Origin of the sequence: Nannocystis exedens, assembly GCF_002343915.1 — a bacterium.
Classification (GTDB): domain Bacteria; phylum Myxococcota_A; class Polyangia; order Nannocystales; family Nannocystaceae; genus Nannocystis; species Nannocystis exedens.
This window is the reverse complement of sequence record NZ_NETK01000001.1, coordinates 6,020,652-6,251,337: the sequence shown is the minus strand read 5'-3', so window position 1 is coordinate 6,251,337 and position 230,686 is coordinate 6,020,652. Positions and strand designations below refer to the sequence as shown.

Genomic DNA, 230,686 nt, shown 5'->3' with positions numbered 1-230,686 from the left:
CCGGCCCTGACACCTCGCTCGCGTCGATGAGCGGCCCCCAGGGCGTGCTACACAACACGGCGAAGATCCTGCTCCACCAGGCGTCGGGTCTGGAGGCGGAGACGACGACATGAGCGAACAGGGGCCATTGGTACTCATCGTCGAGGACGAAGCGCCGTTGCGGCGGTTCCTGCGGGCGGCGCTGGTCGCCCAGAACTACCGCCTGGTCGAGGCCGAGACGGCGGCCGAGGGGCTGCAGCGGGCGACCGAGCACAACCCCGACATCGTCCTCCTCGACCTCGGCTTGCCGGACGGCGACGGGCTCGACGTCACCTCGCGGCTGCGCGAGTGGACGCGGGTGCCGATCATCGTGCTGTCGGCGCGCGGGCAGGAGCGCGACAAGGTGCAGGCGCTCGACGCCGGCGCCGACGACTACCTCACCAAGCCGTTCGGCACCAGCGAGCTGCTGGCGCGGATCCGGGTGGCGCTGCGGCGGGTCGCCGAGCGCACGCCGACGGAGGAGCCGATCGTGTCGCTCGGCGAGGTCACGGTCGACCTGGCGCGCCGCCTCGTCACCCGCGCGGGCAAGCCGGTCCACCTGACGCCGCACGAGTACAAGCTGCTGACCACCCTGCTCAAGTACGCCGGCAAGGTCGTGACCCACAAGCAGCTGCTCAAGGAAGTCTGGGGCCCGCAGGCGGTCAGCCAGACGCACTACCTCCGCGTCTACATGGCCCAGCTGCGGCAGAAGCTCGAGGGCGACCCGGCCCGCCCGCGCTACCTGACCACCGAGCCGGGCGTGGGCTATCGCCTGCGCTCCGAGGACGACATCGCCGGAGGCGCCTCATGACCGACCGCCGGGCCGGGCGCGACCTGCACGCCTCGCTGTTCGACACGACGCAGGCGCTGCCCGCCGTGGCCGACGAGCTGCCGGTGCCCCGCCTGCGGCGATTGATGCTCAAGGCGCTGGGTCTGCCGATCGCGGTGATGCTGCTGCTGTGCGGCCTGCTCGCCTTCAGGGCCGTCGCCGCCGCCGAGGACGGGGCCGAGGCCGCCCGCGCCCGCACCGTCATCGCCGAGGCCAACCGCGTCCAGCGGCTCGTGATCGACCAGGAGGCCGCGCTGCGCGGCTACGTGATCGACCATGAGGACATGTTCCTTCCGCCCTTGCACTTGGGACAGGTCATGGTCCCGCCGGCGTTGCGCCGGCTGGCCGAGCTGACCGCCGACGACCCCGAGCAGTCGGGCCGCGCCGCCGCGCTGGCGGCCGCCTACGGGCGCTGGGCCGGGGCCACCGGGCTGGCGCCGACCGCCACGCGGTCGGGCGCGCCGCTGGTGCGGCCCGGCGAGGCGTCGCGGCTGCAGCTGGCCGCGCGCGAGGCCCAGCTCGACGCGGTCCGCCAGCTGGTGCGCCAGCTCGTCGACGCCGAGGACCAGCGGCTGCGCGACGGCGAGGCCGCCGGCGGCTGGTCGCTCGGCGCCACGGTCGTCGGGGTGGCCATCGCGCTGGCGCTGATCGGCCTCACCGCGTCGGTGCTGCGGCGATCGATCCGCCGCATGGAGGGCATCTACGCCAAGGCGCTGGCGCTGCGCCGCCACAGCGAGGCCAACGAGCGCGCGGCCCGGCAGTCGGCCGAAGCCCTGGCCGCCGAGGTCACGGCCCAGAGCCGCGAGCTGCAGGCCCGCTTCCGGGCGATGCGCGACGAGCTCGAGCTGGCGCGGGCGCACCTGCGGGCCGGGTGACCTGCGGGCGGGTCGGCTGTCCTTCGGGGCAGGTGAGCGCGAGAGCCGGCGAGGCCGGCCGGGCGGTGCGCGAGGCGCTCGAGCCGGCGCAGGCGCACCTGCGGGCAGCATGACTCTTCGGTCATGTTGGATGGCCTTCGGGGCAGGTGAGCGCAGAGACGTCAGGGCTCCAGCCGGCCGGGCCCGCAGCGGGACCACGCGCCGGGTCCGAGAGCCGCGGGCTGCGGGTCCGCGGTCAGGCGCTGCGACGAACTCGCGCCGGCGCGCGCCCGCCTCGGATCACCTGGCGCTTCGGACATATCCCATGTCGCCCGGGGCGTGCTGTCTGTCGGGACAGATCATCGCATGGACGACGAGGCCGCGCCGACGAACGGGCTCACGCCCCCGCGCCGGCGGTCGAGCGCCAGGCGTCCGACGAGGGGGCTCGACCGCAGCTACGCGCGGGCGGACGGGCGCCGGCGGGTCGTTCCGGTCTTCTTCGCGGCGGTCTTGCGCGTGCGTCGCTCGCGGCTCTCGGTCTGCACCGACTCCGGAGCGGGCGCAGGCACCCGCGGGGCCGAGGTAATTTCCTGCTCCTGCGACTTGCCGCGGGCCCGGGCGACCTTCTTGACCGGCTTGGCCTTGGCGGTCGCGGCCTTCTTCGCGGCGGCCCGCAGCGAGGCGCGCTTGGCCGGCGGAGGCTGCTCGGCGGCCTTTCGCGCGCGGACCTTCGGACTCGCGGCCTTCTGCGCGGCGACCGTCTTCTTGGCGCTCTTCTTGCCGGGACCCCCGGTACCCGCCTGCTTGCCCTTGGTCTTCTTGCTGGCCGCCTTGTTGGCCGCTTGCTTGCGCTTGCCCGGTCCGACCGCGGTCTTCTCGTCGGCCCGCTTCTCCATCGTCGCCTCGTCCGATCGCCTGTCCCTTCTTGTCGCGCGCGTTGGCATGGCTCTCTCCTGAGAGTGCTGTACATGGAAGCGAGCGCGAGGCTACACGCGCCGCGACAGGGGGACGGCGGGTTCCCGAAAATCGGACGGGTCGACCGGGTCAGCCTGGCCGCGGTAGCGGTCGTGCGCAGAAGCCGCGGCATCGCGCTGGCGGTACGACTCCACGGAGCGGACGCCCCGAAGGCCCGATGTCGCGACGGATATCGCGGCAGGCCCATGTACAGGATCGGGGAGACGCGGCTGTCGGCGCCGCTGGACGCGTCGGCACTCCGGCTGCTCCCCCCCCCACGCCCCGGCCGGGCGCGATCAGTCGTCGGCGACCCCGGCGAAGGCGCGCTTGTACAGCCAAGTTTTGACGTCCTCCCGGCTCATGCACCACAGCAGATAGGCGCCGAACACCAGCGGCACGGCGAGCTGCAGCTGCAACGTCAGCGGCAGGTAGGTGATGAGCGCGCCGACCTGGAAGACGGCCAGGATCCCGACGAGGACGTTGAGCACGCCGACCACCAGCGCCAGCGTCCGCGCGCTCTCGCTGCCGCGCAAGAGGCCGACCACGAGGAACAGCTTGAGCGCGAGGTTGACGTAGCCGGGGATCGTGCCGTTGCCATCGGCGATGTGCATGACCTGCATGGCGGTGGCGAGGGCGAGGAGGGCGAGCGCGACGATCAGCTTGACGGGCATGGGGGCCTTTTGGACGAGACTGCATGCGCACCGCCGGGTCAAGCGGATTCTCGGGCGCGGCGCTCGGGGCCGGAGCACCCCGCGGATTCGCCTCGGTCGCTGTTTTGCACCGCGTCGCATTCCGACAGCGATCGGACCCAGAGCGACATCGCCCACCCTCCGAGGATTCGCGGTGATACGCTTCGAGGCTCGAATCGTCTGCTCCTCCACGCTTGCCGCCGTGTCTCGCGGCAATACGCATACCATGCTCCATACCCGACTTTCGTCCGCGCTGACCGTCGCCCTCGCCCTACCAATTGCTGCTTGCGGCGACGACTCCGGTGATTCCACCGACTCCGCCGGTTCCACCGGCTCCACGAGCGGCACCGGCGGCACCACGGACGACCCGCCCGCGCCCACCGGCAGCACGAGCCCCGACGAGTCTGCCAGCGGCACCTCGAGCGAGTCCGGGACGACCGACGGCGCCATGCCGCCGACCAGCACCAGCGAACCGCCCCCGCTCACCACCGGCGATACGACCACCGCCGGCGATACGACCACCACCGGCGATACGACCACCGGTGATACGACCACCACCACCGGCCCCGATACCACGACGACCACCACCGGTGATTCCACCACCACCGGCGATGTCGGCACGACCACGACCACCACCGATTCCACCACCACCGAGAGCACCACCGGCGTGGAGCTCGACTGTTCGGACGGGGTCGCGTGGACGCGCAACATCCTCACCAACGCCGGCTCGACGATGTTCGACGACCTCCTCGCCGACCCGGACGGCAACCTGCTCGTCGTCGGACGGTTGTGGGACGTGGCCGACTTCGGCGGCGGCCCCGTGCCGGCCAGCGGGGGCGAGGACGCGTTTATCGCCAAGTACGGGCCCGCGGGCGAGCTGCTGTGGGTCCGCACCTACGGCGACGAATTCGAGCAACGCGCCCGCGGCATCGCCCTCGCGCCGGACGGCGACATCCTGGTGACCGGCAGCTTCCGCGGGCAGATCGATCTCGGCGGCGGCCCCCTCGCCAGCGCCGGCTACGACGACGTCTTCGTGGCCAGGCTGACCCCCGCCGGCGATCACGTGTGGAGCCAGGCGTTCGGCGGCCCAGGTATCGACTACGGCGTGCGCGTGGCCAGCGACAGCGCCGGCGAGGTGATCCTGGCGGCCCAGGCCGACGGCGGCGTCGACTTCGGCGACGGCGTCCCAGGTCCGGCGGGATCGGTGCATCTGGTGAAGATCGGCTCGACCGGCGATCTCCTGTGGCACCGCACGTACACCGCCTCGGGTCTGCTGGCGCGCAGCGTGGCCGTCGGCCCCGCCGACGAGGTCGTGTTCGTCGGCGAGTTCAACGACCCCGTCGACTTCGGCGACGGCTTCGAGGCCGCGCTCAACGATCACAACGTCTTCGTCCTCAAGCTCGACGCCGACGGGCAGTTCACGTGGCTGCGCCAGAACGACGGGGTCCCGGACGGCGGCAAGCCGTTCGTCACCGGCGTCGACCTCGACGCGGCCGGCGGCATCCACCTCGCCGGCTGGTACTTCGGCAGCATCGGCTTCGGCGGCCCGCTGTTCGTCAGCCAGGGCGAATACGACGGGTGGATCGCCACGCTCTCGCCCGAGGGCGAGCACCTCACGAGCAGCGCCCACGGCAGCGGGCCGACGAGCTGGCAGTTCGCCAGCGACGTCGCCGCCAACAGCGCCGGCGCGACCGCGGCGGCCGGCAACTTCGTCGGCCCGATGAGCTTCGACGGCGATCTGCTCGCCACGATCGACAACGCCGCCTACGACGCCTGGGTCACCCGCCAGGCGCCCGACGGCTCGTTCGAGCTGGTGCGCGGCTTCGGCGGCCTCGGCTCCCACTACGGGGACGTGGTCGAGATCGGCGAGGACGGCGCCGTCTGGCTCGGCGGGGTCTACAATCAGACCTTCTCGGCCGGCGACGACGTCCTGACGCCCGCGGAGGGCTGGAGCGCCTACCTGCTGCGCCTGTGCCCGTGAGCGGCGATCGCGGCGATGACTCTCAGGATATGTCGATTCGGTCATGTCCTGGAGGACATCGGACGCCTCGCGAGGCTCGAAGCCCTCCCCTTGGTGCGCATCATCCTGCGAGTCCTCGGCCCGGTACTCGGGGTGGGCGATGCGGGTCCGCAGGTGGTCGCGGGAGCCGGCACCGGCCCCACGCGCGCGAGAGGTCGAGCCCGCCGAGGCGCGCGGCGGCGGGCAAGGCGAGCGGCGTGCGCCGCCCAGCGCTCGCCAGGGCCAGGGGCACGGTGCCGGCACGGCTGCGCCGTGCCGCTCGTGGGCCCCGCAGACGGCCCCACGGGGCGGCAAAGGCCCCGCCGGCCCGTTGATCGCCGGCCGCAGTTCTGATATTGATAGTCAAAATCACCCGTGACCCCGTCCGTCTCCCGCTGGTTCCGCTTCAACCTCCGGCTCCACCGCTGGACCAGCCTCCTCGCCACCTTGCCGCTGCTGGTGCTGTGCTTGACGGGCACGGCTTTGATCTTCCGCGAGGAGATCGACGCCGCGCTGGGGGTCGTGCCGGTCGGCACCGCCGAGGGCGCGGCGCGGGTCGCCGACTGTCTGGCGACGCTCGAGCGCGCCTTTCCGGACGACCGGGTGCTCGGCGTCGGGCTCGACCCGCTGAACCACCCGGGCGTGATGCTCGGGGTGGTCGCCGCGCCGGACGAGACCAGCTTCGACCGCGCGCGGCTGACCTACTTCGACCTCGCCAGCGGGCGGATGATCGGCGACGACGACGATCCGTCGGCCAGCTTCACCGGCGTGCTGTTCGAGCTGCACGCCGAGTGGTTCCTCGGGCCGGTCGGGCGGCTCGTGGGCGCGCTGATCGGGCTCCTGGTGGTCCTCTCGCTGCTGTCGGGGCTCGTGATCTACGCGCCCTACGTGCGGCGGATCGCCTACGGCGTCATCCGCCGCGGCCGCGGCGCCCGGCTGGCGCAGCTCGACCTGCACAACTTCGTCGGCGCGGTCGTGCTCGGCTGGGCCGTCGTCGTCAGCCTGTCGGGCTTCCTGCTCGGGTTCAGCGCCGTCGCGCTCGGCGTGTGGCAGATGACCGACCTCGCCGCCATCCGCGAGGAGTACCAGGGCGCCGCGCCGGTCGACGTCCGCCGCCCGCCCGTGACGGTCCCGCAGGTCATCGAGGTCGCCCGGGCGCACGCGCGGCCGGGCTGGGGCGTCCGCACGATCCTCTACCCCGGCATGGACCTGACGACGCCGCGCCACTACGCGGTGCTGCTCGGCGGCTCGGAGGGGCTCGAGGCGCGCACGATCGACGCGGTGATGATCGACGCCCAGACCGGCGAGCTCGCCCGCGACGTCGAGCTGCCGGGCTACCTGCACGCGATGTTCCTGGCCGAGCCGCTGCACTTCGGCGACTACGGCGGCCTGCCGCTCAAGCTGCTGTGGAGCGCCTGCAACCTGCTGACCCTGTTCATCACCGCCAACGGCGCGTGGCTGTTCTTCGACCGCCGCCGGGCCCAGCGCCTGCGACCCGGCCGGGCCGCGGAGGAGGTCGGCGATGAAGAGCCGTGAGCCGTGGCTGGGGCTGCTCACCGTCGCCGGCCTGGTGGCGATGCTGCTCGGCGAGGGTCTCGTCGACGTCGCCGGCCTCGCCGTCGCCGTGGTGCCGCTCGCGTACGGCGGGTGGGCGTGGCGTCGGGCGCGACGCCAGCGGCCCTGAGGCGCGAGCTCCTCGGAGCATGTCCATCAAAACATGCTCTCACGAACATGGTCCCAGGAGCATGCCCTGGCGGGCATGCCCTCTCGGACATCCGGGCCCCGCCTCAGAACTGCGAGGCGCGCGGCCAGGCCGGCTGGGCCAGCGACTCGCTGAGCGCGACCAGCGACTGCAGCGGGACCCACGCGAAGTCGGGGCGGTAGTCGAGCTCGTAGGCCAGCTCGTGGAAGCTGCGCTCGATCACGCAGGCGCGCAGCAGCGGCGACGCCTGGGCCGACGGCAGCGGCGAGCCGGGCGCCGCGGCGGCGTCGTAGCCGGCCAGGAACGCGGCCGACGTCGCCTCTTCCCAGGCCCGGCCGCCCTTGCCGACCAGGCCGGCGTAGGCGAACGAGCGCAGCATGCCGGCGACGTCGCGCTGCGGCAGCTGGCGCAGGCTGCGTTCGGCCAGCGGCCGGGTCGGCTCGCCCTCGAAGTCGAGGATCGACCACTTCCCCGCGGCCGGGTCGTAGAGGCACTGGCCGAGGTGGTAGTCGCCGTGGATCCGGATCTGCACGCCCGCGGCGGTCCGCAGCCGCTCCTCGGCCTCGGCCAGCAGGGCCTCGCTGCGCGACGCGGCGACCTCGGCCAGCGCGCGGACCTCGGGCGGCAGCGCGCGGTAGCGGTTCGCCAGGCGCCCGAGCGCCGAGGCGGCGGTCTGGCGCAGGCCGACGACCCAGCGGGCCCGGTCGGCGGCCACCACCGCGCGGGTCGCCATGCCGCTCGCCTCGTCGTCGGTGGTCAGCACCTCGTGCAGCGCCCGCGTCGCGACCCCGAGCGCGTGGGCCGGCCCGGTCATGTCGGCCTGGCCCAGCGCGTAGGTCCAGCCGTCGACGCGCCCGGGCAGGAACGCGTGCAGCACCCCGGCCGCGGCCGGGCCCTCGCCGGTGTCGACCGTCAGCTCGGCCAGCAGCGGCGGCGCGTACGGGAAGTTGCGGGCGGTGAGGAAGCGGCCGATCTCGATCTCCGGGTGGCGGCCGGCCTCGATGCGGCGGAACAGCTTGAACACCCCGGCCTCGCCGAGCACCGCCGCCGTGTTGCTCTGCTCGCCGCCGATCAGGCGCACGCCGGTCGGCGCGCCCGCCTCGAACAGGCCCGCCGAGGCGCGCACGGTCCAGCAAGCGCCCTGGCCGGGGAAGCCGGCGCCGGCGCGCAGGGCCGCCGCCAGGGCGACGAGCACCTCGGGCGCGTCGCTGGCCTCGACGAGGGCGATCGGGGCGCCCTGCACTTCGATCCTGCGCTCCGGGGCATGTCCTTGCGGACCTGTACCATCAAGCAGCTGTGTGCGCAGCAGCACCTGGGTGGTCCACGGCCGCTCGGCCTCGGCGGCGAGCAGGCACAGGGCCGCGTCGTCGCCGACCTTGGCCGCGCCGACCAGCTTGACGGCGCGGGCGCCGGCGGGGAACCACCGGCGCCCGGCGAGGAAGGCCAGCCATGTCTCGGAGGACAGGTCGGCGAGGACCGCGAGGTCGAGCGCGGGGCCGGCGGTCACGGGGCCTCCGGGCGCCGGTCGGGCGCTTGCAGCGAGAACCAGTAGAACGCGTGCGGCGACATCGTCAGCAGGTAGGGCAGCTGGCCGATGCGGGGGAACGGCTTGTCGCTCCAAAGCTCGACCGGGATCCAGCCGTCGAGCGCGCTGAGGTCGAGCTCGGCGAACTGGGCGAAGCGCGACAGGTTGTGGACGCACAGCAGGAGCTCGTCGCCGTGGCGGCGGAAGAACGCCAGGACCGCGCGGTTCTCCGGGTGGAGCGGCTCGAACGCGCCGCCGCCGAACGCCTGGAAGCGCCGGCGCACGCGGACCAGCCGGCGCATCCAGCGGAGCAGCGAGGTGCCGGTGCGCTCCTGGGCGTCGACGTTGATGTCGGAGAAGCTGTAGGGCGGGTCGACCAGCACCGGCGCGAACAGGGCGGCGCTGTCGGCCCGCGAGAACCCGGCGTTGCGGTCGGCGCTCCACTGCATCGGCGTGCGCACCCCGTTGCGGTCGCCGAGGTAGATGTTGTCGCCCATGCCGAGCTCGTCGCCGTAGTAGATGATCGGCGTGCCCGGCATCGCCATCAGCAGCGCGCACATCAGCTCGATCTGCCGCCGGCCGTTGTCCATCAGCGGCGCCAGCCGCCGGCGGATGCCGATGTTGATGCGCATCCGCGGGTCCTTGGCGTACTCGCGGTACATGTAGTCGCGCTCCTCGTCGGTCACCATCTCGAGCGTGAGCTCGTCGTGGTTGCGGAGGAACATGGCCCACTGGCAGGCGTCGGGGATCGCCGGCGTGCGCGCGAGGATCTCGATGATCGGGGTGCGGTCCTCGCGGCGCAGCGCCATGTACATGCGCGGCATCAGCGGGAAGTGGAACGCCATGTGGCACTCCGGCTCGGTGTCGGTGCCGAAGTACGGCAGCACGTCCTCGGGCCACTGGTTGGCCTCGGCGAGGAACAGCCGCCCGGGGAACTCGGCGTCGAGCGCGGCCCGCAGCTCGCGCAGCACCGCGTGCGTCTCCGGCAGGTTCTCGCAGTTGGTGCCCTCGCGCTCGCACAGGTAGGGCACCGCGTCGAGGCGCAGGCCGTCGACGCCGAGCGCCAGCCAGAAGCGCATGACGTCGAGCACCAGCTTGCGCACCGTCGGGTTGTCGAAGTTGAGGTCGGGCTGGTGGCTGAAGAAGCGGTGCCAGTAGAACTGGCCGGCCAGCGGGTCCCAGGCCCAGTTCGAGTTCTCGGTGTCGGTGAAGATGATGCGCGCCCCGGCGTAGCGGGTCGGGTCGTCGCTCCACACGTAGAGGTCGCGCTCCGGCGAGCCCTTGGGCGCCCGCCGCGCCCGCTGGAACCACGGGTGCTGGTCCGAGGTGTGGTTGATGACGAGCTCGGTGATGACCTTGAGCCCGCGCAGGTGCGCCTCGGCGAGGAAGCGCTTGAAGTCGTCCATCGTCCCGTAGCGGGGGTTGATCGACTCGTAGTCGGCGATGTCGTAGCCGTCGTCCTTCAGCGGCGACGGGTAGAACGGCAGGAGCCACAAGCACGTCACCCCGAGCTCGGCCAAATAGTCGAGCTTGGCGGTGAGGCCCGGGAAGTCACCGTATCCGTCGCCGTCGCTGTCGTGGAACGACTTGACGTGGAGCTGGTAGATGATGGCGTGCTTGTACCAGAGCGGCTCGTTTTCGCTCATGTGACCTCGACGTCGATGTAATTGCGCACCACTCGGAAGAGGTGCCCGGGTTGACCCGCAGGATCGAGCCGAACGTAGTTCCGGCTGCCTCTCCACTCGTACCGCGCGCCGGTGACCAGGTCCTCGACCATGTAGAGCTCGTCGGCGCCGATCCCGAGCACGGCGAGGGGCACCTCGACCCACCCGTCCTGCTCCTGCGACCAGTCGCAGTTGACGGCGACCAGCACGTCACCGACTGGCCCGGTCGCGCGCTTGAGGTAGAACAGGATGTTCGGGTTGTCGCACGGGTAAAACGTCAGGTTGTCGTAGCGCTGCAGGGCCGGGTGCTCGCGCCGCAGACGGTTGAGCTGGGTGATCTCGCCGGCCAGGCTGTCCTTGACCGTGTAGTCGCGGTGGCGCAGCTCGTACTTCTCGGAGTCGAGGTACTCCTCCGAGCCGGCCCGCAGCGGCGTGTTCTCGCCGAGCTCGTAGCCGCTGTAGATGCCGTAGGTCGGCGCCAGCGTGGCCGCCAGGAGCAGGCGGATCCGGAACGCCGCGCGCCCGCCCTTCTGCAGGTGCTCCGGCAGGATGTCCGGCGTGTTGATGAAGAAGTTGCCGCGGTAGTACTCCTTCATCGGCCCCTGCGTCAGCTCGGTGAAGTACTCCTTGAGCTCCTCCGCCGTCGTCCGCCAGGTGAAGTAGGTGTACGACTGCGTGAAGCCGGCCTTGGCCAGCCAGCGCATGCGCTTGGGCCGGGTGAACGCCTCGGCCAGGAACAGCACGTCGGGGTGCTGCTGCTGGACCTCGGCGATCAGCCACTCCCAGAACGCCAGCGCCTTGGTGTGCGGGTTGTCGACGCGGAAGATCGTCACCCCGTGCGCGACCCAGAACAGCACGATGTCCTTGCACGCCTGCCACAGCGCCTCGCGGTCGTCGCACCAGAAGTTGAGCGGGTAGATGTCCTGGTACTTCTTCGGCGGGTTCTCGGCGTACTTGATGGTGCCGTCGGGCCGGATGAAGAACCACTCGGGGTGCTCCTTCAGCCACGGGTGGTCGGGCGAGCACTGCAGCGCGTAGTCGAGGGCGATCTCGATGCCGAGGCTCCGGGCCGTGCGGGCGAAGCGGTCCCACTCGGCCAGCGTGCCGAGCTCCGGCGCGACCGCGGTGTGGCCCCCGGCCTCGCCGCCGATCGCCCACGGGCTGCCGACGTCGCCCGGCTGCGCGGTGAGGCTGTTGTTCTTGCCCTTGCGCGAGGTCAGGCCGATCGGGTGGATCGGCGGCAGGTAGACCACGTCGAAGCCCATCGCGGCGATGCGGTAGAGCGCCCGCTCGGCGTCGGCGAAGCGGCCGTGGACCCCGGGCTCGCCGCACGAGCGGGGGAAGAACTCGTACCAGCTGCCGAAGCGCGCGCGCACGCGGTCGACCCGGACCGGAAACACCCGCGGGTACTCGGTGCGATCGTCCGGCGCGTGGTGCAGCGCCATCAGCGCGCGCAGCTCCGCGTTCTGCGCCGTGACCGCTCGCTCGGCCGGTCCGCGGTCCGGGTCGCGCAATTCGTCGGCGAGCCGCATGAGCAAGCTCCTGTCGTCGCCGACAGCGGCGCGCGCGGCGGCATCCACCATGGCTGCCCCTTCGAGCAGCTCGGAGTGGATCGCCTGACCCGCGGCGAACTTCTTCTCGAGCTCGACCCGCCAGGTGGTGAAGCGGTCGGTCCACGCCTCGACGGTGAACTCCCAGGTGCCGGGGCGGTCGAGCAGGATGCGGGCGAACCAGCGGTCGCTGTCGTAGTCGTAACGCAGCGGCGTGGTCTGCCACCCGCCTCCGGGGCCGCACCAGCGCACCTGCGCCGCGAGGCGGTCGTGGCCGTCCTTGAAGATGTCGGCCTCGACCACCAGCTCTTCGCCGACGATGCGCTTGACCGCGTGGCGACCGTCGTCGAGGGCCGGCGACACGGCCTCGATGATGATCCGTTCAGGGGTGCGGGAGGGGGAGCGGACGACGTTCGGTGGCACGGCGGAGGTCGGGAGGCGAGTTGCCCGCCGGGGATGTAAGCGCAAACTCGGGACCATGTCACGCCTGCTCGTCGTCTCCAACCGTTTGCCCGTCACCGTGAGCGCCGCGCAGGGCGAGGCGATCGTGACCCCGAGTATGGGCGGCCTTTCGACGGGGCTACGCGGACCCTTCGAGCGCTCGCAAGGGCTGTGGATCGGCTGGCCCGGCGACCTGTCGAAGCTCGACGACGCGGCTCGCGCAGGCGCGATGAAGGAGCTCGAGGCCCTGCGCACGCTGCCGGTCGAGCTGACCGCCGACGAGCTCCGCCAGTACTACGAAGAGTTCGCCAACGGGGTGCTGTGGCCGGTCTTCCACTACTTGCTCGACCGGATCCCCGTGCACAGCGGCGGCTGGGAGATGTACCGCCGCGTCAACGCCAAGTTCGCCGCCGCGGTCGCCGCGCAGTACCGCCCCGGCGACACGATCTGGGTGCACGACTACCAGCTCCTCTTGCTGCCCGGCATGCTGCGCGAGCAGCTGCCCGGGGCGCGGATCGGCTTCTTCCTCCACATCCCGTTCCCCGCCTCCGAGGTGTTCCGCATGCTGCCCTGGCGAGAAGATGTCCTTCAGGGCATGCTCGGCGCCGACCTCATCGGCTTCCACACGCCGTCGTACGCCCGCAACTTCGCGTCCGCGGTGGTGCGCCTGCTCGGGCACGAGCCGATCGTCGACGAGCTCAGCGTCGCCGGGCGCAAGGTCCGCTTCCGCGCCTTCCCGATGGGCATCGACACCGAGACCTTCACCGCGAAGGTCCCGCCGAGCGACGAGGTGTTCCGCCCGCGGCCCGGCGAGCACCTGCTGCTCGGGGTCGACCGCCTCGACTACACCAAGGGCATCCGCCGCCGCCTGTCGGCCGTCGAGCGCGTGCTGGAGCGCCGGCCCGACCTGCGCGGCAAGCTGCGGATGCTGCAGATCGCCGTGCCCTCGCGCGAGAAGGTCACCGCCTACCAGGACTACCGCCGCCGCGTCGAGGAGATGGTCGGCGCGATCAACGGCCGCTGCTCCACCCTCACCGACGCGCCGATCCACTACATGTACCGCGGCTTCCCGCAGGAGCAGCTGATCGAGCTCTACCGCGCCGCCTCCGTCATGCTCGTCACGCCCACGCGCGACGGCATGAACCTGGTCGCCAAGGAGTTCGCCGCCTCGCGGACCGACGGCGACGGCGTGCTGGTGCTCAGCGAGTTCGCCGGGGCCGCCGAAGAGATGCCCGAGGCGCTGCAGGTCAACCCGTTCGACGTCGACGGCATGGCGCAGGCGATCGAGCAGGCGATCGACATGTCGGAGGGCGAGCGGCGCACCCGCATGGCGGGCCTGCGCGCCCGCGTGCTCCGCTTCGACGTCCACCGCTGGGCCGAGGACTTCCTGGCCGCGCTGGCCGACGACGAGACCGGCGCCGCGGTCGAACCCGCGCCGCCGCTGGCCGCCGGGGCGGTCGCCGAGGCCGCCCGCGCCGCCGCGACGGCCGGCCGCCGCGTCGTCCTCCTGCTCGACTACGACGGCACCCTGGTCCCGATCGCCCCCCGCCCCGAGCTCGCCGCCCCCGACCGCGAGCTGCTGCGGCTGCTCGAACAGCTGTCCACAAAGACATGTCTCTCGGCGCATGTCCTATCGGGCAGGCCGTACCCCGACGTCGAGCGCTGGCTCGGCGGCCTCCGCATCAACCTGCACGCCGAGCACGGCATGTACTCGCGGGTCGACGGCGAGTGGCGGGCCCGCGGCGCCGTGCCGGAGGACCTGCGCGAGAAGGTGCTGGCGACGCTCGAGCGCGTGTCCGCCAACACCCCCGGCAGCCACGTCGAGCTCAAGGCGGCGGGCCTGGCCTGGCACTACCGCCTGGCCGAGCGCGAGCAGGGCGCCCACCAGGCCCGCGAGCTGCGGCTGCACCTGCGCGAGCTGCTGGTCGGCACCCCGCTCGAGGTCCTGCTCGGCGACAAGGTCGTCGAGGTCCGCCCGCGCGGCGTCCACAAGGGCCTCATCGCCCGCGAGGTGGTCCGCCCCGACGACCTGGTGATCGTCGTCGGCGACGACCGCACCGACGAGGACATGTTCACCGCCGCCCCCGAGAGCGCCTTCACCGTCAAGGTCGGCCCCGGCGCCACCGCCGCGCGCTACCGCGTCCACGACGTCGCCGGCGCCCGCGGCCTGCTGCGCGCGCTCGCCGAGCAGCTGTGAGCGTGTCTCGAGGGCCATGTTCGGAGGGACAGGACGTGCCAGGCGTTCACGGCGGGCTCGTCGGCCCGCAGGCCGGGTCCCCTGGCCACGAGTCCTTCAGGTCATGTCTTTTTAAAAGACAGCATCGCCGGCCTCGGGGCCCGGCGATGCGCGAGCTCGACCGCGATGACGGTCGCCTTGGACCGCGACCCGGCGCGCCCGGGAGACCGCGCGACTTCGGCTCGCGCCTCGAAGCTCATGCGACGGAGCAGCCCCGGCTGTCGCCAGGACTCACTCGCCCGGTCGACGGCGCACGTCGGCCGGCGCGCCGAAGAGGCACCGTGCCATCCCCGTGAACCCATCGACGGCGGCCGTCCCGCCGCCACCGACGGCGCCCTGCCTGGCCCCCGGCAGCGGGCCCGGTCGCACCGGGCACGGCGATCGCTTCGTCGCCGCGGGCGCGAGCTGACGCGGCCGTCATCGTCCCATTCCCCGCGAGGGAGCGAGCCGGAACGTGTTTCGCGTTCTGGCCCGCTCCGCGGTGACCGACCCATGGCGGCGGCGATCCCTGCGGCGCACGGTCGAGGTCGTCCAGCTCGATCGGGGCCACCTCGTCGGCCGCGACCACGGCGAGCACGACCCGCCCGCGATCGTCGCTGCGCGGCCGACCTTTCGCGGATGAAAATGCCAGCGCAAGGAGCTCCGCGTCTGCGACGCTCGCGCTCGCTCGGCGGGTGCGCTAAAACCCCGCTCGCTCGTGAACCCGCGCGACCTCCCCGCGCCAGCGCGCCCGCGATTGTTGCAGCAGCCGCCGCCTCCGCCGCCGCGGATCCCCTGGCTGCTGGTGATCCTGTTCGCCATCGGGCTCGGCGTCGGCGCGCGCTGGTACGTCGACCGCGGCCAGGCCGCCAGCCTCGACGCCGCCCAGGTCCTCATCGCCCGCGGCGGCCTCACCGACTTGCACGCCGCCGCGGATGGTTTTGCGAACATGTCCGATCGGACACCCTGTCGCCGCACCGCCGAGGCGCTGGTGCGGGCCCAGGCGGCCGCCGAGTACGACGACGACCGCGAGGGCGCGCGCGCGGCGATCGCCCGCGCCGAGCCCGAGCGGCCGCAGTGCAGCGACCTGGCGCTCGCCGAGGGCCTGCTCGCCCTCGCCGACGGCGACCTCGACGCCGCCGCGGCCGCCGTCGCCCTGCCCACCACCTCGCTGTCACGCCCCGGCCGGGCCTGGCTGCAGGGCACGCTGGCGCTCGCGGGCCGGGGCGAGCTCGCGGCCGCGATCGCCGAGATCGAGGCCACCCTCGCCGCGCAGCCGGCGGCGATCGCCCCGCGGCGGGCGCTCGTGTGGCTGCACTTCGAGACAGGTGACTTCGGCGCCGCGCTGCAGACCCTCGCCCGCGCGCGCACGGCCGGCCTCGCCCACCTCGGGCTGGCCGCCGACGAGGCGCTGCTGCACGCGCTGCTGCGGCGCGAGCTCAGCGGCGTGGCCGACCTCGCCGACCAGCTGCTCGCGCTCGACCCGGCGGCTCTCGGTCCGCGCGACCTGGCCCACGCCGCGCTCGCGCGGGCGTTGGTCCACGTCCACGCCGGCGAGCCCGCGGCCGGCCTCGGGCGCGCCGCCGCGGCCTGGCCGGCGCTGGCCCCGTGGGACGCGCACGCCCGCCGGCTCGCGCTCGAGCTGTCCCTCGAGGCAGGTGACGCCGAGCGCGCGCGCGAGCTGCTGGCCCAGCTCGGCGTGCCCGAGCCCGAGGCCTCGATCGTGCGCGCCTGGTCGCTGCTGGCCGAGGGCGACGTCATGGCCAGCCTCACCGCGCTGTCCGCCTGTCCGCAGGACCACCCGCGGGTCGCGTACCTGCAGGGCCTCGCGCTGGTCGAGCAGCGGCGGTTCGCCGAGGCCGAGCCGTGGCTCGAGCGGGCCGACCGGCTGCTCCCCGGTCGCGTGGAGATCGAGGTCGCCCGCGCGCGCGTGGCCGTGCACACCGGCGAGGGCGCGACCGCGGTGCGCAAGCTCGAGGGCATCACCGCCGCCGAGCACTACGCCCCGCGCGCCTACACCGGCCTCGGCGAGGCCTACCTGTCTCTCGGGGCAGACTCGAAGGACCTCCGCCAGGCCCAGCGCGCGCTGACCCGGGCCGTCGAGAAGGAGCCGCGCCCGGCCGAGGCCATGCTGCTGCTCGGCGACGTGTGGCAGCGGCGCCGGCTCAAGGTCCCCGAGGCCGAGCGCAACGCCCTCGCCTGGTACGAGCAAGCGGCCGCCGCCGGGCTCCGCCTGCCGCGCTACCGCGAGGCCCTGGCCCGCTACCTCGCCGACCTCGGCGAGGGCGCGCGCGCCGAGGCGATGCTGCGCGAGCTGTCCAAAGAGCCAGGCATCGACCCGACCACCCCGCTGGCCCTGCTCGAGCTCGCGCTGGCGCGGGCCGACGAGCAGGGCGCCCCGGTCCCGGCCGAGGCCGACGACTGGCTGGCCGCCGCCGCGACCCTCGGGGCCGACGCCGACGCCATGACCCGCGCCCGCGCCCGCCTGGCCCTGGCCCGAGGGACAGGCCTCGCGCGCTCGGGCAACGAGCTCGACAAGCTGCTGCGCAAGCGCCCGTGGGACATCGAGGCGCGGATCCTCGCCGCCCGCGTGCTGGTCGCCCAGCGCGACCTCGAGGCGGCCGAGACCCTGGTCCGCCAGGGCTTCTACGCCGCCGAGCCCGGCCGGCAGGAGGTCGCCACCGGCCGCCTGTTCATCGCCTGGGGCGAGATCGCGATGAAGCAGCGCAAGCGCAAGCAGGCCGCCCTGCACACCCGCGCCGGCTTCCACCGCATGCTGGGCGAGCAGCGCCCCACCGTCGAGCTGCTGGCCGCCGTCGAGTTCGCCACCGACATTTTTCTCCGCACCGAGCAGCACAAGCTCGCCCTCGGCATGACCCGCGACCTCACCGAGGCCCTCCCGTTCCACGGCGACGCCTGGCGCCTCCACGCCCGCGCCCTGTTCGACGCCGGCGACAGCCCCAAGGCCGCCACCCGCGCGATCAACAAGGCCCTCGAGCTCGACCCCGACAACGTCCGCGCCCTCGAGCTGCGCGCCCACGTGGCCGCCCGCGCCGGCGACCGCAAGACCGCCCGCGAGGCCCTCGCCCGCGCCCTCGAGCTCGAGACCCGCGAGCCCGGCCGCCAGCGCATGCGCGAGTTCCACCGCCGCCACCTCGGCGAGTGAGGCGAGGAGCATTCGAATTGATCGCAATGCGCATTGCGGCCTCGATGTCGTGATCCACAGTCGGCGCGGAGGTCGGCATGCCCAGGTCCAGTACGCTCGCGTCCATGGCAGCCGCGCTGTTGGCGTTGGGCCCCGCCGTCGCCCTCGCCGATACGACGATCCAGGCCAAACACAGCGGCAAGGTCCTGGACATCGAGGGCGCGAGCTCGGCCCCCGGCGCTCGGGTGAGTCAGTACACCCGGCACAATGGTCCCAATCAGCTGTTCGCTCTCCATCAAATCAGCGCCGGCGTCTACACCATCGTCGCCAGGCACAGCGGCCAATGCCTCGATGTCGACGGCGCCAGCATGGCGGACAGCGTCGAGGTCGGCCAGTATCCCTGCCACGGCGGCGCGCATCAGCAGTTCATGATCGCCCGGCTGAGCGACGGCAGCTACCTGATCATCGCCCGGCACAGCGGCAAGTGCCTCGACATCGCCGGGGCGGGGCTCGACAACGGGGCCCGGCTACACCAGTTCCGCTGCCACGGCGGCGACAACCAGCGCTTCTACCTCGACGGCGTGTCCGCCCCCGCCCTCCCCGAGGACCTCGGGCCCGACGACCTCGCCGCCGAGTAGCGGCGCCCGCTGCCCTGCGCGCGCCTTCGGGACATGCCCCAAACGACATGTCCAAAAACTCTACGCGAACGCCCCTGCGTGCTCGCGCACCCACTGCGCGAACGCCCGCGCCGGCCGCCCCGTCACCTGCTCGACCGTCGGCAGCGCCGTGTACCCGGCCGCCGGCGGCGCCGTGCGCATCTTGAAAAAGAACGCGATGTCGCCGTCGCCGAAGCCGGCCGCGCGCCAGCCCGCGATCACCTCTTCGTCGCTCAGCTCGACGAACTCCAGCGGCCGGCCGAGCACTTCTCCCAAGATCTGCACCCGCTCGGCCGGCGTGAGCGCCTCGGGCCCCGTGATCAAATACTCGTGCCCCGCGTGCCCCTCGCTCGTCAACGCCGTCGCCGCCACCGCCGCGATGTCGGCCTCGTGAACGAGCGCGCTCTTCATCGCCGCGAACCCTTCGCGGACCACTCCATCCTTCCTGATCGCCTCGGCCCACTCGAGCGTGTTCGCCATGAACTCGACCGGCGCCAGGAGGGTCCACTCGAGCCCGCTGGCGACGATCGCCTCCTCGAGCGGGCTGCGGCTCACGTCGCCCTTGAGCACCGTCACCCGCCGCACCCCGGCCTCCCGCAGGAGCGCGGCGATCTCCTCGCCGTTCGTCAGCGGCGCGAAGTCGTCGCCGTGGAACGTGATCAGGTGGACCGCCTCCGCCCCGGCGAACACCTCACGCAAGCTCTCGCTCGCGCCGAGGTCCCCACCGACCACCTCCACCCCCGCCGGCAGCCGGGCCCGCCGTGGGTCGCGGGTCAGCGCGCGGACGCGGTGGCCTGCCGCCAGCAGCGCCTCCACCAGAGGACGGCCGACCTTCCCGGTCGCGCCGGTCACGACGACGAGCATGGATCCCTCCGAGCGTGAACGCCGGGCCCGCGCACGGCCGCATCGGGTACGATGACGGCCGCGAGGCTCCTCGTCGTTCGACGTACGGAGTTTTTATCGCTAAACTCCGTCCACCGCAAACAGTTTTTTTTTCACCACCCGTATGAGCGACGACATCTCCGGCCGCGGCGACCCGCGCAAGACCCTCGAGCTGCTGTGGGGCCGGGCGCCTCGGGCCTCGCGCGGGCCCAAGGCCCGGCTCAGCGTGGCCGACGTGGTCAAGGCCGCGATCGCGCTGGTCGACGCCGAGGGTCTGGCGGCGCTGACGACCCGGCGGGTGGCCGAGGACCTCGGCGTGTCGCCGATGTCGCTCTACACCTACGTGCCGGGCAAGCCCGAGCTGATCGACCTGATGCTCGACGCGCTGATGGGGGAGATCCGCGCCCCCTCGGGCGCGACCTGGCGCGAGCGCGTGGCCGACGTGGCGCGCCAGAACTGGGCGCTCGTGCTGCGGCACCCGTGGATGATCGAGGTCGTCACCCACCGCCCGGTCCTCGGCCCCAACTCGATCGCCAAGTACCACCTCGAGCTGTCCGCCCTCGAGGGCATCGGCCTCGACGACCTCGAGATGGACCGCGCCCTCACCCTCGTCCTCGACTACGTCGCCGGCGCCGTGCGGGGCGCCGCCCGCGAGCGCACCGTCAAGGAGCGCACCGGCATGACCGACCGCGAGTGGTGGGCCCAGGTCGGCCCCTTCCTCGCCGAGGTCTTCGACGCCGAGCGGTTCCCGATCGCCGCCCGCGTCGGCCAGGTCGCCGGCGAGGCCTACGGCGCCCACGACCCCGCCGGCGCGTTCGCCTTCGGCCTCGAGCGCGTCCTCGACGGCCTCGAGCTGCTGGTCGCCCGCAAGTCCCGCCGCCCCGCCTCGTGACCGGCGATCTGCCCCGAGGGACAGCCGCTGCGGAGCCGTCCGCCCGGCGATGACCCGGGCCCGAGCACGGCCCCCGCCGCGCCCGCCGAGCTCGCCGACCGATCCACCAGGCCCCGCCGCCGCGAGCGCCGGGCCGGGGCCTGCCCGCAGCGGCGCGACGCCCCGCGCACGCCCCCCCCGCTTCGCCCGCCGCTGCGACCATCGCCCCGCTGGAGCCCGTGGGATGCGGCCGCGCGCGCATCGCCTCGACGGGCCAGGCGCCTCCTGGCATAGTCCCCGGCGCGCCATGGCTCCCACTTTCGACCTCCTCGTGCGCGGCGGGACCTGCGCGCTCCACGGCGTCATGACCCGCTGCGACCTGGGGGTCACCGGGGGCCGGATCACCGCGATCGGCGACCTCGCCGTCGCCGAGGCCGAGCGCGAGCTCGACGCGCGCCACCTCCACGTCCTGCCCGGCGTGCTCGACACCGGTGGTTACATGCGCGACGAGGGCGGCAGCGCGCTCGTGCTCGCCGGCGTCACCGCCGTGTTCGACGCCCACCCGCACCCGACCACCGCCGCCGGCCTCGAGGACAAGCTCTCGCGCGCGCGCGGCCGCGCCCACTGCGACTACGCCTTCTTCATCGCCGCCGCCACCGACCACCTCGACGACCTCGACCGGCTCGAGCGGCTGCCGGGCTGCAGCGGCGTCGTCCTCTCGCTCGGCACCGACGACGAGCCGCTGCACCGGGCCCTGTTCTGCGGCCAGCGGCGCGTCACCGTCTCGTGCGAGCCCGACCCGCACCCCGAGCCGGTCGCCGCCGGCGCCGCGGTCGACCTCTACCGCGACGAGGGCGACGCCGCGCGCGCCCTCCAGCGCTTCCTCAACATGGCCAAACGGGCAGGTCGGCGCGTCCACGCCTCCAACGTCGACGGCGACGAGGCCCTGGCCCTGCTGATGCAGCACCGCGAGCTCGCCACCGTCGGCCTCGCCGCCGCCGACCTCGACCCGGCGGGCCCCGGCGCCGGCGCGCTGTGGCGAGCGGTCGCCGGCGGCCTGGTCGACGCGCTCGGCTCCGGCCCCGAGCCCGGGCCCGGCGGCCCGCTCCTGCCGACCATGCTCGCCCACGTCCACGCCGGCCGGCTCGGCCTGCCGCAGCTGGTCGAGCTGCTGTCCTCCGGGCCAGCCCGGATCTACAACGTCGCCCGCAAGGGCCGGATCGCCCTCGGCTACGACGCCGACCTCGTGCTCGTCGACCTCGACGCCGAGCACATCCAGGCCGGCGTCCGCTACCACGGCTGGCCGATCGCCACCGTCCTCCGCGGCGAGCTGGTCGCCCGCGACGGCCGCGTCGTCGCCGCCCCCGGCGGCGCCCCGGTCCGCTTCTCCGACACTTTGCGCATGGTCGTCCTGTAGCGACCTGCCCTGAAGGTCAGCCTGTCCCTCGGGACATGTGCGCGGCCGCGCCGCGGACCGGGGCGCGGTCGAAGCGCCTCCGCGTCCGCCGGTCGGGCGGACGCGGCGCCGACGAGGGCCCGTCGAGCGACCGCGCGCGCGCGGCCGGCTCCTCGCGCCGACCCTGCGGCGACGACGCGCCGACCCGTCGGCCGGCCCGGGCCGCGGCGCGCGACATGGCCCGAAGGACATGCCGATCGCCGGCCTTCGCAGGTGTCCCGAAGGACACGCGCGCCGCCGCGCCCGCGCGACCTGACCCGAAGTACAGGTCATCGCCGCCTCCGCGTAAACCTGTCTGCAAAGACAGCAACCAGTCCTGCCCGAGGACGTCGCCACCGGCCGCCGAGCGTGCGGGTCGGGGCTGCCACGAGCAGCCGCCTTCGCACCGGGCGGCGATCGTCGACCCGCGCGCCGACGAGCCCGCGGCCGCGGGGCTTTGCTGTAGAGTCCGGCCGATATGCGGACAAGGCGACTGAATTGGGTGGGGATGTGGGGCATCGCGGCGGCGGCAGCCGCCGGCTGCAGCGACGACGGCACGGCCTCGACGGCCGACACGACGGGGGGAGTCTTGCCGACCGCCTCGTCGACCGAGGGCACGACCGACGGCACCGCGAGCTCGACCGTCGCCCCGCCGACGAGCACCACCGAGGGCGGCAGCGACAGCGACAACGCCAGCGAGTCGACCGTCACGCCGACCGGCACCACCACCTCGAGCACCACCGACCCGGTCGTCACCGGCACCACGCAGACCGAGACCACCGACGGCTGCGACTGTCCGGCCAACTTCAAGTGCAAGTACGACACCTGCATCCCCGACCTCGGCACCTGCACCACCCACGACGACTGCCCGGGTGACTCCTACTGCGACCCCGACGGCGAGTGCATCCCGTACGGCGTGCCGGCCGACGTGATCAACGACCCCGAGTGTCAGAAGGACGACATCCCCGAGGGCATCACCCCGGTGGTGCAGTGCGAGTGGAGCGCGGTCGCCGACCCGGCCAACGACCCGACCAAGAACTCGACGTACATCTACACCACGCCGATGGTCGCCGACCTCAACCTCGACAACGACCCCGGCAAGCTGCAGCCCTCGATCATCGTCAACACCTTCGCCTCGATCGGCGACATGGGCCGGATCGGCACCCTGCGGATCTTCGACGGCCGCACCTGCGAGCTGCAGCTGCAGGCCGGCGGCGCCGACGAGCCCGACGACGCCAACCGCCCCGGCTACTCGGCCCACTGGGCCATCGCCGACCTCGACGGCGACGTCCCGCAGGGCGGCCGGCCCGAGCTGATCGGCTACCACCGCGTCACCAGCCCCAACGACAGCGGCCCGCTCAACGTCTACGCCTTCCGCATCGTCGACGACGGCGACACGCCCAAGCTCGAGCGCATGTGGTACGGCCGCGACTGCGAGACCGACACGATCCTCAACTTCTCGAGCGCCGGGGCGACCAATGGCCCGAGCGTGCACGACCTCGACGGCGACGAGTTCCCGGAGATCATCGTCGGCGACCAGGTGTTCGACCGCGACGGCTGCGTCCTCACCACCTGGAGCGCCAGCGGCGCCAACCACATGCCGGTGATCGCCGACGTCGACCTCGACGGCCTGATGGACTTCGTCAACCACCGCCGCGTCGCCGGCTGGGACCCGCTGGCCGGCGAGTGGGTCGACAAGCCGTGGTTCATGCCGGCCAACCAGCCCGGCGGCTACCTCGCGGTCGCCGACGTCGGCCTCTACTCGGTCGTCGACGGCGTCGACTTCGAGCAGACCCCCGAGGTCGTGGTGCTGTCGGTCAGCAACAGCATCGGCCGCCTGCGGATCCAGAGCCTCACCGGCGAGACGAAGTGGGGCCCGATCCAGCTCTACGCCAAGCCGAACGAGACGATCGGCCAGGGCGGCCCGGTCACGATCAGCGACTTCGACGGCGACGGCCAGGTCGAGTTCGCCAGCGCCGCCGCCACCTACTACGCCGTCTACGACCCCGACTGCGTCGCCGCGCTGAACGGCGAGAGCCCGACCGAGCGGCCCGGCGGCAAGTGCGAGCGCTCGCCGACGCAGCAGGCCAAGAACCTGCCCGACGGCGTGCTGTGGGTTCAGCCCTCGCAGGACCTGTCGTCGAACATCACGGGCTCGTCGATCTTCGACTTCAACGGCGACGGCGCGGCCGAGGCCGTCTACCGCGACGAGTGTTACCTGCGCGTCTACGACGGCAAGAGCGGCGACGTCCTGTTCAGCGCCCCGGCCTCCTCGGGCACCGGCAACGAGTACCCGGTGATCGCCGACGTCGACGGCGACTTCGCCACCGAGATCGTCGTCCCGCGCACCAGCTTCAACAACTGCCCGGCGATGGACCCGCTCTACCCGATGGCCCCCAAGTTCGTGTCGCGCCCCGGCTTCGTCGTCTACCGCGACCCGCTCGACCGCTGGGCCAACTCGCGCCCGATCTGGAACCAGTATCAGTACTCGATCACCCACGTCACCGACGACGCCCGCGTCCCGCCGGCCGGCATGTTCGTCAACAACTGGCAGACGCCCGGCCTCAACAACTTCCGCCAGAACGACCAGGGCAGCACCGGCAAGCTCAACATCGCTGACCTCACCGTCGAGCTGACCGACCTCGGCACCCTGTGCCAGAACCAGGGCGGCACCATCGACCTCCAGGCCGAGGTGTGCAACCGCGGCACCAACCCGGTCCAGGACGGCGTGGTCGTCCAGTTCCTCGAGACCACCGACCCCAACCAGCCCGTCGACCAGGCCACCGTCGTCTGCGAGGCCGTCACCACCAAGCTCCTCGCCCCCGGCGAGTGCGAGACCGTGATGTGCACCGCCGACCTCCAGGGCGGCGGCACCGTCTACGTCGACGTCGACCCGGCCGACAAGATCGCCGACTGCCACCCCGGCAACAACCTCGGCGCCGACGCCCTCGACATCTGCCCGGGCTGATCCGCCGAGACAATCACAGGACATGTCCGAGGGGCCATGCCGGCGCGCCGGCGCGGCCCCTCGTCGCGACCGCCGACGGTCGCGCCGTTCTCGCCTGTTTCAAAAGACATCCTCTCGCCCCGCTTCGCCCTCCCAGAGGCCGTCGATCGCCCTGGCCGCTGCTCCGACGGCATCCTCGCGCCCCGCTCGCCTGTCCGGAAGGACCTCCCCGCGCCCCGCCTCGCCTGTTTGAAGGGCCTCTCCGCGCCCCGCCTCGCCTGTCTTGAAGGACATCCTTCGTCCCCCGCTCGCCTGCCGGAAGGACCTCCCCGCGCCCCACTTCGCCTGTCCCGAAGGACGTCCTTCGCCCCGCGTCTCCCCCGTTGCGCATCGCGCTTCGCTCGTCCCGACGGGCGTCCGGCGCATCGCGCCTCGCCTGTCCTGAAGGACACCTTCGCGCCTCGCATCGCCGGCCCCGAAGGGCATCCGGCGCGCCGAAGACGCCCGCCTTCGCGACCTCGCCCACGCGAGCGACCCACGCGGCCCGCTCCGACCTGTCTTCCGGGACATCCCAATCAGCCCCGCGGACCCCGCTGGCCCGCGAACCCCGCGCATTGCGCGAAAACGTGCGCACAACCCGACGTGGCCCGCGCGGGACCGCTGCAGTATCCTCGGGTCCGCATGCGAAGGTGGCTCGTCGGCGGATCTGCGGCCCTGCTCGCCGCCTGTCTGCCGCTCGATCCCGAGTATCTGGTCACCGCCCCGCTGTTCCGCGGCGTGCGCGTCGAGGTCGTCGAGCCGGGCGGCTACGCCTCGCTGCTCCACGTGCCCGACGGGCGGCGGCGGGCCACCATCCTCCCGCTCGACACCGTCGAGCTCACGGCGAGCTTCGCCGCCCCGCCGGGCGTGACCGTGCAGCCGCCGATCTGGCTGGTTTGCGGCCTCGACTGCGTGAACGGGGTGCTGCCGGAGCTCGTCGGCGACCTCGCGGAGTGCCCCGTCCCGCTGCCGCTCAATTTGCAAGATCCCTGTCGGCTCGCCGCGGGCCATCGGATTCGCTTGAGCATCGCCGGCGCCTTCACCCTCGCCCGCCAGTGGACCACCCTCGTGCTGGTCGGCAGCCGCGACGACGACCTCACTCCCGCGGCCTGCCTCGAGCGCCTGACCCACCCGCCTCACACCGAGCTCGAGCCCTGCATCATCAGTCTGTGGTCGCTCGGACTCGGGCCGCTGTGGGCCCTGCTCCCGTTCGACGTCGACGCCAGCGACATCCCGCCCGAGATCCTCGAGCAGGAGGTCGACACCAACCCGGACGTGGCCGAGTTCCGCGTCACGCGCGAGCGCGGCGGCAGCCGCAGCGAGCAGCGCGTCGCCCCTGGCGGCAGCGTGGGCGTGCGCCGCGGCGATCGCATCACCGTCGAGCCGATCTTCACCGAGGGCTCGGCGCAGACGTGGTGGTACACCTACGGCGACGAGGAGGACAAACCGTGGTCGGGCGAGCTCGAAAGCGCCGAAGAGCAGTTGCTGATCCGCGCCTGGTTCGACGCCCCCGTCCTCGACTTCGCCTGGACAGCGTACGACGGCTGGACCAACACGCCGATCACCTGGACCGTCCCGCACGACGTCGTGCCCACGCGCCTCTTCCTCGACGTCAACGACTTCCGTGACGGCCGCGCCGCCGCCGAGCTGCTGTTCGTCGCCGACGACGCCCCATGATCGCCCTCGGCCTGTCCGCCGTCCTCGCCGCCGCCGACCCGGCCCCCGTCGAACGCCCCGCGCGCGACCGCGTGCAGGGCACGCTGCGCAGCGCCGGCGAGCGCCAGCCCGTCGCGGGCGCGCGGGTCTTCGCCACCGCGCGGCGCGGCCCCGCCTGGACGCGCGAGGCCGTGTCCGACCGCGACGGCCGGTTCGTCCTCGCCGATCTGCCGGCCCGCGAATTCGTGCTCACCGTCGTCGCCGCCGGCCGTCAGCGCTTCGAGCAGCCGACCACCGCTGCCTATTGGTCGCGCCGCAAGCCGCCGACGATCTACCTCCAGCCGCAGGGCGCCGGCGGCTATCGCACGATCGTCGAGCAGCAGCGCGTCAGCCGGGCGAGCACCGTCAGCACCCGGCTGCAGCCCGAGGAGATCGCCAACCTCCCCGGCAGCCAGGGCGACCCGCTGCGGGCCTTGCAGAACCTCCCCGGGGTCGCGCGGATCCCCGGCGGCCTCGGCCTCATCGTCCTGCGCGGCGCGGCCCCCAATCAATCGCAGGTGTTCTTCGGCGAGCACCCGCTGCCGCGCGCCTTTCACGTCCCTGGCCTCGCCAGCGTCGTCCAGACCGGCGTCCTGCAGAACCTCGAATACGTGCCCGGCAACTTCTCCGCCCATTACGGCAACGCCGTCGGCGGCCTCGTCCACCTCACCCCTCGCGTCGGCCGGCGCGACGGCCTGCACGGCCACGCCAAGCTCGACATCACCTCGGTCGGCGCCCTGCTCGAGGGCCCGTTCGGCAAGGGCGGCTCCTTCCTGCTCGCCGCCCAGCGCGGCTACCTCGACCTCGCCCTCAGGGCCCTGCCCGACGAGGCGCTCCAGGGTGACGTCATTCAGCCGCGCTATCACGATTATCAATTCATCTTCGATCACCCCGCCGGCCGCGGCGGCACCGTCACCGTGCGCCTCCTCGGCGCCTCCGACGATCTGCGGATCGACGCGAGCGGCCTCGGGCACTTTCGCCTGCGCGCCGCGTTCGACCGCGTCGACCTCGCCTACCGCAAGCGCCACGGCCGCTGGGACTTCTTGCTCGCGCCAGCCGTGCGGTTCGATCGCTCGCAGTTCGACGGCAACGGCCTCGACAACCGCCGCGGGGACGTCGTCGGCCTCTTGCGCGCCGAGGCCGGCGTACGCCCGCTGCGGCCGCTGCAGCTCACCCTCGGCTTCGACACCCAGCTCGACCGCTATGCGACGCACCGCGTCACCCACCTCGGCGCCATGATGACCGAGGAGGAGGCCGCCCGCGGCCTGCTCACCAGCTCCGGCCTGTACCTGTCCTCGCAGCTCGAGCTCGGCCGCTACGCGATCGTCGCCGGCGCCCGCGTCAATGCATATACCGCCGCCGACAACACCGAGTTCACCGCCGACCCGCGCCTCCTCCTGCGCTACAGCCCGCACGAACGGGTACGCGTGCAGCTCGGCGCCGGCATGTACTCGCAGCCGAGCCTGCGCAAGTCGTTGCAGTCCGCCGGACTCATCGACCAGAGAGGGCCGGACGGTCCCACGATCGGCGCCCGCTACCTCGTCCTGCCCGGCGCCGCCCGCTACCTCGACCCGCAGCTCGAGTTCCAGCCCGGCCGCCGCGTCGGCGCCAGCCAGGCCGTGCAGTACAGCGCCAGCCTCCACGTCGACCTGACCGCCGCGGCGGGCCTCGACGCCACGATCTTCTACCGCCGCGTCCGCGACCACCTCCCGCCCGACCCCGAATACCCCGAGCTGCCCGACACGGCATCCGCCACCCATGGTGTCGAGGTCATGCTGCGCCACGACCTCACCGCGCGGCTGTTCGGGTGGGTCGCCTACACCTGGATGCGCTCCGACGCCCGCCGCCTCTACCCCGACGGCACCATCACGCGCACCCCGGCCGACTTCGACCAGCGCCACAACCTCGTCATGCTGGTCGGCTACAAGCTCCCGCGTCGTTGGTCGATCGCCGCCCGCTTCCGCCTCGTCACCGGCCTCCCGTACACCCCGTACGTCGGCGGCCTCAACGCCATGGCCCAGGAGACCTGGCCGATCGCCGGCCCGCTCAACAGCGCCCGCATGCCGGTGTTTCACCAGCTCGACCTCCGCCTCGACCGCACCTGGGTCCTGCACCGCTGCATCGTCGGCGCCTACCTCGACGTGCAGAACGTATACAACCGCCCGAACGCCGAGGGCGTGGTGTACTCGACCGACTACGCCAGCACCCGGGCCGTCGTCGGCGTCCCGATCCTGCCGGTGCTCGGCGTCAAGGTCAGCTACTGAGCCTGCCCCTCACGACATGCCCGAAAAGCCATGTTACAGCACCGCGCTGACCCGACCCCACCGGATGACATGACCTCGGGGACATCCCTCCCATTCCCGCCCGCCGCCGCCGCCCGGCGAGAAGAACCGCACGACCCCGCGACTGGCCGCCCCGGCCGCCCCGCGCTAGCGTCACCGGTGATGCGGCGGTTCCTGTTCGCGCTCGGCACCCTGGCCCTCGGCGCCTGCATCCCGCTCGAGCACGACTGGCAGGTCGTCGACGCGACCTTCCGCGGCCTGCTCGTCGAGGTCGTCGAGCCCGGCGGTTATGGCTCTTTATTAAACGTGCCGCCGGATCGCCGCCGCGCCTTCGTCCTCCCGCTCGACACCGTCGAGCTCGAGTGGAAGGTCGCCGTCCCGCCCGGGCAGGAGCTTCAGCCGCCGATCTGGATCGCCTGCGACCACGCGACCTGCCTGGGGCTGTGGACCCCGGTGTACTTCGGCCCCTTGCCGGACTGTCCCGATCCGATGCCCCTCGGGGTCCACACTTCATGTCGCCTCGGCGAGGGTCACCGGATCCGCGTCCGCATGGCCGGCGCCTACTCTTCCGAGTCCCCGTCCGGCTTCATGCTCCTGGTCGTCGGCAGCCGCCGGCCGGACCTCCCCCCCGCCGAATGCCTCGAGCGCCTGAGCGCCGACCCGCGCCCCGACCTCGGCCCCTGCCTCGTCATCCTACGCGACCCGCCGACCCGCGCCACCCCGTTCGGCCTGCCGTTCGTGCCGGAGGACGCTGGCGTCCCGCCCGAGGTCCTCGCCGAGGAGGCCGACACCAACCCGACTGTGCTCGGCTTCACCGTCACGCGCGAGCGCGGCGACGTGCGCGAGGAGCTCGTCGTCGACGTCGGCGCGACCGTCCCGGTCCGCCGCGGCGATCGCCTCCACGTCGAGCCGCGCCTCGCCGCCGACGCGGCCCAGCAGTACTGGGTCTCCGAGGGCGACCTGCCGAACATGCCGTGGTCGGGCACCCTCGTGCAACAGACCGAGCACTTGATCCACACGGTGAGGTTCAGCGAGCCGGTCCTCTACGATCACCTCGACGGCCTGCCCACCCCGCACTTCGCCATCCCCCACGACGTCGTGCCGACCACCCTCTGGCTCGACATCTTCGACGATCGCAACGGCAAGGCCTTCGTCGACCTCGAGTTCGTCCCCGAAGACGACGCATGATCACCCTCGGCCTCGTCGCCTGCCTCCTCGCCGCCGCCCCGGCGCCCGGCCAGCCCGCGGCTCGCACCACCGTGCAGGGCACGCTGCGCAGCGCCGGCGAGCGCCTCCCCGTCGCCGGCGCCAAGGTCTTCGCCAGCGCGCGCAGGGGCCCCGGGTGGACGCGCGAGGCCGTGTCCGACGGCGACGGCCGCTTCCTCCTCACCGATTTGCCCTCCCGCGAGTTCACGCTCGTCGTCGTCGCCGCCGGCCATCAGCGCTTCGAGCAGCCCACCCCTGCCGCCTACTGGTCGCGCCGCAAGCCGCCGACGATCTACCTCCAGCCGCAGGGCGCAGGCGGCTACCGCACGATCGTCGAGCAGGAACGCGTCAGCAAACCGAGCCCCGTCAGCACCAGGCTGCAGCCCGAGGAGATCGCCAACCTCCCCGGCAGCCAGGGCGACCCGCTGCGCGCCCTGCAAAACCTGCCCGGCGTCGCCCGCGTGCCCGGCGGCCTCGGCCTCCTCATCCTGCGCGGCGCGGCCCCCAATCAATCGCAGGTGTTCTTCGGCGAGCACCCGCTCCCGCGCGCCTTTCACATCCCCGGCCTCGCCAGCATCGTCCCGGCCGGCGTCATCGGCGGCATCGAATACGTGCCCGGCAACTTCTCCGCGCATTACGGCAACGCCGTCGGCGGCATCGTCCACCTCGTCCCGCGCGTCGGCCGGCGCGACGGCGTCCACGGCCACGTCAAGATCGACCTCATCACTGCCGGCGCGCGGATCGAGGGCCCGTTCGGCAAGGGCGGCTCGTTCATCCTCGCCGCCCAGCGCGGCTACCTCGACCTCGCCCTGCGCGCGCTGCCGGAGGAGGTCAGCCTCTCCGGCACCGCCGTCAGCCCGCGCTACCACGATTATCAATTCATCTTCGACCACCCCGTCGGCCGCGGCGGCGCCCTGACGATGCGGCTCCTCGGCGCCGCCGACCGCTTCCAGTTCCGCCAGGCCTTCACCGGCGAGCCCGGCTTGTCGCTGAGCAACGGCTTCCACCGCGTCGACCTCGCCTACCGCCAGCGTCACGGCCGCTGGGACTTCCTGCTCGCCCCCGCCGTCCGCTTCGACCGCACCGACTACGACAGCGGCATCGCCTTCCTGCGCCGGCGCAACGACGTCGTCGGCCTCCTGCGCGCAGAGGCCAGCGTCCGCCCGTGGCGCCCGCTCCAGCTCACCCTCGGCGTCGACACCCAGCTCGACCACTACCGCTCGTTCCACCGCACCACCGCGGAGGAGGGCCTCGTCGACAACCGCACGCGCGGCTTCCTCACCAACACCGGCGTCTACCTCAACTCGCAGCTCGAGCTCGGGCGCTACGCGATCATCGCCGGCGCCCGGGTCAGCAGCTTCACCGGCGCCGTCAACGCGAAGCACGCCGTCGACCCGCGCCTCCTGCTGCGCTACAGCCCGCACGAGCGGGTCCGGATCCAGCTGGCAGCGGGCACCTACTCGCAGCCCCTCTATCGCAGCGCCAGGGTGAGCGCCGGCGTCTTCGACCAGTGGCAGGCCTCGAGCGCTTCGTTCGGCGGGCCGACGAGCTACTTCGGCAACTACTACACCGTGTTCCCCGCGGCCATCCGCTACCTCGACCCTCAGCTCGAGTTCAACCCGGAGGGCCAGATCGGCGCCCTGCGATCCGCTCAGTACAGCGCCAACCTCCACCTCGAGCTCGCCGACCACGTCGAGCTCGACGCGACCCTGTTTCATCGCAAGGTCCGAACCGACATCGCCCCCCACCCCGAGAATCCGGACGCGCCCACCAACCGCTCCACCGCCACCGGCGTCGAGGTCATGCTGCGCCACGACCTCACCGCCCGGCTATTCGGCTGGATCGCCTACACCTGGATGCGCTCGACCACCACCTTCAACTTCCCCAACATGCGGGAGCCGGTGCGCGTCCCGAGCGACTTCGACCAGCGCCACAACCTCGTCGTGCTGGTCGGCTACAAGCTCCCGCGCCGCTGGTCGATCGCCGGCCGCTTCCGCCTCGTCACCGGTTTGCCCTTCACCCCGTTCATCGGCTCGATCAACACCGACGGGAGCTGGGCGTTCAACCCGAATACGCCGGTGTACGGCGCGCCCAACAGCGCCCGCATGGCGGTGTTCCACCAGCTCGACCTCCGCGTCGACCGCACGTGGATCTTGCAACGCTGCGTCGTCGGGGCCTACCTCGACGTGATGAACGTGTACAACCATCAAAACGCCGAGGGCGTCATCTATTCGCAGGACTTCTCCCGCACCCGCGCGGCGGTCGGCCTGCCGATCCTGCCCGTCCTCGGCGTGCAGGTCACCTATTAATTCAGGCCCCGAGCACCAGCCCGACGATCGCCAGCAGCGCGAACACCACTCCGAGGTAGGTGTTCTTGTCGCGCCGCAGCGCGATCGCCAGCAGCGCGCACACCACCGCCGGCGCGGTGTACAGCATCATCTGCTCCCACCCGACGCGGTGCCCCTTCATGCCCGCCTGCATGAACGCGAACGTCCCCATCGCAATTGCCACGTAGGCGAGGAACGTCGGCACAAAGCTCTTCTTCGCTGGTATCTCGGCCATGGCGAAGGGTTAACCGATCCCCGTCCGCGTGTCGACCGCCGAACCCTCGCCGCGGCTCGCATTCATGCGGGTCTCGTTCGCAACGATGCGAGCCCCTCAGCCGTCCCGGTCGCGCCCGACCGCCAGCAGCAGCAGCGCGGCACAGCCCGCGCTGACGCCCGCGTTGACGTGCAGGTCCGCGGACGCGAGCCCGACTCTGTCGCCCCAGTAGAGCCACTGCGTCGCCGCGTCCCACCCGTAAAACGCCGCGTTGGTTAGCAAGACCGCCCGTCGATCGGCCGCCCGGCCGAGCCGCAGCGTCACCAGGGCCAGCGCCGCCACCAGCACGTGGAAACTGGCGATGCTGAACCACTGGAACTCGCGCGTCGGCGTCATCGCCCCGCCGCGGTACTGGGCGTCGAGCGGCCCCGGGTCGAACATCAGCGTGTAGGCGATCAGCAGGTTGAACAGCGCGTAGACGACGACGATTCCCTTGCTGAGTCGCGGCACGATTTGACTTAAAAATACTACCGATCGCCGGCCTCGAGCCACTCTCCGCCGACCCCGCGCGACCTCGCCCGAGCGGCCGTGTCCACGGCGCGCCTGCTCGCGGAGCTTTTCGGATCTGCTGCCGCCATTCGGCCCCCGGACGCAGGGCCGCGCACAGCGGTTCGAGCCCCCTCCTCCTCGAGTTGGCTGCCGCATTCGACCACGGCCCCTCGCAGCGCGAGCGCAGCGGTTCCGAGCACCGCCCACGTCGTCTCGCCCCCGGCCAGCGCCGCGAACGTGGCGATCATGTCCAATTCAACATGTCCCATCAGACATTCAGTCTCACATTTCGGCGCTTCATGGATGTCCTATCGGACATGTCCCGACGAACCCCATCCACAGCCGCCACGACCCCGTCCGTCCCGCGCCTCGCGCGACCGCGGGAGCGACACGCACGATCGTCTTCATGTCGCCGCCCGCCCCACGCCGCCGCGACTCGCACGTGCGCCGACGCAGACGTCGCACTCGGGCCGCTCGCCGCGGCAGTCCGTGGGCGCGCGGCCTCGCGCCGCGGATCGTCACGCGTGCCCGCGTCAGGCGCCGGGGGGTCGGCGCGTATACTCGGCCCCGACCTGTCCCCGCAGACAGGAGGGAGTTCCATGGAAGCAGCAGTCGGCAACCAGGCGACCCTCGCGTGGTCGCGCATGGAGACCCAGTTTCCGGCCGAGCTGGCCTCGACCATGGCCGGCACCTCGGCCGCGTCGCGGATCACGCGCATCGACCCGAACCGGCGCAGCCTGTCGGTCCTGCCGCAGATCGAGACCGACGTCAGCGGCCAGGTGCGGCTGGTCCACGACCCGCGCGACCGTTACCGCTCGCTGGGCGTGGTCGGCGAGGGCGGCATGGGCGTGGTGGAGCGGGCCGAGGACGTGGACATCGGCCGGCCGGTGGCGATCAAGCGGCTCTTGCCCGAGGCCTCGCACCCGCTCGGGGTGGCCCGCTTCGTCGGCGAGGTCCGGATCGTCGGCGCCCTCGAGCACCCCAACGTCGTCCCGATCCACGACGTCGGCCTCGACGCCGAGGGCCGCTACTTCTTCGTCATGAAGTACGTCGAGGGTCAGACCCTCGGCGAGGTCATCGACAAGCTGCGCCGCGGCGACCCCGAGACTCACCTGCAATGGCCGTTCGAGCGCCGGGCCGAGATCGTCATCTCCGTGCTGCGCGCGCTGGCCTACGCCCACGAGCGCGGCATCGTCCACCGCGACATCAAGCCCGACAACATCATGATCGGCCGCTTCGGCGAGGTGTGGCTGATGGACTGGGGCATCGCCAAGAAGATGGACGAGCCCGACCCCGGCGTGCCCACCGAGCGCGGCGAGGACCGGACCGCCGGCCTCATCGGCACGCCCGCGTACATGTCGCCGGAGCAGGTCCGCTGCGAGCCGCTCGACGCCCGCAGCGACCTCTACTCCGTCGCCGTGGTGCTGCACGAGTTCATCGGCCTGAACCACTACCTCCATCACCGGACCGACAACCTCGCCGTCCTGCTCGACGCCATCGAGAACGAGCACCCGGTCCTGCGCGGTCCCGGCGCCTACGACAGCCCGCACCAGGGCCCGCCGCCCATCGAGCTGCAGATCGTCGCCGCCCGCGGCCTCGCCAAGGACCCGGCCCACCGCTACCAGTCCGCCGCCGAGATGCTGGCCGGCGTGCGCGGCTACCTCGAGGGCCGCGGCGAGGTCCGCTGCATGTACTCCTTCACCAAGCGAGCCATGCGCGAGAGCGGCCGCGTCATCGACCGCTACCCCCGCCTCGGCGTGGCGATGTACTTCGGCCTGATCGTCCTGGCCCTCGTCGGCCTCGCCGCGCTCTTCAAGCTGCTGCTCGGCTAGGCGATCGCCTGTCCCGAAGGCCAGACGATTGCGGCAGCCCGGCCGCGCCGTGGCCCGCCGACTCCGGCGCGCTGCGAGCCGAGCCGCGGCGCTCCGCGACGAATCGCCGGCCTCGGCCGCGCGCGGGAGCGGCGGGAGCACACCGCGGCGCACCGGCGCTCCCGAGATCCGCGACGGCGACGATTCGCCGGACTGCCCTCCATTCGTCGCCCGGCGACCGCCGCGCCGTTGCCCCGCGGCGCGGCCCGGCCCACAGGATCTCGCATGGGAGGTCTGAACCTCGGAAAGATCTTCGGCGTGCGGATCGCGGCCGATTGGAGCCTGTTCGTCGCCCTGTGGCTGGTCGCGGTCAGCCTCGCGCTGGGCTCGTTCCCGGTGTGGCACCCCGAGTGGGGCGGCGGCATGCGCTGGGGCATCGCCTGCATCGCCGCGGTGCTGCTGTTCGCCTCGGTGCTGGTCCACGAGCTGTCGCACGCCCTGGTCGCCCGCCGGTACGGCCTCGAGGTGCGCAGCATCCATTTGTTCGTGTTCGGCGGCGTCGCCAACATCGAGCGCGAGCCGGAGACCCCGCGCGCCGAGCTGATGATGGCGATCGTCGGCCCGCTGACGAGCATCGGCCTCGGCCTGCTGTTCCTCGCGCTCGGCGGCTGGCTGGCGCGCCTCGGCGGCGACCCCGAGCGGCTGATGCGAGACCTCGGCCCGGCCGCGACCCTGCTGTTCTGGCTCGGCCCGCTCAACTTCTTCCTCGGCCTTTTCAATTTGCTGCCGGGCTTCCCGCTCGACGGCGGCCGGGTCCTGCGGGCGCTGCTGTGGCAAGCGACCGGCGACCTGCAGGCGGCCACCCGCTGGGCCTCGCTGTCGGGGCAGGCGATCGGCTTCGTGCTGGTGTTCGGCGGTCTGGCCATGATCTTCGGCGCGCGCCTGCCGTGGCTCGGCAGCGGCGTCGTCTCGGGCCTGTGGATCAGCGTGATCGGGTGGTTCCTCGCCAGCGCCGCGGCCATGAGCTATCGCCAGCTCGTGATCATGCACCTCGTCGAGGGCGTGCCGGTGCGGCGATTGATGCGCCGCGACGTCGCCGTCGTCCCGCCGGACCTGCCGGTCGCCCGCCTCGTCGATGATTACCTGATGCGCAGCGATCAGCGGGCCTTCCCGGTGCTCACCGGCGAACGCCTGGCCGGCATCGTCTGCCTCGAGGACGTCCGGGTGGTCGACCGCGACGTGTGGAACGAGATCGAGGTCGGCACGATCATGACGCCGCTCGCCGCGCTCGAGACGATCCGCGCGGACGACGACCTCACCGTGGCGATGCGGGCCTTCAGCCGCAAGGACGTCGAGCAATTGCCGGTCGTCGACGGCGACCACCTGGTCGGCGTGCTCCGCCGGCGCGACATCCTCAAATGGCTCGAGTTGCAGGCGCCCCGCAGCGAGCGGCCGATACAGCCGAGACCGGCCTGAACCGCCCATGGGCGCGCGAGCCGGCGGCAGGTGGCCGGCGCGCACCAGGACAAGCCCTGATCGCGACACCCGCGAATCGCCCCGACGACGGCTCGCCCCGGCGCCGCGCCGGTGGCACGTCTTTTAAAGGCGTCCAACCCTGCGGGCATGTCCTTCGACAAAACCGCCCTCCCCCTCACTGTCGCCCTCGCTCTCGCGCTCCCGGGCGTCGCCGCCGCCACCGACGTGCCGCCCGATCCGTCGCGGCCGACGACCCCGACCACCGGCGCTCCCACCAATCCCCATCCGCCCACCAGCCCGACGCACAACACCGACGAGAACCCGACCAATGTGCAGGCGCCGACCGACGAGATCACCGACGAGGAGATCCTCATGGTGATCGAGACGATCAGCGACAGCAGCGCCGAGCACAACCGCCGGGTCCAGAAGTCGATCAAAAACCGCCGCGTCAAGAAGTTCGCCGAGAACCGGGTCAAGCACGCCAGGGCGGCCAAGAAGCGCCAGACGGCGATGCACGCCCGGCACAAGCTGAAGCCGAAGTCGGGCCCGGTCGACGCCGCCTACAAGGCCTCGATGGACGAGACGTACAAGGACCTCGACACCGCGGCCAGGGGCCACGAGTTCGACCTCACGTACATCGACGACGAGATCCAGGCGCTCACCAACATCCGCGACGCGATCGACCGCAAGTTCATCCCCAACGTCGACCTGCCCGAGCTGCGCGACGAGCTCAACACGGTCCGCGCCCAGATCGAGACCGACCTCAAGGCGGCCGAAGCGATCCGCGTGGCCCTGCGCGCGCAGCCGGCGGCCTGAGCCTCGTCATGCGCGCCGTTTATCACCTCGCGGCCGCGGCGGCCCTGCTCGCCGTCGGCCTCGACTGCCATCGAACGGACACCGCCGCGCCGGTCCCCCAGCTCGCGCCGACCGGGCCGAGCGCCCGCTTCTACGGCGCCCTCGCGCCCTACGGCACGTGGATCGACGACGCCGCCTACGGCTGGGTTTGGCTGCCCTCGCCCGCGATCGTCGGCGCCGACTTCTTCCCGTACATGACGGGCGGCCGCTGGGTGTACACCGACGCCGGCTGGATGTTCGACAGCAGCTATTCGTGGGGCTGGGCGCCGTTTCACTACGGCCGCTGGGCCTTCGACGCCGGCGTCGGCTGGATGTGGGTGCCGGACGACGTGTGGGGCCCCGCGTGGGTCGATTGGCGGTGGAACGCCGGCTACGTCGGCTGGGCCCCGCTGCCGCCGAGAATCGTCGCAGCGCGCGAGGAGCCGCGCTCGCACTGGATCGTGGTCGCCGCCCGGGACCTCACGCGCCCGCAGCTCGCCGGGTACATCCAGCCGAACGAGCTCGGCCGGGTGGTCTTCGCCGACGACGCCGCCCACCCCGCAACTCACCCCGGCTGGCGCTCCGGTCCACCCGCCGACGTCGTCGCCGCCGCGACCGGCCAGCCGCTGGCTCCCGTCCACTTGCCGCCGCCCCCGCGAGGCGGCGAGCTGGTCCGCTCGCGCGTCGCCGGCGACGCCGTGGAGCACACGCCGTTCGTCGAGTCGAAGCAAGCCCCGGCCGCGTCGATCTTCCCGCACAACCCGCCCGAATTCCCGGTCCACACGATGCGTGCCCACACCACCCACGCGCCCGTGTTCGACCTCCCTCACGGCGGCGGCGACCACCCGCGCAGCAGCCACGGCGGCGGACGCCGGCGGTGATTCCTCATGACCCGAATGACATGTCCCGATGGACATGTCTCGCGGGCATCATCCTTCATGCCGCGCAGGCGGAGCAGGAGGTCCGCCTGTCTCGCCCTCGCGCACGGCCGATGCGTCGACGTCGCTGACCCGCGAGCAGAGCAGGCCCTCCCGGGCTTCGCCCGCCCGCGTCTCGCGGGCGGCCTCGCAGTCGCCTCCAGCGACCTCCGGCTCGACCGGTCGCCCGCCTCGCCGTCGAGCGCCTGCACCCGAAGCCAGGCTCCCCGGGACGAACACGGAAGCCTCGTCGCCACGGTCCTCGTGGCCCCGGCTCAGTCCTCCCACACGACCAGCACCTTGCGCTGCTGCCACCATTGCTCGAGCGTGCGACCGGGGTCGACGGCGCACGCGATCGTCAGCGGGCTGAGGCGCACGCTGATCGGGTGCGACGCCTTGCCGTCCCACGTGCCGATGTCGACCACCTCCGTGCCGGCGAGCTGCAGCCCGCGGCGGCGCAGGTAGTCCTGGATCGCCGGCACCTGCAGGTCGACCCCGGTGGTCGCCTCGGCGTGCGGGTTGCGCAGCGTCTTGGCCAGCGCGATCAGCTCGGCCAGGTCCTCGGGGTGAGCCGCGAAGTGGGCCTCGTAACTTTTATAATAGACCGACTCGAGCGCGTCCTCCTGGCGCACGAACTCGCCGTCCACCTCGTAGCCGACCGCCCACCGGTCCTCGCCGTACTTGCGGTCCCACTCGCGCTGCCGCGCCGTGCGCTGCTTGACGCCCCCCGCCTTGCCGAGCCGGCGCTCGACCACCCGCCACCCCATCGCTCAGCCCTCCTTCGTCCCGCCCTCGCCTGTCTCTTTCACAATGTTTTTAAGCACATGTCCGGAGGGCAAGATGGCCTCGCCGACCAGGTCGAGCAGCGCCGGCTCCTTCACCGCCGGCCCCGGCTCCGGCGCCTCGGCCGTCGCGGGCAGCTCCGGCTCGGGCGCCACGAACGTCACCGCGACCTCGAGCCCGGCCCCGCGCGGCTCGGCCACCTCCGGGCGCTCCGGGCCCGGCGACGCCTCGACCGCTAGCGCCGTCGCGGTCTCGCCCGGCGCCCGCGGCGAGCCGTCACCCGCCGGGCCCGTCCCCAGCGGCTCGGGCTCCGCGACGGGCGTCACCGCCTCGGACGCGCGCGTCGGCGACGGCGCTCCTCGCACCGGCAGCCCTGTCGCGGGCGCCTCCGCCATGCGCGTCACCGGCAGCACGACGCTCGTCTCTTGCGTCACCGTCGTCCCGGCAGGGGAGCTGACGAACACGTGCCGGACCAATTCCGGCGCCCCGGGTCCCGAGCCGCGCAGCACCGTCCGCTCCGAGCTGCGGGGCGCTCCCGGCGGCGCGAATCGTGGCACCTCCGCGACGCGGGTCCCCGGCGACGACTCTCCCGGCAGCAGCGTGCGCGGGCCCGCCAGCGGCTCGCCCGGCACCAGCGTCCGCCCCGGCGGCGGCATGTCGATCGCGAACAGCCCGCGTCGCTCGCCCCCAATCGCGTCCGGCAGCAGCGTCTTCCCGGCGAGCCCCGCCCCCTCCGGCACCACCGTCCTTCCGCTCACCACCGCCTCCTCCGGCGTCAGCGTCTGCCCGGCGAGCGCCGGCCCTTCCGGCGCGACTGTCCTTCCGCTCCCGGCCGGCCCCTCCGGCACCACCGTCCTTCCGCTCACCACCGCCTCCTCCGGCGGCAGCGTCTTCCCGCGGATGACCGCGGTCGTCCCACTCGCCGGGTCGGAGCGCTCGCTCGCGGTCGACGAAGCCGCTCCGCCCGAAAGCGAGGCCGACACCGCCGCCAGCACCCCCATCGGCTCGCGCTGCAGCGTCGCGCTCCCGGGTGCATCAGCGACCGCGGTCCGCCCCGGCATCGCTGCCGCGGACCCGTCGCCCGCGCGCGGGTCAGCCCCCGTCTCGCGCGCCGGCGCCCCGGGCCCGCCGAAGCTCCGCGGATCGCCCGCGATCGCGCTCCGTCCCGGCGACGCCCCGGTCCCGCCGCCGCCGGGGCTCGCCGGCTCGACCGCGTCCTCGGCCGCGCGCAGCGACGCGCTCTCGCCCCCGCGCCGCGCCTCGCTCGTCGGCGCCGCCGGGCTCCCCGACTCCCGACTCGCCGCGCCCGCCCCCGCGGTCGGCTCGCGCGCCGCGGCGCCGCTCACCTCGTCGACCGTCGCCGCCGGCGCGACCGTCCGGGCCACCTTTGCCCCATCAGACATGTCCCCCCGGACATGCCCGGAAGGACCTTTCTCTTTCGCAATGTCCTCGGAGACATGCGCGTGCCCGAGCGGCGACACCGCCACCCCGAAGGCCACGCAGGTCGTGGCGACCGCCGCGAACACCAGCGTCGTCAGCGACTCGGTCCCGGGCACCGCGGCGGCGTGGGGCAGCGCGGCCAGGCCGGCGACCACCATCCCGCGCGGCCAGCCGAGCGCCAGCGCCGAGAACGTGCGGTCGTCGACCCCGCGCAGCACCAGCCGGGCCGCCAGCAGGCGCAGCACCACCAGCAACAGGCCGAGCACGATCCCCATCGCCAGCAGGCCCCACGGCGGGCCGAGGTTCATGCCGAGGAACGTAAACAGCAGCACCCGGGTGATCTCGACCGTGCGCGCGTGGTCGTCGAGCGCGGCGCGGAAGTCCTCGTCGGCGGCCTCGACGACCGCGCCGCCGCGCGGGCGGAACAGGGCGGCCACCAGCGGCCCCGCGTTGCTGACGACCGCGCCGAACACCAGCACCGCCAGCGCCCCGATCCCGCCGAGCGTGTCGGTGACCACGTAGAGCCCCAGGATCGCCGCCAGCGTGTAGGGATAGACCCCGCGGCCGGGCCCGACGCGGCGGATCGCGGTGATCCACAGCAGCCCCGCGAACGCGCCGAACGCCAGGCCGAGGCCGAAGCCGGCGGCGATCGCCGCGTACGCCTTGCCCACCGGCACGCGCAGGCTCAGCAGGTCGATGCAGCACGCCGTCGCCGCGATCGCCAGCGCCCCGGTCAGCGCCGCCTCGCGCTCGAGCGCGGCCACCAGGCCCGGGTGGGCCCGCCGGTACAGCGTCGGCGCGAACACCTCCGGCGCGGTGCACAGGAGCAGCGCGCCGAGCATGAACGCGTGCGTCCAGCTCCACACCGGCAGCAGGTGCAGCCCCGACAGCGCCTGGCTGAACAGCGCCACCAGCGGCACCACCAGCGCCGCCCCGGCCAGCGCCAGCTTGCGCGCGCGGACGACCTGCTCGCTGGCTGTCCCGAAGACCATGTCGCGGCCGGCCTCGAACAGCACGATGATCAGCGCCAGCGCGGCGAAGAACGGCGCCAGCGCGGCGATCGTCGCCGGCGGCACCAGCCCCGTGGTCCGCAGCACCACCCCGAGCGCGATCAGCCACACCGCCTCGGGCACGTGGGTGCGCAGCGCCAGCGGGCGCACCGCCGCCGCGGCGGCCAGCAGGCAGGCGATGGCGACGAGGAAGACGGTGACGGGCGCCATGGGGGACCGTCAGTGTGCCACAGCGCCCGCAGCCCGCGGCCGCCCGCTCCTACTTGTGCGCGGCGAGCTGGCGCGCGAAGTAGAGCCCCGCGTAGACCTTGAGGTCGACGTGCGCGCCGCGAGCGATCCGCTCGCCCAGCCAGGCCTCGACCTCCGCGAGCGGCACCTCGAACACCGTGATCTGCTCGTTGCCGTCGCCCCCCCCGGGCCCGACCTTGCGCAGGCCGGTGGCGACGAAGATGCTGATGCACTCGCTGGTCAGCCCGGGCGAGCTCGGGCCGTGGGCGACCTGCTCGATCCGGCTGGCCTCGTAACCTGTCTCTTCGACCAGCTCACGGTTGGCCGCGGTCGCGGCCTCCTCCGCCTCGTCGCCGGGCGTGTCACCGACCAGGCCGGCCGGCAGCTCGACCGCCACCCCGCCGAGGGCCGGCCGCGGCTGCTCGATGAGCACCAGCCGCCCGTCGTCGGTCACGGCCACGATCGCCGCGGCGCCCCGGGCCCCGAGGCGCTCCACGTACTCCCACTTCCCGCGGCGGACGAGGCGCAAGAAGCGCCCGTCGCCGATCGTCTCGGTCGCCGGATGGGTCGCGTCGGACAGGCTCGACATCCCCCCGACTATCGCAGCCGCGCGGCCCTTTGGCCAGGGCTGCCGGTCACGCGCCGACCCCGACCTTCACCCGGTGCGCCGGTCCGGGTAGCCTCATGCGAGGTGACGCCCGCCCGCCTGCTCAGCCTCGACGCCCTGCGCGGCCTCGCCGTCGTGCTGATGATGGAGCAGCACATGGCGGTGTGGCTGTGGCGCTCGGACCCGGGCGTCTCGGCGATCGCGCAGGCGCCGGTGCTGATGGCCCTGAACGGCCTCGGGGGCCTCGCCGCGCCCACCTTCATCACCCTCGCCGGCGCCGGCACGAGCCTGCTCGCCCGCAGTCGCACCGCCGGCCTCGACGCGATCCTGGTCCGCCGCGGCCTCGTGGTCATGGGTTTCGGCTGGCTGCTCAACCTCCTCACCCCGAGCTGGTTCTCCGCCGGCTCGTGGTTCGTCCTCCACCTCATGGGCCTCGGCATCCTCACCGCCCCGCTGTGGCGCCGCCTGTCCGATCGGGCATTGCTCTGCGGACAGGCGCTCCTGCTGCTCGCCGCGCCGGTGGTGCAGCACTGGCTCGCCACCCCGGAGCTGCTCGTCAACGACCGCATGCGCCGCCTCGACCTCGCGGGCGGCCCGCTGCGGCTCGCCTTCGCCGAGGGCCAGTTCCCGATCGTCCCGTGGCTCGGCCTGTTCCTCGGCGGGATCGTCGTCGGTCGCTGGCTGCAGCAGCGCCGCACCGCGCCGATCCTGCGCATGGCCAGTGTGCTGCTCGTCACCGGTGTCGCCCTCGCCGCCGTCGGCCTGCGGCTCGGCCCCCACGAGGGCGTATGGCACCGGCTGTTCCAGATCCGCCTGAGCTTCTACCCCGCGACGCCGGCGATCGTCATGTTGCTCCAGTCGGGCACGCTGCTCCTCTTGCTCGGCGCGCTGGCCCTCGAGCGGCGCGGCAAGCTCGAAGAACGCGGCTGGCTGGTCCCGCTCGGCCGCGCCTCGCTCACGCTGCTGCTCGTCCACGTCGTCGTCTTTCGCGAGCTGACGCGACCGCTCGGCGCGTGGCAAGCGTTCAGCGCCGAGATCGCGCTCACCATCGTCGCGATCTGGGTGATCGTGTGCGCGCTCGCTGCGCGCCTGTGGCAGCGTGTGGGCTATCGCTACGGCGCAGAGTGGCTGCTCCGGATCTTCGGCGGTTAAACCGCTCGCGGCGATGCCGGCGCATGCTCTGGTCGCGCCTATGCATCCGGCTCAAGTGCTCGCCGCCGCCGCCGCCGCCGGGGAATCCTCGGTGCGACGCAAGTCGCGGTTCACCACCCTGCCGCCCCAGGTCCTCGACTTCGCGCTGTCGCTCGCGGCGCAGGGCCGCGCCATCGTGCTCGTCAGCGTCGTGCTCGCCGTCGTCGTCGTCGTCGCCGCCGACCCCGGCCCGGCCGCGATCCTCGGCTGCAGCGCCTTCGTGTTGGTGCAGGCGGTCTCCTTCTTCAACCCGGTCTCGTTCGACCGCGCACGCACACGCACGCGCGACCTCGTCCGCTACGCCGCGCTCGCCGGCCTGCTCGTCGTCCTCCCCAGCCTGCTCGCCGCCGACGCGCCGGTGATGCTGCTCGGCCTCGCCGCCGCGTGCGCCGCCCCGCTGTCGTTCGCGCCGCGGCTGGCCGGCGCCTGCGTCGCGGGCCTCAGCCTCGCCTGCGCTGTCGGCGTCGTCGTCGCCGGCAGCCCGGCCTCGCAGGCGCTGATCGCCGCGCTGACGGTGACGGCCGCCGGCGTGCCGCTCACGCTGGTGCTGGCGCACCACGGCCGCAGCGGGGAGATCTTGCGCACCGCGCTGGGCCGGCTCGAGCGCGAGATGGAGAACCGGCAGCAGATCGAGGACCAGCTGCGCCGCACCCACGACGAGCTCGAGCGCCGGGTCGAGGAGCGGACGATCGCGCTGACCCGCGCCAACCGCAAGATGGAGTCGGAGATCCGCGTGCGCCGCCAGGCCGAGGAGCAGGCGCTCGAGGCCAACCGCATCAAGAGCTCGTTCCTCGCCAACATGAGCCACGAGCTGCGGACCCCGCTCAACGCGATCATCGGCTACAGCGAGATCCTGCTCGAGGACACCGCGCGCCCCGACCTCCGCGAGCTGCACGAGGACCTCGGCAAGATCCACGGGTCCGCCGAGCACCTGCTCGCGCTGATCAGCGACATCCTCGACCTGTCGAAGATCGAGTCGGGCAAGATGGACATCAACGTCGAGTCGTTCCGGCTCGGCGACGTGCTCGGCAGCGTGATGTCGCACCTGGCCCCGCTGGCCGAGCGCAACGGCGACACGCTCAAGCTCCGCTGCGCCCGCGACCTCGGCGAGATCACGACCGACCGCACCAAGCTGCACCAGATCCTGAGCAACCTGCTCAGCAACGCCTGCAAGTTCACCCACAACGGCCGCATCGAGCTGTCGATCAAGATCCAGGCCGAGGGCGGCCGCTCGTGGTACCGCTTCGAGGTCAGCGACACCGGCATCGGCATCGCCCCCGAGGTGCTCGAGCGCCTGTTCGCCCCGTTCGTCCAGGCCGACTCCTCCACCACGCGCAAGTTCGGCGGCACCGGCCTCGGCCTCGCCATCAGCCGCCACTACGCCCGCATGCTCGGCGGCGACATCACCGTCCGCAGCAAGCCCGGCGTCGGCTCGGTCTTCACCCTCCGCCTGCCCCAGGAGGCCATCGACCCACGCAAGGCCGGGGTGATCCTCGTGTCGCACTTCTGAGCCCCCGCGGGCGCGCATGCGCGCGGGCGACGCTGCACGCGCGCCGCGAGTCTCCCGGCTCCGCCGCCGCGGAGCCCCGCCCGCGCGCGGCCGTGCGGATCCACCCCCGAGCGAAGTGGACACGACTGTCCGTTTCGACCACACTCCTCCGGTCGCTCGCGCCCGAAGGAGCTCCCATGAACCAGCCAGCGTTTCCGACCCTGCCCCCGAACGCGTCGATCTTCACCCGCGTCCGCCTCAGCCTGCACGCGCTCAAGGTCCTGTCGGACGACCCCGCGAACACGTACTACGGCCCGCTGGTCAACGCCTGCCTCGACAGCGAGACGTACACCAAGCTGGCCCGCCACTGGCGCACCAGCGAGGACGGCCGGCGGATGCTCGACGACCGGCCGAGCCTGCAGGGCCGCGAGCTCGACCTCGACGCGCTGGCGAAGCTGCCCGAGGGCACGCTCGGCCGCGAGCTCGTCCGCTACTTCCGCGACAACGGCATCGCGCCGTTCGAGACCACCTTCCCGATCGAGACCGACGTCGACTACCTCAGCAAGCGCTACCGGGAGACGCACGACCTGTTCCACGTGATCACCGGCTACGGCACCGACGAGCACGGCGAGATGCTGCTGCAGGCGTTCGTGCTCGGCAACCTCGGCGTCCGCCAGGCGATCCTGATCCTCGCCTACTCGGTGCCGCGCCGGGTCAAGGTCGCCGGCTGGAAGGATCTGGTGCCGTACCTCGGCCGCCTGCGCGCCGCCTACCGCCGCGGCAAGCGCTCGCGCGAGCTGCTCAGCGTGAACTACGAAAAGCTGTGGGAGCAGCCGGTCTCGTCGCTGTCCCGCCTGCTGTGCGCGCCGGCGTGACGTCGCCCGCGGCGAGGCATCTCGCCCTCACGCGCCGACAGAGCATTCGGACATGCCCCTCGGGGCATGTCCGAACATCTCCATCAACCTGACCTTTCAGACACCCTCCGCATCACGGCGGCGGCGTGTCGTCGTCCTCGCCGCTGGCGATCGGCGGCAGCGGACGCTTGCCGGGCGGCGGGGGCGGCGGGGTCGAGCGCGGGCGGCTTGCCGCCGGCGGCGTGATCTCCTCCGCCACCGGCCGCACCGGCTGCGGGCCGCTGGCGTTGTGGCGGGCGACCGTCGGGCCGCGCGGCGCGTCGAGCTCGGGGTCGAGCGGGGGCGGCGGGGCCTCCATCGTGTCGGTCGTGCGGAACCTCGACCCGCGCGGGCGCGGCGTGTCCTCGTGGTCCAGGCCGCCGCTGTCGGTCGACTGGCTCATGAAGATCGCCTCGGACACGCCCGACTGGCTCGCGCGCGGGGCCGGCGACGTCTCCTGCAGCAGCGGCTCGTGCGGCAGCGGGCCCGACTGCCGGCTCGGCGCCGGCCTGGTCTTCGGCAGCGACGGGCGCCAGAGTGGCCGCCACAGCCCGCCCTGCGACGCGCTCTGCCAGCCCCACGGCAGCCAGCGGATCATCGACCACGCCAGCCACAGCGCCCACGCCAGCATCAGCCCGCGGTACCACCACAGCGACACCGACAGCACCCACGGGCGCGGCATCAGGCCGCCGACCCCGTCGACGTACGCGACGCGGTCCTGATACCAGCGCAGCGAGCTCCCCCACGACCCGTTGCCCTCGATCTGCATGTCGGGCTGGCCGAGCAGGCCGGCGTGGACCGCCGCGAACAGGGCCGAGCAGGCCGCCAGGGTCCACACCGCGATCGTCAGCTGCCGCAGCGCGAACCACCCCGGCGCCAGATCGAGCCGGCGGCGGCGCCAGCCGAGCAGCAGGAACCACCCGATCACCAGCATCGCCTCGGGCACCGTCACCGTCGACAGCCCGAGCCCGAGCAAGAACCACTGGTGGGCGCGCAGCGGCGAAACGGCCAGGCGACCGAGCACCGCCGAGGCGAGCAGCAGCACCACGATGTAGCTCCAGAACAGCACCGCCGGCCCGAGCCGCGGCCCGCCGAGCAGCAAGATCCACCGGCTCGGCGGGAACTCGACGTGGACCTCGGCGTTGACCGCCGCCGCCCCGAGGTCGACCACCGGCGCCGTGTAGCGCTGGCCGAGCGCCGCCGCCTCGCGCCACTCGAGCTGGACCCGCTGCACGCCCGGCGCGACCGGCAGGCGGACCTGCTGGCCCTCCTGGCCGATCGGCTGCTGCGCGCCGTTGATCAGCACCTTCTGCAGCTGGGCCTCGGGCGGCAGCGCGAGCGTGTGGTGGCCGCCGCGAGACGAGCGCAGCTCGAGCTGCAGCTCGGCGTCGACCGCCCGCATCCCTGGCCGAAGGGTCAGGCGCGCGAAGTCGAGGGTCAGCGTCTCGCCGGGCACGCCGGCGGGGCGCGAGATGTCCAGGACGACCTGTTCTCCGGGCCAGGGCATCCAGACCTGCAGGCCCTCGGCGCCGCGGCGGATCGGCGGGATCCCGCCGGCCTCGACGTGCCACACCGGCCCGACCATCACCTCCCAGACCTCGCTCCACGGCGCCCCGGTGGCCGCCGCCAGCACGATCTGCGGCGAGATCGGCAGCACGCTGGTCCACTCGACCACGTCCTCGTCGGGGCGGATGTTGACCAGCACCGCGCCGGCCTCGACCCGCTGCTCCGCCGTCGTCACCGACTCGCCCGAGAGCAGCGGCACCTTGAGCACCACCGCCGAGCCGCGCGGCGTGGCGCGGATGACCCGCGTCGTCACCTCCCACGACAGCCCCAGCGTCAGCGCCCGCTCGACGCGGACGAACGGCGGCAGCGTGCCGACCTCGAGCGTCTCCGGCTGGGCCGCGTCCTGCTTGCTGATCCGCGTCAGCTGCAGCACCTCGTCGGCGAGCCCGTCCTCGTGCAGCCCGGCGACCGTCCAGCCGTCGGCCTTGGCGGTGACGCGATGCGGCCCGACCGGCAGGCGCAGCTGGATCGTCTCGCGGTTCGGCAGCGGGCCCTCGAGCACCACCTCGTGGCGACCGGGCTCGAGCGCGATCCGCAGGCCCCCGTCGCCGGCGCGCACCAGCCCGCCCGCGGCGGGCGAGCCGTCGAGCGACACCTGCGTCGGCAACCAGTGCTCGGCCGAGCCCGGCAGCGGCGCCTCGACCTGGGCCGCCGCGTGGAGCTCGACCACCAGCCGCAGCGCCGACCCGCTGGCCTCGAGGCGCATGCGCGGGCTCGTCACGCAGTCGGGCAGGCAGCTCGGCGGCTCGGTGAGGCGGGCCCGCAGCTGCTCGAGCGTGGCCGCGTCGGGCACCTGCGCCGCGGCCGACGACGGCAGCAGCAGCGCGCCGACGACCGCCCCCATCATCGTCGCGCCGACGGCCGGGTTGGGCCGCTGCGGCGGGCGGACTCGCCGCTTGCGGAACACCCCGAACACCGCCATCACCAGCGCGACCAGGAACAGCACGCGCACGCCGGCCAGCGCCAGGTTGACGTGCGGCGGCACCAGCAGGAAGCTGACCTTCTGCGAGCGGTCGACCGGCCCGCTCCAGCGCAGCGGCACCGAGCGCCACGACCAGCGGGGCACGCCGGGGCCGGTCTGCACCACCGTGCCGGCGTCGTACTCGCGCAGCTTCTTCTGCTGGCGCTGGCGGTACTCGCCGCTCAGGCTGGCCCGCTTCGACTGCACGATCGACGACACCGTCTGCTCCTCGACCTCCTCGTCGAGCGCCTCGAGCTCCTTCATCGGCCGGCCCATGCGGCCCTCCTCGCCGCGGTGGTACTGCTCGGCCCCGTCCATGTCGGTCTCGAGCTGGTCCAGCTCGCCCGGCCGGAACTCCTGGTTGTGGGCGGTCGCGATGTCCTCCGCCGGCGCGGCCTCGCGCGGCGGCTCGAGCTTGGCCGTCGCAAAGGTCAGGCCGAAGTCGTCGCGCCCGCGCTCCTCGAGCGCCGGGTACAGCCCCTGGCGGATCTGCTGGACCGCGAACACCGAGCAGATCCCGGCCAGCATCACCAGCGCGCCGAGGCGATAGCCGCGGACCGCCGAGCGCAGCCAGCCGTCCGGCAGCGCGCGGTGCAGCGCCTCGCCGACCAGCACGAAGATCCACACCGTCCGCGGCGCCATCCACTCGGGGAACACCAGCGCCAGCGTCACCACCGCCAGCACGCCCCAGGCCCAGCCGTACAGGCGGGCGATGGCGATCGCGATCACCAGCACCATGAACAGGTCGAGCAGCGTCCAGCGGCCGAGCCAGGTGTCGTCGACCTGGTCGACGCCGGTCGCGTGCAGCACCTTCCAGCCGGGCGGCAGGTGCAGCGTGCCCGACACCGAGGCGAAGTCGTGGTCCCAGTCGACCGCCGAGATCGACGGGTGAAGCCCGCCGGCGGGCACGCGCAGGTCGGCGGTGAGCGCCACGTTGGGGTCGCGCAGCTCGACGCCGGCCTTGTTCGGGTCGTCGCGGGCGGTGATGAATTGCGGCTGGCCGCTGACCGCGACCGCGCCGAGGCGGGCCGAGCCCTGCATCTCGAGCCGGCGCGTGCCCTGGACCTGGCCGGCGATGCGGTCCTTGACCGTGAACCCGCGGCCGTCGAAGTCGAGCCACCAGTCGCGGGCCAGCGACAGTTGATCGGGCCCGCGGTCGGCCTCGCCGCGCTGCGTCACCGTCAATTGCAGCGCCTCGCCCGGGCGGGCGCGGAACGCCGGGAACGAGCGCCACGCGTCGGGCAATTGCGTCTGTTGCGGGTCGACCGACACCAGCCCCGAGAACTCGACGCGGCGCAGCTCGGGCGCCGGCTCGAACACCCACACCTCCTCGCCCGCCCACGGGCCCTCGTTGGTGGCGAGGGCGATGTTTTGCAGGTCGCCGGGGTGGCGCGCCTCGACGCGGATCGTCCACGCCCCCGGGCGCACCTGCACGCGCACGCGGCCGTCGGGCTCGAGCCGGGCCGGCAGCTCGCTCGTCACCTCCATCGCCACGAAGTCGGGCAGCAGCGCCTTGCCCAGCAGCTCCTCGCGGCTCTTCCCGGCCACGTGCAGCGAGATCTCCGTCGTCATGCGCAGCGGGATCGCGTCGGTCAGCTTGCGGTGCACCACCACGTCGAGCAGGTTCTGCTCGCTCGCCGCCTCGATCTTCTTCTGCAGCCACAGCGTCCCGTCGTTGTCGCGGCGCGGGAACGACTCCGGCTTGCCGCGCAGCTTGAGCGCCAGGAGCCCCGTCTCGGCCGGCACGCTGAGCTTCTCCGGCATGCTGTCCCACAGGAACGCGCCGGTGATCCGGTGCGCGCCGGGGCCGAGCTCGACCGCCGGGCGGCCGGCCGCGCTGACCACCACCGCCGGCTGGCCGTCGACCTCGACGTCCTGCGGCCAGCGGCGCGCGTCGCCGGGCAGCGGCACCGCCCCCTTGGCGTACAGCTGCCAGCGCTGCGCGAACGACCCGCGCTCGTCGGTCAGCTCGAGCTCGAGCTGCGACGGCCAGGCGCAGCGGCGCTCGCTGGTACTCGCATGCACGTAGGGACATGACCGATCGGACAGGGGCTGAAGCACCCACGGGATCCACGGCCGCAGCGCCTCGGGCACCTCGGCGGGCGTCTGCGCCGCCGGCTCGACCGGTGCCCGTGGGGGCGCGGCCGCGGCCTCGGCCGCGAGCGGCAGCATCAACAGCGCGAGGACCCAGTGTAGCGGCCGAGGCGTGGAGCGAGTCATGAGGGGGACCTCAGGGTACAGCGAGCCCATGCGACCCGGACAGGGCGAGCGGCCGCCGGACGAACTGGAACTCGCCCACACGACCCGACCGTGGCACCCTGCCTGCGTGTCTTCGCCCACCGACTCCGAGCTGCGCGAGATCCTCGCGCGCACGCGCACCGTCGCCGTCCTCGGCGCGCACACCGACCCCAACAAGCCCGCGTGCTACGTCCCGGACTACCTGCACGCCGCCGGTTACGTCGTCCGCGCCGTCAATCCCGTGTTCGCCGGGCACCGCATGTGGGGCTCGCCCTGCGTCGCCGCGCTGACCGACCTCGGGCTCGCCCCCGGCGAGCTCGACCTGGTCGACGTGTTCCGCCGGCCCGAGTTCCTCTCGGACCATGTCCCCGAGCTCCTGGCCGTCAGGCCGAAGGTCGTGTGGCTGCAGCTCGGCATCCGCCACGCCGAATTCGCGCGGACCCTCCGCGACGCCGGGATCGTCGTCGTCGAAGATCGCTGCACCCTCGCCGAGCACCGCCGCCTCGGCCTCCCGCGCCGCGGCGAGTGATCGCGCGCTTGCGCGCATCCGACCGCGGACGGACCCGGCGGACCTTCCAGACGTGTTTTCGGCATCCTCGATCCGTGGGCCGGGGCCTCGCCGTCGTGCTGCAGCTCGCCGCATGCACGCCGTACGTCGCCCTCGCCGACGGCGTCGAGGCCGTCGATCCCTCGCGCCACGACGTGGAGATCCGCGGCCACGTCCTCGACGGCGAGACGCGCCGGCCCCTCGCGGACGCGCTGATCATCCTTCAGTGCGATCGCCTCGCCGGGCAGCGCGAGTTCATGACCCCCGACGGGCGCTATCACTTCCGCGGCCTGCCGCCCGGCAATTACACCGTGCAGATGCTCTACCGCGACAACGACGTCACGAAGCGCCTCGAGGCGCGGGCCGGCCAGCGGTGGCACGTCGGCTTCAGCGCGGCGCGACGGCCCCGCGACGGCTGCGACTGGCGCCGCGGCCCGCGCGGCCGCCATCACCATGACGCCAGGGACATGTCCATGAGGACATCAACAAAGAGACCCGCGAGGCGAACCTCGCAGGTCTCTCGCGCCGCGGCGGCGCTCCGCTCACGCGATCATCGCGTCGATGACGCCGGGCTCGAGCTCGGGGTCGCCGAAGTCCTCGACCAGCGAGCCGGTGACGGCGCTGAGGATCGTGTTGTGGAACTGGTTGTGCGTCACGCCGCCGGCGTCGATGTACTGGCCGGTCTTGAGGTAGCCGCCGCAGCTGCCGGCGCACACCCACGGGATGTTGTTGTAGGTGTGGCTGACGCCGGCGCCGAGGTCGTTACACCAGATCGCCACCGTGTCGTCGAGCAGGGTGCCGACGTCGGTCTGCAGCGCCGACAGGCGGTCGAGCAGGTGCTTGAACAGCTTGGCGTGCTCGCGGTCGATGAGGTGGTGCTTCGACTGCGCGTCGGGGATCGGGTCGCCCTCGGAGCCGTCGGCGTAGATGCGGTGGGAGATCTGGTGGAAGCGCGGCAGCTGGACGCCGTCGATCCAGTACTGCGTGCCGTCGTTGCCGTCGCCGATCTGCAGCGTCGCCGCGCGGGTGTAGTCGCACGAGAACGCGAACGCGATCAGGTTCATTTGCAGGCGCGTGATCGTCTGGATCAGCTCGTCGGCGCCGTCGTAGTCCTGCTGCGCCTCCATCTCCATGATGTCGGCGTCGCTCGGCAGCTCGCACAGCAGCTCGACCTCGAGGTCGCGGATCGCGTCGAAGTGGATCTGCAGGCGGTCGCGGTCGGCCTTGCTCATGTCTTGCTTGCTCATGAGCGCCTGCATCTGCTCGCGGACCAGGTCGTTGACGCTGGTGCGGCGGGCCTTGATCTTCATCGCCACTTCTTGCGGCAGCGCGGTGATGCCGACGATCTTGGTGTACACGCTCCACGGGTTGCGGTCGGCCGCGCGCAGGTCCTTGGGCCCGCGGTAGCTCAGCACCTCGTTGATGTAGCCCGCCATGCGGCCGGCGTAGAGCGTCAGCGGGTCGGGGTTACTGGCCGGGTTGAGCTCGCGGGCGATGCGGTTGTCGACCGACTCGCCCATCGCCAGCGACAGGTTGCCCTTCGGGTCGTCGGACACGCGCGCCGCCGTGAGGCACTGGTTGCCGCCGCCGGAGTGGCCGCAGCCGTTGCCGGGGAAGCCGAAGCGGGTGCCGCGGACCAGCAGCAGCTTGTCGGCGTAGTCGGCGAGCTCGCTGACGGCCCGCTCGGCGTCGATCGTCGACATGCTCTCGGTGGTGAGCTGGCCGAGCTCGTTGGGCCAGAAGCGCTCCGGCTCGCCGTTGTCGGCCTGGGCGCAGCCGTTGGCCTGGCGCACGTAGACGCAGTAGCGCGGGCGGTCGGTCGCCGCCTTGACGTCGCGCGGGAGCAGGCTCGGGAGGAACGGCAACGCGACGGTGGCGCCGCCGATGCCGGTGATGAAGGCGCGTCGGGACAGGTTGCTGGGAAGTCGCATGGCTTACTCCTCCACCGGGGCGCGGAAGCGGAACGCGTCGCTCGTCGTCAGCTCGACGATGAGCTCCTTGATCGAGTACATGCCGTCGCGCGAGCCCTCGGCGAGGCGCTTGATCTCGGCGTTGTCCTGCAGCTGCGGGACGCGGCCGTAGCCGTACTCGAGCAGGTGCGACACGTAGCAGCGGTGGGCCTCGTCGCTGCTGGCGATGATCTTCGCCAGCTCCACGCCGCCGTTGAAGCTCTGCTTGCCCTGCACGAAGTTGAACGAGCCGGTGGCGTCGACCGGCTTGCCGGCGTCCATCGTCTGCCAGCGGCCGAGCGGGTCGTACTGCTCCATCGCGAACCCGAGCGGGTTGATCAGGTAGCCGTGACACGCCTCGCCGCAGGTGCCGATGCCGGTGTGGCGGTCGATCAGCTCGCGCAGCGACTCGCCCTCCATCGCCGGCGGCGGCGGCGGCACGTTGTTGGGCGGCGGCGGCAGGCCGGTGCAGAGGATCTGCAGGTTGAGGAACACGCCGCGGTGGATCGGGTCGTTCTGGGTCGAGCTCGCGTTGGCCGCCAGGAACCCGAGCTGCGTCAGCACGCCGGCGCGCTGGCTCGGGTCGAGGTCGGTCTTGACGAGCTGGTCGGTGAACTGACCCTGCGCCCCGTAGAGCGGCGCCAGCGTCGAGTTGACGAAGCTGTACGGCGCCGACAGAAGCGTCGCCACGTCGCCGAGCTCGTGCGAGAACACCACGTCGTCGACGAACATGAGGGTCTCCTGGACCATCATGTCGCGCATCGACTCGGCGAACTCGGGGAACTTGTCGGCGCTCTTGTTGATCTTGCTGTAGCTGTCGACCTTGAGCGTCTGGTAGTGGAACGAGGCCACCATGTCGTGCGCGCGCTGGTCGTCGAGCATGCGCGCGGCCTGGGCCTCGATGCCGGCGACGGAGTCGAGCGCGCCGCTCTTGGCCGCGTCGAACAGCTCCTCGTCGGGCATCGTGTCCCACAGCATGTACGACAGCTTCGACGCCACCTCGTAGCCGTTCAGCGGGATGTTGCCGTCGCCGTCGGGCACGTCGCTGAGCTCGACGCGGTACAGGAAGTACGGCGACTGCAGGAACGTCTGCAGGACGACGCGCACGCCCTCGAGCACCGGGTCGGTCCCGCCGAGGGCCACGCCCGCGTGGAACACCTGCATGTGGCGCTCGACCTCCTCGACCGTCAGTGGGCGGCGATACGCCCGCGGGCCGAACGACTCGATGAACCCGCGGCCGCGCGCGTCGCTGTCGCCGTCGGCCGGGACCAGCAGCGCCACCAGCTCGGGGTCGTTGATCACCTGCTCGGCGATCTCCTCGGCCGCGCGCTGGTAGTCGGTCCACAGCGTCGCCGACACCACCAACTTCTCGCTGTTGTTGTCGTAGCCGCCGCTGATCGGGTCGCCGATGAACAGCGCCGACTTGCCGGGGGTCTGGTCGAGCAGCAGCAGGTCGCGGACCGAGTTCTCCCACTGGCGATGCGACAGCCGCGGCACCCGCGACGACTCCGGCAGCGTGGGCAGCTCCGTCCCGCCCGTGTCCGTGTCGGAGTCAGGTCCGCCGTCGGTCGGTTGATTGTTGGTCGTCGCAGCCGTGTCGCTGTTGCCACCGCCCTCGGTCGCACCGCCGGGGCCGCCGGTCCCCTCGGTGGGATCGCCGTCGGTCTGTTGCCCCGACATCCCGGAGTAGCACCCGACCGACAGGCAAAGTCCCAAGGGCCAGGCCCCCATGGACCGCCACGAAAGCGCTCGTCGTCGCTGAGCCATACGGAGGCAATGTCCCGGCCCGAGCCGCCGCTGTCAACCGTGGGCGATCCCCGATGGACTGCCAGCGACGCTACGGGGGCCGACGGCCCCGCGATCTGCGTGTGCGGCCGGCCGCGTGGAAGGGCGCGGATACGACCGACGAAGTCCGCGTCAGTGCGTGTCTCGCAGCTTCTGCAAGCTCCCGTCGGCGAGCATGCGCTCGACGTCCGTGAAGCCGCCGATCAGCGTGCCGCGCACGAACACCTGCGGGAAGGTCGGGAAGCCCGACCACAGCTTGATCGCCAGGCGCTCCTTCCACTGGCTGAGATAACTCCCGTACTCGAGGTACGTGAACGGCACGCCTGCGGCCTCGAGCGCCCGGCGGGCCTTCTTCACGAACGGGTTCTGGGCCATGCCGACGACCACCACCGGGTCGCGGGCGATCGCGGCGACGACGGCGTCGACGACGTTGCGGTGGAAGCTCTGGATCTGCTCGCGCACGTGCGGTGCGAGCGAGGACTCGGGGAGAAGCGGGCGAGACATGGGCGCGAAGGGTGAGCGCCGGATCCGCCCGTGGCAAGCAGTCGCGCGCGTGCGCCCGCTCGCTTGCCGGCGTGAGCGATCTGCCCGAAGGGCCCTGTAAGCGCCGCGCGGCGTCCGGCGCGGGTCGACGACGCGCCGCGAGAACGGCATTCGCCGCGGCCGCGTACGCCGGTCTCGAGCATGGGCGCGGGAAGACCCGCGGCGCCGACGATCGCGTTGCACGCGGGCGAACGATACCCTCGCCAACACCGGAGAGTTCATGCGCCGTCCCATCCCGCTCGTCGTCTGCCTCGGCCTCGCCGGCCTCGTCGCCTGCACCGGCCGCCAGGGCCCTTCGGACTCCACCACCACGTCGCAGTCGCAGGCGGCCGGCGAATGCAAGCTCGAGTGGCGCGCCCCCGACCCCCAGCCGAGCGCCGGCGTCGCGCCCTTCTCGCTCACCACGCAAGACGGCACCGGCCTCGAGCTCCTCAGCGTCAAGAGCCGCGCCGTCGTCGAGGACCCGCTCGCCTTCACCGAGCTCCACCTCGCGTTCCAGAACCCCAACGATCGCGTGATCGAGGGCCGCTTCGAGATCAACCTCCCGCCGAACTCGGCGATCTCGCGGTTCGCCATGCTGATCGACGGCCGCTGGCAGGAGGCCGAGGTCGTCGAGCTGCAGGCCGCGCGCCAGGCGTACGAGGACTTCCTGCACCGGCGACAAGACCCGGCCCTGCTCGAGAAGAGCGCCGGCAACCGCTTCAGCGCGCGCGTGTTCCCGATCCCCGCCCGCGGCGTCAAGGAGATCATCGTCTCCTACTCCGAGGAGCTGACCTCGAGCAGCGAGCCGTACCGCGTCTACCTGCGCGGCCTGCCGCAGCTGCGGGACCTCGACGTCGAGGTCGTCGTGCCCAGGGGCGGCGGCGTGCGCGAGAAGACCCGGATCCACGAGACCAACTTCATGCCGCAGCAGGACCTCGAGCTCGCCACCGGCCGGCGCGCTCCCGAGGTCGGCCTCCGCTACGACCGCCTCGCCGTCGCCCGCATCACCCCCGACGTCAAGCTGCCGCAGGTCCCGGTCACCGGCGTCACCCTGCTGTTCGACACCAGCGCCTCGCGGGCGCTCGACTTCAAGGGCCAGGTCGCGCGCCTCGGCCAGCTCGTCGCCGAGCTGCGCGGCGCCGCCGGCGTCGACTTCCCGCTCACCGTCGCCTGCTTCGACCAGGGCGTCGAGCAGGTCTTCTCCGGCCCGGCCAGCAGCTTCAGCGCCGACGCCCAGAACGCGATCTTGAAGCGCGGGGCCCTCGGCGCCTCCGACGTCGCCGGCGCGCTGCGCTGGGCCGCGGGTCAGTCGAAGGTCCACGACCGCGTCATCCTCGTCGGCGACGGCGTCGCCACCGCCGGCGCCGTCGAACGCGACGGCCTGCGCACCGCCGTGCAGGAGCTCGGCCGCGCCGGCGTGCGCCGCCTCGACGCGGTCGTCGACGGCGGCCTGCGCGACGAGGCCGCGCTGCGCCAGCTCACCACCGCCGGCCTGCAGGACGCCGGCATCCTCGTCGACGCCCGCCTGCCCGCGCCGCTGGTCGCCTCGCGGCTCGTGCGAGCCACCGAGGCCGACGTCAAGGTCCATGTCCCCGGGGCCACGTGGGTGTGGCCGCAGTCGCTCGCGGCCGTGCAGCCCGGCGATCAGTTCCTCGTGTTCGCCGACCTCCCGGTCGACAAGCCGATGCGCGTCGAGCTCGGCGATCGCGGCGAGGATGTCCGCGAGGTCAGCCTCGCTCCGAGCGAGCGGCCGCTGCTCGAGCGCGCGTGGATCCGGGCCAGCATCGACCGCCTCGGCGCGATGATGGGCCACGAGGCCGCCGGCGACGCCAAGGCCAAGGCCGATCTCAAGCAGCAGATCATCGGCCTCTCGACCCGCTACCGCGTGCTGTCCGACTACACCGCGCTGCTCGTGCTCGAGACCGACTGGGACTACCAGCGGTTCGGGATCGATCGCACCGCGCTGGCGGAGATCCTCACCGTCGGACCGGACGGCGTGACCGTCGTCGACCGCACGCGCTTGCCCGACAAGCCGGTCGTCGCCCAGCCGATCGTCCCCGAACAACCGGTCGCGCGCGACGGCGAGGCCGACGACGAGGGCGGCCCGCTCGGGTGGTTCTTCGGCGCCGAGAAGAACAAGGACAAGAAGGAAGCTGCCGTCGCCACCGCCGCCAGCGAGCTGGTCGTCGAGGCCGAGCGCGATTCGATCCCGCTGCCCGAGCCGGCCGACGCCCGAGCCAAGGGCGACCGCGGCGGCGACTTAAAGTTGGCGTTCAACGTGGAGCAGACGGTCGGCGGCGGCGGCGCGCCGGGCGGGGCGCCCGAGTTCGATGGCCGCGGTCCCTTCGCGGCTGCGCCGCGTGAAGAAGCGGCGAACGACGGTCCCTCACACGCGGCTCCGCCGCCGCCCCCGCCGCCGGCCGAGCCCGCACCGATCACCGCCGACGAGGCGGCCGCCCCGGGGATGCGCCAGGTCGAGGGCTACCTCGCCGACGACGACGCCCGGCGCCCGGCCACCACCCGCGCCGCCGCGCGCCGCCCCCGCACCCGGACCGTCACCACGAGGCGCCGCCGTGGAACTCGGCGCCGCAGCCGACCTTCGAGCAGCCCAAGCCGGCCGACGCGTGGGAGGGACGTTTCGCCGACGTCATGGTCGACGTCCGCGCCGGCCGCGCCGCCGACGGGTTGGCCAAGGCCTGGGCCTGGCGCGACAGCAACCCCGGCGACGAGCTCGCGCTGCTCGGCCTGGGCGAAGCGGCGGAGGCGGTCGGCGACCGCGCCCTCGCGGCGCGCGCCTACGGCTCGCTGATCGACCTGTTCCCCGGGCGAGCGGACATCCGTCGCATGGCCGGCGAGCGGCTCGAGGCGCTCGGCGACGTCGGTCTGCGACTTGCGATCGACACTTATGCGCAGGCCGTGTCACAGCGGCCCGACCATCCTGCCAGTCACCGGCTCTACGCCTTCGCGCTGCTCAAGGCCGGCCGGCACGCCGAGGCCTTCGCGGCCGCGCTCGCCGGCGCCCGTCGCAGCTACCCGAGCGGCCGCTTCGCCGGCGTGCAGCAGATCCTCGAGGAGGACCTCGCCCTGATCGCCGCCGCCTGGCTCGCCGCCCGGCCCGGCGACGCCGCCGCGCAGTCGGCGATCGCCGCGGCCGGGGTCGCTCCCGACCGCAGCCCGTCGCTGCGCTTCGTGCTCAATTGGGAGACCGACGCCAACGATGTCGACTTCCACATCTACGACGGCAAGGGCGGCCACGCCTTCTTCAGCCAGAAGCAGTTGCCGACCGGTGGACGGCTGTACGCCGACGTGACCACCGGTTACGGCCCTGAATGCTTCACGATCCCCGGCAACGCCGCGGCGTTCCCGTACGTGCTCCAGGCGCACTATTACAGCCGCGGACCGATGGGTTACGGCATGGGCAAGCTGCAGGCCGTGCAGCACGACGGCAAGGGCGGTCTCGCCTTCATGGAACACCCGTTCGTCATCATGAAGGACCGCGCGTACGTCGATCTGGGCCGCGTGGACCGGCCGCTGTCGGAGCTGCAAGTCGTGGCGCCGCGCCTGCCCTCGGGCCCCGGCCCCAAGGGTCAGCCTTACGCACCCTACACGCCGCCGCCGCCTGCTCCGCCGCCGCCTCCGCGCTATTAAACCTCGCGCGCGCGTCGGCCTCGCGCCGGACGTGCGCGCGCGTTTTTGCTCCGTGACGACGCCGTACCCGTTCTCGGGTACGGTTGCGTAATTCCCACGATCCAGACGGATCCACCGCGTCGCTACCACTGCTGCCCGTGGGTCTTTCGTCCCGGGCCGCTACGAACCACCTGGTTTCTTCATCATCGTCCAATCGAGGCTCGCATGTCCCGCTCTCGTGCTTTCTTGTTGAAGCTCGTCGCTCCCCTCTGTCTGTCCGCCGTCGGTCTCGTGGCCTGCGGCGACAACAGCAGCAGCTCCAATTCCAACAGCGCGTCGAACTCCGGCACCGGCACCGACGTGACCTCTGGAAGCATGACCGAGCCGACCGTCGGCAGCGCGAGCATGTCGGCCAGCGAGGCGACCGACGGCACCGCGGGGATCTCGGACTCGAACTCGGGCGTGCCGACCACCAGCGGCATGGGCATCTCCGACTCGAACTCGAGCGACACGATGCCCCCCGACGACACCACCACCGGCATCGGCGGCGGCGGCTGCGGCGACGGCATCCTCGACCCCGGCGAGGAATGTGACAGCGGCCCGAACAACGGCGGCGGCAACGAGTGCAAGCTCGGCTGCATGCTCAACTTCTGCGGCGACACGTACATCGGCCCGGGAGAGGAGTGCGACAACGGGGCCGAGAACGGCGACATGAACGCCTGCAAGCCCGACTGCAAGTTCGCCTTCTGCGGCGACGGCAAGGTCGGCCCCGGCGAGGGCTGCGACGACGGCAACCAGAACAACGCCGACGCCTGCACCAACGGCTGCGCCCTGGCGACCTGCGGCGACGGCATCATCTCCGCGCAGGAGCAGTGCGACGACGGCAACCAGAGCAACGACGACGAGTGCACCAACAACTGCACCGCCGCCAAGTGCGGCGACAACTTCGTCCAGAACAGCAACGGCGAGCAGTGCGACCAGGGCGTCAACAACTCGAACACCGGCGACTGCACGCTCGCCTGCCAGCCCGCCGTGTGCGGCGACGGCCTGCTCCACAACACCGGCAGCGGCGACGAGGAGTGTGACCTCGGCGCCGGCAACGGCCCAGGCCAGCAGTGCAACGCCCAGTGCCAGCTGAACACCTGCGGCGACGGCGACAAGAGCCCGACCGAGCAGTGCGACGACGGCAACAACCAGGGCGGCGACGGCTGCACCTCGATGTGCAAGCTCGAGGAGTGCGGCAACGAGGTCATGGACCCGGGCGAGCAGTGCGACGACGGCAAGAACGGCGACCAGGACGACGGCTGCACCGACGCCTGCGCCCTGCCGAAGTGCGGCGACGCGATCGTCCAGCCGAGCCTCGACGAGCAGTGCGACCTCGGCCCCGGCAACAACAACGCCGGCGCCTGCACCCTCGTCTGCACCGCCGCCAAGTGCGGCGACGGCCTGATCTGGCAGAACCACGAGGAGTGCGACGACGGCGTCAACAACTCCAACAACGGCACCTGCAAGGCCGACTGCACCAAGCAGTTCTGCGGCGACGGCTTCGTCGGCCCCGGCGAGGCCTGCGACGACGGCAACCAGAACAACAACGACGCCTGCACCAACGTGTGCAAGATGGCCAAGTGCGGCGACGGCTTCATCCAGCCGGGCGAGCAGTGCGACAACGGCGGCCTCAACAGCAACACCGGCACCTGCACCACCGCCTGCCTGACCCCCAAGTGCGGCGACGGCTTCATCCAGCCGAGCAACAACGAGACCTGCGACGACGGCCTCAACAACGGCGACAGCAAGGCGTGCCTGTCGACCTGCATCCCGGCCAAGTGCGGCGACGGCAAGACCTGGGTCGGCCAGGAGGAGTGCGACGACGGCAACAACGTCAACACCGACCTCTGCACCAACATGTGCAAGGCGGCCGAGTGCGGCGACGGCATCACCCAGCCGCAGGCCGGCGAGACCTGCGACGACGGCAACGTCGACAACACCGACCTCTGCACCGTCTTCTGCGTCCCCGCCAAGTGCGGCGACGGCTACAAGCAGCCGCAGAACCAGGAGCAGTGCGACGACGGCAACAACGTCAACGACGACGCCTGCAGCAACGCCTGCAAGACCCCGATCTGCGGCGACAACATCACCCAGCCGGGCGCGCCGTACAACGAGCAGTGCGACAACGGGGCCAACAACGGCAACGACAAGGCCTGCAACGCCACCTGCAAGAAGACCACCTGCGGCGACGGCGTCAAGCAGACCCCCAACGGCAACAACCAGAACGAGGTCTGCGACGACGGCAACCAGGTCAACACCGACGCCTGCACCAACACCTGCGCCAAGACCACCTGCGGCGACGGCATCACCCAGAGCCCCAACGGCAACGGCCAGGCCGAGGAGTGCGACGACGCCGACCAGTCCAACGCCGACCAGTGCAACACGCAGTGCAAGAAGACCACCTGCGGCGACGGCGTCGTCCAGAACGACCCGTCGAACGGCAACGGCCAGGTCGAGATGTGCGACCAGGGCGCCCAGAACGGCACGCAGGGCTCGTTCTGCAGCGCGACCTGCCAGATCAAGCCGGCTTGAACCCCTGCGCCCGCCAGCCGGGCCCCACGCGCGCCGCGACCGGCATGTCCGAACGGGCATCCGCTCGCGGCGCGCCGGCGAGCACGTGCCCCGACGCTGGGCTTCACGTCGATCCAGGTTACACGAGACCGAACGCGCCGCGAATCCGGCCGTACCGAATGTCGCCGCGACGCTCTCGTCACATGTCCCCGAGGCCAGGTCGCGACGCTGGCCGCGCGTGACGCACCGCGACCGGGCTCGCGCGACGGTTCTGCGCATGTCCGTCGCCCCGCCGCGTCAGCGGCCGTCGCGGCGGGCGACGGACGCCCGCAGCGCGAGCCCGATCGTCAACCGACAGCCCCAGCCCCCGCAGATACGCCCGCCAGCGCCGCCCCGCTCGCACTGCCCTGCCTCCAGACACATGTCCCCCGGGACATGTCCTGCGGGGCTCGCCTCTGCCCATGCCCCCGCTCGCACTGCCCTGCCTCCAGACACATGTCTCCCGGGACATGTCATGCGGGGCCGCGCCTCTGCCCGTGCCCCCGCTCGCACTGCCCGGCCTCCAGACACATGTCCCCCGGGACATGTCATGCGGAGCCTCGCCTCTGCCCATGCCTCCGCTCGCCCCGCCCGGCCGTCACATGTCCCTCGAGACATCTTCCGCCCGGCCTCGCCTCTGCCAGGCCCCGCTCGCGCTACGCAACCGGCACATGGCTCTCGGGTCATCTTCTGCGGGGCCTCGTCTCTGCCGAGGCCCCGCTCGCGCTTCCCGGTCCCATTTACATGTCTCTCAGGACATGTCACGCGCAGCCTCGCCTCTGCCATGCCCCGTTCGCGCTTCCCGGTCACAGCCCCATGCCCCTTCGGGACATCTTCCGCCCGGCCTCGTCTCCGCCCTCGCAACGTTTGTGCCACCCTCGCCACTGACGCCGCCGGCAGCGCAGCCGGGGCGCCCGGATCGCCGGCGTGACGCGCCGGCCCCTTCTCCGGCGAATTTCGCCGTCCGCGCCGCCGGCGAAGGGCAGCGGTGCAAGGCTTGCACCGCGGCGCAATCGCTTCGGCGGTGAAGACGGACCCGCGGCGTCGCCGCGAAGACTTCGGCTGGCACGCAGGTTGCTCGTCACGGCGCGGTCGCGCGGCCCTGCACCTGTCCTTCGCGCCAGGTCCACCTGGCGAGCGGCCTCGACGGGATCTGGATCATGCAAGCGAATCAGCCGCGTCCCCCACCCGTACCTTCCCGGTCGCTGGTCCCGGAGGAGTTCCCGCTGGTGCTGACCGTGTTCCTCGCGCTGGGCGCGTGGCGGATGTCGCGGCGCAACGTGCTCATTCGCCGGATCCCCGCGCTCGAGAACCTCGGCGCCGCCACCACCCTGTGCGTCGACAAGACCGGCACCCTGACCGAGAACCGGATGACGCTCGTCGAGCTGCGCGCCGGCGAGGCGAGCTGGCGCGGCGACGCCGGCGAACCATTGCCCGGGCCGCTGCACGAAGTCGCCGAGGTCGCCGCGCTCGCCAGTCAACGCGAGGCCTTCGATCCGATGGACGCTGCGTGCCGGCGGTTCGTCCGCGAGCGCCTCCCCGCGCGCGCCGAGCAGCACGACCGCTGGCAGCTCGTGCGCGAGTACCCGCTGACCCCCGAGCTGCTGGCGGTGGCGCAGGCGTGGCGCATCGACGCCGACACGGCGACGGTCGCCGCCAAGGGCGCGCCCGAGGCGGTCATGGGCCTGTGTCGCCTCGACGAGGCCGCGACCGCGAGCCTGCGCGCCGCGGTGGAGGCGATGACGGCCAGCGGTCAGCGCGTGCTGGGGGTCGCGCGCGCGGAGTTGGTCGGCGAGCCGCGGGCGCGCTCGAGAGATTACGAATTCCGGTGGGTCGGCCTGCTCGGCCTGCACGACCCGCCGCGGGCCGAGGTCCCGGCGGCGCTGGCGGAGTGTCGGCGCGCGGGCCTGCGGGTCGTCATGATCACCGGCGACGCCCCGGGCACGGCGCGGGCGATCGCCGAGCAGGTCGGCATGTCGGCGGACGGGCTGGTCACGGGCAGCGAGCTGGCGGCCCTGGGGGACGAGGAGCTGACGGCGCGGCTGCGCGGGGTCGAGGTGTGCGCGCGGGTGATGCCGGCCCAGAAGCTGCGGATCGTGCAAGCGCTGCAGGCGGCGGGCGAGGTGGTGGCGATGACGGGCGACGGGGTGAACGACGCCCCGGCGCTCAAGGCGGCGCAGATCGGCGTGGCCATGGGCGGGCGCGGCACCGACGTCGCGCGCGAGGCGGCCGCGATCGTGCTGACGCGCGACGACTTCACCGACCTGGTCGCGTCGGTCGCCGAGGGCCGGCGGATCTTCGACAACCTGCAAAAAGCGCTCGGCTTCATCGTCGCGGTCCACGTGTCGATCGCCGGCATCGCTTTGGTGCCGATGTTCTTCGGCCTGCCCATGTTGTTCCACCCGATCCACGTCGTGTTCCTCGAGCTCGTCATCGACCCCGCCTGCTCGGTGGTGTTCGAGGCCGAACCCGCCGAGCCCGACATCATGCGCAGGCCGCCGCGCCCGACCGCCGCCCCGCTCCTCGATCGCCGGACCTTGCTGCTCTGCCTGGCCCAGGGCGCGACCGTCCTCGCCGTGTGCCTCGGCGGATTGTGGTATGTGCATTTCCACCTCGGCCGCTCGCTCTCCGCCGCTCTGGGCGTGATGTTCACGTCGCTGGTGCTCGCCCACCTCGGCCTGATCCTCGTCCACCGCTCGGCGACGCAGCCGCTGCTGCGCACCCTCCGGACCCCCAACCGCGCGCTGTGGTGGGTGGTGCTCGGGACGCTCGCGCTGCTGCTGGCCGTCGTCGCCGTCCCGGCGCTCCGGCGAATGTTTCACTTCGAGCGCGTGCCCGCGCTCGAGCTGCTGCCGTGGGCGCTCCTCGGGCCGATCGCCGTGCTGTGGTTCCGGGCCGTCAAGCGCCCGCACGCCGCGCGAGGGTAGCAACCCCTGCAGCTCGACAAGCATCTGCGCCCCGACCACGCCGCTCGAGACGGCTGTGCAGACCATGCACGAGCACATGTACGGCGCCGTCCTCGTGGTGGAGGACGGCCGCCTGCCTCGGGCTCCTCGCCGTCATCGACGCGCGCGTGGCCCTGGTCGCGCTGCTGCGCCGCGACGCCAACCAGGCGCTCGACCCGGAGCACGCCCGGACCACGAGCCTGCTCGGTCCGGCGGCGTGAGCCCCCCTCGCATCACCGAGCTCAGGCCGGCACCGCAGCCGTCGCCGGGCTGCGATAGCCCTCGGGCTCGCCGCGGACCACCGCGGCGCGCTCCTCGGCGGTGAGCTCGGCCCAGGTCGCCGCGTCGACCACGACCTGCTCGGGCGTCGCGCGCTCCTCCATGGCGAACGCGGCCTCGATCGCCGCGCCCCACATGTCGTAGGCGAGCTTGTTGGTGCCGACCACGCCGACGATCGCCTCGCCGGTGCCGACCCCGATGCGCACCCGGATCGCCCGCGCCTGACAGGCCTCGGCCCGCTCGACCGCCGCGCGCATGCGCAGCGCCAGGTCGACCGCCGCGCGGGCCGAGGGCTCGCGCCCCGACAGCCCGATCGCAGCCACGTAGGCGTCGCCGACCGTCTTCACCTTGTCGGCGCCGCGCTCCTCGCACACCGCATCGAACGCGCTGAACGTCGCGTTGAGCACGCGGACGATGTCCTCCGCGGCTGCCTCTTCGGCCAGGTGCGTGAACCCGGCGATGTCGCACACCACCACGCTGACCTGTGGGTGGCGGCGGCCGACCCCTTCGCCGCCCTCGCGCAGCGTCGCCACGAATTCGGCCGGCAGCACCGTCCCGAGCAGCGCGTCGGTGCGGCGCCGCAGCGCCCGCAGCTCGTCGCGGGTCCGCGCCGTCACCCGCTGCCCGTAATACGTCGCCACCGCCGTCGCCACCGCCACCAGCGAGATGTTGATCTGGAAGTTGCTGCGCACGTCCTCGGGCGCCATCGCCGGCGCGACCTGGAACGCGAAGCAGAAGCCGAGGAACGCCGCCGCGTTGAGCCCCGCCACCAGCAGCGCCGTCTTTCGCCGCTCGCTCGGGAACAGCATGAACGTCAGCACGATCACCGGCATGTACCAGTACTGCAGCCCGTAGCTCGGCCCGAACAGCGACGCCGCACCCGCGGTCGACAGCAGCGTGTACAGCACGAACACCACCGCCGCCGGCGCGTGGTGTGCCCGCGCCGACAGCCACAGCGACAGCATCGGCGGCACCACGCCGGCGAGCAGCGCGTAGGCCACCCCGCCCGGCGAGGTCACCCCGTACGTCAGGCTCAGCAGCACCGTGATCACCGTGAAGCCGCAGGCGAGCAGGCACAGCCCGCGGAGGAACACCACGTGCTGGCTCTCGAGCGGGGCGGCCTGCGGCGTGAGCCCCAAGCGCAGCAGTCGACCGAGCTTCACGGCCGGCGCCCTGCCTTGCGCGCGCCGCGGACGAAGTACGTCTTCATCGGCCCCTTGCCCTTGATCTCCACGCCTTCGCGGCCGCTGCACTCGAAGCGGTGGTTGACCTTGGCGAACGTCAGCGGCGAGACGTGGACCTCGCCGGCGAGCCCGTGCATCTCCATGCGCTGGGCCGTGTTGACCGTGTCGCCCCACAGGTCGTAGGTCGGCCGCACCTGCCCGATCACCCCCGCGACCACCGGCCCCGAGTTGACCCCGATCCGCACCGCGATCCCCGGCGTCGCCGCGAACTCGTCGCGCAGCGCCAGCGCCAGCGCCACCAGCACCTCCGCGTGGTCGGGCCGATACACCGGCAGCCCGGCCGCGGCGACGAAGCTCGTCCCGGTGGTCTTGATCTTCTCCGCCCCGAACTCGGCGCAGCGGCGGTCGATCGCGGCGAACACCGCGTGCAAGCGGGCGAGGTAGGCCTCCGCCGTCTGGCCCTCGGCCGGGCGGTCGAGCCCGATCACCCGGCAGAACAGCACCGACGCGTCGCCGTGGCGCTCCGCGATCTCCTGCTCGCCCGCCTGCAGGCGGCGCCCGATCTCCTCGGGGAACACGCTGCGGAGCAGCCGCTCCGACTTGGCCCGCTCGTGCTCGAGATCCGCCTCGGCCAGCGCGTTGAACGAGCGCGAGCCGTAGCCGACCAACAGGATCACCGCCACCAGCATCCCCTGATGCAGGTACTGGTCGGGCCCGTACGTGGTTACGCGGCGGGCCAGGTCGCCGTCGAGGTCCCAGCCGTAGACCAGCACCGCCAGGCAGAGCGACGCCGCCAGCGCCGTGCCCAGCGCCGCCGTCTGCTCGCGGGTGGGGAACAGCAGGAACGGCAGCGCCGCGCCGAGGATCAAGAGAAAGAAGTTGCCGTAGTCGAGCCCGATGGTCCACGAGCCCATCAGGATCGACGTCACGATCGTCCCGTGGAACGCCAGCGCCGCGTCGCGCGGGCGGCCGCGGGCGTGCAGCGCGAACACTGCCGCGAGCCCGCCGACCGTGACCCCCAGGTGGACCAGCAATTCGGGGTCGAGCGGCCTTCCCGTGCCGATGTGGCCGGCGCAGCTCATCGCGATCCCGAGCAGCGCCAGCCCGTTCTGCAGGCGGATCCGCCGGCCGTCCTCGCGGGACGTGTCGCCGCGGACACCGGCCCCGACGGCCCGCGACAACGCCGCTCGCACCCGCAGGACCGCGTTCGTCACGTCCATGGCACCTTACCGGAAACCCCCGCGAGCGTCCCGGCGAGCCCCGAGCGCCCGCGGCTCGAAAACGAGCCGATCGCGCGGGGCGACCGGCCCCCGCTCGCGGTCACGACATTCCTCTCGGGACATGTCCCGAAAATCATGCGGACAATTGTTCGCCGCGTCGCCACGACGGGCGCGCCGCTCAGTCGGCGACCGTCACGCGCACCTCGACCTGGGCCCCGTCCGGCGCCTGGACGCGCAGCTCGCCGCGGCTCGGGTCGAGCGTGTAGCAAGCGCCCTCCGGGCCGGCCAGCGTGGTCAGTTCGATGGCGAGCGAGGCGCCGGCGAAGCGGCGCGGGGGCAGGGCGATCTCGCTGACGCCGCCGTCGCCGGTCCAGCTCGCGGTGGCCGTCGTCTGGTCCCAGGCGAACGCGCTGTCCGTGCCTGCGACCGCGCGCAGGTACGGGCGGACGAACACGTCGAGGGTGTCGCGCTCGCTGCCGTCGGCCTCGATCACCGACAGGTCCTCCTCGTTCCACGCGACCTCGTTCTGCGAGCACTCCCACAGCGTGCCCGACAACCGCCGCGCGTCCATCCGGTCGAGCGCGCGGGCCAGCCACTCCTCGGCGCCGGGCGCCCCGTGGCCGTAGCCGAATTCGCCGATGAGCACGCCCAGCCCCTCCGCCGCCGCGAAATCGGCGATGTCGTCGAGGTACGGCTCCGGCATCATCCCGATCGTCGGCAGGCCCTTGACGAGCCCGGCGTCGTACATGTGCGCGGCGTACACGAGCCCCGAGCCCTCGGGTCGCACGTGCTCGACCGGCTGCAGCCCGACCGCGTCGGTCCCCGGGTTGTTGAAGAGGATCAGCAGCTCGTCGCCGGCCAGCGCTCGCAGCTGCGCCACCGCCTCGGTGTGGAACGGGTTCAGCGTCTCGTGCTTCCACGTGGGGATGTCCGCCGCCGTGCCCGAGCCGGGCTCGTTGAGGATCTCGAGCCCCACCACCCCGGGGTGGTCGCCGACCCGCGCGATCATCTGTCCCCACATGGCGAAGAACTTCGCGTGCAGGTCGTCCTCGTCGGCCCAGAAGCGGTCGAACGCGGCGCGCACGTCGCCGTCGAGGATGTACTTGAGCCCCCAGTCGGCGTCCGGACAGGTGTGCGGCTCGGGCGGCGGATCTTGCGGCAGGGTCCACGGCGGGAAGCCGTCGCCGCAATAGGTCGAGGTGTAGATGTCCTGGTGGAAGTCGACGACCACCCGCAGCCCGTGCGACCAGGCGGCGTCGACCATCGCCGCGTAGCGGTCGAGGTAGCGCGCGTCGTACTGCCCCGGCGTCGGCTCGAGCGCCTCCCACGAGAAGAGCAGCCGCACCACGTTGATGCCCCAGCCCGGCAGGCGCGAAAAGAACTGCTCCGCCGCGGCCTCGAACGCCGCCTGCTCGACCTCCGCGTCGACCGGGAACGGCACGAACGGCGCCCACTTCGAGCGCCCGCCCGTGTTGACCCCGCGCAGCAGCACGTCGCGCCCGTGCTCGTCGTGCATCCGCCCCTCGGCGTCGAGGCTGACCCGCGCGCTGGTCAAAAGGACAGGTTCGATCGGGCTCTCGCACTCGCCCGGGGCCAGCGGCGCGCCCGTGCTCGTCGGCGCCGCCGTCGACGACCCGGTGGTCGTCGGCGTCCCCGTCGCCGCCGTCGTCTCGCTCCCCGTCGTCGTCTCGCTCGCGCCGGTGCTCGGAGACGGATCTCCGCCGCAGCCGATCGCCGCCGTCAGCAGTACAAGCGCCCTGCGCATGGCCGAAATAGTAGGCGGTCCCCGCGCCGCCCGTCCACGCCGATGTCGCGCCGCCCCCCGGTCAGCCCGGCCCGCCGATCGGCGGGCTTCACCTTCGGACATGTTTGAAGAGACATGTCGCCGGCGACGCCGCGCCCGGGCTCACCGGGAGCGGGCCGAAGGCCGCCGGAGCGACCGACGACCGGTCCCGCTCGGCCGCCCGCGGGCGATCTCGACACCCCGGCGAGTGAGCAGCCGCGCGGCTCGCCGGCGAGAGCGCGGGTTTTTCGCGGCGCCGTCGCCAGCGTCTGCCAATTCGTTCAGCGCCCGTGCCGGCCCCGCGCCCGCTCGCCCCGCCGATCGGCTCTGGCCGGCGGCCACGCTCGCGCGCTACCTTCCCGCGCATGAGCGTCATCCTCAGCGTCCACGGGCGGGAGATCCTCGATTCGCGCGGCAACCCCACGGTCGAGGTCGAGGTCATCACCGATCAGGGCAGCATCGGCCGCTTCGCCGTCCCCTCGGGGGCCAGCACCGGCGAGCACGAGGCCCACGAGCTGCGCGACGGCGATGCCAAGCGCTACCTCGGCAAGGGCGTGCGCCAGGCCGTCGAGCACGTCAACGGCCCGCTCGCTGACGCTGTCACCGGCTTCGACGCCCTCGACCAGCTCGCGGTCGACCAGGCGCTGCTCGCCGCCGACGGCTCGGCCAACAAGTCGAAGCTCGGGGCCAACGCGGTGCTCGGCGTGTCGCTCGCGGTCGCCCGCGCGGCCGCCCTCGACGCCGAGCTGCCGCTGTTCCGCTACCTCGGCGGGCCGCTGGCCAACGTGCTGCCGGTGCCGCTGATGAACGTGATCAACGGCGGCGCGCACGCCGACAACAACCTCGACTTCCAGGAGACGATGCTGGTGCCGCACGGCTTCCCGACGTTCTCGGAGGCGCTGCGGGCGGGGGTGGAGATCTTCCACAACCTCAAGAAGATCCTGCGCTCGCAGAAGAAGGTCACGGCGGTCGGCGACGAGGGGGGCTTCGCGCCCGACATGGCGAGCAACGGCGAGGCGCTGGCGGTGCTGGTGCAGGCGATCGAGGCCGCCGGCTACAAGCCGGGCGAGCAGGTCAGCCTCGCCCTCGACGTCGCCGCCTCCGAGTTCTACGACAAGCAGAAGGGCGTCTACGTGCTCGCCGGCGAGGGCGGGCGCGAGCTCGACGGGCCCGCGCTGGTCGGCCTCTACGCCGACCTGGCCGCCAAGTACCCGCTCGTCTCGATCGAGGACGGCATGGCCGAGGACGACTGGGCCGGCTGGCGCCTGCTGACCGAGCGCCTCGGCGGCAAGCTGCAGCTCGTCGGCGACGACCTGTTCGTCACCAACCCCGAGCGCCTGCAACGCGGCATCGACGAGGGGGTCGCCAACAGCATCCTCGTCAAGGTCAACCAGATCGGCAGCCTCACCGAGACGCTGCAGGCGGTCCGCCTGGCCCAGCACAACCGCTACCGCGCGGTCATCTCCCACCGCAGCGGCGAGACCGGCGACACCTTCATCGCCGACCTCGCCGTCGCCACCGCCGCCGGCCAGATCAAGACCGGCTCGGCCTCCCGCTCCGACCGCGTCGAGAAGTACAACCAGCTGCTCCGCATCGAGGAGCAGCTCGGCGAGTCGGCCCGCTACCCCGGCCCGACCCTGTTCCGCCGCGCCTGAACCGGTCCGGCTTGCCCCATAGGACATGAGCGATCGGGCATGCCCGATCGCTCATGTCCTATCGGGCATGTTTTGAAAGACATGTAGCCACACGTCGACGACGGCTCGTCAGACCCGCTCCAGGCGCCAGACCGTCGTCTGCCGGGTCCCGTGGTTCCACACGACGCCGGCGAACCGGTCGGGGGCCAACGGGGCGGCGAGCTCGATGAACCCCTCGCCGTCGCTCACGGAGTCGAAGCCCACCCATGGGACCAGTGCAGGTTCGCGGAAATCGGCGGTGGCCACGATGGGCCCCTGCTCCGTCGCCAGGAGGAGGACGTGTTCGTCGTCGAGGAAGCCGCCCCATACGTCGATGCCGATCTGCACCTCCGGCAGGTCCTCTGCCACCCGGACCAGCTTCGCTTGCAGGGGCATGGGCAGCACGGTAGCAGCCTCGTGGCCGGCGGCGCGCGTCCGACGGAGGAACGGTGAGGCGTGACCGGGCTCGACTCGCGTGCGACACGCTGCGACGCCGGCGGGCCGACCGATCGGCCAGGCCGCGGGACAGCGCCGCCCGAGGCGCCCGTTCCGCGGCCCATCCATGGTTTTCAGGACATGTCCTTCAGCGCAGGCCAACGGGCGCTCGAGGTGCGCGCTCGCTGCAGCTCGGGCCGGGTCAGGGCGACGCGGCCTTGCTCGGGGCCGGCGCCGGCGCCGGCGCGCTCGGGGGCGTCGGCTTCTCGATCGTCATCGACGAGCGGGCCCCGCCCGGCAGCTCGCGGGTGACGGTGCCGTTGGGGGCGATCGTCGTGCGGGTGCCGTCGTCGGCGGTGACGATCATCGACCCGTCGGCGCTGAACTCGGTGCGCTCGACCGACAGCGTCGAGCGCGAGCCGTCGGGGAACACGCGGACCTGCTTGCCGTCCGGCATGACGATCGTGCCGTCCTTCTTGATCTGGATCTTGCTGCCGTCCGGCTTGGTGACCGTGCCGTCGCGCTGGATCGTCACCGTCGAGCCGTCCGAGGCGGTCAGCACCTTCGTGCCGCGGCCGCCGGGCTCCATCTTGTAGGCGCCCGACTTCTGGCTCGACACCTCCATCTCGTCGACGTCGCAGGCGGCGCCGGCGAGCGTCAGCGCCAGCACCCCGGTCAGGTGCGAGAGACGCAGGGGCCCAGGAGTAGAGGTGCGCAGGAAGGCCAGGATCATCGCCCGCCGAGCCTAACACGATCGGCGCACCCGGAGCTTGCCGCGGCGGGCGCGGACTGGAGCGCGGCCTGTCCGCTTGAGCAGGCATCCATTCGCGCAGCCCGCGCTCGAATCCGCCGCCTACCCCGCGAAGCGGCGACAAAATCCCTGCGGCCGGCGCCACCGGGTACGATGCCGGCGTGCATGGGCCCGAGGATACGGTCGTCGTCCGCTCGTCGACGACCTACCTGACGATCGAGGTGGCCGGCCGGAAGCTCCAGGACGTGCGCCTGGGCATGGGCCCGCTGCGGATCGGGCGCAAGCAAGACAACGACGTGGTGATCCAATCGGCCTGCGTCGCGCAACATCACGCGCGGGTCGAGCCCTACCTGCAGGGCCACCGGATCGTCGCGCTCGGCGGCGGCAACGGGCTGCTGTTCCGCGGCCGTCGCGTCGCCTCGCACGTGTTCAACGACGGCGACGTGATCCGCATCGCCGACCCGGTGACCGGCAACTTCGTCAGCCTGACCTATCAGGACATCGGCAAGCGGGCGCAGGCCCAGCCCGCGGCGCCGGTGCAGCGCTGCGCGCTCGAGCGGCCGGCGGTGACGATCGGCCGCGAGGGCTGCGACCTGGTGCTGCCGAGCCTCCAGGTGTCGCGCCGACACGCGACCATCCGCGCATTCGACCAGGGGCACGAGCTCACCGATCACGGCAGCGCCAACGGGACCTTCGTCAACGGGGCCCGGGTGCACGTCCACGAGCTCAAACAGGGCGATGTGCTCCAAATCGGCCCCTTCAAGCTGGTCTACACCGGCAAGTCGCTCGATCAATTCGAGCAGAAGGGAGCGATGCGGATCGACGCGCGCGAGCTGGTGCGGGTCACGCCGGAGGGCAAGGCGATCCTCCACCGCGTGTCGCTCGTGATCGAGCCGCGAGAGTTCGTCGCGCTGGTCGGGGCCTCGGGCGCCGGCAAGAGCACGCTGATGGCCGCGCTCGCGGGCGTGCGCCGGCCCGACGCCGGCCTGGTGCGGGTCGGCAGCGACGACCTCTACGCCAGCTATCACCTCTACCGCGGCGGGATCGGCTACGTGCCGCAGGACGACATCCTGCACCGCCACCTCACCGTCGAGGACGCGCTCCGCTACACGGCGCGGCTGCGCCTGCCGACCGACACCTCCGCGGCCGAGATCGAGGCGCGGATCGTCCGCGTGCTCGAGGAGGTCGAGATGCTCGAGGCCCGCGCGCAGCGGATCACCGCGCTGTCCGGCGGCCAGCGCAAGCGGATCTCGATCGCCTCGGAGCTGCTCGGCGACCCGAACCTGTTCTTCCTCGACGAGCCGACCAGCGGCCTCGACCCGGGGCTCGAGAAGAAGATGATGTACACCCTGCGGTACATCGCCGACTCGGGCCGCACGGTGGTGCTGGTCACCCACGCGACCGCCAACATCACGCAGTGCGACCTGGTCGCGTTCATGGCGGGCGGGCGGCTGGTCTACTACGGGCCGCCCGCGGGGGCGCTGGCGATGTTCGGCGTCACCAGCGGCGACTTCGCCGACATCTACACCAAGCTCGGCGGGAAGGTCGGGCCGCCCGAGGTGATGCGGCAGGGCGAGTTGGCCGCCGAGTACCGCCTGTGGCACGAACACCACCCGCAGTCCAAGCGCGCGCCGACGATGGCCGAGCTGTGGGAGATCCGGTTCCGCCGCTCCGACGAGTACCGGATCTACGTCTACGAGCGGCAGACCGAGAGCGAGGTCTCGGGCACCAGGCTGCACGCGGTCGCGCCGGGCCACTTCCGGATCGCCGCCGAGGAGTCGCTGACGTCGGCGCCCGCCCCGGCCCCCCCGCCGCCGAGCCACGACGCGTCGTGGCTGTTCCAGACCCGCGTCCTCGCCGACCGCTACGTGAAGCTGATCGCGGCCGACCGCAAGAACCTGCTGATTTTGCTGCTGCAGGCGCCGGTGATCGGGGCGGTGCTGCTGCTGGCCGCGCGACCGACGGCGCTGCACTCGTCGACGTCGACGAATGGGCGGCTCCTGCTGTTCTTGCTCAGCGTCGTCGCGGTGTGGTTCGGCGTGATCAACTCGGTCCGCGAGATCACCAAGGAGGCGGAGATCTACCGCCGCGAGCGCCTGGCGAGCCTGCGGATCCCCGCCTACCTGCTGTCGAAGTTCGGCGTGCTCGCCGGGCTGTGCGCGGTGCAGAGCCTGGTGCTGATGCTGCTGCTGCTGCTGCGCGTCGACTTCGCCGCCGACTACGTGGCCCTGACCGAGTACGGCCTGATCGACATGACGCGCCAGCCGCCGCTCGGGCTGTGGGGCGGGCTCCTGGTGTCGGTGTTCCTCACGTCGCTGTCCGGGGTCGGGCTCGGGCTCCTGATCTCGACCTGGGTGTCGAGCTCCGACAAGGCGATGAGCGCGGTGCCGCTGGCGCTGATCCCCCAATTGGTGTTCGCCCTGGCCCTGATGCCGCTGCCGGCGCTCCTGGCCCCCGTGTCGTACCTGACCGGCGCGCGCTGGGGCATGGAGTCGATGGGGTCGATCGCGGCGCTGCTCGAGCCGCGCGACATGACCCGCTGCGAGTTCCCCGGCGACCCGCTGACCTGCGAGGTCTACGCGTCGGTCGACTACAGCCCCGCGCCCGAGCACATCGCGGCGGTGTGGGCGATCCTCGCGGGCTACACGCTGGCCTGCCTGCTGCTGACCGCGTGGATGCTGCGCCGCCGCGACGCGGCCGAGAAGTAGGCTACTCCTCGCCGATCTCGATGTTGTACTTCACCGTCATCTGCGGCCCGTTGTAGCTCGGGAACTGATGGTCGGCCACGACCTTGCGGACGCACGGGACGATGCCGAAGACCTGCAGACCGCGCGAGGCGGTGACCGTCACGGCGTCGACCCGGCCTGTCTTTCCGACCAGGCCGATGACCATGTCGAGGCGACCGCCCTTGAGGCTGCCGTGGTTGTAGCAGGCGGCGATCGACAGGCACTCGTTGATCCCGTACTCGACCTCGCGCATGTGAGCGCTGAGCACCTGCTCGTTCAGCTGCTCGTCGCCCTCGCTCCAGTCGAGCACGCGCGGCCGTTCGATGTCGTATTGCGGGATCGCCGAGTCGTCGACCGGGACGAACTTCTTCGGCAGCTCGTCGCGCTCGTGGGTACACTCGCCCCACGACGTGATCTGCGGCCGCATCGGGATCTCGTTGGTCTCGACCTCCTGCTTGACCGGAGTGTCCTGCGAGCTGTCGACGACACAACTGCCGCGGTCGCAGCGAGTGCCCGCGCCACACAGACCGCCGCATTCGTCGGGGCTGCGAGGAGCACTGTTCCGCTTGCAAGCCGCCGGGCTCAAGCTGAACGCCACGAGACCGGCGAAGATCAAAGTGGTACGCATCACCGCGAGGGTAACACCGTCCCGGCCGCACGTGATGCCGGCTCGCCGGACGCTCCGCGCCGGCGGACGTTCCACGCGATGAGACAGCGCGGTGCGCCCTCGCGCCGGACTCGCTGCCGACGGTCGGCACGGCCCGAACGCGAGGACCTGTCCCACACCCGCGCACCGACGGACGAACTCGGTGCTCGCGAAGCACGGCAGAATTTTCCAATCGGCTCGGCCCGCCACGATCGCCTCGGCCCGGGCGCGCCCTCCGGGTCGCCGGGCCGGAGCGAAAAAATCGGGAGCGATTCGAGCGTCGCCCACCGGTGATGCCGACGAACCACCTCTCGCCGTTCTCGGGACACCGGCGGTGAACGTGCAGAGAGCGCGCCTCCCGGACGCGTTCCCTGGTGTGCGGCCGGCCTATCGCCTTCGCAGAACGATCGGCGCCGAGCTCGGGCAGCCGGCGCCGCTCACCGTCGATCCGCCGCTCGTCGAGGCTGTCAACTCCGCAAGGTCGATGCCGATCGAGGCGCGCTCGATGGCCTGCGCGCGCGCAACCTCGTCGCGCTCGGCGACGCCGACCCCTGCCGTCGCCGAGCGAGCGCCGCGAGCCCGCCGCGGTGGCGCTGCTCTCGTCTCCGCCGGCGACCCGCCGCGTTCGACGAGCGAACGCCGCGAGCCGGCGGCGCTCGCGAGCGCCGCCGACCGCCTGTGCACAGGCGGCGCGGGGCAGCTCGTCCACGACCTCCGCCGCGAGCCCACCGCGACCTCGTCGCGGTCGACACCGGCCGCGGCCGCGAACGCCGAGCCTGTCCCGCGGGACATTTCACATGTCTCTTCGGCCATCATGCTCCCAGGCACATGTCCGGAGAAACAGCCCGGGCACCCACCGTGGCGGACGCTTGTCTCCCGCGACCGCGGCGGTCATCCTCAGCGCATGTGGACCCGCCGGGCCGTCACCCGCCTCGTGTGGCCGCTGGGCGCCCTCGTCGCCTGCGGCGGCGGCGAGCGGGCCAGGCCGTTGCGGCTGGCGGTCACCACCAGCGTCCACGACAGCGGCCTCATGGGCGTCCTCGTGCCGGCCTTCACGGCGGCGCGGGGGCGGCCGGTCGAGGTCGTCCCCGTCGGCTCGAAGCGGGCGATCGAGCTGCTCGCCACCGGCCAGGCCGACGCCGCCATCACGCACAGCCCGGTCGAGGAGGCGCAGGCGCTGGCGAGCGGGCGGATCGGCGGGCGCACCCCGGTCATGCGCAACGCCTACGTCCTCGTCGGGCCGGTCGAGGCCGCCGGCGTCGTCGCCGGCGCGGCCGACATCCGCGGCGCCCTGCGGGCCGTTGCCGGCTCCGGCCGCCGCTTCGTCTCGCGCGGCGACGACTCCGGCACGCACCCGCGCGAGCTGCAGTTGTGGGCGGCCGCCGGCGTCCCGGCCGAGAGCGCCTTCATCCTCCACTGCAACGGCGGCATGGCCGAGGCGCTCGAGCTGGCCGCGCGCGAGCACGCCTTCATCCTCAGCGACCGCGCCACCTTCCTCGCCCGCCGCGGCGATCTCGGGCTCGCCATCCTCTTTCAGGGCGGCTCCGACCTCGACAACATCTACGCCGTGCTCGAGCCCGCCCCCGACCGCGGCGGCGACCTCGACGGCGCGCGCGCCTTCGCCGAGTTCCTGCGCTCCCCGACGGGCAGGGGCCTCGTCGGCAGCTTCGGCGTCGACACCGTGGGCGAGCCGCTGTTCACCCCGGTCGAGTGAGGCAAAAAGCCGGCCCGGGGCGGCCTGAGGCGAGAGATCCTTGCCCTCTCCCGCGCCAGCGGATACCACCTCCTCAGCATGCTCGTCCCTCGCCGTCCCCGCGCCCTCGGCGCGGCGCTCGCCCTGCTCGGGCTCTGCGTCGGCGAGCCCACGGCTCTCGCCGCGCCCGCCGCCCCGACGCCCGCGCCGACCCCCGCGGCCGCGCCCGCGGCTCCCACGGAACCTGCCCCGAAGGACAGCCCGGCGACCGGCCCCGACACCGTCCTCGACGTCGTCCTCCCAAGCGGCCTGCGCGTGCTCGCGGCCCGCGACCTCAGCCTGCCGGTCGCCGCCGTCGTGCTCGCCGTCGAGACCGGCAGCGAGGACGACCCGCCCGAGCACCCGGGCCTGGTCCACGCGCTGGCCTATCACCTCCACCAGGGCAACCGCGAGCTGCGGCCCGGCGAGGCGATCGCCGCGGCCCAGGACGCCGGCGGCGTCCACCTCCTGGCCACCGGGCCCGGTCAGATCCGGTTCGAGTCGCTGGTCCCGATCTCCCGCCTCGGCGAGGTCCTGTTCGCCGAGTCGCAGCGCCTGCGCTTCCCCACCGTCGACAAGCGCCGCTGGGACATCAGCCTCGGTTGGGCCGGCTCCGACGTCCGCAGCCCGGCGGGCCTGCGCCCCACCGACCTCGCCGCCGTGCACGGCGCCCCCGGCCTCGGCCACGACGGCCGCGCCGTCGACCGCTCGCTCGCCGACCTCTCCCCGGCGGCCCTGGCCGCGGCCCTGGCGGCCAAGTTCAGCTACACCCGCGCCACCCTGATCGTCGTCGCCCCCGAGCCGCCGGAGGAGATCCTCGACCAGGTCCGGGCGCGCTTCGCCGACCTGCCGCCGGCCGCCCGGGCCTTGCCGGTCCGACCGCGGCCGCCGGCAAGGGCCCCGCTCCCGCCGGTCGCCGCCTCCGGCAAGCCGCCGTTGTTCGCCTGGCCGGTCCCGGCCGACGCCGCTTCCTCGGCCTGGGCCGGCGCGATCTGCCGCGCCCTCAACCGCCAGAAGCCCACCCCCGAGGAGCCCCGCAAGTCGCGGATCGGCTGCGACTTCGACCCTGATCCGCGCCGTGCTGCGCTGGTCCTGCGGGCGGTCGGCGCCGAGGACCCGGCCGCCTTCGTGCGCGCCCGCCTGGCCCGCCTCGGCGGCCCCGACCAGCCGCTGCTCGTCGCCCAGGCCCAGTTCATGGCCCAGGCGATTCGCCTCTACGCCCGCACCGCCCTCGGCCTGGCCCGCCTGCTGGCCGCCTCGCCGGCGCAGATCCCCGGACCTGTCCCGGTGGACAGCCCGGTCGCCCGCCGCCGCGACGACCTGCTCGGCCTCGCCAGCCTGGCCGGCCGCCCCGGCCTCAACCTCACCGTCGAGGACGCCCTCCTCATCGGCCCCGCGGAGCCCAAGCCGTGACCCGACGCCCCCGGCTGCCCGCCTGCCTGCTGACCGCCTTGCTGCTGTCCCTCGGGACAGGTGGTTGCAAGCGCAAGGACACCGTCAAGGTCGAGATCTTCGACGAGGCCACGCCGCCGGCGCTGACCGAGGCGCTCGGCGCCCTGGCGCCGCCGTGGCCCGCGCCCGAGCGGGTGGTCCTGGCCGACGGCCTTTTGGTCCACTGGCTGCGCGAGGAGGGCACCCCGGCGGTGCATCTGCGCCTGGTCTTTCCGACAGGTGACCTCAAGCCGGCGCTGCAGGGCGCGCCGGCGCTGATCGCCGCCCGCAGCGTCGCGCTCGAGCTCGAGAGCCTGGCCGCGCGGCTGTCGATCCGGGTCGAGTTCGCCTCGCGGACCGGCCGCTACGAGGTCGCGGTTCACGGCGTGGACGCCGAGCTGCCGGCGATCCTCGCCGGCCTCGGCGACATCTTCTCCGCCCCCGGCCTCGACGGCCCGCTGGCCCGCGCGCGCAAGCAGGTCGCCCACGATCTGCGCCCGCCCGACGCCGAGACGCTGGCGCTCGGGGCCCTCACCGCGCGCCTGCTCGGCACCTCGGCCGCGCAGGAGCTCATCACCGCCGCGGCCGTGCAGGAGGCCCCCGAGACCGCCCTGCGCGACGCCTGGGAGGCCCTCACCGACCCGCGCAGCGCTCTCGTCGTCGTCCACGCCGGCGACCCGCTCGCCCGCCACGAGGACGCGCTGGCCGACCTCGCCGGCCGCTGGAAGCAGCGGGTCAAGCTGATCGCCGCCGGCGAGGCCACCGAGGAGGCGCTGGTCCGCCTGCGCCAGGGCCCGCGCCCCGCCGCCCCGCCGGCGAAGCACCTCAAGCGCCCGCCGATCGCTCCGCTCGAGCGGGTCGACCCGCCGACCTCCGGCCGCGGCAGCCGCAGCCTGCTCGTCCTCGGCCGCTCGCTCCCGCTGGCGACCGCGCGCGACCGCAGCCTCGCCCGCCTGGTCCAGCGCCACCTCCAGGCCGAACTGGACATCCGCCTCAGCATCTCCGGCACGGTCGGCGTGTTCACGATCCACGTCCCGCTCGGCGCCGCCGGCCGCGGCAAGCCGGCCGCCGACCCGCTGGAAGAGGTCGAGGCCGCCGAGCAGGCCGCCGACCCGGCCGAGGCCGACCCGCTGAGCCGACGCCTGCGCCGCGAGCTCACCGTCATCCGCGACTACCTGCGCGAGCGCCCGCTGGGCCAGGACCTCCTCGGCGCCGCCCAGCTGTGGCTCGGCGCGCGCATGGTCGCCGCCAGCGTCGGCGGCGAGGACTGGACCGCGCTGTGGAGCGAGGCCCTCGACCTCTCGGTCGCCGACGGCGAGATCGTCGCCGCCCTCGCGCGCGACGCCGAGGCCATGCTCGCCGCGACCCCCGACGAGGCCGCGGCCTTCATCACCCGCTGGCTCGACCTCGAGAAGAGCGAACCCGGCTGGGCCTGGGTCGCCGTCGGCAGCGAGGCCGACCTCAAGGGCATCATCGCCGCCGAGAGCAAGGGCATCCAGTTCGAGCCCCCGCCCGAGTGACACCTGTCCTCGGGGACAGGCTGCCGGGGCCGCGCGATCGCCGACGGTGCTGTCCTGAAAGACAGCTCATCGTCCGGCCCGGCTGTCACGAGAGATAGCTCGCCGCGACGGCCCGCACATCCGCCCGGCCGGGCGTCCCACGCGCAGCCTGTCGCTCCGCGCCCGTCGCCCGCTCCGCTCCCGTCCGGAGGATGTCCCCGGGGACCGCTCGTCGCTTCGCGCCCGTCGATCTGCCCGGGCGAGCGTCGCCACGGGCAGCGCGTCACTCGGATGTCCCGAGGGACAGCTCGACGCCAAGCTCTGTCCGACCTGCCCTCGCCGAACGGGCCCCCGCGGACCGCCCGCGAACAGCCCCGATCCGGCGCCCGCTCACAGCCCGCAGGCGCGCGGGTCGTCCTGCCAGCGTTCGCAGTAGCGATTGGCCACCAGCCCGCCGCGCCCGGCCGCGAGGTCGCCGCAGCCGTCGACGGCGAGCAGCGCGCCGAGGCACGGCGGCGCCTCGTGGGCCGCGCCTGCGAACATCGCCAGGCGGAGCTGCTCTCCGAGGCACACCGCGCCGTCGGGACCCCACTCGGCCTCGACCGCCCAGCCGGGCGCGCCGAGCGTGCTGGCCTGCTGGATCGCCCCCTTCAGCGGGTCGAACACGTCGATCGGCGTGCCGTCGCGGGTGTGCGACGTCCCGTCGCCGCAGTAATCGGCGCGGGCCATGCGGGTACACGCCTGGTGGTGGTCGGCCAGGGAGACCCCGTCCACCTCGGCCCACGGGCGGTAGCCCCATTCGACGCACTTTGCCAGCACCGCGCCGCGGCAGGCGAACGTCACCACCCCCGGATCGTCGATCCGCGCCCCGGTGGCGAGGTCCCACGAATTCGCGAGCGGGATCGCCTGCGTCGGCGCGCCGGTCGGGTCATGGCAGAGGCTGGTCCACTCCGACCTGTGCCCGGGCCCTCGCACCGAGATGTCATAAAAGAGCACCTCGCCGGTAGGGTCGGACGGATCGGCGTGGATGTCGTCGAAGCGGAGCTGCCACGCCTCGCCGTCGATCTCGAGCTCGAGCTGCGAGCCGACGAGCGCCACCCCCTCGATCGTCCGCGCGTCCCCCGGCAGCCGGGCCCTGAAGCTCGTACCTGCGAGCTCGGGGCCCGCCAGCGCGGCGCCGCCGAGCTTCCACCCGGTCAGCCGGATCCCGCCGAGCAGCGCCCCGTTCATGCGCATCCCGTTGAGGTTGCGCCCGTTCAGGCTCGCCGAGTTCAGCACCGAGCCGTTCTCGACCCGATGGTGCGGCGCGACGTCCTCGGTCGCTTCGGGAGCGACGGCGTGGCGAGCCGCGACGGCGCCCAGGATTGCCAGCCAGAGCTCGCGGGGCAAGGCCATGTTCGACTCCTGCCAGCGAGTGATGATCGCGATCACGAATGCGTGCAACCTCCATTCGGAGGCCGCAGCCCCGCGGACGCGCCCGCTGTCCGCTCCGGCCAATTGTCCGCTCACCGTCGAGTCTGCCGTCGCGCTCCGATCTATCGCAGGTCCCCCCGATACCTGCCTGGCGTGGGCCTGACGGCCTGCGGCCGGCGCATTCGTCATACCGACGAATGCGCCGACCCGGCCTCACCGCGGATTCGGCAGCTCGCCGGAGCCCTCGCAGATCCGCGGCCCCCCGCACGACTCGTCGACCGCGCAGATCCGGGTCAGCGGCGCGAGGGCGGCCGCCACGTCGAGGACGTCGCAGCGGGACCGGGCGCACGCCTCGAGGCCCGTGCTCGCGTCGGACATACAATCGAGCACGCAGCTGCACGAGCGCTCGTCGTCGCAGGCCTGCACCCCCTCGCAGCAGGCGATCCGCAGGCACGAGCGGCACTCCGGCTCGTCTTCCTCCGGCACGCACTCGCCGTCCGGGCCCCCGTCGTCGCCGCCTTCGCTACCCGACGGCTCGAGGTCGCACTCTTGAATGAAAGGAATGGCGAACACGAGGCTCGCCGCGAGGACGCTCGCAGAATGAAATAGCATCGAATTTCTCCTCCTCTACGCCAGGTCGAACCCACCGTACGTCTGTCCGCCCGCCGTCTGAATGAACTCTGCTTCAGGCTGCGGTACCGTCAATCGCCGAATGTTGACATCGGACACAGGGTCCCACCTGTGACGCACCGCCCTGATCCCGCGGCCCTCCGGCGAACGTGCGCTGCAGAACACCGGTCCGCGGCCGTTCGCCGGCGGTCATCAGCCCCGCCCCGACGCGCCCGCCCGCCGCGCCCGTCGACGAATGTGCCACCCGGCACACCCGCGCCCGCGATCCGGCCCACGCGAGCGACAATGGCTCCGTGACCGCCGGCTCCCCCGAATACCCACCCCCCCACCGCCTCCCGGACCCCGGCCCGAGCCCCTCACCCCGCTCGCCCGCGCACCTTTCCCGCTCGCTCTCATCCGAACAAGCACGCAGCGAACGCCACGGCCGACGCGCGGCCGAGTCAGCGCTCGCGCGAGCGACCTACTCGCGCGAGCGATGATCGTGCGAATGGTGCTCGTGCGCCTGTTGCCCGTCGTGCTCGTGCGAATGGTGCTCGTGCGCCTGTTGACCGTCGTGCTCGTGCGCGTGATGCTCGTGCGAACGATGCTCGTGCGCGTGATGCTCGTGCGAATGACCCTCGTGCGAGGGATGCTCGTGCGAATGCCCCGCGTGCGAGCGCCCCCCGTGCGAGCAATGCCCGTGCGAGTGCTCGTGCCCGCACCCGCCATGCCCCCCGTGCGAGTGCCCTGCGTCGCCGTGGTCGTGCGAATGTCCCTCGCGCTCCCACAGCCGGGCGAAGAACCCCTGCGGTCCCTGGCGCACGAACGACACCAGGAACAGGCCTGCGAGCGCCCACGCGGCCGCCTCGGCCAGCGGCCCGTGGCCGGCGTGCGGCTGCACCCCTGCGACCCCGCGCAGCTGCGGCAGCGTCATGTCGACCAAAAGCCCGAGGCCGACCGCCAGCACCAGCATCGCCGCCGCGAAGCGGGCCGCGGTCGCCCGCCCGTGCTCCTGCGCCAGCACCCCGAACGTCGTCGCATTCGTGGCCGGCCCGGTCAGCAGGAACGCCAGCGCCGCCCCCGGGCTCAGCCCCTTGGCCAGGAGCGCCGCCACCAGCGGCGTCGCCCCCGACGCGCACACGTAGATCGGCACCCCGAGCGCCGCGAACAGCAGCACCTGCAGCGGCCCGGGGATCGCCGTCAACGCCGACGGATCGATCCACGGCTCGATCAGCGCCGCCACCAGCAGCCCGAGCCCGATCCACGGCGCCGTCGTGTCCACCAGTTCGCCGAAGCCCGTGCGCAGGCCGCTCCACAGGCGCGCCAGCGCCGGCCCGCGCGGGCCCGCCTCCGGCTCGCTGCTGCCGCCGATCCGCCGCGCCCGCCCGCCGACCCACCAGCCGACCAGCCAGGCGACCAGCGCCGCCGCGACTACCCGCAGCACCGTCATCTCGGCCCCGAGCAGCGGCCACGACAGCAAGATCGCGTCGACCCCGAGCTCCGGCGTGGCGATGAAGAACGCCATCGCCGCCGCCGCCGGCACCCCGCGCTGCAGCAGGCTGCGGTACACCGGCACCACCCCGCACGAGCACAGCGGCAGGGGCAGCCCGACCGCCACCCCGCGCAGCGCCTGCCCGGCCGGGCCGCCGCGCCGCAGCCAGCGCACCGGCGCCTCCGGCATCAGCCCCGACACCAGCCCGGCCAGCGCGTAGGCCAGCAGCAGCGCCGGCGCGCTGTCCCGCATCAGCTCGCCCAGGGCCGCCAGCGTGCGCGCCAGCGGGTCGGCCTCGCCGTGCGTCTCGGCGGCCAGCGCGACGAGCAGCCCGAGCCCGACCAGCCCGCCGCAGGCCGCGCCGATCCGAACCCCGCGGCTATCTGTCTCTTGGGACCTGTGCCCCACGACATGTAACAAGAGACCGCCGACGATCGCGTGGAACAGCCCGAGCCAGCCGGCGTCGAGCCGCGCGAACGAGGCGTCGGCGAACACGTAGCCGGCCACGGTGGCCGCCCCGAGCAGCAGCAGCGCCCCCGCGGCCACCACGAACCCGGCCGGCGACAGCAGCCACCACACCCCGACGGCCATCGGCAGCTGGTGGGCGATCACCGCCACCTCGAGCCCGTGCGAGTCGCTCCCCTCGAGGTGCGCCAGGGCCAGCGCCAGCCCGTCGGTGAAGGCGTGCAGGGCCATCCCGAGGATCGCCAGCGTCAGCGCCGCTCGGTGGGTGCCGCGGGCCGCCAGCCGCAGCGGGCCCTCGGCGATCGCCGGTCCTGCCAGCCCGGCGAGCAGCGCCAGGAACGCCGGCCAGCCCGCGAGCGCCAGTGCGCGCGGCACGATCTCGAGCGCCACCAGCCCGGTGACGGCCACCAGCACGAAGTTGTCGAGCGCCGCCATCGTCACGCGCTCGCGACGGGCCGCCGCGTGGAGCAGCGGCCCGAGCACCAGCGCCACCACGCTGATCGCGAGGGTCCAAGTGCCGTGGGAGTCGCCGGGCATCGCGGGCGCGACCATAGCCTGAAATCGCCGCGCGGCGGCACCGGACCGGACGCCGTTCCGGCCCCGTCGCGGGCGAACCGGCGGCGTCGGGGTCCTCCGCCGTCTCGCCGGGCCCGAGCCGCCCCCCGCGCCGTCCGGACGCACGCCCGCACCGCCAGCGCACGCGTCGCCGCGATCGATTCTCACCCGGCGCCCGCGACAACGCCCTGCCCGCGGCTGCTTCGCCCGAACAAGGCCCTGCCGTCTCCGCGTCACCGTCCGCCGCCGCGTCCCTGCGGCCGCCGCGTCCCTGCAGCCGCCTCGTCCCGCGACATCGTCCGCCGCGGCCGCTTGCGACGCCGCGACCGTCTCATCGCCTCGTCCATCGCATTTCGCCGCCGCGTCCTTCACCGTCGCCGGCTCGCCCGCAAATCTCGGGCTGCAGCAGCGCCGTCCGCCCCGAACGCGCCCGCCTCTGCTGCCCCTGAGCTCCGTCCCCGGTCCGCGCCCGCTCGCCCGCTCGCCCGCCCTGCATCCGTCCTCGCGCCCGCTGCCCACCGCCACCTGGCGGAAGTGCCATGGCCGATCCGCCATGTCCTTTCGCACCCGAAGCCGTTTGCCGCGCGGCGCGCGCGGGCCGCTCGGCGTGCCCTTCCGCCTTTGCCGTTCGCGGCGGCCCGGACGAGCGACGGTGCGCGTTGACGGCTCCAGGCGGCGCCCGCCATCCTCCCGCCATGGCCTCTTGGACACGGCATTTCCTCGCGCTGTCCGCACTCGCGGCGTGCGGCGGCGGCGACGGGGACGACACGGGCGCGACGGGCACCACCCTCATGTCGACCATGACGATGGCGTCGACCGCCACGATGAACTCCACCTCGACCACCGACGACGGCGGGACCAGCACCACGACCACCGGCGGCGAGGCGACCACCGTCGAGCCGACCACCGCCGGTCCGGCCACCGGCACCACCGCCGTCGCCTGCAACGACGGCGAGCAGGACTGCCCCTGCCTGCCCCTTGCGACGTGTTTTCCGGGGCTCACGTGCGTCGACGACGTGTGCGTCGGCATGGAAGAGACCACCGACGGTCCGCCGCCGATGTGCGGCGACGGTCAGCCGGGCCCCAACGAGGTCTGCTTCAAGCCGTTCACCCCGCTCGGCATGGGCTCGGGCCCGATCGCCGTCGCCGTCGCCGACTTCAACAAGGACGGCAACGACGACATCGCCTGCGCCAACAACATGACGAACAACGTGACCGTCCGGACCGGCAAGGGCGACGGCGGCTTCAATGCGCTCAGCGCCCTCGGCGTCGGCATGGGTCCGTACTCGGCCGCCGCCCCCGACCTCAACAACGACGGCGCGCCCGACCTCGTCACCGCCAACATCACCGGCAACGACGTCTCGGTGTACCTCAACAACGGCGCCGGCATGCTCGCCGCGGCGCCGGCGATCCCCGTCGGCGCCCAGGCGCGCCACATCGTCGGCGCCAAGCTCAACGGCGACGACTTCGAGGACCTGGTGGTCGCCAACTACATGGACAACACCCTCACGGTGCTGATCGGCGACGGCGTCGGCTTCCCGGCCCCGGCCGGGATCGGCGTCGGCACCGGGCCGACCTGGGTCGCCATCGGCGACATGAACGGCGACCAGAACCTCGACATCATCAGCGCCAACTACGGCGCCAGCAGCCTCAGCGTCTCGCTCGGCAACGGCCTCGGCAACTTCGGCCCGCCGACCAGCTCGCCCGCCGGCGGCCAGGTCTACGCCGTCGCCGTCGCCGACCTCAACGACGACGGCGACACCGACGCGGTCGTCACCGTCCCGGCCGCCGGCCAGGTCTTCGTCCTCCAGGGCAACGGCCTCGGCGGCTTCGGCGGCGCGATCCCCTACCCCTGCGGCGCCGACCCGATCGGCCTCCTCCTCCACGACATCTCCGGCGACGGCGCCGTCGACGTCGTCGTCGCCAACCGCGGCGCCAACACCGTCAGCGTCCTGCGCGGCAACGGCAACGGCGGCTTCGCGGCCCCCGAGGCCTTCCCCGTCGGCGCCGCCCCCCACGTCGTCGCCACGGGCGATTTCAACAAGGACGGCGCGGTCGATCTCGTCACCGCCAACAACGGCGACAGCACCGTCAGCGTGTTGCTCGCCGATCCCTGAGCCCTGTCCCCGGGGACATGTCCGTTCGAGCATTCATAAAAATGTCTCGCAGGACATGTCTTCTGGAGCAGCCGGACACGGCGAAATCGGGCCGCCCGCGGGGTGCACAGCCGCAGCGGGCGTCCGCTCCTCCAGTGCGCGGCGAGCCGACCGCTGGTTCATGCACGGGCCGACACGGTCGATGTTCGGCCCGCCACGGGGTGCGAACCGCAGCCGGCGTCCGCCCGTGCGAGCGCGCGGCTTCCAGCACGAGAGGGGCCGGACGAGCTCCTCGTGCATCGTCGGCGTCGCCTGGCGACCGGCCTTCACGGGCGCCGGGCGTCCATCCGCCCGCCGGGGCTCAGGAGCTCGCCTTGCCGTTCGCGCGCAGCCACTGGTTGGTGTAGTCGGCGGCCTTTTGATAGCTCTCGCGCATCGTCTTCTCGAGGAACTTCTCGACCATCCCGCCGACGCCGAACATCTTGACCTCGATCTCGAACTCGACGACGCGGTCCGACTGACCGGGCCCGGTGCGCTCGAGCCACATCTCGGCCTTGATCGTCGTCTTGTCGGCCAGCTTGGACGGCAGGACCCTGGCGATCCACTTCGGCGCGTTGGGCCCGGCGACCTCGAGCCGGCCCTCCTCGACGTACGACACCGAGTCGCCCAGGACCTTGCGGATCGCCGCCGGCGCGTCGATCTTCGGCGTCACCCGCACCTTCCGCGTCTTGCGGCCGTCGGGCGGGCTCGTCTCCTCGACGACGTCGAACGCCTCGAACTCGAGGCCCTTTTTGTAGAGCTTCTCGTTGTAGTCGTGGTCGAAGAACACCTCGCGCCAGAACGGCTCCGGCTCGATGGCGTACGGGTGCCTGATCGTGAACTTCATCGCCGGGGGTTTTTTCACGCGCCCGCGCCCGCGTCAACCGCCGGCGACCGGGGCCTTTCGCGCGCCCGCACCCTCGCGCACGGGACCATGGCGCCGCCTGCCCGCCCCAGCGACCTGCCGCGCCGCGCAAGCTGCGCGACCACGGTCGCCACCATGACGTGCCCATGCGACGTCGATGCCGCACCCCCCCCGACCCTCAGCGCGTCCTGCCCGCGACCGAGCGACCGCGTACGCGAGGCGCTGCCTGCTCGACCCATCGATCGCGGCGACGCTGCTCGCCGACGACGCCATGCGGCGCGGATCCACGTGCTCCGCGGGCGTTGCAAGCCATGTTCGCCGATCGCTACCGCCGCGAGGCCTCCCGCGCCAAACGTGGGCCTCCATCGCCGTCGCCGGGCGACGCCACCCGCAGCTCGCGGGTGAGCGGCGCGAACGCTCGACGACGGGCCGCCACCACCGACGGGCACCCCGCCCGCGCGTCGCGACGCGATCAGCGATTTTCCCGACAGCGTACTTCGTCGCAGAGGAGCTCGTGGTCGTTCGCCCTGCATCGCCGCTCGGCGCGCTGGCTCGCCTCGAGCCGCGTCGGCCCGAAATCCGCGTACTTTTGCCCGAACGCCTCGACCGAGCAATCGTACCGGCGGTCGTTCGCTCGCTCGCCGGCCGCCAGCGCCGGGCCATGCATTCCGCCGCCGATATGGATGCTGAGGGCGCTGCCCGGGCCCTCCGAGCGATTCGCGCGCGCCTCGGCCTCGTTCCGCTGCGCCCGCGCGTAGCCCTCCCGGAACCCCTTCAACGTCTCGGACTTGGAGCCGGCGGGGCACCCGCCGTAGCGGTGCAGGTCGAGCTCCTGGCCGAGGTCGTAGGTCTTCATGCCCTCGACGTACGCCGCATCATAGTTGCAGTTGGTCGACGCCCACTGCTCCATCATCGCCGCGCAGCCGGTCAGCCCGAGCAGCGGCAGCATCCATACCAGACGTCCGAGGACGGTTCGCATCAAGCAGCACTCCATTGCCCGCCGGTGTAGCTCGGGTGATACGGAATGCAATGCCCCGGCGTCACGAAAGCGCGGCGCCGACCTCACGGCGCGACCCCCGGCGCCGACGTACGCGTAATGCCCTGTAATGATCCGACCGCCTCGTGCTGTCGCCCCCGTTCTCCGGCCTCCGGGGCCCTTGCGAGGCGGCACGAACGCCAGCTCGGGGCACCTCGATCGATTGCCCATACCCAGGACCGCGGGCGAATGCCGGGCATGATGGGGCATGCTCCGATCGATCCGCGCCCGCGAGCGCGGCGTACGAGGATTCGGAGCGACCCCCGTCGCGCCCAGCGAAGCCCCCGACGAAGTCACCCACGCACGGGCTGCGATCGCGGCGTACGATGATTCGAGCGACCCCCGTCGCGCCCAGCGAAGCCCCCGACGAAGTCGGGCACGCACGGACCGCGATCGCGGCGCTATCGACGCGCCCAGCCCCCGACGAAGTCCTGCACACACCGCGATCACGACGCTCTCCGTCGTGCAGGAGACTCCTGCGATGCGATCACGGCGCTCGCGACGGCGGATGATTCGAGCCGACCGCCCGCGTCGCACCCGGAGGAGTTGCGCAGGAGCACTCATGAGACTCGAGCCGGACCACGCCGGCGGGGCCCGCTCGCGCGAGCGCCGGCCCCGGACGCCGGGCACCTCCCGCCGGTCTTCACTCCCCTGCGGGCCCGCGCCGCAGCGCCTCCGCCTCGCGGGGGTTCGCGGCGCAGCGGAAGCCGAAGTGGTGGAACGGCTGATTGCTGGGGAAGTGCGGCCGGCGCCACACGCCGGTCGCGTACGACGCGTCCCAGTACCACGACCCGCCGCGGACGATCTTGCGCAGCTTGCCCGGGCAGTCGCGGGCGACCTCGCCGTCCTTCGCGCACGGGCCGAGCGGATCGATGCCCTCGCAGTCGGCCCCGCACTCCGCGTAGCTGCGGGTGAACCAGTCGGCCACCCACTCCCAAGAATTTCCGGACATGTCGTAAAGGCCATACCGGCCCGGCGGCCGCGCGCCGATCTCCCACGGCCGGCCCGTCTCCGGCTTGCTGCCCTGCTTCTTGACCCCGCAGCCGCGCCCGGTCTCGTCCTTGATGATCGCCCGCTCGCAGGTCGCCGGCTCGTCGCCCCACGGGTGCAGCGCCCCGTCGGGCCCGCGGGCGCCCTTCTCCCACTGCGCCTCGCTCGGCAGCCGCTTGCCCTGGGCCTTGCAGTAGCCGTCGGCGTGGAACCACGACACCCCGTTGATCGGCTGCTTCGGCCGGTCGAAGTCGGTGTAGGCCGGCCCGCCCTTCGGGTCGCAGCCCTTGGCCTTCACGCACGCCTTGTACTCGGCGTACGTCACCTCGTGGATGTCGAGGTAGTACGTCTGCAGCCACACCCGCGCCTGCGGCCGCGCGTGCTCCGGCCCGGTGTCGCTGCCGCGGATGAACCACCCCGCGGGGATGCACGCCATCCCCGGCGGCGGCGGGTCGAGGCAGGGAATCGGCGCCGGCGCCCCCGGCGGCGGCGGGTCGTCGGCCAGCGTGTCACCTGTCTTTGCGGCCAGCCCCAGGCTGCCGTCGCCCGTGGACGGCCCGGCCCCCGCACCACCTGCCCCCGCGGACGGCCCGGCCCCCGCGCCACCTGTCCCTGCGGACAGCCCGGCCCCCGAGCCCCCGGCCGCGCCCGCGCCACCTGTCCCTGCGGACATCCTGGCGCCCGAGCCCCCGGCCGCGCCCGCACCACCTGTCCCTCCGGACAGCCCGGCGCCCGAGCCCCCGGCCCCCAATCCACCTGTCCCTGCGGACAGCCCATTCCCCGGTCCATCCCCGGCGCTCCCGGGCCCCGCGGAGCCGGCACCTGTCCTTGCGGACATCCCGGCCACCGCGGCCCCCTCTGCGGGCGGCCCCGCCTCGCGCTCGTCTGTCCCCGCGGACATGTCCCCGGGACCAGCAGCCGGCGCAGCGCCGCCGGGCCCCGCGGCCCCGGGCGCCTGGTCCGAAGGACCTGCCCGACAGGACAGGCCCACCGTCAGCGCCAAGATCGCCGCGGCGGTGGCCGCGGAGATCGCCGCGGGCGCGCTCACCCGGCCTTCTTCTCCGTCGCCGGGGCCTTCGCGTCGGGCTTGGCCGGCGCGGTCGCCGGGGCCGTGGCCGGCTGGGCGCCGCCCGGCGTCGCCGGCTGGGCCGAGCCCGGCGTCGCCGACCCCGGCGTCGCCGCCCCGGCCGGCGGGGTCGGGGCCGGCTTGACCGACATCAGCTCGACGGTGAACGTCAAGTCGGAGTTGGCGGGGATCCGGCCCTTCGCCCGCTCGCCGTACGCGAGCTTGGCGGGGATCTCGAGCTTGCGCAGGCCGCCGACCTTCATGCCGGCGATGCCGAGGTCCCAGCCCTTGATCACGCGGCCCTGGCCGAGCGGGAAGCTGATCGGCTTGCGCGCGAGCGACGAGTCGAACTCGGTCCCGTCCTTGAGCGTGCCGCGGTAGTGGACCGCGACCATGTCGCCGGCCTTGGCCTCCGCGCCCTCGCCGACCTTGTACTCGCTGATCTTGAGCCCGTCCTCGAGCGTCTTGACCGACGCCGGCTTGCCCTCGAACGCGGTGAGCGGCTGCGGCGGCGGCGGCGGCGGGGTGAACGACAGCAGCTCGATGGTGAACACCAGCGTCGCGCCCGGCGGGATCTTCCCGGCCCGGCGGTCGCCGTAGCCGAGCGCCGCCGGCACGATCAGGCGCCGCTTGCCGCCGACCTTCATGCCGACCACGCCCTCGTCCCAGCCCTTGATCACCCGGCCCTCGCCGAGCGAGAACGTGAACGGGCGGTTGCGCTTCTTCGAGGTGTCGAAGATCGTCCCGTCGGTCAGGTAGCCGGTGTAGTGGACCTCGACCTCGCCGCCCTTGACCGCCTCGGCCCCGTCGCCGATTACGAATTCCTCGACCGTCAGCCCGCTCGCGGTCTTGTCGCTGCTGAGCGGCTTGCCGTCGAACGGCGGGTCGTACTTGATGTCCGCGCTCGGCTCGAGCGGCAGCGGCGGCGCCTCGGCCTTCGCGGGCTCGGCCTTGACTTCGGCCTTCGCGGGCTCGGCGGCCTTGGCCGGCTCGGCCTTGGCGTCGGTCTTCGGGGCCTCGCTGGCCGTGCAGGCGACCAGGACGGAGGAGAGGAGGAGCGCGAACGGAGCGCGGACGTGCATGGCGCGGCGTCTATATCCCACTTTCGCAGCCGGCGCACGCCCCTGCGGGACGCACGCTAGGGCCGCGCGTCCGGCGGGACCACCAGCACGGGGATCGCGGCCCGGGCCGCCAGCTCGCTCGACGAGCTGAGGGCGATGACCCGCTCGATCCGGCTGAGCAGCCGCGAACCGCACACCAGGAACGGCGCCCCCTGCTCGGTCGCGACCGCCAGGATCTCGGTGATCGTGTCGCCGTAGCGGACCACCACCGGCTCGCTGCGGCCCTGGTCGGCCAGCCACTCGGCGGTGCGGTCCTTGGCGGCCGCGATCGTCTGGCCCTTGAACTGCGCCAGCGCGTCGGTCGACCAGTAGATCTGCGTGTACTCCTCCGGCACGCTGACCACGCGCACGAACAGCAGGGGGCGGTTCAGCGACTTCGCCATCGCCGCGCCGACCTCGACCGCGCCCGCGCTGGCGTCGGCCGGCGTCACCGCCACCACCACCGGCCCGCTGCGCAGCTGGTCGGGCTGCAGGTCGGGCGGCACCACGAAGGTCGGCACCACCAGCCGCTGCAGCAGCCGCCGCGCCACGCTGCCGAGCCGCACCAGGTCGCGGCCGTCGCTCGCCGCCTTGCGCCCGACGATCATCCCGACCGCCGACCGGCCGGCCCGCGCGCTCGCCAGCGTCTCCGCCGGCTCGTCCGCCTCGACCAGCTCGACCTCGGCGAACGCCTCGCGCACGCCCGCCCGCTCCATCGCCAGCTCCGCCTCCGTCTTGAGCCGCTCGTGCACCCGCACGCGCCCCTCGAACTGGTCGAGCTGCTCCACCACCGCGGTCGGCGCGGCGTGGACCCCCACCAGCTCGATCGCCCCGCCCGTCTGTTCGCGCAACCACGCCCCGAAGCGCACCGCGCCGTCGCTGCGGTGGCGGAGATCGACCCCGACGATCCACGTGTTCATGCCGCAACGATGACAGCGCTTCGCGCCCCGGCAACGCCGGGCAGGCCCACCGAGCTCATCCGCGGGACCTCGGCCTGGCCCGACGCCCGCGTCCGGTCCTGCCGCGTCCGCTGCTCCGTCGGGCGCCAGCGACCCCACCGCGCCGCCTGGCCCCCATCGCGCCGATCCCGCCCACACGAGGTCGCCCGCCCCCCCCGGGCGCGTCGCCCGTCCGACTCGACATGTCTCTTCCGACATATCCTCCCGAGGCGTGGCGGACGTGCCCGGCGCCCGAGGCAGGAATGCGACGGACGAGCCGCTCTCACCACGACCTCGTCGTCGCGGACAGCGAGCGCCTCGCTCCGGGCTCCCCGCCATCGCGCCTGGAGCTCGCGCTACGGGACTCGCGGGCTCGCACGGGCACCTCGAAAAATTCTTCGCCGGGGATGAATTGTTTCTCCGCGAGCCCTGACTTCACCGCTCGAGTCGGGCCCGGCGCCCGCGCGCCGCCGAATGGCAGCAGGGACAGCGCTACGGCGTGAGGACCAAAACCTCTCGTCGTACTCGCGCCGGGCCGGCTCGTCTCGAAGGACAGCATTCACCCATTCGTGAGAGTCATGGATCGCAACACGACAATGAATCGAAGCAGCGCAATCATCCTCGCTTTCAGTTTGGCCGCGCCGGCCGCCTGCGACCGCGCGCCCGGGCCGGACGACGTGGACGCAGCCGAGGACGACACCCCGGTGCAGCAAGCCGACGAGCCCGCCGACGACGAGCCCGCCGAGCTCCTCCGCGACGGCGAGGAGCGCCTCGGCCCGGGGGTCGACCTGTTCGCCGAGGCCGACGTCGCGGGCACCCGCCTGCGCTTCCTGAGCTACGCCGATCCCGGCGCCGAGGAGCCCTGGCAGTTCATGATCGAGAGCCGAGCGCCCGGGGCGATCGGCCTCGAGAGCGAGCCGGCGTTCGCCGACGCCTCGATGCTCGACATCTTCCTCGCCGTCACTCCGGCCGACGTCGCCGTCCCCGACGAGCTGCGCGCGCAGGAAGATCACCGGCTCGGCGAGCGCGGGTGGTTCCTCGACCGGGTGACGCGCGGCGAGTACCTGAGCCCGCGGTCGTTCTGCACGACCAGCATTTTCCAGACCGCCCTGAGGACCTACTCCCCCGGCATCGACGAGGAAGAGATCGACGAGGAAGAGCGCTGGAAGCTCAACTTCAGCCCGGCGGGAGGCAACACCGACTGGAGCGGCCCCACCGAGCCCTTGAACGGCAGTTGGTGCACCAATTGTTCGGACATCTGGTACCACCACAACCGGCTCGACGACGAGTGGGAGCTCTACAACGTCGACTCCGCCAAGATGGCGTTCGCCGCCTGCAACATCGGCTACCGGCCGCCGCTGTGCAACGGCAGCGACGAGTGCTTCGAGGGCATCGGCCCGTCGGCGGACTTCTGGGCCCGCGCCGAGAACAACGGGCCCCTCGCCTACCTGTTCGGCGTCGACATCGACGTGCCGCAGTACCACGCGATCGTCCTGCCGGGGAACGCACAGACCGAGAAGAACCGCGACTTCCGGATCCGCATCACCCACGCCGTCGACGCCGACAGCTTCCACCTCGGCTACGTCTGGGAGCACCAGGGCTGGTGATCGCCGCCCGCCGGCGGGGGGCCGCGACAGGCCCCCGCGCGGTCGGGCGCAGACCTCCGCGAGACAGCCGTCGAAGTCGCCGTGACCCGGTTCGCTGCAGCCGGGCTCGCCGAGGCATCCCCCTGCCTCGCCTGCACGTGACCGCGACGAGCAAATCGCTCGCCGCCGCGGCGCGAGACGAGTCGCACGGCTCGACGCGCGCGTCCGGGGCTCTCGTCGCGCCCGAGTGGCGCCCGGGCACCTGGAGACGCGGCGTATTCGAGCCCTGGCGGACTCGCAGCGGCGCCTTGCGATCGAGCGGTGATGCCGCGGCGAGCACCTCCACACGCTCGAGCGCGATTGCTCGTACGGCGGTGATGTCGCGGGCAGCGGAACCGCGCGCGGGCGCGGCCTTGACAGTCCCGGTCGCGCCGGATTACCCGTCGTCGTCAACATTGTGTGGAGGCGAGGATCGATGAGAGTACAGCTTCGTGGAGCCGCGGCGTGGGGTGTGGGTCTGCTGGTCGCATGCAACGGGGGTGACAGCGCGAGCACCGGGACCGCGACGGAGACCACCACCGGCACCGGCACCGAGGTCGAGACGACCACGGGGACGCCCACCGAACCGACCACCGGGCCGACCACCGGCACCACCGCGCTGCCGACCGACGGCAGCGCCTCGGGCGACGCGAGCACGACCTCGTTGCCGACCACGACGGACCCCGGCACCACCGACACCAGCGACACCACGACCACCACCGGCACCACCGACACGACCACCACGACGGACACGACCACCACCGGCACCGACACCACCGACGGCACCACGACCGGCGAGCCCGACCCGGTGTGCGGCAACGGCGTGATCGAGGCCGGCGAGGCCTGTGACGACGGCAACGACGACAACACCGACACCTGCGTCGAGGGCTGCCAGGAGGCCAGCTGCGGCGACGGCTTCGTCGGGCCCGGCGAGGCCTGCGACGACGGCAACGACGTCGACGACGACGCCTGCAGCAACACCTGCGCGCCGGCCTCCTGCGGCGACGGCGTGGTCCAGGCGGGCGAGGACTGCGACGACGCCAACGCCATCGACACCGACGCCTGCCTCAGCAACTGCGCGGCCGCCAGCTGCGGCGACGGCTTCGTCCACGACGGCGTCGAGACCTGCGACGACGCCGACGCCGACGACAGCGACGAATGCACCACCCTGTGCGCCGCGCCGACCTGCGCCGACGGCATCCAGAGCGGCGGCGAGTCGGACGTCGACTGCGGCGGCCCCGAGTGCGACCCGTGCGAGCTGGCCGAGAATTGCGCCGAGCCCGGCGACTGCGAGAGCGGCAGCTGCGACCAGGGCCAGTGCGTCGTCTCGGCCAGCTGCAAGGCGATCAAGCAGGCCCAGCCGGACGCGCCCGACGGCCTCTACGACATCGACGCCGACGGCGCCGGCCCGGCCGCGCCGTTCAAGGTGTGGTGCGACATGACGACCGACGGCGGCGGCTGGGCCCTGGCGATCCGCTTCGCCCCCTCGCAGGGCACCTTCGACTTCTACTCGCCGCACTGGACCACCGTCTCGGTCGTCAACGAGGCGCTGAGCTCCCCGACCGACACCCTCGACGGCAAGTTCCCGGCCTACAACGCGCTGCCCGGCGCGGAGATCCGCGGCTGCATGCAGCACCCGGTCACCAAGGTCTACGCCTGCAAGGCGTACGCGCTGCCGACGACCACGACCCTGCTCGACCTGTTCACGAACACCCCGGTCGGCTCCGACGTCGCCATGAAGGGCCTCTACTTCGACGAGGCCCAGGCCGAGAAGGTCAAGTGGCTGACGATCCAGGGCCGCACGATCGCCGAGGCCTCGATCGCCCCGAACTACATCGCCGTCGGCATCAACATCGACGACGACCAGTCGTGCTACGACGCCCGCGTCCGCTTCGGCCTGGTCCTCAACAACGAGAACAACATCAGCACCCTCAACGACGCCGCCGGCTTCGGCGCCCAGTCCTACTACACCTCCGCCTGCGACCTCGCCCCCGGCGTGGATACGCCCTGGCGCACGCCGTCCGGCTTCGCCGCCGGTCCGAATATTCATCATACGGCCGGCCACATCTGGATCCGCTGATTCTTCGGCGAAATCGCCGGACCCCGACGCCCGAACGGCCGCGCAGCCGGCCGCCCGGGCGTCGCTCGCGCGCGACGTCCAGGTTTGAACATCGGCGCTCGCCGTGCGCGCGAGCACCCGGGACGCGCCCGCGCCTCTCGTCGGCGCGGTGAGGCCGAGACATGGAATAGCCCCGATGACATTTCCTTACGGACATGCATTTTCAGACATGTCCTCTATAACATGTTCTGATGACCCCACGCTGGCGCTGCCCCCGGGCGCCCCCCGATTCGGCGTCGCCCGCCGACCCGTGCGGCGCGTGCCGGCGCCGCCACGCGCTCGGCGGCTCGCCGACGAACGCCGCGAACGCCCGCGAGAACGCGGCCGGGCTGGCGAAGCCGACCTCGAGCCCCACCTCGGTCACCTGCGCGCCGGGCTCGAGCAGGCGGGACATCGCCCGCAGCAGCCGGGCGGCCCGCACGAACGCCTCGAACGACATCCGCGCCTCGGCGGCGAAGCGGCGCGCCAGCGTGCGCGGCGACACCGCGGCCGCCCGCGCGACCGCGGCGATGCTGTGCGGCGCGCCCGGACGCGCCAGCACGTGGGCCATCGCCCGCGCCAGCTCGGGGGTGCGCGCGGTCGGCAGGAACCACGGCCGCCCGCGCGTGACCGCCTCGCGGCAGAGGTCGACCAGCACCGCGAAGTAGCGCGCGGCCGGGTCGCCGTGACAGCGGCGCACGTCCCAGCCGGCCGCGTGCTCGAGCATCGCCACGACCACGGGCGGGACCGCGAACACCCGCGCGCCGCCGGCGAGATCGGGCGTGGGCGGCCCGAGGTAGGCGGTGCACAGGGCCGCGGCCGCCCGGACCCGCACGCGATGGCGCGCGCCGGCGGAGATCCACGCCGCCTGCTGCGGCGGCAGCAGCCACTGCGCGTCGTCGGTCTCGAGGTGCATCAGGCCGCTGCCGGCGAACAGCAGCTGGTGCCGCGCGTGCGCGTGCCAGCCCGAGTCGGTCCCGGCCGCGAGGTGATCGGTGAGCACGAAGCTGGCGACCGGGGCGGCGTCGACGTCGATGCGAGGCGGCACCTCGCCGGCGAGGATATCGCAATCATCGCACCAGCGACTGGACGAATCCGTACACCCCGTAGGTGATCAGGTCGTCGAGCTCGCGCTCCGGGAACGCCGCCCGCGCGGCCTCGGTGATCGCCGCGTAGTGCTCCGCCGCGTTCTCGCCGGAGAACGCCTCGGGGTCGTCGACGCCGGCGACGTAGTCGCGGACGACGCCGTCGATCTCGACCAGGTAGTCCTGCTGTTCGCGCACCGCGACCTCCACCGGCGCCGGCGCGCCGCGCCCGCCGTACACGGTGGCGTCGCCCCAGGCGCGCAGCTCGTCGAGCGCGGCCGACCACGCCGCCAGGTCGGGCCGCGGCGCGCCGTCGACGATCCCGCCCTCGAGCCACGCGTGCGCGCCGTGATGCACGAGGTCGCCGACGATCAGCGCCTCGAGCGCGGGGATGTAGGCGACGGTCTGCGTGCTCGACACGCCGGCGTGCTCGAGCACCTGCAGCTCGACGGTCGCGTCACCGAGCAGCTCGAGGCGGAGGTCGTCGGCGAACCGCAGGTCGACGGTGGCCTCGGGGGGGTAGCTGTCCTCGTCGAAGGTGCCGTTGCCGATGAAGACCGCGCGCTTGTAGGCGTGGACGCCGGGGATCGCCGCCGCCGTCGCCTCGCTGGCGACCACCGTCGCGCCGGCGGCCCGCAGCGGACCGACGCCGTTGAACTTGTCGGGGTTCGGGTGGGTGATGACGACGTAGCGGATCGGCGAAGCCGTGTGCGCGCGGATGTCCTCCACCAGCGCCTGCGCCTGCGGCTCGGTGAACTGCGCGTCGAACACGACGACCTCGCGGCCGGTGTCGTAATAGAAGGAGTGCGTGTCGAACCCGGCCGCGTCCGAGGTGAAGGTGTAGAGCACCCCCGCCGCCTCGGGCGCGTCACAGGCGACGAAGCAGAGGGCGGCGGCGAGAGCGAGAGCAGGGCGTTGCATGGCGCGGAGCATAAGGAGCCCGCCCGCGCCCCGCTTGCCCGTGGCGGCCAGCCTCTTGCTCGCGCCGGCCAACCGTCGGGGCGGCGCAGGCACGCCGCGCCGGGCCGTGAACCCCGCGCGCGAACGCGACGCCGCGCTCGCGCCGGGCCTCGCCAGCCGAAGGAAACGCTCGCCCGCGCTCGGCGGGCGCCAGGGGCCCGCAGAGCGGCCGAGCATCGGTTAAATCGATGTCGACCAATTTGACAACCATAAAATCGGCGAGTATCGTCCCCGCATGTCCGACGCCGCCGACCCCAAGCCGGCTCTGGTCCAGCTCTTCAAGGGTCTCGCCGACCCGACTCGCCTGCGCATGCTCGCCGCGATGGTCGACCGCCCGCGCTGCGGCCAGGACCTCGCGGCCGAGGTCGGCGTCACGCCGGCCACCGTGTCGCACCACCTCCGCGTGCTGTCCGAGGCCGGCCTGCTGCGCGAGACCCGGCAGCCGCCGTACACCTTCTACCAGCTCGACATCGAGGCGCTGCAGGGGGCGCTCAAGGCGGTGTCGACGCCCAAGCGGGTCCGCGAGCTGGCGACCGCCTCGCCGGTCGACGCCGAGACGCGCGACGTCCTGCGCGCCTTCTTCGACGGCCCGCGGCTGGTCGCGCTGCCGGCCCAGCGCCGCAAGAAGGAGATCGTGCTCGAGGAGGTGCTGCGCCGGCTGCCGCGCCGTCGCGAGTACCGCGAGCCCGAGCTCAACCGCTTCATCGAGGTCGTCCACCCCGACTTCTGCACGATCCGCCGCGAGTGGATCATGGGCGGCTACATGGAGCGCGAGGCCGGCGTCTACAGGCTCGCCCCGCGCGGCCGCGCGGTGCTCGACGGCGGCTGAGCCGGCGCCGTGTGGCCGGTGTCGGCGTCTCGGGACATGCCCTGGACGACATGTCCTTTCATACAATCTACATTTTAAAAATTCATAGAACTGCCGCCGGCGCGTCGGCGCCCGCTCGCGCCGGACTCGCATCATAGGAGTGCGGAGCTGCGAGCGCGTCCGGTCGTCGACGGGGCCTCCTCGCCGACGGCCTCCGCCAGCGCCGCCGCCGCGGATCGCCGCGCGATTCCGCTCCGAATCGCACGGCGCGGCGACTCCGCACGACGAAGATCGGGAGCCGGAGTCCCCGATCGATGTCTCGACATCGCGCCCTCGCTCGTCACGACCGCTTCATCGCGCGCGCGGCGGCGACGCCCGCGCGCCGGGCATGCTGTATCTTCTTCGCCCCGTGCGCACCCGGCATCACGGCGACACCGACGTCGGTCGGCGTCGCAGCCAGAACGAGGACGCGTTCGTCGCCAGCGACGAGCTCGGCCTGTTCGTGGTGTGCGACGGCGTCGGCGGGCGCGCCTGCGGCGAGGTCGCCTCGCAGACCACGGTGCAGCTGATCCACGAGTGGGTCGACCGCGAGGCCGAGCTCATCCAGTACGCCCATGAGGAGGCCCGGCTGGCGCGCAAGCGGGTCGTGCACGGCCCGCCGGTGGTGGAGCCGCAGATCCGCCTCAGCCCCGACACCGTCGCGCGGCTCGGCGGGCTGGTCCGCAGCGCGCTGCAGAACGCCTGCTACCTGGTGCACGGCATGGCCGAGGTCGACGCCCGCTACACCGGCATGAGCACCACCGCCTCGGTCGTGCTGGTCGCCGGCGAGCTGGCGATCGTCGGCCAGGTCGGCGATTCGCGGGTGTACCTGGCCCGCGGCGACGATGTCCGCCAGCTCACCGAGGACCACACCCTCCTCAACATGCAGGTGAAGCAAGGGCTGGCGAGCGCCGACAAGGCGCGCGGGCGCAAGAGCCAGATCACCCGCGCCATCGGCCTGCGCGAGTTCGTCGAGGTCGACATCATGGCCTTCCCGCTGCAGCTCGGCGACCGCCTGCTGCTCTGCTCCGACGGCCTCCACGAGTACCTCGACCAGGCCGCCGACACCCTGATCGACCTGTTCCGCCTGCACCCGCGCGTCGCCGCCCCGGCGGCGATCCGCTACGCCAACCTGTGCGGCGGCAAGGACAACATCACCGCCCTGTTCGTCGAGCTGATCGAGGGCGGCCGCGACCGCTGATCGGACATGTCCTCCCGGACATGTCCCTCAAAAAAGCTCACCGCGGCAGGGTGCGCGCGAACAGCTCGAGCAGCGTCGCCCAGTGGCGCGCGTTGCCGGCGGGGTCGTGGACCGGGATGTCGGCGAACACCCAGCCGTGCCGCGCCGGGTAGGTCTCGAGCGTGTACTTCACGCCCGCGGCGTCGAACGCGGCGGCGAGCCGCTGCTTCTGCTCCTCGGGGAAGGTCGCGTCGTCGCTCGCCGCGGCGACGTAGACCTCGGCGGTGATCTTCGGCGCCAGCAGGTGCGGGCTGTCGGGCTCGCCGTCGGCGAGGTTGCCGGGGTGATAGGCCGCGACCGCGGCGAAGCGGTCCGGGTAGTGGCCGGCGGCGATGACGGCCATGCGCCCGCCCATGCAGTAGCCGACCGCGCCGACCGGCCCCCGGCGCACGCCCGGCTGGGCGGCGATGCAATCGAGGAACACTCGCGTGTCGCGCATGACCGCGGCGCTGGTGGTGGTCGCGCGGTGGCGGGCAAACCACGCCTGACGCACGGCGGGATCGGAGAACAGCTTGGACGGATCTTGCGGCTCGTAGGGCCCCGAGCGGTAGAACAGGTCGGGCAGCAGGGTGAAGTAGCCGGCCTCCGCGAGGCGCTCGCAGTGCTCGACCAGCGTCGGCCGGATGCCGACGCCGTCCATGAACACGAGCGCCGCCGGCCACGGCCCGGGCGTGCGCGGCGTGTACACGTGCGCGGGGCAAACCCCGTCGTCGGTCGTGATCTCGATCTGCGTCATGGTCACGCGCGCACGCTAGCCGATCCCGTCGACGCTCGACAAGGCGCGCGCGCCCGCGCCGTCGTTCACCCGCCGCGGTGCTACTCTGGCCCGGTCATGCGCGAAGGACTGCCGCCCGACCTGCAAGCCCGACTCGCGGCGTTCGTCGCCGCCAAGCCGGCCGCGCGCCCGCTCGTCGACCAGCTGACGAACAGGCACGCCGCGGCGACCTCTCCGCGCGAACGGCAGGCCGTCGAAGAACAGCTGCGCGGCCTCGTCGCGCCGGACCGCACCCGCCTCGGGCTCGGCGTGGCGCTCGCGCTCGTGTTCACCGGCATCGTCGGCGCGGCCCTGTGGACCCAGCAGCGGCACGAGGCCGCCCTGGAGCGCAGCGTCCCGGCCGTCGCGCTCGTCACCCGCACGGAGCCCGGCGACTGCACCCTGACCATGTCGCGCAAGCGCTGCCTCCGGCTCGAGCTCGAGGTCCACCGCGACGGCGCCGCCCCGTACACCGGCTCGCTCACCCACAACATCGACCTCGAGCGGCTGTCGCGCGTGCAGCCCGGCTCCTGGCTGACCATCGGCGTGAACCCCGACGACGCGAGCGAGCTGCTGTTCGACGAGCGCGCGCTGGCGGCCGCTCCGCCCGCGCCGGCGCGCTGACTTTTCCCATCGGACATGTTCATGAAAACATGTCCCCGGAGACATTCACCGCGTCAGCCGCCGCCCGGCTCGATCGACAGCCCGAGGTAGATCACCGACGGGTCGCTCGGCAGGAACGTGATCACCGTGTCGTGCCACATGTTGTGCGTCAGCGTGATCGAGTCGCTGGCGTAATCGTAGCGGTACAGGTCGGTCCCGTAGCCCTGGTAGTTCGAGCCGAACACGAAGTAGAGCACGTCGGGGTCGGTCGGGTGCGGGAACAGGTGGTTGCCGTTGTAGAGCTTGGCCTCGTTGGCCTCCACCACCGGCGTGAACGTCAGGCCGCCGTCCTCCGAGCGATAGACGTGGCGCTGGGTCTGGTCGTTGGGATCCTCGAGGTCGAGGCCCTCGACCCACACGATCTCGCCGTCCACCGGCGAGACCACCAGGTTGAAGCCGTTGGCGTCGCCGGGGCTGAGCCCGGTCGCGCTCTGCCAGCCCTCGCCGGCGTCGTGCGAGACGAGCACGCCCTGGGCCAGCGCGCCGAACAGCACGTGGTCGATGTCCTGCGGGTCGAACGCGGCGCGGTAGGCCAGCGAGCCGGCGAACGCGGGGATCCCGACCTGCACCCACGACAGGCCGGCGTCGACCGAGTCCCACACGCGCCCGGCGGTGTCGCCGATCCGCACGTGGTCGGGGTCGTTCGGGTCGACGCCGAGGCCGACGATCCCGTCCTGCCCCGCCGGCGAGCTCAGCTTCGTGATCACCTCGTCGTCGACGCGCACGATCGCCTCGTTGTTGTCGCCGTAGGCGTACGCCCGCGTCTCGCCGGCCGCGTGCAGCCGCACCGCCGGCGCGTTCGGGTTGCCGGCCGCGCCGATCGAGTGCCACGAACAACCGGCGTCGCTCGACGCCAGGATCTGCTGCCCCGAGCCCGCCAGCATCGCCCCCGGCTTGCCGAGCGCGACCAGCCCGAAGGTGTACGTGACCGGCTGGATCTGCTGATCCATCGGCGCCAGCGTCGCGCCCTGATCGAAGCTGAACGTCACCGCCCCGGTGCCCGTCACCGAGGCGCAATTCGGCGGCTGCCAGCCCTCGCCGGGGCCGGTCGTCGAATCGGTGGTGCTCGTCTCGCTGTCGCTCGTCGTCGTGGTCGTTTCCGCGGTCGTGCTGGTGTCGTCGGTCGTCGTCTCGACCGCCGTGGTCGCCGTGGTCGGCTCCACCGAAGTGGTCGCCGTGGTCGGCTCCACCGAAGTCACCGTCGAACTCGTCGGCGCGTCGGTGGTCGACGATTCAGTGGTCGACGGATCGGTGGTCGGGTCCGCCGCCGTCTCGCTCGCCTGCGTGGTCGTCAGCGTGGTCGTGTCGACGGTGTCGGTCTCGGTGCCGGTCTGGCCGACCGGGAGGTCGTCGACGCAGGCGCCGAGCAGGCACGCGGGCCCGGTCAGCAGCAGGAGCGTCAGGGAGGTCGAGGTCGTGGGCAAGTAAGTCATGACGGGGTCGCTCGTTGCGAGTGTGTTTCCCGCCCGCGACCTCCGCCATTAATCCATCGTCGCCGCTGCAGCCACCGGGCAGGCCGCGCGGACCCGCTCGCGGTACGCCGAGCGCGGGTAGGTGCGCATGAAGGCCTGCTGCGCGCGCTCGCCTCGGGCGACCTCGCCGGCGTTGCACAGGGCCACCACGCGCAGGGCCTCGCGCTCCTCGGTGAGGCTGCCGCGGGCAAACTTTTGTGCATGCGCATCGATCGCCGCCAGCGCGGACGCGGGGCGGTCGGCGTCGAGGGCGTCCTTGATCTGCTGAATCAACATTAATTCTTCGAGCACCGGATCGCCGGCCGCCTCGCCGCTGCGCGGCGGCTCCGCCGCGACCTGTCGCGGCTGCGGTCGCGCCGGTCGACGCGGCGCAGGCTCCGCCACGGGCGGCGCAGGCTCCACCACCGGCGGCGATTCGGCGGTGGCAACCGCGGGCGCCTTCGGCTCGCTCGTCGCCGCCGCGCCGGCGATCGGCAGCGCCGCGGACGGCTCCGGCGCGCTCGCGGCGTCGACGATCGGCATCGTCGCCGTCGGCCCTTCGACCGCCGTCGCATGCCCGGCCGGCGGCTCGCTGCGCGCCTCGATCGGCTTCGGCGCGACGGTCCTCTGCGCCGGCTCGTGGTCGTGCGAATCCATCAACATGTCGGCGGGCCCGGTCCCCTGCTGCTGGCGCGCGCTCACCAGCCAATACGAGGATGCGGCGACCAGCGCCAGCGCGGCCGCGAGGGCCAGCCACCCGCCGGCGATGGCGCGCCGTCGCCGACGAGGCGGGCGCAGCGGGATCACCGTCGCCGAGCGAGCGGCGGCGGCTGCCATCAATGCGCGGGCCATCCGCTCGCGCGCCGCGTCGGACGGGCGCTCGCGGTCGCGGTAGGCCGCGACGAGCTCGCGCGTGGTCACGGGTTCGTCGCGCATGCGTGCCTCCGTTCGTCGCGCGCGTGCAGCCGCAGGCGGAATCGCTCGAGTCGGGCCCGCGCCGCCCGCAGCCGCGAATACACCGTGCCCAGCGGGATCGCCAGCGCCTCCGCGATCTCGTCGGCCGTCATCTCCTCGATCTCCGTCATCTGAAACACCAGGCGCTTGTCGAGGTCGAGCTCGTCGAGGAACGCCTGCATCAGCGCCGCCGCCTGATGCACGCGCACCGTCGCGTCGGGCTCGCGCGACGCCTCCTGCGGCTGCGGCAACGCGGCCAGGTGGCGCTCGCGGCGGGCGTAGCTGCGCTTGTCGTGCAATACCAGGTTGCGGGTGATGCCGAACAGCCACGCCCGCATCGACCCGCCGGGGCGGAATGTGTGCAGTCGGTGATGCACGCAGAGGAACACCTCCTGGGTGACGTCCTCGGCGGCGTCGGCGGGGATCCCCAGGCTCCGGGCGATCCGCCAGACATAGTCCACGTGCGCGCGATAGATCGCCATCAAGTCCGGCGCGCCCTGCTCCGCGGACGTCGGCGCGTCCTCGGCGTGCGGCGGTTCGGCCAGGGGGATCATGGCCGCCTGCTTTCCCGCCGCCGGGCGCTGCCATTAATGAGAATGCAGGGCGATCTTGCGCGGCCCGACGTCATCAGAAGAAGCGCGCCTCCAGCTGCAGCCCGGCGCGCAGGCCCACCGCCCCGAGGCGGAAGATCGGCTCGCGGTTATAGACGAGGGTCGGCCGGTGCAGCGGCACCACCAGCTCGGCCTCGACCCGCAGCGCGCCGTGGCCCCGCAGCGCCCGCGGGGCCCAGGCCAGCGCGCCGCCCAGCAGCGTCGCGCCCCACCACGTCCGGCCGTCGAGGTTGATCTCGCTGCCCACGCCCGCCGCGCGCAGGCCCCCGGCCTCCAGCCCGAGCGCCGCCTGCAGCTCGACCGGCCCGACCCGCCGCACCGGCCCGATTCGCAGCGACCCCGCGTGCAGCGACAGGTCCGCGCCGATCTGCCGGTCCTCGGGCCAGCGCGCCGGGCTGCGGAACCATCCCGCGTACCCGAGCGCCAGCCGCAGCCGCGGCCACGCCACGCCGAGCGCCGCCGTCAGCCCGGCCGCCGCCCGCGGCAGCACGCCGACCGCCAGCGCCGGCCCGACCTGCACGAAGGCGCGCGCGCGAGCGGCGGTGGAGCGGCCCTCGTCCGCGGCGGCCGCCGCCAACGCGTCCCCGGCCCTCCCGCGCCCTCCCGCGTCCGCGCCGACCGCCTTCTTGCCGCCATTCGCCGCGCGCCCGCGCGCGTCGCCCTCGACCCCGGCCCCGTCCGCCGCGCGCCCGCGCGCATCGCCCGCGACCCCGGCCCTGTCCCCCGCGCGCCCGCGCGCATCGCCCTCGACCCCGGCCCCGCCTTCCGCGCGCCCGCGCGCGCCCACCTCGACCGCCGCGCGCCCGCGCGCCGCTCCGGCCGTCTCCGCCCCGTCCGCCGTCCCCCCGCGCTCGCCTGTCCCGGCCTCGCCCGCGCGACCGCGCGCCTTCGCCTCGACGTCCTCCGTCTCGGCTGCGCGCGCGCCTCCCTTCGCCTCTCGATCGGGCACGGGCACCGCCAGCGGGACCTCGTCGGGCGCCGCGCCCGAGGCCGGCCCGACCAGGGCGATGCCGACGAGCAAGGCGGTCGCGTTCGCCGTCGCCTCGCAGTCGTGCAGCGTCAGCCGGCGCTCGGTCGTCCCGTCGCGGCCCGAGAACACGACCACCAAGAGCCAGCCCCCGCCCTGCCGCTCGACCCGCGCGCGCACGGCGGTCACCGCCGGGGACACCGGCCGGGCGCCCACGACCTCGCCGATCCGCGCCTTCACCCGCGCCGCCGAGGGGCAGCCCGTCGGCGCCTCCCAGTCGATCGTCGGCATCGCCGCCGCCCGCCCCGGCGACAGCGCGAGCAGCCCGCCGAGCACCGCCGCGACCCGGCCGCCCCGGCGCGCGCGCTCACGACTCCTGGGCTGCGGGCTGCGCACGGCGCTCGTCCGCGGTGATACCACCTGCGCCCGGCGAGCGCCGCGCCGCCGTTCGCGGTCGACGCCGCGCCCGCGACGCGCCCCACCCCATCACGTCCCCCGATTCGAGGTCGCGGCGCCGCACGATCGAACACCACGCCGCCAATGCCGGTACCACGCCGTGGCCCCATTCTCGACGGTGACTCCCTCCAATCGATGCTCCCACGATTCGCCGCATCGCGGGCGAGCGGGCGTCGTCGATCCGCCGCCGGCCCGTCCAGCGCGCCGCCCTGGCGACTACCAGCACGTGCGGCCATGTGCCGTCCGCAGCGCAGTTTCGCGCAACCTGCGCTCACGCACTGCCGAGCCCGTCGCGCCTTCGTCGCGGGCAGCGGGCTTAGCCGTGTTCGACTGCCCGCGCGCTCGCCTCCGGGTCGGCGCATTGACAGTCAGGCCGAGTGTGCCACGAGTCCGTCGTCGCAAGGCCCGCGACGCACAGGAACCGGAGAAGACCATGGGTAACGCATCGAAGCGCGACGAGAAGAGCGAGCAGCGGCCGGAGCAGAGCCAGAAGCCGCCGGGTCAGGAGTCGAAGATGACGCCGCGCCCGAAGTACATGCGGCCCGAGTACCGCGGCAGCGGCAAGCTCGAGGGTCGGGTCGCCCTCATCACCGGGGGCGACAGCGGCATCGGCCGGGCCACCGCCGTGCTGTTCGCCCGCGAGGGCGCCGACGTCGCCATCGTCTATTTGAGCGAGGACGCCGACGCGCGTGAGACCGCCGCCCAGGTCGAGAAAGAGGGCCGCGCCTGCCTGTCGATCCGCGGCGACGTCGGCGACGCCGAGTTCTGCGACGACGCCGTCCGCCAGGTCGTCGATCGCTTCGGCCGGCTCGACATCCTCGTCAACAACGCCGCCGAGCAGCACCCCAAGGACAAGCTCGAGGACATCGACGAGGAGCAGCTCGTCCGCACCTTCCGCACCAACATCTTCTCGATGTTCTTCCTGACGAAGGCCGCCCTGCCGCACCTGCGCAAGCAGGAGGGCGCCAGCATCGTCAACACCACCTCCGTCACCGCCTACCGCGGCAGCGGCGGCCTGCTCGACTACAGCGCCACCAAGGGGGCGATCGTCGCCTTCACCCGCTCGCTCGCGGCCAACCTCGCCGGCGACGGCATCCGCGTCAATGCCGTCGCCCCCGGCCCGATCTGGACCCCGCTGATCCCCTCCACCTTCGACCCCGAGAAGGTCGCCAGCTTCGGCAGCGACGCCCCGCTCGGCCGCGCCGGCGAGCCCGAGGAGTGCGCCACCTGCTTCGTCTTCCTCGCCAGCGCCGACGCCTCGTACATGACGGGCCAGGTGCTCCACCCGAATGGCGGCGAGATCGTCAACGGCTGAGCGCCTCGCGGTCGTCGCCTGGCTCGCCTGCGCCTGCGACCTCCCGCGCGACCCCCAGCGCACCGCCGAGCGCGTCGCTCTTTACGGCGTCCGCGTCGGCGTCGTGCTCGAGCCGCCGTGGGCCTGCCAGCGCGACGGCCGGCTCGCCGGCGCCGAGGTCGACCTCGTCCGCGAGTTCGCGCGCGCGCGGGGCCTCGAGGTCACCTTCACCCTCGGCGGCGAGACCCGCCTGCTCGCCGCGCTGCGGCGCTTCGAGTTCGACCTCGTGATCGGCGGCCTCGTCGCCGACAGCCCGTACGCCGACGACATCGGCCTCACCCGCGCCTACCACCACGCCGTCGACGGCGAGCACGTGCTGGCCGTGCCGCCGGGCGAGAACGCGTGGACCATGCAGCTCGAGGCCTACCTCGGCCGCGCCGACATCGACGCCGCCCTCGCCCGCGGCCGGGCGGACTGCGGTGATGCATGAGCGAGCGCTGGGGTCATACGCCGGGCCACGAGCTCCCGTGCAGCAAGCAGCCGTCGATGCGGCTCGCCGTGCGGGTCGAGCAGGTCTCGCTGTTCTTCTTCGTCACCGCGATCGCCTTCACCGCCTTCGTCATGGGCGAGTCGCAGGCGATGAAGACGGTGTGGATCGACGACATGCTCGGCATGGTCCCGCCGGTCGCCGTGCTGATCGCCGCGCGCCTGCGCCGGCGCCGGGCCACCGACGCCTACCGCTACGGCTACCACCGGGCCGTCACCATCGCCTTCCTCGTCGCCGCCGTCGCCCTGCTCGGCTTCGGCGTCTATCTGCTCGGCGAGAGCCTCTACACCCTGATCCGCGCCGAGCGGCCGACCATCGGCACCGCCACCGTGTTCGGCCGCGACCTCTGGCTCGGCTGGCTCATGCTCGCCGCGCTGGCCTGGAGCGCCGTGCCCACCGTCATCCTCGGGCGGATCAAGCTGCGCCTCGCCGAGGACCTGCACGACAAGGCGCTCTACACCGACGCGCTGATGAACAAGGCCGACTGGATGACCGGCGCCGCCGGCGTGCTCGGCGTCATGGGCATCGGCCTCGGCTACTGGTGGGCCGACGCCGCGGCTGCCTGCGCGATCGCCATCGACATCACCCACGACGGCGGCCGCAACCTGATCGCCGCCTTCGGCGACCTCATGGACCGCCGCCCCCGCGACGTCGCCTGCCGCTGCGACGACCCCGTGCCCGAGCGCCTGGCCGCCGAGCTCGCCGCGCTGCCGTGGGTCCGCCGCGCCTCCGTCCGCCTGCGCGAGCACGGCCACGTCCTCATCGGCGAGGTCTACGTCGTCCCCGTCGACGAGGCCGAACCACTGCGCCGCATCGAGCAGGTCGGCGAAGTCGCCCGCGCCCTCGACTGGCGCCTCACCGACCTCACCGTCCAGCTCGTCCCCGCCCTCACCCGCGAGGACGACGACCGCGGCTGCGAGGATTGACGCCCTCGGGCCCGGCCACCTGTCGCGAAGGCCATTTCACTCTCCCTCTCGCCTGGCCAGCACCCTGCCGTTCCGTGCCCGCGCGCCCGTGATTTCGTCCGCCGCGCCCCCCACCGCCCGCCGATGGACAATTCGCCCGATCCCGGCACTCTGACGGTCATGCGTCGTCGGCCGTCGCTCGCCCTCGCCCTCGCCTTCGCCCTCGCCTGCGGCCCGGACACCGCCAGCGAGACCGAGCACGGCAGCACCGGCGCGCCGGGCACCACCACCGGCGAGCCCGGCACCGACGGCCAGGGCACCACCGATCCCGGCACCACCGATTCGCCGCCGCCGACCACCACCGGCGAAGTCACCACGACCACCACCGGCGACCCCACCACCGACGATCTCACCACCGGCACCACCGCCCCGCCGGTCGTGCAATGCACCGAGATCGTCATCGTCGACCCGCTGCTCGAGGAGTACCTGCGCCTGCGGCTCGACGTCCCCGAGGGCCCGATCCCGGTCGAGCTCGCCGAATCGCTGGACACCATCCACACCAGCCTCGACGTCGCCTCCCTCGCGGGCCTCGAGTGCTTCACCGGCCTCACCTCGATCGACTTCATCTTCACCGAGATCGCCGACCTCGGCCCGCTCGCCGGCCTCACCGAGCTCACCCACCTCACCGTCTTCGGCAGCAACATCGCCGATTTGGGCCCGCTCGCCGGCCTCGTCAATCTGCGAGAGCTCGACGTCTCGCAGAACCCGATCGCCTCGCTCGCGCCGCTCGCCGGCTTGCCGCTCGAGCAGCTCCTCGCCGCCGAGACACCGGCGCCCGACCTGACCGGCCTCGGGCAGATCGTCACCCTCCGGACGCTCTCCCTCGGCGACTCGGGCCTCTCCGACATCACCGAGCTCGCCACCCTCGTCGACTTGACGAGCCTCGGCCTGTCCGACAATCAGCTCACCGACCTCTCGCCGCTCGCCGGCCTCACCGCCCTGCAGGGGCTCAACCTGAGCGGCAACCAGATCAGCGACCTCGCCCCCCTCGCCGGCCTCACCGCCCTGCAGAGCCTCGACCTGTCCGAGAACGCGATCGCCGACCTCGCCCCTCTCACCGACCTGGTCGCCCTCATCCGGCTGATCGCCGAGCACAACACGATCGCCGATCTCACTCCCCTGGCCGGCATGAGCGCGCTCGCGGAGCTCGACCTGTCGGGCAACCAGATCGTCGACATCGGCCCGCTCGCCGGCCTGCACGCGCTCACCGAGGTCGACCTCGCGGTCAACCAGATCGTCGACATCGCCCCGCTCGCCTTGCCCGCGCTGTTCGACCTCGGCCTCGCCGACAACCAGGTCGTCGACCTCGCCCCGCTGCTCGGCGCGCCGGTGCTGGACCGCATCGACGTCTCGCGCAACCCGTTCGCCCCCAGCATGAACAGCCTCGCCTCGCACCCGGCGCTGCAGTTCGTCACCGCCGACGCCGCCGGCCTCCCGGGCGTGCCCGAGTTCGCCGTCGCCGGGCTCCTCGTCCTCTCGCTGCAGGACAACGCGATCGCCGACCTCGCGCCGCTGGCCGCCTATCAATCGCTGCAGCAGATCGATCTCACCGGCAACGACCTCACCGAGCTGGCCGCGATCCTCGACGACCCGTGGCTCAGCCAGTGCGATTACATTCAGGTGAGCGGCAACCCGCTCGACGAGTTCACCCTGTCGACGACCGTCCCGCAGCTGTGCGCGTTCCCGGTCGACCTCCAGGGCGCCGTCGACGAGCCCTGCTGGGACTGCTTCGACCACAACTGAGCGCCCCCGCGGGACGCCGTGCGCTCCTGCCGTCGCCACCGAGCCTCCGGCCGCGAGTGATTCCGTTCGCGCGGCCGCATCGCCGGGCCCCGCATCGCCCGCCGTCCCGCTGCGCAGGCTTCGCCAGGCCGGCGCGCTTTCGTCCGGGGTCGGGCTCCTCCTGCCGAACAATCGTCGCCCGCAGGTTTCGGGCGCGCCCCCCGGGCCGGCGAAACAAGAGAGCCATGTTCCGCGGCTTCGCACATGTCTGGACGATCGTCGGCCTCGACCGGGACCTGAAGCGCCGGGCGGCGCTGCCGCTGCAGGTGGCCGGCGAGCGGGTGGTCCTGTTTCGCGACGGACAGGGGCGAGCCTGCGCGCTCGTCGATCGCTGCCCGCACCGCGGCGTGCGGCTGTCGCTCGGCAAGGTCCAGGACGGGTGCATCGAGTGCCCCTTCCACGGCTGGCGCTTCGCCGGCGACGGCAGCAACCAGCTCGTCCCGTGGAACCCCGACGCCAGGCGCGAGCGGCTCGGCGCCACGCCGCTCCCCGTGCGCGAGCGTGCCGGGCTCTTGTGGTTGTACACCGCCCCCGGGCTCGCGGCGCCGTCGGAGCCCGACATCCCCGACGTGCTGCAGCGCGACGACCTCTCGCTCAGCGGCTTCACCATGATTTTCGACGCCCACTGGACGCGCGTCATGGAGAACTCGCTCGACTGGCCGCACCTGCCGTTCGTCCACCAGCGGACGATCCGCGACGCCCTGCCGCTCCGCCCCGGTTCGCGGCTGGACATCTCCTGGGAGGATCGGCCGTGGGGCGGTCGGACGACCACCGCGATCGACGGCGTCGCCCAGCCGATCACCCTCGACTACCGCTTCCCCAACACCATGCACCTGCACCTCCCCGCGGGGAAACGGATCTTCGAGCTGATGCTGACGGCGCTCCCCGTCGACGACACGACCACCCGGGTGCTCATGGTCACGATCCGCGACTTTCTGCGGTCGCGTTTGTTCGATCTGTACTTCGAAGCCGGCGGCCGGAAGATCGGCGGCGAAGATCGGGCCGTCATCGAGACGTCGTCGCCGCGCGAGGTCCCGCCCGCCGGCGACGAGCGCTCGGTCCGCACCGACGAGCCGACCCTGCGCTTCCGCAAGGTCTACCGCGACCGCCTGATGGACTCGATCGCCGGGGAGCCGGATCGTTAGGCGAACAGCCGCAGCAAGAGCGCGTCGAGCAGCGCCCGCAGCCCGCCCGGCTCGCCGACCGCGAAGCTCTCGCCGTCGAGCACCCAGCGCGGCTCGCCGACCCGCACCCACGCTCGCGCTCCCGCGCGCGGGTCCTCCTGGTGGGCCGCGAACACCACCAGCCCGCGCGGCGGCGCCTCCTGCCAGTCGGTCATCGTCGCCAGCGTCACCCGGCGGTGCGCCAGGTCGTCGGCCAGCGTCATCGCCATCAGCCGCGCCTCTTCCTCGGCCGCCTCGGCGTCGGCCTTGCCGCCGGTGCGCCAGCGCAGGTGCAGCTCCGCGCCCGACGGCCCGAACACCTGCATCATGTCGGCTTGCAGGCGCAGCGTCGTCGCGTCGACCAGCACCAGCGTCTGCGCGTCGAGCTCCGGGTGCTTGTGCCGCTGGTCGAGCGGCCGCTCGATCACCACCGTCACGCGGCGGCGTTGATCGAACAGCGGGCTCTCGTCGCGGGTGTAATACAGCAGCTCGCCCTGCGCGAAGCGGACGTCGAACAGGTCGATCATCCCCAGCTCCTCGCGCCCCGAATCGACGTAGGCCACCTCGCTGCGCACCAGATTTTCGAAGCGCCCGCGGGTGCTCAGCGCATCGAAGCCGCCGGCCGGGTAGTGACTCGCGTCCTCCTCGTCGACCGCCACCTCCTGGGCCTTTCGACGTACCGCCATCGCCACGCTCGGGCTGACCCCGCCGATCGCCGCCGTCGCCGCGTGCAGCTCGCGCAGCGCCAGGCGGCTCGACTCGTTGGGCAGGTCGGCCAGGTGGGCCAGCTCCCACAGGTCCTCCGGCGAGAACAGCTTGCCTTCGCCGAGCCCGCCCACGATCGCCGCCCGGATCGCCAGCGCCCACGCGCGCCAGTTCGCGTCGACCGGCGGCTCCTCCCACGCCCCGTGGCGGGCCGGCCAGCTCGCGCACAGCGCCAGCGCCTCGCGCCACGACGAGCGCAGGACCGCCGGGTTGCCCGCGTCGAGCTCGGCCCGCCGCGAGGCTGGCCCGAGGGCCAGGCCGATCGCGTGCGCCAGCGCCCGCGGCTGCAGCTCGCCCGACAGCGCCGCGATCGCCACGTGCGCGTCGCCGACGCTCGGGTCGAGCACCCACTTGCCGAGCACGCGGTCCTCGTACTGAAGCCGCTCGGCGCGCTCCTCCTCTGGCCAGTCGGCGAGGTCGCGGCTCGACGCGAACGCGAACGCCCGGCCCTCGACCAGCAGCGTCCCCAGATCGTGGACCAGGTCGAGCGGCAGCGCGTCGTGGCCCTCCTCCCACAGCGCGCGCAGCCAGCCGAGCGCCGGCGGCAGCGACTCGGACAGCGCGCCGCCGTAGCCGCTGACGTAGGCCCACGCCTTCAGCGCCGGCAGCAGTTCTTCGCGGCTGAGTCGCCGGGCCACGCGCTCACCCGCCCAGCCCCAGCAGCGCCTTGACCTTGCTCGCCACCACCGGGATCTCGTCGCGGCGGTTGCCGACGTATGCCAGCAGGTTCAGGTCCGACGTCTGCACCGCTCCGCCGTGGTTGAGGAACGCCTGCGTGCGGATCACCTTGTAGAGCTTGACCAGCTTGCGGTCGCTGACGAGCACCTTGTCCTCCGTCTCGAGCGCCCGCACGATCCGCCGCATCTCCGCGAACACCGGGCGCGGGAACCACTGCGCCCGGTCGCGGCCCGGCTCGCGGCCCATCCCGAAGCTCAGGTCCATGAACCGCTTGAGCTTCAAAAAGTCGTCGAGCGACGCCGCCCCGCGGGTCCACGGCTTGTGTCCGCTCGCCCGGTACGACTCGTTCATCACCCCCGCGTCGATCAGCTCCTCGAAGTGGCGGTCCTTCACCGGCTTCGTCTCGATCTTGAGGATGAAGCGGTCGGCCATCGCCTCCAATTCGCTCTGGTCGGGGATGTCGTTCGTCGCCGCGAACAGCATCACCAGCCGCACCGGCGTCGGCTGCCCGTCCTGGTAGAACTTGCGCTCGTTGAGGATCGTCAGCAGCGTGTTGAGGATCGCCGAGTTCGACTTGAAGATCTCGTCGAGGAACGCCACCCGGCAGTCCGGCAGCATCCCGCGGGTGCGCCGGAGGTAGCGGCCCTCCTTGAGCACGGCGATGTCGATCGGCCCGAGGATCTCGCTCGGCTCGGTGAACTTCGTCAGCATGTACTCGAAGTAATCGCCGGCCCCGAGCCCGAGGCTCTCCGTCAGCTTGACCACCAGGTCGCTCTTCGCCGTCCCCGGCGGCCCGACCAGCAAGAGCGGCTCCTGGGCCACCGCGCACAGGATCGCCAGATCGATCTCCTCGTCGCGGGCCACGAAGTACTCCTTCAGGCCCCGGCGGTGCTGCTGGATCCGCGCGCGGATGTCGTCGATCTCGGGCTCGAGCTCCTCTAGCGTCCACATACTGCGCTCCAGTCGGTGACGATGCGGCGGCGCAGGGCGTGTTCTTCCTGGTCGAGGAAGCCCTGCACGCGGTCGCTGTGGCGGGTGCGGCTGTCCGCCAGGCTGTCGACGATCGCCTCCAAGATCAGGATCTTGTGCGTATCGTAGTAGCGGCTGGCGGTGAAGGTGTCGCGGAACACCGCGAGCTCGGCGACGAACCGGCGGAACCGCTCGACGCGCGTCATGTTGGGCCAGTGGCGCAGCGCCTGCGCCACCGCCAGGCCGCCCTGCGCCCGCGTCACGTAGTCGAGCGACCCGCCGAGCACCTGCGTGCACAGCGTATCGAGCACCTCGTCGGCCACTCGCTCCTCGCCGATCTGCACGAACCCGGTCGCCACCGTCGCCGACAGCGCGATCTGGTCGCTCGACGTGTACGCGTGCACCCGCGCCAGCGCCTCGAGCAGCGCGCGCGCCGGCTCGAGCCCGCCGAACCGGCGCAGCGCCGCCAGCCCGCGCTGGGTCGCCCGCACCAGCTCGCGCGCCGACCCCAGCTTCTCGCTGCGGGCGATGTTCACCAGCGTCTCGAGCAGGCGCCCGAGCATCGCGTCGTCGCCGAGGCTCGCCGCCCCGTGGATGCACGCCGCCACCGCCTCCGCGCGGTGGCTCAAGATCTGGATGTTGCCGAGGCCCGGCTCCGCGCTCGCCAGCACCTCCGCCACCACCGCGTCGCTGCCGCTGGCCAGCGCCCGGCGCACGCACACGTCCACCGCCTCCGCGATCAAATAATCGTACGACCGCGTCCCGACCGACACCTCGCGCGCCACCACGTCCGCCAGGCCGCTCACGTCCACGCCGGCCGGCAGCTTGAAGCGCGTCGTCCGGGCCGCCGACTCCTCCTCGTACGTCGTGCGCAGCCACATCGACCGCTTCTGCAGCCACGTCACCGCCTGCTGCATCCGCGGGTCGCGGACGCTCTCGACCGTGCGCGCCACCTCGGCCGCCCACACCTCCGGGCTGCCGCCCGAGCTCTCGTGGGCCAGGCGCGCCATGTACAGGCGGAACAGCGCGCGGTTGGGGACCTCGTGCACATCGATCTCGAGCTCGACCGGCGCGATCAATTCCTGCGCCAGCCCGCGCGCCCCGAGCCGCGCGAACCCGACGGCGAAGATCAGGCGCATGAACGCCGTCGGCGCGTCCATCTCGGGCAGCCCCGCGTGGGCCGCCTCGTGCCACATCGCCTCGAGCGCGACGAGCTGCCCCTGCTGCAGGCGGTCGGCGCGGGCCTCGACCGACTCGTCGCTGTGATCGTCGCCCTCGCGCGCCAGCGCGTGCCGCACGAAGCGCGGCAGGTCGTGCAGTTCACTCAGCCCGCGCTCGTTGATCCCGCCGAGGATCGCCTCCTTCGCCCGGGTGATGCCGAGGCGGTCGCGCGCGTGGCGGTGCCAGCCTGCCAGCACCGCCCACGCCAGCCGGCGCGACACCGGCAGCCGCGGGTCGGCGAAGATCGGCAGCGCCAGCTGCATCAGTTCGTCCGCGGGCGGCCGCTGCGTCGCCACCCGGGCCACGAGCGACGCCCCCAGGCGGCTCGCGTCCGCCGGCGTCCGCCGGTCGGCCACCACCCACTCCATCAATGCGTCGTCCGAATCACTCCCGCGCGTCGCGCTCAGCAAGCGCGCCGCCAGCTTCGCGTCGTAGGGCGGCCCGCCGTGCAGCAGCGCCATCTCGAAGCAATCGGCCGCCTCGTCGCCGTCGCCGAGCGCCGCCTTGATCTCCCCCAGCTCCTGCCACACCTCGGGCTCTTCGCAGCCGCCGGCGACCACCCGCCGCTCGAGCGCGCGCACCTGCTCTCGCAGCGCCCGCAGGTGCGCCGCCGCGTCGACGTCGATCGCGCTCGCCGGCTCCTCGACCACCACCGGCTTCGGCGGCGGCGCCCGCTTGACCGGCCCCTCGCGCGTCTGCGGCCTCTTCGGCGCCGGCTGCCGCGCCTCCTTCGGCCACTCGATCGTCACCTCCGGGAACTCGAACACGCTGCGCTCGAGCAGCTTGTCGAGCTCGAGCCGGCGGTCGGTCGCCACGTAGTCGATCCACCGCTGCAGCGGCTGCTCGTCGACCTCGACGATCGTCACCACCCGCGGCCCGTCGTGGTCCTCCGTGATCACCACCGTGTGCGCCCGCTCGAGCCCGAGCAGCGCCCGCAGATCGTCGCGCCGCAGCACCGGCATCAATCGCCGGCCGGTCGGCACGTACAGGTTGTCGGCCCCCGCCACCTGCGAATAACCCGGCACCCCGAGCGTGTCGCTCACCCGTCCCGCCATGCGCGCCGCCCCCGGCCGCACCCGCTCGCGCAGCAGATAGACCGTCCCGTCCGCGCCCGTCAGCCGCGCCACCGTCAGGCGCGACAGCTCGTCGGCCGTGCTCACCTCGATCAGCGGCTCGAGCTCGAGCAATTGCTCCGGCGTCAGCAGCCACAGGTCCGGGTCGGTCAGCGCCGCCGGGGCCAGGCGGATCGGCACCCGGAACCGCACCTCCGACGCCACCGAGCGCATCGCCACCCGCGGCGCCTCGAGCTCCGGCGCCGCCGCGTCGAGGATCGCCCGCGCCCGCCACTCCGCCGGCGTGCGCACCCACTGCCCGTCGCGGTCGACCAGCGCCGCCTGATTCACCCGCGCCAGCGAGGCCGCCGCCGCCCCCGCCGCCGGATGTTCGAAGGACCAGGCGACCCACAGCGAGCTCGCGCCGTGGCGGCCGTACACCGCGACCTCGCCGCCGCCGTCGCGCGCCGCCATCATCAGGTAGATCGGCGGCGCCTTGACCTTCACCGCGAAGCTGCCCGCCGCCTCGTCGACGAAGCTCACCACCTGCGCGTCCGAGCGCCCGAGCAAGAGCAGCCGCTCGATCAGCAGCCGCGGCGCCTCCGAGTCCGCGCGCATCACGAACAACGCCTCGTCGACCAGCGGCTCGCCCGGCACCCGCCGCAGCCGCAGCGCCTCCACCAGGCGCGGCGCGCTGCGCTCCTTCCACAGGTCCCAGCGCGCCGGCGGCCCGCCGCGCAGCGGCGTCAGCACCAGCGTCTCGTCCTGCTCGATCGCCGTCGCCAGCGGCAGCCCGCGCGGCAACAACCTGTCCGCGAGGACAGCATCGAGCGCCTCGCAGGCCAGCGCGCTGCCCGGCCCCGACATGTCGAGCATCACCGACCATGTCCTTTCAGTTAGGAACGGCGCCGCCTCGGCCAGCACCGTCAGCGCCGCGCCGTCGCTCGCCGTCCCCGTCAGCAGCAGGCAGAACCGCACCGTCGCGCTCGCTCTCCGGAGGCCTTCAGCCGCGCACCCCGGCCTTCTCGCGCGCGGCCTCCTCGCGGGCCGCCGCGCCGGCCTTCGGCGCCTTCTCGACCACCACCCGGTCGACCGTCATCCCGCCGAGCACCTGCTCGAGCGGCCGGCCGATCAGCCGCTCCGCCAGCGCCCGGTGGTCGCGCTCGTGCTCGTGCGGCAGCGCGTCGCTGTCGGACTCGTAGTGGATCACCACCTCGCGCTCGCCCGTGCGCGGGTTGTGGCGCAGACGGATCGTCACCTCAGCCATCGCTCTCTCCCTTCGTCAGCGCGCTCAGCTCGGCGCGGTCGAGCACCTTGCGCGACAGCAGCGTCTCCGCCAGCGCCTCGAGCATCGCGCGGTGGCCGGACAGCAACGCCTGCGCCCGCGCCAGCTCCTTCTCGAGGATCTCCGTCACCTCGGCGTCGACGCGTTCGCGGCGGCGCTCCGACATCGGCGTCCCGTGGCGCGGCGCGTCGTCGAGGCGCACCAGTACCCCCGTGCTCGCGCCCATCCCGTACTCCTCGACCATCGCCCGCGCGATCCGGTTGACCTGCTGCAGGTCGGTGTGCGCCCCGATCGACACCTCGCCGAACACCAGCCGCTCCGCGCACATCCCCCCGAGCCCGACGCAGATGTCGGCGCGCATGTCCGCCGCCGTGATCGCGTACGGCTTGGCCCGCGCCGCCCGCAGCACGTAGCCGAGCGCCCCTTCCATGTCGGCGGCGATCGAGATCCGCTCCGGCGGCGTCGCGTGCTCGACCAGCATCGCCAGCAGCGCGTGCCCGGCCTCGTGGAACGCCACCACCCGCTCCTCCGCCGGGCTCAGCACCACCGCCGCCCGCGTCTTCCGCTGCAGCGCGCGATCGATGTCCTCCGGCGTGAAATTCTTCTCGCCGGTGCGGATCGCCTGCCGCTTCAGCGCGCGACACACCGCGTAGATGTGGTCGCCCGTGAACGGCAGCCCGCGCGCCCGCTCCGCCAGCCCCTCCGTGCGCCGCACCAGGTGCTCTTGCAATTCACGCGACAGCCCGAGCTCGAGCTTGCGGTCGTAGATCTCCACGATCTCGCGCCGGTCCTGCACCCCCGGCGCCGGGATCTCGATCAAGAACTCGAACCGCCCCGGCCGCAGCAGCGCCCCGTCGAGGCTTTCGAGGAAATTCGTCGTCCCGACCACGAACACGCTCTCGCTGCCGCGGAACCCGTCCATCTCGGTCAGCAATTGATTCACCATCGAGTGCTCGACCCCCGAGCCCTCGTACGTCCCGCGCGCGTGGGCGAACGCGTCGATCTCGTCGAACACCACCACGGCCGGCGCGCTGCGGCGGGCCTGGCGGAACACCCGGCGCAGGTTCTCCTCGCTCTCGCCGACCCACTTCGACTTCAGCTCCGGCCCCGACACGATGATGACCGTCGCGTCCATCGCCGTCGCCATCGCCTTGGCGAAGTACGTCTTGCCGGTGCCGGGCGGCCCGTGGAAGATGATCCCGCGCGGCAGCAGCCCCTCGAGCGCCTGGATCTCGCTCTCGCTGCCGAGGCTGTCCTTGCGCCGCAGCAGGTCGAGCAATTCCTCGCGCAGCCGCAGCTTCACCTCGGGGTAACCGCCGATGTCGCGCTCGAGGTCGACGTTGGGCAGCTCGACGTCTTCGCTGACCGTCTGCCGGCGCAGCTCGCGGTACACCTGGGCCGCCTGCGAGCGCCCCGGCATCGCCTCGCGGCGCAGCCCGACCGCCTGCATCAATCGCCGCAGCCGCACCGGGTTGAGCCCCGACACGTATTTATAGAGCGCGAACGGATCGAAGTGGTCGGCGTCGATCGCCTTCGCCTCGCGCTGCGTCACGATCTTCGCCAGCGACTCGCGCGGCACCCCGACGATCTCGCGGCGGACCGCGAACACCCCCTCGATCACCTTCGGCAGCGGGAAGCTCGGGTCGCGGAAGCCGAGCAGCACCGCCTCCGGGTTCTCGTAGAGCAGCGGGATCGCCTCGCGCGCCTCCATCGTCAGGCTCGTGTGCGTCGTCGTCAGCACGTCGAGGTGCAGCAAGACGATGATCGTGCGCTCGACGCTGCCGCGGATCGCCGTCGTCAGCTGCGTCAGCATCGACGCCAGGTTGCCGCGGCTCTCCTCGCCCTCGCGCGGGCGACCGTCGACGATCACGATCTGCGGCCCGCGCCCATTGCCGGTCCCGCGGCGCAGGCGCGCGCGCACGGCCAGGTACACGTGCAGCGCCAGCTCCTTGTCGCACTCGACCAGCACGCTCATCCCGCGGCGCAGCCGCTCCTCGATGAACGTCACGTCCTGCGCGCAGGCCATCTCGACCGCGTCCTCGACCCGCACCTCGCCCGGCAGGGTCTCGATCGGCACCGTGCGTCGCACGCTAGACCCGCACCTTGATCGTCAGCTCGAGCTCGCCGTCGGCCCCGCGGCCCTCGTGGACGCTCTCGATCTGGCCCATCGACGCCGCCTTCTGCCGCAGCGCCTCCGCGTACACCTTCTGCAGCGCCGCCTGCAGCTCGCCGCGGATCTCGCCCTCGTGCGCGCCGAGCCGCCGCGCCACCTCCTGCGCCAGGTCGCGCTCCGCCCGCTTGCCGGCCTCCTCCAGCCGCGAGTTCGCCTGCTCCTGGCTCGTCGCCCGCGTCGTCACCTGCTTCGACGCCGCCGCGCGCACCGTCACCGTCCGGCCGTCGGGCGACAGCGTCACCGCGACCTCGCCGAACGTGCGCGACATCCCCCCGTCCTGTCCCTTGGACCAGCCGCTCGCCGCCAGCTCCTCGCGCAGCAGCGCCGTCATCGCCCCCTCCGGCAGGATCTCGAGCATCCCGACGTCCATCTCGATCGCGTCGGTCGACGCGACCTGCTTCGCCGCGTCGTGATACGTGACCGGTCGCCAGTTCGGATCGCTGATGCGAATGCGGTACCCTCGGCTCACGCGCTCATCCTAACCGACCCGCGCGCGCCCTGGCGAGGCCCGACCGCCGCACGTCCGCCTGTGCGTCGGAGCCTCCCCCGCCGCCGCTCACCCCAGCCGCCCCGTCAGCGCCCGCGCCAGCGCGTCGAGGCGCGCGAGGTGGGGCCGCAGCACCGTGTCGAACAGCTCGAGGTACACCTGCGATTCCTCGTAGCGGCGGTCGCCGAACGCGTGGCGCGTCATCGCCTCGCGCAGCCCTGCCAGCCGCTCGCCCAGCCCCACGATCCGCGCCAGCGCCCGCCGCAGCGCGTCCTGCTGCGAGCGCAGCGTCAGCCCCGAATCGGCCACGAGCCCCGCCGACACCACCGCCGGCGGATCGGCCCACTCGCCCGTCATCAGGCGCGCCAGCGCGCGACACAGCGGCCGCGCCAGATCGAGCCGGGCCCGGAAGTCGATCGCGTCGATGAATTGTTCGAGCACGCGCGCCGCCGCCAGCAGCCGCTCCGCCCGCTCCTCGCCCGGCGACCAGCGCATGCACCGGCCGATCTGCTCCGCCCACTGCTCCGCCAGCACCTCGTCGAGGCACTCGAGCAGCACCACCTGCGGCCCGCCCAGCAGCAGCTCGAGCTTGCCCGACGACTCCTCGCCGTCGACCTGGCGCGACCAGTCCTCGAGCGCGAACAGCGTCGCCAGCGGCGAGCCGAGGCACAGCCGCCGGCCGAGGTCTTCGCGGATCTCCCGCGGCATGTTCATGCGCGCGAGGTGCCGCACCGCCAGCGCGTACACCAGCCAGTCGCCGGTGTCGGTCCCCGCGATCTTGATGATGCGACGGATCTGCCGCCGCGCCTTGCGTGAGCTGCCCTCGCCCTCCACCACCTCGGTGGGCCGGGCGATCTCCGCCAGCCGCTGCGTCGCCTGCACCCACAGCTCGTAGGTCGCCTCGGTGAAGCGCAGGCGAAAGCCCTCGCTGCGGGCCGCGTCCCAGATCCGTCCGCGCACGCGACGACCGCGGCGCAGCACCACGCGCTCGCGCCGGCCCGACTCGACCAGCACGCGCAGGCAGGTCACCGCGATCCGACGCCCCGCCACCTCGATCAGCTCCGGCCGCGGCTGCGACACCGGCTCGGTCGGCACGATCCGCACCGATCGGCCGCGGATCAGCATGTCGAGCACCTCGAGCGCGTGCCCCTCGTCGACGCTGACGGCCAGGCTCATCGCGCCACCCGCGTGCGCGGCCCGAGCAGGGGCCAGCCGTTGAGCGTGATCTCGCCGCCGCGGATCCGCAGCTCCACCGTGTTGCCGCCCTGCAGCTTCGGGTCGTCCGGCGAATAGCGCTCCGTCAAGAAGTGCAGCACCTGATTGTCGGAGCCGATGAAGCGCCGCCTCTGCGAACGCAGCCTCGCCTCGAAGCGCCCGTCGACCAGCAGGTCGGTCGCCGCCAGCAGCCGCGCCGCGGCCGGCCCCTGCGCCTGCAGCTCGGCCAGCGTGTAGCCCGAGAAGATCATCACCGACAGCCCGCGCGCCCGCACCCCCTCGGCCAGCGGCGCCAGCGCCTCCGCCTGCGCGAACGGCTCGCCGCCGAGCAGCGAGACCCCCTCGGCCCCCGACGCACATGCCTCTTCGACCAGGTCCGCCGCGCCTCGGCGCGTCATCCCCTCGCCGCCGAACGCGAGCATCTCCGGGTTGCAGCAGCCCGCGCAGCGCAGCGGGCACCCTTGCACCCACACCGCGTAGCGCACCCCCGGCCCCTCCGCCTCGGTCCGCGGCACGATCATCGCCACCTCGATCGTCGCCCCGTCCGGCATCTCGGCCCCGCAGCGTAACACGACCGCCGGCCCGAGCCCTCGCCCGCGGACGCCTCGCCCACGGCCTCGGCGGCGCGCGATCGCCTTGGTGTATCATCCCCGCCGCGCGCAGCCGCGCCGCTCATGGCCACGCCGATCGACCGCGCGAGCCTCCTCGCCGACCTCTGCAGCGACCGCGAGCTCGCGCGTCCGCGGCGCCTGGTCCATGGCGCCGTCCTGCCCGGCGGGCACCTCGACCTCGAGGGCCTCGACATCGCGGCCTTGCTGCCCGCGCTCGACCTCCCGGGCCTGCGCGGCCTGTGGCTCGGCGGCTGCGGCCTCGGCCCGGACGCCGCGCTCGACCTCGCCGCCCTCGTCGCTCGCCACCCGCGGCTGTCGCACCTCTCGCTGCGCCATAACCCGCTCGGCCCGCCCGCGCTCTCCGACATCTTGCCCGCGCTCGCCGCTCACGCCTCGCTGCGCAGCCTCGACCTCGGCCACGCCGCCCTCACCCCGCGCTCGACATGTCTCGTCGGACATGTCTTCAAGAACACCGCCCTCGACGACCTCCGCCTCGACGGCCCCGTCCGGCTCGACGCGCCGGCCACCACCGAGTGGTACCGCCTGCTCGCGCGGGTTCGATGGCACCGCCTCGCGCTCCCGCGCTCGGTCGACCCCGGCGCGCTCGTCGCCGCCGCCGGGGCCAACCCGCACCTCTGCGTCTTCGACCTCGGCGACCTCCCCCCGCACCTCCGCGCGAGCCTCGTCGCCCGCCTCGCGGGCAACGCCAACCGGCAACCCGCGCGCCGCCCCGCCCTCGACCTCGCCCGCCTGCGCCGCGCCCTCCCGCCGCTCGCGCTCGCCCCCGAGCTCCCGCCGCCGCTCGCCGACGCCGACCTCGCCGCCGCCCTGCGCGTCCTCGGCCACCTGTCCCTTCGGCCATCTCTCCTCCGCAGCGACCACCCCCGCCTCGTCGAGCTGCGCCGGGCCGTGTTCGGCTTTCATCGCGACGACCGCCGCCGAGCCCGCGGCGAGCGTCGCCGCGATCGCCGACGCCGCGAGGCCCAGCAGGCCGAAGATCGCCGGCGCATCGAAGAGGCCGCCATTCGTCGCCGGCATCACGGCGTCGCAACGCCCGCCCCCGAGCCCCCCGAGCCCACCATCCACGAGCTGCACACCGCCCGGCCCTGCTACGTGTGCAAGCAGCCCTACACCCGCCTGCACTTCTTCTACGACCGCCTGTGCCCCGCCTGCGCCGAACGCAGCTACGCCCGCCGCGGCGATCAGGTCGACCTGCGCGGCCGCGTCGCCCTCGTCACCGGCGGGCGGATCAAGATCGGCCATCAGGTCGCCCTGCGACTGCTGCGCTGGGGCGCGCGCGTCATCGTCACCACCCGCTTCGCCCGCGACGCCGCCCGCCGCTTCGCCGCCGAGCCCGACTTCGCCGACTTCCGCGAGCGCCTCGAGATCGTCGCCCTCGATCTGCGGCAGATCCCCCGCGTCGAGGCCTTCGCCGCCCGCCTCGACGCCGAGCTGCCCGCCCTCGACATCCTCGTCAACAACGCGGCTCAGACCGTCCACCGGCCGCCCGAGTTCTACGCCGCCCTGCTCGCCGACGAGGCCCGCCCCGACGCCCTGCCGCCCGCGCTGCAGTCGCTGCTCGCCGATCCACATGTCCCCGGGGACATCTCGCTCGCCGAGCACCCGCTGTTCCCCCAGCGCAGCGACGACGGCTTCGGCCAGCCGCTCGACCTGCGCGAGCGCAACAGCTGGCGCCTCCGCCTCGACGAGGTCGGCACCGTCGAGATGGTCGAGGTCCAGCTGATCAACGCCGTCGCCCCGTTCGTCCTGGGCGCCCGCCTGCGCCGCACCATGGCCCGCGCCGCCGGGGCCGCCTTCATCATCAACGTCTCGGCCCCCGAGGGCCGCTTCGACCGCGACTGGAAGGCCCCGTTTCACCCGCACACCAACATGGCCAAGGCCGCGCTCAACATGATGACGCGCACCGCCGCCGACGACTACGCGACCGACCGGATCTACATGACCAGCGTCGACACCGGCTGGGCCTCCAACGAGAACCCGGCCCCGATCGCCGACGCCATGCGCGAGCGCGGCTTCATGCCCCCGCTCGACCTCGTCGACGCCGCCACCCGCGTGTGTGACCCGATCGTCCGCGGCCTCCGCGACGGCGAATTCCTGCGCGGCGTCTTTCTGAAGGACTTCGAGCCGATCAGCTGGTGAGCCCGCCTTTTCGCAGCTCCGCGGTGGTGAACTTGACCCGCACGGCGAGCTCGAGCAGGCGCTCGCATGGCGTGTCGCCGTGAGGTCGAACTGGTGGATCGATCGCCGGAGCCTCGAAGCTCCGGGCGTGGCAACGCGCCGACCCATAGACTCAGCTCGAGAACGATGTCCGCGCCAGATCACCGCTCCGCCTCGCCCGGCGCGGACGCGCCCCCGGGAGCGATGTGCTATGCCCTTCTCCGTGGCACAGGCGCGGTCCCGGATCTCCGACTACCTGAGCTTTGCCGACGAGCGCCCCTTCATTCACAAGGCGCAGGACCAGTCCTTGGACGACGCGGGCCGGCTCGAGTATGCGCAGGTCGTCGAGGGCCGGGATCTCGCACGGGCCGAATGGCTGCGCCTCGAGGTCGCCCTCCATTCGCGCGCGACCGACGATCCCGCCGTGCTCGCGCGCTTCATCGAGCTGTCGCGGGAGATCGGCTTTGATTACGCCAACCTGCTGCTCCGCGACGTGATCATGAACTGCGGCAGCGAAACCGCCCGGCAGGAGGCCCCGCGGGTCCGCTTCGCCTTCGCCTGCACCAAGCGCTGGGAGACGCTCGCGCCGACCGACGCCGAATCCGTCCGCTTCTGCCAGCAATGCAAGGAGCACGTCTACTACTGCGACACCGTCGCCGACGCGGAGACTCGGGCGCTGGCGGGGCAGTGCATCGCCGTCCCGAAGCGCCTCTCGGACGGCGGCGCCGTCGAGAGCGACGTGCTCGGCAGGCCCGAGCCCGTCGCCGACTGGGGCCATCGCCTGTTCGCCGGCCGCCGCTCGGCGCCCGGCACCCCCGCGCTGGCGAACTCTTGCTCGCTCGTCATCCTCTACTCGCGCGATCCAGCGTCGATCGGTCAGTATCATCCGCTGGAAGCATCTTCGGCGCCGATCACGGTCGGGCGCGGCGAGCACAACGCCATCGTGCTCGCCCGAGGCTCCGTCTCGCGCAGCCATGCACGCTTCGAGAAGCGCGCCGACGGCTGGTGGGTAATCGACGACGGCAGCACCAACGGCACCTACGTCAACGACGAGCAGGTGCGGGAGACGCGGCTCCGCCACGGCGATCGCGTCAGGATCGGCGACATTCTCTTGAAGCTGGTCGATGCGCCGCCGATCGTCAAATCGACCTATACCTTGTCACCATTCGACGGGCTGACCGGGCTGCACAATCGCCGGCATCTCGTCGACCGGCTCGACCGCGAGCTCCACAGCGCGAGGGACACCGGGCGGCCGCTCGCGCTGGTGATGTTCGACATCGATCGTTTCAAGCAGATCAACGACACGTACGGACATCCGGCAGGCGACCAGGTGCTGCGGGAGATCGCGCAGCTCATGCGGCCGCACGCGCGCCCGGGCGATACCCTGGCGCGCTACGGCGGCGAGGAGTTCGCGCTGGTGCTGCCAGGTACCGACCTCGAGGGCGCCGCGTCGCTCGCCGAGCAGATCTGCGAGGAAATCGCGGCCCACACCTTCACCGTCGACGCCCGAACGATCCCGGTGACCCTCTCGGCAGGGATCGCGCAGGCGAACGAAGATCACGGCACCGCCGATCGCCTGATCCACGCCGCAGACGAGCACCTGTTCGCCGTCCGGCAGTACAGGACGCGCAGCACGTGCTGATGGAGAACCGCAACGGGCTCACGCCACGGCGGCACGGCGCTGAAATTCATCGGCGACGGCCTGCTCGGCATTTTCCCCGTCGGCGACGGCACCGCCGAGGCGGCCAGCCGCGCGCTCGCGGCCGCCGACGCTGCCTTCGCCGCGCTCGCCGAGGTCCGCGCCCGCCGCGTCGGCGCCAGCCTGCCCGCGACCGAGGCTACCTCGCGCTGCACCTCGGCGACGTGTTCTACGGCAACATCGGCGGCGCCCCGCGCCTCGACTTCACCGTCATCGGCCCGGCCGTCAACGAGGTCGCGCAGATGTCGGCGATGTGCCGCCCGCTCGCGCAGGACGTCATCGTCTCGCAGGCCTTCGCGGACGTGCTCCCCGCCGTGGTCGCGCTCGGCAGCCACCGCCTGCGCGGCGTGGCCCAGGCGCAGGCGCTCCACGCCGTCGTCCCCGCGGCGCGCAACTGACCTCCGCGATTCCTGGTTCACGAGCCACACGCGGGCCCGGAGACCGTCCTCGTCGGGGAGCAGCAGGAAAAGCCCGGGTCCGTCCGGCGTGGCATTGGGCACGTGACGCGGCCAGAAACGTGAAGGGCCAGAGCAATTTCTCGTTCGCCGTGATGCTGCGCACCGGTCGCCTGCGCTGGTGAGGTGGCAGGCGATCGGGCATGCTCGTATTTCGAGGAGACCTGCGATGAACCCATGGAGCCTTTACCAGCACAAGCCGCAACTCCTGCAGGCCCTCGTTGTCGCCGTGTCTGCGTGGTCGCTTCGCCGCAAACGTCGCGGCGACGCAGCGCAGCTGGTGTTCGTCATGGTCCTCGCTTGGGCGACGCTGGGCGTGCTCGACTGGTTCGTGTACGCGTTCGACGATCAGCTCCCCCAGGCCGTGAACCCGATCCAGCAGGTGTTCGAGTGGTTGCGCCTCCTGTTCGTCGTCGTCGGCGCCGTCGCGCTCGCCAAGCACCTCGAGATTGCCGGCGAGCGCTGAGCCCCTCTCCCGCGCGGGGGAGCGCGGTGTCGTCGCCGCCCTGTGCGTGGTCTCGTCGCCGGCGAGCGTCGTCGCGTTCGTCGGCGGGCCGAGGTCGCACCCTAGGGACGGCGGTCGCGGTCGCGCCGTCGTCGAGAATGGGCTGCCCCCCCAACGCGAATGCCTACCTCGACGAGGCCGCGACCCCGAGCCCGCGACGACCTCGAGTACCTGGGCGCTCCGATGCCCCGGCGGTCGCCCGCTCGTGGCCGACGACGCCCCGCTGCGCGCCGACCTGTCCCCGGAACCAGCCTGGCTCGCGCTCGCAGCGGCCCGTGGTCGGTCTGGCGGTCGGCACGGCGAGCCCCTCGACCACGCCAGCGCGGCCTCCTCGCGCACGCCCGGTGGCTCCCTGGAGGTCGCCCCGAGGGCCGTTCCGGCGACCACGAGGGGTCGTTCCCCGACCGGAGCGCTTCGTTGACACGTCCGGCTCCTCCGGCAAGAACAGCGGCCAGAGCCGTTTATGACCGCACGTACCCTGCCGCCCATCGCTGTCCTCTACCGGTACACCGACATCCCGACGCTCGAACGCGTCGCGCGTGCGCTCGGAATCGCCGATCCGCACGTGGGCGCGCCGCGTTACTTCGTCGTCGCCGGCGATGACTTCGATCCCGCCGGCCTCGAGCGCGGGCCGACGCCGAAGAACGCCAGGACCCAGCAGCGCCTCGCGTCGGCGTTCGACGCGTTCCTGTGGGAGGAGTTCGTCACGGCGCGCCTCGGCTTCGCGGCGCGGCCCGACGCCGCGCACGACGTGGCGCGCGGCGCCCCGACGTCGCGTTCGTACGAGGACGTGCGGCGCGCCTTCGACGCGGGCGGCCGCGCGGTGCTCGAGTGGGCCCGCTTCCGCGAGGCGGCACGTCGCCCGCGGCCGCCGGCCGCCAGCGCCGAGCTGCTGCGGCGGGCCCGGGCGCTTGCTGCCGCGGCCCACCCCGAGCGCGAGGAGATGCCGCGACTCGCCACCCACGTCGACAGCTGGAACGACGACGACCACGAGGCTCTGCGCCTGCTCGTGAAGGCCGGCCAGGCGTGGCGCCTGTGCTACTGGGAGAGCTCGATGTTTTGCGGCGACGTGGACGACTTCTTCGCCATCGTGGCGGCGATGGAGCGGGCCGGGGCGTCGTCCCGCGACGTCGTCCGCTTCGTCGCGCAGAGCTGCCTGGAGGACGTGTCGGCGCCAGTTCAGCTGTACCTGCTCGAACGCGCCGCCGAGCTCGGGGCCTGGCTCGAGCAGGCCGGCGTGCTCGCTGCAAAGGAGGACGCGTGGGTGATCCCGCCGATCGTGACCAAGCTCGCCGCGCTCCCGGTCGAGGAAGCGCTGGCGGAGAAGCGGGACGCGATGGTCGATCGCTTCCTCGACGAGCACGCCGCGCGGCTCGTGCCCGGCGCCCTCGCGGCGCTGCGCGAGGCCGACGAGGACCGCTTCGCCGCGTACACGAAGCGGGCCAAGAAAGCGCGGCCGGTCGAGGCGCCGAGCCGCGACGCCGACGAGGACATGGAGACCGAGGATCTCTCGGCGTCGCAGCGCGAGGCGCTCGCCTCGCTCGTGATCCCCGGCTTCGGCCTGCACTTCCTCGAGCAGATCGCACAGACGAGGCGCCACGAGGGCGCCACGGCCCTGAACGCGATCGTCACGCTGATGCGGCTGCTTCGCGGGCGGCCGACGACGCTCGACGAGGTCCGCGCCGCATGGGCGCAGGTCGGCCTGGCGCCGCCCGAGGACACGACCTTCCGGGGTTACGAGCGGGCCAGCCGCAGCGACGAAGGGTTCTCGTCGCGGCTCCTCGGCTTCGCCGAGCGCCACCGCGGAGCCATTCACGACGGCTGCTACGCGCCCGTGCTGTCGAATCCGGCCGAGGCTGCCGTGGCGGACGCGGAGGAGGCCGAGCAGTCCCGAGCACGTCGGGACCACGCGAGGGTCATCGCCGATGTCGTGACTCTCGGCAAGAACCACCCGCAGGTCCAGGCCGTGAGGCTGGCGGGCAAGCTCGTGGTCTCCTCCGGACGGATCGTCGCGTGCGATCCCTGCATTCGATCCGGTGCGCCGGCGTTCGAGCGCGAGATCCCGCGGGGGACGCATCCCGTGCGGGTGTTCGTCACGAAGGGCTCGCGACGAATCGGGCTCGCCCTCCTCGCGTGCTCGGACGCGCCGGTGGCCTCGTGGGTCATGGCGACCCGTCCGGGCCAGTCGCTCGCCGACCTCCAGGAGGGCCACTACTTCGGCTACCCCGTCGACACGGGGCTCGGTTGCTTCATGGACGCCGTGGCGGCCGAACTCTTGCGTGAGGCCGAGGACGCGCTCGACGACGAGTCCTTTTACGACGCCGTCCTCGACGACGCGCTCGAAGAGAACGATCAGTTGTTCGCCGACGTCCGGCCGGCGAAGCGGCACAAGGACAACGTGATCGTGTTCCGCTCGGGCGGCGGAGACGGGGTCTACGCCTCGTACTGGGGCCTGGCCGCGGATGGCGAGGTCGCGTGCCTCGTGACGGACTTCAACCTGTTCGATCCGGCGCAGAGCGAGGAGGAGAAGCGAGCGCAGCTGCTTGCGACCTGGGGGCCGTGGCTCGAGCGCGTGAGCGCGGTCCTCGGGGAGTCGCTCCGCCGGCTCGACTTCGCCGAGCCGATTCGCTCGGTCGAGCTCGAAGACGACTCGGCGACGCTGGCGTTGACCTTCGAGCGCGGCGACGTCAGCGTGCGCGCCGAACAGAGCCTGCGCGGCGAGAGGCCGATCGGGTTCGGCGTGGGCGTCCGTCGCAAGCAGGCGGAACGCGGCTTCGACTCCCTCGCCGAGGCTGCGGGGGTGCCCCCCGCCGAGACGCGGGGCGACGATCGAGAGGCCTCGCTGGCCGCGCTCGACACCCTGCTCCTGCGGCACGGGCCGGTCCTCTTCGCGCCTGAGACGCTCGCGCGCGCGTTCAAGAAGCGCTGAGCGCCGCGAGCCCAGGCGGACCCATCGAGGCGCGAGCGCGCGAAGGTCGGCAGTGGGTCCTGCTCCATGACCCCGCATCGAGGCGCCCGGGAGACGAGCCGCGTCCGCGAGCTCGCTCGTCGCTCCGGTGCCGGCGACTTCGTCTACCCTCCGAGCATCCGTGCTCGCAGTAACCGCGGGGCGCGGAGCGCTCGTGCCACGCGACCCAGTAGCGCGATTTGTTCGGTACGACCTCGACGTCCTCGTGCACGCCGAGCAGGCACGGTGTGGGGCCGGAGCTGCGCCCGAGGCTCCGGTCGACCGTCAGGCGGACGCGTCCGCTCGCGCGCACGCGCACGCGCACGCGGAAGCGTCCCTTCACCGGCTTGTTCGAAAGGACATGTCCGTCAAGCCATGCGCGTCCGAACACGACCACGGGCTCGGGGGGGGGGCGGTGGGAGCGCGAGCGCGACTACGTCGAGTCGGTGGTCACCACGGTGTCGCCGCCAGCGGACTCGACGATGAAGACGTCGGGCCGCCACCCGAGCCCGCACGACCCGGGCCCGTGCTCCCACCGCAGCGCGCCCGTCGCGAGGTCGTGGGCGCTCAGCTCCCCGGTCGACGCGCAGATGTAGGCCGTCCGCGCGCCGAGGACCACCTCGCGGTTTCCGAGCCCGACGCTCCATTGACGCGCCTGTGTCGGCAGGTCCCACGCCTCGAGGCGGTTCGCGTTCACGACGAGCTGCGCGTCGCCGCGGAAATCGAGCCGGCGAGGCCCCATCGACGCCGTTCTCGGTCTCGCGGAGCAGGACGACGTGCAGTACATCGAGGAGCGTCAGAAGAACATCCCTCCGCCCGTCAACACCTCTGCGGACGCGCGCGCGGTCCTGTCGACGGGTCCGTACTTCAATCTGAACCTGACTGCGGGTTGGATCGGCCTGCTCGACTCCGGCGTCAGAGACTCTCATACGCTGCTGACGAATCTCGCCTTGCTCCGCGATTTGCGTGAACGGCGGCAGCGACTGCGACACCGGAACGGGTGTCAATGCACGTGATGGTTTCTGGAACCACGGCACATCCAGTGCGTCCGAGCTCGCGGCCAACAGCAACCTCGGCGACGCGAAGGGGCGGGGTGGTGCGGCCGCGGGAGGCGACTAAGTTCGCCATGTCCGGAGGCTAGTGGCCCTCGCCGGGCGCCAACGCGCGATCAGCGTCGCCCCGTCGCTCGCGCTGCACGAAGGGCCGCTGCCACGAGTCGCCGGCTCAGCCGCGCGCCTCGAGCACCCGCCCCATGCCCGCGGTCCCGGCCCAGCGCGCCCGCTCGCCCGGCGGCAGCATGGGCCCCTGATTGCCGTCGCGCAGCAGGAACGTCATCCCGTCCTCGACGTACACCGGCTGCACCAGCTCGACCGCCACCGTCGCGCCCTCGCCGGGCGCGATCGTCTCCTGCCCGAGCACGTCGAAGCGCCCGGCCACCACCGTCGTCCCGAACAGCAGCAGCCCGATGTGTCCGCTGCGAACCGGGGTGCGGCGGCCGTTCTCGCCGGTCGCCAGCAGGTCGAGGTGCGCCGTCAAGCGCTGCACGGCCGTCTTCCCCGGCTTCACCAGCGCCTGGCCGGTGCGCAGCTCTGCGGGCTGCAGCGCCAGCCGCGGCCGCACCAGTCGCAGCCCGACGAACTCGCCGGCCTGGGCCCGCTCGACCTTGCGGCGGTTCATCTCGAGCTTCGACACCTGCACCTCGATCGGCTCGCCGAAGCCCGCGATCGTCAGCGTGTCGCCGGCGCGCACCTGCCCGCGCCGCACCCGCCCGTCGACCACCAGCCCCTCCTGCCCGGGCCGGCGCGAGTACACGTGGTCGAGGTACAGGAGCGGCGAGCCCTGCACGACGTGCTCGGGGATCTGCAGCTCCAGCTCGAGCACCTCGAGCAAGTCGGAGATGCACGCCTCCCACCGCGTGCGATCGCCCGCGAGCGGCGCCGCGGCCCCGCGGATGATGCGGGTCCCGTCGCCGTCGAAGCCGCAGCGGATCAGCAGCTCGCGCACGTCCTGCTCGACCATGTCGAGCCACTCGACATCGGTCACGCGGTCGCACTTGTTCAAAAAGACCACGAGCTGCGACAGCCCGAGCGCGCGGGCCAGCAGCAGGTGCTCGTGCGTCTGCGCCTCCACCCCCTTGGGCGCCGACACCACCAGGATCAGCGCGTCGACCACTGCCTGGGCCCGCGCCGCGTTCTTCAGCCACGGCCGCCAGCCGGGGCTGTCGACGTGGACGAAGTTGCGGTGCTCGGTCGCGTAGCGGACCTCGCTCGCCGACACCGTGCGCGTCTCGATCCGCCCCTCGCCCGGGCTGTGGACGTCGCCGTGAAACACCGACCAGAGCCCGCCGCGCCGCTCGAGCTCGAGCGCCGTCACCGGCCGGACCGCCCCGTCCGTGCGCCGCGCCAGCAGCTCGGTGATCGCCACCGTCAGCGACGTCTTGCCGCTGTGATGATGACCGATGGTCGCGACCGCGAGCGTCGGTCGATTCGGGGCAACTTCGGCGGCGGCGGACATGCGAGGCCGCGATCATAGCGTGGAAGCGAAGCCGTCGTCGCGGGCGTTTTCGCCCTCACAATCTGGCCTTCGCGACATGTTTAAGGAGACATCTTATGTTCGCGAGATCCTGTCCCGCAGGACATCTCATCCCTCGCCGAACACCCGCCCCGCCGCCTGCGCCAGCGGCTCGTACGCCTCGCGGGGTCCGTCATAAAACACGTAGAACGGCTCCACCAGCGCGAACACCTCGCGCCACGTCGCCGCGTCGTCGAGGCTCGCCAGGTGGTGCTCCGCCAGCGAATCGACGAAGCGCTCGTAGAACGCCCGGGCGCGGGCGATCTCCGCCGAACCCAGCCGCCCGCGGCGATTCACCACGAACTCCGTCAAGCGCGAGCGCGTCAGCGCCGACCCGGGCGCCGCGGGGAACCGCGCGAACACCCCGAACTGACCGACCAGCCAGCGGAGGAGCGCCCGCTCGCGCCGCTCCTCGCGCGACGCCGGCGCCGGCGCCTCGCGCAGCCCCGGCTCGACGCGCGTCGCCATCACCCGCGCGAACACCCGCTCGATCAGCGACCCCGGCCCCGTCGCCACCTGCTCCGCGAACGCCTCGACCGTCTCGAGCCCGAGGTCCGCCAGCGCGCGCAGCGGCGCCGTGTCGGCCCACCAGCGCGCGAACTCCTCGGCGCGACCGGTCATCGTCTCCCGGTTGCGCACCGTCCACCGCAGGTCCTCGGCGACGTACGGCTCGTACTTCTGTTGATACTCGCGGAGCGCCGCCTCCGACGCCCCCGCGCGGGCCAGCAGCGCCCGCCATTGCGAATCGTCGCCCGCCACGCAATAGCCGACGTTGGCCGCCAGCAGCGCGCGCAGACCCTCGGGCTGCGACGGGTCGATCTGCGTCGCTGCGAACAGCGGATGCGCGTGTCGTCGCGTCCAGTCGTACCGGGCCCCCGAGCCGCGCAGCGCCTCGACGAACACCATGTCGGCGAGCACCAGCGTCACCGCCTCGGAGATCATGCGATACGCCACGTACACCCGCCGGTGCAGCGCGCTCGCCGTCCCCGTGAACACCAGGTCGGGCATCAAAAAATGCCCGAGGTCGTGCATCATGAAGGTCGCCTCGTGCAGCCCGTCGCGCTTCGGGGTGTACGGGATCCCGGCGTTCAGCCCCGGCCACCAGTAGATCCGCTCGCGCCGGTTCTGCGCCGCGCGGAAGAACACGCCCTGCTCGCTCACCGCCGCCAGCACGTGGTCGATCCCGAACTGCGCCAGCGCCGGGCTGCCGAGCCACGGATTTTTGGCGCACGAACGCCGCCACGTCGTCGTCGAAGTCGATCGTCCGGCTCGGCCCGCGCGGCGTCGCCGACAGGTCGACCCGCTTTTTATAATAGATGCGGTCGAGCAGGAACCGCGAGATCGCCATGTCGCGCGACGACAGCTTGCCCGCCCCGGCGCGCATCTCGCTGTACGTCAGGCCGGTCGCGCGCAGGCGGAAGATCGGGTCCCACCAGCCGCCCGGCTCCTCGCACGCCCCGCGCGAGCGGTCGACGAAGCCCTCGGCGCGGTGTTGATAATGCGCCTCGCGCAGCTCGCCGTCCTCCATCAACCACGCGACGATCGCCGTCACGTGGTCGACCAGCTCGAGGTCGTGTCGCTCGCTGCGGACGTCCGTACCGCGGACGAACATCAGCGCCCGCGCCGTCTCGGCCGTCGCCGCCGCCGCGACCGCCCGCACCGCAATCCCGTAGCGATCGAAGTTGCGCCGCCACTCCTCGGCCTTGCGTGCGTGGTCGTCAGCAGCACGAGCTCGAGCGCCATCGCCGGCCATCCTACCGCGACCGCCGGCCGCCGGCTCGCGCGTCATCGCGCCGCCCGCCCCGCACCTTGGCGCCACGCTTGGCATCTGCGCGCGCCCTTCGTCGGCTCGCCGGTTCGCGCGCCTTCGCGGCCCCTACCATGCCTTTTAGACATGACTCTTCAATCATGTCTAAAAGGCTGTCATGACGCACTCACGCGCGCGGCGCTCCGACCAGCCAGGTCACGCGCATCGGGCTACGGCCGAGCGGCTCCGTCTCGATCTGCCACGTGTAGTCCTCGGCTCCGGGCACCGTCGCCAGCAGCTCGCGCAGCTCGTCGGGCGAGTACACCCGCAAGCACGACACCACCCCGTCCCACGTCGCCACCAGCGGGATCGCCGGCACCACCCACGTCAGCGCCAGGCGCGACCAGCGGACCGGGCGCATGAGCAGCGACGTCGCCAGCACGCCGAGGCTCGTCACCATGCAGGTGGCGATCGACGCCGGGTAGCGGCCGACGCCCTCGAACAAGGCGATCCCGCGCCGCTGCGCGACCGCGTCGGCGAGGATCGCCCGCGCCTGCGCCGGTCGAAAGTGGTGGAAGGCGTTGCACAGCAGGCGAAAGCCGGCGAGCTCGGCCGGGACCGCCGTCGCGTCGACCGGCCGCGTCTCGTGGAAGATCCGCCCGGGCACGGTCGAGGCCGCTGCGGCCATCGCCTCGGCGTTGGGGAACAGGTCGGTGAGGCGCACGCGCACGGGCACGTCGCGCCGGTCGAGCTCGGCGATCAGCGTCGGCAGCGGGCCAGCCGAGCCCGAGCACAGATCGAGGAGCTCGCGCTCGCCGGTGGTCCGCAGCGCGGCCGCGAGGGCGTCACAGAAGCCCTGATACGGCCGCGCGTCGAGGTTGCCGATGTAGTTGAGGTAGCCCGTCACGCCGTCGCGGATCGGCTGCGGCAGCCACGGCTGGTCCTCGATCTCGAACAGGTGCCGTCGCCGGCCCAACAAGCTCTGCCCCGCCATCGCGCGCTCCTTGTGCCTCATCCTAGACCTGCGCCCGGCCGCTCGGGGTGCGCCGGCGTGAACTGTCTCTGGGGACAGATCATCACACCCGCCCCCGGAGCACCTGCGGCGCCCAGATCAGCCCGCTGGCTGCAGAATCCGGGCGTTTTCGCGCCGGTTTCACGCGTTCGGCGATCGCGTCCTCACCGACCGGGGGCCCGCGGCCCCGAGGCTCGAGTCTGCCCGTCCGCCAACGCACGACAAGTCGGCTTCCGTGGCGAGGCGCGGTTGTGTAGCGTGCGGGCAGGGTCGCACGCTGCGCCCGGAAATTCCCGCGGAGACAACATGTCCATTCGTTCCCTTACCTCCTTTTCTCTGGTGACCGTCCTCGCGCTCGGCCTCGCGGCCTGCGGTGACGACGGCAAGCCGAACCTCACCACCGCGACGACGGCGACGACGCCCGGCTCCACCAACACCACCAACCCGAACAACACCACCGACGGCACGGCGACCGACGCGACCGACACCGACGACACCGACGGCACCGACGCCGGCACCGCGACCGAGAGCACCGCGACCGATCCGACGGTCACGAGCACGACCACGCCGACGACCACCGAGGGGCCGGTCACGACGACCACGACGACCTCGACGACCGACGACACCGCCACCGCCACCGCCACGACGGTCTCGACGACCGACGACACCACGACCGACACGACCACCGGCGGGGCCGGCGGCGAGTACGGGGGCTGCGGCGCGATGGGCGAGTGCCCGGCGGGCTCGGACTGCCTCATGATCACCGGCCTCGAGGGCAACTTCTGCGCCCCGCAGTGCGACGGCATGATGTGCCCGCCGACCGGCGCGATGGCGCAGGCCCAGTGCGTGCTCGGCATGGGCATGGGCGAGCCGACCCACTGCGCGGCCCTGTGCCCGCCCGGCAACGACGCGGCCTGCCCGGCCGGGACGACCTGCAAGGAGGTCCCGGACCAGCCGATGCCGATCGGCGTGTGCACCGCGCCCTGATCGCGCGAGCGCGGCTGCGGCCGCTTGCGCGGGGCCACGGGTTTGCATAGCTTCGTGGCCTCGGAGTCGGCCATGCGTGTCTCTCCACATACACGTGTCTGAGCTCCGGATCGCCCCGGCGATCCGGCCCCATGTGTGTGCATGGAGTCCGCAAAGGGCCCCTCATGAATCGACATCGAGACCGCCGGCGCCGTCACGCGCCGGCCACAACTGCATATCCGCGGTCCCCATCATCGCTGCCGGGCGACGTCGACCCCGCCGCGCTGTTCGGGGCGGCCCTGCCGGCCCAGGCGCGGCGCAAGCTCGACCAGCTGTCGCGCCAGGTCGAGGAGCGCCTCGCCCTGGTGCTGGTCGGCGAGATCGACGATCCGCACGTGTCGTCGCTGACCCTGCTCGGGGTCGAGCCCGAGCCTGGCAGCGGCAACCTGGTCGTCGTCCTGGCGCTGCCGGCCGGCGCCGGCGGCGGCGAGGCGCAGCTCGTGATGCGCCGCCTCGACGCCCTGCGCCCGTACCTGCGCGCGGAGATCGCCGGCGCCATCCACCGCAAGCGCACCCCCAACCTGGTGTTCCGGCTGGTGCCCGCGCCGCTCGGCCGCGACCGCGACGAGGAGGTCGAGCGATGACGGGGCCCGACGTCCACCTCGCCGACGGCGTACGCGTCGGCACCGTCGTCGCACGGGAATGCACGGCTCGTCCGCAGCGGCGGGCGAGCCGTGGGGGGTGGCTGCGGCGCGCTCTCGCCGATCAGCCGCCGCCGAGCATCAGGTAGCGGACGTGCGGGTCGAACGCGCCGGCCGGCAGGTGGTAGAGCGCGAGGTGGATCTGCCCGGCCGTGTCGAGACGGGCGGTGGCGCGGTCGGTGAACACGTCGACCGCGGCGACCTGGTGCTCGTCGGGCTGGCTCCCGGGCCAGGCGACCCGCAGCTCCGAGGTGCGCTCCTCGACCTGCGTGTTCCAGTCGCAGAACGGCAGCGGGTTCTGCTCGCACTGCGACACCAGCGTCCCCTGGCGGCGGATCGCCAGGTACAGCGCGCGCAGCTCGGTCTCGCCGGCCACCAGCGCCAGCGGGAAGAGCTGGCGGTAGTCGAAGTCGCAGGTGATCCCCGCCTCCTGCGGCGGCCCGTCGCACACCTTGTCCGCCGGCGAGTTCTCGGCGGCCAGCGTCTCCGTCTCCCACGTCGCCGGACCTGTCCGATGGGCCAGGACGATGTCGTGGTGGACCTGGTCGGCCTGCTTGCGGGCCAGCAGCACCCACGGCGTCGCCTCCGGGCCGACCAGCGCCAGGTCGTGGTGCTGCCGCTCGAGCACGTTCGAGCCGAGCGGCGTCACCACCTCGGCCACCCCGGGCGGCGCGAAGTAGTGCAGCTTCCAGGTCGCGTCGGCGGTCGACCACGACGTGAGGCGCGGCGCGTCGGCGGCGTCGAGGGCCAGGCGCACGTGGATCTCCGCGTTCGTGACCACCTGCTCCTTCGACCATGCCCCATCGAACACCTCGTGCTGGACCGCGAAGTCGCTGTCGACGTGGCCGACGTGCAGCGCCCCGGCGCCGTCGCGGACCAGCTGGTGCGCGCGCACGTGGTTCATCCCGACCAGCGCGCCCTCCTGCGCCCACTGACCGTCCGAATGGCGCCACAGCGAGGTGCCGAACGCGCCGTCGTCGACCATGGCGAACATCACGTCCGCATCGGGGTCGGACGCCAGCGAGCCGGTCGCCACCACCATCGGCGTCGGGGTCGTCGCCCACATGTCCGGGCCGAGGCGCTCGGCGTAGAAGCCGTGGTAGCCGTTGACCGCCTCCGAGTACAGCACCACCGGCTCGCAGTCGCCGTCGAGCGCGATCGCCGGCATGTCGTTGCGGAACTTCTGATTCGCGCTCACGGTCTCGTCGCGCAGCGTCGTGCAGGCCGGCCCGCCGTCCCCGCACAGCGGGACCTTCACCGGGAAGTCGGCCGTCAGGCAGGTCTCCGGCGCCTCGATGTCGCCGGTGGTGGTGCTCGTCGAGTCGGTCGTGCTCGTGCTCGTCGTGCTCGTGCTCGTCGTGCTCGTGTCCGTCGTGCTCGTGTCCGTCGTGTTCGTGCTCGTCGTCTCGGTCGCGCTGACCGCCGTGTCGGTGTCCGGCCCGGTCGTCGTCGTCGTCGTCGTGCTGGTCGTCGTCGTCGACTCGCTCGCGGAGCCGGTCATCCCGTCGGTCGTCTCGTCGCCGGTGGTCGTCGACGTGGTCGGCGTGACCCCGGTGGTCGGGTCGGTCTCGGTGGTGCTCGAGCTGCTCGACGTGGTGGGCGTATCGGTGGTGGCGACCGCGTCGCCGCAACCCGCGAGCGCGACGCACAACAATGGAAGGGAGAGCGAAGTCGAAGCCGAACGAACAGTCATGCGGCGAGCATAACCCTCGCGCCGCGGCGCTCGCGAGGGCGCGCGCGAGTGCAAACGCAAACGTCACCGGCGCGTCGCATCCGCGGCGCCGCGAGCGGGCGCCCGGCCGCTCACCGCAGCAGCTCGAGCAGCTCCTCGCGGCCGAGGCTCGACACCTCGCCCTCGTCGACGGTCGCCTGCGCCAGCGCCCGCTTGCGCGCGTGCAGCTCGAGGATCTTCTCCTCCACCGTGTCCTCGGCGATCAGGCGGTGCAGGAACACCGGCCGCGACTGACCGATCCGGTGCGCGCGCGCGCCGGCCTGATCCTCGATGGACGGGTTCCACCACGGGTCGAGCAAATACACGTAGTCGGCCGCGGTGAGGTTGAGCCCCGTCCCGCCGGCCTTGAGCGAGATCAGCATCACCGGCGGCCCGTCCTCGGCCTGGAAGCGGGCGACCACGCCGGCGCGGTCCTCGGTCGCGCCGTCGAGGCGGACGTGCTCGAGCTCCGCGGCCGTCAGCGCGTCCTCGACCAGGTCGAGCAGGCTGGTCCATTGCGAGAACACCAGCGCGCGGTGGCCCGCCGCCGTCACCTCGGAGAGCTGCGCCAGCAGCAGCTCGATCTTGCTCGAGCGCGTCGCCTCTTGCCCCGGCACCAGCGCGCTGTGACAGGCCGCCTGGCGCAGGCGCAGCAGCAGCTCGAGCGCCTCGAGCATCCCGCCGCCCGACTGCAGCTTCGGCAGCTCGAGCTCGGCCGCCACCCGCAGCCCGTCGTAGACCCGCCGCTCCTCCGCGTCGAGCGTGCAGCGCAGCACGATCTCCGTCAGCGGCGGCAGCTCCGGCGCCACCTCCTGCTTGCGCCGGCGCAGCACGAACGGCCGCAGCCTGGCCTGCAGCTCGGCCGTCCGCGCCGCTCGCCCCTGCTCGACCGCCTTGCCGTACCCCGCCACGAACTCGCGCAGCTGGCCCAAGAGGCCCGGGTTGAGGAAGTGACACAGGCTCCACAGCTCGGTCAGGCGGTTCTGCACCGGCGTGCCGCTGAGCGCCACCCGCCAGCCCGCGCGCAGGCCGAACGCCGCGCTCGCGGTCGCGGTGGTCGGCTCCTTGATCGCGTGCGCCTCGTCGAGCACCACCGTGTCCCATGTCTCTCGGGACAGCTTGTCGCGGTCGAGCCGCAGCACCGCGTAGCTGGTGATCGTCACGTCGGCGGTGGGTTCGAGGCTGCGCTTCGGGCCGTGGTAGAGCGCCGCGCGCAGGCCCGGGCGGAACCTCCGCGCCTCGGCCAGCCAGTTGTGGAGCGTCGACGTCGGCGCCACCACCAGCGTCCGCCCGCGCACCGCCGCGAGCGTCTGCAGCGTCTTGCCGAGGCCCATGTCGTCGGCGAGCAGCGCCCCGATGCCGGCGTCGCGCAGCAGGCTGAGCCAGTCGACGCCGCGGCGCTGGTAGTCGCGCAGGGTCGCCGTCAGGTCGGCCGGCAGCGTCGCCGCCGGCAGCGTCGCCCACATCTCCTCGCGCGACAGCGCCGCCAGCCCGGCCAGCTCCGGCGGCGGCGGCACCTGCAGCGCCTCGCACAGCGCCGCCGCGGCGGTCCGGGCCCAGCGCGGGCGCTTGCCGTCGGCGCGCCGGGCCGCCACGAATTGCTCGAGCATCGGCCCGTAGCGCTCGAGCCAGTCGCGCGGCAGCCACACCAATCCGCCGTCGTCGGCCTGGAGCGCGTATTGCCCCGAGCGCCACGCCTGCACCACCCGCGCCGCGTCGACCTGCGTCTCGCCGGCCCCGCTCGGCGCGCGGAACGTCACCTCCGGCTCCGCCGCGTCCGGCTGCCCGTCTTGCGCCGGTGGGGCCTCCCAGCGCGGCTCCAGCGTGCGCTTCTCGGGCTCGCGCGCCTCCGGCGAGTCCGCCGGCGATTGTGCAGAGTCCGCCGCCTCGACGCGGACCACGAATCGCAGCACTTGCCCGACCAGCGCCAGCTTGCTTTGGACGAACGTGCGCCCCTCGATCGCCGCGCCGGTGGAGACCCGCAGCGGCGCCGCCTCGACCGCGATCGGCGCGCCGTCGAGCGTCACGTCGAACGCCCCCACCAGCCGCGCGACCACGAACTCGGCGATGTCGGGGTAGATCGCCAGCACCTCGGCGCCCGCCGGCATCGCCGACAGCAGCGGATCGTCGGCGTCGATCGCCCCCTTCTGCACCACCTCGCCGCCGGCGCCGACCGCCACCACGCGCAGCACCAGCTTGTCGCCGGCGCTCTGCAGGCGGTAGCCGAGCTTCAGCGCCTCGGCGACCTGCGGCCCGATCTGCTCGAGCAGCCCGCCCGCCGTGTGCAGCACCAGCGCCGCCGCCACCACGTGCTCGCACGCCGGCCCCGCCCCGCAGTCGCAGCGCCACGCGTCCCAGGCCCAGCGGACCTCGGCCCGCACCCCGCTGCCGGCCAGCCGCGCGATCGCAAACACCCAACCCCCCGCGTCACACGCCTGCACCCGCGCCGCGCCCAGGCGCGCCAGCTTCAGCCCGCGGTGCCACGCCGCCGGCGTCGCCGCCCGGTGAAGAGGTTCGAGGAGCTCCGTAAACACGCGCCCACGGTGGTACCACGCCCCGTCCTGCCGGTCAGCGCGCGTTTTCGCGCTCGCGTCCGCGGCGCCCCGCTCCTGCGTGCGCCGATCGTGGCTCGTCAGCACGCCGTCGGCTCGGACGAAGGTGGCAGAGTCCGTGCTGTGTGCGCTCGTCACGGCCATGGCCGGCGTGAGGGAGCAAGGTCGGCGACGCCTCGCCCGGGGCGACGCCACGCGCCTCGAAATCGACGCAGTCGGCGGAGAGCAAGGATGGCGATGCCGCTCTCCTTGCGCTCGACACAGTCCTCCCTGGCATGAGAGCGACGACGAGGCCTCGCCCCGGCGACATCACGCTCGTCTGCTCGCCATCGACACAGTCGTTCCTGGCACGAGAGCCATGAGGGCCGCCTCGCCCCGGGGGCACCACGCTCATCTGCTCGCAACCGGCACCGTCCTCCCTGGCGCGAGCGCGACGATGGCGGGACCACGACCGCCTGACGCAATCGTCACGGTCATCCCTGGCGATCACCGCATCTGCTCGCCATCGATCCGGTCATCCTGGCGCGAGCGCGACGATGGCGGCACCTCGGCCGCCCGACGCGATCGTCATGGTCATCCCTGACGCGAGAGCCACGATGCGACACCTCTCGCCCGCGCGACCCCCTCGCCCCTTCCGGCGAGCCCGGCGGTGCGCTCCCTGACCTTCATCCGCGCCATATCGCCGCAACGGCCGCCGCTCGCGGTCGCGAACGGCGACCCGCTTCCGGCGTGTGCCCGGGCGGCTCAGGACGCCTTCGGCACGATCCGCGAAAGCACCAGGATCGGCCCGCCGAACGACAGCATCACGCCCTTGCACTGCAGCCGCGTCTCGCCCTCGAGCTCTTCTCCGACCTTGCAGTCCGTGAGCTTGTTCTTGACGTCGTCCAGCTTGCTGTCGCGGGTCAGCCGGACCTCGCCGATGCAGTAGGTCTTGCCCGCCTCGACCTCGGTCGCCGGCCCGTCGGCGCCCGCCGTCACCGTCACGTCGCAGTTGCCGGTCGGGGCCGGCGCGTCGGTCTTCGCCGGCGCCTTGGCCGGGGCCGGCGCGTCGGCCTTCTCCGGCGCCTTGGCCGGCGCGGCCGCGGTCTTGCTCGCGGGCGAGCTCGTGTCGGCACAGGCAGAGGCGAGCAGCACGAATGCTGCGAGACAGCGGAGGCGTGGAGTGAAGCGTTGCATGCAGGATCTCGGAGGCGAGCGAACATCACCGCCCGGCGCCTGTCAATCGGGGCTCCGGGTCACCGCGCTCGCGCCCGCGCAGGTTTCCTGCGCGTCGTGCCGGGGGCCCGATGCACCTGTCGTCCGTCGCCAGCCGCGACGAGGGCGTCGCGCAGGCGGTACGCCTCGCCTCGATCGAGGCCGTGCGCTCGCGGTTCGATCCGCCGCGCGGCGCACCGATGCCCGCGGACCACGGCGTCGCCCGCGAGGCCGCCGCCAGCGCGGGCTCCTTCTTCGACGAGCGGCGCTGGCTGGCCCGGGCCCCCGCGGCCTCGCCTCGACGACTCGGTCGAGGTCCGCGGCCCCTGTTCTCTTTCTCTTTCTTTTAAAAAAATTCGCGAGTGCGGCGCAGCCTCCATGCACCGACTCGCGAATGAGAGCACTCGCCCGGCCGGGCGCCTCCCTGGTCGCGACCGGTGAATGTCCGCACTCCCGATCGACGGCCTCCTCATGGCCGCGAATTTTTAGAAGTGCATCCACCGACCGGTCCCCGGTCGGGCGAGCGCATCGACGGCGGGGGCGGGCGCGTCCTCGGGCGCCGGCCGCCGCGCGGCGACCTCGTCAGCTCGCCGACTGGCGGCGGGCCAGCTCCTCGCGGAGGGCGTTCTCGCGGGCGGCCTCCTCGGGCGACAGCACCTCGGGCGGGAAGTCTTCGGTATCGAACACCTGGCGGACGTCGACGGTCCACGTCTCGTCGCTCTCGGGGTCGCCGGGGATCTTCATGACCCACTCGATCGCCTCCTCCTTCGAGCGGGTCTGGAACAGCCAGTAGCCGGCCATCAGGTCCGGCGTCAGCGGGAGCGGCCCGTCGGTCACGGTCGGCGGCTGGCCGGGGCGGAACGTCACGCGCGCCCCCTTCGAGCTCGGCTGCAGGCCCTCGCCGCCGAGCAGCACGCCCGCCTTGACCAGCTCCTCGTTGTAGCGGCCCATCGCCTCGATGAGCTGCTTGCTGGGCATCGCGCCGGCTTCGGACTTCGCGTTGGCCTTGATGATGATCAGAAATCGCATGGTCGTGCTCCGCTTGTGGGTGTGGTTCGGATGCCGGGCCCCGGTCCGTCCGGACCGGGTCTGCGCCCGGGCTGCACCTTCACGTCGAACGGCCGCCGGCTCGATCGACACGACCGGCGAATTTTTTTCAAGCCGCGCGGAGCGCCAATTCGCCGGCCGCCCGCCCGGCTTTTCGGGACGACCTCAGCCGCCGAGGCGCTGCGTCACCTCGGCCTCGAGCTCGGCGATCTTCACCTCACCGGCGAACACCTTGGCGACCTTGCCCTCCTGGTCGACCACGTAGAGCGTCGGCATCTTCGGCGGCGACCACGACTTCGCCAGCGCCTGGCCCTCGTCGAAGATCATCGGGAACGACACCGGCACGTCGCGCAGGAACGCCTCGGCGTCGCCGCGCGCCTCGTCCATGCTGACGCCGATGAGCTCGAGGCCGCTGGCCTGGTGGCGCTTGTAGAGCGCCTCGAGCTCGGGCAGCTCGCGCCGGCACGGCTCGCACCACGAGGCCCAGAAGTCGACCAGCACCAGCTTGCCGCGCATCGCCGCCAGGTCGACGGTGGTGCCGGCGCCGGCCAGCGCCGGGCCCGACAGCGCCGGCGCGGGCGCGTCGGCGGAGGCCGGGGCGCCGCCGCCGGGCGCCTGGGTGGCCGGCTTCGGCTCGCAGGCGGAGAGCAGGAACATGGCGAAGAGGACAGGTCGTGAACGCATGCGTGGGCTCCGGGGACGGCCGTGTCAGTAGCGCCCGCCGAGCATGGCCGACAGCTCGAGGGCGAACACCCGCGACAGCCCGACGAAGTCGTCGTAGCCGATCCGCGTGCCGGCGACCAGCGCGCCGACCTCGATCGCGCCGCGCTTCAACGGCCTGGTGTACGTGCCGTGCAGCGCGAGCCGCTGGCTGCCGAGCGACGACAGCTCGCGGTCGCGGGTGAAGTAACCACCTGGCCCTGGGGACATGTAGCGGGCGCGGTAGAAGAACGTCGACGACTGCGCGTAATGGCGGTACTCGAGCGCCAGGGTCGCGCCGCGGGCCGGCATCACCGCCAGGTCGACCGACGCCGTGTGCGAGCGCAGCTGCCACGAGTCGTAGTAGAAGCGGTAGGTCGCGCCGAGCGAGACCTTGCGGTGCAGCGCCTGGCGGCCGCGCAGCACCCACGCGTGGCGGTTGCGCCGGCGCGGGTGCACCTCGGGCAGGCAGAACTCCGCCGTCTCGTCGCACAGCCCGTCGCCGCTGCCGACGGCGACGAAGCGGTACGGGCTGGCCATGTAGCCGAGCGCCCCGCGCAGCTCGTAGGCGAATTGCAGCAGCGTCGTCTTCGTCAACACGAAGGTCGCGCTGACCAGCGCCCCGCCGGCCCGCAGCGGCTCGCGGAAGGTCGGGTCGCCCGCCCGGCCGACGCGGTCGAGCGCGCCGAACAGGCGGCCGGCGAGCGTGATCGTCCGCTGCGCCAGGTCGACCTTGCCGCCGAGCGTCGCGCTGTTGGCCAGGTAGTCGGGCTCGTGGGAGAAGCGATACGAGGCCGCCCACGCCGTGTTGCCGCGCTCGCGCTCCACCCCCACGACCCCCTCGTGACGGTTCTCGCGGACCATCGGCGTGGCCGCCGTACGAATGTCCACCGACGCGCTGGTCCACGCGTCGAGGCTGTAGCTGATGTCGAGCTGCGTCTGCGGGCTGCCGAGCTGCTGCCGCACGTGCGCCCGCGGCGAGATCACGGTCGTCCGGTCGCTGTCGCTGCGCACGTAGATGCCGCCGCGGAGTTGCCCGCCGATCGGGGCCGGCTCGGCCGCGAGGACCAGAGCCACGCTCAGGGGGATCCACCTCATCGCCGGCGAATCGACGCGCGTAAATCGCGCGATACCCCGAATTTAATTTTGAAATCCATTTTCAGATCGGAGACTATCCGGCGCGGCGTTTGCCGTCAACTCTGGAGTTTTAAGACATGGCCGATAAGGCACGTCCCACGCTCGTCCTGCTCCTCGGACTCGCCGCATGCGGCGGGCTCGGGAACACCGGCGACAGCGAAACCAACAACTTCACGACGGCCGTGCCGCCGTGGATGGGCAGCGAGAGCGAGAGCGACAGCGGCAGCGGCAACGTGGTGCCCGGAGCGACGAGCACGTCGACGAGCGGCGCCTCGGCCAGCGACAGCGCGACGACGGACGCACCGACGACGTCGACCTCGACGTCGACCTCCACCTCGACGTCGACCTCGACGACCGCGCCGCCCGACCCGACCGGCGCGCCGAAGCTCGACCTGCCGCCGGAGATCACCACCGGCGACACCGACAAGGACAAGGACAAGGACGACGACAAGGACAAGGACAAGGACAAGGACAAGGACGTCGACACGACCACGTTGCCTGCCCCGCTGTGACCGCCGGCCGCTCACCCTCGGCCGCGCGCGAGGCGGCGACGCTGCTGCTGGCCGGGCTGTGCTTCGGCGCCAGCCAGCAGCTCGTCGTGCGTGAGCTGGTCAGCCTGCTCTACGGCGAGGAGGTGGTGCTGTTGTTCGTCTCGGCCGCCGCGCTCGCGGCCGCCTCGCTCGGCTATCGGCTCGGCGCCCGCCTCTCGCCCCGCGCCCTCGCCCGCCTGCTGCTCGCCTGCGGCGCCCTGCTGTTGCTGTCGCCGGCCCTGCCGCGATTTCTCGTCGCCGGCCTGTGCCTGCTGCGCGGCGACTCCGGCCCCGAGCTGCTGATCGTCCTCGCCCTGCTGACATTCGCCGCCGCCGCCCCGTTCACCGCCGTCGTCCCGGCCCTGCTCGACCGCCACGAACGGCCCGACGACCGCCTGGCTGCGCTGCGCCGCGGCTACACCGCCGAGCTCGTCGGCTTCGGCCTCGGCAGCGCCGCCGCCCTCGCCCTGGGCGGCGCCCCGGCCTGCGCTTCGCCGTCCTCGCCGCCGCCCTCGTCGCCCTCGTCCACGTCGCCCTCGACCGCCGCGCCGTCACCTTCGCCTGCACCGTCGCCGCCGCCCTCGCCTGCGCCACCCATGCGCCCATGTCGAAGCTCGGCGCCGATCTGGTGTACCGCCACAAGCACCGCCTCCCCGGCGCCGAGGTGCTGTGGTCGGTCGATTCGCCGTACCAGCGGGTCGAGGTCGTGACCGCCCCGGGCCGCGGCCGCATGCTCTACCTCGACGGTCTGCGCGACCTCGACGACCGCGACCTCGGGGCCCTCAATCACTACCTCGCGCGCGCCCCGGCGACGCTGGTCCGGCCGAAGCGCGCGCTGCTGGTCGGCAACGGCACGCTGTCGATGGTGCCCGAGCTGTCGCGCCTGTCCGAGCATTTGACGACGGTGGAGATCGACGCGGCCGTGGTCGACGCCGGCGCCCGGTTCTTCACCCCCGGCGAGCCGCTGGCCCGCCTCGCCAATTGGCGATTGGTGCTGGCCGACGGCAAACAATACCTCGCCGCCACCGAGCGCCGCTTCGACCTGATCGCCGTCGACGTGCCGTCGCCGCTGACCCTCGGCGAGGCCTATCTACATACCCGCGAGTTCTATGCGTTGTGCCGCGCCCGCCTGAATCCCGGCGGGGTATTGGCGATCCAGCTCAGCGGCCCGCTCGGCGCGGCGACCCGCACGCCGGCCCGCCTGGTCGCGTCGCTGCGCGCCGAATTTTTCGAGGTGATGGTCGCCGACAGCGAGACCGCCGAACGCGCCTTCGCCTACGCCGGCGACGACCTGCCGTTCACGCCCGCCGATGTGCAGGCCGCCGCCGTCGCCGGCGAGCGCCGCCTCGACGTCCTCGGCGGCCCCGAGCTCGACGCGCGGATCGCCGGCGCCGTCCCCCTGACCCTCGACGACCTCGACCTCGTGCTCCGCCGCGGCGCCGAACGCCTGCGCGAGCGGTATCTATAATCCATCCATCGGACGACCACCATGCCCCGCGCCGCCGCCACGCCTGCTCTCGCCGCGACCGCCGTCGCGGCTCGGCGCGCGCTCGCAACCTCCCTCGCTCCCGCCAGGCCCCGCGCCGCCGCCACGCCTGCTCTCGCCGCGACCTCGGTCGCGGCTCGGCGCGCCCTCGCAACCTCCCTCGCTCCCACCAGGCCCCGCGCCGCCGCCACGCCTGCTCTCGCCGCGACCTCGGTCGCGGCTCGGCGCGCCCTCGCCCTGACCTTCGCCCTCCCGCCGCCTCCGTCGCTCTCGTGACCCCCATGCCCCGCGCCCTGCCCTCCGCCACCCTCGTCGGCGTCCACCTCGGGCTGCTGCAGGCCGGGCTGCTGCTCACCCTGTCGCGCGCGCTGTCGGCCGCGCACACGACCTACGCGCTGGTGTTGACCGCCTGGCTGGCCGGCTCGGCGCTCGGCTTGTGGTCGCGCGCGCCGGCCCGCGACCTGCCCCGCGCGCTCGGGCTCGGGCTGTTCGCCTACGCCGCCGCCGCCGTGTCGCTCGGCCGCGTCGACTTCGCCGCCGCCAGCCCGTGGTGGTTCGCCCCGGCGGTCGCCGCTGCCGGCCTCGCCTCCGGCACCTACTTCGCCGCCGCGGTCGCCGGCGGGGCCGCGACCGCCCGCGTGTTCGCCCGCGAGACCGGGGGCTTCCTCGCCGGCACGCTGCTGGCGGCCGCCGGCTACGCGTTCCTCGGCCGACCTGCCCTCTTGTACATGCCCCTCGTGACAGGTCTGCTCGCCCTCGTCGGCCGCCCGCGCGCCGCCGTCGCCGCCGCCCTGCTGCTGCTGCCCGGCTGCGACGACCCGGTGCGGGTGGTGCCCGCGCCCGACCGCGCCCGCTTCGGCGCCGAGGTCTATCCGGTGCTGCTGCGCGACTGCAGCTTCCCGGCCTGCCACGGCGACCCGCGCCGCCCGCTGTTCGTCCCCGGCCCCGGCCGCACCCGCCTCGGCGAGCCGGAGTCGCCGCTCGACGCCCCGACCCGCGCCGAGGTCGACCTCGCCTACGACCGCGCCCGCGCCTGGCTGCTCGCCGAGGGCGACGAGCCGCCGCCGCTGCTGCACAAGCCGGGCCCGCGCGCCGCCCACGAGGGCCGCGACGAGCACGGCCGCAACGTCTACGAGGACCCGGACGCCCCCGGCCTGGCCGTCCTCACCGCCTGGGCCGAGGACACGGAGGCCCCCGCGCCGTGACCTCGCCTCACTCATGGCCCGCGAGACATGCTCGATCGAGCATGTCCGAACATACACAGCGGCGCTCCGCGCCCGCCATGGCCGCCGGCCGCGCCGCTGCCCCGCCTCTGCGCGCTGCCCCCGGCCGTCCTCACCGCCCGGGCCGAGCGCACGGAGGCCCCCGCGCCGTGACCCCTCGCCGTCCACGACCCTCCCGCCCTGGCCGTCCGCACCGCCTGGGCCGAGGCCGCGGGCTCTCCGCGCCTCGCTCCTTCGGCCGCTCCACGAGGCCGGCGCCCGCCCGCAGGTGACCCGATGATCCGCCCCGCCCCGCTGCTCGCCGCGCTCGTCGCCCTCGCCCCCGCCGTCGCGGCCGCCTACTCCTCGCCCGCGCTGTACACGGCCGACCCCGCGCGCCACGGCGGCGCGGGCGGGCGGATCTTCAGCGGCAGCCCGGGCGACGGCTTCACCTGCGCGGTCTGCCACACCGGCGGCCCGACCCCGACCCCGGAGATCCGCGGCGGCCCGGGCGGCCCCTACAAACCTGGCGCGACGTACATGTTCGAAGTGACATGGCCCGAGGACGTGTTCGGGATCGTGCTCGAGGCGACCGATCCGAGCGGGGCCCCGCTCGGCACCCTGCGCCTGCCGCCGCCCGACGTGCTGCAGGACGACGAGCGCTGCCCCGGCGGGCGCGCGGCCGAGTGGATCGAGTTCCCCGAGGGCGACCCGCGCCAGGCGGTCGCCGTCAACGTGTGCGGCTCGCACCGCCTGCGCGTGCAGTGGACCGCCCCCGACGAGCACCTGCCCGGCGCGATCTACATGGCCGCGGTCGCGGCCGACGACGACGGTACGCCCGCCGGCGACGGCGCGGCCGCGTGGGAGTTCCCGGTCGGCCCGCCGCCCGCCGAAACCGGCTGCAACGCGGCCGCAGGCGCCCCGCCGTGGTGGGCCCTGCTGCTGCTGACCCGGAGGCGCCGCCGCGCCGCCGCCCTGCTCGGGGTGCTGTCTCTCGGGACAGGTTGCGCCCGCGTCCAGCCGTACGAGCGCGGCCGCCTGGCCCAGCCCGACATGCAGCTCAACGGCGACGGCGACCTGTCCGCCGGCCCCGAGCACGCCCTCGACTACCGCGAGGGCTCGGCCGGCGGCCTCGGCGGCGGCGGCGGAGGTTGCGGATGCAATTGACGCTCCTTCCTCCTCGCGGCCTCGCCTCGCCTGCAGTCGCGGATGCGACGGAAGCGCCCCATGCGGCGCCGCCGCCTCGCCCTCGCCCGTGGAGGTCGCGGATGCACCGGCTCGTCATGCCGCGCCGCCGCCTCGCCGACCTCGCTCTCGCCTGCGGAGGTTGCGGATGCCATTGACCCTCGTTCCTCCTCGCTGCCTCGCGGCCCTCGCCCTCGCCCTCGCCTGCGCGCCCGAAGGCGGCGCCCGCTTCGACTACCCGCCGACCACCGCCGGCGCCAGCGAGGCCACCGGCTCGACCACCGCCTACACGACCGGCGGCGACGACTCGCGGACCTCCGGCGGCCCCGGCCTCCCGCCGCCGCCGACCACCGCCGACCCGAGCGGCGCCACCGACAGCGACACCGGCGGCTCGATCCCCGCTGCCCTGATCCCCGCCAAGGCGACCTGGCGCTGGCAGCCGCTCCAGGCCGCCGTCGACGGCGACTGGAAGGTCGCCGGCTTCGACGACTCCACCTGGTCCGAAGGACAGGCGGCGTTCGGCGACGGCCCCGGCGACGCCACCCCGATCGACGTCGCCACCGCCCCGCTCGGCCTGCGCCTGCGCCACACCTTCACCGTCCCCGCGGCCGCCGACGACGTCCTCCTGCGCGCCTACCTGCGCCGCGGCGACGGCGTGGCCGTGTGGCTCAACGGCGCCCCGCTGCTGCGCTCCAACCTCCCGCCCGACCCGCTGGCGGCCGACACCCGGGCCCAGTCCGACCTCAAGGGCAACGAGCCGCTGCGCTACATCCGGGTCGCCGCCCCGCACGCCAGCCTGCTCGCCGGCGACAACGTCGTCGCCGTCGAGGTCCGCCGCTACCAGGCCGGCGCCGCCGGCCTCGGCTTCGACCTCCAGCTTGACGTTTGGGACATGTCCTACGAGCCAGCCGACACCCTCACCGCCCAGGTGCGCACGCGCAGCTACGGCGGCGAGTACGCCGACGAGCACGTCGGCGCGGCGTGGATCGAGGGCAGCGGCGGCCTGGTGCGCACCCTCGCGGTGTGGGCCGAGGTCCGCGAGCAGCACCTGATCCGCTGGCGCTCGCTGTCCGACGGCGACAACGCCGACGCCATGACCTCGGCCACCCGCGGCTCGCACCGCACCACCGACCTCTCCTGGGACCTCAAGGACCGCCTCGGCCAGCCGGCCGCGCCCGGGGCCTACAAGCTGGTGGTCGAGTTCACCGAGGACAACTCCAACGAGGGCGCCCCGCCCGGACCTGTCCTCGAGATCCCGTTCACCCTCGGCGGCGGGCCGCACCTGACCGAGGTGCCCGCGCATCCGCAATTCGCCGACGGCCTGCTCGTGGCTCCCTGACCCCGAAGGCGGGCGACCGTGCGCGCGTCGTCGGGGTCCGTATGGACGGCGACAGGGGGCCGCACCGAGTCGCCGCCGTTCACACGGCTGTCCGCACGCGATCGGCCCCGGCTGCGCGTGCGGAGGCCAGTTCGTCGCCGCTACAATCGGCGTGAATGGAGATTGCGACCAGCACGACCTCCACGGCCGACTCGCGCCGCGCCGCCGGCGAAGCGTACGAGGCCCTGCTGGCCCGCCTCGGCGGCCCGCCGGACCTGCTGGTCGTGTTCCCCACCGTCGGCCACGACCTCCCGGCCCTCGTCGCCGCCCTGCGCGAGCGCGCCGGCGACGTGCCGATGCACGGCGCCACCACCTGTCAGGGCGTCATGAGCGAGGCCGGCTTCGTCGGCGAGGCCGGCCTCGCGCTCGGCCTGCTCGGCATCCGCGACCCCGGGGGCGACTACGGCGTCGCCGCCCGCGCGATCGGCGACGACCCGCGCGGCGCCGGGCGGGCCGTCGTCGGCGCGGCGATCGCCGCCGCCGGCCGCGACGGCGAGCCGCCCGCGCTGGTGTGGCTGGCCGCCGACCCCGGCTTCGAGGAGGCCGTGATCGCCGGCATCCAGGACGTCCTCGGCCCCGACGTCCCGATCGCCGGCGGCTCCGCGGCCGACAATGAGGTCGCCGGCCGATGGCAGGAGATCGCCAACGGCGAGGCCCTGCGCCGCGCCGTCGTCGTCACCGCCATGTACCCCTCCGGCTCGATCCACCTCGCCTTTCACAGCGGCTACTCGCCGAGCGAACACAGCGGCGTGGCCACCCGGGCCGCCGGCCGCACCCTGTACGAGATCGACGGCCGCCCCGCCGCCGAGGTCTACGACGCGTGGACCGGCGGCGTGCTCGGCGACGTGCGCGGCCGCGGCGGCAACGTCCTGCGCCGCACCACCTTGCACCCGCTCGGCCGCGTCGCCGGCGAGTACGGCGGCCTGCCGTTCCACCGCCTGTCGCACCCCGACTCGGTCACGCCGGAGGGCGCGCTCACCCTGTTCACCGAGATCGAGGCGGGTGAGCGGCTGATCCAGATGGTCGGCACGCGCGAGAGCCTGGTCTCGCGCGCCGGCCGGGTCGCGCGCGCGGCCATGCGGGCCGGCAACCTCGACGCCCGCGAGCTCGCCGGCGCATTGGTCGTCTACTGCGCCGGCTGCATGCTCACCATCCAGCGCGAGATCGGCGACGTCGCCGTCGAGCTCGCGCGCGAGCTCGGCGGCCGGCCGTTCCTCGGCACCTTCACCTTCGGCGAGCAGGGCTGCTTCGTCAATCGCCGCAGCCACCACGGCAACCTCATGATCTCCGTCGTCGTCTTCCGCCATGGCGAACGCTGACCGCGAAACCAACCTCGAGGATCGCGTCCGCGAGCTCGAGCAGCGGCTCGCCCGGGCCGAGCGGGCGCGGCTCGCCGCCGAGGAGGAGGTCGCCGAGCTGCGCGTCGAGCTGGCCCACGCCGGCGAGCGCGGCCGGGTCGCCGCCGCCCACACCGAGCGCTTGCTCGAGGGCCTCGAGGTGCTCGGCGAGGCGCGCGACGCCCTGTCGCTGTTCGCCGAGGTCCTGCGGGTGCTCGGCGACGTGCTCGAGTTCGACGCCGCGTTCGTCGTCGGCTTCGCGCCCGAGGTCGCGCCGCAGATCGTCTCGGCCACCGACGCGCGGCTGCGCCTGATCGCCTGGCCCGGCGGGGCCTTCACCGACCGCGTGCTCGCCGGCCGCACCGTCGCCCTGTTCGACCTCGCCGGCAACCCCGAGTGGCGGCGCGTCGACCCGGCCCTGCGCGAGGCCTACACCTCCGCGCTGCACGTCCCGCTGCACGCGCTGCACTCGCAGGCGATGCTGGTCTGCCTCCACCGCCGGCGCGGCTTCTTCACCGCCGACCGGGTCACGCGCGCGCGCCGGTTCGCCGCGCTCGCGCGCCAGGCCCTGCAGACCGCCGAGCACCTCGTCGACCTCGAGGACGACCGCGGCCGCGCCGTCGAGCTCAGCCGGGCCAAGAGCAGCTTCGTCGCCAGCATGAGCCACGAGCTGCGCACCCCCCTCAACGCGATCATCGGCTACTGTGAGCACCTGATCGAGGACCCCGTCGCCCAGCGCGGCCCCGAGCTGGGCGAGACGCTCGGGCGCATCGACCTCTCGGCGCGGATGCTGCGCGAACTCATCGGCAACGTCCTCGACCTCGGCAAGATCGAGGCCGGGCGGCTCGACCTCCACGTCGGCCCGGTCGCGGTCGCCGAGGTCTGTCGCCTCGCCCTCGTCACCGCCCTGCCGCTGGCCGTGCGCCGGGGCAACGTCATCCGCGTCGACGTCGGCACGGGCCTGCCCGAGCTCCGCAGCGACGCCGGCAAGCTGCGGCAGATCCTCGTCAACCTGCTCGCCAACGCCTGCAGCTTCACCGAGGCCGGCGCGATCGACCTCGTCGTCCGCGCCGACCGCCGCGGCGAGGCCCTCGTGTTCCAGGTCCGCGACACCGGCCAGGGCCTCACCCCCGCCGAGTCCGCCGCGGTGTTCCTGCCGTTCGCGCAGGCCGGCCCCGTCGACCCCCGCCGCCTCGGCGGCACCGGCCTCGGCCTCTCGATCGCCAAGCACTTCACCGAGCGGCTCGGCGGCACCATCGACCTCGACAGCGCCGTCGGCGTCGGCACCACCTTCACCGTCCGCCTCCCGCTCGCCGGCCCTCCCTAGCGGCCCGCGATCGGCATGTCTCTTCGGACAGAAGAGATCTCACGCCCCCCTCGCGCATGTCCTCAAAAACATGCTCGAAAGGACATGTCTATGTCGACATCTCGCCGGCGGGCCGCAGCTCCGGCCCGCCGCGGCCGGCTCCTGACCACCACGCAGCGCCCGGCCGCGCCCGGGGGATCGCTCCGCCGGCTCCAGGACGACGTCCGCGGCGCGCTCCGACCGACGCCCCGGCCCGCAGCGGGATCGACCGCCGCGACCTCGCATTGCCACCACACGAACGACCTCGCCCCCGCTCGCGGGCACGGCTCGTCGCTGTCACATCGGACATGTCTCGAAGGCAGTTTATCCTCCACCCCCGCCGGGCCTGCCGGCCCGGGCGCCGTCTCGAGCCCCGATCTCGCGTCCCACCGCGTAACCGGGGCGGCAGCAATGTGGGCACAGGTGATGCCTACACCCCTGCGTCGCGACCCGGTCCGCCGGCGCCGACGCCCGCACGGGGAATCTCGGCAGTCGCCCTCGGCCGGATGCGCGCAATGGAACATGTCCCGAAGGCCATATGAACAGTCCGCCTTCGCACCGGCCTGCGGGCCCTTGACGAGGCGTGGCCGCGCGGGGCAGGCTGCCGGACACATGGCCGCTCGCTTTCGTCCCGACCCGACCTTCTATCCGTCGCCGACGATGGCGATGCAGGCCCCGCCGGAGCAGCTCGCGTACGTGGCGCTGCTCGACCCGACGGGCGCCAAGCGGCCCGACGCGATGGCGGTGGTCGACGTCGACCCGGCCTCGAAGAGCTTCGCCCAGGTGGTCGGCCAGGTCGACATGCCGAACATCGGCGACGAGCTGCACCACTTCGGCTGGAACGCCTGCAGCGCGTGCCTGTGCCCGTACGCCCCGCACCCGCACGTCGAGCGCCGCTACCTGGTGGTCCCGGGCATCAACTCGTCGCGGATCTACATCCTCGACACCCAGCCCGACCCGAAGCGGCCGCACATCGTCCGCACCATCGAGCCCGACGAGGTGTTCCGCAAGACCGGCTACGCCAGCCCGCACACGACCCACTGCGGGCCCGAGGGGATCTACGTCAGCGCGCTCGGCAGCCCCGACGGCGGCGGCCCGGGCGGCATCTTCATGCTCGACCACGAGAGCTTCGACATCCGCGGCCGCTGGGAGATCGATCGCGGCCCGCAGGTGCTCCACTACGACTTCTGGTGGCACCTCGGCCACGACACGCTGATCTCGAGCGAGTGGGGCACGCCGAGCATGGTCCGCAACGGCCTCGACGCCGAGGCCCTGCTGGCCGGCCGCTACGGCCACGCGCTGCACGTGTGGGACCTGCGCCGGCGCAAGCACGTCGAGCGGCTCGAGCTGGGCGCCGAGCAGCAGATGGTGCTCGAGCTGCGCCCGGCCCACAACCCGACCCGCCCGTGGGGCTTCGTCGGCGTGGTCGTCTCGCTCAAGGACCTCTCGGCCTCGGTGTGGCTGTGGTTCCTCGAGGGCGGCAAGTGGCAGATCAAGAAGGTCATCGAGATCCCCGCCGAGCCGGCCGACCCCGCCGTGCTGCCGCCGCTGCTCAAGGGCTTCGGCGCCGTGCCCCCGCTGGTCACCGACATCAACCTCTCGCTCGACGACAAGACCCTCTACGTCTCGTGCTGGGGCACCGGCGAGTTCCTCCAGTACGACGTCTCCGACCCGCACAACCCGAAGAAGACCGGCAGCGTCCACCTCGGCGGGATCGTCCGCCAGGCCGCCCACCCGAGCCGGCCCGACCTCAAGCTCGGCGGCGGCCCGCAGATGGTCGAGATCAGCCGCGACGGTCGCCGGGTCTACTTCACCAACTCGCTGTACGCCCCGTGGGACGAGCAATTCTACCCCGGCGGCTTCGACGGCTGGATGGTCAAGCTCGACGTGCCGGCGGACGGCAAGGGCATGGCCCTCGACCCGAAGTTCTTCCTGCAGTTCGAGCCCGGCCTGCGCGGCCACCAGGTCCGCCTGCAGGGCGGTGACGCCTCGTCCGACTCCTACTGCTACCCATGAGCGACGCGCAGGCATGGCTGGCCCTCCTGGGCCTCGGCGCCTTCCACGGCATCAACCCCGGCATGGGCTGGCTGTTCGCCGTGGCCCTCGGCCTGCAGGAGCAGCGGCGCGCGGCCGTCCTGCGCGCGCTCTTGCCGATCGCTCTCGGCCACGCGCTGTCGATCGCCGTCGTCCTGCTCGTCATCGGCGTCCTCAAGGACGCCCTGCCCGACGCCTGGGTGCGCTGGCCGGTCGGCCTCGGCCTCACCGGCTTCGGCCTCTACAAGCTGGTCCGCTGCCGCCACCCCCGATGGGTCGGCATGCGCGTCAGCTCGCTCGACCTGACGTGGTGGAGCTTCCTGATGGCCACCGCGCACGGCGCGGGCCTGATGCTCGCCCCGGTGCTGCTCGGCTGGCGCGACGGTCCTGCTGTTGACCACGCTTCCATGCACGAGCACCTGCATCACGCGGGCCACCACGCGCAGCACGCAGTCGACGGCGCCGGGGCCCACGCGGGGCACGCCCAGCACCTCGCGGAGCTCGGCGCCTCGACGCCGCTGCTCGGCCTGCTCGCCACGGCGCTGCACACGCTCGGCTACTTGCTGGTGATGGGGCTCGTCGCGGTCGTGGTCTACGAGAAGGTCGGCCTGGCGATCCTCCGCAAGGCGTGGTTCAACCTCGACGTGTTGTGGGCCGCCGCGCTGGTGATCACCGGCATCGTCACGCTGGCGCTGTGATGCGCGCGCCTGCGCCTCAGTCTGCTCGCGCACGCCGCACCCGCACGTGTGGAGTCGCGGGGGCGATGTCCGGAGGAGTATGATGCCCCCGCGCCCCGCGCGAGGAGGATGACAATGGCGATCGACAGCGACCTGGCCGCACGCCTGGCCATGCAGTACGAGCCGGCGACGTATCGCCGAAGGATCGCCGGCCACGACGTCATCATCCACTGTCATCACTACAACGCGCGGCTGCAGCGGACCATCGAGGGCGCGCGCGGCATCGACGGCAAGGGCATCATCGTCGGCGCCGCCGAGACCGTGTTCGCCGACCAGCTCGCGCGGGCGCTGCGGCCGGACGACGACGAGGCCCGCCGCTGGGCCGTCGCCGAGCTGCTCTACCGCCACCTCGGCTTCGGCCGCATCGACCTGTCGCAGGTCGGCGCCGGCATCGTCACCGCCGACTCGTCGCACTTCGTCGAGGGCTGGCTCGCGGGCCTCGGCGAGAGCGCCGACAACGTGTGCAGCTTCACCGAGGGCTACGTGCAGGGGGCCGTGTACGCGGTCACCGGCGCCGCCGTGCGCGTGCGCGAGGTCGAGTGCATGGCCCGCGGCGCCGAGCGCTGCCGCTTCGAGGTCGACCGCGGCGAGCGGCCGCCGGTGACGCCCAACCGCAAGGAGCCGCCGATCCCCGCCCCGCGCGAGCCCGGCGCCGGCTGGCTGCGCTCGCCCCACGTCGACGAGCAGGCGATCATCGACGCCGTGGTCGGCATGCCGATGGTCGGCGACGACGCCGGCCTGATCCCGGCCTTCAGCGTCTACCTGGCCAACATGCCGGCCGACTTCTACAACCGGATCTGCATCGGCTTCGTCGAGGCGATGCGCGGCCTCGGGCGCGACAAGACCGCCATCCGCCTGCTGGTCTCCGACGCCGAGCACTGCGGCATGAACACCTTCCGCGGCATCATGCACTCGCCCGAGTGGGACGGCCTCATCGCCCCCATGGTGCGCGACCGGGCCGACGCGCTGCACGCGATCATCGCCATCAGCAACGCGCTCGGCTGGGGCGACTGGCACGTCACCGCCCACACCCCCCGCTCCCTCGCCCTCGAGTCGCGCTACGGCTACGAGGCCGTCGGCTACCGCGAGTTCCGCGGCCTGGCCGCCGCCCCGCAGTGCGCCATGCTCACCGGCGTCGCCGCCGGCGTCATGGAGCTCGTCTACGGCGAGGGCACCGTCGAGGAGCGCTACGGCACCTTCAGCGCCCGCGAGGAGCGCTGCGTCAGCTGCGGCGAGGCCTCGTGCAACTTCGCCGTCGAGCAGGTGGAGTAGCACCCGCATGCGCCGCGAGAAGGTCCCCGCTTGCGTGCATCCGGAGACCTACAAGTACTTCCTCGACCGCGACGCGGTGATCCCGACCTGGCAGAGGCTGGCCGCTCGCTGGGGCGAGCCGCGTCACAACACCAGCTTTCGCACCATGGAGATCGCGGCGCCGCGGTTCACCTTGCGGAGCACCGTGCTCGGCAACCCGATCACCGTCCTGCGGCGCCGCGAGTGCACCGCCGACGACGTCGCCGAGCTGCACGCGCTGCTGGGGTACCGCGAATGACCAGCGACCGCGCCGGCGCGACCTCGTGGGCCTACGAGCTCGAGCTCGACGCCGAGCTGCGGATCGTCGCCGTCGACCCGCAGTTGTGCGCCCGCCTCGGCTGCGACAGCGGCACCCTGGTCGGCGAGGGCCTCGACGAGCTGTTCTCGCCGCGCGACCGCAAGGGCCAGCGCCTCTTCTACCAGGCCCTGAGCCGCGCCGACGAGGCCGGCCTCGACCTCCTGATCACCCTGCAGATCGGCGGCCAGGAGGTGCTCTCGCGCCTGCAGATGGTCCCGCGCGACCGCCAGTGGCTCGCCCGCGTCGAGCCGTTGACCGCCGACGGCAACCTCGTCTACCAGCTCTACTCCGCGCAGGAGCGGTGGGCCCACATCGTCAAGCGCAGCACCGAGGGCGTGGTCGTGCTCGACCCCGACGGCCGGATCGTCGACTCCAACGCCGCCTTCTTCGAGATCATGCGCTTCCGCTCCGCGCACGGCGTCATCCTCAGCGAGGAGGCGCTGCGCGGGCGGCCGCTGCGGCCGCTGCTGAGCGCCCACGGCTCCGGCCTCGAGCCGCTGGCCGAGCACCTGCAGAGCCCCGAGGCCGCGCGCGACCGCTTCGCCGCCGAGCTGGCGTGGGGCGACCGCTGGCTCGACATCACCGTCACCCCGCTGCAGCTGCCGGTGCGCGGCTTCGTCGGCCTGTGCGTCACGCTGCGCGACGTCACCGAGCGCCGCCAGGCGGAGATCTTGCTGCGCCAGAAAGAGGCCGCCGAGGCGGCGAGCATCGCCAAGAGCCGCTTCCTCGCCAACATGAGCCACGAGCTGCGGACCCCGCTCAACGCCATCATCGGCTACAGCGACCTGCTGCTCGAGGAGGCCGAGGCGCGCGGCGACCAGGAGAGCGTCGGCGACCTCAAGCGGATCGGCATCGCCGGCGTGCACCTGCTCGAGCTGATCAGCAGCATCCTCGACCTCACCAAGATCGAGGCCGGGCGCATGGAGGTGTGGCCCGAGCGCTTCAGCGCCCGCGCCCTGGTCCAGGGCGTCACCGCGGCGCTCGAGACCCTGGCCCAGCAGCGGGGCAACCGCATCGAGCTCCGGATCCCCCGCGAGGTCGGCTTCATGGTCACCGACATGCTCAAGCTGCGGCAGGTGCTCTTCAACCTGATCGGCAACGCCATCAAGTTCACCGAGCGCGGCACGATCCGCGTCGGCGTGCGGCGCTTGACGAAGGACGACCGCGACTGGATGGAGATCTCCGTCGCCGACTCCGGCATCGGCATCGCCGCCGAGGCCCTGCCGCGGCTGTTCCAGGAGTTCACGCAGGCCGACTCCTCGACCACCCGCCGCTACGGCGGCGCCGGCCTCGGCCTGTCGATCGCCCGCGAGTTCTGCCGCCTCATGGGCGGCGACATCACCGCCACCAGCGTCCCCGGCGAGGGCTCGACCTTCACGGTCGCCGTCCCCACCGAGCTCGACGTCACCGCCCCCCCGTCCGTCGCCTCCGCCCCGCAGGGCCCCGTCCTCGTCATCGACGACGACCCCACCACCCTCGAGCAGGTCCAGCGCGGCCTGCACGGCGAGCAGGTCCCCGTCATCAGCTGCACCAGCGCCTCGCAGGGCCTCTCGCTGGCCAAGACCGTGCGCCCGCAGGCGATCGTGCTCGGCATCGCCGTCCCCGACGACGACGCCTGGAACGCCCTCGTCCAGCTCCGCAGCGACGTCGGCCTGCGCAGCGTCCCCGTGATCGTCGCCTCGCTGCTCGACGAACAGGCCCGCGCCCTCGTCCTCGGCGCCTCCGCCTACGTCGGCAAGCCGATCGACCGCGACCACCTGCTCACGGCCCTCGCCCAGGTCCGCGCGGCCTGAAAGAACCTGTCTCTCGCTTCATGTCCAGGCGGACATGTTGCGCCCGATCGGGCAACCCGCCGCGGTCGTTCGCCGCGCCTGGCGAGCGAGGCGCGCGCCTGCGGCCCCCTTGAAGGCGCTGCGTCGCCGCGGCGGCGCTCTCTCGTCCTGCCCGCATGGATAGCCATGCTGCGATGCATCACCGCACCGCGACCCCGACGGGCAGCGAGTCGCCCGCCGCCGCGGTGAACACCGCAGTCGGCGGGCCGCGATCAGGCAGCGCGATCTACTTCGTCTTCTTGGACCGCGCCTGCTTCGACGAGGTCTTCTTCGCCGACTTCTTCTTCGCCGCTCCCGGCTTCGACGCGGTCTTTTTCGCCGCCGTCTTCTTCGATGCTGCCGCCTTCGACGTCGTCTTCTTCCCCGCTGCCGCCTTCGCCGTCTTCTTCCCCGCCGCCTTCGACGCCTTCTTCCCCGCCGCCGCCTTCGACGCCTTCTTCCCCGCCGCCGCCTTCGCCGCCTTCTTCCCCGCCGCCGCCTTCGCCGCCTTCTTCCCCGCCGCCGCCTTCGCCGCCGTCTTCCCCGCCGCCGCCTTCGACGCCTTCTTCCCCGCTGCCGCCTTCGCCGCCGTCTTCCCCGCCGCCGCCTTCGGCGTCGTCTTCTTCCCCGCCGCCATCTTCACCGGAGCCTGCTTCTCGGCCTTTTTCGTCTCCGCCGCCTTCCTCGCCGCCGGTGCGGGGACCGTCACGGTGTGAAGCACGCCCGGCGGGAGGTCCTCCGAGCGCAGCTCGAGCCACGGCTCGTCCTCGTCGTCCTCCTCGTCCGCTTCGAGCACCTGGGCGAGCTCGAAGCGGACGTGGCGGCGGTCGCGTTCGAACACGTAGAGGCCGTCGCCGAGCGAGTTTTCCGTCCGCGCGGGCGGGCCGCCCGGAACCTTGTCGACCTGTTCGAGCGGCGCTCCCTCCTCGTCCACCAGGCGCAGCAGGATGAGCTTGTCGAGGAACGTCCGCAGCGACACGCGCTCGACGCCATGCGCCTCGAGCCAGCGCTCGACCGCCTCGGCGTCCCCGCCGTGGAACCCGTTGCCGTACGTGCCCCCGATGATCGCGCCGCCGGCCGGCACCTTGTCGGGTCGCAGCGCCTTCGCAAAATCCTCGGACTGCGAGGCGATCCGCGTGACCCGGTCGGCGATGTCCATCGCCGCGTCGGTGTCGTCGTGCTCGCGCTCCGGGACGGCCGCGATCAGCGCGTCGAGGAATCGGTGGTCCTCGCGCGCGGCGAAGAACAGGCATTGCCGCACGCTCGCGTCGGGCGGCAGTTCGCGGGTCAGGAACTCGGGCACCTCGTCGAGGCGGTACACGAGCATGGTCTTGGGTCGCGAACCTTCGGCCTGCGCCTTGGCCTGCGCGTGCGCGGCCTGCAGCTCGAGGAACACGGCGTCGGTCTCGGGCGGCAGGTACGTCGGGGTCGCCTCGACGGTGTAGTCGAAGTCCTGCTCCGGCGCCCCGTCCGGGCCCCAGTAGGCCGCGGCCAGGGCGTCCTCCGTGTTGCCGAACTGGGACACGCGGCCGACGCCGGTGAGCCGGTGCGCCAGCTCGAAGGCCCGCTCCAGCTCGGGGTCGGGCGCGGACGACTCGGACTTGGAGGCCCGGCGGACGAGCCGCAAGGACGCCTCTTCCGGCGTCTCCGGGCCGTCATCGGTCGCATACAGCAGGACCTCCGAGTCGGCCCAGTCGGGGTCCCACTCGTCCTCGGCGGCGTCGAACCGATGGATGGCGAGGGCCTGGCTGCCGCGCGCGGCGAGGGAGCGCGCCACGGCGAGGAACTCGGCGAGCGCCTCGCCCGAGTCGACCGCGACGCGTCGCGGCGGGTACCACATGTGGCGCCCGTCGAAGCAGCGGTAGAACTGGGCCTCGAGCTCGGGCGCGGCGCCGGGGGAGAGCCGCAGGACCGCCTTGATGGTGATCATGTCGGCGTTGCCGCCGGGCCAGCGGTCGAGGGTGCGAAAGTAGAAGACAGCCTTCGTGGGGGCGAACTCGTCGTGGGTCGTCATGAGGGCGGCCGATTTAAACCCGCAGAAGCGACCGGTGGCAAGGTCGGAACCAAGCAGTCGGCGCATCCCCGGCGACGGCCCCGGTCACCGGGCACAGCAGGCCGTCGCGGCGCCCGACGAGCGGAAGGGGTCAGGCGTTCCTTGATCGCCCGTTCCCCCGGCCACGAGCGCTGCAGCGCATCAATCATCATATGACCCGAAAGACATATGTTTACATGTCCCGCCGCGCCCTCCTCCCATGTTCGCGTCGCGGCTCCGGTTCGCGCCGATCATGACATGACCCGAAGGCCATCTCATGACATTTCCCGCCCGCGCCCGCCGAGGCTCTGGACCGGCACATGCACCGCGCAGCGCGAGCGCTGAAACCGCGACGCGTGCCACGCCTCCGGGTCGAACAGCGTCACCACCGGCGCGAACCGCCAGCGCAGCGCCGAGCCCGGCAGCCAGTCGCGGAAGATCCACGTCATCAACGCGTGGATCCCCGGCGTCGTCCCCTCGTAGCGGAAGCGGGCGAACCAGCCGGCCTGCATGCGCCACGGCGAGAACCCCGGCGGGGCCTTCTCGCCGTACCCGAGGCGGATGCATCGATACTCGCGCGGGCGTCCCGGGCGCGTGAACCCCCACGGCGGCGACGCGGCCGCCAGCTCCCACGCCGACGCCGGTGACGGCAGCGCGTAGAGCCGGCGCCACGCCTCGGCGATCGCCGCGTCGTCGAACCGCGTAGCCACCACCGACACCGCCGAAGCGAGCGGACCGAAGCGCACGATCTCCGGCGCCGCCGACAGCCCCTCCGGACGGCCCTGCAGGGCCCCCTGCGGGCGCGGAGCGGCCCCGCGGAGCCCGCGGGGACGGCGGCGCATCGCGCTCGGCGGCACCCCGAACGCGCGCACGAAGGCGCGGCGGAACGCCTCGTGCGACGCGTAGCCGGCCTCCTCGGCCACCACCTGCAGCGGCCTCGCCGGCGCGAACACCAGGTCGTGCGCCGCCCGCTCGAGCCGCAGCGTCCGCAGCCAGCGCAGCGGCGGCTGTCCCACCACCGTCTGGAACGCGCGGGCGAAGTGCGACGGATCGTAGCCGACCCGCGCCGCCATCGTCTCGAGCGTCCACGGCTCGTCGAGCGCGTCCTGCAGCTCGAGCAGCAGCACCGCCAGGGCCGCCCGCGCCTCCGGGCCGACCGCGTACGCCCGGCTCATCCTGCGCTCCCCGCCATTCCCAGGACCGGTAGGGGTCGCGCTGGCCAGCGGCGATACAACCCCCGCGCCGCGGCCGTCGCCGCGCCGTCCAGGAGCTGTCCATGCCGTCCGAGTTCGTCCGCCGGGCCGCGTTCGTCGTGTCGGCCGCCGCCGCGTTCGCCTGCAAGCGCCCCGAGCAATCGACCCCGCCTCCCGCCGTGGTCGCAACATACTACGTCGGCACCACCGCCACCACGTCGCCCGATGGTTCGCAGCCCTACGGCCCGGCGAAGACGATCGCCGTGCGCCGCACCGTCGACCCCGCGCAGGGCAGCATCGAGGAGCTCGTCGTCCACCCCGGCGAGCAGTTCGTCACGTTGTTGCAGCGGCGCCCCGGCGACGCCGCCGTGTTCGCGGCCAGCGATCGCGCCGGCGGCTTCACCGGCACCGTCACGTTCACCGGCCCCGAGTGGGCCTGGACCGCGTGGACCTACGACATCGCCATGACCGACGGCTCCGGCGAGTTGCAGGGCACCGGCCGCCTCGGCGAGCGCAGCCTCGACACCGACAAGCTGTTCGTCGGCCCCGACGGCCAGCCGCGCGCGCGGATCGCCGAGCACCTCGAGCAGGTCGACGAGCCCACCTACGCGAGCGCCCGCGACGGGCTCCTCGCCTCCGCACCCTGAGGTCGCTACCCTCGGTCCATGGACGCAACGCGTATCACCGAGCTCCCGCTCGCAGAGCTGCTCCGCCGCGCCCGCGACGAGGTCACCGACGGCCCATCCCGACCCCAGCCGCACCTGGTCGAATTGCACCGACGCGGCACCCGCGAGATCTTCGCCGCCGCCGCGCGCGCGTGCGAGAGCGATACGATCGACGAGCGGATCTTCGGCCTGAAGCTCTTGCGAGAGCTCGGCGGGCCGCCGCCGCGCTTCGCCGACGAGGCGGTGCCGCTGTTGCTCGGTCTGCTCGCGCGCGAGCGATCGCCTGACGTGATCGCGTGGATCGTCTCTGCGATCGGCTATCAGCACATGAGCGGGCACCGTGGATCGCGGCTGCGCCCTGGCCCGGCGGTGTTGCCCGCCGTGATCGGCCTCGCCGGCCACGCCGACGCCCGCGTGCGCTTCCACGTCGCCGCCGCCTTGCCCTCGCTGGTGAACCTGGCCGCCCCGGAGCCACCCGCCGTCGCGGCCCTGCTCGAGCTCGCCGGCGACAGCGACGCCGACACCCGCTATTACGCCCTCTCGACGCTGGTCGATGACCTCGGTCTCGGCGACCGGAGCGACGTCGACGCGGCGCTGGTGCAGCGATTGGCAGATCCGGATCCGCAGATCCGTCGCGCCGCGCAGCGGGCCCTGGACGGCGGCTCCTGGGCCGAATAGAGCCTCACGCTGCGCCGCTTCGCGACCGCGCTTGCGCCGTTGCCCGCTGCCACCATTCCGGCCACGGCAGCAGCACCACGACCACCAGCAGGATCATCGGCCGGAAGTCGATGTGCAGCACCTGGTCGATGCCGACGTGCAGGGCCACCAGCCCGGCCGCCAGCCACGGTCGCGCGCGCGGCAGCGGCACCAGCAGGACCGTCGCCAGCTCGAGCGCCAGCGCCACGCTCGCCAGCGCCGCGGCCACCCGCGCGTCGGCGATCGCCCACGCGCGCACCAGGCTGTCGGAATCGCCGAGGCGCCACAGCCACAGCTGCAGGGCGGTCCCGTCGGCCCAGCGCCAGCCGGACGCGAGCAATTTATGAGCCCCCGCGCCGGCGTAGAAGCACGCCAGCACGAACACCGCGCCCTCGCGGATCCACCGCGGCGCTCGCCCCGGCTCCGCGCGCGCGTGCTCGCCGGCGACCAGCAGCACCAGCAGCCACAGCGGCGGCACGAACTTGTGGCGGAACCACGGCAGGTTCTCCCAGTAGAGCGAGCCGACCGTCAGCATCCCCAGCGTCGTCGCCCAGGCGGCGCCGATCCTGACCGCTCGCACATGTCCGAACAGCCATATCGGCGCCCCGCCCCACAGCAGCGCGCGACCCAGCCACAGCAGCGCCTGCGACGCCCACCACGTCGTCGGCACCACCAGCCCTGCGACCGACACCGTCGCGTCCTTGGGCAGCGAGGCCCAGCGCAGGTCGACCTCGAGCGACAGCCACAGCGCCGCCGCGATCGTCGCCGCGCGCAGGCCGGCGGCGAACAGCGCCGGCTCGCGCTCGAACAACCTCGCCCAGGACCCGCCCTGCACCACGCGCAGGGTAACCGACGCCGCCGCGAGCGCGGAAGCGCACCCGCCCCGCGGGCGCAGGCCCGGGCCGGGGTGATACCCTCGCGGCATGCCTCGCGCCGCTCTCGCGCTGGTCCTGCTCCTCGCCGCCTGCAAGCAAGCCGGCGGCTCGACGACGCCGTCCTCGCGCCCGCCGCCGCCCGAGGTCGCCCCGGCCTACTTCGCCACCGGCTCGAACATCGTCACCTTCGACGACCGGCCGGTCGTCGGCCAGGCCGCCGACGCCCTCGTCAAGAACCCCGAGCTGCACCTCCTGCTGATCGGCCGCACCGACTCGCAGGGCCAGGCCAACAAGAACATGCAGCTCGGCCTCCAGCGCGCCCGCGAGGTGCGCGAGGCGCTCCTCCTCAAGGCCGACGGCAAGGTCGACCCCACCCGCGTACACATCGGCTCGCGCGGCCAGGCCGACCCGACCGGCGACAACAACACCGAAGAGGGCCGCGCCGCCAACCGCCGCGTCGAGTTCTATTTCTTCTACCCCGACGGCACCCCGTTGAAGTCGCGCTTCGCCGAGCCGATCCTCATCGAGGGCGAAGAGCCCTGAGTCGAGCTGCCTGTCTCCGGGGTCACGTGCCTTCGGACATGGCCCGAGCGCCCGGCCGATCTGTCCCCCGGAACAGGTGTTTCAAAAAAAGATCTGGACGCCGAGGCTCCAGCCGATCGTGTAGTCGCGGAGCCGCGTGAACGGGACCTGGACCGAGCCGACCAGCGAGCCGCGGCGGTGGAAGTTGTACGAGACCGCCATCAGGCCGGTGCCGCGGGCCGTGCCGAGGTCGCGGTACAGCTCGCCGGCGCGGTTGCCGGGGCAGAACTCGCGGCCGCCCTCGGGCAGGGCGCAGAAGGCCGCGAGGCGGGTGTCGAGCAGGAGGCCGACGCCGAGGTTGACCTTGCCGCCGGCCAGCCGCGCGCCGACCTGGCCGCTGGCGCCGAAGTCGACCGCCACGCCGGCGCGGCGGATGTCGACCGTCGAGATCGCCAGCACCTGCCAGTACCAGGTCATGTACGTACGCGTGAACACCACGTACGGCGCGACCGCCACGATCGGCCCCGGGTCGACGGTGAACCGCACCGTCCGCGTCGGCAGCGAGGCGTTGAGCCCGGCCGTCAGCACCCGGTGGATCAGCTTGCTCGCGTGCGGCGTGACCCGCACTTGCACCCGCGTGTCGCCGTAGCCGACCCGGGTCTCTCCCTGCGTGTCGGCGGCGCGGAACATCAGCAGCGGCGCCTGCAGGGCGAACGACAGCCACGGGCGCGGCGCGTACTCGCCGACCAGCGACAGCGAGTCCATCGTGCCCGGGTTGAGGCCGAAGCCGGTGTAGACGAACTCGTTGATCAGCAGGAGCCGCGTGTTGGCCTTCCCGCCGGCGCCGTTGAGGCTGTTGATCGTGCGCACCCCCTCGGACGCGCCGTGGCCGGGCACGTGGTGGGCGCGCGCGGCCGCGGGGCCAGCGCCAGCGCGGCGGCCAGGAGGCGCGCCGCGCCTCGCCCTCGCGCGCGGCGGCGGCTCACCGCGCCCCCTTGATCGCGTGGCAGTCGACGCACCCGCGGCGGTCCTTGACCATCCAGTCGGCCACCAGCGGCGGGCGGATGATCTTGTTCATCTCGACCATGTGGCGCTCGAGCATCGCCGGGTCCATGCCCCGCATCCGCTTCGCCATGTGCGACTCGAGCTCGTGGCACTTGAGGCAGGCCCCGCGGGTCGACTGCGACGTCATCGCCGCGTGGTGCTCCTCGCGGCGGATGTCGGGGGCGAAGGCGGTGATGCAGCCCGCGGTCGAGCCCGCCAGCGCGGCGGCCAGCAGCAGGGCCGCGGCGGCCCCGCCGAGCCCGATCGGGGCCGACCCCTGCCGTACGGCGATGCGAGACGTCACCTCCGCCGTGTAACCGATCCCGCGCCGCATCGGCGCCGAGACGGCCGGTAAACCGGGCCGCTGCGACATCGGGTCGCATCGCCCCCGCGCTCCTCGCGGCGTGCGACAGCGCGACGCATGTACACGGCCGCGACGCCGCGCCTATGTTGTCGGTCCTCGTCATGACCCGCGCCGCTCGCTCGTTCCCCGCCCTGCTCCCTGCCCTGCTCCTCTCGGCTCTGGCCGCCGGCTGCACCGGCCAGAGCAACGTCGGCAACCCCTGCGACAAGGCCGAGCAGTGCGGCGAGGGCCTGATCTGCGACTTCCACGACGGCAAGGGCACCTGCCAGGAGCCGCATGACCACGGGACCGCGGGCGAGTCCGAAGCCCACGAGACCGACCACCACGAGACCGAGGCCCACGAGACCGAACCCCACGCCAGCGAGACCGGCAGCTCCGGCACCGGGCCCACCGAGGCGACCACCACGCAAGACCACGGCGAGACCGAGCACGACCACACCGGCACGACCGCCGACACGACCTCCTCGACCGGCTGAGCCGCATGTCCGCTTCGGACATGTCCCGGGGGATATGTCCGTCAGAGAATGCCCGTTCGGACATGTTTTTGAAGGCATGTCCTAAAAATCGCGGGCGGCCCTGCCGTCCGCGCCTCGGCCCGGCTCGTCCGGCGGCGCGCGCCGCCTCGTGAGCCAGCCGGGCTCCGCCACCCTCGCCGCCGCTCCCTCGGTCACGCGCGCGGCCTCGTGAGCCAGCCGGGCTCCATCAACCTCGTCGCCGATCCTCGGCTCCGCTCGTCCGGCCACGCGCGCGGCGTCATCGGCCAGCGGGGGCGCCGTCACCCTCGCCGCCGCGGCGCGCCCCCTCCTCGCCGCCGAGGCGGTCGACCTGCAGACGCGGCTGTGCGCCGCGTCCGTCGTCCGCCTCGACTCGCACGTGGTGGCGATCGCCCGGCTCAGCGGATGGATCGACGTCCCGCGGCGCGCGACGCCGGGACCACCATCGACGCCGGGAGCCCGCAGACGCCCCGTCCAGCTCCGCGGCCCTGGCCATCCTCGCCGCCGCGCGCCACGCCCTCGCGTCCTCGCCCTCGCGCGAAAATCGCGGCAGCCGGCGAGCGGGGGTATGCTGCGAGGCCGTGCCGTCCGTCCGCGTCCTCGCCCTCGGCTTTTTGGCCGCGTTCTGCCTGGCCTTCCCGGCCCGCGCCCACGACTACTGGCTCGAGTTCTCGCCGCTGTCGCCGGCAGCAGGGGGCGCGCTCGCGCTCAGCCTTTGGGTCGGCGAGGACTTCACGGCCGAGGCGCAGAAGGCGATGGAGCGGCGGCGGCTGGTCTCGCTGCGGCAGATCACGGCCCTGGGCGAGCTCGACCTGCTGGCGCAGGCGCGCGACGGCGCCGCGCCGTTCCTCGATCTGCGGCTCGGCGGCGCCGGCGGCTACCTGTTCGGGCTCGAGCGCGACGCCTCGCACATCGAGCTCAAACCGCTCAAGTTCAACCGCTACCTCCGCCACGAGGGCCTGGGCGCCGCCTTCGCCGAGCGCAAGCGGGCCGGTGAGCGCTGGCAGCCCGGGCGCGAGCGCTACACCCGCTACCTGAAGAGCTTCGTGCAGGTCGGCGACCCGGTCGACGGCGTCTCGACCCGCGTCCTCGGCCACCGCCTCGAGCTCGTCCCCGACCGCGACCTCGCCGCCGTGCGCCCCGGCGACCGCCTCGGCGTGCAGCTGCAATTCCTCGGCGAGCCGCTCGCCGGGGCCACCGTCGAGGCGTTCGCCCGCGGCCGCGACGGCCGCGTCGTCGCCCAGGCGGCCACCACCGACGCCGACGGCCGCGCCCGCTTCACCGTGGCCGCGAGCGGGCCGTGGCTGCTGCGCGCGGTCCACATGCGGCGCTGCGCCGGCTGCAAGGACGCCGACTGGGAGAGCTTCTGGAGCTCCTACGGCTTCGCGGTGCGCTGACGCCTGCATGTCCGTTCGGGCATGTCCCGAAGCACATTCGCGTTCGTCGCCGCGGCGATGCCCTTCGCGCCACGCCCACGAGCGCCGGCGGCGCCCGAACCCCGGCCGCCCTCACGACATGTCCCTCGCGCCATGCCACGAGCGCTGGTTCGCGCCGAGGCACGGCCTCCTCGCCTGCGACATGTCTCTTGCGACATGTCCATGAGCGCTGGGCTCCGGCCGGGGCACGGCCCGCGCCCGGCCTCCCACGACCTGACTCTTGCGACATGTCCGAGAGCGCCGTCCCGGCCCCCGGACGAGCTGGCGCGCGCCCTCGACCGGCCGCGACGGGACTCGGCCCGCGCCCGTGACGCGCGCTCAGCCGCCGGCGCGCCAGCCGCGGAGCAGGGGCGGGTGGCCGCAGCTGGCCCGCGAGCGGTAGCGCAGCTTGGCGGCCACCCCGGCGATGGCCGCCTTGTGCGTCTCGTAGTCGCCGGCCGCCAGCAGCAGCCCGACCTGGCGCTCGCCCTGCGAGCGGACCTCGCCGAGCAGCAGCGACCCGAGCGGCCCGGCCAGGGCGGCCCGCAGCTCGGGCGTGCCGACCTCCGGGCTGTCCTCCGAGACAGTGTACAAATGGACATAAACTTGCGGACAGGTCGGGTCGCCGGCCCGCGGGGCCTTGCGCGGCAGCAGGTCCTGCTGGGCCGCGTGGATCTGGCCGTCGTCGTAGAGCGCCAGCGGGGCCGCTGCGGGGCCGCTGCGCAGGACCGCGTGGTGCGGCGAAGCTGTCCCATCGGGCAGGAGCAGGCCGGCGCTGACCCACAGCGACCCGGCGGCGTCGCGGCCGATCGCCCGCGGCGACGGCACGAGCCCGGCCGCCGGCGCCGGCTCCGACGCCCACGCCCCGGCCTCCTGGTCCCAGAACCAGCCCGCGGCCAGCTGCACCGGCGGCAGCTCGACGCGCTCCCACACGTCCCAGTCGCCGCCGGCGTGGATCCGCCACAGACTGTCGGCGGGCCCCTCCTCGTCGACGACGGCGAACAGCGCCGGCTCGGGCGTCTCGACCAGCGACACCACCGCGCCGCGCGCCGGCGGCGGGTCGAGCAGGCGCCAGGACGTGCCGTCGAAGCCGGCCACGTACGGCACCACCTCGTCGTCGATCTCGACCCCGTCGCCGATCAGCACCTGCCCGCCGCTCTCGACCAGCGCCGACACCTGCTTCGGCGCCCGCGACTCGAGCCCCGGCAGCGGCGCGAAGATCCCCGTCGCGTCCGTCGGGCCCCAGCGCAGCATCCCGGACTGCAGCCCGGGCTGCCCCTCGGCGCCCGCCGGGCCGGCCGCGACCGACGCGAACAGCTCGCCGCTCGCCAGCCCCGCCAGCCGGGTCGGCCGCGGCGCCTCGCTCAGGCCCGCGACCTCGAGCCGCGGCCGGGCCGGCCGCGCGCCGTCGTCGTCGAGCACCACCAGCGCCGCCTGCCCGTCGCCGCCCATACGCAGCGCGATCGCATGGCCCTCGGGCCATGTCGCATAGTCCAGGTAGTAAGCCCCCGGAGCGTCGGGGTCGGGCTCGTGCGCGGTCCAAGTATTCTCACGCCGGCGGTACACGCGGTGCGCGGGATCGTCTCCGCCGCGCGCGACCGTCAGCCACAAGTCGTCGTCGCGCCCGCCGAGCGCGTGGACCTGCCAGCCCGCGCCCGGCTCGGCCGGGTGCAGGCCGCTGAGCAGACCTGCCTCTTGGGCCAGGTTGCCGTCGGCGTCGACGCGCGTCAGCAGCACCCCTCCGGCCAGCACGACCTCGCCGTCGCCGAGGCGGTGCAGCGAGATCGGCCCGCGCCGGGTGGCCACGGGCTGCAGATCGAGCTTGACGGTGCGGGGCGCGGTCGCGCCGTCGTCGTCGGGTTCCGCGGGCTTGCCCGCGGCCGCGGCCGGGCTCGCGGTCGGGGCCGCCGCCTTGGCCGGCGTCGGCGCGTGGCCGTCACAGGCGCACAGGGCGACGGCGGCGAGCAGGGTGGGTCGCGCGAGGCGCGGGAGGGGCTGGGAAGGCATCTTCGCTCCCGCCCATCGTACCGAAAAAACCAGTCCGTGCGCGGCGCCGTGCGTCGCGGCGGGCGGTCCTCGGGGCGCGCGCGGACGCCCTCAATCGGCGTGGAGCACCACGCGCTCCCAGTCCGGGCTGCCGTTCAGAAATTCGTTGCTCCCGCAGCGGAAGCCGCCGTTGATCTGCCCGCCGGTGGTGTGGAAGCACAGCCGCCGCTCCGGATTCACGCCGCCGATGTCGCAGCTGTTGCGGTCGAGCGGGTCGCCCTCGACCGCGAAGCCCCACGAGAACGCGTCGCTGAAGTACCAGCCGCTCCCGTTGGCGACCGTCGGCGTGTTGCTCTGGCCGGTGTCGGCCGTCACCAGCGCGCGCGGGCCGTGGGCCAGCAGCGTGTACGTCTCGCTGCCGCTCGGGCGGCACGCCAGCATCAGGTTGACCTTCCCGCACTGCTGCAAGATCTGCGACACCGGCGTGCCCGAGTGGCCGAACTGGTCGACGTAGCAGACCTGCCAGCCGACCAGCGACGCCGACTGCACGTTCTGCTGCGGGCCGAACGCGGTGTACTTGTTGATCACCGTCTTCTTGCAGTCGGGCTCGCAGCCGTCGCCGGGGACCTGGTTGCCGTCCTCGCACTCCTCGCTGCCGAGCCACAGGATGCCGTCGCCGCACACCGCGTTCTTGCAGCTCGCGGTGCAGGCGTCGGTGTTCTCGGCGTTGCCGTCGTCGCACTCCTCGACGCCCATCATCACGATGCCGTCGCCGCAGCCCGCGAGCGCGCACTGGTTGGTGCAGGCGTCGGCGTCGTCAAGGTTGCCGTCGTCGCACGCCTCGAGGCCGACGTGGACCACGCCGTCGCCGCACACCGCGCCCGTGCACATGTTGGTGCAGTCGTCGCCGTCGATCGCGTTGCCGTCGTCGCACTCCTCGGTGCCGGCGAGCACGAAGCCGTCGCCGCAGGCCGCGAACTTGCACGAGTTGGTGCAGGCGTCGTTGTTGAGCACGTTGCCGTCGTCGCACAGCTCGCCGGGGTCGAGCTGACCGTCGCCGCACTTGGGCCCGTCGGTGGTGTTCTGGCTGCCGGTCGCGTCGGTCGCGTCGGTCGTCGACGGTTCGTCGGTGGTGGTCGAGCTGCCGGTCGTCGTCGACGTCGAGGGCGCCTCGGTGGTCGTCGCCTCGGTGGTGGTGGTCGTGGTCGTCGGGCCCGCGGAGTCGCTCACCACGCCGCCGGTGTCGAGCGCGCTCCCTTTCGCGCATCCTTCCGCCGTCGCCGCGCCGACCAGCAGCGCCCCAAGCCATGCCCTTCGCATGGGTCCAATAGACCATCCGGGCCTCGGCTTGACAACGTTCGCGCGCGCGCCTGCGGGGGCGCGCGGCCGCGCAATCGCATGTCCCGAGGGACAGCCGCTACCACAACCCGGCCGCGCGCAGGTGTTGCAGCGCCCGCTGCAGCACCTCCTCGGGCAGCCCGCCGCCGTCGATCTCGGCGGCGATCGCCGCGTGCTCGGGGCGCAGCGGCTGCCACGCGGACCGCGCCTGCAGGTACACCGACACGTCGGCGTCCGAGACGTCGCCTGTCCTGCGGGACAGGCGCTCGCGGACCGTCGCCTCGTCGGCGGTGCACACGAGGATCTGCGCCGGCACGCCGAGCGCGGCGGCCAGGTCGACGAACGGCGCGCGCTGCGAGTCGAGCTTGAAGTTGGCGTCGACGACCACGCGCTCGCCCTCGGCCAGGCGGGCCTCGGTCAGCTCGCGGCAGACCTCGTAGGTGCGCTCGGTCCACGCCGGCGTGTACACCGACGCGTCGGCCGGGGCCTCGCTCGGCAGGCCGGCGAGCTGCTTGCGGACCGCGTCGGAGCGGACCCACGAGAAGCCCTCGCCGGCGAGCGCGCGGGCCAGCGTCGACTTGCCGGTCCCGGGCAGGCCCATCACCAGCAGCAGGCACGGGGCCAGCGCCGGCGCCTGCAGCTCGCGCAGCGCCAGCAGCAGGTACCGGCGCGCGCGCGCCTCGGCCGCGCGCGCCTCCGCCTCCGGCACCTCCGGCTCGCGCGCCTTGAACGCCTCGACCTTGGCCCGCACCGTCGCGCGGTAGGCGATGTACAGCGGCAGCAGCGCGCGGCCCTCGCTCGCCTCGTCGTCGGGCGTGACCGCGAAGTAGCCCTCGGCCAGCGCGTCGGCCAGGTCGCGCCGGCCGGCGTCGCGCAGGTCCATCACCAGGAACGCCAGGTCGGCCACCGGGTCGGCGCAGCGGAACTGCTCGCCGAACTCGATGCAGTCGATCACCAGCAGGTCGTCCGGCGCCTCGCGCTCGGGGAACCAGTACACGTGCTCGAGCCGCAGGTCGCCGTGGGTGTCGCGCGGCACGTGCCGGCGCGCCCGCCCGTCGATCGCCGCGTGCCCGCGCGCCAGCGCCTCCTCGGTGGCCCGCTCGACGCGCGTCAGCAATTGCTCGGTCACCACCCCGAGCCCGGCCAGCTGCGTGAAGTTCTGGCGGCAGTTGCCGGCCACCGCCGCGAACGTCGCCCACGCCGACACCGCCGGCCCGCGCCGGGCCCGCGCGTGGAAGCCGGCGATCGTCGCGCCGAGCCGCTGCATCAGGTGCGCGTCGGCCTCGCCGGCGGCCACGCGCGCGCCGAGCCGCGCCGCGTCGGGCAGCCGCCGCATGTGGACCACCCAGTCGATCACCTCGAGGTCGCCGCCCTCGTCGAGCTCGCGGCCGACCCGCACCTGATCGTCGACCTGTACGACGGGCAAGGTCCCGAGGTACACGTCGGGCGCCAGCCGGCGGTTGAGCTCCACCTCGAGCTGACAGAAGTGACGCCGGCGCGACAGCGTCGAGTAGTCGAGGAACTCGAGGTCGACCGGCTTCTTCAGCTTGTAGACGTCGTCCTCGACCAGGAACACCACCGAGACGTGGGTCTGGACCACCTCGACACGGACGCCCGCGTCGCGCCCGAAAGCGCGGGGGTCCGAGAGGGCGGCGATCAGCGCGGCGAGCTCCATGGTGTCCTCGAAGGCTGCCACGGCCGGACCCCGCCCGTCCATGCGCGAGTGTCACGGCCGCGTGGCGGTCGCGATCGCGTATCACCCGATGACGGCGACCTCACGCGCGACGCCCGACGCCTCGCGACCCCTGCGCCCCGGACGCCGCCACGAGTCACGGCAACAGCCGCAGCGCCTGGATCCGCCGGACCACCCGCTGGTTGACGTCGGGCACGAAGCAGGTCGAGTGCTCGCGCGCCCCGACGTCCTCGTGGAGCGCGAGCCGCGGCGGCGCGACCCCGGCCCACTGTCCGCTCACGCCGGCGTCGAGGCCCTGGGCGCTGACGATCGGCACCGTGCCGTCGCCGCCGCCGGCCACCGGCACCGCGCGCCGCCCGGGCGGGAGGTCCCAGCGGTACGCGGTCTCGGTCGGCATCCCCGCGGCGTACAGCATGAACGTGCGCGGATGCGCGTAGCCGGCCAGGAGGCGGTGGAACGCCTGGGCGCACGCGATCCCCGACCGCAGCGACGCGCGGTAGACGTCCCACCGCCCGAGCGCCCGCGCCGCGCGAGCCCGGTCGGCGCGCAGCCGCATCTCGTGGAACTCGGGGAAGCGGCCGTTCCACTCGTCGTCGAGCTCGACGAGGCGCGCCTCGGCGGCCCGCGTCATCGCGTCGGGCGCGTCGCCGAAGCCCTCGTTCAGCAGCGTCTGCAGCTCGGCCGCCGGCAGCTCGGGCACCACGCTGCGCGGCCCGCCGCTGAGGTAGTCGGCGTAGATCTCGGCGGCCGGCACCACCTGTCCCGAAGGACCGGTGAGCCAGCCCTCGTAGACGTGGTTCGGCATCAGCTGCAGCGGCCCCTCGGTGCCGCTCATGATCATCGTGTAGCCCCACCACGTCCCGCCGAGGATGCCGGCGAAGATCTTGCCCTCGATCCCGGTCGCCTTCTCGTTGCCGAGGCCCTCGACGAACCGGCGGTAGGCCACCACCGCGCCGTTGCACGGCTGGACCACGTGGACCACGCCCTTGACCAGGTTCGCCACCCCGCAGCCGGCCGGCGCGCAGGCGTAGCGGGCCACCAGGCCGCCCATGCTGTGCGTCACCAGCACGACCTTGTCGACGCCGTGCTTGTCGAGGACGTGGCGGATCCGGCGGGCCAGCAGGGTCGCGCCGTTGGACACGGTGCGCCGCCAGTCGTAGCCGAACGCGTACACCGGGTGCTCGCCGGCGGCGTAGGCCCCGCTGTTGAACGCGACCTCGAGCGCCTTGAGGATCTCGTAGTAATAGCTCTGCGACACCCCGCCCCAGCCGCGCTGGCGGCCGTAGAAGCCGGGGTCGCCGTTCGGGTCGACGGCGCGCCAGATCTTCTCGAGGTCCTTGTCCCACGCGATCGGGTCGCTGAGGATCTCCGCCATCCCGGTGCGCACGCTGAGCAGCTCGGCGGCCCGCTCGGCCGAGCGCATCGACCAGCCCAGCAGGTTCTTCTTGCTGTCGGGGTCCCACAGCTCGTTGTGCGCGGCGAGCCGCATGCGCGAGCCCATCACCCCGGGGACGAACACGATCGGCAGCGGCTTGCCGCTGCGCAGCGTGTTCTCCTTGCCCTGCTCGAAGATCCGCGCGGCCTCGATCTCGCGCACCGTCAGCTGGTCCTCCGCCATCCCCCCCTCCCTCAGTGCCGCGCCACGCTGGCGACCATCGCCGAAAAGCCCGCGCCGCCGAGCGCCTCGGCCGCGCGCTCGATCACGACGAGCCGCAGCGACAGCCCCGGCGCCGCCGCCACCCGCGCCCACGTCGAGCCCAGCACCGCGCCGTACGGGTCGCAGCGGTCGAGCCGCCACTCGCCCCACGCCGCCTCCGCGCCGGCCAGCGTGGCCGTCCCGGCGGCGAGCGGGTGGACCACCAGCAGCTCGCCCGGGGCCGGCTCGCCCCACGCCTCGAATTCTGCCTCTTGGGGCATGTCCGAAGAACCCTGGTCCAACAGACACGTCACCTCGTCGCCGGCGCTGGCGAACCGGAACACCCGCGGCGGCCGCAGCCAGGCGGGCAGGGCCAGCGCGACGCCGTGGGCGCGCCGCTCGGCCCAGCCCGGCGGCAGCGAGCCGCCGCCGATCGCGGCCACCAGCGCCAGGAACACGGTGTCGGCCCACTCGCGCGCGCTCTCGAAGCGCAGCGTCCACATCCGCCCGCGGTCGTCGCGCAGCGCCGCCACCCACACCCCGCCGGCGATCTCCGGGTCGGTGATCGCCAGGGTGTGGGCCGGCCCGAGCCCGGTCATGACCTGTCCTTCCGGCCATCCCGGGTCGCCGCCGAGCGCCCGCGCCGCGCTCTTGCGGTTGGCGGCGATCACGTCGGCCGGGCGCACGTCGGCCGGCAGCTCCTCGACCTCGATCGCCAGGCGGTCGGCCTCGCCGGCGCCGGCCTCCTCGAACACGTAGCCGGTGCGGTCGGCCAGCGCGTCGGGGACGTCCAGCGCGTACGGGTCACAGAATCGCAGCACGCGTCCTCCTCACATCCCGTAGAGCTCGCGCAGCTTGGCCTGCGTCGCCGCGTCGAGCTCGCCGGTCGCCGGCAGGCCCTCGCGCAGCTGCAGCCCCCACAGCGCCAGCGCCGTCGCGTCGTCGAGCTCGCCGGTGACGCGCCCGTGGTAGTAGCCGAGCTGGGACAGCCGCGCCTGCGCCCCCGACACCTCCCCCACCGGGTCGAGGTGCCCGAGCCGCAGCCGGTACATCAACTTGCGCTCCGGGAACTCGACCACCGCCTCCGTCGCCTCGCTCCCGATCGCCTCGACCAGCCGGCCGTCGCCGTCGGTCTTGCCCTCCCGGACAGGCTCTTCCATACCTGTGACGAAGAACCTGTATGAAGCGCCAGCCACCGGCGCGTCGCCCTCGACGAAGCGCAGCCGCACCTCCGCGCCCGCCGGCGCCAGCTTGAACCTGTGCGAGGCGCCGGTCGCCCGCGTCTCCCACCTGGCCGCCGGCTCCGGCACGAACAGCGCGTCGCCGGGCAGCAGCGCGCTCGGATCGCGCGCCCGCTCGCGCAGCGCCGCGTTGTTCGGGTGGTCCCAGACCTCCCGCCAGTCGACGCCCAGGCGCGCCGCGATGCTCCCGACGCACTCTCCCTGCGCCACCCGGTGACTCGCCATCGCCCCGCCACGGTATCCGCCCGCCCCCGCCGCCGACAAGCCGAACCGGCCGCGCGCGCGCGCGTGCGCCCGCGAGCGCCTGCGCGCCCGGCGAATCCGCGCGCGGCGCAGCGGCGCGTCCTGGCTGTTCAAAAGAGCATGTCTTCGAAGACATCTAGCCAATCGCCCGCGCTGTCTGCGAGGTCCGGGCAGATCTCCGTGCCTCCACGCCCGCGGTGCAGGCAGCGGGCGCAGCCGTGGAGACCTCCGCCCCCGACGAGTCGCGCCTCGCGGCCGAGTTCGCCGTCGCCGCGGCATCACCCGGCGCCCGCGCCTCACGCCCGTTCGCGCCCCTGCCTCGATCCGCCGGGTTCGCCTCGTCCCACGATGGCGGCCGCACGCTCCCGGCCTGCCCCGCGGGCGCTCATCGCCTGCCCACAATCACCGCACGCCGCGCGCGCGGCGACCTCGCGGGCTGCGGGTCGACGTCCGTCGTCACCGCCTGCCCACAATCACCCGGCCGCGGCCCACATGTTCGCGCCGCGCCGCGGGAAGGTGATCTTGCACGTCCCCGGGGGCAGCCCGCGCACGACCGCCTTGCCGTCGACGCCGAGCGAGCCGCGCAGCTGCCTGCCGTCGGGCAGCTCGATCACGTAGGGCTCCCACGCCACCGCCGCGCCGTTCGCGTCGACCAGCTCGAGGCCGATCCAGTCGGTCTCGACCAGCTGCGTGTCGGCCTCTTCGGCCGCGGGCTCGGCGGCGCTGCGGCCCGCCTGTCCGGACTCGCGCGCCGGCGCCTCGCGTTCGTGGACCAGCAGCCCGCGCGTCAGCAGGTCGACCAGCACGCGCTCCAGCCCCGCGCGCTCCAGCCGCGACGCGTCGATGCCCGCCGCCGCGAACAGCAGCCCGCGCAGCGCCGCGGTCGAGTCCGGCGTCAGCGCCAGCGCGTCGACCGTGCGCGCCGCGACCTCGCGCGCCACACCCACGCCGCGGCCGGCCATCAACCACCACTGCTCGCCGAAGCGCCCTGCGATCGCCACTCGTCGCGCCACGTCGGCGAATCTACACCAGCCGCGAAGCCACACCAGCCGCGTCGTGCCCGCCGCGATCGAGACCGCGCCGCGCTCTCGCGCGCCTCACTTCGACTCGCCGGCCGCTCGCTCGCGTGCAACACTGCAGCCGCGCCGCGATGAACGACCACGCCTCGGACGACCGCAGCGGCCTACTCGCTGCAACGCGCTACAGCTTCACCTGCAAGGGCACCCAGGGCGTCGTCTGGCACGTCCGCCGCTTCGACCTCGTCGAGTCGATCTCCGAGCCGTACCGCCTGCACCTCGAGATCCTCACCGACGACCTGTCCGTCGATCCGAGCGACCTCCTCGGGGCCGAGTGCGACTTCTTCATCGAGCGCGACGTCGCCGCCCGGGCCGTCTACGGCGTCGTCGCCCGCATGCAGGAGCTCGGCGTCGTCACCGACCGCCTCGTCCTCGGCGTCGACCTCGTGCCCGCGCTCGCCCTGCTCGGCCAGGTCGTCAACACCCGCTTCTTTCAGGAGCAGAGCGTCCCCGACATCCTCCGCCAGGTGCTCGAGCCCGGGCTCGAGCTCGAGGGTCGGCGCCTGCGCCTCGACCTCGACGCCGCCGCCTACGAGCCGCGCGAGTACTGCGTCCAGTTCCGCGAGACCGACCTCGAGTTCGCCGCCCGCCTCATGCAGGAGGAGGGCATCCTCTACTACTTCGAGCACCCGGTGAACGGCGGGCCCGAGGTGCTCGTGCTGGCCGGCGAGAGCGACCGCTGCAAGCCGCTGCCGCTCGAGGGCGGCCGCGACAAGGTCGACTACCTCGCGCGGCAGACCGGCACCGCGCTGCGCCAGGCCGTCGACAGCCTCACCCCGACCTGGTCGCTGCGCACCACCTCGATCGTCCAGCGCGACTTCGACTGGCTGCACCCCAGCGATTCGCCGTACCAGCGCGAGCGGCGGTCGAAGGACCTCCGCGGCCGCGACCGCGAGGTCTACGACCACGACGAATTGCGGCTCCACCGCGACGACGGCATCAAGCGGGCCAAGCGCAAGCTCGAGCAGCAGAGCGCCCAGACCCGCGTGTACTTGGGGACAGGTGACGTCACCGAGCTGACGCCCGGCTACACCATCACGCTGGTCGGCCACCCGCAGCCGCAGCTCGACCGCGAGTACCTGCTCGTGCGCGTGCGCCACCGCGGGGCCGCGCCCGAGGAGGACATGTACGCCAGCCAGCGCGGCGAGAGCCGCTACGACAACGAGTTCGAGGCGATCCCCGCCGACGTCTCGTGGCGGCCGGAGCCGACGCTCACGCGCCCGCGGGCGCACGGGCCGCAGACCGCGATCGTCGTCGGCCCGGCCGGCGAAGAGGTGCACACCGACGAGCACGGGCGGATCAAGGTCCACTTCCACTGGGACCGGATCTCCCCGTTCGACGACACCGCCTCGTGCTGGATCCGCGTCGCCCAGAAGTGGGCCGGCCCGTCGTGGGGCGCCGTCTTCATCCCGCGCGTCGGCATGGAGGTCTTGGTGGAGTTCCTCGACGGCGACCCCGACCGCCCGGTCGTCACCGGTTGCGTCTACAACGGCCAGAACCGGCCGCCCTACGACCTGCCGCTGGAGAAGACCAAGAGCACGATCAAGACCGAGACCAGCCCGGGCGGCGGTGGTTCGAACGAGATCCGCTTCGAGGACGCGGCCGGGGCCGAGGAGATCTACATCCACGGCCAGCAGGACATGAACACCGACGTCATCCGCGACACCACGCGCAAGAGCGGGCGCGACGACTCGAGCAACGTCGGCCGCCACCAGAAGGACGAGGTCGGCGTCGACCGCACCGCCAGCGTCGGCAACAACGAGACGCTCACCGTCGGCGTCGACCAGTCGCTCACCGTCGGCAACAACCAGACGATCTCGGTCGGCACCAATCAGACCCTCACCGTCGGGTCGATGCAGAACGAGACAGTCGGCGCCAACCAGACGATCTCGGTCGGCGCCGATCAATCGTCGACGATCGGCGCCAATCAGTCGACCACCGTCGGCGCCAATCAATCGACCACCGTCGGCGGCAGCATGACCCTCAGCGTGTCCGGGGCGATGAGCGTCACCGGCGGCGGCAGCAGCACGGTCAGCGTCGGCGGCAGCAGCACCACCACCATCGCCGCCAGCAGCACCACCAACATCGGCGGCAGCAGCACCACCAACGTCGGCGGCGCGACCAACATGACCTTCTCCGCCTCGCACGACCTCAACGTCGGCGCCGCGCGGACCACCAGCATCGGCGGCGGCGACACGCTCAGCGTCGCCGGCACGCTGTCGATCACCGCCGCCTCGATCACCCTGTCCGCCGGCGGCTCGACCGTCGAGATCGGCCCCGGCGGCATCACGATCGCCGCCGGCGCGATCGTCTCGATCACCGGCGCGATGGTCAACGTCAACACGTAGGGCCTCGAGATCGCGACACGCCGGTCGCACCCCTGCGGCGACGGCGGGTGCGCGGCGCCGGTGGCTCGCCTTCGCCGCGAGCCCACCGGTCTGCCGCGGGGGCGGCCTCGGGCCGGTCACGCGCGTGTCCTTTCAGGCAGATCCGTGCGAACCCGGAGCACGCGCAGGGCCTGTCGTTGCGCGGCGCCTCGCCGCCGCGTATCGTTACGGCATGGGTTGGGCGAAGTGCTGGCTTATTTGTCTCGGTGCGATGCTGGCGTGCGATCCGCAGGGCGGCGGGACGTACGCGACGGCCGGCGAGAGCGCGAGCGCCGGCTCGACGGGTGAGGCGTCGACGGGAGAGGCAGCCACGGGCGAGACGTCGAGCGACGCGCCGACGACGAGCGGCGGGTCGGGCAGCGAGCTGGGCTGCGCCGACGTGCGGTGGACCCACGACGTCGCCAAGTTCAGCTCGATCCGCGACCTCGTCGTCGACGCGCGCGGGCACGTGCGCGCGACCGAGAGCGAGCCCGACCTCTTCCGCGTGCTCGACCTCGATCCGCTCGGCGTCGAGGTCGCCCCGCTCGAGGTCGCGACCGCGGACGGCGGGGTCCAGTGGGGCGGGGTCGACGGCGAGGGCAACGTGGTGCTGCGCGTCGACGAGAACGGGGCGCAGTTCCCCCGCGACTGGTTGCGCAAGTACTCGGTCGAGGGCGCGCTGCTGTGGGAGGTCGAGTTCGCCTCGACGACCGACGGGTTCGTGCTGGGCGCGCCGGTGCCCGGGCCCGACGGCTCGGTCGTCGTCACCCGCGCGGGCTCGATCGTCCTGCTCGACGCCGCCGGCTCCGTCGTGTGGAAGCAGCCCAACCCCGACTTCATGCAGGCGTTCGCGCGCAACTCCGCCGGCGTGACCGTCGCGGTGGTGCTGTCGACCAGGCGCGTGCGATCGCTGGGCCCCGACGGCGCCCTGCTGTGGGAGGTCGAGTGGGGCCAGGAGGCGCTGCAGGACCGCTTCCTCGCCGTCGACGCGGCCGGCGGCGTCGTCGTCGGCGAGACGCTCCACGGGCTGGCCCGGTTCTCGGGCGACGGGACGCTCGAGTGGGAGAAGAGCGAGGCCGAGGTCGGCGTGCGCATCGACGGGCTCGCCATGAACGAGGCCGGGCAGGTCGCCGTGCTCGGCGATCCGGACGAGCCGTCCCCGTCGGTGGTGGTGCGCCTCGGCCCCGACGGCGCCGAGGTCGGCCGCCGCGCCTGCGCCCAGCTCACCGGTGAGCGGGTGGCGATCGACGGAGCGGGCCAGGTGACGGTCGCCGGCTACGACTTCCTCTCCGGCAACGGGCAGTACGACTGGTGGGTGGTCGCGTTCGCCGAGTGACGCGCCCCCGGGGACATGTCCTGCGGGACATTCACCGGAGCGCGCGTCCGCTGTCACATGCCCTTCAGGACATGTCCGCGGGGGCATCCATCGTCCCGAGCAGCTCGCGCCAGGCGGGCAGCTCGGGGCGGCCGGGCTTGCGCTCGCCGAACAGCAGGGCGATGTTGTCGCCCTGGGCGTCGAACAGCTCGAGCGAGGTGACGACGCCGTCGTCGGTCGGCTTGTCGACGACGAACGCGCGGGCGACGTGGTCGCGGCGCAGGTGCAGGTTGAAGCCCGGGTCGAGCACGTTGATCCACGGGCCCATCGGCACGATCTTGCGCACCGGGCCGGTGTGGATCTGCAAGCACCCGGGGTTGCCGACGAAGATCATGATCGGCAGCTCGCTGGCGGCCGCGGCGTTCAGCACCCTGTCGATGCTGTCGGTGGCGACCGGGCGGACGAAGCCCTCGGGGGCGAGGCGCATCGCCTGCAGGCGCGACACGCCGTGCTTGCGCAGCAGGCCGAAGAAGTCGTGCGTGTCGCGCAGGTCGCGCCAACCGGCCTGAAGCGCGGCGACATCGATCTCGGCGTCGGGCGTGTCCGCCTTGCGAGGCGGCCGCGGCGTCAGCTCGATCGCCTGGCCCTGGTCCTCCGCGCGGAAGATGTCGACCAGCATCCGGTACTCGGCCAGCTCGGTCTTCTCCTTCGAGTAGACCTTGTGGACGGCGTCCCCGTGGGCGTCGAAGAAGTGCAGGCTGTGCTTGCCGTCCTCCTCGACGGCGAACCCGTGGGCCCACTTCGACAGGAAGATCCGCAGGTCGATGGGGCCGCTGCTGCTGTGGACGATGGCGTGCGGCCCCGAGATCTCGGGCTCGGTGTACTCGCCGATCTTCTCGTGGACCGCGCTCTCGTTGCGCGTGAGGGCCATGACCTCGCCGAGCAGCGGCAGCCGGCGCAGGATGGCCGGCCAGTCGTCGACGAGGCGGACCGTGGTGGTGCCGCACTCGGTCGCGCGCAGCTCGGCCTCGCTGACGCCGAGGCGGGTCGCGGCGTCGCGGATCCGCAGCTTCGGCTCGCTGGCGCGGAGGTCACGCCAGGCGTGGGCGAGGGTGGTCGAGGGAGTCGTGGAGGCAGGTTGCATGGCGAGTCCGTCGGCGGTCGAAGGATGTATGGATCGGGTTCACGCGGCCGGCAGCTCGGCCCAGCGGAAGCTGACGAACCCCGGCGTACCGGCCTCGTCGTAGAAGCCGAGCATCTCCAGCTTGTAATGATTGCCCTCGGGCGTGCGAACCACGTAGACGCGTTCGGCCTTGGGCGCGAGGGTGTGGTCCATGATGTTGTAGTCGAACCAGTTGTCGAAGGCGTAGCCGGGTTCGACGTTGGCCCCCTCGCCGCCGGTGCCGGGGCCGCTGGCCTCGTCGCTGATCCACCCCTCGGTCGGGACGGCGGTGACGGCCTCGAAGCTGGTGCCCTCGAGGATCGCGACTTGCGCGCCGCCCTTGCCCGAGGTGCCGCCGTTCGACTTGACGTTGAAGCGCAGCGCCGCCAGGTCCCACACCTTGTCGTCGGCCGGGTCAGCGGGCTCGACGTGGCCCTTCGATTCGAAGTCGAAGTAGGTCCACGCCTCCTCGCTGGTCGAGTCGAGGACCGACTCGTAGCTGCCGTCGCCGAGGTCCTCGGTGACGACCGGGCCGTCGGTCGGCAGCTCGTCGCCGTCGGTGGTGTCGGACGGCGAGCTCTCGGTGCAGGCGGGGAGGGTGACGGCGAGCGCCAAGGTGAGCAGCAGCGGGCGGGTCATGGCTTGCGTGTCCTTTTGGGCAGGTCGGTGCGGATCCGGGCCGAGATCCCGCCGTAGAACAGGCGGGGTACGAGCGGCAGATAGGCGGCGTCGCCGGCGTTGAGCAGGTTGTCGACGCCGGCGAAGAAGGTGAGCTTGCCGCCGAGGATGTCCTGGGCGACGCGCAGGTCGACGTTGGCGTACGGCGCCACGCGCAGCGGCTCCTCGACGCCGTCGCCGTCGTTGTCGGCGTAGTAGAACTGCTTGCCGAACACCGCGGCGCGGACCTGGGCCGAGGTGCCCCAGCGCGGGTGCTTCCAGCGCAGGCGCGCGCTCGAGTGGTGCGCCGGCCGCCCGGGCAGGCGCCGCCGCAGCTCGAGGTCGCGGGCGTCGGTGAAGGTGTAGCTGACCTCGGCGTCGACCACGTCGGTGAACTTGATCGCCAGCGCGGCCTCGACGCCCCGGCTGCGGGCGGCGCCGACGTTGATGTACTGGAAGGCGTTGTCGGACCCGAGCATCAGCGTGGTCGCGTCGAGGGCGATCAGGTCTTTGAGGCGGTGGTGGAAGTAATCGAGGGTGAGGGTGCGGCCCGGGGAGATCCGCCAGGCCACGCCGGCGGTGGCGCTGCGCGCCGTCTCGGCCTTGAGGTCGGGGTTGCCGGCGACGCGGTAGCCGGCGGCCGGGTTGGCGAAGGCGAGGTAGAGCTCGCGGAAGGCCGGGGCGCGGAAGCCGAGGCCGGCGCTGGCGCGCAGCGTGAGGCTCTCGGCCGGGTCGATGCGGAAGGCCAGGCGCGGCGAGCCGTAGCCGCCGAACTGCGAGTCGAGGTCGAGCCGCGCGCCGGGGACGATGATGACGAGCGGCCTCAGGGCGACCTTCCACTCGTCCTGGGCGTAGAGGGCGAACCGCTGGCGGTCGGACGAGGCGGTGGCGAGCCGCGGGGTCGAGAGGTACTCGAGCTGGGTCTCGATGCCGGCGCTGAACATGTGCCGGCCGGCGATCATGTGGTCGTACTGGGCGCCGAGCTGTCCCAACGTATCCTTGGTGCGCTGCGACTGATCGAGCGCGTCCGACTTGCGCTGGTCGAGGACGTAGTGGTCGTCGAAGTGGGCCAGATGGGCGACCAGCCGCAGCCGCGCCGGCGCGTCCCAGGTGATCTCGGGGATGAAGCTGACCGAGGCGGTCTGGGTCAGGTTGTTGCGGTCGAACACGGCCCCGGCGGCGTTGCTGTCGATGCCGTGGAGGTCGCGCCGCTGATAGTCGGCGGTGAGGCCGAGGTTGATGTCGCGGCGCACGCGGAACTCGGTCCGCTGCGAGGCGTTGAAGGAGTGACCGCGGCTGCCGGTGGTCGAGGGGGTGCTGCGGTCGCGGTCGAAGCCGGCGGTGTAGTGCCAGCCGCCGCTCCAGCGGGTGCTCCAGCGCCCGCGCGCGCCGCCGATCGTGGCGCTCAGATCGGAGGTGTGGAAGCTGCCGTAGCGGGCCCGCGCGTCGAGCTCGAGCTTCCGCGCCGCCCGCCGCGTGATGATGTTGATGACCCCCGCGATCGCGTCGGCGCCGTACAGCGAGCTGCCCGGGCCCTTGACGATCTCGACCTGGGCGATGTCCTCGGCGGGGAAGCGCGCGAGGTCGATGACCCCGCCGACGCGCCCGGTCGCCCGCTGGCCGTCGACGAGGATCAGCACGTACTTGGAATCGAGGCCCTGCATCTGGATGCCGACCCCGCCGGCGCCCGCGAAGCTGCGCAAGATCTGGAGGCCCGGCTGCTCCTCGAGCACGCCCGCCAGCGTCTCCGCCCCCGAGGCCTCGATCGCGGCCCGGTCGACCACCCGCGTCGACACCGCGACGTCGCCGATCGCCTGCTCGGTCCGCGCCGAGGTCACCACCACCGTCTTGCTCTCCTTCGCCGGCCGCACCTCGGGCGGCCGCTGCCTTCGCGGCGGAGCCCCGTGAACGGTGGTCGCAGTGGTCGCGGACAGCAGCATGGCGAGGAGCAGCAGCGCCGATGGAAATTGAAAACTGATTTCAAATTGATCGACAGCCGTGTCGAGGGCGTCAAGAGCGCGCGCCGTGATGTTTCTCCGCATTGAAAATCAAAATCATTTGGGCAAGAACCGCCGCGTGGCCGGCGAGGCGGCGACGCAGTCGGGGGCGCGCTGGGAGCGGTGGTTCGTGCTCAGCGTGGCCGGGCTCTTGCTGGTGGTGCCACCCATCGTACGCGAGCTGTACCCCTTCTCGCTGCCCTCGATGTTCTCGCGGGCGATCGACCGGCTGGCGGTGTACAAGGCGAGAGACCCGCGCGGAGCGCCGGTGCCGCTCGAGCGCCTGCGCCTGCACGTCCCCGAGTGGCACGACCCGCCCGTCCGCACGCTCGGCCGCGCCGGCTACGGCCGCCGCAAGCCGGCCAGCGCCCACGTGCTCGGCGAGGTGGCCAGCGCCGCCGAGGTCGAGCGCGCGGTCCGCTGGGCCCTGCGCCGCGACCCGTCGCTGCCGCCCGCCGTGACGGTGACGCAGACGGTGCTCGGCCGCGGCGAGCACGGCGCGCTGGCGGTCCTGTCGCGCGCGGAGTGGACGATCGCGCGCTGAACCGGCGTGAAGGGCGGCCCGGCTCGCTCGCCGTCGCGCGGGTGACCTCCGGCCTGGCCTCCTGGACATGGTTTTCCATACATGTTTCAGGAGACATGAAATCACAGCGCGAGGTCGCTTCATGGAAGTCACCCGGAACAGCGACAGCGACCCGACGGGCCGCACAGTCACGAGCGGGCGTCAGTGGCGCGTGAACGGCCGCGACGGCCTCAGCCGCCGCCTGGCGGACGACAGGCCCCACCCCCGAATCGGCGCGGCGCCCGGCGGCGACCCGGCGGCGAAGGTATCATCGCCATGGTCCTCCTCCCCGAACGGAGCCGCGAGGCCGCCCACGCCCCCCGCTCGCGCCGGTGCCGGCGGCAGCGCGGCATGTTGCCGCTCGCGCTCACGGCCCTGGCGTTCCTGGCGTTCTCGCTGCCGCCCTACCTGTCGCTCGACCCGGCCCGCTCGCGCGTCCCGCCGCCCGCGGACGTGCCGGCCTACTTCCCGGCGCTGGTCGTGCACGTGACCTGCGGCGCGGTGGCGATGGTGACCTGGTGCCTGCCGATCTGGCCGTGGCTGCGGCGCCGGCGGCCTCGGGTCCACCGGATCGTCGGCCGCGTCTACGTGCTCGCGGGTGTGCTGCCGAGCGCGCTGGCCGGGCTGTTCGTCGCCTATCACTCGCCGTTCGGGCCGGTCGCCGGCGCCAGCAGCCTGGTGCTCGCCCCGCTGCGGCTGTCGGTCACCGCGGTCGGCGTGGTCCGGCTCCGGCAGCGCCGCGTCGCCGAGCACGGGCGGTGGATGATCCGCAGCTTCGCGCTGACGATGCCGATCGTGATCCATCGCCTGATCGGCGTGCCGATCTTCGTCGCCCTGTACCTGCTGCTCGGCGCGGACGACGAACAGCTGCTGCAGCGCGTCGGCGCGGCGATCGTCGCCTGCTCGAGCTGGATCCTCGCGCTCGTGCTGGTCGAGCGCCACCTCCGGCGCGACCCGGACCGGCCGTTCGCCGAGGCGACCCCGGCCTGACGCGCGCCGCCGGGGCTCGCCGTACAGCGGTCACCCGGCTGCGCTGCGAGCCTCGCCGGGGTGGGCGAGCGCCGCGCAGCTGCGGCGCATGACGCCGCGGTCGCCGAGCCCCGGCACGAACATGTTCCTCAAGACATGTTGAACATAGCCGGTGACTCGACCCGCCCCGCGCATTATCGCTCTTCAATTCCACCTTAACTAACCATCGTTTTATCTCTTAAGGCACTTTTAATCGGATAGACTGCCGAAATGATGAGTTTGAGCGCTCTGCGCAGCGTCGCCCTCCGTCGCTCGGCCTCCCCCGCGCCTGCCCGAGCGACATGCCCTTCAGGCCATGTCGTCGAAAACATGTCTAAAAGAGCATGTCTAGCGCTCGCGTGGCTCACGCTGAGCGGCTGCGTCTCGCGGCCGGGCGACTTCGGCTCGAGCGCGACCGAGGCCGGCGACCCGACCGGCGACACCGGCGACGGCTCGACGGCGCCGGCGCCCGGCACGACGACGACCACGACCACGACCACGACCACGAGCCCGACGACCGGCCCCGGCGACGATCCGGTCGTCACCGCGACGAGCGCCGGCTCCGACCCGTCGGGCACCGACGGCGACACCGTGGACTTCATCAACCCGCCCGACGGCGGGCCCGTCGGGAAAGAATGCGACCAGTGGGTGCAGGACTGTCCCGAGGGCCAGAAGTGCAACGCCTACTCGGGCGACGGCGACCTCGCGTGGGAGAGCCTCAAGTGCGTCGACGTGGTGCCCGACCCCGACGGGCTGTACGAGCCGTGCGAGGTGTTCGGCTCGCACGTCAGCGGCGAGGACAGCTGCGACGTCGGCCTGATGTGCTGGGACGTGGTCGACGGCAAGGGGACGTGCATCGCCTACTGCACCGGCAGCCCCGACCAGCCGGGCTGCCCCGACCCGGAGTCGTCCTGCATCCTCACCGCCGAGGGCGTCATCACGCTGTGCCTGCCGAGTTGCGACCCGCTGCAGCAGGACTGCGACGGCGGAGACCTGTGCATCCCGAACCCCGGCGACCCGCACGCGTTCATCTGCGTGCTCGACGCGAGCGGCGACGAGGGCCAAGTCTTCGACCCGTGCGATTACGCCAACGAGTGCGACGCCGGCCTCTACTGCATGGGCACGACGCTGGCCGAGGAGTGCGACCCGCAGTCCAGCGGCTGCTGCCTGCCGTTCTGCGCCACCTCGCTGCCGAACACCTGCCCGGGCCAGGGCCAGGAGTGCCTGCCGTGGTGGGGCGAAGACCCGCCGGAGCCCGGGCTCGAGAACCTCGGCGTCTGCGGCCTGCCCCAGTAAACATGCCCTGAAAAACATATCCATCAGGACATCTTGCATGCCGCTCCGCCCGCTCCCGCTCGCCCTCCTCGTCGCCTGCGCGCTGCGCCCGCCCGACGACTATCAGACCAGCGCCACCGGGACCACGAGCGCTCCGGCGACCGAGACGGCGGCCAGCGGGGCGACGACCACGGCCGGCGAACCGACCGCGAACAGCACCGCCGCCCCGCCGCTGCCGACCACGTCGGGGCCCGGACCGTCGACCGACGGGCTCGACGCCTCCGCGACCGGCGACACCGTCCGCCTCGATCAGGGCCCGCTCTGGTGCGACCCGTGGGCCGAGGACTGCCCCGCGGGCGAGAAGTGCATGCCCTACGCGGACGACGGCGGCGGCGCGTGGAACAGCCTCAAGTGCGCCCTCGTGGCGCCGGACCCCGACGGCGTCGGCGAGCCGTGCGAGGCGATCGGTTCGGCGGTCAGCGGCGAGGACACCTGCGACAAGCACTCGATGTGCTGGAACGTCGACCCCGACACGCTCGCCGGCACCTGCGTCTCGTTCTGCGACGGCTCCCCCGACGCGCCGACCTGCGCGCCGTTCAAGACCACCTGTCATGTCTGGAACTCGGGCGTCTTGAACCTGTGCCTGCCGATGTGCGACCCGATCTTGCAGGACTGCCCGAACGGCGACCTGTGCCTCCCCCACCCCAACGAGAGCGGGTTCATCTGCGTCCTCGACGGCGGCCGCGGCGTCGGCCAGGCGTTCGACCCGTGCGAGTACGCCAACGTCTGCGAAGCCGGCCTCTCCTGCGTGCCGCCGGAGCTGGCGAGCGAGTGCGACCCCGAGGCGCTCGGCTGCTGCCTGCCGTTCTGCGACCTGAACGCGGCGAACACCTGCCCCGGGCAGGATCAGGTGTGCCTCCCGTGGCCCGAGGAAGGCCCCGCCGAGCCGGGCTTCGAACACGTGGGCATCTGCGGCCTGCCGATGCCGTGACGGCGCGGCCTCGCCATCCCCGCCTCAGCCGCCGCGCTTCGCCGGCTTCTTCGCGCCCGCGGCCCTCGCCGGCTTCTTCGCGCCCGCGGCCTTCGCCGCCTTCTTCGCGCTCCCGGCCTTCGCCGCCTTCTTGTTCGTTTTGGCCTTCGCAGCCTTCTCCGCGCCCGCGGCCTTCGCCGCTTTCTTCTCCGCCCCGGCCTCCTCCGCGCCCGCGGCCTTCGCCGCTTTCTTCCCCGCCCCGGCCTCCTCCGCGCCCGCGGCCTTCGCTTTCTTCTCCGCCCCGGCCTCCGCCGCCTGCTTCGCGCCCGTCCTGGCCCCGGTCCCCGGCTTCGCGGGCCCCTTCGTCGCGCTCGCCGAACCTGCCCCTTCCGCCATGCCCTTTCGTCCAGGCCCTTTCGAACCTGTCCCACCAGACATGCCCTTCGGGCCACCCGGGCTCACCGCCGCCGACAGCTTCTTCGGCGCGACCGCGCGGTAGCTCTCCTCGAGCCACTCCGCGAGCAGCGCGCTCGGCAGCGGCGCGTCGACCGGAAAGCTGGCGGTCACCCAGCCGCTCTTGCCCAGCCCGTAGCCGGTCGGCGACGCGAACGGCAGCAGCAGCGCCGCGCCGTGCGACGACGGCAGCTTCATCGACAGCGTCAGCGTGCCGCCCTCGCCGCCCATGAACAAAAACGCCTTGCCGCGGACCTTCACCGCGGTGTGGCCCCACGGGAACTCCTCGACCGCCTCGGGATACGCGAGCGCGAGCGCCCGCACCTGCTCCGCCCCGGCCCCGATCGCTTGCTTCGTCATGTTCGCCTCGTGCGCGGTTTCACCCCCTGAGGTCTCACGCTCCGCGCACCCTGTCAAGCGCCCGCGATTCGCTACCATCCGCGCCGTGAGGCCCGCCATGCGCCCGAAGCACAAGTTCTACATCGACACCCACAAGGGCGCCAACGCCCTCGCCGTGCTGGCCCTCATCGCCTGGTACGACGCCTGGCACAACGAGACCGCGTGGATCTACCTCGCCCTCCACGGCACCTACGGGCTGCTGTGGATCTGGAAGAGCCGCCGCTTCCCCGACAAGCAATGGGAGCAGGAGGTCAGCTACGGCTACGGCCTTTTGACGTGGGTCTCGCTCACGCTCTATTGGGTCGGCCCGTGGATCATCGTCCGCGACGACCTCCACGCCGCGCCGTGGCTGCTCGCGCTGTGCGTGGCGATGTGGGGCGTCGGCGTGTTCCTCCACTTCGCTTCCGACATGCAGAAGCACGTGCACCTGAAGCTCGCGCCCGGCACCCTGCTGACCGACGGCCTGTGGGCGCGCTCGCGCAACCCCAATTACCTCGGCGAGCTGCTGATCTACGCCAGCTTCTGCCTGGTCTCGCGCCATTTTGCGCCGATGCTCGTGCTCGGCGCCATGTTCTTCGGCGTGTGGCTGCCCAACATGCTGAAGAAGGACGCCTCGCTGGCCCGCTACCCCGAGTTCGCCGCCTGGAAGGCGCGCACCAGCCTCGTCATCCCCGGCCTGCTGTGATCGCCGGGCCGGGCGACTGCCACCATTCGTGAATGGGAGCACCGGGCCGACGCGCCGCCGGCCCGGCTCGCGCCCCGGTCGTCGCCTACGGGTCGACGGGCAGCCCGCTCGGCACGCTGGCGGGGATCAGGTGCGAGAAGTCGGCCCCGTTGTCGTCGCTGAGCGCGTGGAGGAACTGGACCAGGTTGTCGAGCGCGAGCGGCCCGCCGATGTCCACGGTGTAGAGCAGCGGGTCGACGCCCTCGGCGATGATCGCCTGCCGGTTCTCGAGGAACTGCGAGTGCATCGCCACCTCGTCCACGCTCTCGGTGATGTCGTAGCCGAGCAGCGCCATCACCGGGAAGCGGTAGTGGCGGAGGAAGTCCTTGATGTCGTTGTAATGGCTCTGCCGGCCCCACGGCCCGGTCAGCATCACGTTGCGCAGCGGCGGCGTGCGCCAGGCGTACTTGTCGGCCGGGTCGCCGGACAGGCGCATGCGCCCGAAGTCGTCGAGCCCGCCCGGACCGTCGCCGCCCGGGACCGTGTCGCCCGGCCCGAATTGCGGCTGCAGCGTCTTGTGAAAGTCCTCGTCGGTGAACGCGTTGCCGGCGTGGCACGACGTGCAATTGCCGAGGTCGGGGTCGAGGAAGCGGCGCGCGCCCGCCAGCTGCTGCAGGGTCAGCGCATCGTCGTCCCCCGGGACGAGCCCGCCGGTGACGGGATCGAAGCGCCCGACGAACCGGTCCCACGGCGTATCGTTGGAGAAGAACGCGCGGAACTCGTAGGCCGCGATCGCGTTGCCGGCGTAGGCGAAGTGCATGTCCTCGAAGGCCACGCCCGGGTAGGCCGCCTCGAACATGTCGACGTACTCGGGGATCTCGCCGAGCCGCTCCATCATCTTGCCCCACGCGCACAACATCAGGCCGAACGGCGGGTCGTCCTGCGGGCATTCGGTGGTGAAGTCGTTGTCGCCGGGGAAGCCGAGCATCTCCTGGTCGGTCACCTCGGGCATCATCGCCTGCCCGGCCGCGGCCTTCATGTCGGGGTCGAACGCGTCGTCCTGCCACTCGAACGGGATGAACGGCGCGCCGAGCGGATACACGTAACCATCGCCGAGGAGCGGCACCTTGTGGTCGACCGCCAGGCCCTTCTGCAGCTTGTGCAGGTTCCACAGCGGCTGCGTCGTGCGCCCGCCGACCGCCGCGCCGACCCGCTCCGGCCCGATCCCCACCCCGTAGACCCCGCGATTCATCGTCAACCGATCGGTGGTGGCGAGCCGCGGGTGGTGGCACGTCGAACACGACACGTCGCGGTTACCGCTCAGGATCTTGTCGTAAAACAGCGCCTCGCCGAGCTCGAACAGCTCGTCCGACACCGGCGGCGGCGGCTCGAGCGGCTCGATGCCGCTCTCCTCGATCAGGTCGCGCACCTCCGCGACCAGCAGCTTCTTCAGCAGCGCGCTCGGCGTCAGCCCGCCGCGGGGCTCGTCGACGTCGTCGAGCGTCACGTCGGCCTCCGCGCCCACCGGCTCGTCCACGCCCTCCACGTCGCACGCGAAAGCCGTGACCATCGACACCCCCAGAACCGCCACAACACGATGCTTCAGCATGATGATCCCCCCGAGCAGGATCTCGTCGCGTCGCGCCGATCCCCGCCGGCCCGCGCGCCGAGTTTCCCTTGTCAGACAATGTGCCACCCACGCGCGAGAAGCCGCCCCCACGCGACCTCACGCGCCACGATTCACGATTCCTCGCCTGCCCCTCGCCGCGGCCGTCCACACCTCCCGCCGTGCCTCCACGCGCGACCCCCCGCGGCCGAAGAACGATTTTCTAGCATCCCACGAGGCCCCTCCCTCGTCAAGTCACGCTTCACGGTGATGCCATTATTTCCTCGCCTTATTCCTCGCGAAGCCCCTTCATGTCGCGCCATACGAAATCCTTCATGGAAATCTCCGGCGCGACGCTTTCACGGGGTGGCGCCCGTATCGCCTACATGGCCCCCGATGAGCCCTCGTGAGCGGCGGCCGCCCTGTTTGCCGCTTTTTACGGCTCGACGCCATGAACCGGGCTCCGTTTTTTCCCCGCTTATTGTGCAGGCGCGGCCCGTCTCCCTGGCGCGCCCTCATCCGCTTTCTGCCCTGTCCTCGGGCGCACGTCCTCGGGCACACCATTGCCCGCATTCGCGACGCGGCCGCTTCCGGTTCCGGGCCGCACCGACCTCTTTTTGGGCCTCGCGTGCCCCGAGGTCGGATTCACCGCTCGCGGCCTCGCCCGCACCCACATGAAGCGCGATCTGCAAATGATGGCATGACGTCCGACCTCGCACGAATTCGGGCCGCCATCACCGTCTCGCTACGACGCATTGGCGTCGTGACGCGGCGAACGGATCTCAGGAAAATTGCTCGCTTGTCTCGACTCACCGGCGTGAGCCGCCGCCCTCCTCGCGGCTGGCGTCTGGGCCAGCCGGGCCTCGGTTTGCCCGCGACCGCGACGTCCTGCGAGCACGCAACCTCTCTACGAGCCGCCGCTCGGCGCCGCTCCGTTCGCGGTTCGTGGGCACACAGCTTGTCTCTGCCCCGACGGCAGTGCCACCCCGTTCCCTGCGAATCATTGTTATCGGCGCAGCGCCGCGGGAAAACAATGTTCGAGTCGCATGACGAACCCGTCATTCGCCGGCTTGCGCGATTCGCGGTTCGGCGACCGCGAGGCGCTCAGGGCTCGAGGTCGCGATGCGTGAAGCGACGCTTGCCGGGGCCGTAATCGGACGCGACCTGTCCGTGGCCGCGCAGCAGCCAGCGGTAGGTCAGCAGGCCTTCGGCGCCGACCGGCCCGCGAGCATGCAGTTTACCGGTCGAGATCCCGACCTCCGCGCCGAGGCCGAAGCGATAGCCGTCGGCGAAGCGCGTGCTCGCATTCCAGAACACATCGGCCGCGTCGACCGCTGCGAGGAATCTCTCGGCCGCTGCCGGATCGGCGGCCACGATCGCCTCGGTGTGCTTCGATCCGTATCGGTCGATGTGGGCGAGCGCGTCCGCTTCGTCGTCGACGCGGCGGATCGCCAGCACCAGCGCGCCGTACTCGTGGCCCCAATCCTGCTCGCTCGCGGCCGCCAGCGCCGGGTGACGCGCCCGGGTCCGATCGCACCCGCGCAGCTCCACCCCGCGCTCGCGCAGCGCCGCCACGCAGGCGTCGAGCGCCGCCTCGGCCCCGCCCTCCCACAGCAGCGCCTCGACCGCGTTGCAGGCCGCCGGATAGCCGCACTTGGCGTCGACCGCGATCGTCGCCGCCATGTTCGGCTCGGCCGAGGCGTGCAAGAAGAGGTGGCACACGCCCTCGGCGTGGCCCATCACCGCGATCCGGGTGCTGCGCTGGACGTGGCGCACGAACTCGTGCCCGCCGCGGGCGATCACCAGGTCGAGCACGTCGTCGAGCGCCAGCATCGCCGTGATGTCCTCGCGCTGCTCGAGCAACGTGATCGCCGCCGGCGCCACGCCGTGGCGCTGCAGCGCGCGCTGCATCAAGGCGACCAGCGCCCGGTTGCTCTCGCGCGCCTCGCTGCCGCCCTTCAGCAGCGCCGCGTTGCCGCTCTTCAGGCACAAGCCGCCGATCTGCGGCGCCGCGTCGGGCCGGGCCTCGAACACCACCCCGACCAGCCCGAGCGGACACGGCACCTGCTCGAGCACCAGCCCGTCGTCGAGCTCGCGGCGCAGGCGAGGTCGGCCGAGCAGCTCCGGCCGCGCCGCCAGCTGCCCGAGCCCGTCGGCGACGCTGTCGAGCTTGGCGGCGTCGAGCCCGAGCCGCTTGAGCCGCGCCGGGTCGAGCTCGCCCGCGGCCGCGGCCGCCCGCGCGGCCGCCACGTCGCGCGCGTTGGCGGCCAGCAGCGGCTCGCGCTCGGCCGGGTCGGCGAGCGCGGCCGCCAGGTCGCGCAGCAGCGCCGAGCGGGCCGGCCCCGTCAGCGCCGCCAGCTGGCGCCCGGCCGCGCGGGCCGCCAGCGCCAGCGCGCGCACCCGCTCCTCCGCCTGTCCCACGTGACCTGTCGTTTGCGTCATGTCCTTTTCACCCTGTCCCCCGGAGCATGCCCCGATCGACCTGTCTTCAGGACCAGCTCAGACCTCGGACAGCGCCAGGTTGTCGCGGCCGACCACCGCGTCGTAGCCGCAGAAGCCGAGGATGCTGGCGATCTCGCTGCTGTGGCGGCCGACCAGCCGGCGGCACTCCTCGGACGAGTAGTTGGCGAGCCCGCGCCCGTGGATGCGCCCGCTGCCGTCGCGGATCTCCACCAGCTCGCCGCGGGCGAACTCGCCGTCGACGCGCGTGAGCCCGATCGGCAGCAGCGACGCCTTGCGCTCGTGCAGCGCCGCGATCGCGCCCTCGTTGACGATGAGCCCGCCGCGCGCCGGCCCGCCCGAGGCGATCTGGCGCCGGTGGGCCGAGCGGCGCTGGGCCGGCGGCACGTAGGTCCCGCGGTCCTCGCCGCCGAGCGCGGCCACCAGCGCGCCCGGCAGGTGGCCGCTGGTGATCAGCACGCCGATGCCGGCCTTGCTGGCGAGGCGGGCCGCCTCGAGCTTGCTCGTCATCCCGCCGGTGCCGCCGGCCGACGTCCCGGCGGTGCGCGCCAGCGCCTCCTCGCTCACGTCGGCGAGCTCGGCGATCCGCCGCGCCTCGGGGTCGGTGCGCGGGTTGGCGGTGTAGAGCCCGTCGACGTCGGTCAAGATGACCAAAAGGTCGGCGTCCATCGCCACCGCCACGCGGGCCGACAGCCCGTCGTTGTCGCCGAACTCGAGCGCCGGCCCGGCCGCGCCCAGGTTGCGCCGGTACTCGATCAGCTCGCGCACGCTGACGCTGTCGTTCTCGTTGAGGATCGGCACCACCCCGAGCTCGAGCAGGCGCATCAGCGTGGTCCGCACGCACAGCGCCCGGTCGCGGTCGGCCAGGTCCTCCTGGATCAGCAGCACCTGGGCCGCCTTGACCCCGAGCTGGCCGAACAGCTGGGTGTAGAGCGCCATCAGGTGGCCCTGCCCGACCGCCGCGCAGGCCTGGCGCAGCCCCAGCGAATCTGGCCGTTTGGGCAGGCCGAGCACCCGCTGGCCCATCCCGACCGCGCCGCTGCTGACCACGATCACCTCGCGGCCCTGGCGGTGCAGGTCGCACACCGCCTCGACCAGGCTCGACAGCCGCCCGAGCGCCAGCCCGGCCTCCGGGTGGGTCACGACCCCGGTCCCGAGCTTGATCACGATCCGCCGCGCCGCGGCCACGTCCCGCCGATTCATCGCACCGCCCTCTCGGGCCTCGCGCCTGCGCCGACAATGATCATAGCTCCGGCGCGGCCCCCGAGGCGCTCTCCCGTCATCGCCGGCGGACGGTACCACAGCGGCCGCGCCCCCGGCCACTCGCGGACGCGAGCGCGCGACGCAACTCACGGCTGCGCGCGCCCGGGCCGCGAGCGCCCGCGGCCCGCGAGGCGCGGCGCTGCTTGATCGCCGGCTCGCCCCGCGATATTGGCCCATGATGCCGATTTCTCCGCGCTTGTTCGTCCCGCTCGCCCTCGTGCTCGCGTGCAGCAGCGGCGGCGGCGGCAGCGGGACCGACACCGGGGCGCAGCCGACCAGCGTGACCGACGCCGCCACCGGCCCGGGCAGCGGCGCCGGCGAATCGACGACCGAGCCCGCGCCCACGACCTCGGCCGGCGGCAGCGACACCGGCGGCGACACCAGCACCGGCCCGGGCGCGCCCAAGCTCGACGTCGGCGTCGACACCGGCGACACCGGCCCGATCGGCAGCGCGTGCCAGCAGGCCGAGCAGACGCAGTCGAATCAGGGCTGCCTGTTCTGGGCGGTCGACCTGCCGAACGCCTGGCAGGTGCAGGCCTCGCCGGCGCCCGAGGATCAGACCTACGCGATCGTCGCCGCCAACACCGCCGACGCGCCGGTCGCCGTCGCGGTGTTCGCCGGCGCCGAGCAGGTCCCGCTCGAGTCGGCCACGATCCCGGCGAACGCGCTCCACGTGTTCGCGTTCGACAACGCGCTCGGCACGAAGAACCGCGAGAGCTCGACCGGCACCGCCTATCGGCTCGAGAGCGACCTGCCGGTCACGGTGTATCAATTCAACCCGCTCGACAATTCGACCGAGGTGTTCTCCAACGACGCCTCGCTGCTGTTCCCGGCCCACGTGCTCGACCGCGACTACACCGCGGTCACCGGCGACGGCACCCGGCTCGGCTTCCCGATGGACTTCAACGCCGGCGCGTTCGTCACCATCGTCGCCGACCAGGACGACACCACCGTCGACATCTACCCGACCCCGGGCGTGCCGATCTACCCGAGCGCGACGAAGGTCAACCTGATGCGCGGGCAGACCTACACCTTGATGTCGAACGCGGTCATGTCGCTGTTCCAGAACGAGGCCGGCCAGGGCAACCTGTCCGGCACGCGGGTCGCCGCCGACAAGCCGGTCGCGGTGTTCTCCGGCAACGTCGCCTCGTTCGAGCCGACGCCGCAGAGCGGCTGCTGCGCCGATCACCTCGAGCACCAGATGTTGCCGCTGTCGGCCTGGGGTGACGCGTACGCAGTGATCTCCGCCCCACCGAACAGCGGCGGCGGCGACGACCCGGTGCGGGTGCGGCTCACCGGCTCCTTCGACGGCACGAGCCTCACCTATTCGCCGGCCGCGCCGCCCGGGGCCCCGACCACGCTCGACGCCTACGAGACCGTCGCCTTCACCGCCGACGCCTCCTTCATCGTCGCGGGCGACCGGCCGTTCGCCGTCACCGAGTTCCTGCTGTCGAACGAGGTCGTCACCGTCGACCCCACGCCCGAGGACGACGCCGACAACGTCGGCTTCGTCGGCGACCCGGCGATGATCCTCGTCCCGCCGCTGGCGCAGTTCCAGGGCGAGTACGTGTTCCTGACGCCGGCCGAGTACGACACCCATTACGTCACCGTCATCCGCCCCGCCGGCGCCGAGGTCGCGCTGGACGGCGCCGACGTCACGGTGGACGGCGGCTGGCAGCCGCTCGGCAGCCACGACGGCGTCGCCTGGGAGCGGGCCCACTTCGCGCTGGAGTTCGGGCCGCACCGGGTCCGCGCCGGCGGGGACGCCCGCGTCGGCATCATCGTCGTCGGCTACGACGTCGCCGTCAGCTACGGCTACGCCGGCGGCAGCGGCGTCGAGTTCATCGGCACCGTCCCGCTCCCCCCGCCGCGATAGTGACAGCGAGCGAGCGGACGGCGGAGCTCGCTGGCTCGCGGATTGCCGGCAATGGCGGCGGGCACGCGAGGCCTCAAGGGGCTGCGGCTCGGCGTTCCCTGCACATACAATCCCTGCACAGAGATTTCCCTGCGCATGCAATCAGCCTGCACATTGAGCAGTGCCCTCGAACTCGTGACAGGCGTCATTACCCACTGAAATTTTTGTTAGCCACTTCACAATTCAACAACGTAAACCCAGCACCATCCCGCCGATTCTTCGACCCACAGACGCTCGCCTGGGGTTTCACAGTTTGTGTTGACATGCAGCGGATGGGCAGGCTATGTGCGTGCGTAACCACCGACTTGGGTGTACGTACAAGCGTAGCCTTTCGATAACGCTGTCAACCGCAGTCACGGGCCCCCATGGGGTCTGAATACGGTGACGTCTGAATTTCGCGGCCGAATCGCGGCTAACCCCGGGCAAGAGGGCAAGATGCGCAGGAGTGCTTGGATCACCATTCTAGGTGCCGTGGCTGCACAGGCGGCGGTCGTTTCGACGGCCCAGGCCGGACCGAGCGACGCGGTATTGGTCGGCGTCGTCCGCGACGCGAGCACTGGCGAGGGCGTCGAGGGGGCGGTCGTCATCGTCACCGGCGAGAAGATCCAGGGCGAGCGCACGATGACGACCAACGTCAGCGGCCTCTACCGTATTCCCAACTTGCCGCCCGGCACCTACGACGTGACCGTGTTCGCCAAGGACTACGGCGCCGGCAACAAGCGCACGGGCCTGCAGCTGCGCGCCGGCGTCACGATCCGCGTCGACGTCTCCTTGGTCCGTTCGGGCGCGCGCGAGGTCATCGAGGTCGCCGTGCCGGCGCCGACGGTCGACGTCGGCAGCAGCGCGACCGGCCTGTCGGTCGACCGCGAGATGGCGCAGCGGGTCCCGATCGCCATCCCGACCGGCAAGGGCGCCGCCAATCGTTCGTTCGAGGCCATCGCCGAGGCGACCCCGGGCGCCCGCAACGACACCTACGGTACGAGCATCGCCGGCACCACCTCGCCGGAGAACAAGTACTACGTCGACGGCCTGTCGGTGAACGACCCCGGCTTCGGCCTCAACGGCACCGGGCTCTCGGTCGAGTTCCTCGAGGAGGTGCGCATCGAGGCCGGCGGTTACATGCCGGAGCACGGGCGTTCGACCGGCGGTGTCATCAACGCGGTCACCAAGAGCGGCTCCAATCAGTTCCATGGCAACGTTTGGGCCTACTACACGCCCGGCCAGCTCGAGGGTCGGCGCGAGATCGCTCGCCGCGAGGGCGACGCGATCGTCACCGAGCGCAACCTCAATTGGATCGGCGACGCCGGCTTCGACCTCGGCGGGCGCATCATCAAGGACAAGCTGTGGTTCTACGGCGGCGTCAGCATCGCCCGCACCGTCTACGACCTGACCAGCTCGTGGAACCGGGTGGTCGTCGACCCTGACGGCAACGCGCTGATCGACCCCGAGACCAAGTTCACCGTCACCGAGCGCATCGCCGGCACCACCCAGCGCTTCAAGGCCCAGGGCACCACGGTGCAGGCGCTGGGCAAGCTGACCTATTCGCCGAACAAGCGCAACACGCTCGAGCTGCTGGCGATCTACGCCCCGAGCCTGTCGGGCGGCAACGGCACCTTCGGCATGAACGCCCAGACCGGCCAGCCGGAGGTCCTGAACCTCATCGGCGACTACGGCGCGCTGGCCCGCAAGTACCGCGACAACGCCACCGACCTGCAGTTCAAGTGGAACTGGCGCGACGACGAGGGCAAGTGGAACTTCGACACCATCCTCGGCTGGCACCATCAGCTCAACCAGCGCAACGCCGTCGACGGCAGCCGCGTCGGCGACACCACCGGCCTGGCCGGCACGCCGAGCGTCATCTATCGCCAGAGCAATAACTTCTACGACGCCGACGGCATGCTGCTGCAGCCGGGCATGCCGGGCTACCGCGAGGTCCACTCGCTGACCGACCTCACGCCGATGCCGGCGGGCGCACCGGCGGGCGCGTGCGACCCGATGATGTACACGTTCACGGACCCGACGACGATGGACGCGCAGACGCGCTCCGTCATCTGTCCGATCCGCCAGTGGACCGCGGGCGGCCCCGGCCTCCTCTACGACCGCCGGCTCGACCGCCTGCAGGCGCGCGAGATCGTCACCCGTCTGGCCCGCGGCGCCGGCCACCACGTCATCAAGTTCGGCGTCGACTTCGAGTACACGCAGTACAACAGCAACCGCGGCTACAGCGGCAACCAGATCTACCGCGAGGCGACGAGCGGCACGAACTTCGCCGACTTCCGCATGTACTCGTTCCTCAACGGGCCGGATGAGGCCAACGTCATCCGCAACCTGAACTGGAACGTCATGTCGACCACGATCGGCGGCTTCATTCAGGACAGCTGGTCGATCATGGACAAGGTCACGCTGAACGCGGGCCTGCGCTACGACGCCCAGCACCTGTTCAGCGGCGACCGCACCCTGGCGATGGCGCTGCCGAACCAGTTCTCGCCGCGCGTCGGCCTGATCTGGGACCCGACCTACAGCGGCAAGGCCAAGCTGTTCGTCAACTACGCCCGCTTCTACCAGAGCGTCCCGCTCAACCTGGCCGACCGCGCCGGCACCGGCGAGCCCGGCCTGCAGTCGTTCCACAACGCGATCGGTCCCGGGGCGTGCAGCGACCCGCTGGCCCCCGGCGCCAACGAGCCCGGCGGCGCGTGCACCATCGACGCCAATCGCCTCCTGATCGGCGGCCCGGCCGATCCCGACCAGCGGTGGGCCCTGGCCAGCGCCGGCAAGACCCCGATCGATCCGCGGCTCAAGCCGCAGTCGAGCGACGAGATCGTCGCCGGCGGCGAGTACGAGATCATCACCGACACGCGCCTCGGCCTGCAGTACACCCACCGGTGGATCCACCGCGCGATCGAGGACATGAGCCGCGACGAGGCGGCCACCTACTTCATCGGCAACCCCGGCTACGGCATCGCCAAGGACTTCCCCAAGGCCAAGCGCATCTACGACGCCGCGACCCTGTTCATCGAGAAGCGGTTCGCCAAGCACTGGATGATCACCGGCAGCTACACGCTGTCGTGGCTGCGCGGCAACCTCGCCGGCCTGTTCCGCCCGGAGACCGGTCAGCTCGACCCGAACACCACCTCGGACTTCGACCTGATCTCGCTGCTCGAGAACCGCTACGGCTACTTGCCGGGCGACACCCGCCACTCGTTCAAGATCTTCGCGGCCGGCGAGATCGTGCTCGGCAACGGCCAGTTCCTGCGGCTCGGCGGCGCGTTCCGGGCCCGTTCGGGCGGTCCCACCAATTTCCTGGCCTCGCACGTCCTCTACGGCTTCGACGAGTCGTTCATCCTCCCGCGCGGCAGCGGCGAGCGGCTGCCGTGGAACTTCTCGATCGACCCGACCATCGGCTACACCAAGGTCCTGCGCAAGGACCTGCGCCTCACCGTCTCGATGGACGTGTTCAACGTCGCCAACTTCCAGCAGGTCCTGGCGATCGACGAGCGCTACACGTTCGACGAGGTCAACCCGATCAAGGGCGGCACGGCCGAGGACCTGGCGAACGCCACCACCACCGGCGGCGCCCCGATCACGGTCAACCCGAACTTCGGCAACCCGACCCTCTACCAGCAGCCGCGGCAGTTCCGCTTCGGCATCCGCCTGTCCTTCTGATGATGAGGTCTTCGATGCAGCCCAGCAAGCGCCCGCCCATCCGCGCCCTCGTCACCGGCGCGCTCCTCCTCGTCGTCGGCAGCAGCTGCAAGCAGCCGACGATGAACTGCACCACCGCGCACCTCTATTACGCGGCCAAGTACGAGCTGACCGCGGGCGACCCGAATTCGCCGTGCGCCCAGAAGGGCGACATCCTCGGCATGCAGACCTACTTCGCGACCGGCGGCATCAACGGCACCGCGAAGTTCAGCGACCCGTCGGCGGCGATCCGGCCGCAGTACGCCGGGTTGCTGGTCGCCGAGGCCCTGGAGTACCCCGTCGACGTGCCCGGCTTCACCGGCGAGAAGGGCGTCGAGCACTGGCCCAACGCGCTCGGCGACTTCGAGAGCGGCTTCCCGGACGACGAGGACCTGTGCCACGTCCCCGAGCTCGGGCCGGCGACGTTCACCCGCCCCGAGCTGCCGGCGATCCCCGACGACCCGATGACCCCCGACGTCGACGAGAGCGTCGCCGCCACCCCGCCGACCACCGTCTCCTACGAGTGGACCGACGCCCGCTGGCTCAACACCCCCGACGCCCAGGGCACGCAATTCGAGGCCGACCTCAAGTTCACCCAGGACGGCTGCACCGCCGAATTCCACGTGGTCGCCGTCTCGCCCGCCGTCCACTGCGTCACCGACGAGGACTGCACCGCCACCGGCAACGGCATCAACCCGGACTTCGCGGTCGAGTGCGACAACAGCATCAACGACCCGCTGAACCCGGACGTCGCCGACGACCCGATGACCCCCGAGGTCGACGAGACCGCCGACTACGGCCTGTGCATCCTCGCCAAGCCGATCCCCTCCTACGAATAGCGAACGCGGAGCGACCACCATGCGACGTCCGTCGAACCACAGCACGCTGCGCAGCCTCCAGATCGCCGCCACCGCGACCGCCCTCCTGTTCGCCCAGGCGCCCGCGTTCGCCCAGGCCCCTCCCGCCCCGGCTCCCACCAGCCCGGCTCCTCCTTCGCCCCCGGCCGCCGCGCCGGCGCCCTCCCCCGGCCCCGCCCCGTCGTCCCCGGGCCCTGCCCCGTCCTCGCCGGGCCCCGCCCCGTCGTCCCCGGGCCCTGCGCCGGCCCCGGTGACGAGCCCGGCCCCGGTCCCGCCCCGGCGCCGGCCCCCAGCCCCGACCCGGGCGCCTGGAACCCGACCGGCGAGCCGCCGCCCGTCGAGGCCGCCCCGCCGCCCCGAGCCCGCCCCGCCCGCCGAGCCGGCCCGCCGCCGGAGCCCGAGACGGCCGCCCCGCCGCCCGCCGGCCCAACGCCCCCGCCGGCCCTGGCCCCGGCCGACACCGCGCAGGCCAAGAAGATGCGCAACGCCGGCGTCGGCACGATGATCGCCGGCGGCGTCGTCACGCTGGCCGGCTTCGCCGTGACCCTCGGCTTCACGCTGCGCGGCAACAAGCTCGAGAAGGACCTGGTCGGGGCCGAGGACGCCTATCAGCTCGGCGATTGCAGCCGCGTCGACTCCGGCGAATGCGACACGCTGACGGCCGATCGCGACGAGATCCGCCAGGGCATCCTCGCCGCCGATCGCATGACCGCGGTGGGCGGGGGGATCCTCGCCGGCGGCATTCTCGTCACCGCGGTCGGCGGGATCATCTATCGCGTCGGCGTCCGGCGGCTGACCAACACTAACGTCTCGCGCCTGCGGGTCAGCCCGACCTTCGGTGGTCTGTCGATCTCCGGCCGCTTCTGAGCCGGTCGAGCGTCGGCACACGCGCGAGCGCACGCGCGCCCGCGCGCCGGAGCGGGCATACTCGCGCCGTGCTGTACGCCATCCTTTGCTACAACGACGAGAAGGTCGTCACCTCGTGGACCCAGGCCGAGGACGACGCAGTCATGGCTCGACTCGCGGTGGTGCATGACCGGCTCACCGCCGAGGGCAAGCTCGGACCGGCGGTCCGCCTGCGGCCGACCACCGCGGCGAAGACCCTGCGAAAGACCCAACCCCCGGTCGTCCTCGACGGCCCGTTCGCCGAGACCAAGGAGCAGCTGCTCGGCTTCTACGTCGTCAATAGCGAGACGCACGACGAGGCGCTCGCCATCTCGCGCGAGCTCGCGGTGGCCAACCCGGGCGGCTCGTACGAGGTCAGGCCGGTCTCGCTGTTCTTGCCGGGCCACGAAGTGAGCTGAACGCAGTCCTCGCATTCGGTCACGGGCGGCACCCACTGCCGCACCGAAGTCCCGGCCGCCCTCCACGCGCGAATGGCGACGTCTACGCCGGGCAGTGGGTCCGCCGCACCGAAACCGCGTGCGTCGCCACGCACGTGCGCGGCGAGACCTCGGCCGAGCGGCTCGACCAGCGCCATGCCTGCCTCAACAGCCGGCTCGTCGAGCTGCGCGCGCTGTCCGGGGTGCTCGCGCGCGCTGGCCCGACCACCGTCGAGCAGGCGATCGCCGCCGTCGACGCCCTGCCGCCGCTGGCCCCGTCCGACGACCGCTACCTCGACGCCCGCGTCAAGCCGCCGACCTCGCCCAACCTCGCGCTCAGGGTCGCCGCGGTGCGCGAGCAGCAAGGCGCTGCTCGACGCCGGCGACATCGCCGGCAGCGAGCGCATCACCGGCGCCTCCGCCCGCGCCGCCGAGGCGCTCGACTACCCGCCGCTGTGGGCCGAGGCGCAGCACCGCCGCGGCGTCGTCCGCCGCGAGCAGGCCGACTACCGCGGCGCCATGACCGACCTGACCGAGGCCTATCACCTGGCCAGCGAGCTGGCCCAGGACGACCTGGTCTTTCCGGCAGGTCTCGACCTAGCCGCCGCCGCGCTGACCAGCGAGGGCTTCGCCGACGCCGGCCAGTGGTCGCGCCACGCCGGGGACGCGCTGCGCCGGACCGGCAGCGACCCCGCGCGCGAGGTCCGGCTGATGCAGGTACGCGCCAAGATCCGCACCGCCGAGGGCCACGCCGACCTCGCCGAGCGCCTGCTCGGCGACGCCATCGCCCTCGTCGAGCGCATCGACGACCCCGAGCGCGGCGAGCTCGCCTCCCTCGAGTTCGAGCTCGGTCACTGCCTCTACCGCCTCGGCCGCCACGACGACGCCCTCGCCCACCTCGACCGCGCCCGCGAGCTGCTGGCCGCGCTCGTCGGCGCCAGCCACCCGCGCTACGTTGCCGCGCTCAACGTCCGCGCCGCCGTGCTCGTCAGCCTGACCCGCCACGACGCCGCCCACGCGCTCTACGAGGAGGTGCTGGCGATCTACCAGCGCGCCTACGGCGAGCACCACCCGATGGTCGCGCGCGTCCTCAACGACATCGGCTACGTGCTCCTGGCCCAGCGCCGCGTCGACGCGGCCGCCCAGCGGTTCGCCCGCGCCTTCACGATCCTCGAGCACGTCCACGGCGACGACCACCCGCAGCTGGTGATCGCGCTGACCAACCTCGCCGGCGTCGCCGCCGAGCTCGGCGACCACGAGACCGCGATCGCCCGCTACTTGCGAACCAAGTCGATCGGCGAGCGCCACCTCGGCCCCGACCACCCCGACCCCGCCTCCGTGCTCAGCAACCTCGGCTTGCTCTCCATGCGCCAGGGTCGGCTCGCCGAGGCGGAGCCGCTGCTGCAGCGCGCCCTGGTCAACAACGAGCGCAACCGCGGCGACGACGAGATCTTGCACGCCGAGGACCTGACGCGCCTGGGCGAGCTGCGGGCCCGCCAGGGCCGCCACCACGAGTCGCAGGTGCTGCACCAGCGCGCGCTGACGCTGCTCGGCCGCTCGCTGCCGCCCGACCACCCGTTCCTCGCCCTCCCGCTGCTCGGCAGCGGCGCCGCCCGGCTCGCGCTCGGCGACCCGCCGGTCGCGTCGCCTCGCTCGAGCGCGCGCTGCGACGGATGCTGCTCGACCCGACCGCGCACCCGAGCGACCTCGCCGCGGCCCGCTTCACCCTGGCCCGCGCCCTGACGGCCGCGGAGCAGGAGCCCGACCGCGCCCGCGAGCTGGCCCGCACCGCCCGCGAGCTGTTCGCCGCCGACCCGCTCGAGGCGGCCCCGGGTCGCCGCCGTCGACGCCTGGCTGGCCGCCCAGACCCGCCACCGCCGCGGCGGCCCGTGAGCGCGACACCGACGAATCGAGCACTATGATCATAGCGTTCGATTCATGGCACCGCCGGCCGTCCGCGACCGCGTCATTCGTCGCCGTCGCCCTCGCGCGCTCGCCGCCGCGCGCGAAATCGCCCGCGGCGTCGACAGGCCGCTAGTGACTCGCGCGGCCGCTTCCATTAAACGAGAGCGTGTCGTCCATGCCGCGCTACCTCGTCACCGCCGATCCGGTCGCCAGCTTTCAGCCGCGCTTCGACACCACCCTGCGGCTCATGGCGGAGCTGCTGGCGCGCGGCGTCGAGGTCGACTACTGCGACCTGCTGACGACCGACATGTCCCTCGGGACAGACGCGTGGCTGGCCGCCCTGCCGGTCCGGCAGGTGCTGTGGAGCGACCCCGGGCGGCCGCCGTACGTCGGCGCCGGAGAGGTGCGCCCGGCCGCGGCGACCGACTACGACGTCCTCGTCCACCGCAAGGACCCGCCGGTCGACGGCCGCTACCGCGGCTGGGCCGAGCGGTTCGCCGCGCTCGACGGGCGCCTGCTGCAGATCAACGAGCCGGCCGAGGTCCTGCGGCACTCCGAGCACCTGCTGCCGGCGCGCTTCCCCGACTTCGCGATCCCCACCGCCCACTGCCGCGAATTCGCCGAGCTGCGCGAGACCGTGCGCGCCCAGCCGGTCGAGGCCGTGGTCAAGCCGATCGGCGAGTGCAGCGGGATCGGCATCGCCTTCTTCCGCCCCGACGCGCCCGAACCTGCCCTTTGGGACTGGTGGCAACAATACGGCGAGGCCGTCGTGCAGCCGTATCAGGACGCCGTCACCACCCGCGGCGACCTGCGGATCTTGACGATCGGCCGGCGGGTCCTCGGCAGCGTCACCCGCCTCCCGCGCCCCGGCTCGCGGCTCGCCAACCTCCACCAGGGCGCCTCCTTCCACGCCTTCGACCCGACCCCGCGCCAGCTCGAAGCGGTCGCGGCCGTGACCGCCGAGCTGGTGCCGCGCGGCCTCTACCTGCTCGGCCTCGACTTCATCGGCGACCTGCTGTCGGAGGTCAACTTCACCAGCCCCTCGGCGATGGTCCAGATCGGCGAGGTCATGCACAAGCGGCCCGAGGTCGAGCTCGTCGACGAGATCGAGGCGCTGCGCCGCGGCTTCGTCGCCCGCGCGTGAGGCCGGCCGCGAGGGGTCAGCCGGCCTCGAGCATCGCCTCGAGCGTGGGCACGTGGGCCTCGCTGCGGCGCAGCAGGTCGCTGCGGATCATCGCCTTGACCTGGGGCGTCAGCGCCGGGTCGGCCAGCGCCCGCCGGTAGGCCTCGACCTGGCGCGCCTCGTGGTCGCGGAGCGCGTGGACGGTGGCGACCAGCTCGTCGCCGCCGCGCTCCTCGGCGATCGGCTCGCGGCCCGCGGTCGAGGCCGGCGCGGCCTCGCCGTGGCGCAGGAGCAGCCCGCGGAGCACCTGGACCGCGCGGCTGTGGTCGACGCAGATCTGCCGCAGCCGCGCGCCCGCGGCTCGGCCGTCGAGCCGCGCCAGGGCGCCGCGGTAGGTCTCGACCGCGGACAGCTCGGCCCGGAGCAGACGGGTCAATGTCTCCGGAGGGTCGTCGCGGTCGGGGGTGCTCGCTGTCGCCACGGCGATCGATTAGCGCGTGCGGTCGGAATGTCAAGACCACGCGAAAGAACACGGATTCGCGGGCGCGCCGGCTTCGAGCGACCGGTCGCGTCCGCCGGGCTGCGATCAGCCGTCGACGATCACGCCGAGCGAGGCACAGCGGGCGACGTCGATGAAGACCAGCCCGGCGTCCTCGAGCGGCGCGTCGCCGGGCAGGATCGGCTGCTCACCTTCGCCGGTCGGGGTCCCGCCGGGTTCGGTCGGCATGCCGCCGGGTTCGGCCGTGCCCCCGCCGGGTTCGGTCGGCGGCGTGCCGCCGGGCTCGGTCGGCGGCACGCCGGGCTGGGCCGGCTTCTTGCCCGGCTTTTTGCCCGGCTTCTTGCCCGGCTTGAAGCGAGTCGCGCAGAACAGCGCGCCGTCGTCGACGCACGCGCTGCGACACACGGCCACATCGTCGGCGCCCCAGTCACACGCGGCGAGGCAGACGTCGCCGATCTCCCGATCGCAGCCGCTGTCCTCGGCCAACGCCTTGGCCGTCGCGCAGAAGTCGAGCTCGGCCTCGCGGGACTCGCTGGTGGATTCGTCCCCCGAGCCGCCGCCACCGGGCTGCCCACCGCCGGGCTGCCCACCACCGGGCTGCCCACCCGGCTGCCCACCGGGCTGCGCGCCGGGCTGCTCACCCGGCTGCCCACTGGGCTTCTTGCCGGGCTTCTTGCCCGGCTTGTACGAGGACTCCTCGATCTGCGTGGTCAGCGGTTTCGCGGCAGCGACGACCGGCAATGCGAGCGCGACCGCAGGGAACAACACGAGAAGGTTGCGCAACATGGAGGCTCCTTTCTTGCGAGGCGCGACGACAGGCCAATCCGGCCGCGCGCTTCATGAGCGATCTTGGGTAGCCGGAGGGAGTATGCAATGACGCCACGCGACGATCGTCGTCGGCGTCGGGCGGACGCCGGTCGAGCGCGCCGGCCGGCGTCCGTGTGCGCGGGAGAATACCGGCAGGGCCGCGGCGGCGAGCGGACGGCCTGCGGCCGGCAGCGCCTCCCACGATTCATCCAATTCGCGGCGAGCCGGCGAGCAGGCACGATTTTTGGCACCTTCACGCGAACGACCCGACGTGCCGGCCCCCAACCGAGCCGGAGAGCAGGCGCGGCCTGTCCACCGCCCCCGAGTCGGCGAGCAGGCGATTCGCCGACTCTCAACCGGGCCGGCGAGCAGCATGATTCGACGCATCCTCACCGAACTGAAAAACAGGCGCGATTGTTCGTCTCCACCGCGCCGGCGACCAGCGTGATTCGTCCCTCCCACCGCGCCGACGAGCGGGCACGATCTCCCGCGCCTTCGAACAGCCTGATTTGTCGACTCCCAACCGGCCCGGAGACCAGGCGCGATTCGCCGCCTTCTGACCGGGCCGGCGAACAGGCGCGATTCTCCGACCGCCACCGAGCCGGCGACCATCCGCGCTCCGTCCTCTCCCGCCGGGCCAGCGACCGGCCGCGCCTCGTAGCTCCCGCCGAGCCGGCGGCCAGGCGCGATCGCTCTTCCGTCGCCGTCGGCCGCGCCGGAGTCGCCCGCGCAGGTCGTCGCGTCGCTTCGCGGGATTCGCCGGAGTACGCCGACCCATCGGGGCGACGCTCTTCGCTTGCTCGCCCGCCCCGGCGCGTCATGGCCATGCTCGCGGTCTACGCCGCCTGCGTCGACCCCCCCGTCCGGTCGGCGCAGCGGCTTCGCTCGCCATCCCTTTCAACGCATCTCTTTCTCTTCCCCCTTTTTAACAACAAATGGAAAAGCATTTCGCGAGGCCCGCGCCGAACTCTCGGCGGCGCGAGCCTCGCCCGGCGGGGCGCTGAACGAGCGTCTCCGCCGCCTGCTCCCTGACGCACCCTCCCAGACGGCCAGAGAGGCAGGCGGCGGAGACGACCTTTTCGCGTCGGCAGGCCCATGCACCCGCCTCTGTGGACGCAGAGGCCGGCCTGCCGCGGCCGGTGCGACCGTTCGCGCCCGGCCCCTTCTCCGTGGTGTCGCGTGTGACGACCCGTGCTTGCCCGGCGCGGCGGCCCCGGTCGCGCGGCGTCGTCACGAGCGAGCGCGGTCAGCTCTCGTTGAGGTTGAGCTCGAGGCAGGTCTCGGTGTTGACGAACAGGGCGTCCTCGCCGAAGTCGTCCTCGTCGATGTGGTCGAAGTCGTGGTCGTCGTCGTCGTCGTCGTCCCAGCGGGCCTTCAGCTCGCTGGGGGCGCAGAACATCGCGCCCGCGCCGTCGCACTGGCTGCGGCAGGTCTCGGTGGCCTCGCCGGCGACGTTGTCACAGGTCGCGAGGCAGCTCGGGCCGGCCAGCGTGTCGCAGTCGTAGGCCCGGTCGTGCTCGCCGGTCTGGACGAAGATCTGGGTCTGCGTGCAGACCGCGAGCAGCAGGTCCTCGCCGAAGTCGCCGCAGTCGTCGCCGCCCCAGCACCACTCCGCCGGCTGGGCCGGGATGGAGAGCGGGCGAGCCATCGACGGGGTCGCCGCGATGAACGGCAGCGCGAACGCGAGGGCGGGGCAGAGCATCAGGAGCTTGCGCAACATGGGGGTTCCTTTCGTTCTCTCTCGGAGCGCCGCGGGTCGGCCCCGCGACGGTTGGAATATTCAGTGCCCCCGGAACCGACGCAACGCCGGATTGTGGCGAATCGCATCGAAGAGCCCGGCTCGAACGGCCGTATAGAAGCCCCCGAACCGGCTCAGATCGGCGAATTCGCGGTTTTCCCCGGCTCGCGCGCACATCCGGCGGCGGCGGCGATTACGGCGATTCGCCGCCCTCGCTCGCACGAATTCGGCGCCGCCCGCCGCGCGGGCGATTGCTCATAGCGCGCCCCGCCGCGACGACGAGCCCGCCGCCCGCACGCGTGATTCGCAAGTCCATATCATCATTGACGATGCGTCGCGGCCGCGGCGGCTCGACGGAGGGCTCCGCGCACCGCCGCGTGGGCGAGTCCCAGCCGGTCCGCCGCACTATGTACATACGTCCATCCTGCCTCACAGGTCGCAGCGAATGCGACTTCGAGGGCAGGACGACCGGTCACCGGGCCACCCACGCGACCGCCCCGCCCGCCAGACGTGAACAGATCAACGGACATGTCCCCATGGACATCCTGATGATTCCCCGTTCGCGGCCTCGGCGGCTCCACCGACCGCAGAGTCCGCCGCGCCCCCGCGCGCTCCGTCCCGACGAGCTCCTGCCTCGGCCCTTGCGACACGAGCGGCTCTTCGATCGCGCCCGCGCCGGGCGCCCGCCGCTCGTCCGCTCCGCGTCGACCCCGCCGCGGCGTCGAGCCCGATCGACCGCGCGCGCCCGCGACGCTCCGTCGCTCATGCCGCGCCTCGTCCCCGCGGCTCGCCTCCTTCGATGCATGACCACGTCGCTCGACGGCCGGAGAACGATCGAGTTCGACGTCCGGCCGCCCTCGGCCCGGCTGGCGAGACCAGGGCCAGCTCGTCGCCCGTCGCAGCCCCAGCTCCAGACCCCGGCCCGCGTGGAGGAGCGTACCCCGGCTTCGCGCGCCCTCCCGCCGCCGCGATCCGAACGATGGCTCCTTCGCCGTCCCGCGCCGAGGCCAAGTCCTCCCACCGCCCGTCCAGCGCTCGTCTCTGCGGCCCGTCTCGCTCGCGGAGCTCCGCGCCGGCGAAGCCGCGAGTGTCCTCCGCGGCCGCCGATCCTCCTCGCGTCCCCGCGATCGATCCGCCGACGCCCGCTGCGCCGTCGCATCGGCGATTCACCGCCAGTCCCGTCGCCGCCGGAGCCGGAGAGGCCGCGAGCTTCCGCCGTCGAGATTCATGCCCGGGCGCCCACGCCGACCGCGCCGCTGCCGAGACGCGGAGGCCGGCCGAACCCTTCTTCGCGGAGCCGCCGACGCCGCGAGATTCGACCCTCGACATTCATGCAAGACAACGCCGGCCGCGCCCCCTCGCGACAAGATGCGCGACGACCCGGCCCCGCCATGCTTTCGCGCCGACGCCCGCTGCGCCGACCGATTGGCAGCAGCCGATGCTCGCGGCAGTAGCGGTCGCTGCAGCCCTGGGCGCGGCGATCTTCGCTTGCACGGCCGGCGCACCACCGTCATAGCAGGGAGGTGTCGGATGCACGCCTTCCCGCGTCGACCCGCGACCTCTCCGGCCCACACGCCGGCGAGCTCGCGTCCGACACCTCGCGTGCAGGTTCGTCGAACCTGGCATGCAAACCGGCCTGCGTCGAACTCTCGGCGACGCAGGCCTCGCCCGGCGGGGCGTCCAAGAGCGTCTCCGCCGCCTGCTCCCTGACGCACCCTCCCAGACGGCCAGGAGAGGCAGGCGGCGGAGACGACCCTTCTGATTACGGCGGCTCCGTGTCCAGGCCTCCGCGCCACGCGGAGGTCGGCCGCCGCGGCCGGGGCGTCTCACCCCGCGCCCCTTCTTCGCCGCCAGGCGCCGCGATCGGCTGCGTTCCCCCGGCCGGCGCGACCGCGCCGGACGCAGGGCCGATCGGGCCCCCGCGCGCTCACTGATCTTCCAGATTGAGCTCGAGGCAGGTCTCGGTGTTGATGAACACGAGATTGTCCTGCTCGTCGTGGTGATCGTCGTCGTCGTCGTCGTCGTCGTTGAATCCGCCCCAGCGCGCCTTCAGGTCGCTGGGCGCGCAGAACAGGGCGCCGGCGCCGTCGCACTGGCTGCGGCACGCGGCCCCGGCGTCGCCGGTCTCGCCGGCGCAGCTGGCGAGACAGGTCGGACCCGTCAACGTGTCGCACTCGTAGGCGCGGTCGTGCTCGCCGGTCTGGACGAAGATCTGGGTCTGCACGCACACCGCGAGCAGCAGGTCTTCACCGAAATCGCCGCAGTCGTCGTCGCCCCAGCACCACTCCGCCGGCTGGGCCGGGATCGAGAGGGGCCGCGCCATCGACGGGCCGGCCGCGAGGAGCGGCAACGCGAAGGCGAGCGCGGGGCAGAGCATCAAGATCTTGCGAAGCATGTGAATTCCTCTCTTCTGTCTCGGTGGCGCCGCGAGCTGATCCCGCGGCGTTCGCTTGGGAATATTCAGTGAGCCCGCGCGGAGGCAATGCGGAGCTGTGGCGAATCGCATCGGCCGACGCGGCCGCCGTCGCCGCGAAACCGCCGACGGACCGCCGCCGCTCGCCGAGCCCCGCAGAATCGCCGAACTCGCCCTCCCGCCGGCGCCCGCGGCGGTCCGGCGGCCCCGCCCGCAACCCTTTACGCCGCCCGCCGCGCTGGCCGTGATTCGCCGAGCGCCCCGCCCTCCGACGATTCGGGCGCCCGCTGCAAGTGCATATCATCATTGACGATCCACCCCGGCCGCGGCGACGCCTCCGGAGCCGTCCGCGCACCGAAGCCCGCCGAACCTCGAATTCATTCGACATACTGATTCCCATGAGGCTACACATCGCATTCACTGCGACATGCATTGCACGATCTACCTGGAACGCGGCGGCCGCTCGGCCCCATGACGCGTTCGGCCCGCCCGCCAGCGCGCCGCGACCGCGATCGATTCAACATGTCCGAAGGGACACATTGATCGCAGATCGACCGACGAGAGCTCGCCGCGGCGACCGGCCCGCACGCCGGGCGCCGCCTCCGCGTCCCGCAAGCATGGCTCAAGAGACATCTCGTGCCCATGCACGGGGCGCGGCCTCGCGACCCCGGGGAACGGATCGTCCGCCGGCGCGCCCGGACCGCCCGCCGCGTCTTCTTTTTTTCGTTCTTTTTAAAAGAAGAGAATGCCTTCAAGGCAATGGCGAAAAGACAGCCCACCACAGGGCCACGATCGGACGCATTCTTGAAAAGAGCGCGTCGCCGATGACGCCCCCCGCGAACACGGCCCGCGAAGCCCCGTGGCTCGCTTGGAGAGCGGCTGAAGTGCTCCCCGACCGCTGCCGGCTCGCGCGCCTGTACAAACGACGAATCGCCGCGGCGCGGCGGCCTACGCGGCGAGCATCGACCCGCAGCTCGCCGCGCGGGCGTCCGCCCCGCGCGGACACCCCGTCGAGGCGCCGCCCTGCGGCCGTGATTTTCTATAGAAAGATAAAGACGAAAACCAACCGTTCAGCGGCCCGCGGGGGTGGCACGAATCGTCGGCCACCGGCGAGCCTCTTCGGCGGCCGCCTCCGCGTCCGCGGCCCTGACGCACCCCCTCCCAGGACGGCCAGGACCGACGGACGACGGAGACGACGACCGCGGATTGCGACGACCCGTGCGCACCCTCCCGATTCGACGCGGAGGCGGGTCCGTCGGGCGAAAGATCGCCGGTCCCCCTGCTTCGTGGACAGCTCCGGCGCTCACGGCCCGACGCGGCGACGTCGGGGGGGGCGAGGGCGCCGCTCAGGCCCTTCACACCTCGTTCAAATCGAGCTGGAGGCAGGTCGAGGTGTCGATGTAGACGATTTGCTCGTCGATGTCGATGGGGTCGATGTGATCGATCGGGTCGAAGCCCCACCCGGGCCCGAACCCGGGCCCGAAGCCCCACCCGGGCCCGAAGTCGTCGTCGTGCCAGGGGCCGAAGCCCCAGCCGCCCCAGCGGGCCGTGAGCTCGCTGGGCGCGCAGAACAGCGCGCCGCCGTCCTCACACTGGCTGCGGCAGGTCGCCGCGCGGCTCTCGACCTCGTCGGCGCATCGCGCCAGGCAGGCCGGACCCGTCAGCGTGTCGCAGTCGTAGGAGCGATCCTCGCTGCCGGTGCCGACGAAGATTTGGGTCTGCACGCAGGCGTTCAGCAGCACGTCGGCGCCGTCGATGCCCTGCTCCCAATAGCCCTGGTCCGGGCGATCGCCGGGGCCGACCGGCGCCCACTGGCCGGGGCCGTGCACCTGCTCCGGCTCGGCGGTCAGCGGACGCGCCATCGTCGGGCTGGCCACCAGGGACGCGACGGCGAGGACGGGACAAACCATCAGGATATTACGCAACATTGGGGAGTTCCTTTCTTCTCTGCTCTCGGGCGCGGCGTGGGATGATTCCCCCGGTCGCGCTGTGTGGGAATATTCGGCTCACCCAGAACGTGGGCAATGCCGAGTTGTGGCGAATCGCATAGTCTACCGCCGCCGAATCCGTCGTAAACGCGGGCGTGCGCCGGCGCATGCCCGTAAATTCGAGGTTTCGCCCGGATCGGGCACCGGCAGCGGCGGCGGCGGCGTCTGCGGCGATTTGGCGGCGTTCATGGGTGAATGTCGCCGTCGCCCGCCGCGCGCCCACATTGCACATACAGGCACGACCGGGTCGGGCAATATCGGGGCCGCCGACCGAGCCGCCCAAGCTCTTCTCATCATTGATCGTGCGGCGCGGTCGCGGCGGCCCGCGGCCGGGCTCCGCGCACCCACGAGTGGACGACGGCCGCGGGCGAGCTCCCGACTATATACATATGCTATTTCACCGCACAAGTCGCGGATATCACGACACTGATGATTGACGCGTCGCTCGTCGGCCGCGCCGGCGCGCCGATCGGTCGGCCCGCCGCGCCGGCGCGCAATCACATGTGTCCCAAAGGACATCGGATGAATCCGGCGCCGAAGGTCCGCGGACCTCGCTCCGCCCCGCCCGGCGCGCCCCGCAGCGACCGGCAGACGGGCGAGGAGCGATGGCGTGGGGCCCGAGCCGCGAGCTTCACGACGGCGCCCGGCGCCGGACTCATTCCAGCTCGGGGATCCCGCAGCAGGCGTTCGCCTCGCCTGTCTGCCTGTCCGGCGCGCATGCCCCTGCACGAGGTTCGCGCGGACCGGCTGGCCGATCGCGCCGCTCCTTCTGGAGATTCGCATGTGCGAAAGCGTGTCGCACCGGGCGGACCGCCCGCGCCGCCGCCCCCGCCCGCGGGCGGCGGCCGGCACGACCGCTCCTGGTGCCGGTGATCGCCGAGCGCCTCGGGCTCGCCGCGGCTGCTGCTCGCCCGCGGCTGGCGGGTCGCCAGCCCAATGTCGTGGCTGCTCTGCCGCGCCTGGGTGCCTCCGACGTCGACGTGCTCGCCGGCCTGAACGAGCTCGGGCTCGTCGCCATGCGGCCTCCTCGGCTATCTCTTGCGACATGTCCTCGCGGCCATGTCGATCGTCGGCGGCGGCCTCGCGCTCGGCGGCTCCGTCCGCGACCTGCCGGCGGCCCGCGCGGTCGAGGACGAGGTCGGGCAGGCGTCGGCCCGCCGGCTCGGCGAGCTCGAGCGCCGCACCGTGCTGGTGTCGCGTTCACGATGGCGGTCTACCCGCGCGGCGCGAGCGGCAAAACCTTCGTGCTCATGCTGTTCGGCGCGCCGTGCCTGGCCGCCGCCCTCGCGTTCGGCGCCCGCGACGTCGCCGGCGACATCGTCCGCGGGCGCGACCGGCTGGTCGAGCCCGGCGCGCCCGCGGGCCCGCTGCCGCGGACCCGAAGCGGCCCGCTCGGCGCTCGAAGCAGCGACCTGTTGCGACGGCCGCCGAGCACGTGACATGACCCTTGGAGCATGTCCTAACAGCCAGCGCGGCCGGCGCGGCGGGCTCGACGTCGGGCCGCGCCGCCGTTCGCCTCGCTCGGGGTCTCTCCATTCGCGGCTCAGGGTTCTGACCGATTCACCGACCCTCGACCGTCTCACTCGTCTGGGCTCGCCATGAGGAAGAACCCATGGTGAGAATTGGGGGCCTTCGCCCACTGGCGCGCGTCCGCGACCGCGCCCATAGTTCCGCCCGCTCACCACCAGGAATTCGACACGATGTACGCCAGCCCGAGCCACCTGCCCCAAGAAGCACGTCAGAAGATCGCCGCCGCCCTCCAGGGGGTGCTCGCCGATGGCCTCGACCTGCACAGCCAGATCAAGGTCGCCCACTGGAACATCAAGGGCATGCACTTCGCCGCGCTGCACCCGCTGTTCGAGACGTTCGCGGTCAGCCTCGCCAGCCACAACGACACCGTCGCCGAGCGCGCGGTCACCCTGGGCGCGCAGATCCACGGCACCGCCCGCCACGTCGCCAAGACCTCGCGCCTGCCCGAGTACCCGCAGGACACCACCCGCGACCTCGAGCACGTGCGCCTGCTCGCCGAGCGCATCGAGACCTACCTGACCGGCCTGCAGGAGGGCCGCAAGGTCGCCGAGCAGCAGGGCGATGTCGACACCGTCGACATGTTCACAACGATCATCACGGAGTTCGAGAAGCACGGCTGGTTCCTCCGCGCCCACCTCGACAAGTGAACCTCTCGGGTCGGCCGCCCGAGTCCATTGCATCGTCGCTCGATGGAAACAGCTTCGGCTCGGCGACGGCGTCGCCGAGCCGATTGCTCGCGGTCTGCCCGCTGACGCTACTCGGTGCCGCCGATCTCGATGTTGTACTTCACGGTCATCGGCGGGCCGTTGTAGGTCGGGAACTGGTGGTTGGCGATCGCCTTGCGCACGCACGGGACGATGCCGAACACCTGCAGATCGGGCCCGGCGGTCACCGACACGGCGTCGGCCCGACCTGTCTTTCCGACCAGGCTGATGATGAGATCGATCCGTCCGCCCTTGAGGCTGCCGCCGTTGTAGCACGCGGCCACCGCCAGGCATTCGTTGATCGCGTACTCGACCTCGCGCATGTTGGCGTTGAGCACCGGCTCGTTGAGCTGCTCGTCGCCGGCGCTCCAGTCCAGGGTGCGCGTGCGGTTCGGGTCGTACTGCGGGATCGACTTGTCGTCGACCGGGACGAACTTCTTCGGCAGCTGGTTGCGGTCGAGCGTACATTCGCCCCACGACGTGATCGGCGGGCGCATCGGCACCTCCTCCTGCACCACCGCCTGCGACGTACAGATGTCCTGCGAGTAATCGACGACGCACGTATTGCCGTCGCAGCGGGTGCCGCGGCCGCACATTCCGCCGCATTCGCCCCCGGGGGCGTTCGAATCGCTGTTCTTTTTGCAAGCGGCGGGGGCCATCGAAAGGCCGACGAGGCCGGCCAAGATCAGGGTCGTGCGCATCGCCGGTGAGCGTATCACCTCGGCCCTCGCCCGCGAGCCGCCGGCTTCACCGACTATTTTCGCGCTGTCGGCCGGTCTGCTCGTTGGGACAGGTCCACCGCCGACCTCACGGACAGGCGACCGCGCCGTCGTCGCGGCGTTCGGCAGAAATTCGAGCGGCGCGCCGGGCCTGCGGGCTCGGTGAGCACGACGAGGCCGCCCGGATCCCGCGAGCGCTGCGACGCCTCGCCTTCACCCACACGCGGGCTGCCCCGGTGTCGAAGCTTGCCGTGCTCGCCCCCTGCCTGCCGGCGGCTTCCCCACCCTCGAACTGACCCGTGCGGACCTCGGCCCGGCCGTCGCCTCCCGACGAACGCTGCCGCCCTGGAACCTCGCCCCGAGCGCTCGCACCTCCGCCTCCTCGCACCGGCGCGAACGGGCAGGCTCAGCTCGACCTCGGCCCGGCAGACCTGCGCCGAACCGAGTTCTCTCCGACCAGCGCGACGACTCGGCCCGCTCCCGGCGAGCGCAGGCCTTCACCCTCCGCCGAGGCGACGGGTCACCTCTCCCGACTTCCAGGCGAGCAGCTCACGTCGCGCGACACCTGGGTCGCGCGCGGCGTCGGTTGTCTTACACCGCCCCCCAGGCGGCTCGCCCCGCGCTCGCGCGGCGACCCGCTCAGGCCGCGCTCTGTCGCGCCACGCGGGTGCGCAGGCTGACCGGCAAGGCCGCGATCGCCTGCACCAATTCGTGCAGCTGCGGGTCACCGTGGGCCAGCGGGACGTCGACGAGCAGCAGGCCGATCGAGGCGACCGTCGCCAGGCTCTGGCCGGTGATGTTGACCTGCGAGTCGCCGAGCACGCGGTTGATCTTGGAGAGCACGCCGGGGACGTTGCGGTGGATGTTGACGATCCGGCTGCCCGAGCGCACCGGGCCGGCGTCGAGCAGCGGCAGGGTGACGCCGCCGAGAGTGGCGCCGGTGTCGAGGTAGTGCGACAGCGCCACCGCGACCTCGCGGCCGATGCTGGCCTGCGCCTCCTCGGTCGAGCCGCCGATGTGGGGCGTCAAGATCACGCTGTCGAGGCCGCGCAGCGGGCTCTCGAACACGTCGCCCGCGCGCGCCGGCTCACTCGGGAACACGTCGATCGCCGCCCCGCCGAGGTGACCGGCCACCAGCGCGTCGCGCAGCGCGTCGATGTCGACCACGCCGCCGCGCGAGGCGTTGATCAGGGCCGCGCCGCGGCGCATCGCCGCGATCTCGTCGCTGCCGATCATCCCGCGGGTGTGCTCGGTGTCCGGCACGTGCAGGCTGACGAAGTCGCTGAGCGACAGCAGCTCCATCAAACTGACGCACGGCTGGGCGTTGCCGAGCGGCAACTTCGAGAGGATGTCGTAGTAGCGGACCTTCATGCCCAGCGCCTCGGCGAGCACGCTGAGCTGGCTGCCGATGTGGCCGTAGCCGACGATCCCGAGCGTCTTGCCGCGGACCTCGTGGCTGCCCTCGGCGCTCTTGTGCCACAGCCCGCGGTGGCAGGCGGCGCTGCGGGCGAAGGTCTGGCGCGCCAGCATGATCACCTCGCCGAGCACCAGCTCGGCGACCGAGCGGGTGTTGCTGAACGGGGCGTTGAACACCGCGACGCCGCCGGCCTGCGCGGCGGGCAGATCGATCTGGTCGGTGCCGATACAAAAAGCGCCGACCGCCTCGAGCCGCGGCACCGCCGCGAACACCGCCGCCGGCACCCGTGTCTTGCTGCGGATCCCCAGGATCAGCGGGCCGTCCTGCGGCAGCGCCCGCAACGCCTCGATCAGCTGCGCCTCCCCCAGCGCCCCGGGCAGCGCGTGGACGACGACGCCGCGCCGGGCGAACTCGTCGTGCGCTGTGGTGTGGATGTTCTCGAGCAGCAGGGCGTGCGGGCTGTTCACGGCGCGCACGATGCCCCAGGCCCGCCTGGGCCGCAACTCGCTCCTGCGGGGCCCTGGCAGGCCGTGGCGGCCCGACTGCGGTTCTCCTGCGCCGGCGCTCCGGGCGTGCGCGCCTCGATGCCTGCAGATCGCCCGCGCACCCTCGGTGCCAGCGCCGCCTGCACGCCGCGGTCGCGTCACGCCGCGCTCGCTCCCTCGGTGCCTGCGCCCCCTGCACGCCGCGTTCGCGTCACGCCGCGCTCGCTCCCTCGGTGCCTGCGCCCCCTGCACGCCGCGGTCGCGTCACGCCGCGCTCGCTCCCTCGGTGCCTGCGCCCCCTGCACGCCGCGGTCGCGTCACTCCGGGCTCGCTCCCTCGTGCCTGCGCCCCCTGCACGCCGCGTTCGCGTCACGCCGCGCTCGCTCCCGCTGCTGGCCCGTCGCCGCCGCCTCCTCCGGTGCGTGCGCCGCCTCGTGCTGCCTCCGGCAGATCGCCTGCGCACCCTCGCTGGGTGCGGCGCCTGCCCGCGGCGATCCGCGTCGCTCCGCGCTGTCGACCGATCGCCCGCAGGGCGCCCACGACTGGCTCGGGGCGTCGTTTGCACGGCATCGCCGCACGCGACCGCGACGCGATCTCCGGCGGCGCAAACTCGCGGTCCGGCGCGCCGGGGAGCCTGGCGCCGCGCGGGCGGCTTTGCTACCCCTGTCCGCCTCTTGCTCGACAAAGGCAAGCTTCAGCGGCTGCAGCGGGCGCTCAAGCCTCACCTCGCGCACGGATGGGAGCGGGCGGTGTTCGCCGCGCCGCAGGGCGAAGGCGGCAACGCGCGCGCGGAGCGGGTGCTGGCCGGGCCGGGCGTCGGCGTCGCGCCGAGCGCGGCGCAGGTCGACGCGCTGCTCGCCGCCGCCGCCGAGGCCGCGGGGGCCGGCTTGTGGAAGCAGACCCTCGTGCTCGACGCCCGCCGGCGCGTGCAGGTCGACGCCCGCCACGGCCGCGCCACCACCCGCACGCTCGACGAGGACACTGCCCTCAAGGTCATGGGCGGCAAGGAGCGCGCGCTGCGGCCCGACACCAGCGCCGCGCTGCTGCGCGAGATCGGGATCATGAACGCCGACGGCAGCATCTCGGCGACGCACGCCCGCAAGTACAAGCAGATCAGCCACCTGGCGACGCTGTGCGAGCCGGTGATCGATCGACTCGCCGCCACGCGGACCCTCGGACCGGCGGCGCCGCTGCGCGCGCTCGACCTCGCGTGCGGCAACGCCTACCTGAGCTTCGTGCTGGCCGAGGTCCTGCGCCTGCGCGGGGTGCCGCTGCGGCTGCACGGCGTCGACGTCCGCGCCGACGTGGTCGCCCGCAGCATCGACCGGGCCCGCGCCCTCGGCCTCGCGGCGCCCGAGGACGAGGCCGCAACACCCGGCGCCGGGGATGCGGTCGTCGGGTTGTCGTTCGCCCAGGCCGACATCGCCGGCGCGGCGCGGACCGCCCCGGCGCGGCTCGGGGGCGTGCCGGACCTGGTGCTCGCGCTGCACGCCTGCGACACCGCCACCGACGAGGCGATCGCCCTGGCGATCGAGCTCGGCGTGCCGGCGCTGCTCAGCGTACCGTGCTGCCAGGCCGAGCTGGCCGCGCAGCTGGCTCGCGCCTCCGCTGCCGCCCAGCCGCTGGCGGCGATGGTCGAGCACGGCCTGCTGCGGCGCGCCTACGCCGATGTCCTGACGGACAGCCTCCGGGTCGCCGCCCTCGAGGCGTGCGGCTACGACGTGACGGTGCTCGAATTCGTCGGCGGCGAGCACACGCCGAAGAACCTGCTGATCAAGGGCCACCGCCGGCACCCGCGCGCCCCCGTCGATCCGCACCGCTGGCGGCTGGGGCCGCTGCGGGCCCGCTGCGAGGCCCTCGGCGTCCAGCCGGACCTGCTCCGCCGGCTCGCGGCGATCCAGGCGGCGAGTCCTCGCGCCGGCGAGTGATTTTTCGACCAAGGGTCGAAAAATCGGACGCTCGCGCGATCGACCGGGCCCGTACGGGCCGCAACTTCGCCGGCCCCGACGCTCCCGCCTGCGACGGGCCCCCCGCAGAACGAGCTTTGGCGGCTCTTCTGGCCACCAGCCTGCATCTTGGAGGACCCCGGCCTCTCCAGGCGGGCACCGCCGGCGGGCGGGCCCCCCGGGGCCCGCATCGATGGGGCGATTGCGCGCAGCGAAGGAGTCCGGAGAGCCTTTTGCTCCGTCGTGATCGAATTCGGGAATTTTTCGACGTGTGGTCCGAAAACAGAACACTGGCCGAATCATCGATCTCGCGCCGGCTCCCGCTCGTGCTCAGCGCCCTGGAGACCCCGCCCCGCCAGCCCGCCCTTTCGCCCACGTGGCGACCGCCACCGCGTCGGCGAACGGCTGCAGCACCACGCGGACCAGCCCGCCGAGGACCGGCTCGCGGGCGACCGCCGCGGCCAGCGGCGGGCTGTGGGCGTAGTAAAAGCGGATCAGCGCCACCCCCGTCGCCGAACCTTCTAAAAAAACGTCGCGGAACGCCCGCAGGGCGGCGACCTGGGTCGTCCAGGGCGCGCCGTAGGCGGCGGTGGCGAGGAAGCAGAAGCCCTCGACCGTCTGGAATTTCTGCGGCCTGGTGGTGACGCCGAGCGTCGCCAGCGCACTGCGCTGGCCGCAGCCGTCGGTGTAGACCACCCCGAACTGGTACGTGTAGTCGCCCCACAGCTCGCGCACCGTCACCGTGCTGCGCTGGCCTGGCGGCGCCAGCGAATCGAGGGCGACGGGGATCTCCTGGGCCGAGCCGAGCATGTCCGCGGTGAGCGGCTCGTCGCCGGTGATCTGATACACGCGCGCGTCGGCGAGCTCGAAGGTCGGGTCGCCCTGCCCGGGGACCTCGAAGCTCAGCTCGACCTCGTCGAAGGCGACCGACCTGGCCGCGAGGTCCGTCACCGGCGGCAGGACGTGCTGCGTGCAGTGGTGCCCCCAACCGTCGCCCGGGTCGGGATCGCGGCCGTCCCCGTACGAGAACACGCCCCAGCGGAACGTATCGCCGTGGAGCGTCATCACCCGCAGCCGATCGGCGCCGCTGCCGCCCGTCGCGCTGATCGTCCCGTCCGGCGGGTGCAGCGTGCCGGTGGCGCCGTCCCAGTCGCCGTAGCCGGCGTACTCGGTGGTGCCGTGGAACCCGCGCCGCAGCGGGTCGAAGTCGACGCGATACACCACCGACGGCTGGCCGAGGTACTCGATGCCGTAGCGGGCCAGGCGCGGATCGACGAAGTGATCGGTCTCGCGGTCGAAGTCCCAGTGGCTGTTCTCGTCGTGCTCGCGGCTGATCTCCACCCATGCCGCCAGTCGGCCGCGCGCCAGCACCTCCGGGCTCAGCACCGCCACCACGAACTCCGGCCCGGCGCCGCTCGGGGTCGCCGCCGTCACCGCGTCGAGGTCGTTGAGCGCCGCGTACACGGCGGCGTCCTGCGAGTCGAGGTCGTCGCGGTGCAGCAGGTCGTTGCGCGGCGGGTACACGCTGGTCGTGCCCGTCGCCGCGAACGCGCCCTTGTCCGTCTTGAAACTCTTGGGCGACGGGCAGGTCTTGGTGTCGACCGCCACCATCTCCTGCTCCCACTCCTCGAGCGGGCGGCAGAAGTAGTTCTCGGGGCTGCTGGTGTTCTCGTGCCAGCCGAGCGAGTCCTGGTCGCCCGGGTCGTCGAAGAACACGACCTTCGGGTAGGTCTTGCCGCGCCGGTGGGCCCAGACCGGCAGCACCGAGACCCGCGGGCCGTAGGGCGCGCGCCAGCTCGACAAGAAATTCCAGCGCCCCGGCCGGTTGGCGATCCCCAGCTTGCCCGTGGCCTGGGTGACCAGCACGTCAGCCACGTGCCGGCCCGCCTGGTCTTCGAGCCAGATCGCCATCTGCGCGTCGGGCACCGGATGAAAGTGGAACTCGACCCGCACCGGCGCCGCGGCGCGCGCGTCCCCGGCCGCCAGCACGGCCGCCGCGACCAGGGCTCGCACGGGCGCGCGCACGGGACGAAAACCATGACACCGCGGGCGCGACCGGCTCCGCGCCGGGGACGCCCGGCACGGTCGCGCGGGGAAGGCGGCCGCGGAGCCCTGAACGGCGAATCCGCGCCTGGACCTGCGCGGCGCCCGACGCAGGCGCGGGCGCGGGCGCGATACATGTTCTTTCAGACATGCAGGCTCCGGCTCGGGCCGCGAGCGGCCCCGGCGGGCGCCTGTCCCCTGGGACAGGCGTGCGACCGGGCGCGGCGAACAGCGGGCCCGGCGCGCTCCGCAACCTCTCGCGCCCCCGCGTCCCTTCCGCCATACCGTGCCTGTCAGGCTCGGGCCGCCGCGCGTTTGCCTGCCCGCTCGGACCGCATCATCGCAGCGGGACGCCCGCCCCGGACGGGCGGCTCCATGCGGCAGCGTCCCTTCGGACATGCCGGGCCTGGCCGCTGCCTTTTGTACCTGTCCCTTCGGACAGACTCAGCTCGGCCGCTGCGCCAGCAGCACTTCGGACAGCGGCCGGCGCGGGGTCGGCGGGCTGTCGGCGCCGCCGCCGAGGCGGGCCAGGGCTTGCGCGCGGCCGGTCGCGCCGATCAGGCTCGCCAAGTGCTTGCGGCCGGCGGATTCGGTCAGCGGCAGGTGGAGGAAGCTGCCCCACGCGTGGTCGACGCGGGCGCGCAGGAGCACGCGCATGAGCGCCTGACCGGCGCGCAGCCACTCGGCCGGGTCGTCGCCGGCGGTGGTGACGATCACGAAGGCCGGCGCCCCGTCGGCGATCGCCGGGCCGCGGGCCTCGGCGCCGTCGGGGCCCTCGAAGCTGACCCCGGGCTCGCCGGCGGCCGCGCGGGCGGCGGCGCGGGCGGTCGGCTCGCCGGCGATGGCCGCCTCGACGGCCGCGGCGATGGCTTGCTTTCGAGCCATGTCCTCGACGACATGTAACTCGGCACCTGTCCCATCGACCATGGCCCCGAGCCGCTTCGACAGCGCCCGCGACAGCGGGCCCTGGGCCATCACCCCGCGGTAGGTGCGGCGCTTGGGCGCGGCCTGGTACAGCCACTGCTCCTCGGGCAGCGGGCTGGCGCGGCCGCCGACGGCCACGCGGGCCAGCAGGTCGGGGTGGCCGCCGGGCAGCAGCGCCGTCTGCTCGGCCAGGCCGAGCGCGCGCAGGGCCACGCGCAGGGCCCCCAGCGCCGCCCCGCAGGCCAGCGCCGCCGCCTGCCCGTCGGGGTCGGCGTCGCCGCTCGTGCGGGCCGGGTCGCGGTACAGCTCGATCAGCTCGCCGCCGGCGAACCACCGCCACGGCTGGCAGTTGCCGGGCGACGGGGCGGTGAGCGCGGTGTGCAGCGCGAGCTCGATGCGCGCGCGCGGGCCCGCCTCCGGCGCCAGGGCCGAGCCGGCGAGCGTCCACGGGTCGGCGTCGCGATCGAGGTCGGGCAGCTGCATCACGCACTCTCCTCTTCCGCGCGCAGGCGCGCGATCTCGGCGGCGAAGATCCGGCGGACGATCGCGGTGGCGCACGCGGAGGTGCTCTCGACCCCGAAGTACGACAGGCTCTTCGACAGCAGGCTCTGGCGCCGCGAGTACGGCGTGTCGGACGCGTAGTGCAGCACCCCGACGTCGAAGCCCACCGAGTTCGAGAGGTGCACGATCTCGTCGTTGGGGTGGCGCTGCGGGTTGCACAGCTCGTACACCGCCGACAGGTACGGCCCGGCCTCCATCTCGAGCACCGTGTAGCCCTCGCGGTAGAACACGCTCATGTACTCGCGGTTCTGCAGGAACGCGCCGCGGACGGTCAGCGCCTTTTGGTTGTCGAGCACGGTGCCGACGCGGATGTAGGGCTGGACGTCGGCGGCGACGAAGGCGTTGCGGAACAGGTAGGTGTTGCGCGAGTGCTCGTCCTGGACGACCGACGAGATCATGACGTCGCCGACGCGGCCGTTGAGGGTGGCGGCCTTGCCCATCACGTAGACGCCGCGGATCTCGTTCGAGCCCTGGCCCGCCCGCGACAGGTGGTGATAGGCCGCCATGCCGAGCGGGTAGTCGATGTTGAGGATCACCGCGTCGCTGCGCGCCAGCAGGTGCAGGTCGGGCACGCGCACGCGCGGGTCGAGGCGCTCGGGTCGGACCTGCGCGAGGTCGAAGATCTGGGCGTTGACGTCGATCTTGCCCGGCACGTCGATCGAGGTGATGCCGGCCTCGGCCTCGAACCGCTGGACCTCGGCCAGGCGGGCCGGGTCCTCGTGGAGGAACGCGCGCAGCAGGTAGTAGCTGAGGTTATTGACCTCGGCCTCGTCGCCGCTGTCGAGCGCGCGGCTGAAGTGGCGCGCCAGGTCCTCGGGGTTGCGGCGGCGGGCGAAGTCGAGGATCGCCTCGCGGTGCTGGCGGGCGTAGCCGCCGACGAGGTTGAGCAGCGAGTGCGTGTTCGACGAGACGAAGTAGATCGGGGGGCGCCGCGGCTTGCGCTCGCGGACCAGGCTCGGCTCGATGCCCGACCACCAGCGCTGGACCGAGCGCTGGTACTGCGAGTAGGAGCCCGTCAGCACCCGCATCGACAGGTCGCACGGGTTCTGGGCGATCGCCCGCAGGGCCGCGAACCAGCCGGTGTCGAGCGCGGCGATCAGGGTGCGCACGCCGTCGGGGTCGAGGTCGAGCACGCGCGCCAGCTCGGCGTGGTCGACCTCCGCGGCGGTCAGCGCGTCGTCCTCGCGCAGGCGCTGGCCCAGCTCCGCGTTGCCGAGCAGGCCGTGCATCTGGTTCCACACGATCTGGTAGGTCGTGACGATCGGCACCAGGTCGTCGATGTCGCTGGTGCTCGAGATGAACGCGCACAGCGTCCGCGCCCCGTCGAAGCGCAGCGGCCGGCGACGCCCGCGGGTCTGGACCCGCTGCCACGCGCTGACGTCGAAGCCGTTGGCCTCGAAGGTCTCGTGCGACTGGCCGAGCACGATCTTCTGCACCTGCGGCATGCAGGCCGGCAGGCGCGCGGCGCTGTAGGCGAACGCGGCGACGTCGGGCACGCCCGTGCGCGCCCCCGGGTGCAGGCTCGAGTCGCTGAACGCGTGCGCCTCCTCGAAGGCGCGCACCCACACCTCGCCGGAGCTGCGCAGCAGCGAGTAATAGGTGCGGATGTAGAGGTCGATCTCGTCGCTGGTGGTGCGGGGCCGCTGGCGGTCCATGGCTCGAACGTCCTTATCCGTGGCCGAGCGCGCCGTCGACGGCGTCGAGCACGAACGGCACCTCGTCGGGGTGGTTGGGCCAGTGCGGCGAGAACCGCAGCAGGCCGTCGGGGGTGGAGCAGGCGACGCCGCGCTCGGCGAGCTCGCGCTGGAGGCCGAGCACGTCGCCGGGGTTCGGCGGCAGGACGCTGAGGATGCACGAGCGGGCCGCCGGGTCGCGCGCGCGCAGGCTGACGAACCCGCGGGCGACGAGGCCCGCCTCGAGCAGGTCGAGGTAGGCCTGTACGTGGGTCCACACCGCCGCCGGCCCGAGCTGGGCGATGAGGCCGAGCGCGGCCTCGAGCGCGGCGCAGCCGACGGTGTTGCCGGCGCCGCCCTCGATGAAGTCGGCGCTGCGGCGGATCGGTCGGTCGTAGCGCAAGTGACCTGCCCCTTCGAGCAGGAACCGAAGGCCATCCTCGTGGCTCAACCAGCCGGCCACGCGCGGGCGCAGCTCGCCGAGCCGCTCGGGGCGGACGTAGAGGAAGCCGAGGCCCTCGCAGCCCATGAGCCACTTGTGACCGCCGACGCTGAGGTAGTCGATGCGGGCCTCGCGGACGTCGAGCGGCACGGCCCCGACGGCCTGGATGCCGTCGACGAACAGCGAGGCGCCGACGGCGTGGCAGGCGTCGGCCATCGCCGCGAGCGGCATGCGCAGGCCGCTCTGGAACTGGACCGCCGACACCGCGACCAGGCGGACGCCGCCGCCGGCGAGGGCGGTTTGGAGGGCGCCGAGGCCCTCGGCGGGCGAGCGGGCGAAGTCGGCCAGCGGCAGCATCTCGACCGACAGCCCGAACAGCTCGGCCGCCTGCTGCCACGGGGTGACGTTGGCCGGGAACTCGCCCTGGAACAGCAGCACGCGCTCACCTGGCCGCCAGGACATGCACAAAGCGACATCCGTGACGCCGCGGGTGGTGTTGTTGATCAGGGCGATGTCGGCCGGCTCGGCGCCGATGAGCCCGGCGATCGCGGCCCGCAGGCGGGCGCGAAGCTGGATCCACAGCGGGATCGCCCCGGCGCCGCGGCGGGCGTAGTAGGCCGCCACCGCCGCCACCGCGGCCTGGACCGGCGTCGACCACGGCGACACCGCGGCGTGATTGAGGTACGCCCGCGGCTGCAGCTCGGGGAACAGGCTGCGGTCGCCGAGGCGCGCGATGGGCAGGTCCGGGGTCGTCAAGGCCGCGTGACGGTACCAGACGCCCGCGGCCGTGGCGACCCCGGGGCAGTTCCCGGGCGCGCGGCCTCGTCTAGCCCGAAAGACAGGTCCGAGCGTCGCGACCTCCGGGGCTCGCGCGGTCGCCGGAGCGAGCGTCAGCGCCCACGCGGCGCGGGGGCCCGGCCGCGCGTCAGTGCCAGTGCTTGCCCTTGCCCTTCCACTTGCCCTTGTGCTTGTGCTTGTGGTGGTGCTTGCAGTGGCCGGGCGGCCAGCAGCCGTCGTGGTGGACGTCGATGACGACCGTCGGCGCGTCCCACACGACCACGCCGACGTAGGCCGGGCGCGGCGCGTACAGCCAGCCGTAGAAGCCGACCCCGCCGCTGACGACCACGACGTCGTTTTTGACCACGATCGGCACCGTGTAGTCGTAGACGATCGTGTCGTAGCCGATGAAGCAGGGCGCGTAGGTGGCCTTGACGACGAGGACGTTGGTGGTCTTGTCGGCCGTGAAGTTGACGTAGCCGACGATCACGAAGTTGTCCTTGTCCTTCTTCCCCGACGGGAACGCGTGCAGCTCGAAGATGATCGTGTCGCCCTGCTTGACCTCGACGATCTGGATCTTGTCGAGCTTGCCGTCGCCGTCGATGTCGATGCTGTGCAGCTTCTCTTTCGGGTTGTTGAGCTTCTTCTCGAGCGCGTCGGCGTCCTTGACCTTGCCCTTCTTGATCAGGTACGTGACCGTCTCGAGGTCGAGGGCCTCGGGCTTGAGCTCGACCTTGACGTCGACGTTGGCCTCGACCTTGGCCTCGCCGTCGTCCTTGACCGGCGCGGCCTCGGCGGCCACCACGGCCTGGCCGCCGGCCTCGGCCTTCACCGCCACGTCGGCCTCGGCCTCGGCCTCGGCGGCCGCGCGCTGGCTGGCGATGATGGCGGCGTCACAGCCGGCGAGGGCGAGGAGGAGCGAGAGGGACAAAATCGTTGATTTCACGGTCGACCTCGGAGAGGGATGCGTCCGCGCCTTGGACCGGCGTCCGCGGCGTCGTTCCAGGACTATCCGACCCGGGCGCCTCCCGGGTCAACCCCGCGCGAAATCCCCGCCTGCGGCCCCGCAGCCCCACGGTGCGGCGAGGTCGGACAGCCGACGACAGGCGCGGTCCCGGGCGCGGGAACGAGGTTATCTTTCAGCCATGTCCTCTAAGCCAGGTACTTTCGGACATGACCCGAAACGCTCGTCGAAGTCGGCCAGCAGGCCGGCGGCCGCGGCCGTGGGGTCGGGGCACGGGCCGACGCTGGCGCGACACAGCCACGGCGCGCCGGGGTGGCGGGCGGCCAGCCTGGCCACGAGCCCGGAGAGGTCGGCGGCGCCTGCGTAGTGGATCATCGCGCTCTTGCCTCGCGGGTAGCGGACGAGGCCCTCGCGCAGGCGGACCTGCAGCACACCGGGCGTCGCGGGCAGCCGGTGTGCGGCCTCGGAGAGCGGGTACCAGGGGCCGAACTTCATGGCGCCTCAGGATAGCGGGACCGCGGGTCTTGGGGTCGGGCGAGGACTTGCCGACCGGCGCGCCCCGGTCGTAGGGTGGTCCCATGTCCTGGCGCGCCCCTGGTGTGTTCTCGGTCTCGCTCCTGATCGCGGCCTGCGGCGACGCCGGCGGCAGCACCCAGGGCGGCGCGAGCGACGGCGACGGCAGCAGCGGCGACGCCGGCGGCGGCGCGACCGCGGACACGAGCTCGGGCGGTTCCGATGACGCCTCGAGCGGCACCGGCAGCGGCACCGCGTCGGCGCCGACCACCACCGGCGACGGCACCGGCGACGCCAGCAGCGACGGCGGCAGCAGCACCACCGGCGAGGGCGGCTTCGGCCCCGGCCCGTGGGACCACGGCGTGTACATCCCCGACGAGCCGCAAAAAGACGGCGACCCCGCGCTCGGCTACGAGGCCCTGCTCACCAAGGGCTACGTGTCCTGCGGGGTCCCGTGGGGCCTCTGGCCGCTCGTCAAGCCGTTCATCGGCGCCTGGGCCGATCGGCCGCCGCTGCCGGGGCGCACCGGCAAGAACGCCGAGGTCCCGTACCACTGGAACGTCCACACCAAGAACGGCGCCGACATCGTCAGCCAGAACTGCCTGCAGTGCCACGCCGGCTCGTTCAACGGCGAGCTGATCGTCGGCCTCGGCACCGCCGACTTCGACTTCACGGACGACATCAGCCAGATGTTCGCGAACGTGTGGATCCCCGACATCCCGATCCCCGGGCTCGAGGAGTTCACCCGCTTCCTCAACCGCACCAAGGCGCTCGGCCCCGCGACCGTCATGCGCACCGTCGGCACCAACCCGGCCGAGATCATCGCCGTCACTCTGGTGGCGCACCGCGACAGGCACACGCTCGAGTGGTACGACGAGCTGCAGTACGACCTGCCGGACATGGTCGTCGCCTCGGACCCGCCGCCGTGGTGGCGGGCCAAGAAGAAGCACGCGCTGTTCTACAACGGCATGGCCCGCGGCGACCACCGCGGCACGATGATGCTGGCCTCGGCGCTGTGCACCGACTCGGTCGAGGAGGCCGAGCAGATCGACAGCTACTTCCACCACATCCAGGCGTTCATCCGCTCGGTGCAGGCGCCGAAGTACCCGTTTGCGATCGACGCGGCGCTGGCGAGCGAGGGCGAGGGCGTGTTCCTGGCCAACTGCGCCGGCTGCCACGGCACCTACGCCGACGACGACGCGCAGGACACGTACCCCAACCTGCTGTTCCCGCTCGACGTCATCGGCAC

General features: G+C 72.8%; 174 protein-coding genes and 1 pseudogene (2 of these 175 only partly in view). 87 read left to right on the top strand and 88 right to left on the bottom strand.

Going from position 1 to position 230,686, the window contains the following annotated elements; translation table 11 throughout:
- The 3 genes in view from NAEX_RS24600 to NAEX_RS24590 are tightly spaced (each overlapping or abutting the next) and all read left to right on the top strand, a layout consistent with a single transcriptional unit that may run on beyond the window.
- Positions 1–113, top strand: the end of a protein-coding gene (locus NAEX_RS24600) for a sensor histidine kinase (protein WP_170135977.1). The gene continues 2,632 nt to the left of window position 1, outside the view; the window shows 113 of its 2,745 coding nt (coding positions 2,633–2,745); its start codon lies beyond the left edge, outside the window; it ends in the stop codon at positions 111–113.
- Entirely contained in the window at positions 110–829 is a 720-nt protein-coding gene (locus NAEX_RS24595; protein ID WP_096329922.1) for a response regulator, read from the top strand. The genes NAEX_RS24600 and NAEX_RS24595 overlap by 4 nt, the downstream gene beginning before the upstream one ends.
- The gene (locus NAEX_RS24590) at positions 826–1,722 is read left to right on the top strand and encodes a CHASE3 domain-containing protein (protein ID WP_096329921.1); all 897 of its coding nucleotides are present in this window, start codon (positions 826–828) and stop codon (positions 1,720–1,722) included. Before NAEX_RS24595 ends, NAEX_RS24590 begins: the two co-directional genes overlap by 4 nt.
- Positions 1,723–2,156: 434 nt before the next feature.
- Here the strand turns inward: NAEX_RS24590 and NAEX_RS24585 are convergent, their stop codons facing one another.
- Together NAEX_RS24585 and NAEX_RS24580 are read right to left on the bottom strand one after the other, a co-directional pair.
- On the bottom strand, positions 2,157–2,597 hold the full coding sequence (locus NAEX_RS24585) for a hypothetical protein (RefSeq protein WP_096329920.1): 441 nt from the start codon (positions 2,595–2,597) through the stop codon (positions 2,157–2,159).
- 354 nt (positions 2,598–2,951) lie between these two features.
- Positions 2,952–3,326: a hypothetical protein gene (locus NAEX_RS24580; RefSeq protein WP_096329919.1), complete on the bottom strand. Its 375-nt coding sequence runs from the start codon at positions 3,324–3,326 to the stop codon at positions 2,952–2,954.
- A 244-nt stretch (positions 3,327–3,570) separates the two neighbouring features.
- On the opposite strand from NAEX_RS24580, the gene NAEX_RS24575 reads away from it, so the two are divergent.
- The 3 genes from NAEX_RS24575 (at position 3,571) to NAEX_RS50640 (ending at position 7,027) form a co-directional block, all read left to right on the top strand.
- Positions 3,571–5,325, top strand: coding sequence for a hypothetical protein (locus NAEX_RS24575; protein WP_143140582.1), 1,755 nt, complete (start codon positions 3,571–3,573; stop codon positions 5,323–5,325).
- A gap of 393 nt (positions 5,326–5,718) precedes the next feature.
- Positions 5,719–6,879, top strand: coding sequence for a PepSY-associated TM helix domain-containing protein (locus NAEX_RS24570; RefSeq protein WP_096329917.1), 1,161 nt, complete (start codon positions 5,719–5,721; stop codon positions 6,877–6,879).
- A complete protein-coding gene (locus NAEX_RS50640) occupies positions 6,866–7,027 on the top strand; it encodes a hypothetical protein (protein ID WP_170135976.1) in 162 nt (53 codons plus the stop codon). The genes NAEX_RS24570 and NAEX_RS50640 overlap by 14 nt, the downstream gene beginning before the upstream one ends.
- Before the next feature lie 103 nt (positions 7,028–7,130).
- Here the strand turns inward: NAEX_RS50640 and NAEX_RS24565 are convergent, their stop codons facing one another.
- Genes NAEX_RS24565 through NAEX_RS24555 form a run of 3 tightly spaced genes read right to left on the bottom strand, consistent with a single transcriptional unit; the run spans position 7,131 to position 12,264 of the window.
- On the bottom strand, positions 7,131–8,552 hold the full coding sequence (locus tag NAEX_RS24565; protein WP_096329916.1) for a phosphotransferase: 1,422 nt from the start codon (positions 8,550–8,552) through the stop codon (positions 7,131–7,133).
- The gene (gene treS / locus NAEX_RS24560) at positions 8,549–10,216 is read right to left on the bottom strand and encodes a maltose alpha-D-glucosyltransferase (RefSeq protein ID WP_096329915.1); all 1,668 of its coding nucleotides are present in this window, start codon (positions 10,214–10,216) and stop codon (positions 8,549–8,551) included. Before treS ends, NAEX_RS24565 begins: the two co-directional genes overlap by 4 nt.
- Positions 10,213–12,264 carry an alpha-1,4-glucan--maltose-1-phosphate maltosyltransferase gene (locus NAEX_RS24555; protein ID WP_096329914.1) on the bottom strand — a complete coding sequence of 684 codons (2,052 nt, stop codon included), beginning with the start codon at positions 12,262–12,264 and terminating at the stop codon, positions 10,213–10,215. Before NAEX_RS24555 ends, treS begins: the two co-directional genes overlap by 4 nt.
- On the opposite strand from NAEX_RS24555, the gene NAEX_RS24550 reads away from it, so the two are divergent.
- From NAEX_RS24550 to NAEX_RS24540, 3 genes are all read left to right on the top strand, one after another.
- The gene (locus tag NAEX_RS24550) at positions 12,263–14,422 is read left to right on the top strand and encodes a bifunctional alpha,alpha-trehalose-phosphate synthase (UDP-forming)/trehalose-phosphatase (RefSeq protein ID WP_096329913.1); all 2,160 of its coding nucleotides are present in this window, start codon (positions 12,263–12,265) and stop codon (positions 14,420–14,422) included. The two genes, NAEX_RS24555 and NAEX_RS24550, sit on opposite strands and share 2 nt — an antisense overlap.
- A 736-nt stretch (positions 14,423–15,158) precedes the next feature.
- Positions 15,159–17,606, top strand: coding sequence for a tetratricopeptide repeat protein (locus NAEX_RS24545; RefSeq protein ID WP_100792974.1), 2,448 nt, complete (start codon positions 15,159–15,161; stop codon positions 17,604–17,606).
- Between the two features lie 104 nt (positions 17,607–17,710).
- On the top strand, positions 17,711–18,223 hold the full coding sequence (locus NAEX_RS24540) for an RICIN domain-containing protein (RefSeq protein WP_170135975.1): 513 nt from the start codon (positions 17,711–17,713) through the stop codon (positions 18,221–18,223).
- 60 nt (positions 18,224–18,283) lie between these two features.
- Here NAEX_RS24540 and NAEX_RS24535 read toward each other — a convergent pair whose 3' ends face one another.
- Positions 18,284–19,105 carry an NmrA family NAD(P)-binding protein gene (locus tag NAEX_RS24535; protein WP_096329910.1) on the bottom strand — a complete coding sequence of 274 codons (822 nt, stop codon included), beginning with the start codon at positions 19,103–19,105 and terminating at the stop codon, positions 18,284–18,286.
- Between the two features lie 142 nt (positions 19,106–19,247).
- Here NAEX_RS24535 and NAEX_RS24530 point away from each other — a divergent pair, with 142 nt between their 5' ends.
- The 7 genes from NAEX_RS24530 (at position 19,248) to NAEX_RS24495 (ending at position 31,907) form a co-directional block, all read left to right on the top strand.
- Positions 19,248–20,015, top strand: coding sequence for a TetR/AcrR family transcriptional regulator (locus tag NAEX_RS24530; RefSeq protein ID WP_096329909.1), 768 nt, complete (start codon positions 19,248–19,250; stop codon positions 20,013–20,015).
- Positions 20,016–20,301: 286 nt separating this feature from the next.
- A complete protein-coding gene (locus NAEX_RS24520; protein ID WP_143140581.1) occupies positions 20,302–21,411 on the top strand; it encodes an amidohydrolase family protein in 1,110 nt (369 codons plus the stop codon).
- A 496-nt stretch (positions 21,412–21,907) separates the two neighbouring features.
- Complete coding sequence (locus tag NAEX_RS24510) at positions 21,908–24,397, top strand: FG-GAP repeat domain-containing protein (protein WP_143140580.1); 2,490 nt, start codon at positions 21,908–21,910, stop codon at positions 24,395–24,397.
- 660 nt (positions 24,398–25,057) lie between these two features.
- Positions 25,058–26,092: a hypothetical protein gene (locus NAEX_RS24505; RefSeq protein WP_096329904.1), complete on the top strand. Its 1,035-nt coding sequence runs from the start codon at positions 25,058–25,060 to the stop codon at positions 26,090–26,092.
- A complete protein-coding gene (locus NAEX_RS24500; protein WP_096329903.1) occupies positions 26,089–28,374 on the top strand; it encodes a TonB-dependent receptor in 2,286 nt (761 codons plus the stop codon). The genes NAEX_RS24505 and NAEX_RS24500 overlap by 4 nt, the downstream gene beginning before the upstream one ends.
- Positions 28,375–28,554: 180 nt before the next feature.
- Entirely contained in the window at positions 28,555–29,580 is a 1,026-nt protein-coding gene (locus NAEX_RS50635; protein WP_170135974.1) for a hypothetical protein, read from the top strand.
- Positions 29,577–31,907 (top strand): TonB-dependent receptor, encoded by a 2,331-nt coding sequence (locus NAEX_RS24495; protein WP_100792973.1) that lies wholly within the window; start codon positions 29,577–29,579, stop codon positions 31,905–31,907. Before NAEX_RS50635 ends, NAEX_RS24495 begins: the two co-directional genes overlap by 4 nt.
- A 1-nt stretch (position 31,908) precedes the next feature.
- On the opposite strand, the gene NAEX_RS24490 is transcribed toward NAEX_RS24495, so the two are convergent.
- On the bottom strand, positions 31,909–32,160 hold the full coding sequence (locus NAEX_RS24490) for a hypothetical protein (protein ID WP_143140579.1): 252 nt from the start codon (positions 32,158–32,160) through the stop codon (positions 31,909–31,911).
- A 96-nt stretch (positions 32,161–32,256) separates the two neighbouring features.
- Complete coding sequence (locus NAEX_RS24485; RefSeq protein ID WP_096329900.1) at positions 32,257–32,649, bottom strand: hypothetical protein; 393 nt, start codon at positions 32,647–32,649, stop codon at positions 32,257–32,259.
- A 638-nt stretch (positions 32,650–33,287) separates the two neighbouring features.
- On the opposite strand from NAEX_RS24485, the gene NAEX_RS24475 reads away from it, so the two are divergent.
- From NAEX_RS24475 to NAEX_RS24460, 4 genes are all read left to right on the top strand, one after another.
- The gene (locus NAEX_RS24475) at positions 33,288–34,520 is read left to right on the top strand and encodes a serine/threonine-protein kinase (protein WP_170135973.1); all 1,233 of its coding nucleotides are present in this window, start codon (positions 33,288–33,290) and stop codon (positions 34,518–34,520) included.
- Between the two features lie 264 nt (positions 34,521–34,784).
- Positions 34,785–35,975, top strand: a complete 1,191-nt coding sequence (locus NAEX_RS24470) for a site-2 protease family protein (protein ID WP_096329897.1) — start codon at positions 34,785–34,787, stop codon at positions 35,973–35,975.
- 147 nt (positions 35,976–36,122) lie between these two features.
- Positions 36,123–36,791 carry a DUF4142 domain-containing protein gene (locus NAEX_RS24465; RefSeq protein ID WP_096329896.1) on the top strand — a complete coding sequence of 223 codons (669 nt, stop codon included), beginning with the start codon at positions 36,123–36,125 and terminating at the stop codon, positions 36,789–36,791.
- Positions 36,792–36,799: 8 nt separating this feature from the next.
- Complete coding sequence (locus NAEX_RS24460) at positions 36,800–37,690, top strand: DUF6600 domain-containing protein (RefSeq protein WP_096329895.1); 891 nt, start codon at positions 36,800–36,802, stop codon at positions 37,688–37,690.
- 311 nt (positions 37,691–38,001) lie between these two features.
- Here the strand turns inward: NAEX_RS24460 and NAEX_RS24455 are convergent, their stop codons facing one another.
- Genes NAEX_RS24455 through NAEX_RS24445 form a run of 3 tightly spaced genes read right to left on the bottom strand, consistent with a single transcriptional unit; the run spans position 38,002 to position 41,776 of the window.
- Positions 38,002–38,493 carry a hypothetical protein gene (locus NAEX_RS24455; protein WP_096329894.1) on the bottom strand — a complete coding sequence of 164 codons (492 nt, stop codon included), beginning with the start codon at positions 38,491–38,493 and terminating at the stop codon, positions 38,002–38,004.
- Positions 38,494–38,496: 3 nt separating this feature from the next.
- Positions 38,497–41,169, bottom strand: a complete 2,673-nt coding sequence (locus tag NAEX_RS53900; RefSeq protein ID WP_096329893.1) for a cation:proton antiporter — start codon at positions 41,167–41,169, stop codon at positions 38,497–38,499.
- A gap of 49 nt (positions 41,170–41,218) precedes the next feature.
- On the bottom strand, positions 41,219–41,776 hold the full coding sequence (locus tag NAEX_RS24445) for an NUDIX hydrolase (RefSeq protein ID WP_096329892.1): 558 nt from the start codon (positions 41,774–41,776) through the stop codon (positions 41,219–41,221).
- A 102-nt stretch (positions 41,777–41,878) separates the two neighbouring features.
- On the opposite strand from NAEX_RS24445, the gene NAEX_RS24440 reads away from it, so the two are divergent.
- From NAEX_RS24440 to NAEX_RS24430, 3 genes are all read left to right on the top strand, one after another.
- Positions 41,879–42,946: a heparan-alpha-glucosaminide N-acetyltransferase domain-containing protein gene (locus NAEX_RS24440; protein WP_245913791.1), complete on the top strand. Its 1,068-nt coding sequence runs from the start codon at positions 41,879–41,881 to the stop codon at positions 42,944–42,946.
- Between the two features lie 40 nt (positions 42,947–42,986).
- Entirely contained in the window at positions 42,987–44,495 is a 1,509-nt protein-coding gene (locus NAEX_RS24435; RefSeq protein ID WP_143140578.1) for a sensor histidine kinase, read from the top strand.
- A gap of 176 nt (positions 44,496–44,671) precedes the next feature.
- Positions 44,672–45,349 (top strand): Coq4 family protein, encoded by a 678-nt coding sequence (locus NAEX_RS24430; RefSeq protein ID WP_096329889.1) that lies wholly within the window; start codon positions 44,672–44,674, stop codon positions 45,347–45,349.
- 112 nt (positions 45,350–45,461) lie between these two features.
- On the opposite strand, the gene NAEX_RS24425 is transcribed toward NAEX_RS24430, so the two are convergent.
- Positions 45,462–50,114: a hypothetical protein gene (locus NAEX_RS24425; RefSeq protein WP_143140577.1), complete on the bottom strand. Its 4,653-nt coding sequence runs from the start codon at positions 50,112–50,114 to the stop codon at positions 45,462–45,464.
- Positions 50,115–50,220: 106 nt separating this feature from the next.
- Between NAEX_RS24425 and NAEX_RS24420 the strand changes: the two genes are divergently transcribed.
- Positions 50,221–50,661, top strand: coding sequence for a CoA-binding protein (locus NAEX_RS24420; protein WP_245913790.1), 441 nt, complete (start codon positions 50,221–50,223; stop codon positions 50,659–50,661).
- A gap of 560 nt (positions 50,662–51,221) precedes the next feature.
- On the opposite strand, the gene NAEX_RS24415 is transcribed toward NAEX_RS24420, so the two are convergent.
- From NAEX_RS24415 to NAEX_RS24405, 3 genes are all read right to left on the bottom strand, one after another.
- Entirely contained in the window at positions 51,222–52,610 is a 1,389-nt protein-coding gene (locus NAEX_RS24415) for a DUF1552 domain-containing protein (RefSeq protein WP_096329886.1), read from the bottom strand.
- Between the two features lie 3 nt (positions 52,611–52,613).
- On the bottom strand, positions 52,614–54,308 hold the full coding sequence (locus NAEX_RS24410; protein ID WP_170135972.1) for a DUF1592 domain-containing protein: 1,695 nt from the start codon (positions 54,306–54,308) through the stop codon (positions 52,614–52,616).
- A 237-nt stretch (positions 54,309–54,545) separates the two neighbouring features.
- Positions 54,546–54,917, bottom strand: coding sequence for a glutaredoxin (locus NAEX_RS24405; protein WP_096329884.1), 372 nt, complete (start codon positions 54,915–54,917; stop codon positions 54,546–54,548).
- Between the two features lie 259 nt (positions 54,918–55,176).
- Here NAEX_RS24405 and NAEX_RS24400 point away from each other — a divergent pair, with 259 nt between their 5' ends.
- A complete protein-coding gene (locus tag NAEX_RS24400; protein ID WP_096329883.1) occupies positions 55,177–57,747 on the top strand; it encodes a VIT domain-containing protein in 2,571 nt (856 codons plus the stop codon).
- A gap of 1,021 nt (positions 57,748–58,768) precedes the next feature.
- On the opposite strand, the gene NAEX_RS50630 is transcribed toward NAEX_RS24400, so the two are convergent.
- Positions 58,769–59,047, bottom strand: a complete 279-nt coding sequence (locus NAEX_RS50630) for a hypothetical protein (protein WP_170135971.1) — start codon at positions 59,045–59,047, stop codon at positions 58,769–58,771.
- On the opposite strand from NAEX_RS50630, the gene NAEX_RS24390 reads away from it, so the two are divergent.
- Together NAEX_RS24390 and NAEX_RS24385 are read left to right on the top strand one after the other, a co-directional pair.
- On the top strand, positions 59,028–61,142 hold the full coding sequence (locus NAEX_RS24390; RefSeq protein ID WP_170135970.1) for a DUF4215 domain-containing protein: 2,115 nt from the start codon (positions 59,028–59,030) through the stop codon (positions 61,140–61,142). The two genes, NAEX_RS50630 and NAEX_RS24390, sit on opposite strands and share 20 nt — an antisense overlap.
- Positions 61,143–62,320: 1,178 nt before the next feature.
- Entirely contained in the window at positions 62,321–64,087 is a 1,767-nt protein-coding gene (locus tag NAEX_RS24385) for a cation-translocating P-type ATPase (protein WP_096329880.1), read from the top strand.
- A gap of 260 nt (positions 64,088–64,347) precedes the next feature.
- Here NAEX_RS24385 and NAEX_RS24380 read toward each other — a convergent pair whose 3' ends face one another.
- The 3 genes from NAEX_RS24380 to NAEX_RS24370 all read right to left on the bottom strand — a co-directional run bounded on the left by NAEX_RS24380 (position 64,348) and on the right by NAEX_RS24370 (position 68,553).
- Positions 64,348–65,547, bottom strand: coding sequence for an adenylate/guanylate cyclase domain-containing protein (locus tag NAEX_RS24380; protein ID WP_096329879.1), 1,200 nt, complete (start codon positions 65,545–65,547; stop codon positions 64,348–64,350).
- The gene (locus tag NAEX_RS24375; protein ID WP_170135969.1) at positions 65,544–66,782 is read right to left on the bottom strand and encodes an adenylate/guanylate cyclase domain-containing protein; all 1,239 of its coding nucleotides are present in this window, start codon (positions 66,780–66,782) and stop codon (positions 65,544–65,546) included. The genes NAEX_RS24380 and NAEX_RS24375 overlap by 4 nt, the downstream gene beginning before the upstream one ends.
- Positions 66,783–66,966: 184 nt before the next feature.
- A complete protein-coding gene (locus NAEX_RS24370; RefSeq protein ID WP_096329877.1) occupies positions 66,967–68,553 on the bottom strand; it encodes a cellulase family glycosylhydrolase in 1,587 nt (528 codons plus the stop codon).
- A gap of 383 nt (positions 68,554–68,936) precedes the next feature.
- Here NAEX_RS24370 and eno point away from each other — a divergent pair, with 383 nt between their 5' ends.
- The gene (eno, locus tag NAEX_RS24365) at positions 68,937–70,226 is read left to right on the top strand and encodes a phosphopyruvate hydratase (protein ID WP_096329876.1); all 1,290 of its coding nucleotides are present in this window, start codon (positions 68,937–68,939) and stop codon (positions 70,224–70,226) included.
- Positions 70,227–70,334: 108 nt separating this feature from the next.
- Here the strand turns inward: eno and NAEX_RS24360 are convergent, their stop codons facing one another.
- Positions 70,335–70,640, bottom strand: coding sequence for a hypothetical protein (locus tag NAEX_RS24360; RefSeq protein ID WP_096329875.1), 306 nt, complete (start codon positions 70,638–70,640; stop codon positions 70,335–70,337).
- Positions 70,641–70,881: 241 nt separating this feature from the next.
- The gene (locus NAEX_RS24355) at positions 70,882–71,412 is read right to left on the bottom strand and encodes a T-complex 10 C-terminal domain-containing protein (RefSeq protein ID WP_143140575.1); all 531 of its coding nucleotides are present in this window, start codon (positions 71,410–71,412) and stop codon (positions 70,882–70,884) included.
- 179 nt (positions 71,413–71,591) lie between these two features.
- Between NAEX_RS24355 and NAEX_RS24350 the strand changes: the two genes are divergently transcribed.
- The gene (locus tag NAEX_RS24350; protein WP_211302467.1) at positions 71,592–74,138 is read left to right on the top strand and encodes an ATP-binding cassette domain-containing protein; all 2,547 of its coding nucleotides are present in this window, start codon (positions 71,592–71,594) and stop codon (positions 74,136–74,138) included.
- A gap of 1 nt (position 74,139) precedes the next feature.
- Here the strand turns inward: NAEX_RS24350 and NAEX_RS24345 are convergent, their stop codons facing one another.
- A complete protein-coding gene (locus NAEX_RS24345; protein ID WP_143140574.1) occupies positions 74,140–74,784 on the bottom strand; it encodes a hypothetical protein in 645 nt (214 codons plus the stop codon).
- 922 nt (positions 74,785–75,706) lie between these two features.
- On the opposite strand from NAEX_RS24345, the gene NAEX_RS24340 reads away from it, so the two are divergent.
- From NAEX_RS24340 to NAEX_RS24330, 3 genes are all read left to right on the top strand, one after another.
- A complete protein-coding gene (locus NAEX_RS24340) occupies positions 75,707–76,516 on the top strand; it encodes an ABC transporter substrate-binding protein (RefSeq protein ID WP_170135968.1) in 810 nt (269 codons plus the stop codon).
- Positions 76,517–76,594: 78 nt separating this feature from the next.
- Complete coding sequence (locus tag NAEX_RS50625; RefSeq protein WP_096329871.1) at positions 76,595–77,947, top strand: peptidase M16 family protein; 1,353 nt, start codon at positions 76,595–76,597, stop codon at positions 77,945–77,947.
- Positions 77,944–79,485, top strand: coding sequence for a peptidase M16 family protein (locus NAEX_RS24330; protein WP_096329870.1), 1,542 nt, complete (start codon positions 77,944–77,946; stop codon positions 79,483–79,485). The genes NAEX_RS50625 and NAEX_RS24330 overlap by 4 nt, the downstream gene beginning before the upstream one ends.
- 369 nt (positions 79,486–79,854) lie before the next feature.
- Here the strand turns inward: NAEX_RS24330 and NAEX_RS24325 are convergent, their stop codons facing one another.
- From NAEX_RS24325 to NAEX_RS24315, 3 genes are all read right to left on the bottom strand, one after another.
- Positions 79,855–80,859 (bottom strand): ADYC domain-containing protein, encoded by a 1,005-nt coding sequence (locus NAEX_RS24325; protein WP_143140573.1) that lies wholly within the window; start codon positions 80,857–80,859, stop codon positions 79,855–79,857.
- A gap of 231 nt (positions 80,860–81,090) precedes the next feature.
- Entirely contained in the window at positions 81,091–81,489 is a 399-nt protein-coding gene (locus NAEX_RS24320) for a hypothetical protein (protein WP_100792967.1), read from the bottom strand.
- Between the two features lie 478 nt (positions 81,490–81,967).
- Positions 81,968–83,980: a permease gene (locus tag NAEX_RS24315; RefSeq protein ID WP_170135967.1), complete on the bottom strand. Its 2,013-nt coding sequence runs from the start codon at positions 83,978–83,980 to the stop codon at positions 81,968–81,970.
- Positions 83,981–84,693: 713 nt separating this feature from the next.
- Between NAEX_RS24315 and NAEX_RS24310 the strand changes: the two genes are divergently transcribed.
- A complete protein-coding gene (locus NAEX_RS24310; protein WP_096329866.1) occupies positions 84,694–86,115 on the top strand; it encodes an FG-GAP repeat domain-containing protein in 1,422 nt (473 codons plus the stop codon).
- A 340-nt stretch (positions 86,116–86,455) separates the two neighbouring features.
- On the opposite strand, the gene NAEX_RS24305 is transcribed toward NAEX_RS24310, so the two are convergent.
- The 6 genes and pseudogenes from NAEX_RS24305 to NAEX_RS24285 form a co-directional block, all read right to left on the bottom strand.
- On the bottom strand, positions 86,456–86,980 hold the full coding sequence (locus tag NAEX_RS24305) for a DUF2505 domain-containing protein (RefSeq protein ID WP_096329865.1): 525 nt from the start codon (positions 86,978–86,980) through the stop codon (positions 86,456–86,458).
- A 490-nt stretch (positions 86,981–87,470) separates the two neighbouring features.
- Complete coding sequence (locus tag NAEX_RS24300) at positions 87,471–87,977, bottom strand: hypothetical protein (RefSeq protein WP_143140572.1); 507 nt, start codon at positions 87,975–87,977, stop codon at positions 87,471–87,473.
- Between the two features lie 700 nt (positions 87,978–88,677).
- Positions 88,678–90,072: a formylglycine-generating enzyme family protein gene (locus NAEX_RS53895; protein WP_211302466.1), complete on the bottom strand. Its 1,395-nt coding sequence runs from the start codon at positions 90,070–90,072 to the stop codon at positions 88,678–88,680.
- Positions 90,069–90,644, bottom strand: a complete 576-nt coding sequence (locus NAEX_RS54900) for an FKBP-type peptidyl-prolyl cis-trans isomerase (RefSeq protein ID WP_476703777.1) — start codon at positions 90,642–90,644, stop codon at positions 90,069–90,071. The genes NAEX_RS53895 and NAEX_RS54900 overlap by 4 nt, the downstream gene beginning before the upstream one ends.
- Positions 90,621–91,172 (bottom strand): annotated as a pseudogene (locus NAEX_RS54895) (FKBP-type peptidyl-prolyl cis-trans isomerase); the annotation flags it as partial. The gene NAEX_RS54900 and the pseudogene NAEX_RS54895, both read right to left, overlap by 24 nt.
- A gap of 56 nt (positions 91,173–91,228) precedes the next feature.
- Complete coding sequence (locus NAEX_RS24285; protein WP_100792966.1) at positions 91,229–92,110, bottom strand: universal stress protein; 882 nt, start codon at positions 92,108–92,110, stop codon at positions 91,229–91,231.
- Between the two features lie 614 nt (positions 92,111–92,724).
- Here NAEX_RS24285 and NAEX_RS24280 point away from each other — a divergent pair.
- Both NAEX_RS24280 and NAEX_RS24275 read left to right on the top strand, forming a co-directional pair.
- A complete protein-coding gene (locus tag NAEX_RS24280) occupies positions 92,725–93,735 on the top strand; it encodes a hypothetical protein (RefSeq protein WP_143140569.1) in 1,011 nt (336 codons plus the stop codon).
- A gap of 454 nt (positions 93,736–94,189) precedes the next feature.
- On the top strand, positions 94,190–95,833 hold the full coding sequence (locus tag NAEX_RS24275) for a fibrinogen-like YCDxxxxGGGW domain-containing protein (RefSeq protein WP_143140568.1): 1,644 nt from the start codon (positions 94,190–94,192) through the stop codon (positions 95,831–95,833).
- A gap of 202 nt (positions 95,834–96,035) precedes the next feature.
- Here NAEX_RS24275 and NAEX_RS24270 read toward each other — a convergent pair whose 3' ends face one another.
- Positions 96,036–96,899, bottom strand: coding sequence for an AraC family transcriptional regulator (locus NAEX_RS24270; protein ID WP_096329859.1), 864 nt, complete (start codon positions 96,897–96,899; stop codon positions 96,036–96,038).
- A gap of 22 nt (positions 96,900–96,921) precedes the next feature.
- Positions 96,922–97,857, bottom strand: a complete 936-nt coding sequence (locus NAEX_RS24265; RefSeq protein ID WP_245913789.1) for an MBL fold metallo-hydrolase — start codon at positions 97,855–97,857, stop codon at positions 96,922–96,924.
- A 274-nt stretch (positions 97,858–98,131) separates the two neighbouring features.
- Here NAEX_RS24265 and NAEX_RS24260 point away from each other — a divergent pair, with 274 nt between their 5' ends.
- Together NAEX_RS24260 and NAEX_RS24255 are read left to right on the top strand one after the other, a co-directional pair.
- Positions 98,132–98,725 (top strand): metalloregulator ArsR/SmtB family transcription factor, encoded by a 594-nt coding sequence (locus tag NAEX_RS24260; RefSeq protein ID WP_096329857.1) that lies wholly within the window; start codon positions 98,132–98,134, stop codon positions 98,723–98,725.
- A gap of 388 nt (positions 98,726–99,113) precedes the next feature.
- Positions 99,114–99,944, top strand: a complete 831-nt coding sequence (locus tag NAEX_RS24255; protein WP_170135966.1) for a PP2C family protein-serine/threonine phosphatase — start codon at positions 99,114–99,116, stop codon at positions 99,942–99,944.
- A 37-nt stretch (positions 99,945–99,981) separates the two neighbouring features.
- Here NAEX_RS24255 and NAEX_RS24250 read toward each other — a convergent pair whose 3' ends face one another.
- Entirely contained in the window at positions 99,982–100,719 is a 738-nt protein-coding gene (locus NAEX_RS24250; RefSeq protein WP_096333721.1) for a dienelactone hydrolase family protein, read from the bottom strand.
- Positions 100,720–100,815: 96 nt separating this feature from the next.
- Between NAEX_RS24250 and NAEX_RS24245 the strand changes: the two genes are divergently transcribed.
- Complete coding sequence (locus tag NAEX_RS24245; protein ID WP_096329855.1) at positions 100,816–101,361, top strand: hypothetical protein; 546 nt, start codon at positions 100,816–100,818, stop codon at positions 101,359–101,361.
- Positions 101,362–101,414: 53 nt separating this feature from the next.
- Here NAEX_RS24245 and NAEX_RS24240 read toward each other — a convergent pair whose 3' ends face one another.
- From NAEX_RS24240 to NAEX_RS24225, 4 genes are all read right to left on the bottom strand, one after another.
- Positions 101,415–102,833, bottom strand: coding sequence for a WD40/YVTN/BNR-like repeat-containing protein (locus tag NAEX_RS24240; RefSeq protein WP_096329854.1), 1,419 nt, complete (start codon positions 102,831–102,833; stop codon positions 101,415–101,417).
- A 48-nt stretch (positions 102,834–102,881) separates the two neighbouring features.
- Positions 102,882–103,787 carry a hypothetical protein gene (locus NAEX_RS24235; protein WP_096329853.1) on the bottom strand — a complete coding sequence of 302 codons (906 nt, stop codon included), beginning with the start codon at positions 103,785–103,787 and terminating at the stop codon, positions 102,882–102,884.
- A complete protein-coding gene (locus NAEX_RS24230) occupies positions 103,769–104,359 on the bottom strand; it encodes an RNA polymerase sigma factor (RefSeq protein WP_096329852.1) in 591 nt (196 codons plus the stop codon). Before NAEX_RS24230 ends, NAEX_RS24235 begins: the two co-directional genes overlap by 19 nt.
- 73 nt (positions 104,360–104,432) lie before the next feature.
- Positions 104,433–105,779 carry a hypothetical protein gene (locus NAEX_RS24225; RefSeq protein WP_143140567.1) on the bottom strand — a complete coding sequence of 449 codons (1,347 nt, stop codon included), beginning with the start codon at positions 105,777–105,779 and terminating at the stop codon, positions 104,433–104,435.
- A 493-nt stretch (positions 105,780–106,272) separates the two neighbouring features.
- Here NAEX_RS24225 and NAEX_RS24220 point away from each other — a divergent pair, with 493 nt between their 5' ends.
- The 5 genes from NAEX_RS24220 to NAEX_RS24200 all read left to right on the top strand — a co-directional run bounded on the left by NAEX_RS24220 (position 106,273) and on the right by NAEX_RS24200 (position 111,572).
- The gene (locus tag NAEX_RS24220) at positions 106,273–107,154 is read left to right on the top strand and encodes an SDR family oxidoreductase (RefSeq protein WP_096329850.1); all 882 of its coding nucleotides are present in this window, start codon (positions 106,273–106,275) and stop codon (positions 107,152–107,154) included.
- Positions 107,129–107,623, top strand: a complete 495-nt coding sequence (locus NAEX_RS24215) for a transporter substrate-binding domain-containing protein (protein WP_096329849.1) — start codon at positions 107,129–107,131, stop codon at positions 107,621–107,623. The genes NAEX_RS24220 and NAEX_RS24215 overlap by 26 nt, the downstream gene beginning before the upstream one ends.
- Positions 107,620–108,606, top strand: coding sequence for a cation efflux transmembrane domain-containing protein (locus tag NAEX_RS24210; RefSeq protein WP_096329848.1), 987 nt, complete (start codon positions 107,620–107,622; stop codon positions 108,604–108,606). Before NAEX_RS24215 ends, NAEX_RS24210 begins: the two co-directional genes overlap by 4 nt.
- Positions 108,607–108,765: 159 nt before the next feature.
- Positions 108,766–110,388, top strand: a complete 1,623-nt coding sequence (locus NAEX_RS24205; RefSeq protein WP_143140566.1) for a leucine-rich repeat domain-containing protein — start codon at positions 108,766–108,768, stop codon at positions 110,386–110,388.
- A 224-nt stretch (positions 110,389–110,612) separates the two neighbouring features.
- On the top strand, positions 110,613–111,572 hold the full coding sequence (locus NAEX_RS24200; RefSeq protein ID WP_096329846.1) for an aromatic ring-hydroxylating oxygenase subunit alpha: 960 nt from the start codon (positions 110,613–110,615) through the stop codon (positions 111,570–111,572).
- On the opposite strand, the gene NAEX_RS24195 is transcribed toward NAEX_RS24200, so the two are convergent.
- From NAEX_RS24195 to NAEX_RS24160, 8 genes are all read right to left on the bottom strand, one after another.
- Complete coding sequence (locus tag NAEX_RS24195; RefSeq protein WP_096329845.1) at positions 111,569–112,993, bottom strand: hypothetical protein; 1,425 nt, start codon at positions 112,991–112,993, stop codon at positions 111,569–111,571. The genes NAEX_RS24200 and NAEX_RS24195 overlap by 4 nt on opposite strands.
- A 4-nt stretch (positions 112,994–112,997) precedes the next feature.
- On the bottom strand, positions 112,998–113,984 hold the full coding sequence (locus tag NAEX_RS24190) for an AAA family ATPase (protein WP_096329844.1): 987 nt from the start codon (positions 113,982–113,984) through the stop codon (positions 112,998–113,000).
- The gene (locus tag NAEX_RS24185; protein ID WP_096329843.1) at positions 113,972–117,253 is read right to left on the bottom strand and encodes a hypothetical protein; all 3,282 of its coding nucleotides are present in this window, start codon (positions 117,251–117,253) and stop codon (positions 113,972–113,974) included. Before NAEX_RS24185 ends, NAEX_RS24190 begins: the two co-directional genes overlap by 13 nt.
- Before the next feature lie 25 nt (positions 117,254–117,278).
- Positions 117,279–117,542: a hypothetical protein gene (locus tag NAEX_RS24180; protein ID WP_096329842.1), complete on the bottom strand. Its 264-nt coding sequence runs from the start codon at positions 117,540–117,542 to the stop codon at positions 117,279–117,281.
- A complete protein-coding gene (locus NAEX_RS24175; protein ID WP_245913788.1) occupies positions 117,535–119,637 on the bottom strand; it encodes an AAA family ATPase in 2,103 nt (700 codons plus the stop codon). Before NAEX_RS24175 ends, NAEX_RS24180 begins: the two co-directional genes overlap by 8 nt.
- 13 nt (positions 119,638–119,650) lie before the next feature.
- Entirely contained in the window at positions 119,651–120,202 is a 552-nt protein-coding gene (locus NAEX_RS24170) for a hypothetical protein (protein ID WP_096329840.1), read from the bottom strand.
- 87 nt (positions 120,203–120,289) lie between these two features.
- Positions 120,290–121,396 carry a hypothetical protein gene (locus NAEX_RS24165; protein ID WP_096329839.1) on the bottom strand — a complete coding sequence of 369 codons (1,107 nt, stop codon included), beginning with the start codon at positions 121,394–121,396 and terminating at the stop codon, positions 120,290–120,292.
- Positions 121,393–121,986 carry a 4Fe-4S single cluster domain-containing protein gene (locus NAEX_RS24160; RefSeq protein ID WP_096329838.1) on the bottom strand — a complete coding sequence of 198 codons (594 nt, stop codon included), beginning with the start codon at positions 121,984–121,986 and terminating at the stop codon, positions 121,393–121,395. Before NAEX_RS24160 ends, NAEX_RS24165 begins: the two co-directional genes overlap by 4 nt.
- Before the next feature lie 123 nt (positions 121,987–122,109).
- On the opposite strand from NAEX_RS24160, the gene NAEX_RS24155 reads away from it, so the two are divergent.
- From NAEX_RS24155 to NAEX_RS24135, 5 genes are all read left to right on the top strand, one after another.
- Positions 122,110–124,206, top strand: a complete 2,097-nt coding sequence (locus tag NAEX_RS24155; RefSeq protein ID WP_177325918.1) for an SDR family NAD(P)-dependent oxidoreductase — start codon at positions 122,110–122,112, stop codon at positions 124,204–124,206.
- Positions 124,207–124,447: 241 nt separating this feature from the next.
- Positions 124,448–125,866, top strand: coding sequence for a diguanylate cyclase domain-containing protein (locus NAEX_RS24150; protein ID WP_170135965.1), 1,419 nt, complete (start codon positions 124,448–124,450; stop codon positions 125,864–125,866).
- Positions 125,867–126,087: 221 nt separating this feature from the next.
- Positions 126,088–126,321 carry a hypothetical protein gene (locus NAEX_RS24145; RefSeq protein ID WP_096329836.1) on the top strand — a complete coding sequence of 78 codons (234 nt, stop codon included), beginning with the start codon at positions 126,088–126,090 and terminating at the stop codon, positions 126,319–126,321.
- Between the two features lie 346 nt (positions 126,322–126,667).
- A complete protein-coding gene (locus NAEX_RS50620) occupies positions 126,668–126,844 on the top strand; it encodes a hypothetical protein (RefSeq protein WP_170135964.1) in 177 nt (58 codons plus the stop codon).
- Between the two features lie 502 nt (positions 126,845–127,346).
- Positions 127,347–129,812: a DUF4241 domain-containing protein gene (locus NAEX_RS24135; protein WP_096329834.1), complete on the top strand. Its 2,466-nt coding sequence runs from the start codon at positions 127,347–127,349 to the stop codon at positions 129,810–129,812.
- A gap of 451 nt (positions 129,813–130,263) precedes the next feature.
- On the opposite strand, the gene NAEX_RS24130 is transcribed toward NAEX_RS24135, so the two are convergent.
- Entirely contained in the window at positions 130,264–130,527 is a 264-nt protein-coding gene (locus NAEX_RS24130) for a hypothetical protein (protein WP_143140564.1), read from the bottom strand.
- Between the two features lie 79 nt (positions 130,528–130,606).
- On the opposite strand from NAEX_RS24130, the gene NAEX_RS48205 reads away from it, so the two are divergent.
- Positions 130,607–130,846 carry a hypothetical protein gene (locus tag NAEX_RS48205; RefSeq protein WP_143140563.1) on the top strand — a complete coding sequence of 80 codons (240 nt, stop codon included), beginning with the start codon at positions 130,607–130,609 and terminating at the stop codon, positions 130,844–130,846.
- Positions 130,847–131,054: 208 nt separating this feature from the next.
- On the opposite strand, the gene NAEX_RS24125 is transcribed toward NAEX_RS48205, so the two are convergent.
- The 3 genes from NAEX_RS24125 to NAEX_RS24110 form a co-directional block, all read right to left on the bottom strand.
- The gene (locus NAEX_RS24125) at positions 131,055–132,344 is read right to left on the bottom strand and encodes a GTP-binding protein (RefSeq protein WP_096329832.1); all 1,290 of its coding nucleotides are present in this window, start codon (positions 132,342–132,344) and stop codon (positions 131,055–131,057) included.
- Between the two features lie 126 nt (positions 132,345–132,470).
- Positions 132,471–133,574, bottom strand: a complete 1,104-nt coding sequence (locus NAEX_RS24120) for a hypothetical protein (RefSeq protein WP_096329831.1) — start codon at positions 133,572–133,574, stop codon at positions 132,471–132,473.
- 761 nt (positions 133,575–134,335) lie between these two features.
- Positions 134,336–135,142, bottom strand: coding sequence for a class I SAM-dependent methyltransferase (locus tag NAEX_RS24110; protein WP_143140561.1), 807 nt, complete (start codon positions 135,140–135,142; stop codon positions 134,336–134,338).
- Between the two features lie 357 nt (positions 135,143–135,499).
- Here NAEX_RS24110 and NAEX_RS24105 point away from each other — a divergent pair, with 357 nt between their 5' ends.
- Together NAEX_RS24105 and NAEX_RS48200 are read left to right on the top strand one after the other, a co-directional pair.
- Entirely contained in the window at positions 135,500–136,147 is a 648-nt protein-coding gene (locus NAEX_RS24105) for a hypothetical protein (protein ID WP_096329828.1), read from the top strand.
- A gap of 164 nt (positions 136,148–136,311) precedes the next feature.
- Complete coding sequence (locus NAEX_RS48200) at positions 136,312–136,770, top strand: ribosome-binding factor A (RefSeq protein ID WP_143140560.1); 459 nt, start codon at positions 136,312–136,314, stop codon at positions 136,768–136,770.
- A 121-nt stretch (positions 136,771–136,891) separates the two neighbouring features.
- Here the strand turns inward: NAEX_RS48200 and NAEX_RS24095 are convergent, their stop codons facing one another.
- The 6 genes from NAEX_RS24095 to NAEX_RS24055 all read right to left on the bottom strand — a co-directional run bounded on the left by NAEX_RS24095 (position 136,892) and on the right by NAEX_RS24055 (position 145,107).
- Positions 136,892–138,520: a hypothetical protein gene (locus NAEX_RS24095; protein ID WP_143140559.1), complete on the bottom strand. Its 1,629-nt coding sequence runs from the start codon at positions 138,518–138,520 to the stop codon at positions 136,892–136,894.
- 110 nt (positions 138,521–138,630) lie between these two features.
- Positions 138,631–141,072, bottom strand: a complete 2,442-nt coding sequence (locus NAEX_RS24085) for a DEAD/DEAH box helicase (protein ID WP_245913787.1) — start codon at positions 141,070–141,072, stop codon at positions 138,631–138,633.
- Positions 141,073–141,834: 762 nt separating this feature from the next.
- Entirely contained in the window at positions 141,835–142,224 is a 390-nt protein-coding gene (locus NAEX_RS50615) for a hypothetical protein (protein ID WP_170135963.1), read from the bottom strand.
- A gap of 642 nt (positions 142,225–142,866) precedes the next feature.
- Complete coding sequence (locus NAEX_RS24065; protein WP_096329820.1) at positions 142,867–143,313, bottom strand: YciI family protein; 447 nt, start codon at positions 143,311–143,313, stop codon at positions 142,867–142,869.
- Positions 143,314–143,496: 183 nt separating this feature from the next.
- Positions 143,497–143,988, bottom strand: a complete 492-nt coding sequence (locus tag NAEX_RS24060) for a TlpA disulfide reductase family protein (RefSeq protein ID WP_170135962.1) — start codon at positions 143,986–143,988, stop codon at positions 143,497–143,499.
- A gap of 51 nt (positions 143,989–144,039) precedes the next feature.
- Entirely contained in the window at positions 144,040–145,107 is a 1,068-nt protein-coding gene (locus tag NAEX_RS24055) for a DUF3570 domain-containing protein (RefSeq protein WP_170135961.1), read from the bottom strand.
- A 137-nt stretch (positions 145,108–145,244) separates the two neighbouring features.
- Between NAEX_RS24055 and NAEX_RS24050 the strand changes: the two genes are divergently transcribed.
- From NAEX_RS24050 to NAEX_RS23990, 13 genes are all read left to right on the top strand, one after another.
- Complete coding sequence (locus NAEX_RS24050) at positions 145,245–145,679, top strand: hypothetical protein (RefSeq protein WP_096329817.1); 435 nt, start codon at positions 145,245–145,247, stop codon at positions 145,677–145,679.
- Positions 145,676–146,407, top strand: a complete 732-nt coding sequence (locus NAEX_RS50610; RefSeq protein ID WP_096329816.1) for a hypothetical protein — start codon at positions 145,676–145,678, stop codon at positions 146,405–146,407. Before NAEX_RS24050 ends, NAEX_RS50610 begins: the two co-directional genes overlap by 4 nt.
- A complete protein-coding gene (locus tag NAEX_RS24040; protein WP_096329815.1) occupies positions 146,302–147,165 on the top strand; it encodes a spermidine synthase in 864 nt (287 codons plus the stop codon). Before NAEX_RS50610 ends, NAEX_RS24040 begins: the two co-directional genes overlap by 106 nt.
- A 299-nt stretch (positions 147,166–147,464) precedes the next feature.
- Positions 147,465–148,388 (top strand): hypothetical protein, encoded by a 924-nt coding sequence (locus tag NAEX_RS24035; RefSeq protein WP_096329814.1) that lies wholly within the window; start codon positions 147,465–147,467, stop codon positions 148,386–148,388.
- Between the two features lie 294 nt (positions 148,389–148,682).
- On the top strand, positions 148,683–149,552 hold the full coding sequence (locus NAEX_RS52210) for a DUF4266 domain-containing protein (RefSeq protein WP_143140558.1): 870 nt from the start codon (positions 148,683–148,685) through the stop codon (positions 149,550–149,552).
- 166 nt (positions 149,553–149,718) lie between these two features.
- Positions 149,719–150,909, top strand: coding sequence for a DUF2271 domain-containing protein (locus NAEX_RS24025; protein ID WP_143140557.1), 1,191 nt, complete (start codon positions 149,719–149,721; stop codon positions 150,907–150,909).
- Between the two features lie 155 nt (positions 150,910–151,064).
- Complete coding sequence (locus NAEX_RS24020; RefSeq protein WP_096329812.1) at positions 151,065–152,267, top strand: FIST signal transduction protein; 1,203 nt, start codon at positions 151,065–151,067, stop codon at positions 152,265–152,267.
- On the top strand, positions 152,254–153,612 hold the full coding sequence (locus NAEX_RS24015) for a sensor histidine kinase (RefSeq protein ID WP_096329811.1): 1,359 nt from the start codon (positions 152,254–152,256) through the stop codon (positions 153,610–153,612). The genes NAEX_RS24020 and NAEX_RS24015 overlap by 14 nt, the downstream gene beginning before the upstream one ends.
- A gap of 630 nt (positions 153,613–154,242) precedes the next feature.
- Positions 154,243–155,646 (top strand): selenium-binding protein SBP56-related protein, encoded by a 1,404-nt coding sequence (locus NAEX_RS24010; protein WP_096329810.1) that lies wholly within the window; start codon positions 154,243–154,245, stop codon positions 155,644–155,646.
- On the top strand, positions 155,643–156,362 hold the full coding sequence (locus tag NAEX_RS24005) for a hypothetical protein (RefSeq protein ID WP_096329809.1): 720 nt from the start codon (positions 155,643–155,645) through the stop codon (positions 156,360–156,362). Before NAEX_RS24010 ends, NAEX_RS24005 begins: the two co-directional genes overlap by 4 nt.
- A gap of 114 nt (positions 156,363–156,476) precedes the next feature.
- Positions 156,477–157,673 (top strand): V4R domain-containing protein, encoded by a 1,197-nt coding sequence (locus NAEX_RS24000; protein ID WP_100792960.1) that lies wholly within the window; start codon positions 156,477–156,479, stop codon positions 157,671–157,673.
- 7 nt (positions 157,674–157,680) lie between these two features.
- Positions 157,681–157,950 (top strand): hypothetical protein, encoded by a 270-nt coding sequence (locus NAEX_RS23995; RefSeq protein WP_096329807.1) that lies wholly within the window; start codon positions 157,681–157,683, stop codon positions 157,948–157,950.
- Positions 157,947–159,803, top strand: a complete 1,857-nt coding sequence (locus tag NAEX_RS23990; RefSeq protein ID WP_096329806.1) for an ATP-binding protein — start codon at positions 157,947–157,949, stop codon at positions 159,801–159,803. Before NAEX_RS23995 ends, NAEX_RS23990 begins: the two co-directional genes overlap by 4 nt.
- 265 nt (positions 159,804–160,068) lie before the next feature.
- On the opposite strand, the gene NAEX_RS50600 is transcribed toward NAEX_RS23990, so the two are convergent.
- Complete coding sequence (locus tag NAEX_RS50600) at positions 160,069–161,835, bottom strand: hypothetical protein (protein ID WP_096329805.1); 1,767 nt, start codon at positions 161,833–161,835, stop codon at positions 160,069–160,071.
- Positions 161,836–162,128: 293 nt separating this feature from the next.
- Positions 162,129–163,028: an AraC family transcriptional regulator gene (locus tag NAEX_RS23980; RefSeq protein ID WP_170135960.1), complete on the bottom strand. Its 900-nt coding sequence runs from the start codon at positions 163,026–163,028 to the stop codon at positions 162,129–162,131.
- A 101-nt stretch (positions 163,029–163,129) separates the two neighbouring features.
- On the opposite strand from NAEX_RS23980, the gene NAEX_RS23975 reads away from it, so the two are divergent.
- Complete coding sequence (locus tag NAEX_RS23975) at positions 163,130–163,693, top strand: hypothetical protein (protein ID WP_170135959.1); 564 nt, start codon at positions 163,130–163,132, stop codon at positions 163,691–163,693.
- A gap of 18 nt (positions 163,694–163,711) precedes the next feature.
- The gene (locus tag NAEX_RS23970; RefSeq protein ID WP_096329802.1) at positions 163,712–164,389 is read left to right on the top strand and encodes a HEAT repeat domain-containing protein; all 678 of its coding nucleotides are present in this window, start codon (positions 163,712–163,714) and stop codon (positions 164,387–164,389) included.
- Positions 164,390–164,393: 4 nt separating this feature from the next.
- Here NAEX_RS23970 and NAEX_RS53890 read toward each other — a convergent pair whose 3' ends face one another.
- A complete protein-coding gene (locus NAEX_RS53890; protein WP_143140556.1) occupies positions 164,394–165,242 on the bottom strand; it encodes a hypothetical protein in 849 nt (282 codons plus the stop codon).
- A gap of 88 nt (positions 165,243–165,330) precedes the next feature.
- Between NAEX_RS53890 and NAEX_RS23960 the strand changes: the two genes are divergently transcribed.
- Positions 165,331–165,825, top strand: a complete 495-nt coding sequence (locus NAEX_RS23960) for an OmpA family protein (protein WP_096329800.1) — start codon at positions 165,331–165,333, stop codon at positions 165,823–165,825.
- Between the two features lie 81 nt (positions 165,826–165,906).
- Here NAEX_RS23960 and NAEX_RS23955 read toward each other — a convergent pair whose 3' ends face one another.
- Together NAEX_RS23955 and NAEX_RS23950 are read right to left on the bottom strand one after the other, a co-directional pair.
- Entirely contained in the window at positions 165,907–166,674 is a 768-nt protein-coding gene (locus NAEX_RS23955) for a hypothetical protein (protein ID WP_143825613.1), read from the bottom strand.
- A gap of 112 nt (positions 166,675–166,786) precedes the next feature.
- Positions 166,787–167,152 (bottom strand): hypothetical protein, encoded by a 366-nt coding sequence (locus NAEX_RS23950; RefSeq protein WP_143140555.1) that lies wholly within the window; start codon positions 167,150–167,152, stop codon positions 166,787–166,789.
- 161 nt (positions 167,153–167,313) lie between these two features.
- On the opposite strand from NAEX_RS23950, the gene NAEX_RS23945 reads away from it, so the two are divergent.
- Together NAEX_RS23945 and NAEX_RS23935 are read left to right on the top strand one after the other, a co-directional pair.
- Positions 167,314–167,688 carry a hypothetical protein gene (locus NAEX_RS23945; RefSeq protein ID WP_143140554.1) on the top strand — a complete coding sequence of 125 codons (375 nt, stop codon included), beginning with the start codon at positions 167,314–167,316 and terminating at the stop codon, positions 167,686–167,688.
- 599 nt (positions 167,689–168,287) lie between these two features.
- Positions 168,288–169,103: a DUF4198 domain-containing protein gene (locus tag NAEX_RS23935; RefSeq protein WP_170135958.1), complete on the top strand. Its 816-nt coding sequence runs from the start codon at positions 168,288–168,290 to the stop codon at positions 169,101–169,103.
- A gap of 357 nt (positions 169,104–169,460) precedes the next feature.
- On the opposite strand, the gene NAEX_RS23930 is transcribed toward NAEX_RS23935, so the two are convergent.
- The 7 genes from NAEX_RS23930 to NAEX_RS23900 all read right to left on the bottom strand — a co-directional run bounded on the left by NAEX_RS23930 (position 169,461) and on the right by NAEX_RS23900 (position 178,271).
- Positions 169,461–171,128 carry a hypothetical protein gene (locus NAEX_RS23930; protein WP_096329794.1) on the bottom strand — a complete coding sequence of 556 codons (1,668 nt, stop codon included), beginning with the start codon at positions 171,126–171,128 and terminating at the stop codon, positions 169,461–169,463.
- Positions 171,129–171,218: 90 nt separating this feature from the next.
- A complete protein-coding gene (locus tag NAEX_RS23925) occupies positions 171,219–172,427 on the bottom strand; it encodes a DUF4215 domain-containing protein (protein WP_096329793.1) in 1,209 nt (402 codons plus the stop codon).
- A gap of 97 nt (positions 172,428–172,524) precedes the next feature.
- Positions 172,525–174,141, bottom strand: a complete 1,617-nt coding sequence (locus NAEX_RS23920; RefSeq protein WP_143140553.1) for a bifunctional aminoglycoside phosphotransferase/ATP-binding protein — start codon at positions 174,139–174,141, stop codon at positions 172,525–172,527.
- Positions 174,142–174,274: 133 nt separating this feature from the next.
- On the bottom strand, positions 174,275–175,756 hold the full coding sequence (locus NAEX_RS23915) for a lipase family alpha/beta hydrolase (RefSeq protein WP_096329791.1): 1,482 nt from the start codon (positions 175,754–175,756) through the stop codon (positions 174,275–174,277).
- An 11-nt stretch (positions 175,757–175,767) separates the two neighbouring features.
- Positions 175,768–176,595, bottom strand: a complete 828-nt coding sequence (locus NAEX_RS50595) for a hypothetical protein (RefSeq protein WP_096329790.1) — start codon at positions 176,593–176,595, stop codon at positions 175,768–175,770.
- Positions 176,596–176,604: 9 nt separating this feature from the next.
- Positions 176,605–177,240 (bottom strand): peptidoglycan-binding domain-containing protein, encoded by a 636-nt coding sequence (locus NAEX_RS23905; protein WP_170135957.1) that lies wholly within the window; start codon positions 177,238–177,240, stop codon positions 176,605–176,607.
- 491 nt (positions 177,241–177,731) lie between these two features.
- A complete protein-coding gene (locus tag NAEX_RS23900) occupies positions 177,732–178,271 on the bottom strand; it encodes a hypothetical protein (RefSeq protein WP_143140550.1) in 540 nt (179 codons plus the stop codon).
- A 137-nt stretch (positions 178,272–178,408) separates the two neighbouring features.
- On the opposite strand from NAEX_RS23900, the gene NAEX_RS23895 reads away from it, so the two are divergent.
- Both NAEX_RS23895 and NAEX_RS23890 read left to right on the top strand, forming a co-directional pair.
- Positions 178,409–180,682 (top strand): type VI secretion system Vgr family protein, encoded by a 2,274-nt coding sequence (locus NAEX_RS23895; protein WP_096329787.1) that lies wholly within the window; start codon positions 178,409–178,411, stop codon positions 180,680–180,682.
- A 211-nt stretch (positions 180,683–180,893) separates the two neighbouring features.
- A complete protein-coding gene (locus NAEX_RS23890) occupies positions 180,894–182,036 on the top strand; it encodes a PQQ-binding-like beta-propeller repeat protein (protein ID WP_143140549.1) in 1,143 nt (380 codons plus the stop codon).
- Between the two features lie 64 nt (positions 182,037–182,100).
- Here NAEX_RS23890 and NAEX_RS23885 read toward each other — a convergent pair whose 3' ends face one another.
- Genes NAEX_RS23885 through NAEX_RS23875 form a run of 3 tightly spaced genes read right to left on the bottom strand, consistent with a single transcriptional unit; the run spans position 182,101 to position 185,774 of the window.
- Positions 182,101–183,159 carry a hemin-degrading factor gene (locus NAEX_RS23885; protein ID WP_096329785.1) on the bottom strand — a complete coding sequence of 353 codons (1,059 nt, stop codon included), beginning with the start codon at positions 183,157–183,159 and terminating at the stop codon, positions 182,101–182,103.
- A gap of 39 nt (positions 183,160–183,198) precedes the next feature.
- Positions 183,199–183,816, bottom strand: a complete 618-nt coding sequence (locus NAEX_RS23880) for an HmuY family protein (RefSeq protein ID WP_096329784.1) — start codon at positions 183,814–183,816, stop codon at positions 183,199–183,201.
- Positions 183,813–185,774, bottom strand: coding sequence for a TonB-dependent receptor plug domain-containing protein (locus NAEX_RS23875; RefSeq protein WP_170135956.1), 1,962 nt, complete (start codon positions 185,772–185,774; stop codon positions 183,813–183,815). The genes NAEX_RS23880 and NAEX_RS23875 overlap by 4 nt, the downstream gene beginning before the upstream one ends.
- A gap of 88 nt (positions 185,775–185,862) precedes the next feature.
- On the opposite strand from NAEX_RS23875, the gene NAEX_RS23870 reads away from it, so the two are divergent.
- From NAEX_RS23870 to NAEX_RS23855, 4 genes are all read left to right on the top strand, one after another.
- Positions 185,863–186,375, top strand: coding sequence for a hypothetical protein (locus NAEX_RS23870; protein ID WP_143140548.1), 513 nt, complete (start codon positions 185,863–185,865; stop codon positions 186,373–186,375).
- 294 nt (positions 186,376–186,669) lie between these two features.
- Entirely contained in the window at positions 186,670–187,383 is a 714-nt protein-coding gene (locus NAEX_RS23865; RefSeq protein WP_211302463.1) for a DUF2306 domain-containing protein, read from the top strand.
- A gap of 348 nt (positions 187,384–187,731) precedes the next feature.
- A complete protein-coding gene (locus tag NAEX_RS50590; RefSeq protein WP_096329781.1) occupies positions 187,732–188,697 on the top strand; it encodes a hypothetical protein in 966 nt (321 codons plus the stop codon).
- 37 nt (positions 188,698–188,734) lie between these two features.
- Positions 188,735–189,667, top strand: coding sequence for a hypothetical protein (locus NAEX_RS23855; RefSeq protein ID WP_096329780.1), 933 nt, complete (start codon positions 188,735–188,737; stop codon positions 189,665–189,667).
- A gap of 24 nt (positions 189,668–189,691) precedes the next feature.
- On the opposite strand, the gene NAEX_RS23850 is transcribed toward NAEX_RS23855, so the two are convergent.
- Positions 189,692–190,459: an MmcQ/YjbR family DNA-binding protein gene (locus NAEX_RS23850; RefSeq protein WP_096329779.1), complete on the bottom strand. Its 768-nt coding sequence runs from the start codon at positions 190,457–190,459 to the stop codon at positions 189,692–189,694.
- 85 nt (positions 190,460–190,544) lie between these two features.
- Between NAEX_RS23850 and NAEX_RS23845 the strand changes: the two genes are divergently transcribed.
- Complete coding sequence (locus NAEX_RS23845; protein WP_211302462.1) at positions 190,545–191,183, top strand: DUF1295 domain-containing protein; 639 nt, start codon at positions 190,545–190,547, stop codon at positions 191,181–191,183.
- An 85-nt stretch (positions 191,184–191,268) separates the two neighbouring features.
- On the opposite strand, the gene NAEX_RS23840 is transcribed toward NAEX_RS23845, so the two are convergent.
- The 3 genes from NAEX_RS23840 to proB form a co-directional block, all read right to left on the bottom strand.
- Positions 191,269–192,732 carry a cytochrome-c peroxidase gene (locus NAEX_RS23840; protein WP_170135954.1) on the bottom strand — a complete coding sequence of 488 codons (1,464 nt, stop codon included), beginning with the start codon at positions 192,730–192,732 and terminating at the stop codon, positions 191,269–191,271.
- Between the two features lie 1,140 nt (positions 192,733–193,872).
- On the bottom strand, positions 193,873–195,210 hold the full coding sequence (locus tag NAEX_RS23835) for a glutamate-5-semialdehyde dehydrogenase (RefSeq protein ID WP_096329776.1): 1,338 nt from the start codon (positions 195,208–195,210) through the stop codon (positions 193,873–193,875).
- 57 nt (positions 195,211–195,267) lie between these two features.
- On the bottom strand, positions 195,268–196,431 hold the full coding sequence (proB, locus tag NAEX_RS23830) for a glutamate 5-kinase (protein ID WP_096329775.1): 1,164 nt from the start codon (positions 196,429–196,431) through the stop codon (positions 195,268–195,270).
- A 235-nt stretch (positions 196,432–196,666) separates the two neighbouring features.
- Here proB and NAEX_RS23825 point away from each other — a divergent pair, with 235 nt between their 5' ends.
- The 7 genes from NAEX_RS23825 to NAEX_RS23790 all read left to right on the top strand — a co-directional run bounded on the left by NAEX_RS23825 (position 196,667) and on the right by NAEX_RS23790 (position 207,315).
- A complete protein-coding gene (locus NAEX_RS23825) occupies positions 196,667–198,367 on the top strand; it encodes an IgGFc-binding protein (RefSeq protein ID WP_096329774.1) in 1,701 nt (566 codons plus the stop codon).
- Between the two features lie 510 nt (positions 198,368–198,877).
- Positions 198,878–202,069: a TonB-dependent receptor gene (locus NAEX_RS23820; protein WP_170135953.1), complete on the top strand. Its 3,192-nt coding sequence runs from the start codon at positions 198,878–198,880 to the stop codon at positions 202,067–202,069.
- 14 nt (positions 202,070–202,083) lie between these two features.
- Positions 202,084–202,926, top strand: coding sequence for a hypothetical protein (locus NAEX_RS23815; RefSeq protein ID WP_096329772.1), 843 nt, complete (start codon positions 202,084–202,086; stop codon positions 202,924–202,926).
- A gap of 495 nt (positions 202,927–203,421) precedes the next feature.
- On the top strand, positions 203,422–203,811 hold the full coding sequence (locus NAEX_RS23810) for a hypothetical protein (RefSeq protein ID WP_096329771.1): 390 nt from the start codon (positions 203,422–203,424) through the stop codon (positions 203,809–203,811).
- A gap of 68 nt (positions 203,812–203,879) precedes the next feature.
- Complete coding sequence (locus tag NAEX_RS23805; protein WP_096329770.1) at positions 203,880–204,248, top strand: YciI family protein; 369 nt, start codon at positions 203,880–203,882, stop codon at positions 204,246–204,248.
- A gap of 537 nt (positions 204,249–204,785) precedes the next feature.
- Positions 204,786–206,009: a tetratricopeptide repeat protein gene (locus tag NAEX_RS23800; protein ID WP_170135952.1), complete on the top strand. Its 1,224-nt coding sequence runs from the start codon at positions 204,786–204,788 to the stop codon at positions 206,007–206,009.
- Positions 206,010–206,346: 337 nt separating this feature from the next.
- A complete protein-coding gene (locus NAEX_RS23790; RefSeq protein WP_096329767.1) occupies positions 206,347–207,315 on the top strand; it encodes an ATP-grasp domain-containing protein in 969 nt (322 codons plus the stop codon).
- A 16-nt stretch (positions 207,316–207,331) separates the two neighbouring features.
- Here NAEX_RS23790 and NAEX_RS23785 read toward each other — a convergent pair whose 3' ends face one another.
- The 5 genes from NAEX_RS23785 to NAEX_RS23765 all read right to left on the bottom strand — a co-directional run bounded on the left by NAEX_RS23785 (position 207,332) and on the right by NAEX_RS23765 (position 214,679).
- Positions 207,332–207,775: a hypothetical protein gene (locus NAEX_RS23785; RefSeq protein ID WP_096329766.1), complete on the bottom strand. Its 444-nt coding sequence runs from the start codon at positions 207,773–207,775 to the stop codon at positions 207,332–207,334.
- Positions 207,776–207,880: 105 nt separating this feature from the next.
- Positions 207,881–208,579: a hypothetical protein gene (locus NAEX_RS23780; RefSeq protein ID WP_096329765.1), complete on the bottom strand. Its 699-nt coding sequence runs from the start codon at positions 208,577–208,579 to the stop codon at positions 207,881–207,883.
- Positions 208,580–209,846: 1,267 nt separating this feature from the next.
- A complete protein-coding gene (locus NAEX_RS23775; RefSeq protein WP_096329764.1) occupies positions 209,847–210,320 on the bottom strand; it encodes a hypothetical protein in 474 nt (157 codons plus the stop codon).
- 1,945 nt (positions 210,321–212,265) lie between these two features.
- Positions 212,266–212,733, bottom strand: coding sequence for a hypothetical protein (locus NAEX_RS23770; RefSeq protein WP_096329763.1), 468 nt, complete (start codon positions 212,731–212,733; stop codon positions 212,266–212,268).
- 1,373 nt (positions 212,734–214,106) lie between these two features.
- On the bottom strand, positions 214,107–214,679 hold the full coding sequence (locus tag NAEX_RS23765) for a hypothetical protein (protein ID WP_143140545.1): 573 nt from the start codon (positions 214,677–214,679) through the stop codon (positions 214,107–214,109).
- Between the two features lie 1,265 nt (positions 214,680–215,944).
- On the opposite strand from NAEX_RS23765, the gene NAEX_RS23760 reads away from it, so the two are divergent.
- Positions 215,945–216,178 carry a hypothetical protein gene (locus NAEX_RS23760; protein ID WP_096329761.1) on the top strand — a complete coding sequence of 78 codons (234 nt, stop codon included), beginning with the start codon at positions 215,945–215,947 and terminating at the stop codon, positions 216,176–216,178.
- 261 nt (positions 216,179–216,439) lie between these two features.
- Positions 216,440–216,916 carry a DNA starvation/stationary phase protection protein Dps gene (gene dps / locus NAEX_RS23755; RefSeq protein ID WP_096329760.1) on the top strand — a complete coding sequence of 159 codons (477 nt, stop codon included), beginning with the start codon at positions 216,440–216,442 and terminating at the stop codon, positions 216,914–216,916.
- A 107-nt stretch (positions 216,917–217,023) separates the two neighbouring features.
- Here the strand turns inward: dps and NAEX_RS23750 are convergent, their stop codons facing one another.
- Together NAEX_RS23750 and serA are read right to left on the bottom strand one after the other, a co-directional pair.
- On the bottom strand, positions 217,024–217,674 hold the full coding sequence (locus tag NAEX_RS23750; RefSeq protein ID WP_096329759.1) for a hypothetical protein: 651 nt from the start codon (positions 217,672–217,674) through the stop codon (positions 217,024–217,026).
- Between the two features lie 657 nt (positions 217,675–218,331).
- Entirely contained in the window at positions 218,332–219,576 is a 1,245-nt protein-coding gene (gene serA, locus NAEX_RS23745) for a phosphoglycerate dehydrogenase (RefSeq protein WP_245913786.1), read from the bottom strand.
- Between the two features lie 692 nt (positions 219,577–220,268).
- Here serA and NAEX_RS23740 point away from each other — a divergent pair.
- Positions 220,269–221,522 (top strand): class I SAM-dependent methyltransferase, encoded by a 1,254-nt coding sequence (locus tag NAEX_RS23740; RefSeq protein WP_096329758.1) that lies wholly within the window; start codon positions 220,269–220,271, stop codon positions 221,520–221,522.
- 348 nt (positions 221,523–221,870) lie between these two features.
- On the opposite strand, the gene NAEX_RS23735 is transcribed toward NAEX_RS23740, so the two are convergent.
- The 6 genes from NAEX_RS23735 to NAEX_RS23710 all read right to left on the bottom strand — a co-directional run bounded on the left by NAEX_RS23735 (position 221,871) and on the right by NAEX_RS23710 (position 229,419).
- Complete coding sequence (locus NAEX_RS23735) at positions 221,871–223,565, bottom strand: CFI-box-CTERM domain-containing protein (protein WP_096329757.1); 1,695 nt, start codon at positions 223,563–223,565, stop codon at positions 221,871–221,873.
- A 462-nt stretch (positions 223,566–224,027) separates the two neighbouring features.
- The gene (locus NAEX_RS23730; protein WP_096329756.1) at positions 224,028–224,990 is read right to left on the bottom strand and encodes a nitroreductase family protein; all 963 of its coding nucleotides are present in this window, start codon (positions 224,988–224,990) and stop codon (positions 224,028–224,030) included.
- Positions 224,990–226,723 (bottom strand): DUF6909 family protein, encoded by a 1,734-nt coding sequence (locus NAEX_RS23725; protein ID WP_096329755.1) that lies wholly within the window; start codon positions 226,721–226,723, stop codon positions 224,990–224,992. Before NAEX_RS23725 ends, NAEX_RS23730 begins: the two co-directional genes overlap by 1 nt.
- A gap of 13 nt (positions 226,724–226,736) precedes the next feature.
- A complete protein-coding gene (locus tag NAEX_RS23720) occupies positions 226,737–227,939 on the bottom strand; it encodes an aminotransferase class V-fold PLP-dependent enzyme (protein WP_096329754.1) in 1,203 nt (400 codons plus the stop codon).
- 169 nt (positions 227,940–228,108) lie between these two features.
- Positions 228,109–228,891 carry a hypothetical protein gene (locus tag NAEX_RS23715; protein WP_096329753.1) on the bottom strand — a complete coding sequence of 261 codons (783 nt, stop codon included), beginning with the start codon at positions 228,889–228,891 and terminating at the stop codon, positions 228,109–228,111.
- A gap of 201 nt (positions 228,892–229,092) precedes the next feature.
- Positions 229,093–229,419 carry a hypothetical protein gene (locus NAEX_RS23710; protein WP_096329752.1) on the bottom strand — a complete coding sequence of 109 codons (327 nt, stop codon included), beginning with the start codon at positions 229,417–229,419 and terminating at the stop codon, positions 229,093–229,095.
- A gap of 83 nt (positions 229,420–229,502) precedes the next feature.
- On the opposite strand from NAEX_RS23710, the gene NAEX_RS23705 reads away from it, so the two are divergent.
- Positions 229,503–230,686, top strand: the 5' portion of a protein-coding gene (locus tag NAEX_RS23705; protein ID WP_143140544.1) for a c-type cytochrome. It continues 442 nt past the right edge of the window; the window shows 1,184 of its 1,626 coding nt (coding positions 1–1,184); its start codon is at positions 229,503–229,505; its stop codon lies beyond the right edge, outside the window.

Coding starts and splice junctions, on each gene's coding strand:
- NAEX_RS23760 (WP_096329761.1), top strand. CDS start 215,945: ATGGCGGTCTACCCGCGCGGCGCGAGCGGCAAAACCTTCGTGCTCATG.
- NAEX_RS24005 (WP_096329809.1), top strand. CDS start 155,643: ATGAGCGACGCGCAGGCATGGCTGGCCCTCCTGGGCCTCGGCGCCTTC.
- NAEX_RS24040 (WP_096329815.1), top strand. CDS start 146,302: ATGTCGAAGCTCGGCGCCGATCTGGTGTACCGCCACAAGCACCGCCTC.
- NAEX_RS24200 (WP_096329846.1), top strand. CDS start 110,613: ATGTTCCGCGGCTTCGCACATGTCTGGACGATCGTCGGCCTCGACCGG.
- NAEX_RS50640 (WP_170135976.1), top strand. CDS start 6,866: ATGAAGAGCCGTGAGCCGTGGCTGGGGCTGCTCACCGTCGCCGGCCTG.
- NAEX_RS24400 (WP_096329883.1), top strand. CDS start 55,177: ATGCGCCGTCCCATCCCGCTCGTCGTCTGCCTCGGCCTCGCCGGCCTC.
- NAEX_RS24035 (WP_096329814.1), top strand. CDS start 147,465: ATGCCCCGCGCCCTGCCCTCCGCCACCCTCGTCGGCGTCCACCTCGGG.
- NAEX_RS23930 (WP_096329794.1), bottom strand. CDS start 171,128: ATGCCTTCCCAGCCCCTCCCGCGCCTCGCGCGACCCACCCTGCTCGCC.
- NAEX_RS23770 (WP_096329763.1), bottom strand. CDS start 212,733: ATGCTTCGCAAGATCTTGATGCTCTGCCCCGCGCTCGCCTTCGCGTTG.
- NAEX_RS23825 (WP_096329774.1), top strand. CDS start 196,667: ATGATGCCGATTTCTCCGCGCTTGTTCGTCCCGCTCGCCCTCGTGCTC.
- NAEX_RS24535 (WP_096329910.1), bottom strand. CDS start 19,105: ATGCTCGTCGTCGTGACCGGCGCGACCGGGAAGGTCGGCCGTCCTCTG.
- NAEX_RS23925 (WP_096329793.1), bottom strand. CDS start 172,427: ATGCGAAGGGCATGGCTTGGGGCGCTGCTGGTCGGCGCGGCGACGGCG.
- NAEX_RS24300 (WP_143140572.1), bottom strand. CDS start 87,977: ATGCGAACCGTCCTCGGACGTCTGGTATGGATGCTGCCGCTGCTCGGG.
- proB (WP_096329775.1), bottom strand. CDS start 196,431: ATGAATCGGCGGGACGTGGCCGCGGCGCGGCGGATCGTGATCAAGCTC.
- NAEX_RS23915 (WP_096329791.1), bottom strand. CDS start 175,756: ATGGCGGAGGACCAGCTGACGGTGCGCGAGATCGAGGCCGCGCGGATC.
- NAEX_RS24520 (WP_143140581.1), top strand. CDS start 20,302: ATGGCTCCCACTTTCGACCTCCTCGTGCGCGGCGGGACCTGCGCGCTC.
- NAEX_RS23710 (WP_096329752.1), bottom strand. CDS start 229,419: ATGAAGTTCGGCCCCTGGTACCCGCTCTCCGAGGCCGCACACCGGCTG.
- NAEX_RS24280 (WP_143140569.1), top strand. CDS start 92,725: ATGAATCGAAGCAGCGCAATCATCCTCGCTTTCAGTTTGGCCGCGCCG.
- NAEX_RS24505 (WP_096329904.1), top strand. CDS start 25,058: ATGCGAAGGTGGCTCGTCGGCGGATCTGCGGCCCTGCTCGCCGCCTGT.
- NAEX_RS24095 (WP_143140559.1), bottom strand. CDS start 138,520: ATGACTGTTCGTTCGGCTTCGACTTCGCTCTCCCTTCCATTGTTGTGC.
- NAEX_RS53900 (WP_096329893.1), bottom strand. CDS start 41,169: ATGGCGCCCGTCACCGTCTTCCTCGTCGCCATCGCCTGCCTGCTGGCC.
- NAEX_RS24580 (WP_096329919.1), bottom strand. CDS start 3,326: ATGCCCGTCAAGCTGATCGTCGCGCTCGCCCTCCTCGCCCTCGCCACC.
- NAEX_RS23855 (WP_096329780.1), top strand. CDS start 188,735: ATGCCGCTCCGCCCGCTCCCGCTCGCCCTCCTCGTCGCCTGCGCGCTG.
- NAEX_RS23750 (WP_096329759.1), bottom strand. CDS start 217,674: ATGCGCACGACCCTGATCTTGGCCGGCCTCGTCGGCCTTTCGATGGCC.
- NAEX_RS24410 (WP_170135972.1), bottom strand. CDS start 54,308: ATGTCGGGGCAACAGACCGACGGCGATCCCACCGAGGGGACCGGCGGC.
- NAEX_RS24585 (WP_096329920.1), bottom strand. CDS start 2,597: ATGGAGAAGCGGGCCGACGAGAAGACCGCGGTCGGACCGGGCAAGCGC.
- NAEX_RS24325 (WP_143140573.1), bottom strand. CDS start 80,859: ATGGCCTTGCCCCGCGAGCTCTGGCTGGCAATCCTGGGCGCCGTCGCG.
- NAEX_RS24425 (WP_143140577.1), bottom strand. CDS start 50,114: ATGACTCGCTCCACGCCTCGGCCGCTACACTGGGTCCTCGCGCTGTTG.
- NAEX_RS24470 (WP_096329897.1), top strand. CDS start 34,785: ATGGGAGGTCTGAACCTCGGAAAGATCTTCGGCGTGCGGATCGCGGCC.
- NAEX_RS24445 (WP_096329892.1), bottom strand. CDS start 41,776: ATGTCGAGCCTGTCCGACGCGACCCATCCGGCGACCGAGACGATCGGC.
- NAEX_RS50620 (WP_170135964.1), top strand. CDS start 126,668: ATGGTCCTCGCTTGGGCGACGCTGGGCGTGCTCGACTGGTTCGTGTAC.
- NAEX_RS24060 (WP_170135962.1), bottom strand. CDS start 143,988: ATGTTCCTGCTCTCCGCCTGCGAGCCGAAGCCGGCCACCCAGGCGCCC.
- NAEX_RS24160 (WP_096329838.1), bottom strand. CDS start 121,986: ATGCCGGACGGGGCGACGATCGAGGTGGCGATGATCGTGCCGCGGACC.
- NAEX_RS24455 (WP_096329894.1), bottom strand. CDS start 38,493: ATGGGGTGGCGGGTGGTCGAGCGCCGGCTCGGCAAGGCGGGGGGCGTC.
- NAEX_RS24315 (WP_170135967.1), bottom strand. CDS start 83,980: ATGCCCGGCGACTCCCACGGCACTTGGACCCTCGCGATCAGCGTGGTG.
- NAEX_RS50625 (WP_096329871.1), top strand. CDS start 76,595: ATGCTCGTCCCTCGCCGTCCCCGCGCCCTCGGCGCGGCGCTCGCCCTG.
- NAEX_RS23790 (WP_096329767.1), top strand. CDS start 206,347: ATGCCGCGCTACCTCGTCACCGCCGATCCGGTCGCCAGCTTTCAGCCG.
- NAEX_RS24275 (WP_143140568.1), top strand. CDS start 94,190: ATGAGAGTACAGCTTCGTGGAGCCGCGGCGTGGGGTGTGGGTCTGCTG.
- NAEX_RS24310 (WP_096329866.1), top strand. CDS start 84,694: ATGGCCTCTTGGACACGGCATTTCCTCGCGCTGTCCGCACTCGCGGCG.
- NAEX_RS23905 (WP_170135957.1), bottom strand. CDS start 177,240: ATGGCGAGTCACCGGGTGGCGCAGGGAGAGTGCGTCGGGAGCATCGCG.
- NAEX_RS24475 (WP_170135973.1), top strand. CDS start 33,288: ATGGAAGCAGCAGTCGGCAACCAGGCGACCCTCGCGTGGTCGCGCATG.
- NAEX_RS23980 (WP_170135960.1), bottom strand. CDS start 163,028: ATGAGCCGGGCGTACGCGGTCGGCCCGGAGGCGCGGGCGGCCCTGGCG.
- NAEX_RS24135 (WP_096329834.1), top strand. CDS start 127,347: ATGACCGCACGTACCCTGCCGCCCATCGCTGTCCTCTACCGGTACACC.
- NAEX_RS24050 (WP_096329817.1), top strand. CDS start 145,245: ATGGCCGATAAGGCACGTCCCACGCTCGTCCTGCTCCTCGGACTCGCC.
- NAEX_RS24220 (WP_096329850.1), top strand. CDS start 106,273: ATGGGTAACGCATCGAAGCGCGACGAGAAGAGCGAGCAGCGGCCGGAG.
- NAEX_RS50630 (WP_170135971.1), bottom strand. CDS start 59,047: ATGCCGCTGGTGGTCGGCACGCCCGAGTTCGAGTCCGAGATCCCCGCG.
- NAEX_RS24510 (WP_143140580.1), top strand. CDS start 21,908: ATGCGGACAAGGCGACTGAATTGGGTGGGGATGTGGGGCATCGCGGCG.
- eno (WP_096329876.1), top strand. CDS start 68,937: ATGAGCGTCATCCTCAGCGTCCACGGGCGGGAGATCCTCGATTCGCGC.
- NAEX_RS24180 (WP_096329842.1), bottom strand. CDS start 117,542: ATGGCTGAGGTGACGATCCGTCTGCGCCACAACCCGCGCACGGGCGAG.
- NAEX_RS50600 (WP_096329805.1), bottom strand. CDS start 161,835: ATGACGACCCACGACGAGTTCGCCCCCACGAAGGCTGTCTTCTACTTT.
- NAEX_RS24575 (WP_143140582.1), top strand. CDS start 3,571: ATGCTCCATACCCGACTTTCGTCCGCGCTGACCGTCGCCCTCGCCCTA.
- NAEX_RS24415 (WP_096329886.1), bottom strand. CDS start 52,610: ATGCGACTTCCCAGCAACCTGTCCCGACGCGCCTTCATCACCGGCATC.
- NAEX_RS23730 (WP_096329756.1), bottom strand. CDS start 224,990: ATGCAGCTGCCCGACCTCGATCGCGACGCCGACCCGTGGACGCTCGCC.
- NAEX_RS24305 (WP_096329865.1), bottom strand. CDS start 86,980: ATGAAGTTCACGATCAGGCACCCGTACGCCATCGAGCCGGAGCCGTTC.
- NAEX_RS23810 (WP_096329771.1), top strand. CDS start 203,422: ATGCGCAACGCCGGCGTCGGCACGATGATCGCCGGCGGCGTCGTCACG.
- NAEX_RS23765 (WP_143140545.1), bottom strand. CDS start 214,679: ATGTTGCGTAATATCCTGATGGTTTGTCCCGTCCTCGCCGTCGCGTCC.
- NAEX_RS23840 (WP_170135954.1), bottom strand. CDS start 192,732: ATGGTCACGGCTTTCGCGTGCGACGTGGAGGGCGTGGACGAGCCGGTG.
- NAEX_RS24385 (WP_096329880.1), top strand. CDS start 62,321: ATGCAAGCGAATCAGCCGCGTCCCCCACCCGTACCTTCCCGGTCGCTG.
- NAEX_RS23850 (WP_096329779.1), bottom strand. CDS start 190,459: ATGACGAAGCAAGCGATCGGGGCCGGGGCGGAGCAGGTGCGGGCGCTC.
- NAEX_RS24015 (WP_096329811.1), top strand. CDS start 152,254: ATGGCGAACGCTGACCGCGAAACCAACCTCGAGGATCGCGTCCGCGAG.
- NAEX_RS24500 (WP_096329903.1), top strand. CDS start 26,089: ATGATCGCCCTCGGCCTGTCCGCCGTCCTCGCCGCCGCCGACCCGGCC.
- NAEX_RS24550 (WP_096329913.1), top strand. CDS start 12,263: ATGTCACGCCTGCTCGTCGTCTCCAACCGTTTGCCCGTCACCGTGAGC.
- NAEX_RS24010 (WP_096329810.1), top strand. CDS start 154,243: ATGGCCGCTCGCTTTCGTCCCGACCCGACCTTCTATCCGTCGCCGACG.
- NAEX_RS24065 (WP_096329820.1), bottom strand. CDS start 143,313: ATGCGATTTCTGATCATCATCAAGGCCAACGCGAAGTCCGAAGCCGGC.
- NAEX_RS23990 (WP_096329806.1), top strand. CDS start 157,947: ATGACCAGCGACCGCGCCGGCGCGACCTCGTGGGCCTACGAGCTCGAG.
- NAEX_RS24245 (WP_096329855.1), top strand. CDS start 100,816: ATGCGCGAAGGACTGCCGCCCGACCTGCAAGCCCGACTCGCGGCGTTC.
- NAEX_RS24465 (WP_096329896.1), top strand. CDS start 36,123: ATGTCCTTCGACAAAACCGCCCTCCCCCTCACTGTCGCCCTCGCTCTC.
- NAEX_RS24405 (WP_096329884.1), bottom strand. CDS start 54,917: ATGTCTCGCCCGCTTCTCCCCGAGTCCTCGCTCGCACCGCACGTGCGC.
- NAEX_RS24025 (WP_143140557.1), top strand. CDS start 149,719: ATGCCATTGACCCTCGTTCCTCCTCGCTGCCTCGCGGCCCTCGCCCTC.
- NAEX_RS23835 (WP_096329776.1), bottom strand. CDS start 195,210: ATGACGCAAACGACAGGTCACGTGGGACAGGCGGAGGAGCGGGTGCGC.
- NAEX_RS24205 (WP_143140566.1), top strand. CDS start 108,766: ATGCGTCGTCGGCCGTCGCTCGCCCTCGCCCTCGCCTTCGCCCTCGCC.
- NAEX_RS24540 (WP_170135975.1), top strand. CDS start 17,711: ATGGCAGCCGCGCTGTTGGCGTTGGGCCCCGCCGTCGCCCTCGCCGAT.
- NAEX_RS24110 (WP_143140561.1), bottom strand. CDS start 135,142: ATGGCGGGGCAGAGCTTGTTGGGCCGGCGACGGCACCTGTTCGAGATC.
- NAEX_RS24240 (WP_096329854.1), bottom strand. CDS start 102,833: ATGACTTACTTGCCCACGACCTCGACCTCCCTGACGCTCCTGCTGCTG.
- NAEX_RS24555 (WP_096329914.1), bottom strand. CDS start 12,264: ATGGTCCCGAGTTTGCGCTTACATCCCCGGCGGGCAACTCGCCTCCCG.
- NAEX_RS24210 (WP_096329848.1), top strand. CDS start 107,620: ATGAGCGAGCGCTGGGGTCATACGCCGGGCCACGAGCTCCCGTGCAGC.
- NAEX_RS24020 (WP_096329812.1), top strand. CDS start 151,065: ATGGAGATTGCGACCAGCACGACCTCCACGGCCGACTCGCGCCGCGCC.
- NAEX_RS24260 (WP_096329857.1), top strand. CDS start 98,132: ATGTCCGACGCCGCCGACCCCAAGCCGGCTCTGGTCCAGCTCTTCAAG.
- NAEX_RS24435 (WP_143140578.1), top strand. CDS start 42,987: ATGCATCCGGCTCAAGTGCTCGCCGCCGCCGCCGCCGCCGGGGAATCC.
- NAEX_RS24590 (WP_096329921.1), top strand. CDS start 826: ATGACCGACCGCCGGGCCGGGCGCGACCTGCACGCCTCGCTGTTCGAC.
- NAEX_RS24430 (WP_096329889.1), top strand. CDS start 44,672: ATGAACCAGCCAGCGTTTCCGACCCTGCCCCCGAACGCGTCGATCTTC.
- NAEX_RS24165 (WP_096329839.1), bottom strand. CDS start 121,396: ATGAGCCTGGCCGTCAGCGTCGACGAGGGGCACGCGCTCGAGGTGCTC.
- NAEX_RS23875 (WP_170135956.1), bottom strand. CDS start 185,774: ATGCTGCTGTCCGCGACCACTGCGACCACCGTTCACGGGGCTCCGCCG.
- NAEX_RS24530 (WP_096329909.1), top strand. CDS start 19,248: ATGAGCGACGACATCTCCGGCCGCGGCGACCCGCGCAAGACCCTCGAG.
- NAEX_RS24000 (WP_100792960.1), top strand. CDS start 156,477: ATGGCGATCGACAGCGACCTGGCCGCACGCCTGGCCATGCAGTACGAG.
- NAEX_RS23890 (WP_143140549.1), top strand. CDS start 180,894: ATGGGTTGGGCGAAGTGCTGGCTTATTTGTCTCGGTGCGATGCTGGCG.
- NAEX_RS24340 (WP_170135968.1), top strand. CDS start 75,707: ATGTGGACCCGCCGGGCCGTCACCCGCCTCGTGTGGCCGCTGGGCGCC.
- NAEX_RS23885 (WP_096329785.1), bottom strand. CDS start 183,159: ATGCAACCTGCCTCCACGACTCCCTCGACCACCCTCGCCCACGCCTGG.
- NAEX_RS48200 (WP_143140560.1), top strand. CDS start 136,312: ATGAATCGACATCGAGACCGCCGGCGCCGTCACGCGCCGGCCACAACT.
- NAEX_RS23870 (WP_143140548.1), top strand. CDS start 185,863: ATGTTTCTCCGCATTGAAAATCAAAATCATTTGGGCAAGAACCGCCGC.
- NAEX_RS24155 (WP_177325918.1), top strand. CDS start 122,110: ATGGCCACGCCGATCGACCGCGCGAGCCTCCTCGCCGACCTCTGCAGC.
- NAEX_RS23815 (WP_096329772.1), top strand. CDS start 202,084: ATGCAGCCCAGCAAGCGCCCGCCCATCCGCGCCCTCGTCACCGGCGCG.
- NAEX_RS24230 (WP_096329852.1), bottom strand. CDS start 104,359: ATGATCCCCCTGGCCGAACCGCCGCACGCCGAGGACGCGCCGACGTCC.
- NAEX_RS24250 (WP_096333721.1), bottom strand. CDS start 100,719: ATGACGCAGATCGAGATCACGACCGACGACGGGGTTTGCCCCGCGCAC.
- NAEX_RS24345 (WP_143140574.1), bottom strand. CDS start 74,784: ATGCGTACCACTTTGATCTTCGCCGGTCTCGTGGCGTTCAGCTTGAGC.
- NAEX_RS24495 (WP_100792973.1), top strand. CDS start 29,577: ATGATCACCCTCGGCCTCGTCGCCTGCCTCCTCGCCGCCGCCCCGGCG.
- NAEX_RS24265 (WP_245913789.1), bottom strand. CDS start 97,857: ATGCAACGCCCTGCTCTCGCTCTCGCCGCCGCCCTCTGCTTCGTCGCC.
- NAEX_RS23865 (WP_211302463.1), top strand. CDS start 186,670: ATGGTCCTCCTCCCCGAACGGAGCCGCGAGGCCGCCCACGCCCCCCGC.
- NAEX_RS24320 (WP_100792967.1), bottom strand. CDS start 81,489: ATGCTATTTCATTCTGCGAGCGTCCTCGCGGCGAGCCTCGTGTTCGCC.
- NAEX_RS24125 (WP_096329832.1), bottom strand. CDS start 132,344: ATGTCCGCCGCCGCCGAAGTTGCCCCGAATCGACCGACGCTCGCGGTC.
- NAEX_RS23895 (WP_096329787.1), top strand. CDS start 178,409: ATGAACGACCACGCCTCGGACGACCGCAGCGGCCTACTCGCTGCAACG.
- NAEX_RS23780 (WP_096329765.1), bottom strand. CDS start 208,579: ATGTTGCGCAACCTTCTCGTGTTGTTCCCTGCGGTCGCGCTCGCATTG.
- NAEX_RS23775 (WP_096329764.1), bottom strand. CDS start 210,320: ATGTTGCGCAAGCTCCTGATGCTCTGCCCCGCCCTCGCGTTCGCGCTG.
- NAEX_RS23945 (WP_143140554.1), top strand. CDS start 167,314: ATGACCCGCGCCGCTCGCTCGTTCCCCGCCCTGCTCCCTGCCCTGCTC.
- NAEX_RS23725 (WP_096329755.1), bottom strand. CDS start 226,723: ATGGACCGCCAGCGGCCCCGCACCACCAGCGACGAGATCGACCTCTAC.
- NAEX_RS24235 (WP_096329853.1), bottom strand. CDS start 103,787: ATGCGCGACGAACCCGTGACCACGCGCGAGCTCGTCGCGGCCTACCGC.
- NAEX_RS23800 (WP_170135952.1), top strand. CDS start 204,786: ATGACCGACCTGACCGAGGCCTATCACCTGGCCAGCGAGCTGGCCCAG.
- dps (WP_096329760.1), top strand. CDS start 216,440: ATGTACGCCAGCCCGAGCCACCTGCCCCAAGAAGCACGTCAGAAGATC.
- NAEX_RS23880 (WP_096329784.1), bottom strand. CDS start 183,816: ATGACCCGCCCGCTGCTGCTCACCTTGGCGCTCGCCGTCACCCTCCCC.
- NAEX_RS24360 (WP_096329875.1), bottom strand. CDS start 70,640: ATGCCCCTGCAAGCGAAGCTGGTCCGGGTGGCAGAGGACCTGCCGGAG.
- NAEX_RS23970 (WP_096329802.1), top strand. CDS start 163,712: ATGGACGCAACGCGTATCACCGAGCTCCCGCTCGCAGAGCTGCTCCGC.
- NAEX_RS52210 (WP_143140558.1), top strand. CDS start 148,683: ATGATCCGCCCCGCCCCGCTGCTCGCCGCGCTCGTCGCCCTCGCCCCC.
- NAEX_RS24370 (WP_096329877.1), bottom strand. CDS start 68,553: ATGCGCAGGGCGCTTGTACTGCTGACGGCGGCGATCGGCTGCGGCGGA.
- NAEX_RS24190 (WP_096329844.1), bottom strand. CDS start 113,984: ATGTGGACGCTAGAGGAGCTCGAGCCCGAGATCGACGACATCCGCGCG.
- NAEX_RS23995 (WP_096329807.1), top strand. CDS start 157,681: ATGCGCCGCGAGAAGGTCCCCGCTTGCGTGCATCCGGAGACCTACAAG.
- NAEX_RS50590 (WP_096329781.1), top strand. CDS start 187,732: ATGTCTAAAAGAGCATGTCTAGCGCTCGCGTGGCTCACGCTGAGCGGC.
- treS (WP_096329915.1), bottom strand. CDS start 10,216: ATGAGCGAAAACGAGCCGCTCTGGTACAAGCACGCCATCATCTACCAG.
- NAEX_RS24595 (WP_096329922.1), top strand. CDS start 110: ATGAGCGAACAGGGGCCATTGGTACTCATCGTCGAGGACGAAGCGCCG.
- NAEX_RS24490 (WP_143140579.1), bottom strand. CDS start 32,160: ATGGCCGAGATACCAGCGAAGAAGAGCTTTGTGCCGACGTTCCTCGCC.
- NAEX_RS23960 (WP_096329800.1), top strand. CDS start 165,331: ATGCCTCGCGCCGCTCTCGCGCTGGTCCTGCTCCTCGCCGCCTGCAAG.
- NAEX_RS24215 (WP_096329849.1), top strand. CDS start 107,129: ATGGCGGCGAGATCGTCAACGGCTGAGCGCCTCGCGGTCGTCGCCTGG.
- NAEX_RS23975 (WP_170135959.1), top strand. CDS start 163,130: ATGCCGTCCGAGTTCGTCCGCCGGGCCGCGTTCGTCGTGTCGGCCGCC.
- NAEX_RS24460 (WP_096329895.1), top strand. CDS start 36,800: ATGCGCGCCGTTTATCACCTCGCGGCCGCGGCGGCCCTGCTCGCCGTC.
- NAEX_RS50635 (WP_170135974.1), top strand. CDS start 28,555: ATGCGGCGGTTCCTGTTCGCGCTCGGCACCCTGGCCCTCGGCGCCTGC.
- NAEX_RS24285 (WP_100792966.1), bottom strand. CDS start 92,110: ATGAACACGTGGATCGTCGGGGTCGATCTCCGCCACCGCAGCGACGGC.
- NAEX_RS24355 (WP_143140575.1), bottom strand. CDS start 71,412: ATGATCCTGGCCTTCCTGCGCACCTCTACTCCTGGGCCCCTGCGTCTC.